This is a genomic window from Melioribacter sulfuriphilus (assembly GCF_051488685.1).
Taxonomy (GTDB): domain Bacteria; phylum Bacteroidota; class Ignavibacteria; order Ignavibacteriales; family Melioribacteraceae; genus Melioribacter.
On record NZ_JBPSEH010000005.1, the window covers coordinates 1 to 230,686 of the forward strand.

The window sequence follows — 230,686 nt, forward strand, 5'->3', positions numbered from 1 at the left end:
CTCTTTTTTGTTTATTCTCTTACAACGCTTTTCATTAAAAAGTTTTTAAATTCTGGATAATTTTTCAGAGGTTTCTTATTATTAAAGTAAATTTTCCAACAACCAAATAGATACATGAATAAATCTACTAAAATAGTGTATAAATTCAAATTAAATTTATTTGAGATATTATACAATTATATCCTAAATAAATAATTGAGCAGGCTAAAAGGGTAGCAGTTTCATTACCGAGAACTAGACAGAATATCAACTGAGTTAAAGGCTATGGAATACATCACTAAATCAAAGATGCTCTTAAATCACTGTTGAAAATCGAAAAATGTTGCATAATTACTTATGAGTTACTTAAAAAATTTTTTATGAACTTGAATAATCTGAATACTAATGCTTAAATATATTCGTTACTTTTCCTCTTAATTTCATATTCCCTCTTCATCGCCTCTGACTTTGATGAGTAACTTTCAAAGTATACAAGCTCCCATGGTATGCCGTGTTTTGTCGATCGGCTATTACCAGAATTATGTCGTTCAAGTCTCAGGGTCAAATCTTGTGTGTGTCCAACATAATATCTGTCAGTCGATGAAGAATAAATTATATACGTATACCACTGCATTGTCTTATCCATTTAAAACAAAAAAACCCGCTTAATGCGAGTTTCTTGGCGGGGCCGACGAGACTCGAACTCGCGACCTCCTGCGTGACAGACAGTGGGATTTCTGCAATCCTGCTGTCAATTCCCAGCTTTTCGGCAGTCGGTACATAGTCGGTACATCCTTGAAGGAGTATTATTATGTTTCTTTCAAGAGATACAAAATCACCGTATTACCAAGTTATCTATTTTGTAAATGGTAAGAGAACCAAAATTTCTACAAAGACAACCGACAAAAGGGAAGCGGAAAAATTTCTAAAATCCTTTACTCCTAAACCAAAAGAAAAGAAGGTTGAACCGGAAGAACCAAAAGAGAAAAAAGTTTCTATAAAACTCAGTAGCTTCGTTAAAGAATATAAAACTTATGTAAGCAATACTTATTCAGAAAAGTATCTTAAAAAAGCTGTCAAACCTTCTTTTGCAGCTTTACAAAAACACATAAAAGATATACCGCTTATTCATATATCAACAAGAATCATTGATCAATTTATATCCTCAGCCTCAGCAAGTTCCAAACATTCAGCGTCACTTTACCACCGCACCCTAAAAGCAGCATTTAATAAAGCTGTAGTTTGGAATTATCTTGAAGCTAATCCTTTCGATAAAATTAAAGCTCCCAAAGTTCCGCAATCCTTTCCTGTGTTTATTTCAGAAAGTGAACTAATTCTTATTCTTAACAATACTCAAATGCAGCTAATGAAAGATATTTTTACAACCGCATTTTATACCGGTATGCGTCTCGGTGAATTAGTTAATATGAAATGGAATTGGATTGACTTCACAGAAAATATCATCACTGTTAAAAACTCAAGCGAATTCAATTCCAAAAACAAGCGTGAAAGAATAATCCCCATTCATCAAAAAGTACAAACCATTCTAAAAAACCGTTATCAGTTGGGTAAGTTTGAAGACGCCCTTGTTTTTTCTCGATACGAAGGAATAAAGTTAAATGAAGATTTTGTAAGCAAACAATTTAAGAAAGCAGTAAGAGCAGCAAAACTAAATGATAAAATTCATTTCCATACGATCCGCCATTCTTTCGCTTCTGCTCTTGTTCAACGTGGAATTTCTCTTTATGCTGTTAAAGAATTGCTAGGTCACGGAAATATTAAAACAACTCAAATTTATTCCCATTTGCAGAAGGATAACTTAAGAGAAGCAGTAAATCTGTTATAGTCACATATCGCAATAATATCTACAATGCATATATTCCTATTTCTTACACGACAATTACTTTGAACGGGTTATCTTGTGTTTACTTTAATATGTAATAACTTTATCAGCAGATAGAGCTAAATCGGTAAGTTCTTTGACATTACTATGTTCGGCGCTTTCGATTAACTTAGAATTCTTTTTATGAAAATTATTTGGCGAGTTTCAAAATCCTAAACGAACCCCGTATAACAACACTAAAAACAATTGCTCCGATAATTAAATCGGGTATTTTTGAATTAAGCAAACTCACCAGTATACCGGCAGCAATCACTCCGCCGTTTACAATTATATCGTTCGAAGTGAAAATCATACTTGCCTGAACGTGTGCTTCTTTACTTTTTGTTTTCTGCAGAATTATCAGCGAAGCGACATTACCGATCAATGCAAAGATTGAAACTATTATCATTGTTTGGAAATCGGGCAAGCCCTCAAATCCGATGAATCTCCTCACAACTTCGATAAACCCAATTACAGCTAAGGTAAATTGAAAATAGCCGGCTAACTTTGCTACTAACTTTTTCCTTGAGATCGCTTTACCGACTGCAAGCAGACTCAACCCGTAAACAGCGGCATCGGCAAACATATCGAGTGAATCGGCAACAAGTCCCATCGATTTTGAAATCAATCCGGTTGTCATTTCTATAACAAAAAATGCAAAGTTGATGATCAGAACAGTCCACAAGAGTTTGGTCTGATTCGATTCTTCGGCGAGAATGCTTTTCGACTCGTCGATTGGTTTGCATTCAATTAAAGATGAATCCAAATTCAACTCATCTATACTTTCGGTTATTTTTTCATTATCACCCGAATGAATTACGGATAGAGTTCTGTTAGTAAGATCGAAATCTAATTTTTTGATATTACTCAAACTTTCCAATTTCATTCTTACCATCTGCTCTTCGGCGGAGCAATCCATTTTTGAAATTCGGTAAGTCGATTTCGTTAAATATGATTCTGATTGCAATCTTTATCTCCCGGTTCTTCTATTTGAATTGTTGTATGCACTATATTGAATTTATCTCTGAGAGCTTCGCTTATTTTGTTAATTAGCTCATTGCTGCGACAGTTTTCTTTAGCTACTGCGTGAACAGTAAGAGCGGTTTCAGTAGTACTCATTGCCCAAATATGCAGATCGTGAAAGTTCTCTACTTCCCGTAAAGAATTAAGATAATTTTCAACCTCTTCTTTGTCTATGTCTTTAGGAACGGCATCGAGCGCTAAGCTTGTGGAATCTTTCAGTAAATCCCAGGTGCCCCAAAATATAATCAATGCTATTACAATACTTACTACCGGATCGAGCCAGTACAAATTTGTAAAAGTTAACACAACTCCCACTATTACAACGCCGAGAGAAATTCCGGCGTCGGCGGCCATATGAAGAAACGCACCTTTTATATTTAAGTCCTGCTTTCTACCGGAGAAAAAGAGAAATGCGGTTGCTGCATTGATCACAACACCTATTCCGGCAACTATCATAATTGTGGTTCCTTCAATTTGCTGTGGTTCGGCAAATCTCCCGATTGCTTCCCAAATTATTATTCCGATAGCGACCAAAAGAATCATTGCGTTTAAGAACGCTGCAAGTACGGAAGATTTTTTTAATCCGTAAGTATATTTTTCAGTTGTGGATTTTTTAACCAGATAACTCGCTACCCAAGCAATTACTAATCCCAGAACATCGCTAAGGTTATGCCCGGCATCGGCAATCAAAGCTAATGAGTTTACTATTAAGCCGTATATTACTTCAACAACTATATAAACAATATTCAATGCAATACCGATTGCGAATGCTTTGCCGAAATCTTTTACTTCGTGCGTATGCGAATGATCTTGTGACATCTTACCTTCTTTTATTTTTTCAACAACCTTTATTCTCTTTCTGTTTTGGCGGACAAACAACCGAACCGTATGAACAGAAAACGCAGCAGTCGCCTTTCAAAGGTTTTAATAATTGCTTGCAGTTTTCGCACTCGTAAAAATGCATACAAGCATCTTCCGGCATTATCAGCAGTTCTTCAAATCCGCAATTGGGGCATTTTATAGTTGATTCATAAATTATATTTTTCATTTAAACACTCCTCGGTGCGTACATAATGACAGCTATTCCCACAATACAAATTGCAGCGCCGATCAAATCATAATTATCGGGGGCTTTGCCGTCAATTGTCCAGCCCCATAAAATCGACATTACCACAAACACACCGCCATAAGCCGCGTAAATTCTGCCGAAGTTAAGAGAGGATTGGAGTGTAGGAATAATTCCGTAAAAAACTAAAATTATTCCGCCGATTAACCCAAGCCAGATACTTCCTTCTACACGCAGCCAAAGCCAAACGAGATAACCGCCGCCAATTTCGGCAAGTCCGGCAAGGAAAAATAAAAAATATCGATTTTATTAACAACATAATCTTTCCCGTTATAAATCAAATAAAGGGCTAATTAAAAAACACCTCCCAATTCATGAGAGGTGCTAATAAAATTATTTAGCAAGCGTCATTTTCTTTACAACTTTAGTATTTCCTACTGTTAGGCTATAGAAATAAATACCTGAACTAATATCCTGCCCTTCAAAATTCACTTCATGAGTTCCTGCTTGTAAAATACCATCAGTGAGGGTTGTAAGTTTCTTTCCTAAAACATCGTATATACTTAAATTTACTTCAGATGCACTTTTAAGTGTAAATTCAATGGTTGTAGACGGATTGAATGGATTCGGATAATTTTGCTTTAAAACAAAATCAGATGGAATTTCAGCCCCATCACTTGTTTCAACACCGGTAACTTTGTCGGCTGTTACAATTACATACTGATATAAATCTTCGCTTGAATATGTAATGGTGTTTGACTCCTGATCTACTGAAACATTGCTAATCGATTTCCAATTATTGTCGGCTCCATCCCAATATTTTACTTCAATAGAATTTTCGTCAACTTCATTTCCTTGAATTTGAATATCGTTATAATGGAATTGGAAATTAGATTGACTGCTGAATCCCATATGATTGTTGAAACCATCTCCGCACATATTATTACCGTTTTCACCGAAAGCACCGAATTCATAAGCCATAAAAGCGCCCTGACCTTGTGCGTTAGGAATATTGTTAGGATATAATTCCAACATTTGAGTAAATAAATTATTAGGCATCATACCGCCGCCATGATGTCCGCCGCCTTGATTCCATCCCGGCATTACCGTAAAGTGATCTTCAGCATCATAAGGATTATGAAATCTTCTTTGATCGTTCATATCGTTGGTTATCCAGCCGCCGCCAATTCCATTTCTGAAATTGCTTGAATCAATCCAAACTTGTCCGTTAATTTTATAAACTACGATAATATCAAAATTAACTCCGTCGATTAATCCACCTTCAATAGTGACAGTTTCACCGTTCTCAGGTCTTACAGCGCCTGATTCCGGTTGGTACCACCAAGGACCAAAATTCAAGAAATAGTCAACAGTGGTATCATTATCTACATCCAGATAGTAATGATTCATAAAAAATGTAGTATCAACCAATGCTGTTCCTTCTTTTAAAACATATTCAAGGGTATCGTGCCGTGTTCCAAAAGTATGACCTCCACAGCCTCCATCATGACCACCGCTGCCGTGCCCGTCGAAATTATTCCAATATGAATAATACGGCTCTCTCCAAAACTCACCATTTATTTCGTAAACAACTAAGGTGCTGATTTCTAGGTTAGTAGATTCGTGTAAGCCGCCGGTAACGGTAACTTGTTCACCATCTGTAGGTCTAACTACATTAGAACTGTCCGGTTCGTACCAATATGGTCCGAAATTTAAGTAGTAGTCTTCGGTTCCGTCATTGTTTGTATCTAAGAAATATTGCGAATGCTGAAAATCATTCTGTATAATGACGGTTCCCGATAAAGTTGTTTCTGTTAATGAATCGGGATCGAAATTACCGTGCCCGCCTCCGTGCATCTGTGCTTTGACTGTAATTAGTAATGCTAGTGAAAAGAATAATGTTAATAGATGTTTCATTTTATTTCCTCCCTTTGAGATTTGAAAAATAATTAATGATGTTTTACAGACAACAAATCTGAAATTTCACAAAGTATAGAACAGTTCAATTTATAGACTGTCAATTACGTTTTTCAATTTGCTTTGAATTGTCTCTGCAACCTCACCAAGTTTATCATTATTTACTGCTTGCATTGATGCAATCGGATCTATGACTGCAACAATAGTTTCGTTTTGCTCATTTACATAAACGATTACATTGCAAGGAAGCATTAAGCCGATTTGTTCTTCCGATTGAAGCGCTTTATGAGCAAACGGCGGATTGCAAGCGCCAAGAATTTTATACGGCTTGAAATCTACATCAAGCTTTTTCTTTAGTGTTTCTTTAACATCAATTTCAGTTAGAATGCCGAAACCTTCCTTCTTTAATTCTTCGGTTACTTTTTCAATTGCTTCTTCGTAACCGAGGTTAACTACTTTTGAGAAGCCATAATTTGTTTGTGACATTTTTTGTTACTCCTTTTTGAATTATTTTACATTGTTTCTTAATTATTTACCCAGGGAGAAGCATTTGCTCACTCATATTTATATAAATTTCAGCCCTTACCTAATATTATGTTTATTGGGATAAACACACCAACTTTAAGACCCCAGTCAATTTTATCTGCGGGTGTGAAAAGGAATAAAAATCCGTTTCCACCATTAAATTTGAAATTTGGTCCACCCTGAAGTATAAGTTTTTCATCATCAAACATATACTCCGCAGAAATAACCGCCGAAATCGGTAACGGTTTATTAAAAGGTATAAACCAATATTCATTAAAAGAGTATATACTGTTTGTAAAAGGTGTGTAACCAAGAGAAAAATAGGTACGTTTATCAACTAATGCACCAACTTCCCCGTGGATTCGTACAAATTCTTTTCTTGTACCTTCAAAATCATAAATCACTAATGGATTAACTCTAATTCCGGCAATTACTCTATATTTTTCATTTTCCTGTGCATTAACAATAGACGCAATAAATAATATTATAAATATTGTAAATGCGGTTTTGTTTTTTATCTGTTTCATAATATTTCTTGTATTGGTTAAAGAATTCAAGTATTATTTTATAAACCCTCCCGCTGATTTATTCAGCGGGAGATTCCTCAATTAATTATTGATCATATTACCAGCAGCAACGGTCTCTCATTCCGTGATCCCGATGAGCGCAGCCCCATCCATAATCCATATATCCGTGGTCTCTCGTTCCATAATCCATATAACCGTTGTAATTCCAGCCCCAGATATCACACCAATTATCATAAACTGAGTTGTTATAATAGGGTAATTGAGTTTTGCCGAATATATTTCTTATTTTATTTGCGGCTTCCGTCTTTAAGCTGTAGATATTATCTTCAATATTTCTCAACTCGGTTTGATATTCTCTTATACGTTGTCTGCTGATTTCATCCTGCTGCCGGTAATTAAAGTATTCATCTCTAACCGAATTATATTTTTCAATTTCCGGTTGTATTAATGCATCATATTCAGCTTTTATTTTATCTACCCGGCTTATTTGGTCATCATTAAGCCGATACTGTTCCGGAACATTGGTATTCAGGTAAGAAGAATCATAAGTATGATTCGTAGAGTTATTTTCCTTTGGATGCTCTTGCGCAAATAATGTTAAAGATACAAGCAGAACTGCAAAAACAATTGCAATTCCGGCAAACCATTTTTTATTTAAAGGTAACATTGTATTACTCCTTGTAACTTTTTATAAATTATAAATATTATTATTATATGCTTTATTATATACTTTTAAGATATAAGGGATAATTTGAAAAGAGAGAATGCCTGTGCATCCCGAGAAGGAGTAATATCAAATCAGAAAAGTGCTGTTGAAAAGATATATTTTGTTGGTTTTTTGCGGAATGTAGAAATGTTTAATATCTAATTGATTATATGAATTACGTTGTATGTTTATCCCGTCAATAGAAGCGGGGAAAAATGATTTCCCGACTTTCAGTTTGGATAAATCACTTAGCGCAGTTTTACCGGTTTCAGTTTTTATTACTTTTACCAGTTCACAATAATCTTGTGAAGCCGGAATTTCATCTGCAATAGTGAACTGTCCCATTTCAGAATAGACGAACCAAAATAATAATGGCGCTAAAACTAAAACAGTTACCGATAACGCACGATATTTTAATAAATATTTAATCATTTCTATAGAGTAAGATGCAACAAATCAATAAAAGATTCATGATTATTCTATTCCATTTTTATTCCTATTTAAGCGTCCATATCAGATTGCTTCTTCTCCTCTTTCATTCGTACGAATCTTGATAGTGTTGCTCACCTCAACTACAAATATTTTCCCGTCGCCGGGGTTGCCTGTATGGGCAATTCGTTGAATAGTATCCACAACTTTATCGACAATATCATTATGAACAACTAATTCCAGTTTCACTTTTTCAACATAATCGTGTAATCCTTCTCTTATTGCATCCTCGGAATCCTTAGCTTTTGATTTTCCGAAACCTTTGATCTCAGAAATTGTAATTCCGGGCAGTCCTTCAATTTTATGCAAAGCTGTAATTACATCATCTAATTTGAACGGTCTTATTATTGCTTTTATTTCTTTCATTTTTATTCTCCCATTATTCTATCTTACTTCTTACTTAGAGCAACCTCGAAGGAATTACCTTCGAGGTTTATTATATATTTAGTATTCGTGCTAATTAGTGAAATTAGTGTCTACATTTCACCTGTCCTTACTTTAACCGGGAACCACTTATACAATGCCGGTAAAACAATCAACGTAAGTATAGTAGAAGTAAACAACCCGCCGATAACAACCGTAGCAAGCGGTCTTTGAACTTCACTTCCGGTGCCGGTTGCAATAAGCAAGGGCATTAAACCCAGCATTGTTGTAAGAGCCGTCATCAATACCGGGCGTAGTCTAAGTTTCGCACCTTCAATCGATGCTTCATCAATTGGTATTCCTTCGCGCAGCAATTGATTCAGATATGTAACGAGTACCATTCCGTTCTGCAGAGCAATACCAAATAACGCAATAAATCCGACTGAAGCTGGCACTGAAAGGTTTTGATCGGTTAACCAAAGCGCGATGATTCCGCCAACAAGAGCAAGCGGGATATTTATAAATATCAGCAAGGTATTCTTCATTGAATTGAAGCTGGAATAGAGCAAGAAGAATACAATCAATAAAGTAATCGGGATGACAATTGCAAAACGTTTGTTCGCTTCCTGCTGCAGTTTATACTGCCCGCCCCAGGTTGTGTAATAACCAACCGGTAAAGAAACTTCCTCCTCTATTTCTTTCTGAGCTTCTTCAACAAAACCCCCGATATCTCTACCGACAACATTACATTGAATTGTAATAAAACGTTGATTCTGCTCTCGTGTGATTTGTCGTGGTCCTTCTATTTCTTCAATATCAGCAACCTGGCTTAACGGAACTTCCATTCCCGTCGGCGTGCTTATCAGCAGTTCACTGATAACCGCTTTGTTATTCCTGTATTCCGGCGCTAAGCGGACAAAAATATCAAACCGTCTAATACCTTCGAAAATTTGTCCTGAAGTTTCTCCGCCGATTGCAGTTTTTATAACCTGTTGAACATCCGCAAGATTTAATCCGTAACGTGCGATTGCATGGCGGTCGACAGTAATTTTAAGCTGCGGTTTACCGGTTACCTGGTCTATCTGTAAATCTTCTGCGCCTCTGATTGTTCTTAAAACCCCTGCTATTTTTTCGGCATTACTTTTTAGCAAATTTAAATCTTCCCCGAAAAGTTTAACTGCAAGCTCGGCCTTAACACCTTCTAGAAGTTCATCAACCGACATTTGAATAGGTTGTGTGAAGTTAACAAGTATGCCTGGAAAACCTTCAATCTTTTCACGTATGTCTGATTCCAGTTTTTCAAGTGTTATACCGCTTCGCCACATACTCTCATCCTTAAACACAATGAATGACTCGGCGCTGTTAATCGGATCTGTATGTGCTCCTACCTCGCCTCGCCCAATTCTTGTAATCGTCTCGTCAACTTCTGGAATCTCTTTTATTCTTTTTTCAATAAGCATTGTTGTTTTTTTGCTTTCATTAAGGGATATGGACGGAGCCATAGTAATTTTTACTATCAGAGTACCTTCTTGAAGTTGAGGAGTAAATTCCGATCCCAGCCTTGGGTAAAGAAATATTCCTGCAATAATAATTATTACTCCCAGAACTACCGCCGCAATCCGGTTCTTTACAAAAAACTTAATAACGGGATTATAAATTTTTAGCAGCAGCCGGATTATTAAATTCTCCTTCTGTTTATCACCATTAGTTTTTTTCCTCTTCTTTTTTAATAGGAATGAAGAATACACCGGGGCTAAAAGCATTGCAAAGATCAACGAACCAAGCATAGCGAGAGCAATTGTATAAGCGAGCGGTCTGAACGTTTTACCTTCAACTCCCTGTAAAGTAAACAAAGGAATGAAAACAGTAATAATAATTATTATAGAAAAGATAATGGGACGCAGAACTTCTTTACTTGCTTTAGCAACAATATGAATAAAATTTTCATCCGGTGATGATTCCCGTTTCAGCCTGTCCACATTTTCAACAAGTACAATACTCCCGTCCACCATCATTCCGATGGCGATTGCGAGCCCGCCGAAGGACATTAAGTTGATAGAAATACCGAAATACTCCATTCCGATAAATGCGAATAAAACTGAAAATGGAATTGAAACTGCAACAACAATACTCGGTCTTATCGATCCCATAAACAAAATCAATACAATTGCAACAAGTGCGATTCCTTGTAATAGAGCATTGGTGACGGTATTTACGGCAGCTTCAACAAGTGATTTTTGCTCGTAATAAGGAACGATCTCTATTCCTTCGGGAAGAGTTTTGTTTATCTCTTCCATCTTTTTTTCAACATCGCTGATTACAGTTGATGAGTTTGTTCCAAAAAGTTTAATTACCTGACCGGATATCACTTCCTCAATTCCGTTTCTTGTTTGAAGTCCTCTCCTTACCGCCCCGCCGATTTCAATATTCGCAACTTGGTCCAAATAAATAGGCGTACCGTCTTCGGATTTTATTGCGATGTTTTCCAGATCTTCAATTTTTGTTGCGAGCCCAACCGAACGGACTAAAAATTCTTCGGCATCTTTTTCAATAAATGATGCGCCTACGTTCAGATTGTTTTTCTTAATTATATCCACCAGATCATTCACCGCAATATTGTATCGTAGCAATGCATTGGGATCTACAACTACGTGAAATTGTTTTTCCCATCCGCCGATACCGAGTACTTCGGTAACGCCGGGAACGGTTTGAAGCTGGTACTTAATAATCCAATCCTGGATGGTTCTAAGTTCGGTAAGGGAATATTTACCGGTTGTATCGTCGAGATAATAAAAAAGAACCAAACCCATTCCGGTTGAGATAGGTCCCATTTGCGGGTCGCCGAATCCTTCCGGTATTTGCTCGCGAGCTTCCTGCAGTCTTTCGTTTACAACTTGTCTTGCAAAATAAATATCCGTCCCATCCTCGAAGTAAATATTAACTACGGATAAACCGAAGTTTGAAACGGAACGAATGTTTTCCAAATTCGGCAGCCCGTTCATTGATGTTTCGATAGGAAAAGTTACATACTTTTCAACTTCCTCGGGCGCAAGTCCTTCGGTAACTGTAAAGACCTGAACAAGCGAAGGAGATACATCCGGGAATGCATCAATCGGTAAATTTTTATAGCTAAAATAACCGCCCGCAAAAACAACTATCGCTAGAACAGAGATCAGCAGCCGGTTTTTTAACGCAAAATCTATTATTCTATTCATTTAAGTCCTCCTAAAATTAATGATCGTCATCGCCGCCGAACGATTCTTTCAACAATTCCGATTTAATTACAAAAGCTCCTTCGGCAATGTAAGTTTGCCCGGCATTCAAACCGGTTAACACTTCGGCGTAATTTGTATTCGTTTTTCCAATAGTTACCGGCTGCGGTCTAAAACTTTCACCATCTTTTACGAACACGACTTTCTGTCCTTCGAAGTTTTGAATTGCGTTGAGAGTTACGGCTTGATCTACTTCAACAAAATCGGTAAGTACTTTCCCCGTTATAAACATACCGGGTTTCCAGTAACCGGACGAATTATTCAAACGTACTCTTGCCGTTGCCGTGCGGGTGTGTTCATCTACGGTAGGACTTATATAGAATATTTTTCCATTTACAGCATTTTCAATATCGTTAAAATAAATTTGAGCGCTCTGCCCTAATTTAATATCATCAATATCTTTTTGATATACGGTCAATTCAGCCCAAACAGAACTTAGATCAGCAACGGTAACAATATGTTTGTCGTCTCTGATCAATTCTCCGGGTGTCATATGAAGATCGAGAACAACTCCGTCGATTGAAGATTTAACTTCGTATGTAACAAGACTTTCGTTACTTTCTATAACTGCAATCACTTCATCTTTTTTAACTCTATCACCAATTTCTTTATAAACGCTTTTCACTACACCGGCAAACCTCGGAACAATGTGAGCAAGTTTATTCGGGTCGGGTACAATTTCGCCGGTTAAATCGGTATGCATCTGTAATTTTTTTGAACCGACTTTATCAAGTTTAATTCCGAGTTCGTTAATTTCGGTATCGGAAAGAGCTACAAGTTCTTCTTCGGTATGTTCTTCTCCTGCTTCTTCGGTATGCCCGGCTTCTTCCAAATGAACATCTTCACTACTTTTACCAAAAAATGTCACCGCCGCAAGGGTTAGAACTACTCCAACAGCTATACCAATAATTAAGAATATATATTTATTTTTCTTTTCCATTTCGTTAATCCCTTAATTTATTTCCTTTGCAATTAGTCCTTCAATTTCGATTTGAGTTGAATGAATTTGCCCGATAATATTCAGATACTGATTCTGAAGCTCAAACAATGTTCTTTCGGCATCCAGCACGTCAATAATGGCAAATCTTCCTACAAGATTTCCTTCTTTAATTATTTGGAAAGCGTCTTCCGCTTCCGGGATTGACTCGCTTTTTAACTGAGCAGCGGTCTCTATTAATGTGTTCAACCTTTTATAAAGAACATTTAACTGCAGAGTTAATCTGTTTTTAACAGAAAAGTATTCTCTTTGCTTTTGATCTACGCGAATTTTTGCTTCCTGAATTGCGCCTTGATTTCTATCAAAGATAAGAAGCGGTATCGATGCTCCGACCAAAAATGTGTTGGCTTTTGCGTCATTTAATCTTTTGAATCCAACGCTTATTGTTAAATCGGGGACTGCCTTCGATTCTTCGAGATTTACAATTGCGGTTTGTTTGTCATACTCACTTTCATATCTCTTGAGTTTCGGGTTATTCGTCAACTGGTTTAAGAGTGAGTCGTAACTCGGAACATCAACTGGGTATTCAAGTTCGCCAATGAGTTCGTCTATAGTTAAATCCGGCTGATAAATCAGCGAGAGCAGCTCCGATTTGTAATTTTCATATTCCGATTTCAAACGGTTCAAGTCAATCCGTAGAGAGTTTAGAATTATCTTAGCCCTGGATACCTCAGCCGGAGAAATTTTCCCGTCATCAACCCGTTTCTGCAGATTTACAACAAACTCTTTCGATACTTTTATAAGTTCTTCGTTTTTTTCAATCAGAAGCTGTACGGCTAAAGCTTGTTGAAAAGCTTTTCTTATATCCGTAATAATTTCTATTCTCTTTGTTTCATAATCCCATTCAGCCAGCGAGATGTTCGTTTCGGCAACTTTAACCCGTTTACTTATTTTACCGGCAAGTAAAATATCCTGGCTCAAGACCGCTGTTATTTCACTGTTGTCGAAACCGTTGAAGTCTTTACTTCCTAATATATTTTCGGCTTCAACTTCAAACTCGGGATTAGGCATTAAACCGCTCTGGATCTTTGCTGCTCCAAGCGCATCGATTTCATAATGTAAAGTTTTTAGTTCGGGATTATTCTGAACCGCTAATGAAACTGCTTTTTCAATAGTTAATTTACCGCTTGTTTGTCCGTTTGTAGATAAAGACAGAAGACTAAACAGTACGAATACTATACACATTACTCTGTGCATAAAAACTCCTTTAGTTTTTACTCTAATAATTTTTTAGAATGTTTTTAGGTTAAATAAAGCTTATGGTTGGTATCAAATGATGAGGGATACGGTAGTGTAATTCTCTAAGGGTTGATCTATTAATTGATAAAAATTATTTGAATAGAATCTGTCTTTTTATAAGTTTCTATTGGAATAAAAGTAAATGTAGCAATGCAAACCGTTAATACAAATTTACTTTTGGGGAGGAACTGCTCTTCTTCAAAACAATTTTCTTCTAAAGATACATCTTCGCAAGATTGTTGTTTTATTTCTACACCATCGGTCTGATCAAAATAATTTACGTTATTACATTCGGTACAGTCATCTACTTTTTCTATTGCTATATGACCATCACTGCCTGTGCATAAAACATACTCGGACATCAAGTCGTGAGCGAATGTTAGATGACTGATGAATATCAGTAGTAAAAGTATGTGGGTTGATTTATTTATAAAATTGTAATTCATTACTCTTCAGTATGTTCTTTAATTTTTTCAATCGCATCATTGATATGTTTATCGTCAATGGAATAAAAAACCATTTTACCATCTTTTCTATATTTAACTAATCTCGCATTTCTTAATAATCTTAATTGATGCGAAACAGTTGAAACATTTGAGTCCACCGCCGCTGCAAGATCGCAAACACAAAGTTCGCTGTTAATAAGTGATAGAACAATTTTCAAACGAGTTGGTTCCCCAAGTAATTTGAAAATTTCCGCCATCTCGAGAACTTGATCAGTATCGGCAATTTTCTTTTGGGCTTGCGCGACTTTCTTTTCATCAACAATTTCAACTTCGCAAACCGGCGCAATCTTTTCTTTTTTCATTCCCTAATGTAATTATATTTGCACATATGTGCAAATGTTATAGCTAAAGCAATAAGGTTTTCTTTTGAGAAGAATTTTTAATCCTCTGCGGTACATTTTTCGTCATTCCTTTTCTTACGCATTAGTTCAACGCGGTATTTCACGTTATGCAGTAAAAGAATTACTAGGTCACGGAAACATAAAAACAACTCAAACGTGTCCGCCTTTGGCGGATTTATTATCATCTTCAAAAAGAAAACCTATTGGAAGCGGTTAATTTATTATTAAAATATACGCCTTAAGCGTACTCTTTTTACTTTAAGAGTACGCTTCAACATTTACCCTTGAATGTTCCGTTTTCTTTTCCAAAACGTTACTTGAGCCGTTATTTTTTATCCCTTTCCTATTAGGATTCTTACCCATACGGTAGAGGTATAGCGGACAATCTGTAATAATACATTCTCGAACTTCTTTTTTAGAACCGCCCGAGCAATCAAAACAATGTTTCTTTATGGCTTTCACTGGTGTTAAGTGCATTTTTGTATTCCTTATATTTTTGATCATAAACTCTTGGCCGCATTATCCTGACAAAATTTTACCCGATAAATTCAATGCATAATTTCCGTCCAAACTGTCCAATCTATGCAGCTTCCTTTTCTTCTTTCTTATAAAACCTAATATTCCTTTTCCCACCCGATTTACTTTCCTGTACCTCATAGTTTTTAACTTTCCCCCAAACCTTTAACCACCGCGTAAACTTGCTATGAGTGAGTTTGTCGAAATCTTCATACTCTTTCTTGAAGCTTTCATATAATTCTTTCTTCTCATACTCTTTACCGATTCCAATTATTTCTTCCGCAAACTCAACGAATTCTTGACACGTTTCATCAATCATTTTTTTCTTATCAAGATTTATAAATTCATAAGTGACCAGTCCCTTCTTAAGGTACAGCTGCAGACAGCCGATCATAAAATTATCAAAGTCGCTCCATTCATCATCAGTCCAGCTTCCAAAGAAAGGCTTCCCGAAATCGTGCACGGGTCTATGTGTCTTATTGTAGTAATCTGAAAACTCAATAATAAACTGCCGGTCCATTGTTGAATCATCAACTCCGGAAATCGAAAAGTTTGTTGATATAACTACTTTCGGCGATTCACTATAACCAATATGAATTTCATCTTTGTTTTTTCTCTCAATCGTAATCCCATCCGTAATAATCGAGAACAATCTTTCAAACGGAAATTTCTCTCTAATATCTTCAAATCCAATAATGTTTGTATCTGCCTTTACTCTCTGGAAAGCAAAATTCTTTGAAGGATTAAAATTTCTTCCGTCTTCAACTACTACATTTCTCACTTTAGAAATTGACTTAATAACCAAACCTTTCCCGCTTCTGCCGAATGCGCCGTTGCTCAACTTTTCATCTATAAAAACAATGGATTTTGTTATTGAAGGATCTTTATAGGTGTGCAGTAAATAACCAATTGCGCTTTTTAATGCCTCGTATCTTTTAACTTCGCTACGGCAAACATTAAACAGAAAATCCTCAAATACACTTCGCCTACTGCTTTCAACAAAGTTTCGATCTATAATCTGCTTCTTCCAGATGTGTTTGTTAAGTTCCTTATAGCTGTGAAAATCAATCTTACTTACGCTTACTTCAACAAAACCATTCTTGAAATAAAAGTAACCTTTATCAAAAGTGTCCTTATTAAATTCAATATTCTTTGTGATCAAAAATTCAAGAAACTGTTGTGTGAAGAGCTGATTAGCAGATTTTATCAAAGCATCAATTATCTCGTTCCGGCTTGTTCCTTCAAATTCTTCCGTAGCCATCCGTTCCAGATAATTCATAACAAATTCTTTTACATCAATGCTGTCGATTTCTTCAACTATGTTGTTTTCAACTCTTACAAATAGATGATTAGACTCTATCTTATATTTACAGAAACCTTCACTTTCCAGAAATTTCTTAAATCGAATCCGTGAGATTTTTATCTTTTCATTTTCACGAACCCAAAATTTTATTACCGGCTTTTTCCAGCCGTATATTTCAGCAATATGATAAATGGTTCCTAATGTAACCCTGCCATCATAGTCTTTAACAAGCGACTCAAATTTCTTCTTCAACTCAAGTTCGGTGTCATTATAGCTTGGGTTTTTAAGACTCATTTCAATAAAATACTTTTCGCCCTGTGCACCCAATGGTACTAAAGCAAAGCCTATTTTATACCATTCCTCATAACTTCCATCCGGTAAATTTTGTGAAAGATAATCAAGTGCATTTTCCAATCTTGCCTTGTCATAGTAGACACTTTCAGCTTTTCTACCATCTTTAGTTTTTTTCACTTTGCTCTCTGCGCTTTGCGCCTCTATCACACAAAACTTTTCTAGGCACTCAATCACTTTATCTAATTCAACAAAGGAGGGAGGCTCTTCTGGGTTATCAAAGTAGAAATTATAAATACCACCACTTTCGTGCATAGAAGGAGGTAAAGCTGTTTGACAGTCTTTCCACCGTAATTCAAGATGTTTGCAGTAACTATCTTTCTTTAACTTAAATTTATAAACTGCTTTATCGCCACCTAACTTATCAAGACGTTCAGCATTTTCTTTAACCCTTATATAAATATGAAATCCTTCACCGCTCCCGCTCTGCACAACCCAACAATATTTTTCCGGTAATCCCAATTCTTGTAAAATCAATTCATTAATCTCAAAATCCTCAACAGCATCTAAGTCAAGGCACCGCCAATCATTAATGCCTTGTATTCCGCCAAGACCGGTAGAACCGCTCCAATTCATCTTTTCAATATCATCTTCGGTTTGTATCGTATTTTGCCATCTGTCCCATTCAATCATTGGTCTTTTACCTTTCAGAGGCAGTATATTTATTCCCATTCTACTTTTATAATTTTTAGCTAATTTTTTATATGTACTCATAATATTACTCCGTTAAATATTTTCTAAAAACTCCCTCTCCCTTTGGGAGAGGGTCGGGGTGAGGGCTTCCCCTCATCAATCGAACATCTTAAATTCTATTAACCGCATCCCTTAATTCATCCAAGTCAATTCCGGCATAATATCTAGTTGTTACATTTACAGTTGAATGACCAAGAAGCTTTGAAACAGTAAATATTGGTACCTTATTACTTGCCCATCGTGTTGCTGCTGTTGCGCGTAAACAATGCCAGTGAAGTTCATCCGGCAGCCCTGCTTCTTTTATAACTTTCTTTAATGATTTTGAAACGGTATCCTTTTTGTATTGCTTTCCGTTACTCTGCACAAAAACAAACTCTCTCAGAATTTTACTCTTCTCAAGTTGCCTATTTGAATTCCGTAATAAGATTCTCTCCATTCTTTCATTAAAGGGAATCCTTCTTACTTTTTTAGATTTTGTTTTGAACAGTTTATTCCCGATGGTTATTACTTTATTCCTAAAGTCAACATCGCTCCATCTCAAATTATTTTCTTCATCTAATCTCAATCCTGTTTCCACTGCAAAGAGAACCATATCGGCAATAACATCTTTGCCTTTTTTTGTAAGTCTTTCACAGACTATCTTTATCTGTTCCTCGGTGAATACAACCGGTTCATCTTTTTGTCTTTTGGGTAGTTTTACTTTTAGGAAGGGATTTGAAGCAATATAATTCCAATCTACAAACACATTGAATAGTGTTCTATATATTTTTAGGTAATTATAACAACCGAGAGGCGCGGACTTGGAAATCTTCATCATTAAATTTTCAGCATCTTTTCGCTCAATTGTATTTAATGCTCTGTTTCCCGGAATGAATTCTAAAAATCTTCTCTCAGCAGTCTTGGCAGTTGCAACAGATTTTTTTGAAAGATTAAACTCAATAAGATGATTGTACTCACTAAAACCCTGTTCAACAGTTATCGTTTCTTTAACAGTTTGCTGCTGATTTCCTATACCGAGCAATCCTGCAAGCAGCTTTATCTTTTCCATATCCTCAGCAGAAAAGTGTTTGAACAATTGCATAGGATCTGTATTACTTCCGGTATTATGCATCTCACTATTTATGTTATTTAATCCTTCCATTTGCTTTCCAAATGTCGCGGCGAAGTTCCTTCCTTGAACGTAGCCGGACTTTCCTTTTTCTTTATAACTTTTTAATCTCTATCCGCCGTCCTGTCCTCCGAAGCTGTGGCGTAGGGGGAAGCTTTAGCGTAGGCGGGCTTCCAAAGAATATTTATTTACAACAGTTTTCTTTCCAATCATCCAATCACTCAATCAACCAATCTTCGTATTTCCGGTTGCTGAGTAAATCACGATTTTTGTGATTGTATCGAAGCAGACTTACGGCGGCTCATCTTCTTCTTCATTGTTTTTATTCTGACTTCTGTCTCCTGACTCCTGACTTCTGTTTTCGAATATCCACTCATCCAATTCCGCCTTACTAAAAAACAACATCTTGCCCGTAGGTCGATGACACGGGATTTTTTTTCGTGAAGTGAGTTTGTATAAATATGAGTGTGAAAAGCCGAGATAATCGGCAGCTTGATTGAAGTTGAGCGGTTTGTCGTTTTTCTTTCGTAGGAGTGCTTTGATTTCTTCCAACTGATTTGCAATTGCATCTTTTTTCATCTTCTTTTCTTCTCCTTTTTTTAACTCCAATAAAAAGGGGAAGATGGGAGGGAACAAGCGGGGATTTCGTGGGGATTTTGGGGATGATCCTTTTTTATCTTTTTATACGGTTTTCTATTACCACTAATTTTCCGTTTCTTTCTTTTCTAAGCTGTAATTCAAATTTCCTAAAATAATCGCTGATAGTATTTTCGTTTCTTTTTGTGATTATGTAGCGTTCCTTTTTCAATTGCTCAACTACTAAGTTGCTGATATTTCTTTTTGTCTTGGTTTCAGTCAGCACTTCAGTAATTTTTCCCTGTTTAATTAATTTCTCGCAAGCTTCTTTCGCTAATTTCTTTAGCCCTTTCGAAGGAACCTCTTTTTCTAATCCCTTTTCCTTTCTCGAAGGAGATTTGTTTTGGTCTGCTTCCTGTTGATAAACTCTTGGTCCTATTATCAAACTGAAAAATGATTTAGGTCTAGGATGCTTATAAGGCGAGTCGTGTAAATCTCGCATTCTCTTTATCGATTTTTCTATATGTTTCGAATGTCTTCGACAAAGATTATATAACTTTTCAAGTCTTTCGAATTCAGAAGAGCCTTCAATAAAATCTATTATGTCTATAATTTCACTTCCACGTTCTTCATACCATTCATCAATATTTTGTTCTGTAAAACTTTGCGCTAAACGTATGTACTCGGTGAGCAATTTTTTGGTAACTTCTTTTTCCAAATCATCTTCCAAAAAATCAAAATGGTAAAGTCCCGTATTATCATATTTCTCAACTTCGGCAGCGTAAACCGCAAACCTTCTATCAATACATTGTGAACATACACCGCAGTGAGTTGTGCCCGGAGCTTTATTCCTTGTTGTACTGCACGAAACTGAACTGTTTAATAAAGCCGTTTGTTCATACGTCTTTAATACTTCAACAACATCGGTTTTGGTTTTATACAAATAGGGATGTTGTATTGAAAACTGCTTTTCGCCAATAACCGTAAATAACTCTTCTAATCTTCTTATAGTTTGGGGATGTGTCGTTCTGCTTGCCCGAGCGTTCATTAAATCCTGTGTCTCAGCAAAGTTTATTGATGTGATACCGTTTTCATAAACATAAATGGAATCTTGGTTATACTCTCTTGCAAGCGCAAAAGCTATTGATGTATATAAGAATGATCTTGTTCTTTGAGTCTCGTCTCTTGAAGGTGTATTGCTTAAACCGCAGCGGAATTTATAATGTTTACATCGTTCGGGATATAGTCTCTTAATCTCATTATACAATCCCTTCTGTGTAGTTTGAACACCCGGTAGCCCTGTTTGATGGCTTACCAAACATATTTCCGAATCGGTTGTTTCTAACAATTCAATAACTCCCGCAAGTGAATCAATCCCACCTGAAAAGAGCACAACCTTCAAATTATCCGGTCTGTCAACAGTAAATTTCTCATCATCAAAAATACTGGTAGGGAAATCCTTACCACCCTTATAAAAAGTAAACTTATAGCTATGGTCGCCACTCATAAATTGTAAAGCTTCTTCTAACAATTCCTTTACATCGGATTTGTTCCAGAAATTATAATCTCTTACGGTTATATGGAAATTAAATGATCTGCTCCAGCTGTGATATTCATTATCATCCGGTTTACCTCTATATGTCCTTCTATCTGCAGCAAATATATAAGCAGCAATTTCTAATAAATCTTTATACCTGTTGTCTAACTTATATATGTTGGTTACAAACTTATTGAGGTTAATATTTACGTTCTTCCTGCCCCTGCCGTTCTCATTCTTATGATTGAGTTCTAAATACCGCGGGTCATTACCGGATTCCTTAAGGTGAATGCCGTTGCAAGCTACAATATGTTCAACGAACTCTCTCATTTCTCCTCTTCCATTAAGAGTTCGCTTTTCATTTTACCAAAAGAACGTGATAGAAAATATTTTATTTCATTTTCTTCCGGGAATGCATTCTTAACATTTTTGCTGTACCACCCCGCAGCAAATGATTCTGTAATTTTAGCGGTTTCAAAAGCGTGCTGCGAAATTTGATTTACTTGTTTTTCTAGCTCTTTAGAAAATCTATTTCTATCATTTACATTAGTAATTTTTGCAGCGGCTTCTCTTTCTAAGTAATACTTCAAATACCGTTCAGTCAGTTTGGAGAAGTACAATCTTGATAGCTCACAAAAACCGCTCCCGTTAGCAGCTTTATAAAATATAGCTTTGGAATCAATTCCCTCGCTGAATAAACTTTGCCCTCTTTCAATGTTCTGTTTGTACCAGTTGTTAATTGCGTCTATAGCAGCCTGTCTTGCAAATGTTTGATATTCGTGGGAAATTACTTCGTTGTTTTTATACTTGGTTGCGCCCCTAGCCAATTTTATTAAAGAAAGTTCTTCTTTATCTAAAATCTTTTTTTCGGCAAGATATTTTAAAGGATTTTCTTGTTGGAAAGCCAAAGAAACGTGGACTAAAAACTCAAAGCCCGCATTTATGGAAGGATCGTTTTTTAGATTGCTGTATCTGTCTTGTACTTCTTGAAGTGTCTTTTGAGCTATTGCGGATATTTCGGAGGTCCCTGCTGCAAACCCGGCTAATTCATTTACAATTAGTCGCCAAGCTTTTGTCTTTCTAAGATAACCGTACCGTTTATGTCCCATCTAAATTTCTTATCTTATGTTTAAGAATTTTTGGGCAGATTCACAGCAGAGATATATTATTCATTCGTAAAGAATTATTTCATTCAAACTAATTGTATATAGTTAAAGAATCAAATGTTTTTCTTAATAATTTTTAGGTAATTTAATTAACTTTAATGAGTTGTTTTTTCACACAAATTTTGCAACAAGGTATTCTTAATGCGCTCTAAAATTTCCCTTTCACAACTCGAATCTTTTCTACTCAAAGCCTGCGATATTCTCCGCAGCAAAATGGATGCTTCCGAATACAAAGAATATATTTTCGGTATGTTGTTCCTTAAACGAATGTCGGACATTTTCTATGAAAAAAGAAAAGAATTAGCTGAATCTACGTTCAAACATATTAAGGATAAAAATAAATTAACGGAATTACTTAACAACAAAGACCTCTATTATCCGGCTTTTTATGTGCCTGATCGCGCTCGTTGGTATGATGGTTTCGTTGATGACAATGGTAATCAACAACCCGCTATAAAAGACCTTCACGAAAATATCGGTGAAATGCTCAACAAAGCTCTTGACGCGCTAGAAGAATCTAATGAATCATTAACCGGTGTTCTTAAAAAGAGAATTGATTTCAATAAAGAAATAGACAATAAAAAAATTCTCAAAGATCGTGATCTAAAAGACCTTATAGATCACTTTACAAACTTTCCCCCATTATTAAATGATAATTTTGAATTCCCCGATTTGCTCGGTGCTGCGTACGAATATTTAATAAAATTCTTTGCCGACAGCGCCGGTAAAAAAGGCGGACAATTTTATACTCCTTATCAAGTTGTTCGTTTAATGGTGCAGATTCTTAAACCGCAAGAAGGGATGAGCATTTACGATCCCACAGCCGGTTCCGGCGGTATGCTCATTCAATCTTATCAGTACATCCAAGAACAAGGCGGTAATTACGAAAATGTTGATCTGCACGGACAAGAACTCGATCCCACCGTGCTGGCAATTTGTAAGATGAATATAATTCTACACAACATCACAAAATACAATATTGAATACGGTGATACTTTAACCGATCCGCAGAATGTTGCAGACGGCAGAATAAAACAATTCGATCGTGTACTTGCCAATCCGCCCTTCTCACAGAATTACAATCGTGATAATATGCAGCATACGGAACGCTTTGCCGGTTATGAATATGCACCCGAAAAAGGTAAGAAAGCCGATCTTATGTTTGTTCTGCATATGATTGCAAGCTGCAAACCAAACGGTAAGGTTGCTGTTGTGATGCCGCACGGAGTTCTTTTCAGAGGGAGCAAAGAAAAAGCAATCAGAACTAAATTGATTACAAATGATTTAATCGAAGGTATAATTAGTTTACCTCCTTCTCTGTTTTACGGAACCGGTATTCCCGCTTGTATTCTTGTAATAAACAAAAGTAAGCCGGATGAACTTAGAAATAAAATATTTTTCATTAATGCCGATGCGGAATATGCCGAAGGTAAAAATCAAAACTCTCTCCGTCCCGAAGACATAGAAAAAATCGATTATGTTTTCACTAACAAACTCGAAGTAGATAAATATTCCCGGCTTGTTGATTTAACCGAAATTGAATCCAACGATTATAATCTTAATATTCGCCGTTATGTTGACAACACTCCTGAACCTGAACCGGAAGATGTTAGAGCACATTTAATTGGTGGTGTTCCTAAATCGGAAGTCCACTCAAATGAAATTATCTTTTCAAAATTTGGCATTAACCATTCAATCCTTTTTAAGAATAAAGACAAACATTATTATGATTTTCTTGCAAAGATCGATACAAAAGAAAAGATTAAATCTGTAATCGAAGATAATCCCAACCTGAAGAAAATCTTTTCGGATATGATTGATTATCTGAATACCTGGTAGCAGTCTGCTAAAGATGATTTTGCTTCATTAGAACCCTTAGATGAAAACAATAAAGTCCGCGAAAGTATTGCTGGTTACCTGGTTACAAATGGAAAAAAAATTCCCGAAGTGCGTCATAAACTTATTACTTCTCTAAAAGATCAGCTTGTGCTTTTCAATGTTCTTAATGAATTCCAAATTGCCGGTGTTTTTGTCAACTGGTGGGATAACATAAAATACGATCTTAAAACGATTCAGAGCAATGGCTGGTTTCCCGGTCTTATTCCCGATGAATATATGATTAACCGCTTCTTTACCGGTGAGAAAAAATATATTGATGAAATTGAATCTAAAATTTCAAATGCTGAAAGTCGTCTCGAAGAAATACTCGAAGAAACACAATCTCTTTTAGAATACGAATTGGATGAAGATGAAAAACTTACCGCCAAACTTATGCGGGACCAGCTTAAGTTTACTATAGATGAAATGGAACATCCCGACAAAATCGGGACGGAAAATGTTGAGCGAAGCGAAATCCCGCCGAAGGCGTGGAAAGAAGCTCTCAAAAAAATAAAAGATGTGGAAAAGGAAATTAAAGATTCTAAAAAAGAGTTAGCTCAAAAAGAAGAGGAGCTCTCTATTAAAATTGACTTGAAACGATTCGGCATTGATGAGAAAAAAGCAGAATACCAAAATCTTATTGAAATAGCAGATAAAGAGTTAGCCGAACTGCCGGAATCAGAAACCCGAAAAAGAAACGCACTTAATAGAGACAAAACAACCTTACAAAATAAAATTGACAGCCTTCAATCTTTGTTTAACAGCATCGGCGGATTAATTACAAGGGAAGAAGCAAAGGAACTTATACTTTTAAAACATAACGACCTTATCTCCGAACAGCTATTACGCTATATGAATGCAGAAAAAAGAATTGCTATTAATTTCTTTGAAAATCTTTTTGAGAAATACTCTACCGATTTATCTTTCATAGAAAAAGAAAGAACGGCTACTACAAAATGCATAACACAATATCTTAAGAAATTAGGCTACTTAATTAATGAGTGAATTTATTAACACCACCATAGGCGAATGCTGTGAAATTCTTGATTCTTCTAGAATACCACTTAATGAGGAGGAAAGGAATAAAATTCCGGGTAATATTCCTTATTATGGTGCAAATGGAGTGCAAGACTACATAGATAAATATATTTTTGATGAAGATTTGATATTAATTGCTGAAGATGGAGGAAATTTTGAATCCTATGAAACTAGACCAATTGCATATAGGATTAGTGGGAAAAGTTGGGTTAATAATCACGCTCACATTTTAAGAGCACTAAAACGTTATAACCAAGATTATATTTTTTACTCTCTTGTAAACAAAAACATCTTAAATTATATCGTTGGCGGCACGCGTTCTAAATTAAATCAGCGTGAACTAAAAACAATAACAATTTCAATTCCACAACAGAAATCCGAACAAACCGCCATAGCCCACATCCTTTCAACAGTAGATAAAGCAATTGAGCAGACAGAAAAACTAATCGCAAAATACAAACGCATAAAAACCGGTTTAATGCAAGACCTTCTTACAAAAGGCATTGACGAAAACGGAAACATCCGCTCAGAAAAAACCCACAAATTTAAAGACAGCCCCATCGGCAGAATCCCGGTTGAGTGGGAAGTAATTAACTTAGAAAATAAAAAGTATTTCGAATTAGCAACCGGTGGGACACCTTCAACTGCAAAAAAAGAATATTGGGAAAATGGAAATATTCCTTGGTTGTCTTCCGGCGAAGTGCATAATAAAAAAATTAAAAATACTGCTGTCAATATTACCCAATTAGGCTTCGAAAATTCCAACGCAAGATTTTATCCAATTGGTTCAGTTCTTATAGCTTTAGCTGGTCTAGGCAAAACAAGAGGTACAGTTGCAATTACTGAAATTGAGACAACTTCGAATCAATCAATTGCTGCTATTATTCCTAATCAAGAATTATATAATTCTTATTTTCTATATCATCAATTAGATTTTAGGTATGAAGAACTTAGATCAATTTCATCTGGTTCTGGCAGAGCTGGTCTTTCTTTAAGAATTTTAAAGACAATTAACGTGGTTTATACAGATATTAATGAGCAAAAAGCAATAATAAAAAAATTAAATCAAATAGACGATTTTCTGAATAGTAACTACAAAAGTTTATCGAAATTATCTCTTCTCAAATCCGGTCTAATGCAAGATTTACTAACCGGCAAAGTAAGAGTACCGGAAGAGTTGATAGAGGAAATAAACAGCAAAGCTAATGTGGCATAACACATTAACCCCGCTATTAGTGGCTGTTGCATAAGTATAATTTGCCCGTGGCTTTAGCCACGGGATGATGAAATATAAAAAATAGCGGGACTTTAGTCCCATTAGAAATTATGACGGCGCCAAGCATTTTACCCAAGGGGTAAATAATAAACTTGCATATGCTATGTATATATTTGTATATTTACTTTACCCTAAAGGTAAAGTATTCTTAATCATTCTTTTAGGGAAAATATTTGGAACTCCGGTTTAAAACAAAAATACTTCAAAAACAGTATGAATACTCCAAAGAAGCTTTTAAAGCTTACGGTGTGCAAGTCGGCAGAAAATATATTCAAAGAATTAATATTATAAAAAAATCAAAAGACATTGAAAAATTGAAGTCAATTCGTGCTCTTAAATGTCATCCGCTAAAAGGTGATAGAAAAGGAGAATGGTCAATTTATTTAACCGGTTTCAATAGATTGATCTTCACGCTTCACGGCGAAAATTTACAAATTGCACGGATTGAGGAGGTAAGTAAACATTATGATGATTAAGGAAATATATAGCGATCTTCCTATCCCGCCCGGTGAATTTCTTGAAGAAGTACTGGAAGATTTAGGAATGAGCAAAGATGAACTGGCAAAAAGAATGAACAGACCGGCAGCCAAGCTTAGTGCAATTTTTCGGGGAGATAAAGCAATCACCCCCGATACTGCATTGCAGCTTGAAAAGGTAATAAATGTACCCGCACATATCTGGACCGGGCTTGAATCCGAATACCGCCTCACATTAGCAAGATTGCAAGAACAAAACGAGTTGGAAAATAGAAAAAAAGAAACGCCGTTAATTACCAAATTTTGTTACAAGGAACTTGCGAAGTTGGGTTATGTGGAAAAGAAATCTTCACCCACAGACAAAGTAGAAGAGCTTCAAAAATTTTTAGCGGTTACATCATTGTTAAATTTGGATAACGTGAAAAGATATCGACCTTTCTTCAAACAAAACATAAATAAAAACCACAAGATATCTTCAGAAGCTATTATTGCCTGGCTTAGAATAGGTGAAATTGAGGCTTATAAAACCGTAACGAAACCTTTTGATTCCGACAAAGTATATAGGTTGTTACCGGTTTTAAGAAGTTTAACAATGAAATCTCCGGAGAAATTTCAAAAAGAATTAGTGAATAAATTTTCCGATGTCGGTATTGCTCTTATCATAGTTCCCCATCTTCCCAAAACTTGCGCTCACGGTGCCGCTTTCTGGCTGAATAAAAATAAAGCCGTATTGATGATTACCATCAGAGGCAGATGGGCTGATATGTTTTGGTTCAGCCTGTTCCACGAAATTGGTCACATTTTACTTCACAATAAGCAGCAAGTTTATATTGAAAGCGATGATGTAGATTTTGTAGTAAAAGCTCTTGAAGATGAAGCAAATAAATTTGCCGCCGATAATTTAATCCCTTCTTCTGACTATAAAGATTTCGTTAAACAAAATGAATTTTACAAAAGTGATATTTTGAAGTTTGCAAAACGAATTAATATACATCCGGGTATTATAGTGGGCAGATTGCAGCACGACAAGAAAATTCCACCAAACTGGCATAATGATTTAAGAGAAAGATATACGTGGAAGGATTAATAGAGGGAATAAATAAAATATATAATAACTAACGAGGTAATAATGGTTACTTATGAAGAATTCAAAAAAGAATGGTTAGAAGAAATCACCGAAGGAAATCCATCTAATGTTGAACTAGGAAACCGTTTTGCCCGCAAGCTATTATTGCAATGGCTTGATACTGAGGATGACACAGAAAACCTTATTTTTTGTGATGGAAGCGGTGATGGCGGTATTGATGCTGCTTTTTTGTTGAATGGTCAAACTAACGAGAACGATGAAATCGAGGGAGATACTTGGTATTTAATTCAAAGCAAATATGGAAAAGCATTTGCCGGAACAGATACAATTCTGCAAGAATCTCAGAAAGTAATTGATACACTTGACGGTCGTAGAGAAAGACTTAATTCTTTTTCTGAAAACTTATTAGAGCGATTGAAGGTTTTCCGTTCATCTTCTTCCGAAAAAGATAAAATTATTCTGGTATTCGCAACAATTGATCCCGTTGATGATGATATTAAACGAGCAATGAGTGATGTTAGAACAATCGGTAGGCAGAGATTAGGTCTTAATTTTGATACCGATTCGGTTTCTTTACAAACAATTTATCAACGTCTTTCCACTCCCGAAGCTGTTAAATATAAAATACCATTTACAGCTAATCTAGTTCCTTCTGGTACTGATTTGCTTGTCGGTTCAATAAAATTACTTAATCTTTATAATTTCCTAAAAGAGTACCGAAATTCTACATCTGACTTAGATTTATTGTATGAAAAGAACGTAAGAAAATTTTTAGGGAGCAGACGAAAAGTAAACAAAGGTATTGCGGAGACATTAAAAACCGATCCCGAAAAATTTGGTTTGTATAATAATGGCATAACTATAGTAGTTGAGGATTTCAAGTTCCTAGAATCAGACAAATACGAATTAGTCGAACCATTTGTTGTAAATGGGTGCCAAACAACTCGCACAATATGGGAAACATTGAGTACAAGGTTAGAAGCTGGTGGTACTGGTGTGAATCCTGAACTCGAAGAATGGAAAACCCAATTAAATAGAGGTATCGTAGTAGTTAAAATTGTAAAGGTTGGCGAAGCGGGTGAAGAGTTAATGGTTAATACTACTCGCTATACCAATAGTCAAAATGCAGTCAGTCAACGTGATTTTATTGCACTTGAATCTGATTTTAGAAGATGGCATAACGAAATGTCAGAGAAATTTGATATTTATTTAGAAATTCAAAGAGGTGGTTGGGATTCTTATAAAGCTTTACAAAGATCTGGAGCCCAAACCAAAGAATATAAAGATTGGGTTAATGCTTTCGATCTTCTTAAGGTTTATGGTGCGGGCTGGATGAACGAACCTGGTTTAGCATATGGAAAGAATCCTCCATTTGCCCCGGGTGGAAGTATGTTTAAAAAAATTGTAGAAAGAGATGATTTTACCGTTGATGATCTATATGCAGCTTATTTATTGTATAAGCTAACAACCCAAAAAATTAAATTCGGTCGTGCTGCGGAAAAATCTTCGCGTGGGCAAACTCGACATTTATTTTACTATGTAATAGTACAATTGTTAAAAGAATGTATGTTGCAAGCTTCTATTCCAATTAATAATCAGTCAATTACTTTTTCAATAATTCGTGTTTTTAAGGATTACAATTCCCCAGCCGCTCAAGAATTAAGCGAGGCTGCATTAAATGTTATTGATGATTATTTACTTAGAGAAAAGGAAGATTCATTATTTACTGAACCTAATTACACTGGTGATTTAAATGCATTTCTTAAATGGGAAAAAATTGGTAAAGGGAAAGATCATACACCCAAGTTAGAAAACCTTATTACTATGAACAATTTGTTAATGCGCAAAAGTCTTAAACCAGAACTACCATCCCCGCGTGAAACTGTTATTGCAGCGATAAAAAACTGATTTACAATCTATTATTATGAGAAATAAATGATTCTCTCAAACGACAACAAATACAAAGGCGATATAGCCAAATCTCTTAAACTGGACGAAAGACGCCACGTTGAGGAACCTTTCCTTGAGCAGCTTGAACAACAAGGGTGGGAAACTCTCGTTCTCGATAATCATCAAGAACCTCACCACAGCAAACGCAAAAGTTTCAGCGATGTTTTCATTGAGGAAGATTTAAGAATAGCTTTAAAAAAGCTAAATCCTTTTCTAACCGAATCCCAAATAACTGAAGTAATTCAAAAATTACCGGTTACTCTTGACGGTAGCCTTATTGAAAACAATCAAGAAGTCTTGGAGTTTATTCTAAAGGGCACAAGTGTTTCCCGCAATGAATTAACCGGTGAGAATAGTCCCACTGTAAAATTCATTGATCTTTACGATGAAACTAAAAACAGCTATCTCGCAATATCACAGTTCAAACTCCGCATTCCCGGTACAGAGAATCACATCATCCCGGACATTGTTTTATTTGTAAACGGTCTTCCACTCGTTGTCGTTGAATGTAAATCACCAAAAGTAAAGGATTCAATTGGCGAAGCGATTGATCAGTTGATGCGTTACTCCTAACAGCGCAGCGAGGGAATTGAAGGCAATCAAATTCTATTCTATTATAATCAATTTACCGTTGTTACAGATAGACAGATTGCAAAATTCGGCACAATCTCAACTCATTCAGAAAAATATTTCTTCCGCTGGACTGATCCATATCCTAAAACACTTGACGAAATTCAATCAAGAGAAGGCACTTCTCCAAATGATCAACAGCGTTTAATTGCCGGTATGCTCACAAAAAGAAATCTTATTGAACTAATCCGTTCTTTTACAATTTTTACAACCGACGACAAAGGCAATACAATAAAAATTGTTGCCCGTTACCAGCAATACCGTGCTGTTAAAAAATCAATCCGCAGCTTAATTGAAGGAAGGAATGCACGTGAAAGAGGCGGTATTATTTGGCATACACAAGGTTCCGGTAAATCGCTCACAATGATGTTTATGGTTCGTGAAATGCGTAAGCATAAAGAATTACTGCCGTGGAAAGTCGTATTTATAACAGACAGAACGCAACTTGAAGAACAACTCTCTGAAACAAGCGATAGTATTGGATATACCGTTAAAAGAGCAGATAGTATTAGGAAACTTAAAGAACTTTTATCGTCTCCTGCTCCTGACCTTGTTATGGGTATGATTCATAAATTCCAAGAGCGCGAATTAGAAAACATATTCCCTGAATTAAATCCCTCTCCAAATATTCTAGTTATGACCGATGAAGCGTATCGCACTCAATATAGTTTGCTCGGTGCTAATCTTCGCCGTGCTTTGCCGAACGCTACTCATATCGCTTATACCGGTACACCGATAGACTTAACCGAACAACACTTTGGTGATTACATAGATAAATACACAATGCGTCAATCAATTGATGACGGAACTACCCTGAAAATAGTTTATGAGGGCAGAACTCATAATGCCGAAGTACCGAATCCAAAAGGAATGGATATAAAATTTCAAGATGTTTTTAGTGAATATAACTTGGCTCAGCGTATGCAGATTTTAGGTTACGGCTCAAGAGATGCTTATCTGGAAGCTATGCCAACAATAAAATCTAAAGCTGAAGATATGCTTGAGCATTATATTAATTTTGTCTTTCCCAACAGACTCAAAGCTCAAATTGTTGCGGTTTCCCGTGAAGCGGCTATTCGTTATAAAGAAGCAATCGAAGAATTACTTCCAAAGTTTATTGAAAAATTAGAAGAACATAATCCACATAAGCTTAATATCGAGTTATTAAAAAAATTAGATACAGCGGTTATTATTTCACACAGCCATAATGATAAACCCCGCTTTAATCCATATACAAATTCCGATATTCATAAAACACAAATTAGAAGATTCAAATTACCTTTCGAAAAAGTTGAGAATGATCTAGATGGGAACATCGGAATCATTATTGTTAATGAAATGCTTATCACCGGTTTTGATGCTCCGGTTGAACAAGTTATGTATCTCGATAGGTACGTTAGAGATCATAATTTACTTCAAGCTATTGCACGCGTTAATCGGATCGGTCCTGACGGCAAAGACGTTGGATATGTTATTGATTACATCGGTATCGGTCATCATATAAAGCAAGCTCTTGATTCTTATGCTGAAAGAGAGCAAAAAGAAATTATTGATGCACTAAGTAATACTGAAGAGGAAATTAATGAATTAATTCAGCTTCATACTCAAATTTGGGAATTTCTAAAAAAATATAAATGTACTGATTTTAATGATCCCGATGCATTCTTTGATCTCTTTTATGACGAAGATATTCGTTTCGAATACTTAAATCTGTTTAAGAAACTTTCGGCAGCCTTTAATAAAGTGCTGCCACACCCCAAAGCACTGGATTACTTAATGGATTATCAACGGTTCGTTGAAGTTAATCTACTTTGCTCAAAACATTTTCAAGATTCAAGATTAAGTATGAGGGGTATACCGGAAAAATTAAGAAGTATTACAGATGAATACCTCAGTTCAAAAGGAATTAATCAGAAAGTTAAGCCTATTTCAATTCTTGACAGCGAATTTTATGAAAATGTTAGAGCACGTAAGCGCACAAAAACAAAAGCAGCCGAGATTGAACACGCATTACGTCACTATATTGATGTGAGTGCTGAGGATGACCCCGAATTATTTAAAACTTTTTCGGAAATGCTTGAGGAAATATTCGAAAAATTCAAAGGTGATTGGAATAAAATCTATGAAGAATTAGAGAAACTTCGTGAAAAGATTCGTAATAAAGAAAAAGAAGAAACCTATGGGCTAAATCGTGCAACGCAGATGCCTTTCTTCCGTATCTTCAAAAGGGAGTTATATAATGACAAAGAATTGAATGAGAACGAAATTTCGGCTGCTGTTGACCTTACACAAAATTTATATATCTTGCTGAACAATGAACTAAAAACAGTTGGCTTTTGGGATAGCATACCCTCACAAAATAAATTAAAAGCCGAAATCCAAAAATTATTGTTGAATGAAAGGTTTATTCAGCTTCCTAATATGTTTGAAAAATATAAAGAAATCACAACAAGAATTCTTGAAGTAGCACGCTATAAAAACGATTCGATAATAAATGACAATAGATTATAAAATAATTTTCACAGAACGTAAATCGGTCAATATTGTTATTGATCGTCACTCCAATATTATTGTCCGCGCGCCTAAACGTTTGACAAAAGACGATGTTGACAAAGTTGTAAATAGAAAAAAACAGTGGATTTATAATAAATTATCGAATTCTTCTAAACCGATTATATCGCCTAAGGAATTTGTTTCCGGCGAATCCTTATTATATCTAGGGGATCATTATAAATTAAGAATAGTGGATGAACAATTTTCTGGATTACGATTTGATACTGAATTTACAATTTCAAAGGATAGCAAATCCAAAACCAAAAAGATATTCAAAGCTTGGTATCTTGCTCAAGCAAAAAAAGTCTTCTTGCCCATAGTTGATTACTACTCAAACACTCTCGGTGTTAAATACAATCGTATTTATATAAAAAGTATGAAAGCAAGCTGGGGTTCGTGTTCCCCTAATAAATCAATAACTCTAAATTGGAAATTGGTTAAGGCTCCGCTATATGTAATCAATTACATTATCGTTCACGAACTTGCACATTTAATAGAATTAAACCACTCAGATGATTTCTGGAATATTGTTTCGGTGCAAGTCCCAAATTATAAAAAAGCAAAAAAGTGGTTAACTCAACACGGTGAATTGTTGGAATTAGAGTTGTGATATTTGTTATATTGTTTTTTGAATCAATGCTTTCCCGAACGATTTTTTATGAGAGAACCGTTCGGGATGGCTGAGTGGCTTAAAGCACCGGACTTCTAATCCGGCGAACCGCAAGGTTCCGTGGGTTCGAATCCCACTCCCTCCGCTAAACTCACGGGGTGCATATATAATATGCACCCCTTATCGGAACTTGAAAAAATATTTACAATATCGAACAATATTCAAATAACTCATTATGCCTAAACCACCTGTTAAAAAATATTATACCTTCACTGACGAAACCAAGCTTGAAGTAACAAATGAACTCTGCATTAAAGAAATATCTGATATATTAAAAACATACACTAGAGAAACTATTCTTCGTATGGCAAGTCAAACATCTCAAGATTTGGGCACAAGTAATGATCCTGCCAGAATCCTCGAACTTCAATCTGAACGCTTTAACATTCCTGTTTCAAGAGATGTCTATCTTATTCACCGCCAAGCCATTTTAGTTTTATTACAATTTACTTTCTCTTTTCCCGAGGATGAATTTGGCGAAAAGAATGAAATCAGCACTAAAGAAGTATTTTTGTTATTTGCTCTTATTAATAGTTACCTAGAATTAAATGAATATACAGTATCAAAAAAATCAATTCCCAAGAAGTTGTTCTTCTCTAGTATTAAAACTGTTCACTTGATGATGAACGAAAATGATTTACAAGCTGCTTTTTATTTTTTTGATAAATTTTCTTCAATAATAGAATCACAAAATCTTACTGACTTTAGTGATATCATCAAGGAATACTTAGGTGTTGATATAAAAGAGACAAGAGAGATATTTCAGAAAGTAAAAGATCAATCCTATCCTGAAATTTTCTCTTTTTTTGAATAATTTGCAGTTATTGAATATGATAAAATAGATACCTATTGGCAAAATCGTTCTCCCAAATTTGATATCCCATTTGAATACAACTTCTTTAACCAGTATCCACTAATAAAAAAAATGAAGATTATTTGGTAACTGATTTATACAATCTTTTTAATTCTCTTTTCAGTATTGTTTATGATATCCTTGTAGAAGTAGATCGAGAAAAATTTAAAGGTGTATTTGGTAAAGATATTGCTGAACCTGTAATTACAGAATTTTTTAAGGAGGTTTTTAAAGATGATGAAATAAAATTTATTAAAGTTGGTTCAAGCTCAAGAGAATTCGCAGATATTGGTATTCTATACAAAGGAAATATTTTCCTTTTTGAGGTTAAAACCTCTATTTTTTCGCGTATGATGCTTTTCTCTACTGATTATGATAGATTTATAAAAGCATTTAATAATAAATTTGTTTTGTCTGAAGGTATCTCTCAGCAAGTAAAACGGCTAACTGATATTGAAAATAATTTTGAATCATTTTGTAATTTAAGTGAAATCGATAATTCAAAAAATTATAAAATATATCCAATTCTTTTAGTTTTTGATGAAACTCTACAAGCCTTTTGTGCTAACCGGTATTTATCAACTAGATTTGAAAATATAATGCGTGCAAAGAATTTTGTTCCTTCAAAATTCTCATTAGCAAAAAATCACTCAACTATAACTTTTAATGAAATATATCGCCTAAACAAATTGGATATAAATCCAATTCAAAAATTAGAATTAATTCAGCAATATTCTGATGAATCTCAAAAACCTATAATGTCACTTACCCTATACAACCAACAAAAGTCTCAAAACAATTAACTACCACTTTTTTTAATTTGCATTATATATAATTCTGTCAAATCAAGTTTTTCTTCTTTTTTTGTGTACTGCGGTGAAATACTATTTGTAATACTAAAGATTATTTAACAGACTTGTATTCGTCCTATTTGTCTTTCTCGTCCTTTGATTATACATTCCTACTTTATAAATTTTATTATATTTCCATCACACAATAAATTTACTTATGCCCGAACAACACAACATAGAATACAAAACTAGCTGGCACGAAGACCACTTAAAAACAATCTGTGCCTTCGCAAACTCACAAGGCGGTAAGCTTTACATCGGTAAAGATGATAAAGGAATAACCATTGGTACTCTCGAATACAAGAAATTAATGGATGACTTGCCTAATAAAATCAAAAATCGTCTTGGAATCACTACAGAAGTTAATCTATTAACAGATGATGAAAAACATTTTATTGAAATCTTTGTTCCTTCATACTCCGTAGCTATTTCATTAAGAGGCAGATATTACATAAGAAGTGGAAGTACAACAACAGAATTAACCGGCAACTCACTAAATGATTTCCTTCTCAAAAAATCCGGTAAAACTTGGGATGATATTATTGAAGATAGAGCTTCACTAAATGATGTTGACGAAAACACTATTTCTAGATTTCTAAAAGATGCAAATAAATCCGGCAGACTTCCCAAATCAGAAAACCTTAATACAAATGAATTATTAGAAAAACTAAGACTTTCTGACAACAATAAATTAAAACGTGCAGCTATTATCCTATTCGGCAAAGACCCCGGTCGTTTCTATCCGAACATTTCAGTTAAAATAGGTCGCTTCGGTAAAGACGATACCGATTTGAAATTCCAAGAAGTTATTGAAGGAAATCTACTTCATAAATTGGATGAAACACTTTTACAACTCAATAGAAAATTCCTTACACAAAAAATTGACTTCGAAGGAATGCAAAGAATTGAAAAAGGAGAATATCCTATAGCCGCATTACGAGAAATGTTATTAAATGCGCTTGTGCATAAAACCTATTCCGGTGCTACAATTCAGCTTAGAATTTATGATGATAAAATCAGTATATGGAATGAAGGAACCTTACCGGAAGGGTTAACCTTTGAAGCATTAAAACAAGAACATCCATCCCGTCCGCGTAATCCGATTATAGCAGATGTATGTTTCTTAGGTGGTTACATAGATGCTTGGGGGCGAGGAACACTAAAAATAATCAACTCTTGCAAAGAAGCCGAACTCCCCGAACCTGAAATGAAAGAATCCGCCGGCGGTTTCCAAGTTACAATATTCAAAGATATACTTACAGAAGAACACCTAAAAAAACTTGGCTTGAATGACCGCCAAATAAAAGCTGTCCTTTTCGTAAAAGACAATGGTGCTATTACTAATTCCGATTACCGGGATATAAACAATATTGGTAAAACAACTGCAACAGAAGAATTACAAGAGCTAATAGAGAAAGATATTCTCATTTCATCCGGTTCAAAAGGTCGCGGTGCAAATTATGTTCTCAAAAATTAATTGGCCGTTAATTGACCGAATTGGCCGTTAATCGCCCGCTAATTGGCTGTTATGGCGGTTATTTGGCTTTTTATCCGTCCTATTAGTCCTTTCAGTCCTTTGCTTCACATCATTTTTATTCCCTGAAATAAATCCGGTAAAGCTTAAAAACCAAAAAACCTTTATGGGGTAGGCAACAAAACACGTGAAGGTCTCAGCTCATCGTAAAATGGGACAGCCAGTATTACATAATCCTACATTATGTGCAAGTCTTTGAGCAGTCCCAACGGAACATTTGTAGTTCTACCGAAGCACATAATGTTGGTTTATGCAAACTCGGCACGAAAAGAATATTGGTCAGTTCATCATCGCTACACTTCGGTCGTCCCTTCGGGAACACACCTTCGTTTCGCTTACATTGGGGAAAAGCCATCAGTAAAACCTTTCATTGTTCTTTCTGTCTAAATATTTTCAGCCAAACATCGCTCATTCCGGGTCGCCGATTCCGGCACACCCTCCATTCGCTTACATTGGTTTGGACACTTTGGACACAATTAATACCACTTTTCATTTGCGTTTCAAAACCACAGAAATTTGAGTCCAAAACGTCCAGTCTTTAATTCGCTCCTATTTTTATCTTCAAGTCAAACAAAGGCAAAACAAACATAAACATCGATTGTTGTTTAAAGTTCTCTCAATTCCTAATTTCTAAAAAGGAAATTGAGATGATAATGTTTAGCCGTCATACAAATACATATCACCAACCAAAAATACTTACATTCTTATTACATCATATCTGGGTACTTATTTTTTTACTTCTCTTTCTTTCCGGTACTATTCGTTGTCAATACAAAATGTATTATCCTTTTGGTTACTCAGTTAAAGCAAAAGTAGCTCGCATAATTGATGGTGATACATTCGTCCTTTCAGATTCACAACGCGTAAGAATGCTGGGAATAGATACTCCCGAACTAGAAAAAAATGGTAAACCGGCTGAACCATTCTCTGATTCCGCTAAAGTTCTTACCAAGCAGCTTATTGACGGTAAAATAATAAAACTCACATTTGATGGGAAGGCATTCGATTTTTTCGGAAGATTACTAGCCTATGTTTGGCTTACTAATAAAGCCGGGCTAGATTCAATCTTTGTCCAAGCAGAATTACTCAAAAAAGGTTATGCACGAATTCGTTATTACCCAAAAGGGAAGAGGTATTACGATATATTCTACAATCTTCGCCGTACAGCAATGAAAAACAATCTAGGTATCTGGTCCCGTTAGTTTATGAATCAACAACATTTAAATATCGAAACCATTCTTGAGGATAATAAATTCAGAGAGTATTATTCTTTGGGTTTAATTGACGATATTGCTGTACGTAATCTTAAAATCAAAAATGAATATGCTGAGCTTCGTAAACAACACTCAACGTTCGCATCCATTTCAATCCTATCTTCAAAGTACTTCCTTTCATTCGATTCCATCAATTCAATTCTATTTCGGGAAAGGAATAAAAAATCTTTACCCGTATTTCAAATTTCTAGGTAGTATCTAAATAGTATCTGCATAGTCTTAACCTCATAACCTACTGTAATCATAACTACAGTTATTATTTATTTCTCAAACTCTATCTTGCACTCAACATTAATCATAAAAAAAGGAGTACATAAAAATGGCACGTGTAACCGGTAATGTTTTAGGTAACTTAAGAGGTAAATTAGGAAACCTCTCGGCAAGAACTGTAGAAGGTAAAACCATACTTTCTGCAAGACCTTCGTCTTTCAACATTAGTCAAACCCCAGAATCTATCGAAGCTCGAAAGAAATTCGGTGTAACCGGGCATCTTTGCAAATTCATTATGGATTTACCGGATTTGGTAAGTATCTGGTCAAAAGAAAAACTTCCTGGAATGAGTGTCTTCAATACTCTATTCAAAAAGAATTATCCTTTTGTTGATGCAGATAAACCTACTGTTGATAATATCCTTACTCCCGGTGGATTCAGCTTGCCGGTTCAATCTGCCGCTGTAGCTGCAGATAATGTTGCATTGGAATTAAATGCACTTAATACTGCTGCAGTTATTTCTGCGGAGGAAGTTGATCTGTCGATCAATGCATTGATTGTTTACCACAATCCAACTAATCCGGAAGATGCTCCTTACAGCATCGTAAAACTTACTAAAGCCGAAGCCGGTTTCGATTTTACAACTGCCTACACCGGCTCAATAAGTTTAGATGTTGTACAGCAAGCTCTTGCTGCAAAGTATCAGAATAGCATTCTTTATTTAGCTGTTGCTTCCAAAAATGCTGACGGTAAAGTAGTTCAATACTCTGCTACTTACTCTAACCAGTCTTAACAGCTTAATCCTTCCAGCGGCTTCCCTCATTAGTAGGGAAGTCGTATTATTATCAAGTTAATCGAACCTTCGCCCTATTTCGCTCATTCCGTAAATATAAAAGTATTTACTCCATTCGCTCAGCAAGGCTATCGGTTAATCATAACATTTGGCGTCCTAATGCGTAGCTCTTGCCACCGTAAAAAACACGGCGTCAACACCTACTAAATACCAATTTGATGTTTTGCTATCCGCAAAACGTTAAAGCACTTTTCGCCCGCTTCTTTTTCAAGCTTAGTGTTAAACGAACATAATCAATAAATCGGGTCAAGGGTATATAAACAAATACCGCTCTTTATTATAGGATATTGAAAGCGGTATTTGCCCTTGACTTGAATAATCAAGCTAACGTACACCATCACCGTGTCCTTCCATAAAAAACGCAAATACGTAGTTAAGCGGGCAAAAAATGTTTTTTGTGGGGCAGTACGCCCTTTTATAATCCACTTAACAAAAGGAGCTACAATGAATACAAATCAAAAACCAGATGAATTTGGAAATCCATCCCTTCGGGAGAAACTATTCTTTGAAGAAAGCCAAAATTCCGGCTGGATTCCAAAACACGAGTGCAGTAAAAACCTCAAAATTATCGCTCAGACTCACTCAGTTAACCTGCCTGCCGGTAGGCAAGGTTCATTGCACAATATTGTAATTGCACAAACCAAGCAATGTAAAATCTGCGGTAAAAAGTTTGATGAATCTAACCCGGAGGGGATAAGATGTTGAGCGAAGTGAAATCCCGATTCAATCGGGGAAAGTTTATGAAAGCAGCCATCCAACAATGCGGGATTATAAGAAAGTCCCGCAGATTAAAATAAAAAATTTACAGTTAGCCAATGTTGGTTTTGAAATCGGGAAAGAATATCGTGTAATATATCAACCCGGTAAAATTACACTTGTTTTAGTTGCTAAAAAGGGGAGTAATCACTAATTTCATTTTAAGATGTCACTCAAATTAACTAACCATATTAACCAACCAACAATAAAAAGGATGTACCTTCAAAAAGTGGGTACAAAATGGGTACACAGTGGGTACAATGACAGTGGGATTTTAAGGAAGCGTAAAAACAAAAAAAGCCTCAAAACAAACCGTTTTGAAGCTTTTCTATGCGGGGCCGACGAGACTCGAACTCGCGACCTCCTGCGTGACAGGCAGGCGTTCTAACCAACTGAACTACGACCCCATTATTTCATTTTTACACTTATTTCTCATCACGCATCATAACTTCTAAACTTCAAAGGGCCAAAATTTTGCGTGAGAGCAAGGTGTATTGTCCTGCGTCAGATGACGGACTAATTACTGCCTTAAATTCTTCTTAAAAGAACATCATCATTTGAAAAATGCCTACAAAAATAGTGATTCTATCCAATCCAAAGCAAGAAAATTTTTTTCTGAGGAAGTCAATGAACTCTTTAATTCAAATATATGTTACAACACGCATGCTAACTATTATTTTTCAAACGAAAAAAAGGAGATGTATCATGCGCAAGTTATTTTTATCATATATAATACTCTTTTTATTTGGCGGGCTAATTAATGCTCAGACCAGATGGAATTTCGATAAATCTCATTCCACAATTGCTTTCAAAGTAAAGCATATGGTTATTTCTGAGGTTACAGGTTACTTTAACCAATATGAAGGTAACATCGTAACTAATGGCGACAATTTTGAAAATGCTAAAATTAATTTTACAATTGACGTCAATAGTATCAATACAGATAACGAAAAACGCGACGAGCACCTGAAATCGGACGACTTTTTCAATTCCGCAAAATATCCGAAAATTACCTTCGTCGGTAAATCGTTCAAAAAAATTGGGAACAACAAATTTAAACTTGTAGGCGACCTCACAATTCGTGACAATACCAAAGAAGTGACTCTCGACGTTACATTCAATGGCATGGTAAACGACCCCTGGGGAAATACACGCGCCGGCTTCAAAGTAACAGGAACTATTAACCGTTTTGATTTTGGCCTTAAATGGAATGCATTGCTCGAACTTGGCGGTGCTGTAGTTAGTGAAAATGTCGACATTGTAATTGATGTAGAATTAATTAAAGCAAAATGAGATTAGAAGAAGAAATAAAACAAAAAAAATTCAGGAATGAATTTCATAAACTGGCTGTCAATTTATACTACACCAACAACTGGCTATTGAATATTCATAAATCGATTTTCGAACGGTTCGGCATTACGCCGAACCAGTTCAATATTCTACGAATACTGAGAGGACAGTATCCTGAAAGCGCATCAGTAAATTTGCTTAAAGCCAGAATGCTTGACAAAACTTCTGACGCTTCTCGATTGGTAGAACGTCTCAGGATTAAAGGTCTAGTTGAAAGGAATCAATGCCCAAATGATAGGCGACGCACCAATGTGATCATAACCGACAAAGGTTTAAAACTTCTGAACGATATAGACAGACACGATGATGAATTCGACAGAGCTCTTTCAAATCTTTCCGAAAACGAAGCTAAATTATTAAATACTCTCCTCGATAAATTGAGAGGCTGAAAAATATTCTTTCCTCAATGCCTAAATTCTATTACATTTATTACCAAAATTTCTGCAGGGGGTATTGTGCGATATTCGTCGGCTATTTTTTTATTGTTATCCGCATGTACTGCTGTATACGATTCAGTTTATCCTACATTAAACGATGGCAAATACGACAGTGAATTTCCGTACAAAAGCTCTTCGGAACAATTGGAGGATATCAGCAATTCGATTAACCTGCTAAACAGTATTGCATTTTATACAGGTTATGTTTTCGACATTGATTCGAAACTAACGAAAAAAGAGATTTCTCTCATCGACCTCGAGTCCGCTGCTAAAGAAAAAGTCTATTTCAATAGAACGGCGTCGGGCACTGCAACGTTGATATATACTCACGATGGAAATATTCTTTATCTTACTGTCGCACATATTGTGGCTTTTCCTGATACAGTCTATTCATATTTTATCAATCCCGACGGCAGTATATCAGAGTATATCGAAAGTATTTCGATAAAATCTAGTCAGAGCAATTATATTCCCGACCTGCCAGATGGTGGGGCGCTCGATATCATTTTAATGGATAAAAACATCGATGTGGCTTTATTAGGCAAAAAAATCGATCCGAAGGTCGCTATCGCACTTAAACCCTTCAATTACTCGTGGGGATCGTCTTCCGAACTCGAATGGGGCACTTTCGTTTACGTATTCGGTTATCCAATGAATTATAAAATGATTACAAAAGCACTGGTTAGTAATCCTAAAAGAGAAAAAAACATTTTTTTAATCGACGCTGTCTTTAATAAAGGTTCCAGCGGCGGAATTGTACTTGCTATTCGAGACGGTGTACCAAATTTCGAACTCGTAGGAGTAGTACGTTCAGTGCCTGCCGACTTTCAATTGAATCTTCATCCATTTACAAAAGAGCACGAAATCGATTTCAATCCACAGATCCCATACAAAGGCGAAGTCTATGTTGAAAAAGAACAGGTTATCAGAAGCGGAATCGTCAAGGTTATTGGTATCGAAGTGATTAAAGAATTTATCACGAAACATCTACCTTATCTCAGAAGCAAAGGATATTATTTGAGTGGATTCTTAACAAATAAATAAATCTTATATGAAACAGAACATAATCAAAATTCCATTGCCCACTCGTAAGAGGATTGCACTTGTAGCTCACGACAATAAGAAGCACGACCTGTTAGAATGGGCTATTTACAACAGAGACAAATTAAAAGATTGTATAATTTATGCAACCGGAACAACAGGCAAGTTGCTCGAAAAGGAAGCGGGACTGAATGTAAAAAAACTCAAGAGTGGCCCATTAGGCGGCGACCAGCAATTAGGCGCTCTAATTGCAGAGAACGAAATCGATATACTCATTTTTTTCTGGGACCCGCTAGAACCTCAGCCTCACGATCCTGATGTAAAAGCCTTGCTTAGAATTGCCGTAGTATGGAATATTCCAATTGCAAACAACAGGTCGTCAGCAGATTTTATTTTTTCATCAGCTCTTATGGACAAAACCTACGAAAGAATTTTGCCCGACTACGAGTCTTATACCGAAAGAACTATTTCTAATAAAGACCAATGAAACATTCATTTATAAAGGCATTATTTAGTCATACACTCTTACATAGCTTATGTTACTGCAGATCATTTTATCTAAATTTTATAAGGAAATAAATAATATTACCATAAAACTATTGAGCCTCTCATACGACTAAACTGCTAAAAAGAGAAAGCGATTGCTTAGAATTATTTACATACTGAAGAACACCGAATGGGAAGCCATCTTCTGGTTAATTGGTTTGATTTATCTCGCTTTGATAGATCCATATTCCCCTCAGCATTATACCCTATGCCCATTCAATAACATTGGCATAGAAAACTGTCCAGGTTGCGGATTGGGGCGTTCAATAGGATTGCTTTACCATTTTGATTTTACAGCTTCGTTTGAAGCGCACTATCTGGGTGCAGTCGCATTGATGTTAATTACAGCTCGAATAATCAAATTAATTCTCAGGACAATCAATAATTTCAAAAAATCGGAGTTGATATGGCTAACGTATACGAACTAATGCCTGAAATAATGGGCGAAGAACAGATTTTTGTGGCAAGTATAATTAAAAATTTCGACGACCATAAGGCACAGCAATTTGCCAATGTTTACAGAACTCGTAGACGCGACCCCCAGACAATTCTCCTTCTTACACTTGTCGGCTTTCTGGGCATTGCAGGTATTCAGCGGTTTATAACCGACAGAATGGGACTCGGAATTCTATACCTTTTGACTGGCGGTATCTGTATGATTGGAACGATTATCGACCTGGTCAATTACAAAAGGATTGCCTTTGAATATAATCAAAAGCAAGCACTTGAAATTGCCTCAATGATACGCGCTGTTTGAATTATTTTTGAAATTATTGAATTTATTCTTAAGTTTCGTCGGTAGAGCAGATGCTCTAAAAATAAATAACTTTTTAGATGCGTTCTGCCTACATTTTTGAAGTAAGTAAAATTTTTAAGGAGTTCTTTTTTATGGCAGAACGTGAAAACGGAACCGTTAAATGGTTCAATGCCACAAAAGGCTATGGTTTTATTGAGCGATCACAAGGAGGAGATGTATTCGTTCACTTCTCTTCAATTCAGGTTGACGGATACAAAACTCTCGAAAAAGGTCAACAGGTTGAATTTACAGTCGGAGACGGACCGAAAGGACCTCAGGCTCAAGATGTAAAAGTTGTCAAATAATAAAGTTTATTATTTAGCAACACGAAAAGCGGCTCAATGCCGCTTTTTTTATCCCCAAACTTGAACTTTTTGTAATATTAACGCATTTTTAAATGCGAAATACAAAATCTTATGATAATTCTTACTTCCATATCGCACTCCCGACTTTCACTTCAGCTTGACGGCTGTTGCACCAACCATTGTACTTGTTGTTGCTGCTAATATAATATTTAATCCCAGAAATTAATTTTAATAAATTATTAAAGGGCATAAAAATGGAATCCTTGGAAAGGACTAACTTTACAGATTTTGCAAAAAAAATATTACTAAGAAGACAAACGCACGCGTGCACATCATCTCTAAAGAACGAATCAATATCGTTTCTTGAGGGAATAATCGATTTTTTGTTTCCCCATTTTTCTTCAAAAATTTATTATACAGAGGAAGATATCCTCTCGAAGCTCCAGTTGATCAAACGTGATTTCATACAACTGGTTAAGCTGTTAAATGGGATGGCACCCGTAAATGCATCAGAAAAAAGCGAGGAGTTTATTAGAAAACTGCCCGCCATAAACGATATGCTCTGGCAGGATGCGGAATTCATTTATGAAGGTGATCCTGCTGCAGAAAGCATCGATGAAGTCATTCTTGCATATCCGGGTTTTCGTGCAATTGTTATTTATCGCCTTGCTCATGCAATATATGAACTAAAAATTCCGATTATACCGCGTATCTTAACCGAGCATGCGCATCAGATTACAGGTATTGATATTCACCCCGGCGCTCAAATTGGTTGCCCGTTTTTTATCGACCACGGCACTGGCATTGTAATTGGCGAAACGACCGTAATCGGTAAAAATGTAAAACTTTATCAAGGTGTAACTCTGGGTGCATTGAGCGTCGATAAAAATCTCGCCCAGCAAAAACGTCACCCTACAATCGAAGACGATGTGGTAATTTATTCTCAGGCAGTAATATTAGGCGGCAATACTGTAATCGGGAAAAATTCAGTCATTGGTGGGAACTCGTGGATAATTAAAAGTATTCCACCAAATTCCGTAGTTTATAACAAAAGCGAAGTACGCATCCGGTCTTCAAAACCATTCGAAGAAACTCTCGATTTTATAATCTAAAAGAAAGGATTAAATACAATGAAAGCATACAACATACTCCAAACAATTGGCAATACGCCTCATCTAAAATTAAACCGTCTCTTTGGCAATAAATACGAAGTATGGGTAAAACTCGAAAAGTCGAATCCAGGTGGCAGTATTAAAGACAGAATTGCCCTGGCAATGATTGAAGACGCCGAAAAAAAAGGAATACTTAAACCAGATAGCATCATCGTCGAACCGACATCGGGAAACACGGGAATCGGTCTTGCTATGGTAGCTGCGGTTAAAGGTTATCGAATTATACTCGTAATGCCTGAATCGATGTCGATCGAACGACGCAAGATAATGGCTGCATACGGAGCGGAATTTGAATTAACTCCGCGCGAACTTGGAATGAAAGGAGCCATCGAAAAAGCCAGGGAAATTGCATCTTCAAATCCGAAAGTCTGGATTCCACAGCAATTTGAAAATCAATCCAACGTCGAAATTCACATTAAAACAACTGCACAGGAAATATTGAACGATTTTCCCGAAGGTTTCGACTTTTTGATTACAGGCGTGGGTACAGGCGGGCACATTACCGGCGTCTCGAAGGTCCTGAAAGAAAAATTTCCAAATTTAAAAGTTTACGCAGTCGAGCCTGAAAATTCTCCAGTTATATCCGGCGGTAAACCTGGCCCGCATCCGATCCAGGGCATTGGTGCTGGATTTATACCACAAATTTTCGATACTTCATTAATCGAAGGTGCTATTAAAATTTCCAAAGAAGAAGCTTTCGAATTTGCACGACGAGCTGCAAAAGAAGAGGGACTTTTTGTTGGTATATCGTCAGGTGCGTCACTTGCGGCTATTAACAAAAAACTACCCGAAATTCCCGAAGGCTCAAGAATTCTTACTTTCAACTACGACACTGGCGAACGTTATCTTTCAATTGAAGATTTGTTTTAAAATAAAAAAGGCTGTCACAAATTGGACAGCCTTTTTTAATTTTTATAAACCCAGAATCTTTTTGATGTGATTTTCGTATGCAAGTTTTGGAACGAGACCTTCATAACTGGCAACTATTTTCCCTGCCGTATCGATTACAAATGTTGTGGGGATAGCTCTAATACCACCGTATTGCATATAGACATTTTGATTTCCGTAGACCACCGGATAGTTGATTCCTTTTTCTTTAATAAATGGAATCACTTGATTTTTGGTATCTGTATCGACAGAGATGCCTATAATTTCGAGTCCTTTTTTACCATATTTATTTTTTAGATCTATTAAATCCGGAATTCCTTTACGACAGGGCGGGCACCAGGTTGCCCAGAAATCGATAATAACCATTTTCCCTCTAAAATCCGAAAGCTTCAACGTTTTTCCATCGGTTGTCGGTAAAGTAAAATCGGGAGCCATTACAGAATTCTTTTGAGCTTCGGGAACGTAATTTGGTGGATATGGTCCGCTTTCGGGTTCACTGCCCGTATTATTTACTACGAATAGTAACAGAATAAGTCCGATGAAAAATCCTGTATAGATGTAACTTCTTTGTTTCTTTGTTAATCCCTGTCTGGTTTCTTTTGTGTCGGGATTCGATTTTTTCATATTCTTCCTCATTTCTTTTAATGGATAAAATAAAGATAATAAATAAGACTCAATTTATTTGTCACTTTTTGATAACATTTCATTCAAATCTTTCACAAAAGTGTCTATCTGGTCCTCATTAAAACCTTTTTCTAAAGCTGCCTCTTCGAGTGTGCCCCAGATCGGCTCGCCGCATCTCAAGCAGCGTATCCCCTTCTCCATTAAATATGCGACAGATTCGGGCAGTAGATTTACAAGGTCTTCAATTAGAATGTTTTTGTCGATTGTCGTCATTTTTTCTACCGGGTATTAACCAGACCAGGCCAACAAGCGCTCCGTAAATAGTTGATGCATACGGATTGCCAGATATAGGACAACTTCCGTTACAACCGATAAAATAGTAGTATGCATATCCAATCAAAGCGCCGGCGGCTACAGGTAATATTTTTTTTATTATTCTTTTGTTAATCATATTATGCAACAATTGTATTGAGAGCTTCTTTTACCTTTTCAAGTACTGTATATTCCGGGGCTGCACCTTCTAAGAACGTATTTTCGTTTATAATAGTTCGCGGAACACCACGCACATTATATTTCTGAGATAAGTGAGGGAATTCTGTAGCTTCAATCATATCGCTTTTAATGTTGTCATTGATGAATGCAAATTTGTGAGCTGTAATTACAGCCTGGGGACAGTAAGGACACGTGGGGGTCACAAAAACTTGCATATGAACCGGCTTGTCGATCTTTTTAACTTCTTCTTCAATCTCCAGCGACAATCCCGACTCGCCCGTGCCGAGCATTTTTATGTCTTCAAGTAAAGATGCAAATTCATATCCGCTTGGAATTCCGTAATACCTTATGCCATAATCTTTTCCATTTTCATCTAATAAAACTGTAGCAGGAATTTTATCGACACCATACTTTTCGGCTTCTGCTTTGTCGTTAATGAAATTTTTAACTTCGAGATGAAGTTTGTCATTTATGGCAGCTAATTCGGTTAATATTCCTCGGGTTTCGCGACAGTACTGGCATTCAAGTTCCTGTGTGAAAAACACAATCTTTACGTCCTTTACCAAGACCGAGAGAATCTTCTTCAATTCTTCTTTTAATGTGTCGTCAATATACATTTTTTCTCCTATTATATTTTGCTTGCAAAGGGTAAGATGTTCGAAAGAGGAAAACGTTTCAAGAATGATTATTTTTTACCGTCTCCCCATTCGAGAACTTCTACTTTGACATTAGCAAGACCATTTTCCACAAAGTCGAGTTCTCTTGCAGCGCCAAGCGAAAGGTCGATAATCCTGTCGGGGCGATGGGGCATCCGATCATTTATTTTCATTACCATGCTTTTATTATTCGTTAAATTGGTTACTTTTACAACCGTACCCATTGGAAAGAATGGATGGGCAGCCGAAATTGAATTGGCATTATAGATTTCGTCGCTGTATGTAATTTTATTATTAAACTCTTCACCGTAAAAAGATGCAATGCCAGTCTGAACTTTGAGATTTTCATAATTAATCGTCGATTCCTCCTTCGAAGTAAATCGCACAGATGAAGAGCAAGCCGAAAAAATTAAGGCCAAGCAGAGAATAATCGGTATTTTATACATTTTTTCTTGCATCTAACAATATTAATTTTGAATGAAAATAATTTTTTCATAAATTTGCGCAATTTGTTCAAACATCCTATTGTAGACTTCCTCCCAAAAATAACTTGGAGATATATGACGATATGAAAGATAGAAAAATTATGCCCAAACGAAAAGCCAGACTTGTACTGAAAAACGGGAACGTATTTGAAGGTTTTCTATTCGGAAGCAGAAGAAATGCGGCGGGCGAAGTTGTATTTAATACAGGAATGATGGGCTACCCTGAAACAATGACCGACCCTTCGTACAAAGGTCAGATTCTCGTCTTTACTTATCCGCTCGTTGGTAATTATGGGGTTCCACAGTTGAACGATTCAGACGATTTGCCTCCTTTTTTCGAGTCGAAACAAATTCAGGTCGAAGCAATTGTTGTCTCTGAGTATTCCGAAAAACATTCACACTGGAATGGCTATCAAAGTCTCGATGAATGGTTAAAAGCTTACGATATTCCTGGACTATACGGCATCGATACACGAGGTTTAACAAAAATATTACGCGAACATGGTACACTTCTCGGTAAAATAATAACGGATAGCAAACCGATTGATTATTACGATCCGGATACAGACAATTTAATTTCAAAAGTAACTATCAATCAGAAATACGAATATGGCAGCGGCAAAAAAAGAATACTGTTGATTGATTGTGGTTGCAAAAAGAGTATAATTACGAACCTGATTGACCGTAAGGTACGAGTACTTAGAGTTCCATACGACTACGATGTTTCGAATGAAGATTTTGATGGTGTTGTTTTATCAAATGGACCGGGCAATCCGGTTGTTTATAAAAAACTCGTAGAAACCGTTCGCAAATTAATTCAAAAGCAAATTCCCACACTCGGAATTTGTATGGGACATCAGATACTTGCTCTGGCAGCAGGCGCCAAAACTTATAAATTAAAATATGGTCACCGCAGCCAGAACCAGCCTGTTAAAGTTGTCGATTCCAATAAATGCTACATAACTTCTCAAAACCACAGCTTTGCTGTCGATACAAAAACATTGCCTAAAGGCTGGTTGCCGTGGTTCGAAAATTTAAATGATTACTCAAATGAAGGAATGATTCACGAAAAGCTGCCGTTCAGAAGTGTTCAGTTTCATCCTGAAGCTACTCCTGGTCCCGTCGATACCGAATTCATTTTTGACGAATTTCTTAAGGATGTTTAATTAAAAGAAGAATATCGATGAAATACAAAAAAGTATTAATTATTGGTAGTTCGGCACTCAAAATTGGTGAAGCCGGTGAATTCGACTACTCTGGCTCGCAAGCCATTAAAGCTCTCAAGGAAGAGGGAATCTATACAATTCTAATCAATCCCAATATAGCTACAATTCAAACCTCGGATTACATTGCCGACAAAGTTTATCTTCTTCCGATTACGGCTCAGTATGTAGAAGGTGTAATTGCACGAGAAAAACCCGATGGAATTGTACTCGGTTTTGGTGGTCAGACCGCATTGAATTGTGGACTCGACCTTCACAGGCAGGGGATTCTTAACAAGTATAAAGTAAAAGTACTCGGCACGCAAATCGAAGCTATTGAGAATACAGAAGACCGTCAGTTATTTTGCGATAAACTTTCTGAAATCGATGTTAAATTTCCAAAGAGTAAAGCTGTAAATTCAACCGAAGAAGCCGTTGAGTATGCAAAGGAAATTGGTTTCCCTGTAATCATTCGAATTGCGTATGCATTGGGCGGACTTGGTTCTGGAATATGTCGCAACAAAAAAGAAGTCGAAAAATTAGCCTCGAAAGCACTTTCGTATACTTCTCAAATTCTGGTTGAAGAATATCTCGAAGGCTGGAAAGAAATCGAATATGAAGTTGTGCGCGATCGCTACGACAATTGCATAACTGTATGTAACATGGAAAACATCGACCCGATGGGAATTCATACCGGTGAAAGCATCGTTGTGGCTCCGAGTCAAACATTGACAAACGAAGAATATCATCAGTTGAGAAAAATTGCTATCAAAACAATAAGACATCTTGGAATAGTAGGTGAATGCAATATTCAATTTGCACTTGATCCAAATTCTCATGATTACCGCGTTATTGAAGTCAATGCTCGACTTTCGAGAAGCTCTGCTCTGGCATCGAAAGCCACCGGTTACCCACTTGCATTCGTAGCCGCCAAATTAGCGCTCGGGTACGGACTGCACGAGCTGCCGAATTCAATTACAAAAGTAACAAAAGCATTTTTTGAACCGGCACTCGATTATGTCGTCGTCAAAGTTCCGCGCTGGGATTTAAAAAAATTCAGACTGGTCAAACGCAAGTTGGGCTCTTCGATGAAGTCGGTAGGCGAGGTTATGGCAATTGGTCGAAAATTCGAAGAGGCAATTCAAAAAGCGATGCGTATGCTCGACATTGGAGTGGAGGGATTGACCGCCAGTCGAACAAAAATCGAATTTGACAATCTCGAAGAAGCTCTCAGCAATCCGACAGAAGAACGAATGTTTGCAGTCGTACAGGCCCTCAAAAACGGCTATTCGGTCGATTGGGTGCATAATTTGACGCACATTAATAAATGGTTCCTTTATAAAATTCAGAACATTGTCGAAATCGAGAAGAAAATTCAGAGCTCTAAACACTTAACCAAAGAATTGCTTTTAGAAGCCAAACAACACGGTTTTTCCGACAGACAAATTGCAAACCTTACCAATACAGACGCTCACGATATTTATAAACTCCGCATCAAACATGACATTCACCCTTTTATTCAGCATATCGATACGTTAGCAGCTGAGTATCCCGCGCAAACAAATTATCTTTATCTTACATACAATTGCTCCAGGCACGATTCGGCTCTAGAACTAAAAAATAGCATAATTATTCTTGGCTCAGGACCATATCGAATTGGTAGTTCAGTCGAATTCGACTGGTGCTGTGTAAATACAAGCAAGACATTGAGAGAAGAGGGTTACAAGTCAGTTATAATCAATTGCAATCCTGAAACAGTAAGTACGGACTACGACCAATCTGACGCACTCTTTTTCGAAGAACTTACAACAGAAACCATCTGGGAAATTTACAACCAGATTAAAGCTCGTGGTGTAATAGTATCGATGGGTGGTCAAACGCCGAATAATCTCGCCTTAAAACTTCATAAGATCGGGATACGGATTCTCGGTACTTCTCCCGAATCGATCGACAGTGCTGAAGATCGTAGAAAATTTTCAGCATTACTGGATAAACTTGGAATTGAACAACCCGAATGGAGCGCACTTAAAACGGTAGGCGATGCTCTTCAATTTGCCAATAAAGTAGGTTATCCCGTACTCGTGCGACCTTCATACGTATTGAGTGGTGCAGCAATGGCAATTGCCACAGACGATGTTGAACTTACAAATTTTTTGCAGAAGGCCGTTGACGTCTCGCCCGAACATCCTGTCGTTATTTCTAAGTTCCTGGTTAATGCAAAAGAACTCGAATTCGACGCTGTAGCTCAAAACGGAGAGATCGTTTGTTCGGCTATCTCCGAACATGTTGAAAATGCGGGTGTTCACTCGGGAGACGCTACTCTCGTACTCCCCGCACAAAGAACATACCTCGAAACTATGCGGCAAATCAAAAAATTCTCTTCGGACATAGCACGCTCACTTAATATCAACGGACCTTTTAACATCCAGTTTCTCGCAAAAGACAATAAAGTAAAAGTCATAGAATGCAATCTTAGAGCTTCCAGGTCATTCCCCTTTGTTTCCAAAACTCTCAAGAGAAATTTTATCGATATAGCTACAAAAGTTATAATCGGTAAAAAAGTTGAAAAGTGGGACGACTTCTTGTTCAATTACGACTATGTTGGAGTCAAAGCGCCCGAATTTTCTTTTACGCGTCTTGAAGGTGCCGACCCAACAACGGGAGTCGAAATGGCTTCTACAGGCGAGGTTGCCTGCCTTGGTAAAGATTTCGACGAGGCATTCTTAAAGGCATTAACTGCAGTTGGTTTCCGTTTCCCGATTAAATCGATACTGGTCTCTTCGGGTACAATCGAATCGAAGTCAGAGCTTCTCGAACCGCTGAGGCAACTCCAGAAAACCGGAGTAAAATATTATGCCACGCCTGGTACCGCCAAGTTTATGCACTCAAACGGTATTGCGGTCGACACAGTCGATTGGCCTTTGAATGGGAAGAAGTCAAATGCTCTCGATCTAATAAAATCAAAAGCGATCGATCTTGTTATTAATATCCCGAAAAATTTCCAGGAAGAAGAACTTACAAACGACTACTTGATACGACGAACAGCCGTTGACTATAAAATTCCACTGATAACAAACCGTCAACTTGCAATGAGATTGGCCGAGGCTCTGGTAAATAAAAATCCCGAGAATCTCGAAATAAAAAGCTGGAATGAATATTAATCTTATATAAAAGCAAAAGCCTTCTTTAATAAGAAGGCTTTTTTATTTTAAAAAGTAAATGAAACTCCAAATTTTAAAACCGCGTAACTAAGTGGAGATTCACTCTCAAATGGCCAGTTCATTCTTTCTTTTCTCAACTCATAAAATGCGTAGGAGAGTCCACCTTTCAAGAGGGCATGAACTAAAGGAGTGGCAACGGGTGAGGAATATGCTACTTCATCTATAAATTCATCGAGCAGCTGACTGGCTGCGTTTTCGATTGCCAGGCTACCCAGATGTTTCCAGAAAAGGTGTCGCGGGAAAATTTGATTGTATTCATAAGCGGCATTAATTGCCAGATAATTTCCAAATCGGAACTTTAATCCTGCTTCGCCATTCGAACCAAATCGAATTCTGCTTTCGAAACGTTTGAGTAGTTGAATATCTTCAAGCAACGATTCCGTGTCGGTGCTGTTTCCCTCCTCCAATTTAAAATCTGACCAGAGGAAACCCTGCTGAGTATAAAGCTCGACACCAATTTTATTGAATCTGTATCCGTATCCATCTCGTTCGCCGAATCCGAATTTCCATATATCGGCTTTGTAGCCTCCGTTCTCATCTTCGAGGAATTTCGAAGAGACTTTACCGCCAGTCAAAAACTTTTCGTTCAGTTGAATTACATTCATTTCAAAGGTGTCAATTTGTGCATAACCAAGTTTAATATCGATAGCAGCAAAGTCAGCAAAATTTCCCTGAAGTTTCTTATACTCGGGATAAGCCAATCCATAATTTAGCTCGAGCATGGGCGAGCCTTTATACCAATTGCACCATTTGTGAAAATGCATCTCTGCATCAGAATTGTAATTTTGTCCGAAACTATATACTAATGGGACAATCAATAAAATGATCACTTTTTTCATTAAATACCTCGATTAATTTTGCCCCGTTAGACGCAGTAGAAAATCGAAAAGTTCGATAAAAATTATTCGACTTTAATTCCTGTCTTTTTTTCGAGTGTTTTAATAAGCGTTTCCATCAAAACGCTGTTTGAAATTGGTTTTGTTAGGAAGATATCGACACCCGCATTGTAAGCGTTGTCTTTGTCTCTTTGAAAAACATGTGCCGAGAGACCAACGATTGGCATATTTTTATATTCTTCAGATTCCCTCAATTCTCTTGTCAGTTGGAGCCCGTCTTTTTTTCCTCTGAGCGAGATATCCATAAGAATAATATCGATCTTTTTTTCTTTCATTTTTTCGTAGAAAGTTTCGGCTGAATCGCACACTTCGACATCAAATTTTCTTTTAAGAAAGAGCTGAAGGAATTTTTGATTTTCAAAATCGTCTTCGACAATCAAAAGAGTGGGTTTTCTGGCTTCGCTCATTTCTTGCTTTCCCTTAATTTTTCATTTAAACTTATGAATTAATCTCATTAAAATAAATAATAAATTTTAACTAAATATAAGTGTGAATTTTGTTCCGTGGCTTTTCTTGCTTTCTACATTTATGTCGATATTGTTGAGTTCACAATAATATTTAACTAATGCCAACCCGAGTCCGCTGCCTTCGTATTTCCTTGTATAACCGGACTCTTCCTGAGTAAAAGGTTTAAAAAGTTGTGATAAAAAATCGTCGCTCATTCCAACGCCTGTATCTTTTATTTCAACGACAAGCTTATTGTATTCGTTACGTCTTACATTAAGTTCTACTTTGCCTTCTGGCGTATACTTAATTGCATTATCGACGAGGTTGGCAATAATTTGAGATACACTGTACTCGTCACAGCAGACATTTAATTGATCCGTCTGATAATTTTCACTCAATGAAAGGTTCTTAATCCTTGCATAAATTGAATATTCCATTATCACATTGGTAATTATATCATCTTTGATATTAACATTTCTGAATATCGGATCGTAAGCATTGGTTTGAATTTCGGCAACATTCAATATTAAGTCGATTGTACGAATTATTCTTCTGCTTGCCTGTTCGACAGCAGAAAAACCATCCATAATTTCGTCACTAATGTAATTTTTTATTTCTTCTTTAATTAGATTATTGAAATTAACAATCACATTTATTGGTGTTCTGATTTCATGGGAAATTTGAGCCAGGAAATTTGTTTTAATACGGTCGGCTTTTTCAGCTTTTTCTTTGGCGAGGATTAATTCGCGCTCAGCATTTTTAAGGATAGTAATGTCTTCCACAACGCATTCATAAAAAGAGATATTGCCTTTATCGTCTTTGTATGCACGAGCGCTTTCTTTGACATTAATTAATTTTCCGTCTCTCTTTTTCCATACCTCTTCGAATCGATAAACAATTCCTTCTTCGAGAAGAATATTATAAAATTTATTCCTTAATTCTAAATCCTGACAAAAATCTTTAATAGTATTATTCTTGAGCATTTCCTCTTCGTTTTCGTAGCCAAGCATTGTTACGAATGATGGATTAACCATAATTAATCTGCCGTTGAAATCTGCGCGGTAAACACCTACAGTAAGGTTTTCGAATATAGTTCTGAATCGCTCTTCACTTTCTCTAAGGGCTTCTTCCGCAAATTTTTTTTCTGTGATATCGAATGCCGTGCCGATAGCCGCCGTCTCTCCCTGATAATCAATCAGAGTTGCAGTGAAACTGACCCATCTCGTCATGCCGTCTCTTCTGGATACTTTGAATTCATAAGCTGATGGTACCGCTTCGCCTCTCAGGCGAGCCATCCCTCTCCTAATAATCAATTCCCTGTCGTCCGGATGAACAACATCCCAGAAATTCATTTCGTATAATTCTTCTGCACTATAACCCGTCAGAATTTCCGTTGCTCTGTTGACATATACAAACTTTGTGTTTTTATAAATAAAGATTGCTGTGTTGGTCGATTCGGCGAGTTTTCTAAACTTTTCTTCGCTCTCCTTCAATTGTAATTCGGTTAGCCGACGCTCGGTAATGTCTTTCGATATAATCGTAACGGCATTAACGGCATTACTGACTTTGTCGATTACAGGACTTAGCGTGCGTATAAAGTAGTGCCCGTCGCGATTGCTTCTGTATTCGTAAGTGACCGACTTTTTGTTCGAAATCACATAATTAATTCTCGCTAAGAAATCCTCGGTGCCATCGGGAGTGTGAAATTCGGAATAATGCTTACCGATTATTTCTTCGGCAGGCATTCCCAATCTCGACAAATATTTATTGTTTACATAAAGATATCTTCCGTCGGTACCGACAAGATAAATTGAATCTTCGCTTGACTCGAGGAGCGTTCGGTAGAGAGCCTCGCTTTCATGGACTGCTTTTTCAGCAATTAATCTTTCCTTTTCTTTTCTATAATATTCGAGTGCAAATGAAATGTCGAGGATGAGTTCGTCGAGAAGATTAATTTCGTCGGCATCAAATAATTTCGGTGTTTCACTAATTAAAATCAGCAAACCCCAGCTTTCGCCATTTAGAGTAATTGGCAGAAGAGCACACGATTTGGCCCCTATGTCGACGGCTCTTTTCAGGTATTTGCTTTTATTGAAGTTTTGCAGGTTATTTATAATTTGTTTTTCTTTTTTGAGCAATGCATCTATCAATAAATTCGATTTAGTTTTATAGACAGGAATATTTTCAAATGGGAATAGCTCTTCGTTGCCTGATTTCGATACAATTTCGATAGATTTGCCGCTAAGTTTTCCTATGCACGCAAAATTAAAGTCTCCTTTTGTTACGGCAATTTGTGCAATTGTTGCTAATAATTCTTTCTCGTCGTTGATGCGCACTATTGCCTGATTTACGTTACTCAATACTTGATAAAGCTGGTTGTATTTTTTTATTTTTTCTTCGTCTTCTTTTCTTTTTGTAATATCTTCAATTGCCAGTAATATCATCTCTGTTTTATTGCCGTCTCTATAAATCCTTCTGGCGTTGAGAAGCATTGTTTTTTTGCCAATTCTCGGGAAGCGATGCTCGACTTCGAAATCGTTAAAAGAAGTATTTTGAGGAAGAATTTTTTTGATTAATTTTTTCAGGTCGGGAATATCCCATGCGCCATTGTCGATATCGAAAAAAAACCTTCCCTCAACTTTACCCTGATTCGTAAGAAACTTTGAATAGAAGGATTTATTAGCTCTGATTATTTTAAAATTTTTATCGAGAACCACAAGAGGTTCTCGAATAGTCTCTATTATGCTGTCAGCAAATTTGCGGGCTTCTTCGATTTTCCTTTGTGCTTCTCTTTCTTTTGTCTGATCTCTGAATACAAGAACGACACCAACCAATTTACCCCTTTTATCCTTAATTGGAGCGGCGCAATCGAGTATCGGAATTTCACTTCCATCTTTCGAAATAAGAAGTGTATGATTCGCCAGTCCAACTACAATTCCTTTTCTTAAAACTTTGTAAACCGGGTTTTCAACTTTCTTGTGGCTGAATTCATTTACAATCTTAAATATGGATACGAGTTTCTTTCCTTTTGCGTCTTTCTCACTCCATCCAGTTAATTTCTCGGCCATCGGATTCATAATTGTAATACACCCTCTGTCGTCAGTTACTATAACGCCGTCACCAATACTATAAAGAGTAGTTCTATATTTTTCTTCGGAAATAAGGAGTTTATCGAGAGCTGCCGCTTCTTCAGTTACATCGCATACCTGTAACAGAAGAAATTTTCTGCCATTAAGTTCAATTTCCTCATGGGCAAGTTTTACATTAACTGGTTTTCCTGTACCTGTCTTGTGTTTAAATGGAGTCTTATTATCAATTAATAATTCGTCAAATTGCATCTGCAGAAATTTTTTTTCGGAGTAACCATACAGCTGGCAGGCAGCTTTGTTTACTGCAATAATTTTACGGGGACGTTTTTTGCACAGAAATGCAGGAACTGGTAAATTCTTTAAAAGTAAGACAAGTGCTTCTAATTTGCCCTCTTCATAAAATGAAACCATCTTCGGTTTACTTCCCAACTTTCCCCCTTTTGAAAGTTTACAGGACAATAAATTTAAAGCACTTTGAAGCAAATAGTGATATAAAAGATAGCAATTTTTTTTATAATTAAAAATTATCAAGTATTTATTGATGTGATATTTATCAAAAGTTTCTATGAAGTAGGTGATTTTGTTTTATTACTTATTCCCAAATGAAAATATGTGAAGAATATGGTTTGAGTTCGATGTACAAACCCTGCATGATAATTTCTTCAGAATTCCTTCTATAAATTTTATCGTTCAGCAAGTCGTTAAGAACAATCACTTCGTCATAGTTTCGGAGGTCAAATTTAAGTCTGCACGTAGATGTTTTGTCCGAGAAGTTTATCACCACCAGACAATTTTTATTTTTGTATCTCCATTCCCACGATAGCATATTCAGGTGTGATGAATTTCCCTCCCATGCGGGCTCGGGTTCAAGGAGTTTCCACTTACCTTTTTTAAAAACGTCTGACGATGTTATTTTCAAAAGTTTTTCATAAAAATCTTTTATTTCTTTATTTACAGCTTCAACAGGTTCTCTGCCGAGCTGGATTGGAAGTTTTATTTTTTTACCTTCGAATTGCCCGTCGAAATAAAAACGCATCCCCTGTATGGTACTGATAATTACTGCCGCTGCTAAGGCTTTTTCCTTACCGAGTAACGCGAGAGATCTTTCTTCGTCGTGGTTTTCGATAAATCGAACTGATTTTTTTTGATAGGATTCCTCAGCTTTTAGATGGTCGTGAATATCCCTAACATATCCTGCTGTAATTCTGTCGGTTAATTTTTTGTCGTAAGTATAATCGAAACCTTGCTGCTGTAATTTCCATTCGAGGTCCCAGTAAGCTTCGGCAATAAAAATAAAATCGCTCCGATACAACCGTACTGCTCCAATAATCTCTTCCCAGAATTCGATATCCGAAGCTTCGGTTTTCGAATTTTCATAAACCCCGGCCCAAGTATTTTTGAATACATTATTCATTGCAAGCATAGCCATATCGCATCGAATGCCGTCGCAAAGGTTTGTAATATTCTTTAATGTTTCGATATAATAGCTGCGTGTTTTTCTACTCAGTAAGTTTACTTGGATCGTATCCTGCCATGCCGGAAAGAAGGGATCTCTACCGTGTGCATAATATCCTTCTTCGTCAAATGGTTTGAAAAATGTGTGTGAGTCTTTCAAATAATTCGATTTTTCAACTCTTAAAAAAATTTCCGGAATTTCGCTCAAAAGACTTGTATCTGCTCCAAAATGGTTCGGCACAAAATCGAGGATCAGCTTAATTCCGATTTTGTTGAGTTGTTTCTTCAATTTTAATAACGATTCCTCAGAACCGAGTCGGGGATTAACCTCGTACCTGTCGATTGCAAAGGGCGACCCGATAACGTCCTCTCGGCGCCAGTCGCTGAGCGCTTTGTCGTAGCTTTTAATCAGATAATCTTCAAAGCAATATTTGTCGATACTTTTTTCGCACGTTTTCCAGATGCCCATTAACCAGACATAATCGATTCCTTTTGAACGGAGTTCCAGCCAGAAGTCATGCGGAATATTTTCTAATGTGGCATTCTTTCCAAATCTTTTCAAAAATGTACGGATGTTAATTTCGTAAAGGGCAGGATTATAATTCATTTTTCGGCTCAGTTGTTCAACAACTCTTTCTTTTGTTCGTACAGTTCTTTATTCCGTTTCAGCAATTCCAGATGAAGTAACTCATCGTTGTTCTTTTGAATTAATTCGTTGTTATTTTTTATTTCTTCATCGATTCTAAAGATAAAGTAATTTCTTACAGTTTGTACTGCATGAGCAAGCGTATCTTTTTCGAGTTTTCCGCTTGTATAAAAGTTTTCCCATTTATCGCTGATTGATGATGTCTCTTCGTCCTTCATCAACCATAACCGTAAAAATTCCCTCAAGCTCTCATCTGTAATGTGGTCAAGTATATAAGCGGTTGAAACATTATTGTGTTTATGGCATTCAGCCACAATTTCTGCAATTTTTTTCAGATTCGGATGGCGAAACGATTCCGACCCAACTTTTTCGAGAATAAAGTCCACAATCTCTTCTTTGCCACTTAATAAAAGACGTACCAACTCGCGTTCATAAGGATTTGCTTTCTGAGTTCTACTGATCTGTGGTCTGACATAACCAGCAGACGAAACTTTTCCCGCTTCTTTTTTGCCGACGGAACTTTTACGTAACTCGTCAAGTTCTTTTTCGATCAATTTTTCGCGTAAGTTAAATTTTCTGGCAATCGATTTTATATAAAAGTTAAGTTTCAATTCGTCCTTCACAAGCGAAAGACTTTTAATAATCTCTCTTAAAGCCTCCGCCGAAGTCGACGGGTCGTTGAATTTTCCTTCGGAGTCAAATTTTGAAGCCGTAAATTCGAAGAAATTTTGTGCTTTCTGGAGCTGCTCCTGAAATTTCTCCCTGCCGTGTTTTTTGATGAATGAGTCGGGGTCTTCACCCTCAGGCAGCGAAACTACCTTAATGTCGAAATCATGCTTCAAAAGGATTTCAATACTTCGGAGAGCTGCATTTTGGCCTGCGGCGTCGGCGTCGAATAAGACATAAATATTCTTGGTGAATCTTGACAATAGTGTAACCTGTTCCTCTGTCAATGAAGTCCCTGAGGAAGCTACCACGTTTTGAATTCCTTCTTGAAAGAGCGAAATCAAATCCATATAACCTTCAACCAGTATAGCCCTGTCGAGCTTTCGTATTTCCTCTTTTGAATGGAACAAACCATAGAGCACTTCTCTTTTGGAATAAATTGGGGTTTCTGGCGAATTGATGTATTTAGCGGCTTTTTCGGAATCGTCGAGTATACGCGCTCCGTATGCGATTATTCTTCCATTTGTAGAATGAATGGGAAATATTATTCTGCCGCGCAATTTATCGTAGTAATCACCGTTCTGCTTTGTATCGATAAGTCCAAGCAATTTTGCTTTTTGAAGGTCAACCCCGTTTTGTTTTGCGAATGTTAAAAAGTTGTCCCATCCATAAGGCGCAAATCCGATATTAAACAGTTTCTGTGTCGAAGGCTTAATGTTTCGTCTGGTGAGATAAATTCTTGCTTCTTCGGCTTCTTTGCTTTTATGAAGAATTTCTGTAAAATATCTGATAGCTATCGACATGATATCGTATAGTTCTTCCTGTGTTTTATATTTTTCTGAATATCCACTTTCGGGTTGAATCGGAATGCCAACTAAAGAGGCAATTTCCTGAACAGCTTCGACAAACGAAATTTTTTTGAACTCCATCATAAATCGGAACAGGTCGCCGCCAGCTCCACAACCGAAACAATGATAAATCTGTTTTTCCCTGCTAACAGTAAAAGAAGGGGTATCTTCGGAATGGAAAGGACATAAGCCAACAAAATTTTTACCACGCTTCTTCAATGAAACTTCCCGACTAATAATATCGACTATGTCCGCTGCATTTCGTATCTCCTCTATCTTTTCCTCAGGTATTCTCATCTCTTCAAACCGTCTCCTATCAGTCGTGTAAACTTAAGTCATTAAGTGGTAACGAATCAACATTGCCCGTCAATTTTAATATTGTTATTTTAGCATAACCATCATGGAAAGAAATTTATTGATTCCGAAAAGTCTGTTACTATTTCTCCCTCAAATCGATTTTAGCGAAGAGGAATATCTTGCAATAACTTCTGTACTCAAAAAAGAGCGGATTAGTTATTTTATTGCATCCGATGCAACGGGCATATGCCTCGGTTCTACTGGATTAAAAGTAAAAAACGACATTCAATTATACAATATTCATCCGACAAATTTCGAAGGATTAATTATAGTGGGTGGAGCTGGAGCACGAAATTATAAAGGGAATCAAAAATTGATAAAAATTGTTCAGGCATTTAATAAAATTAAAAAGCCGATTGGCGCAATTTGCAGCGCACCATTGATTCTGGCAAAAGCCGGTGTACTTGGCGAAGAAGCAGTTTGTTACCCGTCGGATAAACCGGAATTAATATCATCAGGCATTAAATACAAAGACGTGCCCGTCGTTAAAGACGGGAGAATCATTACAGCGCGGGATCCGCAATCGGCAATTGAATTTATCGAGACGTTTATCAGTTTAATTAAAAAATGAAAAAAATGGATATAAAGAAATATAAATACTGCGTTAGCACAACACGATACAAAAGGTTCAAAACGAGAGAAGTAAATATCGGTGGCATTCCACTCGGTGGCGATAATCCGATAAGAGTCCAATCGATGACGACAACAAACACAATGGACACAATTGCAACCGTCAATCAATCGATCCGATTAATTAATGCAGGTTGCGAATATGTTCGCATTACTGCTCCGAGCATAAACGAAGCTCGTAATCTTGAAAATATCAAGAAAGAACTTCACAAAAGGTGTTACAAAGTTCCGTTGATTGCAGATATCCACTTCACACCAAATGCCGCCGAAGTAGCCGCACGAATTGTCGAAAAAGTTCGAATAAATCCTGGAAATTACGCCGACAAAAAGAAATTCCAGACCATTGAATACACCGACAAACAATACGAAGAAGAAATAGAAAGGATACGCGAGCGTTTTGTGCCACTCCTCAAAATATGCAAGGAATACGGCACAGCAATTAGAATCGGAACAAATCACGGTTCACTTTCCGACAGAATAATGAGCCGCTATGGTGATACACCGTTAGGAATGGTAGAATCGGCTTTAGAATTTGTGCGAATCTGTCGGGACGAAAATTTTCATGATATTGTGCTTTCGATGAAAGCCAGCAATCCGCAAATTATGGTGCAAGCTTACCGACTGCTCGTCAACAAAATGGAAGAAGAGGGTTACAATTATCCTCTCCATCTGGGTGTGACAGAAGCTGGTGATGGCGAAGACGGAAGGGTCAAATCTGCAGTGGGAATTGGTACATTGCTCGAAGATGGGCTCGGCGACACAATTCGTGTTTCGCTGACTGAAGAACCCGAAAACGAAATTCCTGTGGCAATCACACTTGCCAAAAGATATGAAAACCGCAGTAGACACGTTTCCATTCCCTCAATTAAAAAAGCCGTTATCGATCCATTCAACTACAAGAGACGGGAAACTTTTGCCGTCTCCGATTTTGGTGAAAATAATGTGCCGAAAGTTATAGCCGACTTTTCATATATCGACTTAAAAGATGAAAGTCAACTCAGTGCTATCGGCTACACATACAACAAAATAACTGACAAATGGAATTACTCTGACCAATCGGCCGATTGTATTTACCTCGGAAAAAATATTCCATCATTTAATCTACCCACCAATCTTAAACCAATCTTAGATTACGACAAATGGATTATTTTGAATTGCAAAACCGAGTATTTCCCATATTTTAGTTCGACGAAAGAATTCGTCCAGTCTAAATCAAAATCGTTTATAATGAATTTTGTGGAAATAAACGTTAACGATTTAAAAAATAAATCGCTCGAAATTATTAAAAACGATCCACGCATTACTTTTGTTCTGACCACAAGTAATTTGCACGGCATGGCCGAACAGCGGAGAGTTTTTTTTCACATGATTGAAAACGATATAAAAAATCCCATCGTCATTCGGAGAAGTTACGACACAAGCGACACGGAAAAACTAATGCTTTATGCATCGACCGATTTTGGAGCTTTACTGATTGACGGACTGGGTGATGGGATCTGGATTTCGTCTGTTGATAAAAACTGCGACCAAAAAACAACTGAATTAATTAATAGAATATCGTTTGGAATATTACAAGCAACTCGCACTCGCATCTCCAAAACCGAATATATCGCATGTCCATCGTGCGGCAGAACATTGTTCGACCTGGTTGAAGTAACAAACAAAATCCGAAAAAGAACCGAGCATTTAAAAGGTGTAAAAATTGCTATCATGGGTTGTATTGTCAACGGACCGGGAGAAATGGCAGACGCCGACTATGGTTACGTCGGCTCTGGCCCTGACAGAATCACTCTTTACCGCGGAAAGGAAATTGTCAAAAAGAATATCAAGTCAGAGTATGCTCTCGACGAATTGATCGAATTGATCAAAGAAGACGGGAAATGGGTCGAAAAAGATTAATTTTTTGCCAGTGTTGAAATTGAAGACTGGAAATCATATTTTTGTACATAATTATGGACACATTTAGTTATAAAACGAAAATACCAGAGACTTACAGTAATAATTCTTAAAGGTAAAAATGCACTCCAATAAAATCGGGGTGCATTTTTTTTTGCATATATATGAAAATAGGCGAACTGACAAAGTATCTTGAAGAGTGGGCGCCAAAAGAAGCTGCATGGGAACGAGATAACGTCGGCATTCAAATTGGCTCCCGGAACAAAGAATTGAAAAACATTCTGTTATGTCTCGAACTAAATCACGATGTTGTTTCGGAAGCCATCAAAAAGAAATGTAATTTCATCTTCACCCACCATCCATTTATTTTCAATCCAATTAAAAAAATCGAATTCGACAGGGACAATTTAATAGAAAGAATTATCACGAACGGTTTAACCGTCTATTCAGCACATACGAATCTCGATTTTACCAAAGGCGGGGTATCATTTGCACTGGCAAAAAAATTAAATCTACAAAACATCAAATTTCTCCAAAATGCCGATTCCAACCGTCTTAAAATTGTGGTCTTTGTACCTGAAGAGTCGGTTGACTTACTTTCCGAAAAATTGTTTGAAGCAGGAGGCGGTATAATTGACGAATACTCACGCTGTAGTTTCCGTCTTAAAGGGGAAGGTACATTTCAAGGCAGCGAAAATTCAAATCCTGTAGTCGGCAAAAAAGGCATTTTCGAAAAAGCTACGGAAATACGACTTGAATTAATTGTCGACAGCTGGCACTTACCCCGTATACTCGAGGCTATTGAGAGATACCATCCTTACGAAACCCCTGCTTACGACATCTACCCGTTAAAAAATAAGAACGAAAATTACGGCGCTGGCTGTATCGGTGAATTGCCGTCTGATATGACACCTTCTGCTTTTTACGACCATTTAATGGAGTCTCTAAAACTCGAAGCTTTCAGATTCACTGAAGGGAAACAAAGAATAATCCGCAAAGTTGCCGTATGTGGGGGTTCCGGTTCCGAATTACTTGGCAGAGCTATCGCATTAGGCGCCGACGCATTTGTCACTGCTGATATCAAATATCACACATTTCACGATGCTGTTGATAAAATTCATCTGATCGATGCGGGACATTACGAAACAGAAGTGGTCGTTCTAGACGAAGTTAAAAAGAGAATTGAGAAGTTTATAAACGACAAAGAAATCAAAATCTATAAATACACACGCAGTACAAATCCGATAAAGTTTTATAAACATAAAGGAGATAAATAAATTGTTAGAACGATTAACAGTACTCTATGAATTACAGTTAATTGACGATCAACTCGATCAGCTTGAAGAGTTGAGGGGTGACCTGCCTGCCGCCGTCAACGAGCTTACTACACAAATCGAATTACTTCAAGAACAAATTCGTACGAAGGAAACCGAAAAAGAAGATTCTCTGAAAAAAAGAAGAGAAAACGACGATGAGATCGAGCGTCTTCGTGGAAATCTAAAAAAATTCAAAAGTCAGCTTTATCAAGTAAGAAACAATAAAGAATATGATGCTCTTACAAAAGAGATTGACCACGCCGAAGAATTAATTAAAAAGCTCGAAGAAGAAAACACTGCCCTCGAAAATTTGATCGAAAAATTGAAAAACGAAATAAATGAAGTGAAACCTCAGCTCGATACACTTAATGAAGAACTCAAAGTTAAAGAAGCGGAACTAAAACAAATTATTAAGGCTAACGAAAGAGAAGAAATTAAGTTAAAAGAAATTCGGGAAAAGACAGCAGCCAGAGTAAGAAAACCCGATTACAATACTTACATGCGAATCCGTAAGGCTCTTGGCGGCAAAGCAATTGCAACAATCGTCAGAGCAGCTTGCTCGGGTTGCCATAATATTGTTCCCCCTCAGAGACAACTGGAAATAAAACAAAACAAGCGACTCTACTCGTGCGAATCGTGTGGAAGAATTATTGTTTCGGCAGAAATTGCAGAAGAGGCGCAAAAGAGAATTAAATTATAAACTCTTTCACAAAAGATTTGACCCCGCGAATGGAGCGGGGTTTATTTTAATTATTTATTAAATACGATTCGATAGCTTTGTATATTTTATCTTTGGGCATCTCTTCGCCTGTCCATAACTCAAATGACTTTGCACCCTGTTCCACAAACATCATCAAGCCTGTAATAATACGCGCACCTCTGGATTCTGCCAGTTTCAGTAACTTTGTTTTAATCGGCGTATAGACCACATCAAAAACAATTTGTTCGTCGTTAAACGATTCTGGAATCGTGGTTGCGGCATCGTCGATATCAGGGAACATACCCATTGATGTGGTATTGACAATCAATTTTGAAGAATTGAACGTATCGACCAAATCCGGCGGTACAAGGGGATAAGCCTTGATATTGCTGAAAAGCATCTTGGTCGAAAAATATTCTTTCAACGATTCGGCTATTTGCTCCGTTCGGTTAACGATATTTATTCGTTCTACTTTGAAATGTCTTATCAAAGCATAGATGACACTACGGGCTGCCCCGCCAGCTCCAATGACAGTTACTATCGAATTCTGCAATTCCTCTTTATAGGGATTCAAAGATTCAATGACACCCAGAACATCTGTATTGTAACCTCTAAGAATTCCTTCGTCGTTTACAATAGTATTGACGGCACCAATTATATTTGCCTCTTCAGAAATATCTTTAAGCAACGGAATAACTTTTTCTTTGAGAGGTATGGTGACGTTAAAACCTTTGATGCCCAGAGCAATCATTCCTTTTAGCGAATCCTTCAGCATCGTTGGCGGGACATCAAAAGGTAGATATATATAGTTGAGCCCGGTCAATTCGAATGCAAGATTATGCATCAATGGAGAAAATGAATGCTTAATCGGATGTCCGATAATTCCGATGATCTTTGTATTATGATTGAACTTGTTTTGAGTTTGCATGTCGGAAGAAACTATTTGTTGTCATCTATCAGTTTATTGAACAACTTGGAAGATTTTATTTCGGGATAATCGTTAGTAAATTCCGTTTTAATATTCGGGTCGAGCTCAAATGCTTTTTTGAGATAATCGATCCCTTCCTGCGTATGACTGAGCAGAAAATTTATTTTGGCAATCGAATAATATGCACGTGCATAATTGCAGTCAATACGAATGCATTCTTTATAAGCTTTGAGCGATTCGAGCCAGTTGCCAACTTCAAAATAAGCTTCTGCAAGCTTCAGCCAGCCGTTAAAATTATTCGGATCGATTTCGACGGCACTTCTGTAACTCTGGATCGATTCATTCAATTTGCCGAGTGAATATTCGAGGTCTGCTTTTGCGTACCATGCATCTACAGGCTCGGAGGCAATAGTAATTGCTTTATTGAAATCTCTCAAAGCCAGTTGAAACTTACCCACAGCATCATAGCAATTTCCTCTAGCAAGATACGCTTCGTAATAATCTGGATCGAGATTGATTGCTTCGGTATAACATTTAATTGCATTGGCTAGAGACCCCATTTCTTCATAAGTTTGCCCGAGGTTGTAATAAATTGTTTCGTCGTCTGGATCGATTTTTAGAGCTTTTTTGTAAGCAGTCATAGCTTGCTTATATTTTCCGGTTTTATAGTAAGCATAGCCACAATTGAACCATGAACTCGAGAAATCATCTTTAAGAGCAATTGAAAGCTCGAAAGCATTTATTGCTTTTTCGAATTCTTCCAGACGGAGATGAACAATCCCTTTATTGTACCATCCGGCATAATTTTCTGGGTCGCCGTTAAGATAGATTTCGTATGCTGATAGTGCTTCTTTAAGCTCTCCCATCGATTCGTAGCAGTAACCAAGTTCGTACCAGGCTTCCAGATAGTCGGGCGCTTTTTCGACAGCCATTTTGAAATATAAGATGGCCTCATTATACTTTTCTTTCTTTTCGTAAATTGTACCGAGATTATAGAGTATTTCCTCGTTATGAGGTTCGATGGCAAGAGCTTTTTCCAGTGAACTTACTGCCTCTTCGAACATTCCGAGATTATCTTCTGCAATTGCGATATTAATATGCGTGTCTACGTCATTAGGATTTAGTGAAAGCGCTTTGAGAAAGCATTTGTAAGCTTCCTCAAATCTGAACATATTGTTCAAAAAAATGCCTTTAAAGTGCCAGATTTCATAATTATAAGGCGTCAGCTGCAAAAGCGCATCGGTTAAATACAACCCGTCTTCCACCAGGTCGTAATCGATGCACAATTGAATTGTATCTTCGATAAAATCGATATTCGTAAGGATACGACCTTCTTTAATGATGTCTTTGCAACTATCAATCTTTTCCTTCAATTCTTCGTCGCTATACTCGGAGTTGAACCCTTCAAAAAAGTTATAATCCATTTACTCTCCATAAAATTCACGGGAAAATGTATAACTAAGGTTTATTAAAATCAAGTTGAATTTGTTATTGAAATTTCGTTACTGGTGCATATCACATTCAGATATTATCTAAATCTTTTGAGGTATATTCCCTCATGCCTTCGGCAGGTTGAAAGCGGTATGCATATAACTCTTTTTTGAATTTTTCTTGATATAATTTTTTTATATGATCGATGTAATCTTCAGCGCATTCTTTTCTTACAAGTTGAAAAGTGCTTCTGTATTGAGAGCAACTGATCATTTTAGATCCGTAAACACAATCGATATTTTCGGAATTACGCACAATAAAATCACACGATTCGTCGCTGAGCCCGTAGTCTTCAGATAAACTCCAGTGAGACTGCGATATAATATTGCCTAAGGCTCTATAATCTCTCTTTTTCAATGCATCGATTGCTTCTTCTACTCTTATTCTTTCTTTGACATTGTAGAGAATCCTGTTAAATATTCTGCGGGGTAGCATGTGAATGTGTCTCAATAAAAATTCAAGACTGACGTCCCGTAAATTTTTTATACCCCAAATATAGAGTCGTAATCCTTTTACCCCAATTTCACATTCTTCAATTCTTTCGTTGCAAATTGACAACGAGTCGATAATCTTATTCCCTGTATCGAGTATAACAAGTTCATATTCAGAATTGTAGTTGTACTGTTTTTCCTGCAAAGTTCTCAAATCGACAAAAAAGAACTTATTTTTTTTCGAGTGATGAATCGTAAGGTGTTGTGCTACATTCGAAATTTTGCCCAGTAATTCGAGTTCGTTTTTGTGAACATAACTCAATAAGCCATCACAATTAAGGCGAAATGCCTTGCGCAGTGCACAAAGGAATCCAATTTGTATTGAAGAAATTTTACCGAGTCCGATGCAATCAGGAGCATCATTAAAAAATAATGCTTCGAAACCCCTGTTAATCAGGTTGTCGGCTTTCAACAATCGCGTTATACCCAAAACGTATTTAGTGTAAACGTCTGTTTCCTGGGGTATTTCAAAAAAATTAAATTCACTCAAAGTCCCATTAATTGCATTGTAAATTTTTATCTCGTAGTCTTTTCTTTTTCTTAAAATAACAGTAGTATAAGCATTTAACTGTACCGATAACAAAATGCCGTCGTTATAATGCGTGTGGTCGCCAAGGAGCATCAATGCAACTGGAGCGGTTATTGCCGATGCATTTCTGGTGTCGCCAAATACTTCCACAAACTTTTGTTTGGCCTTTTTCAGCGATTCCAGCGTCATCGACTCAATATCTTTTTTAACCTGTAAATCTTCAAGTATATTTTTCATGTTATGATAGAGAAAAGAATATTATTGTCTTATTAAAAATAAGAAATTATCCTCAATTAACAATTACGTGCATTAAAAAAAATTAATATCATTATAAAGATATATTATCCTTAAAACTTATTATATTTGTTTATACAAATAAGTAAGATAGATTATGAGCAAAAAAACAGTTTTAATTACAGGTTCGACCGATGGAATCGGAAAACAAACAGCAGTGGAACTGGCAAAAAGAGGTTTTGACATTATAATTCATGGCCGAAAACAGGAGCGAATTGACCGAACTATAGACGAATTGAGAAATAGATATAAAGGAATAGAGATCGAGGGCATTACTGCAGATTTATCTTCTCTTCAGCAGGTAGTAAAATTAAGCGAAAATGTTAAACGCAAGTTTGGAAGCATCGATATTCTTATTAATAATGCGGGCACCTATTCTCAACGAAAAATATTGACCGAGGACGGTTACGAACTAACATTTGCAGTTAATCATCTGTCGCACATGTTATTGACTTACCTGCTTTTGAACAACATAGTTGAACCTGGAAGGATTATAAATGTCAGTTCAATTGCACATCAAAACGGAAAGATCCAATGGGGTAATCTAAACGCAGAAATTTATTATGACCCATATGGCGCATACGCTCTGTCGAAACTTGCAAATATTCTTTTTACAATTGAGCTCGACAGGCGTTTAACGAACAAACAAATTACAGTAAACGCATTACATCCTGGTGTAATCGACACTAAATTACTTCGAGCCGGTTTTAGCATTAAAGGAGATTCACTCGAAAAAGGAGCTGAAACATCGGTATATCTCGCAGTCTCCGATAACGTCGCTAATATATCGGGCGCTTATTTCATCGACAAAAGACCTGTAAATCCCTCGTCAATCTGTCATGACGAAGGTTTACGAACAAAATTTTGGGAAGTCAGCTGCGATATGATTGAAAAAGCTACCGGTATTAAAATAATTCTTTAATCCCAGGCTGTTTTTTCGGCTTTAAATTTAACTTCGTATTTTTTTGTATAGGTATTGTCAAATATACTGAGTTCCATTCGTATCCCTTTGCCCAAAATTTTATAGTCCACAGCGCTCAATGTATCAATCTCCATACTTTTTGAAGCACATTCATTCAGGAACTCGCCAAGAGCTTTTTCGGCCTGAGATTTGTTGTTATACATAAAATCGACCTGTATTTGAAATATTCCCTCTCGATCGGAAATAAAAGCCATGCGAGCTTTATTGTCCTGGTAGAAAATACACTCCATGGCGGGATTGCTTTTGTCGTGAAATTTTGGTTTGCCAAATTTTTTAATCACTTCGCTGCTGCTCTTCCCTATAAATTGACAGAGGGAAAGGTCCTGAGAATAGAAATTTGTCCCCAGCGGAATAAGGAAAATCAACACGAATCCGATTGATTTCCTCATACCCACCTCTTTCTCTATTTATATATCGAAATTAATTTTCGGTCTTCAGAAAAAGAGGTATTTTATGCCAACAATATATCGTATAATAAATACCCGATAATATAGACTACACTGATGGTCAGTATTCCAATCAAGAAATAAAATGCAACGTTTTTAACTTTCTGATTATTTTCTTCCATGTGCCCGATGTCAATTTTATTTGCTATTACTAATTACAATATTTTTCCTAAATATTCAAACAAGTTATCGACTACGACCGAGCAATTTGAGGATGCCGTGTCGTGTCTTATATGTTATTAAATCCTCTTCTTACAACAATAATTTCGAATTTATTTTTTCTCGCCGTTTTTCAGAAATTCATTGATTGTTTTCAAATTGTCGAGCAAATCTTCCGTCTTAAAAAGTATATTAAGGAACAAAAGATTTGTCCTTACGCTCAATTTTCCCTGCTTGATATACTTTATTTGATTTTTGTCGAGCTCAGAAATTAAAGCTTTCGTCTTTTCGTATCTTTCATTAAAATTTTTTTTCTTATCCAATTCGAAAGATTTTGCCACTAAATCCAGAGAATCTTTCAATTCCTTTAAATCGTCGATCTGCTCTTTAATTAGTCTTGAGTGATTATTGTCGATATGCTCAAATGCTTCCCTTGCAATATCTCTTAAATTTTGAGCGATGTCGCCAATAGCAGTCACGGTTTTACCAAACTCTACATTTTCTTCGTAACCATCTACAAATTGTGCACCGTATAAAAGTTTATTAATCAAAACTGCACTTTCTTCTTCCAGTTCTTTCGTTAGTTTCAGGGATTTTTTGAGTTTTTTCCTTTTTTCTGCCGATAGACCAGTATAGATATTGTCATAAATCTTTTCAACATTTTTCAGATAGTTATCGAGACTTTCTTTGAAGGAATTCGACAACAAAGCTTTCTCTTCTTCCAGAAACGATTCTTCAACTCTACTAACTTTCTTTTCTTTATTGCGATGAAGCAGATTTGTGCGAACTATCAAAAAGGCGACCAATGCAAATAAAATGAGGAGGGCAACAACTCCGCCGAAATAAATCAAAGTTGCAAAAGTTGCACTTATCATCGTGGCTATAAAGGCGGTAAATATCCAGCCCGCAATAACAGTTAGTACACCATTAACACGATAAACTGCGCTATCTCTTCCCCAGGCTTTATCGGCAAAAGACGTAGCCATTGCGACCATAAATGTTACATAAGTGGTCGAAAGGGGAAGTTTATACGAAGTAGCAATAGAGATGAGACTGCTGGCAACCATCATATTTACAGTTGCGCGTATGTAATCGAAAGCTGGACGATCTTTCTTTTTAAGTTGCATATACTCTGCTTTGTTAACGTCAAATCGTTTGTTTAGTTTTTTGAGATATTTTTTTGGAATGATTCTTTTTAATACGTAACTAAGATTAAGTCCTGCTCGCACAATGTTTCTTGCCAGCGCAGAAGATTCAAATTTTTCGTAGCCTTCAAATTGTCTGCCGAGATTGATTTCAGTTCTCGTAACTGAACGAGCTTTTTTATTTATCCAGAGGGTCCCGATCATTACAAAACCCGCCAGGATAAGAATAATTGTATTGGCTTTGATTGGCTCTTTCAAAGCTTCCATTGTCATGTTTAAAGGATTTGTGTGCATTGAAGCTATTTGATACGAATTCAAGCCCGCCAGTGGAACGCCAATAAAATTCACCAGGTCGTTTGCAGCGAATGCCAATGCCAGCGAGAATGTGCCAATTAATACTATCGGCTTAAGAATATTAATCTTTGTAAACAACAGCAGGAATTCAAAAATCACCGTCCAGAATATTACGCTTGCCAGCAATACTGTTTTTGTATGGGATAAAATCCAATCGACATCTTCTTCTGAAAGAAATGCTGTACCTCTGGCTCCTTTAATAAAAATAAAATATGTAATTGCTGTCAAAGCCAGAGCTCCCCACATGGCTCCGTATTTTTTGAGCCTTTCTTTATAATCAAATGTGAAGATTAAACGCGATATAAATTGTATTAACGATCCGAAAACAAATGAAATAATCACCGACAAAAAAATTGCCGAAAAGATTCCCGAAACACGCGCCGTATTAATGTATTTTCCAATTTCATTTATATTTTGTCCGGCTTGCAAAATTTTAATGCTGGCGACAGCCATGCTCCCGCCCAATAAACCCGATATAAGAGATACAGTAGTTGAAGTAGGTATTCCGAAAGTATTGTATAAATCGAGCAAGAGAATGTCGGTAAACATAACTGCGACGAAGATAGCCATAACATCCCTGAAGTAAAACATTTCTGGATTGAAGATCGCATTCCGTGCTATTTCCATCATACCGCTTGAAAATAATGTGCCGACGAGAATACCCAGAGCCGATACGATTAAAATAATATGTCGAGGCGCAACTTTCGAACCAATTGCAGAATTAAGAAAGTTTACTGCGTCGTTTGCTACACCAACAACCAAATCGGAGATAGCCATTATAAAAAGGATGATTATAAATATCAGATATGTTTCCACTTTATGTCTCCATATTAGCTGCTTTACAAAATATTTCGAGTCTAACGTCTGATTTAGAAAATTACAGGAATAAATCTAATAAATTAATCGAAAATTTTTTCCTTTTGGATTTGAACTCCTATTTTATTTTTTTTAGTGTAATCAAAATTGAAGCTAAAGGATAAAATGAAACAACCCCGAACCGAGTTGGTACGAGGACTCTCCTTAACAGCAGCAGTGATGATTGTTGCTGGCTCGATGATCGGTTCGGGAATTTTCCGTAAACCTTCCACAATGGCTCAGCAACTCGGCTCACCTGAACTCCTGATCTTGGTCTGGATAGCTGCGGGATTAGTAACTCTGATAGGCGCTTATATAAACGCCGAACTGGCAGGCATGTTCGACGAGACGGGAGGCCAGTATATCTATTTCAAAAAGATGTACGGCGACTTTACTTCTTACATATACGGCTGGTCAATACTTTCTGTCATTCAAACCGGTAGCCAGGCTGCCATTGCTTATGTATTTGCCGAATACGTCGGTTATTTTGTCCACTATTTCGAACTGCCACTTGCATTGCAGCAGTTCAATTTCACAATACCGCTGGCAGGAAAAATCTATCCATTTTATGATTTCGGCACAAAGTCTGTCGCAATTATTGCTATTATTTTTTTGACAGCAATTAATTATATCGGAGTTATCACCGGCGGTTCATTACAGACAGTGATAACATACATCAAGATCGGAATAATCGTAATCTTTTCGCTCCTTTTAATTTTAGTTGGGAATGGAAGTATGTCGAATGTTTATACAGGTTTTCGGCTGCCGGAAACAGATGCACGAAATTTATTCGATTCGATCGGATTGTCGTTTGCCGGAGCTTTCTGGGCTTACGATGCCTGGAACAACATTACATTTGTTTCAGGCGAAGTAAAAAACGCTAACAGGAATGTTCCCCTTGGATTGTTATTCGGAGTGTTGATTGTGATATCTGTCTATGTATTCATTAATATAGCTTACCTCTACGTCTTGCCCGTATCGGAGATGGCAAATTCACCCCTCGTTGCTGCTACTGCCGCCGAAAAAGTATTCGGGAATTTTGGCGGTAATTTAATTTCATTAATTGTTATTATATCAACTTTCGGGGCGTTGAACGGTAGTATTCTTGCCACAGCACGTGTTCCTTTTGCCATGTCGAAGTCAAAACTGTTCTTCGATTCGCTCGGCAAGGTTCATCCACGATTCGGCACTCCTTACATATCGCTCGTGGTACAAGGAATCTGGTCGTGCATACTCGTCTTATCGGGCACTTTTGATACTATAACAGATTACGTTATGTTTGCCTCCTGGCTTTTTTATCTACTTGGAGCTTACGGTATATTTGTAATGCGGAAAAAAATTCCCGACGCCGTTAGACCCTATAAAGTATGGGGATATCCGTATACACCTGTAATCTTTATCTTCTTTGCATCATACTACCTTATTACAACTTTAATTTCAGATACCGAAAATGCTATGCTCGGTCTGATTCTCGTGCTGAGCGGACTCCCCTTTTACTTCTTTTCCAGATACAGAAGATTATGACCCGAACACTTCTTGATATTTTTTTATCGACTGCTTGATAATTTTATAAGCTTCCGACTTCCCGTAGAATTTCTCGACCACTACGTGTTTATGCTCCAATTTTTTGTAGTCTTCAAAAAATCTCTTCAGTTGTATTGTTGTATGAGGTGGGAGGTGTTTCATATCCGTAATATGATTGAATGCAATATCATTATTTGCAACCGCAATAATTTTGTCGTCAATCTCATCCTCGTCTACCATTCGCATCATGCCGATAACTTTCGATTCGATTATGCACATCGGATCGACGTCGATTGAAGAAAGGACTAAAATATCGAGCGGGTCACCATCGTCGCTTAGAGTCTGCGGCAAAAATCCATAATTCGCAGGATAGTAAACCGCCGAAAAAAGAACTCGATCGAGCTTCAAAAGTCCGCTTTTTTTATCGAGTTCGTATTTTGCCTTTGAACCCTGAGGAATTTCGATAATTGCATTTACAATAGCCGGGGCTTCATTTCCGTATTCAACATGATGCCAGGGATTAAAGTATTTAGAAACCTGTACAACGTTTTCCGCCCCCTTTTTTTTCTTGCCCATAAATTACCTTTTTTGACTGATAACTTACAAAATATCCTAATTAATGGTCAAACAAAGCTCTCTTAAATTTGTATATAAAAAATATTTTTTTATCTTTATAAAAATTTTGAGAGTGAATGCCTTATGAAAACACCTGCAATTACTGCTTTCGGAGAAATATTGTACGATCTTTATCCCGATAAAAAGAGGCTCGGCGGAGCACCGTTTAATTTCATATATCACGTTTGGAAGCTTTCAGGAAACGGAAATCTAATTTCGAGCGTGGGCAACGACGATAACGGCAGGGAAATCATTAGTTTTCTTCATTCCATCGGATTTAACACGGAATACATTTATATTGATGAAGAACATGTTACTGGCACAGTTAACGTCAAAATTGACGAGCATGGCATTCCTCGATTTACAATTTCGCCCGAATGCAGTTATGATTTCCTTAAGCTTACCGAGAAATCGAAAAAATTACTCGAAACTGAAACTGACCTATTGTATTTCGGCACACTTGCACAGCGGAGCTCTGTTACACGCAGTAGTCTCGAAGAAATATATAAAATTGACAATTTAAAATTCTTTTGCGACTTAAATCTGCGTCACGATTTTTTTTCTAAGCCGCTCGTCGAGCAAGTTTTGAAAGTAAGCAATGTAATCAAATTAAACGAAGAGGAATTATTCAAAGTAATAAATATGTTCGATTATCGAGGAGATGAAAAAGAAGTTATCGAACGTTTGAGCCATAAGTACAATATCGATTTGGTATCTATTACAAAAGGTGCCGAAGGTGCTCTGCTGTATGACGGAAAAGATTTCAATTACTATAAAAATTCTCCCCGAAAAGTAATTGATACTGTCGGTGCGGGCGACGCTTTTTCAGCTATCCTTTGCCTCGGATATTTGCAAGGAATCGACACAAGCGAAATCAACAAAATAGCAAACGAATTTGCCGCAGATATTTGCGAAATTGAAGGCGCAATTCCTGCCGAAGATACACTCTACGACAAATACAAAAATAAGATTATTAAAAAATGACGGTCAAAAAACTTTACGGGTTCGGGAAATATGCTATCGATCTCGATCATGAGGATATCGATGCTTACCTCGATTTGATCTATCATACCATTTTTAAATCGAGAACAAAAATTTTACTTGAGGAGCATTTAAAAAGATAAAATGTTATCTGCGTTTCCTGGCATTTTCGTCTTCTTTTGCTTTTTGTAATTCTACCGATATATTTTCTGGAAAAATTTTATACATCGAGCCAGTCAGCATATCGATCGTCATGCCAGGAATAAATCCATTCAATACATTGCCCCAGAACCAGAAAGAAATTTTCCTGGTAAGTTGTGTCTCGTAAGTATCATATCCGTCGAGTTCTATTTTCAAAACGTGATTCTTACCTCTTTCAATATTTACAATCTGGGGAGTTAATCCGAACTTTTTACCATCAATGGTTATGCTTGCATTCTCAGGTGTGGTTTTGATTTCAATTTCCTGTGTCGTTGAATTAATAAACGTAGCACATGAACTTAATCCAATAATTAACACAACCGCCGTTAAATAGACTAAAGATTTCATGATTCCTTTTTTTATTTTATTATCGAAATCATACGTCATAAAATTTAGTCGTTGAATACTACTTACTCAAATTGTATATTGTGTCGAATTACAAACAAAGTATAAAAATACAATGAAAAAAATTATTACAGCTGCGCTATTCATAGCTACCTTCATATCAATTAAGTCACAAACCGTCAACGAAGCATTAAACCAAATTGACGAGTTTTCATTAATCGACAGGGTTAAAATACTTTCTTCCGACAAGTTTTTGGGAAGAGCACCCGGTCATGAAGGCGAAGAAAAAACAATTGAGTATCTCAAAAAGGAATACAAAAAACTCGGCTTGAAAGCTCCCTCTGACAATTATGAACAGAAATTTGAACTGGTCGAACTTACTCCTGAAGTAAGTCCCGTGATCGAATTTGTAAAAGGCGACAAAAAAGTTAGTCTGAAATACGCCGATGAATTTGTAGCCATTACGCGACACATTCAGAAGAGTATTGAAATTCCTCTTACAGAAGTTGTCTTTGCGGGTTATGGTATTAATGCGCCCGAGTACGGCTGGAACGATTTTGAAGGTATCGACGTAAAGGATAAAATTATTATCGTTCTGGTCAACGACCCGGGATTTAAAACTGGAGACACATCCTTATTTACCGGGAAAGCGATGACTTATTATGGTAGGTGGACTTATAAATACGAAGAAGCCGCAAGGCAGGGAGCGGCAGGAATATTCATCATTCACGAAACCGAAGCTGCAAGTTATCCGTGGGAGGTTGTACGAAACGGCAGAGTTGGTCCGCAATTTTTTATTGAAGACGACAGTAAAAATTCTTCGAGGTCAAAATTCGAAGGCTGGATCACTTTTGATAAAGCAAAAGAAATTTTTGAATTAGCAGGTTTAGACTTGCAAAAAGAAATTGAAAATGCGGCAAAACCGGGATTTCGTTCCAGAAGTTTAGGACTAAAAACATCGCTCAAAATCAAGAATAAGATAAATCGCATAGAAACTCGAAATCTTATCGGAATCTTGCCTGGCAGTGAAAAAGCAGACGAATATTTAATTTATATGGCTCACTGGGATCACCTCGGATACGACCCTAACTTAAAAGGCGATAATATTTATAACGGTGCCAGAGACAATGCACTCGGCGTGGCTTCAATACTCGAGATTGCGGAAGCATTTTCAAAAGTAAATCATAAACGTTCAATTGCTTTTCTCTCCCTCGCAGGCGAAGAACAGGGCTTGCTGGGTTCCGAATATTATGTCAATAATCCAGTAATACCGCTAAGCAAAACAATTGCCGCATTCAATTTTGACGGCGGCAATATTTTCGGTAAAACGAAAGACATTGCAGTCCTCGGTTTGGGTAATTCGGAGCTCGATAGTTATATTAAAAGCGTTGGTAAAGAATTCGGAAAAACGATCGTGCCTGACCCTACTCCTGAAACGGGGGGATTTTATCGTTCCGACCATTACAACTTCGTTAAAGCGGGAATTCCATCTCTCTATCTGAAGCAGGGCGTCATAGCCGAAAATGGAGAAACCAACATCCCCGAGCTATCACGACAATGGACCAAAGAACATTATCACAAAGTTAGCGACGAATACAGCAGTAAATGGGATCTTTCGGGCGCTATCGAAGAAATTAAAATACTATTTGAAATCGGTTATCGACTATCGAACGATGGTAATTATCCAAAAATTTTACGCAAATAACTTTTCAATCATCTTTTTTAAAATAAAAAAACCCGGCAGTGAAATTTCACTTACCGGGTTTTTGAGTTCTCAGGAAATTATTTTACAAGCACCATCTTTCTGGTAATGTTTACATTTTTTCCAGTTAGTCTGTAGATATACATTCCCGAGGCAAACGAGCTACCATTGAATGTAATTGTCTGATAACCGGCATTTACGAAATCGTCGAATAAAGTAGCCACTTCCTGTCCCAGTATGTTATAGACTTTGAGTGTATAATTACCACTTTCTGGAACACCGAATTTTATTGTTGTAACAGGATTAAAAGGATTAGGATAATTCTGGCTCAGCTCGAAATCTGTTGGAATGTCGTTCGATTCAATGGAAGTAACATCACCTTCTCTTCTGCTCAAAAGAATCTTACCTTCTTTAGTACCCACGAATACATTCTCTGAATTTTGCGTAACGACGAGAGAACTTACGCCTAGCCCACCGAGACCTTGAGAAGTCCATGTAGAACCGTTATCTTCTGAACTGTAAACACCGCTCGTCCATGAGGCAACATAAACTTTACCGGTCAAATCTGTAACAATCGAGTAAATAAAGAGAGCGGGTAGATTGTTAATTTTTTCCCATGTAGCTCCGTCGTCAAGAGATCTATATAAACCGTTTCCGTAAGTACCAGCAAAGAGAGCATTTGAGTTCGACGAGAGCGACCAAACGAAATCGTAACCGACATTGAGTTTTGTCCATGTATTATTGTCGTACTTAAATACTCCGCCTCCGTAACTTGCCGCATAAAGTTTATTATTATGAACTACTATTGATTGAATTACAAGATTGTATCCGAGACCGGTGTTCATTTCTGCCCATGTCAAGCCATTGTCGTTTGATACATAAACGCCATAACCCCATGTGCCTGCAATTAACTGTCCATTATTTACAGCCAGGTCGTGAACGTCTATATTGTTGAGTCCTGCCTCGCTCCATGAAGAACCATCATATTTAAATACACCTAGTTCTGTAGCGGCGAACAAAGTACCGTCGTTTATAATTAACGACCAGATATATCCTGCCTGGAGATTGCCTTTAATATTAATCCAGTTACTGCCTCCATCGTCAGAGCGATAGACATTTCCACCCCATGTACCAGCAAAAATTGCTCCCGAGTTATCGTAAGCCATTGCATAGACAATCTCGCCGTTCGAAAATCCGTTTACATATTGCCAGTTCTGACTATTATTATCATCGTTATTATTTTGAGACGAATTCTCGTCGGATTGATTCGAAACTGTAATAAGCGCACTCGAACTGTTATTACTGCTGTCGGGATCGGTAGTTACTGTAGAAGTAATTGTGGCAATATTTACTATTTCTTTTTCAAAGGGGATATTTCCAATGAATGGGGCGTAGTTCATCTGGCCGGCACCTGAGAATGATTTACAAATCATCTGACCGTTAATTACACCAGAAACAAATTCAACATGAGCAAAGGGAGCAAGTACCGAACCACGTATGTCGATACCCTGAATTGTTAAGTTTTCAGCTTCGTAGAAATTATAGAGTACATTTGTTATGCTTGTGCCATTGACAGTAAGACCTCCCGTCCAGGATAAATTTACACCGTCGATATTTACGAGCACAACAGAACCGTTTGGAGCGTTAATCGTTACATTGTTGGCGGACGATAAATCAGAGCCATTGACTTTGAAGACGTTCAAGAATGGATCGTTGCCTGTAAGTGTCAAACCACCGTATTGAAAATCGACCGTACCCGTAACGGTATAAACAGAGAGTGTGGTCGATAAATTTTCGAGATACGTTTTGGCTGCCGCAAAATTAATCGGATTATCCTGACGAAGTGTACCGCTAATGCTTACTGAATTTTGTGGTAGATTTGTTGAGTTTCCGTACGCAACGCTGCCGTTGATTGCACCGCTAATAAAATTCAGGTCTCTTCCGACTATCAGAACATCGCCACTTCCTGCAGGCAATTGGTCGCCAATACTGTAATTGGCAAAGTAAGCATCTCGTCCTACTGCTACTTTGCCCTGTGTATCCGAAGAGGGTTGTTCGACATCATAAATAACGAACAAATTATAATCTTTTGCAATTCCGAGATCGAATATCGAATTATTAATTTGCTCACAACTTGCAGTTACATTTATTGTAAGCGTGGCAGTAGCAGCTGAATCGAGATCGCCCACGCTCCACAATCCGGTTGTTGTATCATATACACCCTGAGAAGCGGAACTGTAATTGTATATCAGGCCCTGAGGAAGTATATCAGTAACTTGAATTCCCGTAGCCTTGTTGGGTCCATCGTTGGTTACTTTAATTGTATAATTAATTGTTTCGTTGCATTCTGGCTCGGTATTGTCTACACTTTTTTCGATTCTAACGTCTGCAGGTTTTTCCTGAGGCGGCGGGCAAACCCACGGATACCAGTAAAGATCTCTACCTACGCCGTTTTTAATTGGATTTCCGTTGCAATCGAGTATATTAACTCCGTAATGGATTTCCACAACTTGATCGTCAGGACGAATGCCTGGCCATTGCGCAGTTATAGAAAATGTTGTGTCCTGAGTAATTAAAATTGTTTCGTAGTGAGTCGAATTATCAACACTTCCGTCTGTCGGTTCTACAATTCTCCAGGACAATTGCAGATAGGCTTTACTCGGATTAGGAGTAAGACTGACAGAGCCATTAATCGTAATCGGCTTAGGATCGTATTCGCATATAGCGGAATCTGGACCCAATTGAGCACTCCAGTCAGTTACGCACGAAAGTTCGCAGTCGATTTCTACAGTAGCATCGTCTTCATCTTCAACCGAAGCAGATCCGTCAATTGGATGTCCCACAGCTTTAACAATATTGACGAGCACTCCACAATCATCATCAGTAACAGTATACGTTTTGGTGAATGATTTAACTTCGCCAGGATGGACAGGCGATATGTTTTTAATTTTATGATCTCCGGCAGGATTGATTAATTCGTCATAAAAATCGACACCACCGCTGAGTGTAACATCACCGCAATTTTCAACTGTAAATGTGTATGTAATAACGTCGCCCGGTTTTGCGGTCTGTCGATCAGCTGTTTTTGTTACACTTACACACGTTTTATAAAAACCGAAATCGATCGATAAATTGTCGCCGCAATTGAGAGTTACATTAATAGGTTTATTGATTCCTCCATCGCTGTCTAATTCGTCGTTGCTACCTTCATTTAATTTTGTCGAATACCATTTAACCTGGGCGTTGCTTTCGAGTACCCCACCTGCAACAAAATTAGAAGAAGCAAGTCTTACTGTATAAGAACCATTAAGTAAATTATCGAATAGGTAGTAGCCGTTTGCGTCCGTCGTATCGATTGCCACGATTTGATTGAGTTGCAATAATTCAACAACTACTCCTTCAATCCCTTCTTCGTTTTGATTTTGAAGGCCGTCGATGTTTTTGTCGTGCCAAACGTAATTACCAATTTTGTTCATGCATACAGTTTCAACATAAATACCGGCGTCCCACGAAAGGTCATTTTCACCCGAAGTTAGAGTTGTGCACAAAGTTTTACCTGTATTAATATTTGCATCCGAATCGACTATGTCGTTGCCGTTGTCCTGAGCAGTAAATACGTAACCCTGCGGAAGAACAAATTTAACATAATAATCACCTGGGGTAAGATTGCTGAACAAATATTCGCCTTGAGAGTTTGTAGTCGTAGTAGCAATTAAGTTATCGTCGCAGGAATAAAGTTCGACAGTTACATTTGACACGCCGTTTTCACCGTTATCCTGCAAACCGTTTTTGTTTGTATCATCCCAAACTTTGTTACCCAAAGAAGCTGGCAATTGACAGGTTAAAAAGCCTTTATCGACAGTACCATTGTCGAAATTTTCGTTTATTGCCGTTGCGGCGTCGTTAATTTCAGAATATGTAAATCCATTTAAATCACCGCCTCCTAAAGCTGCTTCGGCAAATGCTAAAAATTGGTTTACTGAATAGCCAGCAAAAGGTCCGACTGTAATTACCAGGTCGCCAAGAGGCGTAGGATTCGTACCGAGATAACCTGCTGCGCTGTAGTATACATTCAATTTTAAAGCTGTTAATTGTCCTGCCAATACATTTATTCCGGAAGAAGGATTAGTGTAGTTTTGATTCAAGGCCTCTGCACTTTCTCCGTCGGGCAGGTAATTTTTAATAGCTGAGGAAGAGGTAAAAGTAATTTTATAATTACCGCCAACAGTCATTCCATCTGGAAAGACGGAATTAAAATAAGCGTCCCTTATTGTGCCCGGCAAGCTATTGGAAGGACTTCCCCATCCGCCCTGAGTAAAAGTTACATAACCTTTCAAATCGCATTCACTCGATTGATACCACTCCACTGTTGCATATTCTTCTTTGATATCGAAAGTAGGTGTTGCAAGCACGAGCTTTTGTTTATCAGCCGGATTTGTAGAATGAACATACCGAGTGCCCTGAGGAATATCTACTTCAGCTTTTACACTCAAAGTAGCGGTGCCGATACCGTTGTAGATAAGAGTAAATGGACCGGCATGACCATTATTGTCCGTCGTTCCACTAACAGCGCTCAAAGTTCCAAGCGATGTGCTTATCTGAAGTTCTACATTAGCTACCGGATTTCCGTTCAAGTCATAGGCATAAATGTCGAACTGAGCAGGTGTATTTTCTAGAAGAGACTGAGATGTGGGCAAAATTATGAGTGTCTGTAATGGAGCCGCATTATTATGATTTGCCATAGCATCAGCAATAATGGCCAGCGCACGCTGTTTAACCGTGTTGTTGTTCGATATTGTGCTGGCATCTACACCGTCGCTAAAATGCCAGATGGCAAATTGTACTGCCGCTGCTTCCAGATTGTCGTCCGACAATTTACCCGCATAACTTGTTTTATGGGGATAGTAATTGTTAAGAATATAAGTAATTTCGGAAGGAGTGTAATCTTCGTCCCAGTAATCCTGATTATAAGCTAATCCATGTTGCAAATCGACACAATAAAAATACTCGTCTTGAGAATTTAGCGTACCCTTAAAAGTTCCAGCAAAATGTTTCGCCTGTTGATTGGTGTAAGGATTCGTATATTTAATCGACTTACCTTTAGCCGTACCAGTAATTTTCGCAATACTTGTATAATTTGTAGTTTTTTTGATTCCTTTTGATTGTGCCTGAAAAACTGTATTTCCAACCAAAGTCAAACTTAGCAATAAGACCAGACTTAGTATAAAAGAGTTTTTCACTCCTACCTCCTGCATTATAAATTTATCGAGGAGGTAGAAGTCAACTATAATGCCATTAAAAAACCTTCGATTTTGAGCTTAAATCGAAGGTTTTAATAAATTTTGGAAGGGTAGGGTGTATCAAAATGAAACTGGGGCAAAAATTGAACCATTTGCTTAAATCCATAATCCAAGTATGAATCCGTTAATTATTAAGACGAGGAAATGATATCCGCTATCGATAAAAAATTGGGTGATCGATTTTCTCTGGAACTGTAAATTGATAATCATTGTAGTTGCAATAAATCCGAGCCAGATCATAAAGGCAATACGGATCCCCTCTTCGGGGGTAGCGGCTCCGGTATATCCAAGCAAGCGCGCCAGCATATAAGCCATTATCAGATGAGAAATAAACGCAATTCCAAAGACCTTTAATGGATTAAAACCTTTTTTCAATTCTTCTTCCGGAGTGTCGACTGCTGCTATCCAGATTTTTCCAAGTAAGAAAGGGCTATAATAAAGTGCACCCATTCCCATTGCTATAATTCCGCAAATGAATACGGCGAGATAGTTTATCGGATGCAATAACTCCATACCACCTCCTATTTATAAATTTTAACCTCGTTAATTCCATTACTAATTTTCACTCCTCGAAACATACCGGATGTATTGAACGGCATAGCATAATTTCCGTATTTATCGATAGCAATTACACCCCCGTCGGCTTTAAAAGCAGCCAATTTTTTGTAAATCACAGTATCGGCAGCTTCAATTAAGCTCATTTTTTTATATTCGACTAAATCGGAAATATCTTTGGCTACTCCGAGCCTAATAAAAAATTCACCGTGTCCGGTAGCTGAAACTGCGCAGGTATTATTATTTGCATAAGTTCCCGCCCCGATAATTGGTGAGTCGCCAACTCGACCAAATTTTTTAAGCATCATTCCTCCGGTGGACGTTCCTGCTGCCAGATTTCCGTATTTATCGAGTGCAACAGCGCCTACGGTTCCTTTTACAGCTTCGAGAGAATCTCGAAATTTTTTCATTCTAATGTATTGTTTATGACGATTTTCGGTAATAAAATAAGTTGAATCGACCATCTCGAATCCATTCTGTCTTGCAAATTCTTCGGCTCCCTGACCGATCAGCATCACATGCGGAGATTTTTCCATAACAAGCCGTGCGAGATTAATCGGATTTTTAATATGCCTCAATCCAGCCACAGCGCCGGCATTTAGATTACTGCCGTCCATTATTGAGGCGTCGAGTTCTGCAAATCCAAGGTCGTTTAATACTGCTCCTTTGCCTGCATTGAAAAGTGGCGAATCTTCCATGATATTAACAGCTTTCGTAACAGCATCGACTGCAGTTCCACCCGATTCCAGAATTTTATACCCCGCTTCTAATGCTTCCAATAGCTTAGATTTGTATTGGCTCTCCAGTTCAGGCGGCAAATCTTTTATTACTCCCGCTCCCCCATGAATTACGATTCCAAATTTGCCCTGTCCGTAATGAATAACATTTAAAATAAAGCAGCAGAAAATCATGCCCATAAGAATGGTTAATCTTTTCATCGATCAATCCTAATTGAGAAATAATGTAATTGAATTTAACCCGCTGCTCTATTAAATGCAATACATTGTTCGATGCTGGTTGCCTGTGACTTATGTCATCAATAATCTGCTACAAAAAGACAAAAAGATTTAAATTCGCATATGGAATAATCGATAATAAAACAATAATTGTATTTAGGGAATTTAGATGAAATGTAAACGGCTCCAGATTATTTCATTAATAACATTACTAATAACAGGTTGCAATATAAACAACCCCGTTGCTCCGAGATGGGATGTTTCGGCAACGATCCCGATTGTAAACAAAGAATATTTGATGAGCGAACTTATAGAAGATGAATCGGAAAATTTGTTTCATTATAACGAAGGCATCAATAAGGACGTAATTTATTTTTCGGAATCCCACAAGATCGATAGAATAAAATTTGAAGATAGACTTAAGATAGACCGATTTTCAAAAACTATAACCGAAGAAATCGGAATTCTCAAAATTGAATCGGACACAGTTCATGGTTATATAAGTTCGTCTGAACTGGGATTAAATCCTTCAAGCAGAGTTGTAGTGCCGCCTGCAACAAACAAGAAAGTTTATTCGGACTTAAGCGAACCCGGAAATTTCCTGCAGGCGCGTTTTAAGAACGGTTCGTTCGACCTTATAATCCGAAACAATTTCACAAGCGACGTAAATATTACCATCTCAAATATTTCACTGACTAACATAGAAGATGGAAATATCATCGCGTCTCATACTGGAGAAATTACAATACCTCCTTCACAATCGGCGTACTTAAGCAATCTTAAAATAAACACCGGAATTTATGTCAAAAATCGGTTGAAATTAGAAACCATTCTTTCTACTTCGGGCAGTAATGGCAAAGCAGTCCAGATTCCCGAAAACTTTCTAACGGTGACTGCAATAACGAAAAATCTCGAAGTAACCGAAGCAACGGCTAAATTCCCCGAACAGGACTTTATAACTGTAAACGGCAAGATTAAAATAGGTGAGAAAAACGAAAGAATTAGCAGAGCAGTAATTTCGAACGGAACGCTCGATTTAAAATTGACCAACAATACCGAATTGGATGCCGAGATTCACTATAGATTTGACAACTTAAAAACAGGTGAAGGCAAAATATTCGAAGGGTCGGCATTCATTGCAAGCAGTAAATCACAATATTTGTTCGATAATAAATCGCTCGCTGGTTATACGCTGGATGCAGGCAGCACTTTACTCGAAGAATTAAGTTATACGATTAATTACAGAATTATAAGCGATAATAAATACAAGACAATTAAAAGTAGCGATAATGCAAAAGCCGATTTAGCATTTTCAGAATTGACCTTCGAAGAATTCAAGGGCTATATTGCGCCTTTCGAGTTTGATCCGGAAAGAACCTCTTTTTCTTTCGACGTGGGAAAAGATAAAATCGATTTTAAAGAATTATTTCTGTCAAATCCGATAATTTCGTTGAAGTTAAACACAACAGCCGAAATTAAATTTTTATTGAACGGTAAATTAAAATTATACATGCCAGACGGAACGGTTAAGAACTTCAATCTCAACGACAAAACATTGAACACCAACTTAATAACTCCTTCGACAGATCGAATTTATCTAAATGGCGACAGCATTTCGGCATTCATCGAAAAATTCAATGCAATACCTGATTCAGCTGTTATCGAGATATCGGGTACTGTAAATCCCTACTTCGAGTATCTATCTGTTAAATCATCAGACTACATCGAAGGCGAACTGCAAGCTGAAATTCCCCTGGACTTCAGTCTTCAATACGGTGAATATTCCGATTCAATTGACCTCGACCTAACAGAAGATGAAAGAGATTTATTAAAAGATGTAAAATATCTCGAAGCAAATCTTATCGTGGAAAACGGACTACCTGTAAACATGTCGCTTACCGGAAAGTTGTACGATGCAGCAGGTAATTTTCTCACATACTTTCCGCCGGCAGAATTTCAGGACACTATCATTACGATAAAAGGAGCCACAACGGATAACAAGGGATTTGCTACTTCACCAGCAGAAGTAAATATTAAAGTTATGATCGACAGTACAGCTTCGGCAAAAATTGCCAGTGCTGAATACATGAGAATAAAAATTAATTTCGGTACAAACAGTGAGAGTAAGCCGGTAAAAGTTCGTTCGTCTGATACTATTAAAATTAGAGCTTTTGGTGTTTCAAAATATAATATCGAACCGGAGAATGATTAAGCATGATTCATTGCTCGAAATATATTATTCCGATAATTATTCTTTTCGGCACCGCTTCAATAAAAGCACAAATTAGTGGAAGCATTGGAATGCCCGACGCAAAATCTTCGTCGATGGCGGGTTCATATAGCGCTATCTCAGAAGGACTTTATTCTGTTGGTATCAATCCAGCAAACCTTTCGCTTTCTAAGGGAACGGAGTTAATAATCCCTTTACCTTTTCCTTCTTTCAGTAGTTTAGCCGGTTCCAACTTCTTTTCGCTTTCAGATTATAATTATTATTTCGGTTCATACACAATTGATCAGGACGGAAAGAAGCAGGGTCGTTATTTAAACGAAGCCGATAAAGAAAATTTCATTGAACTTTTCAGCAAAGGCGGTGGCATACAATTAAATTTATTTGTGCGTTATTTTGCGCTTTCATTTACTCCTTCGGAAAAATTTGGTACACTGGCTTTTTCTATGTCGGATCAGATTGCAGCTGGTGGAAAAATTCCTGCAGGATTAGTCGAACTGCTCTTCAAAGGAAACCCTTTAGATTCACGTTACAATTTTAACGATACAGAATTCAAAGCCTGGTGGTTAAGGAAGTATTCGCTTTCCTATTCGAAGAAATTCGAAATGTCGGCTCAAAAATCGATTAGCGCTGGTTTATCTTTGAATCTTATTAACGGCTTATTCTACGCTGGATTAGACGAAATCGATTCCGAATTCCATACTGACAGTTTAGGTAGAATTCATGGCAGTCTAATTTATAATGCTAAGTCGGCATTTTCGCCGAACTTCGGCATTGAATACGACTTCGAAAATCGGTCGTCGTCGGAAGAAAATATTTCTCTCTTCCCCGAACCAGCTGGCAGGGGATACGGAATTGACTTCGGGATTAGTTATGAACATAATCAAACTTTTACATTTGCTTTTGCAATAACCGACATTGGCAGAATTGAATGGAATAAACGAACGGCTCAGTTTAATGTAAACAGGAGAGTCGATCTCGAAGATATTTCAGAAGAAGCTCAAAGGGATTCTCTCGAAAGTTTTTTTTCGACCGATGGAAGCGGTAAACCTGCCGATAAATTTTTTACTAAACTTGCAACTGTAATCAGATTCGGAGCTTCAATCGATCTGTCGAATCTATTTGATCTTAAAAATAAATTATTGATTTCAGGCGATTATGTTCAGGGACTGAATACAATGCCCGCAAATTCTACTTCGCCAAGAATTTCAATTGGAATCGAATGGTTGCCGTTTAATTCTTTCCTTAGTTTGCGTAGTGGAATGGCATTCGGCGGCTGGACAAAATTTCTCTGGGGATTCGGACTCGGTTTCGATTTCGGTTTATTTGAAATAAATGCTGGTACGTCGAATTTTCAGAACGTAACCTCGCCTTCTTACGGTAAAATGATTTCTGTGGCTATCGATTCACGCTGGAAATTTTAGATTACTTCTTCTCTTTGATTATATACTCACTGTCATTTTGAAAATTATGGACCATTAACTCACCTATCAATCCGATAGCGAAAAACTGGACACCGACAATGATTAAAAGAATTCCGAGGAAAAATATGGGACGATTATTGATTCCCACACCGAGGAATAACTTTTCATAAGTAAGCCAGAGACTTATCAATATACCAAGAATGGTAGTTAATAGTCCGATAAATCCGAAGAGGTGCATTGGGCGTGTAACATATCGTGTCGTAAAAATGACCGTAATCAGATCTATAAAACCCTTAAAAAATCTTGAGATGCCAAATTTTGTCCTACCGTATCGGCGGGGATGATGTTTTACTGGAATTTCCGTAACAGAAAAACCTTTCCAGCCTGCAAGGACGGGAATGTAACGGTGGAGTTCGCCGTAAATATTAATGTTCGTTACAACTTCTCTGCGATAGGCTTTCAACCCGCAATTGAAATCGTGAATTTTAACTTTCGAAAATAGACGTGTAACAAAATTAAAAAAACGCGATGAGTATTTCTTTATAAATGGGTCAAATCGTTTTTTCTTCCAGCCCGAGACCAGATCGTATCCTTCTTCAAGTTTGGCAAGAAGATTCGGAATTTCTGCCGGGTCGTCCTGTAAATCGGCATCCATCGTAATAATTGCGTCGCCTGTAGTATTTTTAAATCCGATTTGAAGGGCAGCCGATTTTCCGTAATTTTTCTTAAAACTGTAATAGAAAATCTTGTTGTCTTTCAAAGAAAGTTCTTTGATAATGTCGAGGGATTTATCTGTACTTCCGTCGTCCACAAAAATAATTTCGTACTCGCACGAAATTGAATTGACAGCTTTTTTAATTTCGTTATAGAGTGGTCGTAGCGATTCTTCTTCATTATAAAGAGGCACCACTATTGACACTTTTTTAAATGAGAAACTTTTGACACCGTTTTTCAGTTTTTTGGGGTAATAACGGAATTTCCTACTGTAATAATGTCGTCTTATTTTCTTGTTTCCCGATTGTTCAGGTATAATTTGTTCGCTCAAGTTGAATCCCTTTTAAACAAAAATTGTTTGTATGTAAGTTAATTTATAGTGATACGAAAATCAATCCGAAAGAAGATTAATTGAAAATTGGGCTTTTTATAATTAAGTTTAGGTCAAAAAGAAAGCCGATTAAATGGGCGGAATTATATTTTGGGCTATCGTAAGGACGGCAGTATTAATTCCGGCTCTTTGGTTTTTGTACGGCGTGATGGAGTATCGATACTGGTGGTGGCTGGGAATAATTTCAATTTACGGTGTAATTATCTATCCGGCAACTATTCAGTACCGAATGTTCAAAGAAAAAAACAAAAAAATAATTGAAGAGACGCTTTGTTCGAGTTGCAGATATTTCGACGAATCGGCAGTTCTATGCACAAAACACGATGAACATCCGACGCTCGAATATCTACCCTGCGACGGCATCGACTGGGAATTGAATGAAATATCTTATGAAAAAGCCAATTAAAAATAGTAGCATCAGCCTTAAAGACGACATTTTATTTTGTACGGAATGCGGAGAGGATTTAAGCCAGTTTGGAATCGATTCGAAAATCGATATCAAAAAGGTACGGGAACGCCACAAAAAGTGTCGCGCTACAGGCAAATTTAAAGGCGACAAATGCGCCATGCTCTTTATTGCACAGGATATCGAAGACCTCCTTTCGGATGAAGACGATTAAATAAATCTGTAGCAGCTTCAACAAATCTCGGTCCTGGCCGCGAGTACAAATCCCTGTCCACAAAAATCACGTTGCCATTTTGTATTGCTTTGAGATCCTTCCATTCTGGGTACAATTCGAGCAAGTTATTCGTACTCAATTTACCGTCAGATAAAATTATTATAAAATCTGGATTGCGTATTAAAATTTCTTCCCGATTAAAAACGGGATAATTGATTGTGGGATTGTCAGCTACGTTTTTAAGTCCACATACCTCCAAATACTCATTCAAAAAAGTGTTTTTACCTGCGAGCATCAATGGTTTAAGTTCAACGGGGATCATTGCAGTTTTGGGTTGATTGTTGCTGGACTTAATACGAATTGAATCGAGTAATTTATCCCATCTTTCGATTTTCTTACGAGCATACTTTTCTCTATCAAGTATACGTGCTATATCGAGATACGACTTTTTAATACCTTCATAATTACGTGGATTCGATACGAAGAGTTTTAATCCCAGACTTTTGAATTTATCGAAAGTTTCCTTCCTGTTGCCTTCCACAGTGATAAAAATAATGTCGGGATTGAGCGACAATACCTTTTCGAAATCGACAGTCAGGAGGTCGCCCACTTTTTCTACATTCCTTGCGGCAGCTGGAAAATTGCAATAAAGAGTATTACCCACGATTTTATTACCTGCATTCAGGTCGAAAATAATTTCCGTCAGGTTTGGAGCCAGTGAAATGACACGTTGAGGAATTGAATCGATTAATACGCGATTGCCGATGTCGTCGACAACAGCAATGCCATTGACAGATTTTTGATTTTGAATTTCCGAACACGAAGAAATCAAAAGTATTAAGATGAATATGCCGGTTGTCTTAAATAAATTTTTCATGTCAGAATAATAATTTTTCGAAATATAAATTAAAAGAAGTTTTGAGTACGAACCAAAAATTAATTATTTTTGCGGTGCTTCCTTAGCTCAGTTGGTAGAGCAGTAGACTCTTAATCTATTGGTCGGGGGTTCGAGTCCCCCAGGAAGCACATCGAAAACTACAAAAAGCCGAAGTCGGGCACTCAGACTTCGGCTTTTTAATTGGCAACATACTTAAATCTATATACATTTCCTCCATCGTCAATATTTACTGGTATTTCTACCATAATTTCTGAATTTTCTTTTTTACTAAAAAGAATTCTTTATTTGCCCATTAAATATTCCAGGTAATTTCTCTCTATTTTCATCGTTAAATTTCTCAATCGCTATTTCTATCAACGCATCTATAGAATTGGTTTATAATATTTCTATAGAGTTTACTGCTCTTCCACTCGATAACATCTTTTGCGAGCTACATTAGACAAATTGTTGGGTTAGGTTAATAGATATAACGAAAATCTTTTTTATCAACATCTAACTTTTTGTGAATATTGATACGCGTAATAATTAATACTAAACCAAAATTTCAGCTGTTAATTTGAAACTTAGTTTAATAAAGAATAATTTTAAGGTAGTAGAGTAATATTTCATGATTCCCTGACGACTAGCATTAGCATAATTAAATCTTGTATAAATACTAACTGATGTAAATAGCAACAGTAATTTCTATAAATTAAACAGTGAAAAATAAACTATCAAAATGATAAACGTGACAGGACTAAATTACTTCGAGTGAATCTATCCAAATAATTAGAATCTGGTTTGTAATTGCAAATTTATTAAAAAAAGTTTTGGCAGATTATCATTGCATTAATGATAGAATTATGAAAATGACGTAAAGAATATTAATTCGGAGTTAAGCATTCATGAATCAACTTACATTGTTTGGAGAAGACAAAAAAAAGTTTATCAATTTAAAGGAAGCAGCTATTTGGGCGTCTCATTATTTGAAGCGCCATATAACGACTTCTAATATTTCATATCTACTCCAATATGGAAGAATTAATAAATATGGAAGCGACGGTAATCCTCTGATTAATATTGAAGAATTAAAAGAATACTACGACTCTTATGACAAAGCACCTCTATGGAAAAAGAAATTAGGCGATGATTTGAACTGGCATCTTTCTTTCGAAGAATACAAAGAATCGGAAAGAACCAAGCACGTTCACAGATTACATCCGTACAAAGGAAAATTTATTCCTCAGTTAGTAGAATATTTCCTCGACTCACACATCGACGAATTTAAGCATCAAATTTATTTTCACAAAGGCGATATCATTCTCGATCCTTTTTGTGGAAGTGGCACAACATTAGTACAAGCAAATGAACTTGGGATGCATGCTATTGGTATTGATATTTCTGCATTCAACGCAATGATTAGCAATGTTAAAGTTAAAAAACATGATATTTTCAAAATCAGAGAAGCTATTCAGGAGTTAACATTTAAGTTAGAAGATTTTCAAAATGCAAAAAATAATATCGTTTTTGAAGAACACCTTCTTACAGAACTTAGCAAATTTAACAACAAGTATTTTCCATCACCCGAATATAAAAGAAAAGTTAGAAATGGCGAGATTAATGAGAGAGAATATTCAATAGATAAAGAAAATGAGTTTTTAAGTATTTACAACGAGTTGGTAGAAAAATATAAAATCAAAATTAAGCAAGACAAAAATAGCTCTTTCTTGGATAGATGGTTTTTATCTCCAGTAAGAGAAGAAATCGACTTTCTTTTCAACGAAATAAAAAAGATCGATGATACGGATCTTAAACAAATTTTAGCTATAATTTTAAGCAGAACTGTTCGTTCATGTAGAGCAACTACGCATGCCGACTTAGCAACACTTAAGGAGCCCGTCACAACCACCTATTACTGCAAAAAACATGGTAAAATATGTAAACCAATCTTTTCAATCAAAGGATGGTGGGAAAGGTACACAGTAGATACATTGAATCGACTGAAGGAATTCGATAGATTACGGACAGAGACATATCAAATCTGCTTAACAGGAGATAGCAGAACCATTAATATTTATGACGAAATCAAAAAAAGAATGCCTAAGTTTGCAGAAATATTTGATAGGCAAAAGATTAAGGGAATATTTTCCAGTCCACCTTATGTTGGTCTGATTGATTATCACGAACAGCATGCCTATTCTTATGAAATATTCGGTTTTGAAAGAAAGGATGAATTAGAAATTGGTTCTCTTTCCAATGGACAGGGAAAGGAAGCAAGAGATTCATATGTCAAAGGAATAGCTGAATCTCTTGTGAATTGTAAAAAATATCTTCAAAAAGATTACGATATCTTCCTTGTAGCCAATGATAAGTTTAATCTCTATCCCGAGATTGCCCGGCTAGCTAAAATGAAAATCGTTAACCGATTTAACCGACCTGTACTCAATCGAGTTGAAAAAGATCGATCAAACGCCTATTCTGAGACCATATTTCATTTAAAGGAAGATTAAATGCCGCTTAAAAAAGAGCATATTTATATTATCGAAAATACCATAAAGGATAGTCTTCGAAAAAAATTTCAAAAATATAATCCGGAAACGAGCAATATGCCTTTCCATTTTCGACTTCTTGGACGCGATAGAATGGCTTTATTTTCGTTTATCCATTCGTTGAACACTACATTTGGTACATCTATTTTTCAACCTGTTGCCGAAACTCTGGCAAGCCTGAACTTTAAGTTTGCACAAAAACAATATGTTGTTGGCGATTCTATAAGCGAGCAAGCCCAGTTAGAAATCCAGCGTATTTTGAATGATCTAACGGTAGGAAAAAATCCAGATAAGATAGAAGAAGTCGAAAGAATAAGAAGAGTTTGTAATAAAGGTAGGATGAACAAGTTAAAGACAGTGAAAGTTGACTTGTTTATTCAAAGTTCAGATGGAACAGTTCACTTATTCGATATAAAAACAGCCAAACCGAACATCAGCAATTTTAAAGATTTTAAGAGAACCCTACTAGAATGGATAGCGATCATTTTAGCACAAAAACCCGATGCAACAGTAAATTCATATATTGCTATCCCTTATAATCCGTATGAGCCTCACCCATATGAAAGGTGGACATTAAAAGGGATGCTGGATTTAGACAACGAATTGAAAGTGGCGGAAGAATTTTGGGACTTTCTCGGCAACGACGGCACTTATATAGATTTATTGAATTGTTTCGAAAGAGCTGGTATTGAATTAAGGTCAGAGATTGATAAATATTTCGAAAAATTTAAATAAGACTTACAAAAAAATTACAGGCCGACAAAAGTAGAGCGCTTCTATTTCGGTGGGAAGTCATATTCTTTCCAACGATTCATTGACTATTCTAATTTCAAAATATTATAAGATTCTTATGTTACAACTTCACAGCTACTTAAGAAAACTTTAATTTATCTAAAAAATAAAGATTGAAAGCTATATTCGTGCTGTTTTGCAAGTTAATTCGACATATTTCGAAAATACATATAACATAGCCGAGTTTGAACGTATTGTAGGAGGCAAGGTACCGGACATAACAACAATAAATAAATTGAAAGAACAGCCTTGTGAATAGGCAGTCGTCATCAAAGAATTAGTCAATATTAACTATTACGATTAGTAAAAGAAATATTTTTAGGTTTATATGATTTGAAACTCGGGGCTATTATTATGACTGCTTAATAAACGTATGATATCAATGCGAAATAATTTCTCGAGCATTGATCAGCATAAAACAAAATTTAATACACCAATTACCCTTATCGACTAAATCTTATCATACTACGAAAAGAGAAACGGCCTTCTCTATTCCTAACACTTTTTTTACTCGATTGAATAATTTCTCCTTTAAAATCAAGTTGAAAAGAAATTATTATTATTCTTGTTTTACGGTTCGAATTTTTCGGAGGCACTGATGGATTATTTTCTTCTAATTGCACGCGAGATCGGGATTAACAAAGAACAGGTAATTTCCTCTGTTAATTTATTTAACGAAGGTTCTACCGTTCCATTTATAGCTCGATATCGTAAAGAAAGAACAGGAGGACTCGACGAAACTCAACTTCGACTTATCGAAGAAAAATATAACTACTATAACCTACTCGAAGAACGAAAACAAACTGTATTAAAAAGTATCGAAGAACAGGGAAAATTAACTCCCGAACTCGAAGAAAAAATCCGAAATGCAATTAAACTACAAACAGTAGAAGATCTATATCTTCCGTATCGACCCAAACGCAAAACGAGGGCAACGATTGCTATTGCAAAGGGGCTGGAGCCATTGGCTGATTTTATTCTCAACAATCCACTCTTTAAAGGTAAACTGGAAGATGAAGCTTCGAAGTATATCGATCCCGAAAAAGGAGTCGAAACAGTCGAAGAAGCTCTTCAAGGCGCAAAAGATATAATTGCAGAACGAATTTCCGATGCGGCAGAGGTGAGAGAAGCCGTAAGAGAATATCTTCTTGAAAATTCAATCATTAGTTCGGAAAAAGCACAAGTCAAACCCGAAGAGCGGGACAAGAATAAAAAAGACGTCTATGAAGTTTATCACAATTTTTCAATCCACATTAAGAATATTAAACCATATCAAACACTCGCAATCAATCGAGGCGAAAGGGAAAAATTCCTGAAAGTCTCTCTTTCATACGATAGACTGGAAGTCGAAAAAATCATTTACAAAAAATTCATACCATTCGACAAAACTGTATTTGAAGATCTGTTAAAAGAAACTGTTAGCGATTCTCTAATTCGACTAATTTCACCTTCGATAGAAAGAGAAATCAGAAATTATTTAACAGAACAAGCCGACAACCATGCGATTGAAGTGTTTGCAACAAATTTACGTCAGCTTCTTCTTCAACCGCCAATCTCTGGAAAAATAATCATGGGCATCGACCCTGGTTATATTTCGGGTTGCAAGGCTGCAGTTATCGATACAACCGGTAAATATCTCGAAGGCACAACCATCTATCCTCATGAACCCCAGAAAAAAATCGAAGCAGCCAGGAAAGTAATACTCGATTTGATTAAAAAATACGGGGTCGATTTAATTGCAATTGGTAACGGAACTGCCAGTCGTGAAACTGAAATGTTAATTGCAGAAATTATACAGGAAAATAAGCTCGATACAAAATACTTGATTGTAAGCGAAGCAGGTGCATCAGTTTATTCGGCATCAGAACTGGCTAAGTCCGAATTCCCCGACCTCGAAGCGGCTCAAAGAGGAAATATTTCAATTGCCCGCCGAGTTCTTGACCCGCTGGCAGAACTTGTTAAAATTGATCCAAAGTCGATCGGTGTGGGACTTTATCAACACGACGTTGACCAGAAAAACTTGAGCAAAAAACTCGACGACGTTGTTGTAAGTTGCGTTAACTATGTAGGCGTCGACCTGAACACTGCAAGTCTTTCCCTGCTGTCGTATGTGTCGGGACTTACAAAACCGATAGCCAAAAGAATTATCGATTATCGTGAAAAGCACGGAAGATTTAAGAGCCGCGAAGAATTGAAAAAGATCCGAGGCATCGGTGACAAGGTCTTCGAGCAATCGGCTGGATTCCTTAAAATTTTGGGTGGCGATAATCCGCTGGACAATACTTTCATTCATCCCGAATCTTACGGTGCAGTACAAAATTTGCTGGAACTCGCAGGTATTAGTGCAACTGAAATAAGCAAAAAAGGCAATCTGATTGACCTGTATGTTAAGTCGAAAGGCATCGAAAAAATTGCCGAAAAGGTGGGCGTCGGTATTCCCACTTTGAAGGATATAATCGATAACCTAAAAAAGCCGGGAAGGGACCCACGTGAAGATTTACCCAAACCGATTTTACGCAGCGACGTGCTGAAAATGGAAGACCTAAAAATTGGTATGCGTCTCAAAGGAACAATACGAAATATTGTCGACTTTGGAGCTTTCGTAGACATTGGTGTTAAGCACGACGGATTAATTCATATTTCCCAGATGTCAAACCGTTTTGTTAAAAATCCATTCGATATTATTAATGTTGGGGATATTGTTGAAGTAGAAATTTTAAATGTAGATATCGAAAAAGAAAGAATAAGTCTGAAATTAATTGGCAATTCAAATGATTTATAAATTGCAGAGACTCTGCTACGAGTCTCTGCTCAAATCGTTATAAATTGATTGTAATTTATCGAGAGCGCTTTCCCAATCTTTTTGTTTTGCCTTTTCTCTTTCCACAACTTCCGTTGGAGCTTTTGAAACGAAGCTTTCGTTCGACAATTTTTTCTTTACACCATCGAGCGATTTCGATATTCTTTCGATTTCTTTTTCGATGCGCACCCTTTCTTTATCCAGATCGATCAATCCTTCCAGAGGCACAAAAATTTCGCAGCCTTTGACTATTGACGAAGCGCTTGCTTTTGGTTTAACCAGGTTTTGATTGACTTCAATCTTACCAGCTTTTACGAGCGATTTGATGTATCTTATCTGTCCTTCAGTTACTTCAGAACTTTTAAGTAAGAGATTAATATTTTTCGAAGGTGGTATATTGAGTTCGCCACGAATGTTTCTAATTGCCGTCACAATCTCCTGCAGGAATCCGGTTTCTTCTTCTGCATCCGGATCGATTTTGCTTTCTTCGAATTGAGGGAACTTCTCGATCGAAATACTTTCCCCTGCTTTTCTTTCGTCGATTAATTGCCATATCTCTTCGGTAATGAACGGCATAAAAGGATGGACCATTTTTAGCATTTCTTCGTAGAGTTTGAGTGCGCGCGTAAGCACTGCCGATTTTTCTTCATCGGAGCCTTTGTAGAGTCGTTCTTTCGACAGCTCCACATACCAATCGCAGAAATCATTCCATACGTACGAATACAAAATTTTCGATGCGGCATTAACTTCAAAATTATCGATAGCGTCTGTAAATTCCTTGAGTGTACGATTAAATCTCGAAATAATCCATCTATCTGTAAAATCGATATGCTTATCTACCAATTCAGAATTAATCTCGATATTCTGGGCATTCATCAAAAGAAATCTGCCTGCATTCCAGATTTTATTTGCAAAATTTCTGCCGATTTCAACCATCTCGTTGCTGAAGTGAACATCCTGTCCCAGTGGAGAAATGTATGTCATTGTAAATCTAAGAGCGTCGGCACCGTATTCTTCAATTAAGTCGAGCGGGTCGGGCGAGTTGCCGAGTGATTTACTCATTTTTCTTCCCTGAGTGTCGCGCACTGTGCTTGTAAAATAGACGTCTTTAAAAGGAATATCATTCATAAAATGCATGCCGGCAATAATCATACGTGCCACCCAGAAAAAGATTATATCGGGTGCAGTTACCAGTAAATCTGTCGGGTAGTAATACTTCTGGTCGCGTTCGTTTGTAAAAACGTCCTGTGCCCACAGCCAGCTCGAAGCCCACGTATCCAGCACATCTTCGTCCTGAGTCCAATTTTCGATGTCAGTCGGAGGTTCTACTTCGCAATAAATTTCACCTGTCTTTTTGTGATACCATACGGGAATGCGATGACCCCACCATAATTGACGGGAAATACACCAGTCGCGAATATTTGTCATCCAGTGTTCGTAAGTTTTTACCCAATGTTCAGGATGAAATTTAATTTCGCCGTTTAGAACCGCTTTCAGAGCGGGCTTAGCCAGTTCGTCCATTTTCATGAACCACTGTTCTGATAGATAAGGCTCGATTGGAACATTACCACGCTGGGAATAACCGACTTTGTGCGTATAATCCTCCACTTTCAAGAGGAATCCGAGTTCTTCCAGTCTATTGACAACTTTTTTTCGCGCGTCGTATCTGTCGAGATTTCTAAATTCTTCGGGTACATTCTCGTTGGTCGATGCATCTTCATTGAAAATATTGATTATCTGTAGATTGTGGCGTAATCCCATCTCATAGTCGTTTATATCGTGTGCGGGAGTTACTTTAACGGCGCCTGTACCAAATTCAACGTCGACATATTCGTCGGCAATAACGGGAATTTCCCTTCCAACAATTGGAAGAATTACCGTTTTGCCAATTAAATGTTTATAGCGCTCGTCGTTCGGATTAACTGCCACAGCTGTATCGCCCAGCATTGTTTCGGGTCGAGTTGTGGCAACAATTAAATAATCATCCGCCTCTTTGACGGGATACTTAATATGCCATAGATTTCCATTTACTTCTTTGTAGAAAACCTCTTCATCTGAAATGGCAGATTTTGATGCCGGATCCCAATTGACCATTCTGTAACCGCGATAGATATACCCTTCTTTGTAAAGTTTGACAAACGCCTCTATGACCTTTCGGTAATAATGTTCGTCCATCGTAAAACGTTCTCGCTGCCAGTCACAACTTACGCCAAGTTTCCGCAGCTGCTGAAAAATTATTCCTCCGTATTTTTCTTTCCATTCGTAACAATATCTTAAGAATTCTTCTCTTGTAAGTTCTTTTTTGTCAATCCCTCTTTCCTTCAGCATAGCAACAACTTTAGCCTCCGTTGCTATCGAAGCGTGGTCGATGCCCGGCACCCAGCAGGCATTAAAACCCATCATTCTTTTGTATCTGATGTAAATGTCCTGCAAGGTATTATTTAAGATGTGGCCGATATGGAGAATACCGGTAATATTCGGCGGAGGAATTACAATCGTGTATGGAATTTTACTTTCATCAACTTCCGAATGATATAGATTGTGGTCATACCAGTACTTATACCACTTACCTTCGGCATCTGAAGGATTGTAGGCCTTTGGTATTTCGGATAAATTTTTGGGTTTCATTTTTCGCTCTTAATTTCAGTAAAAAAAATTGAAAACAAATATAAATAAATTGGAGTTAAGATAGGACTGCGACAGAAAGGAGAAAGGAAACAGTCACGAATGCACGAATTAATTACGAAGAGCCCTACAATCCGAAGTGAACTGTATATTTAGAAAAGAATTATATAACATTGATTATCAAGAAATAAGCGTCGATGATTTTTATTCGGCGTCATTTGAGCAATCTGCTTAATATGCCTTCAATATCAGAAATGGCTTTTGCCATGACAGAACCTTCGGAATTGTCAAAAGAAGCTGATAAAAATTCAGGGTTAATTCGAGAGATGTATGTCCTGCCGTCCGACTTTTCATATACCGAAATTCTACAAGGCATTAAAGCCGAAACTTGTTTTGATATGTCTTCCTTTAATACTACGTATGAATACTCAGGATTGCATAATTCAATGATATTGACCGCTAAAACTTCTTTACCATTTTTCTTAAGTGATAGTTGGAGATCGTGTTTCGCTACTAACTTCCACCCGTTTTGATTTCCCAGAATATTCAAGCTATCGATTGTCTCTGCGAAAGTATATTTACTTTCGTTTTCTATTAGAAAAGGTGGTGTACTTTTCTGTTGTGCAAAAAGATTAAGCGAAAACAAAAGAGCGATTATTAAAAGAAATTTATTCATGATTCTACCTTTCTTTTTTATTAAATAATTGGGATAGTTTTATCATTGTAGAAAGTTAGATGAAAGCCCGTCGAATTCGATTCAAAACAATCTGGAATGGTGGGGCGTGTTGATATAATGGACTGTTGTAATAATGCTCGATATTCAGCATTATTTTTATGAATATTAATAAAAGTTAGTTTACACAAATGCATTATTATACATAATCACGTATATTTATACATAAAAATCTCGAATATTTATGAAAAGCGTAAAATTAGGTAATTGGAAAAGAGCGGTAATAAAAGTGGGAAGTGGAATTATTGCGCCAGACGGTAAATGTTCAACGCGGTATTTACTGCCGATTGCAGAATTCATTTCCAGATCAATTAATTCCGGTAAAGAAATAATACTTGTATCATCGGGAGCTGTAGCGGCTGGTTTGAGTACTCAACCCGCATTGTCGAAAAAAAATCATCGTTCCATTCCCGAAAAACAGGCTCTGGCCGCTATTGGTCAGTCGATGTTGATCTCGCTATGGAGCCGTTTTTTTGACTTCCCCTGTTCGCAAATATTGTTGACTTACGACGACATACACAATCGACGTCGTTTTGTAAATGCGAAAAACACTTTAAATAAATTGATTGAGCTGGGCACGCTTCCGATCATTAACGAAAACGATACTGTTGCTACAGAAGAATTAAAAGTTGGCGACAACGACAATCTCGCGGCCTATGTGGCAATGCTGACCGAAGCAGATCTGTTAATCATCTGTTCGGACATTGATGGATTATACAACGCCGATCCAAAGAAAAAAAACGACGTTAAATTAATTCCAGTTGTAAATAAAATCACAGACGAAATTTTCAGTCTGGCTGGCAAGTCGAAAAACCCGATTGCCACCGGCGGCATGAAAACAAAAGTTGAAGCAGCTCAGAAAGCGACTAACATCGGCATTGACACCATTATTATTAATGCTACAAAGAAAGAAGTGTTCGACGATTTATCCAGGAATAAAGTTAGAGGCACGCTTTTCAAAAAAACGACTTCGCCTATAAATGCACGCAAGCACTGGCTATTGCACGCAGTTAATTCAAGAGGCAAAATTTTTATAGACAACGGCGCTGCATTGGCTATAATGAAAAAAGGAGCTTCGCTTCTTCCTTCCGGCATAACAAAAATTGAAGGAGAATTCAAGCAAGGCGATGCGGTCGATATTTATAGCGACAAATCCAATTCGAACAAACCGATTGCAAAAGGAATTACGCAGTACAATTCCTTCGATCTACTGAAAATTAAGGGACATAAGAGTAACGAAATCGAAAAGATACTTGGTTTTATTATTACGGATGAAGTAGTTCATCGCGACGAATTAATAATTATTGAAAACTAAAAAGAGGTACGTAAAATTGGAAAACGAATTGATAAAACTCGCACAAAAGTGTAAAAATGCATCCCGTAAACTCGCCACACTCGACACAAATTCAAAAAATAAATTGCTAATCTCGATGGCTGAGAGTCTGGATAAATCGAGAAAAAAAATAATTGAAGCCAATAAAACCGACCTTAAGACGGCAGAAGAAAAAGGATTGAGCAGCGCACTTCTTGACCGCCTTAAATTAAACGACGATCGGCTTGATTCAATGATTAAAGCAATAAAAGAAATAGTACAGCTCGACGATCCGGTAGGTACAATCGAAAATATAAAAACACGCCCAAACGGAATAAAGGTCGGTACTATGCGAATTCCTCTTGGAGTTATTGCAATAATTTACGAAGCCCGTCCAAATGTCACTTCCGATGCTGCTGTACTTTGTTTGAAAAGTGGCAATGGGGTTATTCTGCGAGGTGGTTCAGAAGCTTTTAACTCCAATATCGCAATTGTCGAAGCTCTCAAAGAGGGAATTGGAAAAGTCGGGGTTAATCCAGATATAATTACTTTCATCCCCACTACAGATAGAGAAGCAATGAAAGAACTTCTGAAGCTGGAAGAATATATTGACCTGGTTATTCCGCGTGGTGGCGAAGGTTTAATAAGATTTGTTACCGAGAATAGCAGAATACCAGTTATCAAGCACTACAAGGGTGTTTGTCATCTTTATGTTGACAAGGACGCAGACACGTTACTTGCTTTAAACCTTTTAATCGACGGAAAAACTTCCAGACCTGCGGTTTGTAATGCTCTTGAAACATTGCTCGTCCATAAAGATATAGCTGCTGAATTCTTACCCAAAGCTGCTTCTGTCTTAAAAAAGAAGAATGTCGAAGTTCGCGGATGTGATAAGACAATTGAATATGTTCCCGATGCAATTCCAGCTACGGAAGAAGACTACTACGCCGAGTATCTCGATTTAATTATAGCAGTAAAAGTTGTCGACAGTTATGAAGAAGCCGTAGAGCATATTACAAAATATGGTTCCAACCACACGGACGTGATTGCAACGGGAAATATTTTTACCGCTCATAAATTCATTAGAGACGTCGATTCTTCTAGTGTGATGGTCAATGCTTCTTCCCGCTTTGCCGACGGCGGAGAGCTGGGGCTGGGTGCTGAAATCGGAATTTCAACTTCTAAACTTCATGCTTATGGACCGATGGGACTCGAAGCATTAACAACCAGAAAATTTGTTGTTATCGGTGAAGGTCAGACCCGTCACAAAGTCGAACTATGACTTCTTCTCTATCATAGCAGAGAGCATCTGACCCGTGCCACCGCCAAGACTCAAAACCGTTCGCATTGCCTGCTCAACCGGATAGTCAAGTTTAACAACAAATTCATTTTTGATATGATAGATATATCCTCCCGTCGGAGCTGGCGCCGATGGTATGAATACAGTTGTGTAACCTTCTAAACTTTCGTCGGTAATAAAAGCCGTTACCATCGTATCGTTGCCAAATGGCTTGACCAATGCTACGCCCTTGAAAATCAATTTTTCGTCGCCAAATAGATTTATTACTGTATCTTTTATGATTTTATAGAGCGGAACACGTTTTAAAATTTTCTCCTCCAGAAATCCGATCAGATAACTACCAAGATTAGTCCTTACGAGCAAACCCACTAAAAAAAAGACGAGCAGGATTATCAAGATTGCTACCACCGACGCAATCAGTTCGTTAAGTCTCGCTGTTTCCACCAGGATGTTTGTAACCGGTCTTATTTCGTCGGTTAAAAAATTGAAGAACCAATCGAGTACAAAAATCAAAAGGATAACCGGCAATACAATTAGAAATCCACCGAAGAACGTGGTTTTGAAAAATGCTTTTAACTTTTCCATATTCACTCCATTACAAAACTTATTTCCATTTTGTTATTGTTACGAGTGAACCTGTTTCAACGATTCCGGTTCCTTCGTGCAATAAATTTTGTCCAAAAAATATTTTATTACCCTCTTTGCGATAAAGAGAAAGAGTTTTGAGCGGTTCTTCACTTTTTGCACCATTCGTCTGGTCGACGGTTGTAATCACGCAACGCGAGCACGGCTTTACTACATAAAATTTGATTCCATTCAAAAGAAAAGATTCCCACTTATCTTCATCGTACGGTGCGCCTCCTTTAAAAACAAAATTGGGACGAAAACGATTCATCGGAATTTTTACTTTCATGCGGGAATTTAAATCGCTCAGTGATTCTTCGCCAATGATCAAAAACGGAAATCCGTCGGCAAAACTTACAAGTTCATTTCGAGTGGCATATTTTTTATCCACGTACCTTTTTACACACTCATCCATGAAAACAAGCCGACAATCGACATTTAGAATTTCGCCGAACCATCTATCGGCTTCCTTCGAAACCAGAAAGGCTGCTACTTCGTCATCCCAGATTTTCACTTTTAGACTTTCGTGGGCTTCTGGACTAAATGGTATTTCGAATGTTCTGTTATCTTTCATATATCTGAGACGAAAACCAGATTCAATAATTTCTGGTTTTATTAAAGCCATAATCGGCAATTTTCTTTGAGTAAGGAAATTGCCTTTGCCGTCGACGAGCATGAATCGTCTGTCGTACTTAAGTCCTCTGTCGGTAACCTCAGCAGTTTTAACAGAAATTCCTCCCAGCGACTTGAAAGGATAAATAAATATTTCACTCAATCTATAATTCATAATTGATTACTCCTTTTAGTGAAATATATAATTTAAAGACAATTTAGAAAAAGACCGTCATTGTTTTTCTTTGTTCTGAACCAGACGAATAAGATTGGTCATACTTTTGTAATGCGTGCCTTTCCAATAAATTTTTTTGCAATTCGGGCAGCGGTAAAACTCAGTATGTATTTTTTTTACTTTAGGAGGCAGTAAGTTCTCAATATTTTCTTTCTCTATTTTATATAGTTTTATATTGCAATTGATGCAAAGAGAAAAAGGTTTTATCGCATTGGCGAGGTCGAATCTTTCAATTACTTCTTTAAGTTGTTTGACCGGTACTTGATTTCTAATCCAGTAACCTCTGAGAACTTTATTGTTTTTTAGTATACCGACATCGCGGGTAAGTATACATCTTTTTTCCCGTGTGGATATATCAATTATTTCCTGGTCAGTAAAATCATTTCTGTAGATTGAATCGAAACCACACATTCTGAGATAACGCGCAAGTGTACCCAGATGCACATCGAGAATGAAAGCTGGATTTCTCAGTGGCTCAGGCCTTAATTTTTGTACGGGATTAATATCAATCGATTCGAATACTGGATATACTGAAATATAATCGCCGTTATTTATTCGATAGTCGAAACCAACCGAATTGCCGTTTACAATTATCAGGTCGACTTCAGTATGTGGTACTCCGCAACTCTCGATTACATCTTTGATCGATGGGTTTCCGTAAAACTGATATTCAAATGGAACTTTTCTTTTAGAGGGCGACAGAAAATCATTTAGTTCTTCGTAGAAACGAAGAATAATTGATTTCATTTTATTTTTCCGTTAAGTCTCAATCTGAGTTCATCGAGCGAATTGACAATCAGTTCGGGATCGAGTCTTCTCAAGTCTTCTGCAGAACGATAACCGTACGTAACTGCACACGATTTAGCGCCTGCGTTTTTTGCACACATAATGTCGAGTTCGGTATCGCCTACCATTAAAGTATGGGACGGAATAATCTTTAAGCTTTCGCAAATAAAAAGAAGCGGCTGAGGCGAAGGTTTATGCTCAAAACCAGGTCGACGACCCATTATAAAATCAAATTCCGAATCGATATCAAAATGCTTCAAAATCAGTTCTGCCTGTTCCTGCGATTTGGTGGTCAAAAGAGCGAGCTTGATTTCACTTTTCTTTAATTCAACAAGCAGGCTTTTCACACCTTCATAAAGCTCGGAATAATTTATATAGTCGAAATATATCGATTTATAAACCCCAATAAATTCTTTGAAGTCAGCTACTTCAATTCCAAACTCTTCGAAAATATCTTCGAAATGAAGACCAATTCGCGGATAAAATTTTTCTTCCGTCAAATTATGTTCAATACCAAGGCGGTTAAAAGTATCAACAGTAGCCGCATAGATAGTTTTGTGTGAACTTACAAGCGTACCGTCGAGATCGAAAACTACTAATCTTATATCCATGCCAATAAAATAGTAAATAAATTTCAAAATATTTTCATTACACGAAATATTTTCAGTATTACGAAAATATTGCGCTTCCCATTTTCAAAAAGTCAGTAAAACTGCTTTAATATTTATTAACAACTGGAACAATTATTGGTAATATAAATTTTTTATGTAATAATTAAAGAGGGCATCATGTTAAAAAAATTTACATTTAATTTCGTTCTATTTGTACTAACGCTATCTATCAATGCTCAGACTTCTTATTTATCAATTAACGATCCGCACGAGTGGGGTCATTACAACCCGATAATCAACAAGGCCCAGATAGTTGTTACGCCGGCGGGCGTTTTCAGTAAGATCGATCTCATTCTTGAAGTCGCTACTACCGATACCTATTTAAGTAACAACAAGCAGCTCGAAATTGTACTTAGTTTTTCATTGCCAGAAGGAAGTGTAGTAACCGACCTGTGGCTGTGGGTAGGAGAAGAAATTAGTAAAGGACTTCTGCTCGATACATGGACGGCCTCCACAATTTATGAAAATATCGTCAATCGCCGACGCGATCCCGCAATATTGTACAAGCACTTAAACAACTATTACGAATTGCGCATCTATCCCCTTTTCCCAAAGTCTTTCAGAAAATTCAAAATTCAGTATCTGGTGCCCAATAGTTGGTACACGGAAAAAACCCGAATTCCACTGCCCTACTACATTTTGAATTCAGCAAACAAACCAGTTAAAGCGCTTGAAATAGCAACTATGAATTATAAAGAATGGATAAATCCGACATTGACAGGTAAGGAAGGAGAATTTGATGAATCGTCAGGTACCGAATATCCGGTAAACTACAGATATATTTCAATGAAGGATGTATCCAATCTTCCGTCGAGTTTTGCCATCGAATACCCCAATCCAATGATTAACGGAGTATACCTCAGAAAGTACGAAGAGGGTGAAACGGGATACTATCAAATGGCTCTTTTTCCCGGAAACACAATTATCGAGAAAAAGAAAAGCAAAGTATTATTCCTTATCGATTACGATGTACGGAAAACTACTTTATCGAAAGACGACATCGTAGATAATTTAAAAACATTGATAAAAATGAATTTTAACGAAAACGATCAATTCAATATCTTTTATTCGATGCTTGGAACTCAAAGATTGAATGATAATTGGATTAATGCGGATTCGAATTCAATTAATTCGGTTCTGAAAAATTTTAAAGACAATAATCTTTCTTCATACAGCAACTTAGCTACATTATTAAGTGACGGTTACGGCTTTCTCCAGAATAACAACGACAGCGCTGTGGTTTACCTGCTGGCTTCTTCAGATCAGTTTGGCAGTTTCGAGCAGGCTAACCAGCTTATGAAAGACCTGCAAACATATTATTCTTCCTTACCACCCACATACATTTTCGATTTCAACAACAATAATTACTACTACTATTATTTCGGCAACAGGTCGTATCTGGGCAATGAATACTTTTACACCAATCTATCTAGACTAACCGGTGGGGATTACAAAAGATTTAACGACAACCCACTTGCAACAATGAACGAACTCTTCCAGCAACTAAAAGGAATGATAACTTCATTCGACCTTTACACCACTCTCGCATCAGGCTTTTGTTTTAGCAGGCTCAACTTAAAAAACGCCGAGACTTCAGTAAACATAAGTGAACCAATTATACAAATAGGCAAATTTATCGGTACGTTCCCTTTTACAATAAAAGCCTCTGGAATTTATGATGCCCAACCATTTACGTCGACTTTGAATATTGACGAAAGCGAAATTTCCAATGCCGACAGCACTACAGCTCAGATGTGGACGGGATGGTATATCGACAATCTTGAAAATGGATATTTAACAAATAAAGAGATACTTGAACTGATCGATTTAAGTACAAAATATCATGTATTGTCTACCTATACGTCGTTTTTATGTCTGGAACCAGGTGATACAGTATGTATTGAATGTGTTCAGGGACAGCAAGGTGAAGGTAACGACGGAGGCATTATCTCTGTTGACGAAGAGGACGAACTGCCAGCAGAATTCAGAATAAAAGCCTACCCAAATCCATTCAATTCTCAGGTAAATATAACTGTTACTCTGCCTGCCGAGGCAGTCAAAGAAAATATTAAGATTAAGATTTACAATTTACTTGGACAGGAAGTTAAAACTTTTGAGTATACTCCGAACAATTCAAATATCATTAATCTTTACTGGGACGGAAAGAACGACGAAGGGGAGCAGCTTTCATCAGGCGTTTATATCTTTACTGTTTCAGGAGGTGCATTCAAGAAGTCGATTAAACTTGTTTATATGAAGTGATTCGAGAAAAAGTTGAGGGAGATTTTGAGCATCTCCCTCTCACTTTTTCTTATCAGATTAGTTGTATGTGGGTAAAAACGAATATTCTTTTGCGTAATAGAGCATCTGTTCTGTAAAGTCTTCTGGATATTCAACTTTCACATCAATAATTTCGTCCCCGTTCATTACTGGTATCAGTACGGGATTAATAAAGCCGGCATAGGGCGCAATATTAAGTTTTTTATAGCGTTCCAGAACTTCTTCATGGAGTTTTCTATCAACTTTAACGCCGTAGTTTTCCACGAGATTTTTGCCTGCTTCGTAATCGCCTTCTGATTTAATTCTTTGTATTTCTCTTAAAAGTTCGCCGAATAATTTACGTAACTTCTGATAATCGTTAATAACAAAATAAGTTTTTCCGTTTATTATTTTCTTTTCTATCACATTTTCACTTATTCCTTTTTCGTATACCCATCTAGAAACGAGCTGTCGGTTTCTCATATGAGCCTGTTCGATGTCGTCTCCGAGTTGGACTCGAGCAAGCTGGGTCATCAATCCATTTCTAATATAACTATCGTATTCGGCTTTACCGACCTCGAGAGAAGGCATCACACCGATTTCAACAAGTTTCGGATCCATGATGTAATAGAGAGCCACAAGGTCTGCTCGAGCTTCTTCAAGAACAGATGCATAATTTTTCAACGTTTCATTCGGCTGACCTACGCCGGGATTCAATTGTCCAGATGCATGTCCTATCACCTCATGCATGTCGGTATGAAGATCGCTTGCAAGTGCGCCATATTTTTTGGCACGTTCAATTTCCTCTTGCGTGGCGGCAAATTCTTCGATTAATCCGCTACTTTCAGAAGCTTTGTTGTATGAATGAACTATGTTTCCGAGGTTGACAGACTTCGAACCGTATTCTTTTCTAATCCAGTTAGCATTGGGAAGATTAATTCCTATTGGGGTCGAAGGGGAAGCATCTCCCGATTCCACAACCACCGTAATTACTTTTGCAGATATCCCTTTGACATTTTTCTTTTTATGCTCGGGCATTATGGGCGAATTGTCTTCAAACCATTGTGCATTGTTGCTAATTGCTTTAATTCTTTTTGTTGCTTCGAAATCTTTAAAGGAAACTACCGACTCGAAATTAGCTTTGTAACCGAGTGGGTCGTTATATGTTTCGATGAATCCATTAATAAAGTCGACAACCGAATTTGTATCTTTTATCCACTCAATATTATACTGATCCCATAACTTTAGATTGCCCGTCACATAGTATTTAATTAAAAGATCGATAGTTTTTTTCTGCTGTTCGTTTTCTGCTACTTCTTTCGCCTTTTCAAGCCAGAAAGTAATTTTGTCGATCGCCAGATGATACATTCCTTTATAGCGCCATGTACGTTCAAATATTTTACCGTTCTCTTTAAAAAGCTTGGAATTTAGTCCGTATGAAACAGGTCGTACATCTTCTGGATCAGCAAGACTCTTGTAAAAATCTTCTGCTTCTTTTTGAGTTACTCCTTCGTAAAAATTTACTGCGGAGGTTTGAATCAGATCGGCATTTGGGTCCTGGTTTACTTTAATTGGCGATACATTCGGGTCGAATAAAATAGGCGTTAGTTTGTCAATGAGGTCGTCTACACTTTCATTATTTTGTAGCGGAAGTTCCCACTCGTCCGAACCTCTTACAAGTTTTGCAAAGTATTCCTTTGAAAATTCAGGTTGAAATTTTTTATTGGAATAATGATGATGTATACCATTAGAAAACCAGACGCGTTTCGTGTATTCCATAAATTTTGCAAACTGAGGGTCGTTCCTGTCGCCATTGTAAGTTTTTACTATTCCCTCGAGAGTCCTTCTGATGTAAAGATTATGTTTGTAATTCTGGTCCCAAATAATATCTCTTCCTGCCAGAGCAGCCTGATAGAGATAGTAAACAAGTTTTTTCTGTTGAAGAGTCAGTTTGTCGAAATTATCAATTTTATATCTTTGAATTCTCAAATCGGCAAATTGCTCGGCAACATATTTAAAGTCATCTTTCTTTTCGGTAGTGCAATTCATAAGTGAAATTCCTATAATACTTATTAGAAAAAATTTTTTTAGATTCATTGTTACTCCGTCATTAATTAATTTTCAGTGCTTTTAAAATATCACTTTGCAAATTGGCAACCAAGATTAATCGTTTGAGGAAGGGAATAGCATGAACATACAAATCATTGGTACAAAAAAATGCAACGATACAAAAAAAGCCGAACGATTCTTTAAAGAAAGAGGTGTTAAATATCATTTCAGAGATCTAACCGAGAAAGGACTGACAAAAGGAGAGCTGGGAAATATTACCCGAAAAATTAATATTGATAATTTAATCGACAGGGAAGGCAAACAATATAAAAAAAGAAATCTCGAATATATGGTTTACGATATCGAAGAAGAATTGCTGAACGACCCGCTGCTTTTAAAAACACCAATAGTCAGGAACGGAAACGAAGTAACGCTTGGATATCGACCCGATATCTGGAAAAAATGGATTTCAGGATAAACCGTCGAGATTAATATTTCGTGTATTCAGTTCATTAACCAAAGAATTATAATCGGTATACCTAATGGCGTCCCATCCGCACCTTTTGGCTCCGTCAACATATTCCTGAATATCGTCTATAAAAAGGTGCTCTGGAGAAGGCACCCCGGTGTACGACTCTACCGCTCGGTAAATCTTTTCTTCGGGCTTTACCGCTCCAACTTTGTGCGAAAGAAAAAGTTTATCGAAATATTTCAGAAATTCGTAATGAGAATATCCATATTCCTCATGAATTTCGTTGGTGTTGGAAAGAAGAAAAAGCTTGTAATTTTTTTTCAACAGGGGTAGCAATTTTATGACGTTATCATTCGTTGTAAAAATGTCCGAAAAGATTCTGCAAAATTCTTCACGGTCGACTTTGCCCTCCAGCCATTCGTACATTTTATCCAGAAAATTATCGCGACTAATTTTTCCCCTTTCAAAATCTCTGTGAAACTCGTAATTATCTGCATAAAGCTGAGCAAATTTATTACCCAGACCATCTTTAATTTTATTAATTTTTTCAACTGCTTTATTATAATCAAATGGAATCAGTACATTACCGAGGTCAAAAACAATCGCTGAATACTTCATTTACTCCTCTAAATATTTGATTACAAAGATAGTCTATTCGGCGTTCAGTTAAAATTTTCCAATTGATTTTTTATATAATCAATTCTTCTTTCGATAAACAGCTTAAGATTTTCAGATTCTATGTCAATGTCAAAATTATTTGCTTTCAGCCACCTGTCGTTATTATAAGCCTGATAAATAACGGCTTTCATCGAATCGATTTTAGGGTTTAAAATTGAGGTATTGAATGCTTTGTCAAGTAGTCGGTTGAAATGATCTTTATACAGTTTTCTGTAGTGAGGATAGTTCATAAGTTCTTGAATTAGATAATTGTTTCCCGGGAAAGCAGTTCTGTCATTCTCCCACATGAAGGTTCTGTCGAGATCCCACGGTACAATTTCAAATTTATTTGTAACGGCGTCCCGTCTTAAACAAAAATTATGAATCACACCGTCCCAGTTACAAATAAGAACCGTTACAGCCCAGTATTGTAAAAATTTATCCACATCAAATATCTTCTCAAGTTCTTCCGGGAAATTGTCTCCGGTGGAGCTCGTAATTGAAATCAACTTTTCAAGCGTGTGATAATTTTTGTCATCTGGGAATTTTTTTTCATAGCCTTTCCGCACATCTGGTAAATCATCGTAGTTAAAGAATGCAAATCCGTTGTAAGCTTTGTATAATTCCGACGTTTTAATATTCCTCTTGATAAAAAAAGTTTCGTCAATTGGTTCTATTAAATAATAGAGCCCTTCGTAGGTATTATTGATGTAAAGAACAACCGGTTGAACTTTAAAAGTAAGCAGGTCAGTATGTTTGAAGATTTCAATTGCAAGGAACGATCTCATCGTTGAAGGATCAATGGCTTGTGAATTCAATATAACTTCCGAACATCCAAAATAAGGGTCGCATCCTTCTTCATAAAATATTCGATAGTTTTTTTTAAAATTGCCTCGTGAACTAAATCCCTGATGCCTTATCTTAACTCTTTGTTCTTTGCCATTAACATTTAATCGGGCTGTAACTTTGAGATCCGAATATGCATTTTTCTTTAGGAGCCCATAGTTCTCTTCTGACATTTCTAAAATGTAAACAGGAAGATCATAATTTTGAACAACTGGTGGCTCAGTAATAAAATCGCACGATACAATTATTATCGAGAGCAAAAAAAGAGGTAGATACTTACTTCTCATTTTTACCATCTCACTTGCAGCTGAATCATAACATTGCTATCCGTTAACGATCGTTTTGATTTATTATAAAGACAATTATTTGTTATTAGATCACCGTTTATCATTAATCGCGCACTATCGTTAAAATAAAAATTACATCCCAGCAGTAGCTGGATTTTGTTTACGTCCATAAAATCTGTATTATTCACAAGCAAGGCTCCTGAAAGAACTGGTTCAAAACCAGTGAGAATTTTTCCATTGAACCGAAATACTTTTGATGTGATAAATCTTGCAGCGCCGAGATAAACATCGTTATCGCAACCACTTAATGCGCTGTAGTGTGATTCAATTGGATCCAAACCGTAATAAAACTCAAGGACCGACGCAATTCCCGCTATCGTATCGAAAATTCCAGCATTAAATGCGGTTGCATTGGGAATTTCAGTATCGCGAGTTCGAATTATCTGTAGATTTGCAAATGCGCCGTCTAAAGACCAGAGTGATTTTTTAACGGCTTTAATTACATAACTGGCAGTATGCGACTCGTTGTAATGGACGCCACCCGACAATAAAAAATCTTCCTTTTCCCATTCAATATGGATTCCCGGTTCACGATTTACGTATCCCAGCGGTTCGAGATAACGATTAACGATACTGCGTCTTATTGTTGGAAGTTTTTCACGAGAAGTCCACTCCTCGTATCCAAATCTTTTCTTTAAATCACCGATTTCGAGTTCGAGGTTTTCCAGCAATTCAAATTCTGCCGAGGCTTTATAAAGTATAATTTCTCTATCTTCTGAATTTCCTCTAATATCGACTTCTACTTTCGTATTATTGTTAATTTTATATTCAAACTCCATCTTAGCTTTGTAATAGCTTTCGATATAAATTCCATTGTACTCTGCTTTTCCACCTATTTCAAAATAACCGTTGTACTCCACCTTCTTTTGAGGATAAAGAATAAATGGAACAAATAGAATTGGAAAAAAGACAAATGAAAGTTTACGCATCTTTAAATTCCAGAACTGTAAAAAGGTTTTCGGCATTATTAAAAATGAAATCGAGAAATACTTTAACGGGGGTGCTGCTCTTCAAATTGACCACATAGTCGACCACGAGTTTATCGTACTTATCGGTTTTGAGCTGATAAATATCCCACCATTCCACTTCTCTATCCAGCAATTTTTCAATCGTTGTTTTGCCTTCATTTAAATCATTTACAAGAATTCTGAGTATGTGGGATTTAGGGGCAACTTCTTTTTCAACCAGGTTAAGTTTAGAAAAGATAATAAGGAGTGTACCTATAAAGAGAGTAGATGCCAGAGCAACATAATAGTATTTAAAACCGCAAGCAACTCCGATAGCCACTACGAAAAAGATATAAGCGGTATCCTGTGGATTTTTGACTTTTGTACGGAAGCGAATAATCGACACAGCACCGATCAGTCCAAAAGCTCCAGCCAGATTATTACCGATTACAAGCATAATCGAGGAGACAACTGTACTGATAAATACGAGCGTTTGAATGAATTCCTTGCTGTAACCTTTCTTTCTATGGGTAACATAATAAACCCACGCTACGAAGAGAGAGAGGGCTGCTGTAGCTGAAAGACTCAGTAACGCCTCTCTGACTCCGAACCGAAACGATTCCCAGAGTTTGATTGTTTCTATGCTATGCATAAATAATCTCCTCTTTTACCTTAGAATTTCATCGTTAGTCAAACCATTTTTTCGATGTTCCACACAAATGCATGAATACCCTGTTCTTCCGCTTCTTTATTTATTTTTTTTACTTCCTCGAGCAATGGCTCAACTTTGCTGTCTTCAATAACTGTTAAGACAACGGCATTTTGACTGGGCCAGATATGTGTGCCAAGGTGGGGCTCGCCTTTATCCGAGCCCTGACCATGCACGTTAATAAAGCGTGTAAATCCACGTATTGAAAGCTTTTCCAGACTTTCGTCTACTTCTTCCGTAATTCCGTGATTATATACTATCATTACTGCTTTCATTTTTCACCTCTCAGTCAACAATTTTTTTCTGTTTAACTTTAGTTTCAAAATACGAATAGAGAACAGGAACAAGGATCAACGTTATCAATGTAGAGAAGAATAGTCCGCCGATAGTTGATATACCAAGTGGTTGCCATATTTCCGAACCCTCGCCGGTACTGACGGCAAGAGGCAAGAGTCCAAGCAAGGTTGTAAGTGTAGTCATCAATACAGGACGCAGCCTGTTTCTACCCGAATAAATTATAGCCTCCCGCAATTGATAACCGCGTGCTCTTGTAATATTCGTAAAGTCGACAAGCACAATAGCATTTTTAACAACAATACCAACGAGCATAATACTTCCGAGGAATGCAATAACGCTAAATGGAATGCCTGTTATAAAGAGAGCAATGAATACGCCCGTGAATGCAAAGGGGACAGAAAACATGATAATAAAAGGATCGAGCAGCGATTCAAATTGTGCCGCCATTACCATATAAACCAGTACAACACTTAATGCAAGTAGTAATAGAAGGTCTTTAAATGTATCGCTCTGTTGCTCGATTTGTCCTCCGTATTCAATAGTAGTATTCGGAGGAAGTTCGATGCCGTCAACAAAGTTCTGAATATCCGAAGTTACTTCACCGAGTGATCTACCTTCAACGTCTGACAGCACTGCAATAACTCGTTCCTGTTCTCTTCTTTTGATTGTCGGAGGCGAATATGCCTGAACTACTTTACCTACGTCTTTAAGTCTAACCGTTGTACCAAGCAGTGTTTTAATGGGCAAGTTTTCGATATCGTCGATACTTGTTTTCTTTTCGGGAGGGAGACTGATGAAGATATCATACTCATCTCCCAGCTCTCTATATGTAGTTGAAGTAATGCCGTAATAATGACTTCTAAGAGCGTTACCCACCATGGCTGTGTTCAATCCGCTTGTAGCCATTTTATCGCGTTGTAAAATAATCTGCAATTCTGGACGCGGGTCACCAATATCAATTCGAACGTCACGAGTGCCTTCGATTGAATTCATAAAATCTTTAAGTCGATTGGCAACTTTGTAGGATTCATCGAGGTTGGGACCAATAATATCGACTTCTACGGGGGCACCGGTTGCACCAGTTAAAAAGGCGCCTGCTCCCGCAGTATTTACGCTTATACTTTTGATTCCGACAAAAGAATTAAGTCGTTCTCTCAAGGCGTCTGCCATTTCAAATATAGAACGGTTCCTTTCGTTTATTTTGGATGTTTTAAATTGGAAAGTGGCAATATTAGTACCCTCGCTCTGTCCGAACAAGACAGATGAAAAGCCCTGGTCGTTAACACCTGAGCGAGCTGTCATGTATTGAACTTCTGGAAAGTCTTCTTTTACAATGCGCTCTATTTCTTTAACGTATTTTATTGTTTCTTCGAGCTTTCTGCCTGGTTCAATTTCTAACGTCAGCTGGAATTGGGAAGAATCCGATTTAGGAATAAATTCTGTTCCCAACGTACCCAAAAGCATCAGTGAACCGGCAAAAATTAAAATAGCCGTTAAGACAACTGTCTTGCGATGATCCAATGCCCACGCAAGAACTTTTGTATAAAAGTCATCGATGCTTTCTAATGTAGACGACAAACTGGAGTCTATCTTTTTAAGAAGCGGATTCTTTATTGGTTTTTCTTCCTTTCTCGATTTCAACAGTTTTGAAGAAAGCATCGGGATGAGCGTCAGTGCAGCCAACAAGGAAACGAGAATCATTACCGTAACAAGAAATCCGAGCTGGTTAAAAAGAATTCCGGCGATACCTGAAATAAACACCAGGGGGAAGAATACCGCTACGATCGTAAAAGTAGCAGCAGCCACAGCAAGACCTACTTCTGAAGAGCCAAACACCGCAGCTTCTCTCGGTCGAGCTCCACGTTCGACGTGACGCGTTATATTCTCAAGTATAACAATTGCATCGTCCACAACCAATCCCACAGCAATCGACAGTGAAGAGAGCGATATAATATTTATTGTATTGCCCGAAAAATAGAGGTAAATGAAAGCGCCGATTAAAGATACTGGTAATGTCAATGCAATTATAAATGTAGCTCTCCATTTTCTGAGGAAAAGGAGAACCACAATCGTAACAAAAACAGCTCCCAGTAAAACAGCTTCGGCAAGATTATTCACAGATTGTATTATGAATTCCGAAGAATCCTGAGTAATATCAATTTTAACGTCTGATGGAAGATTCTTTTTTAGTTCCTCGATTTTTTCTTTAACATCTTCGGCCACCTGGACAGTATTTGCGCCGGATTGTTTTTGAATAATAATAAAGAGCCCGCGACCGCCATTGAGTCGAACATCTATTGACCTGTCTTTTAAACTGTCTTTTACAACAGCTACATCTTTAAGATAAACTAACTTACCACCCGCTTGAGATACTACAATGTTTTTGATATCATTAACATTTGCAAATTCCCCGGGTACTCTGAGATTGTACTCCATATCACCTACTTTGATTGAGCCGGAGGGGATGTTTAGATTTTCAGATTGTAATATCTGGGATATTTCGGCAGGTGAGATATTATAAGCTTCGAGCTTTTTAGCGTCGACGTTAATTAATATTTGTCTTACAGGACCACCGAATGCCTGAACGGTACCTACACCATTAACCCGTTTAAGCGGATCGATAATCTCTCTTTCGACAAGTTTGTTTAGCCCGATATAACTTTCTTCTGCCTGAACAGCAATAAAGAGAATAGGAAAAATATTTGTACTGAATTTAAATATAATTGGGTCTTCGGCGTCGTCGGGAAGATTTCGCTTTGCAAATTCAAGGGCAGAACGAATATCGTTCGAAGCTTCGTCGAGATTTGTGCCATATTCGAACTCGAGCTGCACAACGGAAATATTATCAATAGAAACAGAAGAAATCTTTTTAAGGTTTGTAACAGAACTCAAACCACTTTCGATTTTCTTACTGACGTTAATTTCGACGTCCTGTGCGCTTGCGCCTGGATATTGTGTCAGGACGCTTATGTAAGGTGGATCAATTTCAGGAAATAAATCAATAGGAAGCCTCTGAAAGGAAACTAAACCAATAATAATTATCGCAATAAAAAGCATTATAGTCGTTATCGGTCGTCTTACTGAAATTTCTGGTAAGTTCATCTCTGTCTCCTTTTTACTCTACTTTAGCTTTGATTTCAACGGCTGAACCGTCTTTGAGAAGACCCTGTCCTTTCGTCACAATATAATCGCCTTCGGACAAACCGTTAATAACTTCCACTTCGGAATTAAATTCCTTGCCTAATTTTAATTCAACCCGTTTTGCTTTATTGTTTTGGACAACGAAGCCATAGTAGGCATCGGAACCGAGTTGTTTCAATGCGGCAGAGCGATTTATAATTATTCCTTCTTTACTTCCTATCTGGACAAAAGCTCTAACAAACATACCAGGCCTTAGAAGATTTTTATCATTCGATATTTTAACTTCTACCTGAAAAGTCCGTGTGGTTGGATTAATTGCCGGATTGATTCTATTAATTACTCCTTTAAATTCTTCTTCTGGATAAATATCGGTTTTAATGATAACCGTCTGTCCAATTTTCACAGAATTAAAGTCAGACTCGCTTATGCCAAGCATCAGTTTAAGAGGATTTAATTGCATAATCGTTACTATTGCGGGAGCTCCCCCAGTAGGAGCAAGTAAAAAGATTTCTCCGTCGTTCAATCTTTTGGCTGTAACCACACCAGAAAATGGAGCTCTGAACTGTGTATTGGTAAGCAGAAGATTATACGACTTTTCGGCGGATTCATAATTAGCTTTTACCTGGTCAAACTGTGACTGTGAAACTGAACCGTTTTCGTAGAGAGGCTTAATTCTTTCGTAATTATCTTTTGCTAATTGATACTGAAGTTTAGCCTGAATTAACTGAGTATCATCCATCTGAAAAAGCAGATCACCTTCTTTCACAAAGCTCCCTTCTTCAACAAAAATCTTTTCTACTCTACCTGTCGTTTGAGCCCCTAAATTTGCTTCCTTCCAGGGCTGCAAAGTTCCCACCAGTTCTATTTCTCTTTCAATACTGGACTTAACCACTTTTGTTACTTCCACAGGAATCGGTCGATCGGTTTTAACTTCTTCTTTTTTTGAAGAACAACCTGCAAGTCCTACAAATAAAAGAAGTAATAAAGCCGGCACAATTTTATTCGATTTCATTTTATTTCTCCTTGATTTCATAATTAAAACTTTTACCCGTTAATTCGTGCAGATCGGCAAGAGCAGAGTGAAAATCGTAGATAGCCTGAAGTCGATTTAACTTAGCCTGCCTTAAAGCAAGTTCGGCGTCATTTACTTCGAGCTGTGTACTCAGTCCGTTTTCGAGTCTTGTTTTAGCAATTTCGTATCCTTTTTGTGCTTGCTCGACTGTCTTTGACTGAGCCTGGATTCTTTTCACTGCTTGCGATATATTATAAATAACGCTACTGATCTGAGTTTTTATTGCTTTTAAATATCCTTCCTTTTGCTCAGTAGCCTGGTTGAGAGAAATTTCAGCCTGCTCAACAAGCGCATCTGTTTTAAAGCCATTGAATATCGGCAGTTGAACCTGTACCCCAACCAGGAAAGTTTTTACCCATTTATAATCCTGAAATTTGAAATCATTGGACTGCGTTTGGTATTGATAGTTACTGAAAGCTGCCAGAGACGGGAAATAAGCAGCTTTTTGAAGCGATACACTTTTTTGACTTATTTCAACCTGTTTGTTGAGAAGTTCGAGCTGCGGATTATTTTTCATTACATCCTCAAGCACTGAATTGTAATCTGGAAGAATATAATTTTCATCGTACAATAGTTCACCTGTAACATCGATATTTTTCGAAGCGTCCAGACCAATTGTTACTTTAAGACCATCGAGCGCCAGTTTATAACTGTTTTCAGCCTGTAATACGGTTGGTTTTAAATTTTCAACCTGAACTTCAGCTCGCAGTAGATCATAGTCCGACATGAGTCCCTGAGCATTTAGTTTTCTTATATTTTCAAGATTATCCTGTGCATTTTTTAAGCTTTGCTGCATAACAACTTTATATTCACGTGCGAGCAAAACACCGAGAAACGATTTTTTTACGTTAGCAACTGTTTTAATTTCGATATTGCGTAAATTAACTTTTGCGATATCAACGCCCAGCGATGCGGTTTTCGTACCCTCGATTAACGAGAGCGAAAAAATCGGTAAGCTAAGGCTGACTGCCGCATTGTAAGAATTGTCCGACCCAATTTCTAGCGTTGGACCGAAAGGGGAGCCGGGCGGTAAAAAGATAACCGGTTTATTGATATATCTCTGATACTGCGCGCTTGCGTCAATTTTGGGATAATATCCACTTACTGTTTCCCTGAACTTTTCTTCCGATTTGTTAACTTCCATGCGCGCAATTTTAACATTCGGATTGTTCTCGAGGGCTAATTTAATAGCCGCATCAATATCGAGCAAAAGTCTTTCATTAGCTTGACCAAATGCAAGACTCGTCGATAGAAATATTATCATCCAGATTTTTTTCACTTCTGTCCTCTTTTTTTGTTAATAAACTTATTTATTTGGTAAATCGAGTTCTTTCAACTTTTTCCTTCCTTCATCAGTAAGAATACCTTCAAAAATTATCCTGGAAAAATAGATGTGAGCATTCTTTTCTGTAATCGGAAGCTCCTTAATCACTTCGGGAGTTATAATGTTGTGAACTGATGAAATCATAATAGCAACGAGATCGTGAAGTATATCATTCCTGAAGAATCCGCTTTTGGTTCCTTCTTCTAATATTTTGATAATGCGACTGTGAGCTTGTTCTTTTCGATATTCTTTCATCTCGGCCCAAATTTTGGGATGGTTATGAACCAGATCTTTAATCATATTGCCTTCGAAACGGGCTGAATTTTTGGTTACATATTCCATTAGCCGTTTCAGTTTTTCGAAAAAGTCGATGGTTGTATCTTTGAAGAGTTCGTCGAAAAATGTTTCAAAATCGATTTTTATTTTTTTTATTACTTCGCGGAGAACATGCTCTTTATTTGAAAAATATTTGTAGAGAGTTTTTTTACTTATGCCCAAATCGGCAGCAATCTCTTCCATTGTAACTTTGCTAAAGCCGTATTTCTGAAATTTTTCTTCAGCTACGGTCAAAATCCGCTCATGTAATTCTAAATTATCACTCAAAATAACACCTTCAGTCTTATTCTTTGGAAACGAAATTTGTATAAATCGTTTCCCAAATATATCTTCTCTTTCTGTTCCTGTCAAGCTTATTTTTCAAATTCACATATGAAAATTGAAAAATAGTTGAGTTATCAAGAATTGAAAATCGGTAAACAGACCGTATTTATCGGCAACAGTTCAGAAAATCACCATTTTTAACGATTTGAAATTAATTTTTAGTTCCATTAGGATATTAATAATAAATTACCTATGTTTGTTTTTGAAAGACAGTTGATATCGAAGTTTACTCAAGAAGTAATAGCAAATCGCTTAATCTCTCAGAAGTAGTTCCATAGCACCTGTCATAAACACAATACACAACAAATTAAAAAGGAGCACTGTTATGGCAGAGCGCAAAATCGGAACTGTTAAATGGTTTAACAGCTCAAAAGGTTACGGATTTATTACACAAGAAAAGGGCGAAGATGTATTCGTTCATTACCAAGCAATTGTAAGTCAGGGTTATAAAACATTAGACGAAAATGACAGAGTTGAATATAGCATAACTCAGGGTCCAAAAGGTCTACAAGCTGCCAATGTTAAGGTAATATAAAATAAATTCTAAGCCTCGCTCATGCGAGGCTTTTTTAATTACACCTTCCCAAAATTTTAAACATGGACACAAATTTTTATTTTTTTCAAATTTAATTATTCGTTTGGATATAAAAGAATAATTCATTATGTTAGCAACCGTAAGACAGTTGTTTTAGAAGTATACGAAGTAGTAGAAGCATCCCGCTCGAACCCTCAGTAGTTCTTAACCTCTGTCGAAAAAATAAACGTATTTACAAATTTATTTTAAGGAGCATCTGTTATGGCAGAGCGCAAAACAGGATCTGTTAAATGGTTTAACAGTTCAAAAGGTTATGGATTTATTTCACAAGAAAACGGCGAAGACGTTTTTGTTCATTATCAGTCGATTGTAGGCGAAGGCTACAAGACATTGAATGAAAACGACAAAGTTGAATTCAGTGTTACTCAGGGTCCGAAAGGTCTACAAGCCTCTGAAGTGAAAGTAATTCGATAAGCAAATAAAAACCAAAAGCCCCCGTTTTTACGGGGGCTTTTTTTATCCCTTCTATTTAACCTCGAATAGCGAATCAGGTAAACCAGTATTAATTTCAATTGTACTTACGTTTAATTCGATCGACTGCGGACCGAAACTTTGTATGTACTTAAACGGATATTTAACCCCATTGACTTCTTTATAATCGCTCATATCGGTAGTTTGAGTAAAACTTCCCTGAGGCGTCGAAATTGACGTTATGCTCCTTATAAGCAGCCACGTTTCCGGATCGAAATACTGTGTTGTTTTCTTTCCTCCAGCGGAAGTTAATACTACTCGATAAGCGTCTTTGCCGTTGATGTTTTCCATACCGGTTAGCTCGGGAGTAATTCCATACTTAGAATAATCGAGAACGGCATCGAGAGCTTCGTTTTTAAGGGATTCGAGCTGATCGCCCTGAAGATCTTGTTTCTGTCCCATTACCTCCACATAACCTTTATTCCCGTCGAAAACGGTCTTTTGTTTAAATACTCCTGCGTCAACTTCCTGATATAATTTGTTCGGGTATTTTTGATAAAGTGTCACACTTACATTCATTCCCTGCATAGAACCGTTCATCTTAATCATTCTATCTTTAACTGCGGCAAGCTTATCGGCTCCCCCAATTGCATTGACGTAATTTTTAATTATCTGCTCGGCAGTTAAGCCTTCTGGTATTTTACTGAGTGAAGGGTCGTATGGATTGCCGTTGATGTCGTAATATTCAATTTTGTTTGTAACAGTAAACTTTTTCAGTTTTTCGGCCACTTCGTCGGCGCTTCCAACAACCAGTATATAAGCATTATTCGGTTTGATGTATTTTTTTGCAGTATTAAGAACGTCATCAACAGTAACAGCCGCGAGATTTTTCAAATAATTTTTGTAATAATCTTTGGGAAGATTGTAGCGCACCGTGTTGATAGCAAAACGAGCAATTGTTGCTGGGTTTTCCAGGTCTCGTATAAAATTTCCACTTAAATAATTTTTGGCTTTTTTCAGTTCGTCTTCGGATACTTTCTCGTTCCGTATTCTTTTCATTTCTTTAAGGATCTCGGCAACTGCGCTGTCGGTTACGCTATTGCGCACTTGAGCAAATGCAAAGAAGGTTCCAACTATCGGATCGGAACGGAGTATGGAATAGGCGCCATAAGTATAAGCTTTATCTTCACGTAGATTCATAAATAATCTTCCTGTAGCGCTACCTCCTAAAATTAAATTAGTTACAGATGCTTTTATTGCATCTTCGGCTCCGACCTGTAGTTCTATTGGGTAACAAACCGATATAACGGATTGTACAGAATTTGCTCTGTCGACCATTGCAACTTTTGTAATAAGCGGGGATTTGGGTGTATTGTACTTATAATTTGGAACATCTCCTTTTTGCCAGCCGCCAAGATTTTTTTCTACCAGTTTTTTTGCTTCTTTAAGTGTAATATCTCCAACAATAGCCAGATAAGAAATATTCGGTTTGAAAAAAGTTTGATAGTAATTTTTGCACTCCTCCAGACTGATGGCCTTAAGAGTTTCTTCGGTTTCAAGTTCCCCGTAGGGATGTTCTTTTCCAAACATAAGAACGGAACGAAGTCGTTCTGCAATTGCATCTGGCTCGTCTTTAGATGCAGCTAAAGCAGAAATCATTTGTTTTTTAATCTTATCGAGTTCCTCCTGCTTGAATTCCGAATTCAAAATAACATCTGCCATAATTTCGAATATTTTATCTTTATATTTTGAAAGAGCCGATGCTGTTATATTATCTGCCGATGTCGAAAACGAAGCGCCCAGATAATCGATTTCTTCGTCAAGTTTGTCTTTTGTCCTATTTTTTGTTCCGGTACGCAGCAATTCACCGACGGCTTCAACATATCCTTTTTGATCTTTTTGGAGAACTGGATCGGAATCCACTTGTAAGTAAAAAGTTACTCGGGGTAGTTTATGATTTTCCACAACAAACACTTTAAGACCGTTCGACAGCTCGAACGACTCGTACTGCCCGATTTGAATTTCGGGTGCAGGTCCCGCTTCAGGTAGTCGGCTTCTGTCGACCTGCGCAAAAGTGGAAACCAATCCCGCAACTAATAAAAGCGCAATTATCTTCTTAAACATTTTATACTCCATTAATTTTTATTTCTTTTCCATTGATTTGGGCAAATAGTAAAGCACTACTCTGTTGTCTTTTGTAAAGTATTTATTCGCCACACGTTTAATATCCTCGCGAGTAACTTTCATGTAACGTTCGATCTCTGTGTTTATTAGATTCGGGTCGCCAAAATATACCAGATAATCCGCTAAGTTTTCTGCAATACCTGCGACTCTTGAATTCTGATTGACAAAATCCGATTCAATCTGGTTGCGCACTTTCTGAAATTCGTAGTCGCTTATCAATTCTTTTTTTACCTTATCGATTTCTGATTCGATTGCTTTTTCCAGTTCTTCAGCGTTAATCCCAACATTGGAAAGACCATAAACGATAAAAAGCCCTGGGTCTTCAAGCGACAGAGGTATGGAACCAACTGCAAGAGCCATCTGCTTTTTGTCTTTAATTTCTTTTTGAAGCCGAGCACTTTCTCCGCCAGACAATAATGTTGTAAGTAGACGCAATGCATAGTAATCTGGAGTCCCCTGTTCAGGTATATGATAAGCATAAACTACCATTGGAAGTTGAACATTGTCATAAACTACTTCTCGTATCTCTTTTTGTTGAGGCGGTTCAACTACGTCGGGTCGCGGAATTGTTTTATTACCCTTCGGAATCTCACTGAAATATTTATCTACTAACTTTTTTGTTTTCTCAATATCGATATCTCCAGCAATTGAAAGGGTGGCATTCTCAGGCACATAAAATGTTTTATAGAATTCGATAAATTCCTCCAGCTTTGCCTGATCGATATACTGTACGCTTCCGATAGGTATCCATCTATACGGATGAACTTTATAAGCATTGCTGAATATTTTTTCGAGCAATGAACCGTAAGGACGATTTTCATAGCTTTGTTTTCGTTCTTCTTTTACTACTTTTCTTTGTGTTTCCACGCCTATGCTATCGATTTTCAAATGGAGCATTCTTTCGGACTCGAGATAGAGTCCCAGTTCAAGCTGGTTCGAAGGGAGGATTTCATAATAAAATGTCCTGTCGAACGAAGTATTTGCATTCAGCTGGCCTCCTGCAGATTCCACAATTTTAAAATATTCTCCCCTGCCGATATTAGGTGAACCCTCGAACATCAAGTGCTCGAAAAAGTGCGCAAAGCCCGTTCGTTCAGGGTCTTCGTTTTTGCTTCCGACGTGATACAATACTGTAACCGCTACAATCGGAGTCGAATTATCCTGATGTAGAATAACGTTCAAACCATTATCGAGTTTATAATGAACAAACTCGATCTTTTTAGTTTGAGCTGTTATAAATCCAGCAATCAGAAAAAGAATTAAAAATGAGATGTGTCTTTTCATCGATTCTCCATTAATAAATTGGGATGATGTTCTATAATTAAGTCCTCTTAGAAAATAATACAAAATTTTATTTATATTAAATAAAAAAAACTCTAACTTGCCCACGGTGACTAAATGGAGAAAAAAATTAATAATAACTTAACAATTTTTTTGAAGAAAAGGCCGTTTAAAATTGCAACTCGCTATTTTCTTGTCTCATCAACTTTTACGGTCATCTCAATCCTTCTGACTTTCACTATTGAAACTGACGCCTATACATTAAAAATAGCTGCAATAACACAAGCAGTAGCTTATATACTCCTTACAGCATTGATACTTTATTATCTTCTCCAATACGACACAAAACAAATACTGCAGCAAAACGAAGAATTGATTGAACAAGAGAAGAGATGGAATTATGCTTTTGAAGGGGCAGGCGATGGTGTCTGGGATTGGAACTTAAAAACAAACGAAGTCTATTTCTCAAAAAACTGGAAGACCATGCTTGGTTATAAAGAAGACGAAATAAAAAACTACTACACGGAATGGGAAAGTCGACTTCACCCTGACGATAAAGAATTTGTTTTAAAAAAGCTAAACGATTATCTGGCAGGCAAATCGGAGATGTATTCGGTAGAAAGTAGATTGCGCACAAAAGATGGTTCCTACAAATGGATACTGGATCGTGGTAAAATTTTTGAGTGGGATTCAGATGGTAAACCTCTCCGCATGATCGGCACTCACACCGATATTTCTGAATTAAAAAAGTTGAAAGAAGAAAAAGAATATTTACTCAATCAGCTACAATTGGAATTCGAAAGAATGCCAATTGGCATGATACTACTTAATAGCGACTTTACCGTTAAAGACTGGAATCCTTCAGCTGAAAATATTTTCGGCTACAAAAAAGAAGACATAATAAATAAAAAAATTCACGACTTCATTACGCTGCCGGAAAATCGCAGTGCAATTGAGAATCAAATCAATAGTTTGATTAAGCAAAACGATACTCTCCAATCAACTGAAATTAATGTTACTAAAAATGGAAAACAGATTATATGTGAATGGTACAACACTCCACTCTATGATCATAGTAGAAAGTTTAAAGGGTTGATGTCGATGGTGATCGATGTTACTGAAGTAAAAAAACAAGAAGAAGAAGTTTCTCGCAACAAAGAATTGCTAAACCGTATACTCGATACAAGTCCCGTCGGAATAATATCAGTTAATCAGGATGGAATAATTACTTTTGCAAACGAAGCTGCTCACGACATCCTATCATTCGATAAAGAAAATCTGATAAACAAATGTTGTCATTCTATTGAATTCAATTTTTATACTGCCGAAGGAGAACTGCTTGCAGAGATTGAATATCCATTTAATATAGTGAAGAGACGTGGCGAAATAATAAGAGATAAACTTTATGGTTATAAAAGCGCCGAAGGGTTTAAAATTCTGTCGGTCAATTCGACTCCGTTAAGAAGCCACCATGACAAATTCGAAGGGGTTGTTTGTACAATTGAAGATATAACCGATCACTATAAAATTGAAAATGCGCTCAAAGAGAGTGAAAAAAAATTCAGAATTTTATTTATGAATAATCCGCACCCGATGTGGATCTACGACGTCGATACGATGAAATTTATTGAAGTAAACGATGCGGCAATTTTTCACTATGGTTATTCAAAAGAAGAATTTCTAAGTATGAAATTAACAGATATCCGCCCAGAAGAAGATATCCCTTATTTAATTCGAAGCGTACGCGAGGATACCGAGATTACACAGCGACATCGTGGGTGGCGTCACCGCAAGAAAGACGGTACTATTATATACGTTGAAATCAGTTCACACGCACTGCCACATACTTTAGGAGGAAATTATCGACTAGTAACTGCCATTGACATAACCGAGCAATATCTGGCAGAAAAAGCACTGCAGGAAAACGAAGAGAAATTCCGCATCTTGACCGAAACAACTTCGAGTGCAATATTTATTTATCAGGACAATAAATTTGTTTATCTCAATCCTTACACAGAAATAATTACTGGTTATTCAAAAGACGAATTGATGGAAATGGAGGTCTGGAATCTAATTCATCCTGATTTCCGGGATGAAGTAATGAAAATAGGAATAGCGCGGCTTGAAGGCAAAGCAGTACCTAACAGGTACTCTTTTAAAATAATTACAAAAGACGGAACGGAACGTTGGATAGAACTTTCAGCAGGTACAATTCTATACAAAAACAAACCTGCGGCAATCGGAACTGCATTCGACATTACTGTAATGAAAAATGCAGAAACAATATTGAACGAATCGAGAGAGCGATACCGACAGCTCGTATTGCACATGCAAACATTAAGAGAATCCGAACGGGCAGCAATTGCGCGCGAGATGCACGACGAATTAGGACAATTATTAACTTCTCTTAAAATGAACCTCTCAATTATAAAAAGAGATATCGTTGAAAAAAAAATTCAGGATATAAACACAATTATTACCGAACTCGATTCAATGTCGGGCGTAATCGACAGAGCGGTAGCAGGTGTAAGAAAAATGATAACAGAGCTAAGACCCGAAGTTCTGGACAAACTTGGATTGATACCCGCTATCGAATGGCTGGTTGAGAATTTTAAGAAGACAACAAAAATCGACTGCTCATATAAATTTTCTGATGAATCGATACAACTTGACTCAGATAAAGAACTGGTAATTTTCAGAATCATACAGGAAGCTTTAACAAATATCAGCAGGCACTCAAAAGCCACAAAAGTAAGCGTATCGTTAACTAAGAAAGAAGGTTCGATACATCTAATTATTAAAGATAACGGGGTCGGCTTCGATAATAAAATGCTGGCTGACAAAAAAACATTTGGTTTAATGGGCATGCAAGAAAGAGCATCTTCGATAGGTGCCACTTTTGAAATCGAAAGCAAAAAAGGACAGGGCACTGTCATTAAGTTAGTCCTATGATGGATGTCATCAATGACTTTACTTTTTACATAAAATAACCTTAAATTAAAATCACAATTAAGGTTAGCTATGTTAACTATATATATAGCCGACGACCATTCATTGATCAGAGAGGGAATTAAGAATCTTATCAAACACGAATCCGGTATGAAAGTAATCGGGGAAACCGGAAATCCATTCGATATCATTGATGATATATTAAAATTAAAGCCAGACATTGTTATACTCGATCTGGCAATGCCAGGCAAAAGCGGTCTTGATGTACTCAAAGACATTAAGAATATTTCACCGAAAACAAAAGTGCTGGTTATGACCATGATGCCTGAGGATCAGTTTGCCAAAAGAACATTAAAGGCAGGTGCTTCCGGATATATTACAAAAGATTCTGCAGTCGACGAAATAATTAATGCAATCCACAAAATATCTGCAGGTAGAAAATATATCTCACAATCACTCGCTGAAAAGTTAGCTGAAGATCTGGAAGACAAAAAAACAAATAAAGAACCATTAGAACTTTTATCTGACCGTGAAATACAAATTCTTAAATTAATTTCTTCAGGCAAACCGCAAACTGAAATTGCCCGCGAACTTAATCTCAGTGTTTCGACTGTAAACACTTACCGCAGTCGCATGCTCGATAAATTAGGTCTCAAGTCTACAGCTGAACTCATTCGATTTGCACTTCAACATCAATTAAATGAATAATCTTGTAGGAATATTACGACACCATTTTGATTGATTTTACTACTTTTTTCCTTCTCTCAGAGCTTTATATTTAATTTTAACTAAAAGAATCGTGCACATAATTTCTAAGCCTATTATGAAAAGAGTTCTTATAGTAGACGATTCCTCCATTGTTCGACAAAATCTTAAAAAGATTATCGATTCGATTGATGGCATTGAACTTTACGGTGAAGCCGAAGATTATCAATCTGCCATCGAAAAAATTAAAAATGAGATGCCCGACATTTTGATTCTCGATATTAATCTGGGTGAAAAAAGTGGAATTGATATCCTGTATAAAATTAAAAACAGATCTAACTCTGAGCCGATTGTAATTATGTTTACAAATTACACAGACCCAATTTTCAGAAAAGCTGCAAAAGATGCAGAATATTTTTTTGACAAGTCAACTGAAATTGATAAGTTAATAACTACTCTACAAGAATTAGGCAAGAACTGTATAGATTAGTAGTAATTTTACTACTTTCTTAATTGACGTTTTTTGACATAAAAATAACTTTTTTACTATTTGAGGATTTTTATTTGTTCTTTAAGTTGCTGGAAAAATTTTCGTTGCGTATATGAGATTGCTTGTTTTCGAATACTCAAATGATATCAGGAAAATAATTGCTAAACAAATTGAGTTGATAAATTCAAATGCAGATATTATTTTGACCAAGAATCTTTACGGAACCGTTAAAGAATTATCCAAAAGTTCTTTTGATATTATAATAATAGATGGCGATAGCACCGAAGGAGAATTAAAGAAAGTAATCGAACTGGCAAGAGCTAAAAAAAACGACACTGTTATTATGCTTCTGACATCTTATGATATACCAATATTAAGGAAGCGATTTTTCGATTTAGGTATCGATTATAATTTCGACAAGCTGAAAGAATTTGATAGTTTTTTGAAAATACTTAGAACTGTTATTACCGATATTGAAGAAAAAGAAAGAAACAAAGCAGTGTAAAAATTTTTCTCAACTTAGCATTATATTTTTTTATTCTGTTCTTTTTATATTTGTCTCGGTAAATAAATTATAACTCAACTAGAAAGATTTTAACACCCTCAACTACTATATAGAGGGGAGCATGCTCAGAGAGATGTTTTGCCCTCGACATCTCTTTCCTCCGCTTCCCTCTATCCCCTTCCTAATTTGTAAATTATTTTTGCAATTAAGCACAGACAGTACATATTGAATTTTAGGCAAAATTAAGTATAAAATTCTATTTGAAGCTTATTGCGGTTAAATGCTGCAGCATTCGGATAAATGCTAGCAGAAAATTTAACATAGGAATCTCTAAAAAAATCCTACTTAATTATAGTTTCTTTCCTTTTCTCAATACTGGATTCTTTTTGCCCACATGTTATTGCATTGATAACTAAGCAATTCAAATGAAAAAGTATTTTTCCTCTATTAATCATTAAAAAGAAGATAAGATATAATTATTTCGCCAGATCTCAGTCAATAAAATAGAAACTATCGAGAAGGAATAATTATCAAGAAGTGATTATCAGCTAATCAAAAAAGTATTATCGTAAATGAATGTGGAATATAAATTTTATACCTATCTGAATTTGCAAACTCTTTCCGTTGAGCGAAATCGCAAAACTATTGAAGATGAATTGTTTTAACTAACCAACCAATACTTTTATTTAACTCTGTAATCTACTCTGCACCGCCTGATAAGGATCCCGATAAATACCAGCATATGTAGAATATCTTAAATTATGGCATGTGCATTTATTGAAAGACACCCAGCTGCTTATTTGTTTATACACAAAACTTCTGCCAATAATAATGAAAAAATATTAATCGATAAGTAGTCTTATATACTTTAAAAAAGTGCTTTTTTTTCGATAATAGCAACAGTCATATAATTACTTAATGGAGTTTATATGAAATTGAGTTTAAAAATTCAATTTTTACTAGCTTCGATTATTGTAGCAATTTTTATTTTGCTTCTTTACACAGGTGTATATTCATTCCTTACAGAGATTAATCAATACACATCAAAAAATGATATAAATGGAGTAAGAGTTGTAATCGAAAATTTTCAAAGCAATTTTTTGTCGATGATTATATTGTCAATACTTGTTGCGTTATTGCTTGGACTCTTCTTTATTAAGACCGTTTTGAAAAAATTGTCCTCAATACAAACACGACTTCATAAAATTTCAAATTATGATTTTTCATCAGAAGCTGAGGAATACCGATTAAAAGACGAACTTCATTTCATCAACAAAGATCTATATAAAGTTCAAAGAGTATTTAGCCGTTTTGTTAGGAATACAAATTTAATAGTCGATGTTTTTTTCAAACTTCGTTCGGAAAAAAGTACTGATGGAATATTAGAAAAGCTTGCTGACCTAACTTTGGAAATCTTCGACGTTAAATATGTGGCAATTTCTGTTTTTGATGAAAAAAATAAAGTTAAAAAATTTATCACACGTGGAGTAAGCGAGGAAATAAAACAAAAGATTGGGAAATATCCCGAAGGGAAAGGACTGCTCGGATATATCCATCAAACTCGTGAAACGTTAATGTTGGATGACCTATCTAAACATCCCAAATCATATGGTTTTCCCGCAAATCATCCACAAATGAAGACACTTTTGGCCATACCTTTGATACACGAAAATAAAAGTTATGGTAATTTATATATTTCCGAAAAGAAAGACGGAACACCTTTCAATAATGACGATAAAAAGTTTCTCGAAATGGTTGGTATTATCGCAGTTAATAGTATAATAACATTTGAGTTTGTAGAATATATATCAAAGCGAAATAAAATATTAAAGAAGGAAACCGAAATAATAAAAGAAATCATGAATCAGTTAGCAGATAGAGATTTTACTGTCGATTTAGAGTACACATTAGAAGATGAGAACAATCAAATTATTGTGGAAAACTTGCAGTTTATGGTCAATTCACTACGTGATGTTTTGCAGCATGTAAGAGAGGTTACAGATAATTTGGCTTCAGCTACAAGTCAAATTTCAGCAACAACAGAAGAACTTTCTGTAACATCAAAAGAACAGTCATTACAAATTAACGATGTTGCAGCAGCTGTGTCTCAAATGGATTCTGCAATACAATTGAATGCTGAAAACGCAATCCAAACAGCTGATAAAGCAAAAGATAATGAGGATATCGTTAAAGGAAGTATTTTAGAAATTGGTAAAACAATTGACAAAGTAAAACAAATTGCAGATTTCGTTCAATCCACAGCACAAAAACTTGAATCTCTGGGGAAATCTACAGAATCAATCACAGGCATTCTCCAAGTAATTGATGACATAGCTGAACAGACCAATTTGCTAGCATTAAATGCGGCAATTGAAGCCGCACGTGCTGGCGAACACGGACGTGGCTTTGCCGTTGTGGCTGACGAAGTTAGAAAATTAGCCGAACGATCCTCGAAGTCAACAAAAGAAATCGGTAAAATTATTTCTGATATACAGAATGAGACACGAAAAGTTGTTGAAACAATGAATCGAGGGAATAAAGAGGTCGCAGAAATTATTCAATTAACAGAAAATTCCGAGAAATCATTATCAAAGATTCCAGAAAACATTAATAAGGTTGTTGAATTGATCTCCCAGATTGCTGCAGCAAACGAAGAACAGTCTGCTACATCAAAACAGGTTTCTGCCAATGTTGAAAATATCTCTGGAATAATTGGTGAATCTGCTCATGCAGTTGAACAGATTGCCGAAGCATCTAACGATTTGACCAGACAGGCTGTTAACCTTCAAGAACTGCTAAACATGTTTAAATTATCAAAAACTGACAAACATTATACGAACAAGCAAATAACAGGCAGTAATATTAAGATTGATACTTTCGATTTCTCGGCCGCAAAGCTTGCTCATCGTCAATGGAAGATTAGATTGCAAAATATTATTCGTGGCAAAGAAACAGTTGATCCAAAAGTTGCAGGAAACTATAAAGGCTGCTCGCTTGGCAAATGGTATTATGGCCCCGGCTCAATTAATCTTCGCCATGACCCCGATTTTAAGGAACTTGAAAACTGGCATATTCAATTACATAAACTTGCAGAAGAAATTGTACACGATGTAATCAACGACAAAAAGAATGAAGCGAAAAATAAATTAGTGGATATTGAAAGATTAAGTGAGAAAATCGTAAGTCTTCTGGATTCACTTGAGATAAAATCAATGAAAAAGAATGTGTCGGTGTTAAACTAATTCGACTTTATTAACAGATTTTGTTCCTTCTAAACCCAGCTTGATGAACAAAGATGTTTTTATGCGAGTAGGTTTCTCTCAAAATCGTTCATTCTAAGTAAGAACCGACTCTAAAATAACAGTGAATACTTCTATTGCAATTGTTGATTAGGAGAGCAAGTTTTAAATGCCAGGTGGCTTTGTTTTCAATTTTTCGACTAACTATTTTTAAGTCCATCTTACGCAAAAATTATGCGTCAATTTAGTTTGGAGCTTACACTTAATTTACGTTCTTCAATCTTTTCAAGTTTTTGAAATAGCATTCTTGAGTAAAACACCTATAATTTCTAACGTTATTGCAAGGTTCTTTAACATAACTTAATTTTTGTAAGTTCTTCGTGTGCAAATGACTAAGTTCAATTACAAATCAAAATAGATTTTAAGATAGAAATGCTGGTTATTATTTCTCCGATTATCTGTCATATTTTTTGAGGAATTATAGAGATAGGACATTTCGAAGAAGAAATCCCTGATTGGCTCATATTTTATACTAAGTAATACTAAGTCGTTTCCATATCTGATGCCATCGAGAAAATCAATGTATTTTGGGTCGATATCCTGACGATGTGACACCAGTGGATCGCCACCTGCATTAAAAACCAGATTGCCGAGTGCGTCATAAATATTTTCACCGCTTCTAATGTACCTATATTCAGCCTCGAATCTCAATTTCCTGTTTACATTATAAGTCGTCCTTAGAAGTAATTCGTCCGAATTTGGTCCGATACGATGCCCGAGCAATTGACTGTGAGCCGTATAAGAATTCTTTAATGTTATATGAGAATAAACATAGGGTCTGATCTTCGTGTATTCAACAATAAGCGATAAGTCATCGAGCCCCAAGGGCGAATACCAGAAAGCACCAAGTTGATAAGCCGTTTTATTAGAATAGAGATTCAACTCCTGCAGATGAGAAAGGATGTTTTCATCGAGAAAAAATGTCCCTTGCAATTCGAGATTTCGAATGAATTTTGTCTGTAAATCGAGAAAAAGAATCCCATTATCCCTGTCCTGCAACGACATTTCTTCGAATTTATAGAATGCAAAAGGATTTAAATATGCCAGGTCGAGACTTCTGCCAGTATAAACTACAGTCTCGCCAATGCCAGCATCAAACAAACCAGGAAACGAAAATGTACATTTATTATAAGCAATATATTTTGTGTAATTGAGCGACCGATCCTCGTGAAATTCACCTATAGTAGAACCGTGTAATGAATAAAAATTGAGAATTCCGTAGTGGAAATTCATTCTTATAAAATCAACATAAGGATGGTTACCTGTAAGAACAAGTGGTTCACCATAACCATATCCCAGTCGAATTTTTTCCCTGCCAATTTGAAAGCTTAAATCCATCCCCTCGGCTGGTTCAGTATCATAACGCAAATACCCTTCCGTAAAATCGTAATTCGAAACATTTTCAATATTTTCATAAAATTTGAAATTGTAATTCAGTCGTGGATCGAATATCGGCGCTTTCCCAGATGAACCCCAGACCCCGCCTTTCTGTACCGTCATGCTGTATCCCAATTTCCCAAAGAGAGTTCCCCGTACACGGAATCCAATATCGAATAATTCGGAGTTATTGATTTTAGGTTCGATGAGTTGTCCGTGCATAGCGCGTCCAAGAATCTCGATATAAAGATTCGCATTATTATCTTTATACAAAAAAGTATTCTTGACTTTATCTTCGAACAAACCTTTTAATCCAGCTCCGTCAATCAGGCTAATAGAATTTGATTGCATTGCATCAAATTCATCAGTGAACTTTTCAAGCAACCCCAATTCTGTTACTGAAAGTTGATCCTTTTTTTCACGTATTTTCTCCAGAAAATTCCAGACTTCTTTTCTCGATAAATTTGGATTATCTTCATAAATATTGTCGAGCAGATTTTTGACCTTCATTTCTTTCAAGAAAATATAGACGGGATGGTCTAACGGAACATTCTCCTGTTGAGAAAAAAGTGGCAAAGCAATAAGAAATAATAATACAATTTTACGCTTCATAGTTTATTAGACATCTTCTATTTTGGGACGTAAAAATTTGTTATATAAAAGTAAGCCTGCAATTGTGGCCAGTCCAATTGAACTGAAGATGAGCCACAATATTTGAGGATTTTTCAGATTGTCGACAAAATGGACATAAAGACTTGCGCCAAGAACTCCTCCAATCCCGCTCCCAATAACTCCGTATAAAAATGCGTAACCTAAATAAAGCGCTTTCTTATCTTCAGGGGCAATTAGTCCCACATAACTGATGAATTTTGGATGCGCAGTCATCTCGCCTATGGAGAAAATAAATATTCCAAGGATAAAAACATACGGGTGAGTTGAGATTGCAAGTATTGCCATTCCGATAGTACCAAGTGCAATGCCGGCAATCATCGTAGGCAATGCCTTCTTGTTTTTAACCAGATTCGAAATAAAAATTTGCAGCAAAATAATTGTACCTGCATTAATGACTGTAACGTGCTCGACGTCAAACTTCCAATCTGGATTGGCGACGAAGATACCAAGTACAGAATTTACAAGATTGTTCACCGGCGTTGTATCGACATATTCTCTCACATACCAGAGCACAGTATCAAACTGCTGGAAATAGAGGATCCAGAAACCCGAATAAATAACAATCATAATAACGAATCTAAAATCTCCCAGAACTTTTACCATATCGAGAAGAACCTGTGCAAGAGATTTAGTGTTACTCGGCTTTTCGGGTTCTTTGTATACAAAAATATTTAGCAGTATAAGCCAGCCGGTGCCTATTGCAGCCATTATAAAAATATACGACCACGAAATTTGTTTTAAAGTTGGAACCAGTATAAGAGGAAACAAAAATGCGCCGAGATTAATCGTCCAGTAAAAGATTCCAAAAGCAAGTGTGGAGTTTGATTTATCCGTAGTGCGAGCAATCGTACCCGATATAATGGGCTTAAAAAAACCGGCGCCTATTGCCATTAAAATCAAACTTGCAAAGACCAGTCCATACGATGTAAAAAGAGATGTAAGGAAATAACCACTGCTCATAAGTACGAATGCAAACATTAATGTTTTTTTATAACCGAACCGATCGGCAATTGCACCCGAGAGAATCGGTAGAAAATAGAGGAGGGGTGTAATCGTACTTTTAATAATCCCGACACTTTCTTTTGAAAATCCCAGTCCACCTTCGTTGTGGCTGATAACCAGATAGACAGAAAGCACCGACATAACACCATAATAAGATCCACGTTCAAAAAATTCCATAGTAATTACAGTCCAGAAATTACGCGGGAATTGAGCGAGAGTTTTTTTGAAAGACATAAATTTCCTTACTATATGATAAAATTTGTACCCCCGGCGGGAATCGAACCCACATCTCGAGCTCCGGAGGCTCGCGTTCTATCCTTTGAACTACAGGGGCATTTTTTTCTGATTCCAAAATAATAAATTTGTCCTTAACTGAAATTATATTTTCATTATTTGTTTTCTATGTATATATTATCTCTTGTCGCTAAAACTATTTTTTTGATATCATTTTAAATAAGAGGAATTTATGTCCAAGACGATGAAAAAATTAGTCGATGATGTAATTACGTCGTTAAAGAAGCTTCCTGAACCCGGCAAAAAGAGCGGCTCGTTCTGGGACTTCATGAAAAGCCAGCTAACCGAAGAAGGCGAGTGGGAACAAAAACATATACAAACCATCGAAAAAGAAATCGACAAGCTCCTTTCAAAGCTCGATAAGAAAAATATCGAAGAGTTATGGAGTGCCACTCCCGCAGCGGAAGATTCGATTGACGATAAACCTTCGGTCAAACAGATGAAGAGTGACATTAAAGATGAACTGGTAGGACAGGTTATGGATAGAATGGACGAGAATTATTCCAGGCGCGACTCTTTTTTCGCCGAAGAAGAAAATTACATCTCCGACGAGGACGAAGAAAAAGAAGAATCGGAAGACGAACCCCCGCTGGGTGACATCGGAAACATTGACATTGACGACGAAGATATTGATATCGATGATTTGCTCGACGATAATATTGAAGACGACGAAGATCTCTATTAAATTGGAATAAAAATGGAACTCGACATTTTTCAGGTAGATGCTTTTGCATCCGAATTATTCAGAGGTAATCCCGCTGCCGTTGTGCCTCTGGAAAAATGGCTGGACGACGATTTAATGCAAAACATTGCAGCTGAGAATAATCTCTCGGAAACTGCATTTTTCATAAAAGATGGGAATAACTATCGAATTCGCTGGATGACCCCCACTTCGGAAGTGCCACTCTGCGGACACGCCACGCTCGCCACTTCTTTTGTTATCTTTAATTTTTTTGAAAAAGAAGCAAATGTGTTAAACTTTATCTCGAAGAGTGGACCTCTTTCGGTCTTGAAAGAAAAAGACCTTCTGGTGCTCGACTTCCCTTCAAACAAGCCCCAACCAGTTAAAATGCCAGAAGGAATTATAAAGTGTTTCGGCAAAGAACCCGTTGAATCGTTAGAAAGCAGTTCTTTTCTCTTATTGATTTTTGACGACGAAGAATTTATCCGTAATTATATTCCCGACATCGAAGCCATCAAAAAATTTCATAAACATGGAGTAATTATTTCTTCAAGAGGGAAAGAAGTTGATTTCGTTTCAAGAGTTTTCGTTCCAAACGAAGGCATCAATGAAGATCCTGTTACTGGCTCTGCTCATACCGTTCTAACTCCTTACTGGTCCGAAAAATTGAATAAAAAATTGTTGACTGCATACCAGGTTTCAAAACGAGGGGGTAAATTAATCTGCGAAAACTCAGGAGAAAGGACAAAGATTAAAGGTAATGCAGTTCTTTATCTTAAAGGCAAAATTTATCTTTAAAATTATCACCTAAAAAAATTTTCGCATTGCGAAAATTTTGCACAAATATCATATCTTAATAGAGTCAATTTTAACCAATTAGATGAAGAAGCAGATATTATTTATTTTGTTACTTGTTGCATTAGTTTCGTGCGATGCTCCGCATTTAAATCCATTTGACCCCGATAACCCGGATAACAATTTCGGCTCGGTCGAGGGGAGAGTCTATTTATCCGGCGAATCCAAACTTCCAATTGCAAATGCCGTAGTTACTTTTTCGAATCAAAAAGTTTATGCACTTTCGGATTCTACGGGAAAATTCAAACTCGAAAATCTGGAGCTCTCTGAAGGATGGCTTTTTGTAGAAAAAGATGGCATGACAAAAGATTCGATTTTCATCAACTGGAATGCTGGTAAAAGCATCAAGAATCTGGAATTTCATCTTTCTTATAAAATTGGCTCTTTTGATGGTTATGTATACACAATAAATAATCAGCGACTTGCCAATGCCAAAGTTTACTGGAAGAACCAGAATAAATTTTCGTTAACCAATGAAGAAGGTTACTATTTAATTGATAACGTGCAAATGAAAGATGGATGGATCTATTTCGAAAAGAAGGGGTATGCTACCGACTCGGTTTACTTAAACTGGAATAATCAAAACAAAGTAAGAATTGAGAATTTAATACTGTTTCCTACCATCGGTCAACTGGATGGATATGTTTATTCAAGCTCGGGCAGCGAACTTTCCAGTGTAAAAGTATACTGGAAAAATCAGAATTTACTTGTACACACAAATTCTAATGGTTACTATAAATTCAACGAAATTTCTTTAGAGGATGGCTGGCTAATTTTTGAAAAGGAAGGTTACTTTTCGGATTCGATCTACGTAAGATGGAGTGGTGAAAAAATTAAGCATCTCGAGAACATAATTTTAGCTCCATCACTCGGTACAATAGACGGCTTTGTTTTTTCTGCGCCTCGTATTCCCGCTTCGAATGTGCGGGTGATCTGGACAAATCAAAATATTATTACTTATTCAAACTCGCTCGGATATTACAAATTATCTGGAATAACCATTAAAGATGGCTGGATTAAATTTGAGAAAAATGGCCTTGCCACAGATTCACTTTATATCGAATGGAATGGAAGCAACAATATAAGAGCACAGGAAAAAATCCTCAGTTATACTAAAGTACGACTTTATGGCTATGTTAGAACTCTCTCTTTACCACGCAAAGCTTTATCTGGAGTTAAAGTATTATGGAAAAATCAATCGATTGTAACTCAAACTAATTCTTCGGGTTACTATGAGTTCAAAGAAGTAGAACCTGAAAATGGATGGCTCTACTTTGAAAAAGAGGGCTACAGCAGCGATTCGCTTTATGTCGAATTCTCAAGTTCATCTTCTAAATTAGCCGACGACAAATATCTCAACTCGATTCCCGTTCTACAAAATCTGCAAATATATTCGAGCGTGCAGAATAAATATCCAGACGTGAAAAACTATAGAATGACCGTTCAGGCAAAAATTACAGACAACGAGAACGACATCGATACAGTCTTTGTGGTAAATTATTCACTCGGGTTTAAAAAACGGTTGATATACAATCCCGACAATGGATATTATGAAAATACTTTCCGAACGACAGATTTAAAGGTTTCTTCAATGGAAGACGTTATCGGATTCGATTTTTCAATTCTTGTAAAAGACAAATTTAACCACGAGTTTAACGTCGGGAAATCGAACATAAAAAGAATAATTAATCAGGAAATTTCGATAGAAAGCCCCATCAACAAAGCTGAAACAGGAGCTAATCCCACATTTAAATGGAAACGCTTCGAACCTGGATTTAAATTTACATTCAGAATACAAGTTTATACCGATGAACTTTCTCCAATACTTGTTTGGGAAAAGTATAATATTTCGAAAGATGCAGTCGAACAGGTTTGCGAAATTACATTACCAGCGGGAGATTATTATTGGGTAATCTGGTGCATTGATGAATATGGCGACAATTCAATTTCTAAACCCGGAACATTCACGGTAAAGTAAGATGAAATTTATTCCTCAAAATATTAATTACATAAAAAACCTCGACAAAGAAGAATTTGAAGCTCTCTTTCAGTTCAGTCAGATATTAAATTCATCAGCAGGACAGGATTCTCTAATTGAAGATGCAATGGACATTGTCATTAACATTATAAATGCAGAGAGAGGACTTTTCGTAAAGTACAACGAAGCAGAGAATAATTTTTCGATTATTAGTGCGCGCAAAATATCGAATGAATCAATAACGGATTTAAATCAATTTTCCTCTGGCATACTGCAAAAAGTAATTTCTGAAAAGAAGCCGCTTTTATATCACGACGTTATGGGCGATCCGAATCTCTCACAATTTGCCAGCGTTCAGATTCATAGTATCAAATCGGTAATTGGCGTACCGATCATAAGGGACGATAAAGTCTGGGGAGTAATAATTGCAGACAGCACCAAAAATCGCCAGGAATTCACGGAAGAAAATTTGATATTTCTAAACTTCTTTTCGAATCTTCTCTCGCTGGCGCTCGATAGAATATTAAAACTCGAAGAGCTCGAGCGTGAGAATAGAATACTAATTAATAAACTCGAGTCAATTGAAGAAATTCCGGAGATGGTTGGTCAAAGCGTCGTTATGAAAAACCTCTCCCAGGTTATCCATAAAGTAGCTCAGACAGACGCAACGGTTCTAATTACAGGCGAAAGCGGCACCGGCAAAGAAGTGGCTGCAAAAGCCATACATCATCTCAGCAAAAGAAAAGACTTTCCGTTTCTTGCACAATTCTGCGGTTCAATACCCGACAGTCTACTGGAAAGCGAACTTTTTGGTTATAAAAAAGGCGCATTTACAGGCGCCACTACAGACAAGCAGGGCTTGCTCGAAGCTGCAGATAACGGCACTTTTTTTCTCGACGAAATTGCCGACATATCGACTGCTCTTCAAGCAAAGTTGCTAAGAGTTCTTGAGAACAAAGAAATTATTAGATTGGGCGACACAAAAGTTAAAAAAGTGAACGTCAGAATAATTGCTGCAACAAATAAAGATCTCTCTGCACTTGTAAAAGAAGGTAGATTTCGTGAAGACCTTTATTACCGTCTCAATGTATTTCCAATCGTTATGCCTCCTCTAAGAGAAAGGCGGGAAGATATCCCACTTCTGGCAACTCACTTTATCAAAAAAATTGCAGGGAAAAATATTCCGATTGAACCTGCTGCCGTAAAAAAACTCGAAAATTATTATTGGCCAGGAAATATTCGACAGCTAATTAATGTAATTCAACGTGCGGTTATTTTATGCGATTCACAAAAAATTACCGCTGACCATATAATTCTTGAAGGCACTCAGGAATTAATGGACTTCAAAGGCACCCTGCGTGATTTTGAAATGATGCTGCTAAAAAAACGACTCGAAGAATTTAACGGCAATAGAACTCTCACTGCAAAATCTCTCGGAGTTTCAGTACGCTGGATTCAATTGAAACTGAAAGAGATGGAACAAAAAGTTGATGAGCGGTAAATCGGAAATAATGTTCGAGAAGTTCGAAATTTTAGAAGTTCTCAAAAAAGATGAACATGCCGGGGTCTATCTCGCAAATCATATCTATTTGAGCAAAAAAATTATACTCAAAGTCTTAAACACAGCTAAGATTTCAGACCCTTCTTTGCTCGAGCGTTTCAAAAGAGAAGCCAAATTGCTTGCCAGGCTCGACCATCCCAATATTATCAAAGTTCTCGACTTTGGCACCTCCAAAGAATTTTTTTATATCTCTTTTGAGTATATAGAAGGCACAAGTCTTCGAAATATTTTACAGGAATCGACATTAAGCAAAGACGACAAAAAAAAGCTAACTATCCAGCTCTTCAAAGCCTTAAATTTTGCACACAAAAATCGTATTATTCATCGCGATATTAAACCAGAAAACATATTCGTCGATAAAAATCTAAACCTGAAACTTGGAGACTTCGGCCTTGCGCTTTCAGCTGATGACAATTTTGTTACGAGTCCCTACTCAATTGTAGGTACACCCAGTTACATGTCGCCCGAACAGGTATCGGGTTCTCAATTGACACACAAAAGCGACCTATTTTCTGCTGGTGTTGTTATATATGAGTTATTTACCGGCAAAAATCCTTTCCTCAGAGAAAACGTTACGCTTACATTAAACGAAATAATGTCTTTCAATGAGAATAGCATCAAAGAAAATCTCGAAGGATTAGATGATGATATAAAGGATATTTTGACGGGACTTTTGAAAAAAAAACCTGCAGCACGAATCGATTCGGCCGAAGACGTCTTAGAAAAGCTCAATGCAAAAGAAGAAGGCGGCGACCTCGATAAACTCGAAAATAAAGTCAAAAAGAAATACGGCATAATCATTCCATTATTCGTACTGCTAATTTTAGTTATTGCCATTACAATTATTGTAAAAGATGATAAACACTCAGAAATTAATCTCCCCAGTAACGAAGTGGATACGGAATTTACCGCACCGAGCAAAACAAATAACAAAACGGGAAATATCGTTTCCGAAGAGAAACCCACATTAATTGATGATCAAAATCTGACAAATAAAACAGATGAACTAAACATTCCTGCCGAAGTTCAAAAACAAGCATCGATTGAAGACGTGGGCGAAGGCGGACTTTTTGTTGAATGTTTCCCCTGGGCTGATGTTTATATTGATGGCGAAAAAATAGAAACCACTCCCTTAAAGAAACCTTTGACTTTATCAGCTGGCGAACACACTTTGAAGTTAGTTCATCCCGATTACCCGATCTATTCAGAAATATTGAAAATCGAGAAAAATAAGCTTACGAACTTGAAAATATCGCTGGAATCGTTACTTGGTTTCCTTGATATTAAAGTAAACCCGTGGGGCAATATCTACATCAATGGAAATTATAAAGGTCAAACGCCACTAAAAGAATATATCAGGGTAAATCCCGGATTTATGAGATTGAAAATTACAAATCCTAATTTTAAGGATGTTGACACCACTGTTTATGTAGGACAGGGAGACTCTCTCAAGTTGAAATTTAATCTAGCTACAAAATAGCTGGTATAATAATTGATTGAAATATTTTTTTAAACAAGGTCACATATGAAAAAATTAGTACTTTTAATAATCATATTAACAGAGCCAATTTTTAGTCAGTACTATCAGTGGCAAATAATAACGGGACATGACATGCCTAACCCCGTATCGGGAGGACAGGTGGTATTCGACACAACCACTAATAACAATCAATATTTTTACCTTCTTGGTGGACGGGACAGTGATGGTAAGCCTGTAGATTGGATTCAGGAATACGATGTACTTAACGGCAAGTGGAAAATGGCAGGTCGTATGGATCAACCCCGCTCCGAATTTGTAGCTGATATTTGGGGAAATTCGATTTATTATTTCGGAGGAGCTGCCGAAACTTCTCGGGTTGTTAATAATATTAATTCCTGGAACTTCAAGTCTTATCCCACAGAACCAATTGACTACGACACGTCAATAATTTTTGCACGTCGCTATTCTACCGGACACATAAAAGACGACGAACTTTATATAATTGGAGGCAATCCAATTACGAGCATCGATGTACAGCTACCTTATATCGTAGGCTACGACTTGAAAAATAAGAAAATCAACTTTACTTACGATACTATTAGCACAAGCTTACCCGAACAACACATGACGGTTCTTTACAATAAATACATTTACATTTTTGGTGGAATACTTCACGGTGCACTAAAGCAAATAAGCCGGCTTGACCTGGAGACAAAAGAATTTGTAATACTTAAAGAAGTATTGCAAAGTCCAAGAGCCGGTGGTATTGCAATCTATAATCGTTTTTTGAAAAAGGCTCTAATTATAGGTGGATACAACGAGTCCGAAAAAGCTCTTAGCAAAGTTGAAGCTGTCGAATTTCTTTCTGGCGGTTCGATTCTAATTTCCCAATTTCCTTCGTTAAAAATACCACGTCGTTACCCGATGGCTGTTAATTACTATGGCACCGTATTGGTATTTGGAGGAATAGATCCGCAAGGCAATATCGTTCCTCAAATCGAAAAACTCGTTAACAGTCCAACTACCGTTAATCAAGACGAAAATCCTCTCCCTTACAAAAATACTTTGCTACAAAACTACCCAAATCCATTTAATCCCGAGACAAATATCACGTTTGAACTTGCGAAAAGTTCGTATATTTCACTCGATATTTATTCTTCCACAGGCGAACATGTTATTAATTTGAAAAAAGGAGAATTAAATGCTGGCCAATACAATTTAATATGGAGTGGCGTCGATAAGTACGGCAATAAAATGGGCTCAGGCATTTACTTACTTCGTTTAACCGGCGACGACTTTCATCTATCAAGAAAAATTGTCCTTATGAAATGAAATCAAAATTCTTCTTAACCATATTATTTATTTTCACGTCCTCGTCTCTTTTTGCACAAGTAATCTCATATGATAACGTTAAAAAAGAATTCAATTCTTTTGAGTATGAAAAAGTAATAGAGCTTTCCGATTCCTTATTGAAAAACAAAAATAATTTGCAGGACTCGTTATTGATCGACATTTATCTGATGAGAGCTGTTTCATTCTACTCCATTGCACGCGAAGATTCCGCAGCCAGAAACTTTGAGGCAATCTTAAAAATCAATCCTGCTTATTCACCCGATCCTTTAATTATATCTCCAAAGCTAATATCTCTTTTCGATCAGGTTAAGTTGAATTTTACTCCGCCTAAAATTGAGCAGTCCGATACAACCGTTACAAATTATCAAAATGAAATTAAGGATGTAAAGCCTACACAAAATTTAATGCAATTAAAAAACATGATATTGCCTGGCTGGGGTTATCTCTCAAATGGCTTTTCTACAAAGGGAATTATTTTGAGTTCAGCTTCCTTATTAAATCTCGCAGGTATGATTTATTTTATTTACGAGACCAATCAAAAAGAAAAAAGTTATCTTAACGAAACAAATAAGAACTTAATACCCGCACGCTACGACGAGTATAACAACGCTTATAAGGTACGTAATGCATTAATAATTTCTTATGCGGCGTTGTGGATTTACAGCCAGATCGACTTGTTATTTTTCAATACTCATAACGAAACCATCGAAAAAAAAATATCCTACGATTTTAAGACTAACACAATTCTTTGGGGAATCAGCTACGGATTTTGAGCAATCCCACGCATATTTTTCTTCGACTGCGAATTTTATTCGTACAGTATTTACTCTTAACCACCAATAAAACACGATGCTGAGCTACGGCATAAATTTTGTTTTTCATAAAAAGCACACAAACAAACTTACCCAATTAATATTGGGCTCCGTCCTTAATGGGTGAAGGTTTTTACCTTCACCTTTTTTTATTGCAATATCAATAATTCTATTCAGTTTACGTAAATTTCACTATATTTATCGTAAAAAATATCTGTTGTTATGGAATTTAAATCTGAAAAGTACGAAGATGTAACAGTCATATATGTATATCTAAAAAGAGCGACGCTGGCAAAGGCAGTTAAATTTAAAGAGTTTGTGACAGAGTTAATTGATCAGGATAGCAAAAAGGTAATCATCGATTTGACATTATGTGAGTATATTGATTCGACTTTCCTTGGAGCAATGGTTTCGTTATTGAAAAAAATCAACTCGATTCAGGGGGATTTAAGGTTGGTCTATAACAAAGAAGCTCCTTCGCTTGTTTTCGTCGTAACACGTATGGACAAGGTATTCAAGATTTTCGACACTCTCGACGAAGCACTCAATAGTTTCGGAATCAAAAGGACGAAACCGGGTCTCGACTGGATCAATTAGTCCTGACTATTTTATAGACCTTATCGTTTTCTCTAACCTTTTCCTCGCAATAAATTGTAATATCGTCACCTTTGGCAGCTCGATTGATTGGTTTATCGTCCTTTAGCATCGAATTAATCTCAAGTTCTACCACTCCCGTTGTATTTCCGATTATGTATAATTTGTCTCCAGGTTCCAATTGCTCAGCGTCTATAAAAATGTGTGCAACTTTATTTTTATTGTAATAATTAATTACTCTGCCTACAAATTTTTTTCGGGTAGTAGCCAGGTTGCCATAAGCTTCGGCATAATCCTTTGAGGTTGGTGTTCCGAGATAAAATCCGCTGGAGAATCCTCTATTATATACTTCGGATAATTTGCTTTTTAAATCGGTTTTAATCTCCTCGTCCAGCTTATTTTCGTAGTAGAGGTCGATGGCTTTTCTATATGCAGAGACAACGTTATAAATATATTCCGGACTTCTTTTTCTGCCTTCAATTTTGAAGGCATCGATACCTGCTTCTATTAAAAGTTCTATAAAATCGATTGTACAGAGGTCTTTAGGAGAAAGGACATAATTTTCGCCGAGAATCATAGAAAATTTTTCGTCGCTGTCTTTAATTTCATATTCCCGTCTGCAGGGTTGGAGACATTCGCCTCGATTGGCGCTTTTATTAAAGACTTCATGACTCATAAAGCAGCGTCCACTTATTGCGATACACATGGCGCCGTGAATAAAAGCTTCGATTTCAATGTCGACTTTGTTTTTAATTTCCTTGACTTGTTCCAGCGAACATTCTCTTGCAAGTACAATTCGTTTTGCGCCTAATTGTCGAAAGAACTCTGCACTTACAGAATTTGAAACCGAAGCCTGAGTGCTTATACAAAATGGGACATTATATTTTTTGCATAATTGAATTACAGCAAAATCCCACCCGATAATGAGATCTACTCCAGCTTCTTTAGCTCTTTTAACTATCATTTCGAGTTCGTTGAGTTCATTCTCATAAACGATAGTGTTAAGAGTCAGGTGAACATCAACGTTGTTATTTTTACAATGTTTAACAATTTCCGGTAATTCCTCCAGTTCAAAATTTTTTGCCAGTGCGCGCATATTTAAGCTTTCCACTCCAAGATAAATGGCATTTGCGCCTGCCTTAATTGCGGCATTGAGCATACTCCAGTCTCCGGCAGGGGCAAGTAACTCGGGCTTTTTATTCGCCATTTTTGTTCCTTTCAATCTTTGTGTGCAAAATTATACAATTATTATCCATTAATCTATTCTTCGTATTTTTGCCGTATAATACGGATTTTTTTATGCACAAAAATCTTTATCTGGCACTGGCAGGAATTGCAATTGGCGGAATTGGATTCGGATTAATTAATCCGGTCACAGTTATACTTCTGGAAAAATCCAAAACTCCTGCTCTTTTAACCGGCATTGTTACGACAGCTGGTTATATCAGCATTGTACTCTTTTCTCCTCTTGCGGGAAAACTTCTTAAAAAGTATCAAATCAGGAATGTCGTTCTAATTGGATTTTTTATCTGGGCATTGGGTGCACTTGCACACATTTTCTGGCGCTACTATCCTTTGTTGCTAACGGTTAAATTTATTATGGGACTTGGAGGTACCATAATTTTTGTTTCGACAGAATTCATAATTAATTTTTACAGCGACGATTCCAACCGCGGGAAAAACACTGGCATTTACGTTGTTCTCTTATCTATCGGAATTGCTATAGGAACTCTTTTAATATGGACCCTAAAAATTTCCGATTGGGTGCCATTTGTTATCGGTTCTACAGTAATGTTCATCGTCTGGTTTTTATATTTTTTGTTTTTTGACAGTTTTCATTTCACAAACTCCAATTCCAAGAATGATAAAATGCGCCTTAGTGATATGCCTGTAATTAGTTTAATTTCTTCTGCCGTTTATGGAATTATGGAATCATCACTGGTATTGGTTATACCAATTTATGGATTGAGAAGTATGTACGACACAACAGATGTATCGTCTTTTCTTACTTCTTTCGTTATTGGTGGTATTATCCTCCTTTATCTTATCGGTTATATGGCCGACAAGATTAACAAAAGAAAACTTCTCTCTGCCATTTCAGTCATATTAGCCATCCTTTTCTTGCTTCCACTTTTCCAAGCGAATTTTATTTACTTAATACTTCTGTTTTTTTTAATAGGGGGGATTGTGCCTGCATATTACACTATTGGACTTAATTACACTATGGAAAAAGTTGACAGGGATTTCATTGCTGAAGCTAACGGATACTATGTGATGTTTTATGGTATCGGTACAATTGCAGGTCCGATTATCGGTTCAATCATGATTGATCTCGAAACAAGAATTGCTTACTGGGTTTTCGCATCGCTTCTAAGTTTGTCCTACTGGCTTATTTTATATCGTGAAAAGAATACTAAACGTAATACCTTTTCTTCTAATTAGCAAAAAATGTGTTTTTAAATAAAAATAAATTTATTTTATAACGTTCATAATAATTTTTTAAAAAGTTAATGGCAAAAACACGGTTCGAAAAATATACTGAAAATATGGATCTGCCGGCTCTCGAGATTATTGAAGACGTCGAAAATTTGTTCGTATCAAAAAAGCTGAAGAGCCTTCTGGGAATTCGCAAGGAACCGACAAAAGAATTCTTTGATTCAGACAAATTTTATGACGAAAAAGGCAAAAAGCTCACCTTTGAAAAACTGCCGTTTATCAAAGCCTTTAAGAATAGAAAAAGTAGACTAAACGAATCTTTAATCTATAAAAACGGAAATATTGAAAAATCTTTTTATATCGACTCGATTTTTCTTGACGGTAAAATGCCATCTAGACTTCTAACTATTTTCCGGGAAACAGCCAGCTCTGACGCCAACGACACTTTGCGGGAAGCGGTTGATAATCTAAACGCCGTTGTCTATTCGACAAATTATGACGGTAGCGAATACTATTATATCAGCAGTGCAGTTAGAATGATTTTCGGTTTTACACCTCAGGAAATTTATGAAAATAAATTTTTGATTCTGCGAACTATCAAAAAAGAACATTTTGCCAGATTCAAAGAATTTATCGATACACTTCGCAGTGGCGATAATGCTTGTGTTGAATATCAAATGAAAGACCGTTACGGAAAAGAGCACTGGGTACGTCATAACGGTATACCGATTATACGCAAAGGCAAAGTGGAAAAAATTATCGGCATGATAATCGACATAACAGAAGAAAAGATTAATCAGCTCAAACTCGAAAATTCGGAAGAAAAGTTAAGAGTACTCGTCGATACGGCCGACGATTTAATTTTTATTCTAAATGGCTTTGGTTATATCAGTACAATCAACAAAAATGGCTCCAAAACTCTCGGTTTTTCTCCGCAGGAAATGACAGGCAAACATATACTTGAGTTTATACACAAAGACAACGAGTTTATTGTAGCCGACGCATTTTCAAAACTGATCGATTCGCGCGACAAAGTATTATTCGAAGTTGAGTTCGTGGATAGGTACGGCAATCCAATAATATTCGAAGTTCATGCAAAACCTTTGATAATCGACAACGAAGTGGCGGGAATAGTCTGCGTCGGAAGAAACATTTCGGCACGTAAAGCCGATGAAAAGAAAATTAAAGAGCTCAATTCAAAATTGATAGAAGCCAATAGAATAATTTCCATCGAACGCGAAAGAGCCAAGCAAAAAATTAATGTACTGGAAGAAGTTAGTAAACTTAAGAGTGAATTCATTTCGAATATATCGCACGAATTAAGAACTCCTCTGGCTTCAATAGTTGGCTTTGCTGAAACAATATCTACCGACAGCGAACTTCCTCCCGAAACCATTCGTGAATTCAGCAATATTATCCTTACCGAAGGGAAAAGATTGGCAAAATTGATTAATGACGTACTCGATTTTTCAAAGCTCGAATCTGGAGAAGAAAAATTAAATAAAGAAGAATTTGAATTATTGGAAGCCCTTAATGATTTGCTTGCTACGTATAACGAACAAATCAGCGCAAAGGAATTAAGTTTGTCAACCCGCTTCCCGGCAGATAAAGTCATTATTTATGCCGACAAGAATCGACTTATGCAGGCAATTGGAAATTTGATATCAAATTCGATCAAATTTACTCCTCAAAATGGTAGAATATCTGTTTTCGTAGAAAATTTCGACAGGGAAATTGAAATTGCCGTTACAGACACAGGCGTTGGTATTCCGGAGAAAGAAATCCCTAAATTATTCCAGAAATTCTCGAAAATTTACCGACAGGGAATGCTTCAGCCGGGTGCCGGATTTGGTCTTGCTCTGGTAAAGCAAATTGTGGACCTTCACAAAGGGGTTATCCGTGTAATTAGTCAGGAAAACAAAGGCTCCACTTTTATTATAAGACTACCCAAGAAGAAAGACTGAGTTATGGAGAAAACCATATATATAGTTGACGACGAAGAGTCGATACTAAAAATGTTGACGCACTGGTGTAAAAATCAGTGGGGATACAATGTAAAGACATTTACGAATGGAAAGGATTTTCTAAATTCATTAAAGGAAAATCCTGACCTTGTTCTGCTCGATATTATGCTACCCGATATAAACGGTAACGAGATATTATCCCAAATAAAGGCTTACGAATCGAGTTTGCCGGTAATTATGTTGTCTGCGCAAGGGAGCGTGCAGGTGGCCATCGAATCGATCCGTCTGGGTGCGTTCGATTATTTCCCGAAACCAATTGATAAAAACCGTCTTGAATCAGCAATTCGCAATGCCATAAAAAATTATGACCTCGAACGAGAGCTAAAGAATCTTAAAGAGGATATAAGAAAAGAATTCAGCTTCGACAACATTATTTCGGCCGATAAAAAAATGCAGGAAGCATTTAGAATGGTTTCCAAAGTCCTGCATAACGATATTACCGTACTAATTCAAGGCGAAAGTGGAACGGGCAAAGAATTGATTGCGCGTGCAATTCATTACAATGGCAACAGAAAGGATGCCCCATTTGTTGTAGTCAATTGCGCTTCGATACCGAGAGAATTACTCGAAAGCGAACTCTTTGGCCACGAAAAAGGTGCATTTACAGGCGCACACCAAAGAAAAATCGGAAAATTCGAACTTGCTAACGGCGGAACTATATTCCTGGATGAAATTGGGGAAATGGATATTGCTCTACAGGCAAAAATTCTGCGCGTTATTCAAGAAAAAGAATTCGAACGAGTTGGTGGCAACGAGATTATTAAAACCGATGTAAGAATTATTTCTGCCACGAATCGAGACTTGCGCGAATGTGTCGAAAAGAAATTATTCAGGGAAGATCTTTATTATCGCCTCAGTTCTTTTCCTATCAACATTCCACCACTCCGTGAAAGACGTGGCGATATTGTAGTACTAATCGATCACTTTATCAAAAAGAACAATGAAAAGTTAGGAAAAAATATTAAGGGTGTTACCAAAAAAGCACTTAAGCTTCTTTACGATTATGACTGGCCGGGCAATGTACGCGAACTCGAAAATACAATTGAACGATGCATAATACTTACCGAAGGAGATTATATCGACATTGATGTATTGCCAACTTCAATTACATCGGGTGAAGTCAAAGCCACACTGCCTTCAAACGGAATTTTATTCGACGACAATTCGCCCATAATTCCTCTCGAAAAATTAAAAGAAGAGGCTATAATACACGCTTTGAAGGTTACTGATGGCAATATAGTTGAAGCCTCGAAAAAATTAAAAATAGGTAGAGCCACTCTCTACCGTTTAATGGAAAAATATAATATCGATTATAAAAAATAATTGGGGTCGATTATGAACATTCAAGAAAGAACATTCGATGATGTTGTGGCAATTAAACTCGACACTGACAGAGCAACAATTAAAGAAGCAGAACAGATAAAAAAAACAATCTACTCAAAAATAGAACAGGGTTTACAAAAAGTGATTATTGACCTCAGCAGAGTAGACTTCATCGATTCTACTTTTCTGGGGGCACTGGTGAGCGGATTAAAAAGAGCAATCAATCAGAGCGGTGACCTGAAACTTGTTGGTTTAAGACCGAACGTGCGTGCTATGTTTGAACTTACACGTTTGCATAGAGTTTTCGAAGTCTATCCAGATATAAACTCTGCAATCAACAGTTTTAAATAAACGGAATTGGAGAATATGGCTGTTTCATCATCAAACAAAATATTGCTAGTAGAAGACGAACCAAACATTGCCAGATTGTTTATTCATAATTTAACTAAAGCAGGTTTTGAATGTGTGCACGCCGAAAATGGAAAAGTAGCTCTCGAAAAGATCGACGAAGTTCAACCCGTATTAATTATTAGCGACATAATGATGCCCGTCATGGACGGTTTTGAATTTCGAAAAGAACTATTAAACAATCCCGAATACAAATCGATTCCTTTTATATTTCTTACCGCCAAAAGCGGCGAGGAAGATATGCTTTTAGGGTACGACCTGGAAATAGAAGACTACATTGTAAAGACATCCAGCCCTAAGATTGTTATTGCCAAAGTATCTGCCATACTAAAGAGTCTCGAAAAAGAGAGAGAAAAAGTTGTATACGAAGTGCAGAAAGCTGCCGATTCGATGGCGGCAAAAGTTGTTCCTGAAACACCTCCTCAATTTAGCGGACTCAAAATACTTCAATGGCATGCACCTTTTAAGAACGTCCCCGGCGGTGATTTTATTGATTATATTAAAATTAATGACGACAGCATTGCTGTTATAATGGGAGACGTTATGGGAAAGCGGTGGGGTGCATGGTACTTTGCCGTCGCATATGCCGGCTATGTTAGAACTGCCGCAAGAATGGTTCTTGAATCTGCAGCTGAGTTAAATCCCGACATCATTCTCCAGCGCATCAACGAGTCGGTTTACAAAGACGAACGTATTTCGGAAGTATTCATTACGCTCTCAGTTGTAATTATCGACACGAAGAATAAAATTGCAAAATATTCTGGCGCAGGCGACCTCCCGATTATCTACCGCTCGGGTAGCAGTGCGGAATTTATCGAGTCAGCAGGGCTTTTACTTGGTTTCAATCCCGATGGACAATACTCGAACAAAATCATTAATATCAAAAGCGGCGACGAAATAATTCTTTTTACTGACGGTATTACGGAATCCAGAAATAAAGAAGGCGAAATATTTGGCAATGATCGTCTTCTTGACTTCATTAGCAATTTAAAACCGGATGACGATACTGCCGATTTATTACGCGAAGAACTATTAAAATTTACGGACAATGAACTTGAAGACGACGTCAGTCTTATTGCAATAAAGATTCTCTAAAAGCGTATAAAATTATCGTATAACTTCTTTTTAAGAAATTCGTAATATTCTTTCGTGAACGAAACCTGCTTATAAATATCGATCAATTTATCGCGGTCGATTTTATCGAAATCCTCCTTTCGGGGAACAATAATTAATCCGGAGATATCCAGTGCTGCGGGGCTTACAAGCAATTCGCCGGTATAAAATTCCTTAGGACGATGCGCTCTACGCGGAAAAATAAACAAACTCCACTTATTTCCTTCGTATGTAGATACAATATTTATCAAAGGCTCTTCTTTAGGTTCATAAATTTTCTTAAGTGAATTAAGAATAACTCTGAAAGATTTCAATATTTCATCTTTATATTCAGTTACTAATATGATTGGTTTTGTGGGATACGTCTCGGCAGCAAAAATTGAGAGCCGCGGTTTCTCAATCTTAAAATTTCTCGAATCGGCAATTATCTTTTTAAAATCTTCCTCAAGCGGCATTTTCTTTTTTTCGATCGCCTGAAAATGCATATGGTCGGGCGCCGATGCTCCACATTTTGGCCCATTATAAAAAAGCGTAAAATATTTACTCATCTGACGCGTTAAATCGAGTAAGTCCTCTATGTTACCCACAATCTGTTGAGGCATGTGTTTTAGTTTTACAATCGTAAAATGTTTACTGGCGACAGGGTAAGGATTGCAGAGCAAGTTGAATTTCTTGTTATAAATAATTCCACTCTGCTGCTCGGGAAGATTTTCTTTACAAAGAAAACATTTTCTGTTTTTTATTCCGGAATCGGATATATCCGCCATCGTCGATTTGATTCGTCCGGGATTATATTGTACTATAAACTTATAATCCTCAAAACGAATTTCCTTGTTAATTACGCCGGCAAGCTTATCATAATTCGTTTTTAATAATTCCCATTCTACCAGTTGTCTTCCCAGTAGCTTAACAGCATCTTCAGCAAGCTGGAAATCGTTTTTATCTGCAAGAATTTTATTCACCAGCATATTTATTTAATTTTTGTCTTTCGATTATTTCTTTAGTTCTGAGTGAATCTTTATAGTAATTATTATTATTAATTTTTTCCTGAGAAAGGTCAGCATCCGAATTACCTGCCCACCTGCGACAGATGTAAATGGGTTCATAAATTCTTGAAATTTTATAAGTGCGTGAAATTGTAATGCCGAGGTAATAATCTTCGCCGTAACTGACGTTGGGAATTTCAATCTTTCGCAACACCGATGTATAAAAAGCACGTGGTGCACCCAGTCCATTTATTCGCAATGCATTGTTGACTCCGTTCTGATCAGTCCACTCACGATGATCTACAATGCCCGGTGGAATTTCGTTGAGATTAAAATCGGTCAATTTGTAAGAACCGATTACCATCGCTGATCCGTCCTCGTAAAATTTTTTCATAATTTTAGCCAGTGCGTATTTATCATAGTAAAGGTCGTCACTATCGAGCTGGACTGCAAACCTGCCACAATAGCTACTCCTTACAGCATAATTCCAGCAGCCGCCAATCTGTAAGTTTTTTTCTTCTGGAATAAGGTGTATAAGTTTTTGATTTGTTGCGGCAATCTGTTTGAGTATATCGGTAGTCCCGTCGTCGGAATAATTATCGACTACTATAACATTAAACTCAAAATCTGTTTTTTGATTCAGCGCTGAATTAACGGCCGCTTCGATTGTCTTTGCTCTGTTTTTAACTGGAATAATTACAGAAGCTTCGACTGGAAAACTTTCTTCTACTTTTTTGAAATCAAATAATTTTTTAGTCGGTGTAATATACGCTCCGATTCTTTTGAGATGTTCCGTAGCAACTTTTTCGTATTCTAATTGAAGTGTCCTTCTATTCGAAGCTACATATTTGAAATGCTCTTCCATATCGTCTTTTCTATATTCCACATCTGCAGAATAGAGATATTCATCAATATGAATTAAATTCGATACCTCGGATATTCTCAGGCGCATATCATAAAATCCAGAATATAAATAATTTTCTTCCATCTCCGAAGCAATACTTTTGATCAATTCTCCGTTAAGAATCATTACAAAACCAAAGTCGAAATCGTCCCGAATGCTGCCCAATTGATAAGGTATCAACGGATGTTTAGATTTTTTACGTGTCGCACAGTCATATTCCACAAAGTTCGAATAAACAATACCAGCATTATGATTATCTAAATTACTAATTAACTTTTTCAGAGCTTCGTCGTAAAAATTTATTCTTTTGATTTTTTTGTTTTCATATTCGCTGATCCACAATACTATTTTATTCGATATTGCTTCTGCAGTTTTTTTTATCGCTCTAGACGAATAAGGATTTTCGTCAACAATATTTACCACATTTTTTCCTTGCACTTCGGTACCGAGGGAAATGAATTCTACCATTCCATCAGGAAAATTATTTTTCAGGTTGTCTATTACCAGTTCCGATAGACTTTGTAAAACAATTGATACCATTTGCTTCAATATTTTTATCAGATAATTTAATTCAAGAATACAAAATAAATTAAAATATCGAGATACTTTACATAGAAGTTAACGAGTGCTAAAGAATTTCCATTCAAAGTAATATACTTTAACTGTAAATTGAATCTTTACTTTCATTATCCTATATTTGCGTGCTACAATGAAAACAAAATTAAGAAAATACAGCTTTATTGCCATTGCAATTTTATTGATTGCTAATCATTCGGAAACAAAAGCCAAACGATATGCAGAGCCGATTGATCCCATGAGTACGATAATTGAAAATATAATTTCAGATAATACAGTAATTACATTTTCGCCCGGGATTAATTTCATCACGAACTGCAAAGCGGAATTTTCTTCCGTCACAATTCAGTATCACAATTACGTCTTCATCAAATCCACTCAAAAAGACGAGACTCAAAGAGCACTCAGAAAAAATCTGAAAATTTAATAACTCCAATATTCTATTCTGACTTTTTCTCACACAATAGTTTGTAAAACAAAACAGAGGTAATATTTGCGTATAGTTAAAACGACAATAATAATTACAGTAGCAGCATTAGTAATTGGGCTGGTAGATATAGATAGCTCGTCGGCAAGTGTAAACGACGAGGATGCAAAAGTAATTCTAAGTATCGATTCAAGTCCTTCAACTGCCAATGTAGAATACGAGCCGGTTGGCAACTGGATAGCCTCCTGGTACGGCCCAGGATTTCACGGTCGGCAGACAGCCAATGGCGAAATTTACAATCAGATGGCATTGACTGCAGCGCATAAAGAATTGCCATTCGGTACATATTTACGCGTAACAAATTTAAGAAATGGAAAAAGCGTCGTTGTTAAAATTAACGACCGCGGTCCGTATATCGAGGGACGCGATATTGATCTATCGAAAGGAGCAGCAAAGGCTCTCGGGATGATTTATCCTGGAGTAATTAAAGTTCGCATCGAAAAGTTAAAACCAAGCGAAGAAATTCTTCCCGCATACGCCCTCAACTAATCAAGTAGATAATTAGATATAGAACCCGCATTTTTTAATGCGGGTTTTTTTATATTTATTCGTCACTTTTTGTGAGGAATTAATGTTTTTTAAGAAAGAATTTTTGGGAAATACTATTGAAGATTATCTGATTGCACTCGGTGTTTTTCTCGTAATCTTTATAATAATAAGAATTATTAAGAAATTCGTACTGCAGAGATTAAAAAAACAACTTGAATCCAGTTATATTTCTAAATACAACTTCTTAAACAAAAGCATTAACAAATTTTTTGTTCCTGCGATTTATCTTGGCATCCTTTATTTAATAATTGAACGCCTGAAATTAAGCAACGACACAGAAAAAATTATCGTTTCTATCTATTTAGTATTGATTACGTATTTTGTCGTACGTTTCAGTGTTGTTGTCGTTAAGTATTTAATAGAACGATATTTTATTAAGAGCAATCGCGAATCGGATTTCAATCGCATACAACCTCTACTGGGTCTGGTCGATCTGGTCATTTGGGCTGTCGGTATAATATTTTTACTTGATAATTTCGGATTTGAAGTCTCAGCGGTAATAACCGGACTCGGCATTTCGGGCGTGGCTGTGGCCCTCGCCGCGCAAGCAATACTTGGCGACCTCTTCAGCTATTTTGTTCTCTTTTTTGATAAGCCTTTTGAAGTTGGGGACTTTATCAATTTCGAAGGTCAACTGGGAAATATTGAAAAAATTGGACTCAAAACGACAAAGATAAGAGCTCTTAGCGGCGAACAATTAATCGTTAACAATTCACGACTTACTACATCTACTGTCCACAATTTCAAAAGAATGGAAAAACGGAGAGTCGTTTTAAGAATTGGAGTGGTTTATCAAACTCCTCACGACAAATTAATAGCCATTCCGACTATGATAAAAGAAATAATCAGCCGTCACGAGCTGGTTCAGTACGATAGGGGTCATTTTGTAAGCTACGGCGATTTTAGTCTCAATTTTGAATTTGTCTATTTCATTCTCTCGCCAGAAATGGAGCTCTATCTCGACATTCAACAAAGTATCAATCTCGAAATCTTCAGACTTTTCGAGCAAGAAGGAATTGAGTTTGCTTATCCAACTCAAACTATCTTTGTCAATCAAGAAAACAGTACAAACTCGGGAAACAATCAATGACCGTCTTTTTTTCGAAGGCATGTGAACTGGGCATTCAAGCTGTACTTTATCTTTCGATAAAAAAAGAAAAAGTTGTTTTCAGTGCAGAGGAAATTTCAAAAGAACTGAAAGTACCAAAAGAATTCGTTTCGAAGGTATTACAAACTCTTACTTATAAAGGAATTGTCGGTTCGAAAAAAGGAAAAAACGGTGGTTTTTATCTTGCAAAAAGTCCGAGCAACATTTATCTCATCGATATTATAGAAGCTATCGACGGCGACAAAATTTTCAAAAGCTGCGTGCTCGGATTTCCCGGCTGCTCCGACGAAAATCCCTGCCCAGTTCACGATAAATGGGGCAAACTCAGAGACGAAGCTTACAAAATGTTTACAAAAGAAAGCCTGGCACAGCTGAAAGAAAAAACCATTAGAAAAATTCTAAGTCTTTAATTTACTTCCGACACAAAATAAACATCTCTTTATTGTTTTCAAATGGCGTCAAATTCATATCGGCATAAAATTCTATCTTCTTAAATCCAGTTTCGACAAGCAGTTTATTTATTTCATTGTTCTTATGAATATAATGAATTACAGAATGGAGCTGGTATTCATCAGGTCTTTCCATAGAAAATTCGAGTATGTTGAAGCGAGCTCTTTTTTTGCTAAAGTCGTAAAAACGTACAATTATTCTCTTTCCAGTTTTAATGCTATTAATTCTGATTGAGTTTTTAATAAAGTAATCGTAATTGAGCAGATGCACTAAAAATTTACCGCCGGGTTTCAATATGTCATAAACTCTTTTAATTCCTTCGGCAAGGTTTTTCTTGCTCAGATGAGAAATTGTATTTCCCATAGATACAACAAAATCGAATCGATTATTATAAGCCGTCGGAATCTTTTCCATTCTAAAATTTTCGCATTCAATACGAACATTGTAAAAGCTGGTTTTCTTCTTCAGTAACTCAATCATTTTATCCGATGGATCGAATGCGGTTACATTGAAACCTGATTTTGCCAGGGCAATCGAATCCAGGCCGCTGCCACAACCGATGTCGGCAACGGCGCCGTTTTTGTTGAATATCTTTTTATAAAAGTCTTCCCTCTTTTTCAAATTTGAGTCGAAAGAAATCATTTCATCATAAAAAGAAGAGATCTCATTGTAGAACTTTTCGTTATTTATAAAGGTTTCTTTCATTTCTCAAATATAACGAATTCGTTTAAGTTTCGTATCTTTGCATACTTATTTCCAAGCATTGGAGGAACAATGATTTCTAAGGAATTATTAGAAATTATCTGCTGCCCGGAATCAAAAGCCGACCTTATTCTCGACGGTGATTTTTTGGTTTCTACAGACAAAGAAACACGCAGGCGTTATCGAATTGAAAACGACATCCCAATTTTACTCGTTGAAGAGTCCGAGCAGCTCGACCTCGAAACATGGAAAGAAATAATGAAAAAACACGGAAAATCTGTCGATTAAATAAGGAAGTTTTCAATATGATTATCAAATCGAATCATGACGAAATACAAAACTATCTAACAGACGCTTCCAATTATTCGGGTAAATGTGAGGCTGTTTATATACCGGAATCAGAAGAAGAAATAATGGAAATAGTATCCAGATGCAATGTCGAGAAAAAAAGAATTACAGTTGCCGGAAACGGCACGGGATTAACTGGAGGACGAGTTCCCGAAGGGGGCATTGTATTATCGACAGAGAAGTTGAATAAAATACTCGAAATAAATTCGAACGATAAATACGCTGTCGTCCAGCCGTCGGTTATTTTGAGCGAATTCCAGCAGGAAGTTGAAAGCAGGAATTTATTTTATCCGCCCGACCCAACTGAAAGGAACTGTTATATTGGAGGGACGGTTGCAACAAACGCTTCGGGTGCAAGGACTTTCAAATATGGTCCAACCCGATCTTATGTGCTCGGTCTTAAAATTGTTTTGCCCGACGGTAGAAAATTGAGAATTGAAAGGGGTCAATTTATTGCGGATGGATCACACGCCATCATTCCCACAGAAGACGGTTCGATTATTTCATTTGAATTGCCTCGCTACGAGATGCCTGCTACAAAAAACGCCGCCGGCTACTACTGCAAAGAAAAGATGGACTTGATTGATCTCTTTATTGGTTCTGAGGGAACACTAGGAATTATTACAGAAATTAAATTAAAACTAATTGATCTCCCACAAAATATTTTGTCGTGCATAATTTTTTTCAACTCGCAGGAGGATGCACTCGACTTTGTAGAAGAAGCTGTAAGACTTTCAAGATATACAGACGATTCGATTATTTCAGCACGAGGACTCGAATTATTCGACAAATTTACACTAAAATTCCTGCGCAATGACTATACTAATATTCCTGAAAATGCAGAAGCCGCTGTCTGGTTCGAACAGGAAATCGACGGCAATGAAGACGAATTAATTTCTGAATGGATGGAATTGATTTCCAGACATAATGGAATGGAAGAAGATTCATGGATTGCTAACGACAGAAAAGAGATGGATAAATTCAAAGACTTCCGCCACGCTATTGCTCTAAAAGTAAATGATTACATGTCGCAGAGAGGACTCAAAAAAGTTGGCACTGACGTAGCCGTCCCGTTCGAATCGTTCAAGAGATTTTATTTCGATACAATTAAATTGGTATCAGGGGCTGGTCTTAATTACGTTGTTTATGGACACGCTGGCGACTCTCACATTCATTTAAATATGCTTCCGGACAATGCTGAACAGTATAAAACAGCAATTGAAACTTACAGGCAAATTTGTAGCAATGCAGTTAAACTAAAAGGCACAGTCTCGGCCGAGCACGGTATCGGAAAACTGAAACGGGAATATTTTAAACTTATGTACAACGACGATATAATTAAAAAAATGGCATTGATTAAATTGGCTTTCGACACGAATCGCATATTAAACATAGGTAATATTTTTGATGAGAAATATCTTACATAGAGTTCTTTTTATATCTCTAATTATTTTGACTTCAGTTATACAGGGACAGAATGCTGACACTAAATTCAGACTCGCAGAGAATTACGAACAAGCTGGTAACTATGAAAAAGCGGAATCCTTACTGAACGAGTTGATTGAACTGCAGCCATGGAATTATTCATATTTTAATTCTCTCTACAATATCTACATAAAACAAAAGAAATACGACGAAGCCATAAGAATAATAACTAAAAGAATTAAATATTCTCCAAACGACCCGTCTTTATATGGTTTAATGGGCTCCGTCTATTTTATGAAAGAGATGTCCGATTCGGCGTATTTTTACTGGGATAAAGGCATCGAGACAAATCCGACTTCGATTTCCACTTACAGAATAATTGCAAATTATGCTATCGAGAGCAGAGCACTCGACCGTGCCCTTGAATACCTGAAAAAGGGGCGCTACCTATCGAGCGACAAATCGACCTTCACACTCGACCTGGCTAACATTTATTCCCTTACTCTACGTTATAGAGAAGCTACTCTTGAATATTGTTATCTCCTTTCAATAAATCCCGATCAGATTGGACTTGTTAAAACCAAATTCAATTCTTATTCTGGTAACAAGAAAGCTCTCGACGAAATTATTTCAACACTGGAATCTTACTATAAAGAAAACACACAACCAATTTATCTCGATTTGATCTCCTTCTGCAATATGTTAAATGGCAATTATGATCTGGCATTGAAATACACAATCGAATACGAAAAGAAGGTAAACAGCAACGGCGCTTCGATCTATTCCATGTCCCAAAGCGCATTAAGAAGCAAAGCTTACGATGCGGCACTGAGAGGTTACAAATATATTATCGATAACTACCCGGCTTCGAATCTCGTTCCACTTGCCAAAATATCTTATGTCGAAACTCTCAGAGCACGCCTTAACGACAGTTTAGAAAGTGACGACTGGCAGTACGCGGAAAAATTCGATACGACAGAATACAAACGACTGTCGGAAGAATATAAAAAGATTGCAGAGGCATATCCCAACAGCAATATTTATATACAGGCTCTCTATTCGAGAGCAGAAATTGAATTTGAGAACCTTAATAATTACCAGCTTGCAGATTCGATATTTGCCATAATAAATTTACGCGCGCCAGGAACTGAATATTCGGCTAAATCTTTCATAAAGCGGGGTTTAATTGCAATTAATTCTGATAATCTTGAACAAACCAAAACTTTTTTCGATAATATATTGTTGAATTACAAACTGACTGCGGACTTAAAAGCCGAAGCTTTTTTCCGGAAAGCTAAAATCGATTTCTGGCAGAATAACTTTGAATCTGCCCTGTCGAATCTGAAATCTGCTTCCGGCGATCTCTCGTCTGCTTTTGCAAACGACGCTATTGAACTGTCGGCTTTGATTTCCGCATTAAAACGCGATTCTTTAAACCTTGCTATTTATGCTAAAAGTGATTTATTTGCATTTCAAAAAAAGTATGAAGAGGCAGCAACTTTATTAAAGAGTTTAATTGATCGCGATAATTTATTTATACTAAAGGACTTTGCATTATACAAACTTGCTGAAATTAATATTTATACTAAAAGCTATCATAAGGCCTTAGAAAATTTGAAGGAATTATTCGATAAATCGGAAAGCGGGATACTAAAGGATAAAGCTCTTTTACTTATGGCACAAATTTATCAATACGGTTTGAAAGACGAGACGAGAGCCGCCGAATTATATAAAAATTTTCTTGAGAAATATCCCGATTCATTATATCTTGAAACAGCAATACAAAATTTAAATCATATACAAACAAAAAAAGGCAAAAATGGCTAACAAAAGAGAACCCAAAACAATTAGATGTTCGTTCTGCGGTAGAGACGGAAGCGAAGTATCAAGTATGGTTGCCGGTCCCGATGTCTATATTTGCGATATCTGCATTAAAACCAGCGTCGAAATACTGAAAAACAATCTTTCTAATTTCAACAAGAAAGAGACAGTAAATCTTTCAATTACTCCAGAGGTGATTAAAAAGAATCTCGACGAATATGTAATTGACCAGGAAAAAGCTAAAAAGATCTTAGCCGTTGCAGTTTATAATCACTATAAAAGAATAAATGCGCCAACATCTTTTTTCGATGTTGACGATGTTGAAATCGAAAAGAGCAATATATTGTTAATTGGGCCGACTGGTGTTGGAAAAACGCTTCTGGCACAGACATTAGCCAGAATACTCGACGTCCCATTTGCAATTGCCGACGCTACCACGCTTACTGAAGCCGGTTACGTGGGAGACGATGTCGAAACCGTACTGGTCCGACTGCTCCAGGCAGCCGACTATAATCTTGAAAAAGCTCAAAAGGGAATCGTTTATATCGACGAAATCGACAAGATTGCGCGTAAAAGCGAGAACGTCTCGATCACACGCGATGTTTCAGGCGAAGGCGTTCAGCAAGCTCTCCTCAAAATCCTCGAAGGGACAATTGCAGGAGTTCCGCCAAGAGGCGGAAGAAAACACCCCGAACAGAGTCTTATTAACGTAAATACAAAAAATATTCTTTTTATCTGCGGCGGTGCTTTCGAAGGCATCGAAAATATCATTGCCTCGAGAATTAACAGAAACGCAATCGGATTTGATACAAATATCGAGAGCAATGAAGAGCTCGACAGAGATAATCTTGTAGAAAAAGTTCAACCCGAAGACCTGATTAAATATGGAATGATACCCGAACTTGTGGGAAGAATTCCAATTATTGCCCCGCTCCACGCCTTGAACGCCCAGGCTCTGAAGAACATTTTAACCGAGCCGAAGAACGCTATCATTAAACAATACCAGAAGCTTTTCGCACTCGAAGGTGTGGAATTAGAATTCGACCCGCTTGCCCTCGAAGCAATTGTGAACAAAGCTCTCGAACGAAAAACTGGTGCAAGAGGTTTGCGTTCTATTGTTGAAGCTATTTTACTCGACGTCATGTACGAATTGCCCAGTCTGGACAACGTCGACAAATGTCTTATTACCGAAGACACAGTTCTCAAGGGTGAAAAACCAATTTACATTGAATCCGATAGAAAAACTGCTTAGATTTCACGGGGCTGTTCATTGAACAGCCTCTCTTTTATAAAATGAAAAAGCTGCTATTAACTTTTATCATCTCGCTTCAAATTTCAGCACAGCCGAAAATCTTAATTTACATGGACAATACACAGACCGATCATCTGAAAGCATATGGCGTTGCATTTAATGCTCTCGAACAGGGTTACAAGGGTGACTGGCTCTTAAATTACAGGGGCGGTTCGTTCATGTTCGATTACAGCGAGGAACTGGCATTGCGATGTAGATTGAAAGGAGTAGCATTTGAAAAAATTTCATCACAAGACGCCGTTTCAATTTATGCGTTTGTTCAAAGCCCCGAACAAAATATGGATGTGGTACGACTCGAAAAAGCACCGAAAATTGCAGTCTATGTTCCTCCCAACTTCAAGCCATGGGACGATGCTGTTACACTGGCACTCGACTATGCTGAAGTGCCTTACGATAAAATCTGGGTTGCAGAAATACTTGGAGGTGCACTCGACAAATATGACTGGTTGCATCTGCACCACGAAGATTTCACAGGTCAGTACGGCAAATTCTACGCCTCGTTTAGTAATGCGCCATGGTATATCGAACAACAGAGGCTTTACGAATCGGAAGCCCAAAAACTCGGCTTTAAAAAAGTATCAGACATGGAAAAAGCCGTCGTTCTCGAGATCCGTAATTATATAGCGCGCGGAGGTTTTTTGTTTGCCATGTGCTCAGCCACCGATTCATACGACATAGCACTTTCGGCACTCCATGTCGATATTGTTGACAGGATTTACGACGGTGACCCAGCCGATCCGGACGCTCAAAACAAAATCGATTTCTCAGAAACTCTGGCTTTCGAAAATTTCAAACTCGAAATGAATCCATTAATTTATGAGTATAGCGATATCGACATTCAACCTGCTGAAGTGGGACCAGAGCAAAACGATTATTTTACACTCTTCGAATTCTCTGCCAAACACGACCCCGTTCCGACCATGCTAACTCAAAATCACGCAAATGTAATTCACGGCTTTATGGGACAAACCACAATGTTTCGAAAAAATTTGATTAAAAAATCGGTCTACATTTTAGCCGAACGCGAAGGTACCGACCAGGTCAAATATATTCATGGAAATTACGGCAGAGGAACTTTTACTTTTTACGGAGGCCACGATCCCGAGGACTACCAGCACGCCGTAGGCGACCCACCGACAGATTTGAATTTTCACAAAAATTCGCCAGGTTACCGCCTGATTCTCAACAACATTCTCTTCCCGGCAGCTAAAAAGAAAAAACAGAAAACGTAAATACCACCGATCACGATTCTTTTAACTAATGAAATTTTTTCCCTGTCAATTTAAGAATTATCATTTTTCAGATAATTAAAAATTCTTTTTAACATTTTTATCAAAATCAAAATTTCAATTTACTTTTATTTAATCCTTGAAATTACTATCAAGTTGCATTACATTTAATGTAAATATTTCAAAGCCATTTGAAATTAGTAATATTTAACGAGGGCCCACCTAAAATTAATTTTTACTGAATCTCCCAAAAGACATTTTTATTCGAGTGCACGCAATACATTAAACACAAAAAGAGAGATAAGTAGGCTGATTATTAATTTATCGATAAGTTAGATAGCTACTATTTTTTTTGTAAAAATCGTCAACTAAACAAAAGGAGAAAAAGATGAAAACCTTTTGGGGAATAATTCTTTCATTATTATTAACTTCATTCGTATCGGCTCAAAGCGACACAGTAAATTCTCGCTATGCATTGACATTCGGCATTGCGGATAATTTTACTCTAACTAAATTTAATATGGATATTGCTTTTTAAAAAATATTGAGAAACTCAGACCAACTAAGATTTTTTATTTCTCCACACCTCAATAAAAGCAATTCAGATTCCGATCAAGAAAATTCCAGCCAAACCGAATCGGATAACTCAGAATACATAATTGGCATCGGAACAGATTATTTATGGAATCTGCTCCAGGAGGCCGATTTTATGATGTATGGAGGAAGCGGAGTTAGTTTTATATTTATCAGCGGCAACAATGAATATAATAGTTCTAACATAGCTTCTACTGCTCAAGTAAAAAAAGAAGAGAGCCTGACAAGTTTTAAAACAGGTTAAAGAGGTATCTTAGGAGTAGAATGGTCAGTTAGCAAAAATATTGGTATACACTCCGAATATGTATTGAGCTTAAATTATACATGGGACAAGAATGAAACAAAATCTTCAACTAATGGTAATCAAGAGCCAACCGTAATCAATAAGCAGAATAGGCTATTAATTAATACTGTTGTTTTATTCGGCATCAGCATTTATTTGTAAAAAAATAATTAAAAAACCAATAAACAAAATATTTATTTGAATTACACCTTAGTCAAAATTTGCTGGTCTATCATGCTCAGAAGAGTTAAGGAGTAGTATTTTATACTTTCTAAATTTTTCCTCAGTCGATTTTTTACGTGCGCTTAAAAAGCCGGGTTTCGAGGGCATCTCTTTTTTCGATATACAAACAGCAGGGCTTTTATATTCTCTTCTGTTTCAAACTCTGATGAAAAATTCTAACTTTCTTTGATATAAAAGAGGAAAATCAACTTCAAAGACAGTTGCCTTAGACAAGTTTCACAGCCAGCTAAAAATTTTGTCTTGCATTGTTATTTTATATTTTTTTCATCGGTGTAAAACTGAATAGGATTAATCAAATAATTAAAATGAAAGAAATCGGTCACTAATTATTCTCTGAGCAAGACTGATTAGTCTTCTAATTCTTCTCTTTCAGTCGATTCCAGTTTTTAATTATTATAATTTTTCTAATTTTATATCATAAATAAAATAATCCTTACACAAAAAAAGGGATGTTATGGCAAATGCAAAATTCAGCATACCGGTACCACCCAATGAACCGGTAAAAAGTTATGCTCCGGGCACCCCGGAACGTGAAGCATTAAAAAAGCAACTCAGTTTAATGGCTCGGCAGACAATCGAAATTCCGTTAATAATCGGCGGTAAGGAAATTAAAACCGGTGATACCGCCAGCTCCGTTTGTCCACACGACCACAAAACAGTACTGGCTAAATACCATAAAGCCGGAGAAAAAGAGATTCAAATGGCAATCGAATCCTCGATGATGGCTCATAAAGTCTGGTCGAGAATGGAATGGCACGATAGGATTGCTGTTTTTTTGAAAGCTGCCGACCTTCTCTCGTTAACAGAGTGGCGTTATATTCTTAATGCCGCCACAATGCTCGGCCAGAGCAAGAACGTATTTCAGGCTGAAATTGACTCAGCAGCTGAACTGGCGGATTTCTTCCGATTCAACGCTTACTATGCAATGAAAATTTACGAAGACCAGCCGCTCCATTCGCCTCCCGGCATGTGGAATCGAATGGAATATCGTCCTCTGGAAGGTTTTATATTTGCAGTTGCACCTTTCAATTTTACATCGATCTGCGGTAATCTTCCGACTTCGTCTGCATTGATGGGAAACGTTGCTCTTCTTAAGCCAGCATCAAGCTCGGTCTATTCTGCATACTGGATTATGAAACTTCTGGAAGCAGCAGGATTGCCAGAAGGTGTTATCAATTTTATACCAGGCTCTGGCTCAAAGGTCGGTAAAATTGTTATGGATTCGCCTGACTTCGGTGGCATTCACTTTACAGGTAGCACACCTACGTTTCAATCAATGTGGAGAACTGCAGCGAATAATCTATCAAAATATAAATCATACCCTCGTATCGTGGGAGAAACTGGCGGAAAGGATTTCGTATTTGCTCATGCCAGTGCGGATCAAAAAGCTCTGGGCACAGCTCTAATTAGAGGCGCTTTTGAATATCAGGGTCAAAAATGTTCTGCAGCTTCGAGAGCTTACATACCAAAATCGATCTGGAATTCATTGAAAGAATTTATGATCGACGAGCTTAAAACTGTACGAATGGGAGACGTACAGGACTTTACAAACTTTATGAATGCAGTTATAGATAAAAATGCTTTCGATTCGATTACAGGTTATATCGAATATGCCAAACATTCAAACGAGGCCGAAATCATCTTTGGTGGAAATTATGACGATTCAGTTGGATATTTCATCGAGCCGACAGTTATATTGACCACAAATCCGAAATTCAAAACGATGGAAGAAGAAATATTCGGTCCTGTTCTGACAATCTACGTTTACGACGACAATAAATACGAAGAGACTCTCCATCTTTGTGACGAGACTTCGCCTTACTCGTTAACGGGCTCAATTTTCGCTCAGGACAGGAAAGCAATCGAACTTGCAGACAAAATTCTCACAAACGCAGCTGGCAATTTCTACATCAACGACAAACCGACGGGTGCAGTTGTAGGTCAACAACCCTTCGGCGGGGCAAGAGCCAGCGGCACAAACGATAAAGCCGGCAGTTACCTCAATCTTCTCAGATGGGTTTCGGCAAGAACAATTAAAGAAAATTTCATTCCACCAAAAGATTACAGATATCCTTTCATGCAAGATAAATAATATTTTTACTGGGCTGCCATTCGGCAGCCTCTTTTTATTTCTGCAGTTCAATTCTTCATTAACTTCTTCTTAAAAAGAAATTTTATCAACCAGCGAAGGTATGTTTACGTGAGAACTTAATTGTTTCGCTGTTTGTTTTATTTTACGAAACTTTATTATTATTGAAACCATTTTTAGGAAAGGTTATACGATGAAAAAGTTATTATCAATAATAATTTTAGTCACAAGCGTTATAAATGGACAATTAGAACTGCCACGTTTGAGTCCGAAAGCCGAAGTTTATCAACGCCTTGGCTATACTGACATTTCAATCGAATATTCGCGTCCTGGAGTTAAAGGGAGAAAAATCTGGGATGGTCTGGTACCCTACGGCAAAGTATGGCGCACGGGCGCAAATGAATCGACGAGAATTAAATTCACAACCGACGTTATTATAAATGGTCAAACGGTCCCGGCCGGCATTTATTCACTATTTACAATTCCAGAAAAAGACGAATGGACAATCATTTTGAATAAGAAACTGGGTTGGGGACTCGATTACAAACCGGAAGAAGATTTAATGAGATTCAAAGTTAAGCCAGAAAGGACCGAGTTTACCGAACGTCTTCTTTTTCTTTTTCCTGTAATTTCCGATTCAATCTGTACGGTCGAAATGCGGTGGGAAAATCTCAAAATTTCATTCGACATTTCGGTTAAACTAAACGAAGAAGTTTATAAACGCATCAAAGAAGCTCTGGCAAAAGCAGATTCAGACGACTGGCAGGTTTACCTCGAAGCCGCACGTTACGCTGCCGAAAACGGTGTATTCCTCAACGAAGCTGAAATATGGACTGAAAAAGCCCTTTCAATTACAAAAAATTTCTACACTTATCTGATTAAAGCCAAACTCCTTTATCGACAGGGAAAATATTCCGAAGCTCTCTTCACCCTTGAACAGTGCAGAGAAGCCGGAAGAAACAACGACGACTATCCAGGCTACATTTATGAAGTTGACCTCCTTGAAAAAAGAATTCGTGAAAAGCTGAATTAAGATGAAAAAATTCGATATACCCGATTTTTATAGAAGTCCAATTATTTCAGCAATAAAAGAGAGCCGTAAAAAATCTGACCCTCTAAAAAAAGATTTTTCTCCTACGCGTCTGGATTTCGGAAAATTAACATTGTTGATCGCGCGGCATTTTGGTTTCTGTTACGGTGTTGAAAACGCCATCGAAATTGCATATAAAACTGTAAGGTCGAACCCCGGCAAAAGAATTTTTCTGCTCAGCGAGATGATACACAATCCACATGTCAATGAAGATTTAAGAAGCAATGGCGTAAATTTTATAATGGACAGTCACGGCAATCAATTTGTGCCATGGGAAGAAATAACAAGCAATGATATTGTAATTATTCCTGCATTCGGAACCACAATTGAAACCGAGAACCTGCTCAAAAGCAAGAACATCGATACAGTTGCATACAATACAACCTGTCCTTTTGTACAAAAAGTCTGGAACCGTTCTGCTTCACTCGGAAGTAAAGGTTACACAATTGTCATTCACGGTAAATATTATCATGAAGAAACAAGGGCCACTTTTTCGCACACCTCTATCAATTCACCATCGATCATAGTACGCGACATTAAAGAAGCAGGTGTTCTTTCAGAATTCATTCTGGGAATCAGAAGCCAAAAAGAATTTTATGAATATTTCAAAGGGAAACTTACACCAGGTTTTCGATTTCCAGAGGACCTGGAAAAAATTGGAGTGGTCAATCAAACTACAATGTTAGCCGAAGAAACTGAGGAAATTGCAAATCTCCTTAAGAATACCATGCTAAAAAAATATGGAGAAGAAAATCTAAAAGAACATTTTGCCGATACACGCGACACTCTTTGTTATGCCACAAACGACAATCAATCGGCAACATACGAACTCACAAAGCAAAGTGCAGATGCGGCTATTGTAGTAGGAGGATACAATAGTTCAAATACATCTCATCTGGTCGAAATTCTCTCTTCTAAATTCCCTACTTATTTTATTTCCGACCCAGGTAAAATAATTTCAAAAGAAGAAATTGTTTACTACGACCTCAATCAAAAAAAAGAAGTGAAGAAAAAAAACTATTTGCCTTCTGACAAACCTCCTATAATAGCTATCACGAGCGGAGCGTCGTGTCCCGACTCGCTGGTTGAGGAAGTGATTAGCAAACTGATTTCTTTTTATGATGTGGAGTTCACACCCGAAATATTGAACAATCAAACAAGATCTGTAAGCGAACTGTAGTCAGGGTCAAAAAGTCTTCTGTATATTCTCATTGCATACGAATCGGTGGCTCCGGCTAAGTAGTCGCACACCATTCGTGCCCTCCGTTTTTTTACGGACTCCGACCGTATAATTCTGTCGTTAAAATCCGGAAGCAATTTACTGGCTGAAGATTCTAAGATATAATTTTCTTCGAGTAAATTGAACACTTTTTCGATCATCGAATTCCCCTTGAATTCGATTTGATGAAGCGTGGGCGAACGAAACACAAGTTCGACGGAAATTTTTTTATAAATCTCCACCCGCTTTTTAATCTCTTCCGGAACAATCAATTCAAACATATATCTGTTGGTATGTTTATCCATGAAAGTATTTCTTCTTCTAACCGAGCATGCTACGATGAATTCGCCAATTTGTGCCCCGAATTTTTGCTTGTAACTGTCCTCTTTTATCCAGTCGATAATATCATCAACTATTTTTTCTTCATCGCATCTACTGCAGTTGTTTTGTTTCCATTTAGAAAGTTTAGCTATGTTAATAAAACCGCCTGAAATACTATCGACCAAGTCGTTGACGGCGTAGGCTGTGTCGTCCGCCCAATCCATAATCTGGCATTCGATACTGCGGAAATTATTTAAAAAATTGACGTCGTTTTTATGCGAATCATATTCGCCTTCCCAGATAAAATTTATATAGTTTTCCTGCTCGTCGTAGAGAAAACGGTTTTCTGGTTTATTGAAATTACTGAAAAGGGCTTTATATTTTAAAATGCCGTCGAGGAATGCGCGCGTTGGATTCATGCCGCGATAACCAGTTCCGTCGCGGTAAAAAATTTCCGTTACCAATCGTAAAGTTTGAGCATTCCCTTCAAAACCGCCGTAGCTGTGCATCAATTTATTTAATATCCTTTCGCCTGCGTGACCGAAAGGAGGATGACCGAGGTCGTGAGCCAGACAAATTGCTTCGACCAGATCGGAGTCGATGTGAAATTCTTCGTTGAAAAATTCTTTTTGAGAAGTAGATAAATAATTACAAATTGACCTGCCGATCTGTGCTACCTCAATTGAATGCGTTAAGCGAGTTCTGTAAAAATCGTATTCACCAGGCAAAAACACCTGCGTCTTGCCCTGCAATCTTCTGAATTCAGAAGAATGAATTATTCGGTCCCTATCAATTTGAAACGGTGTCCGGTAGTCATTTGAACGTTCACTTTCTTTCAGACGTTGCATATCGAAAGGTGTGTAAAATTTGTTTTTCATTTTCTCTATTCTGATTTTTGTACTTAAAAATAATAAATAATTGTAATTGGGACACAATCACTCACATAACGACATACTGACCGCTACAAAAGGAAGATTAATTTTTGTTATCCTTCTTAATCTCATAATTACTGTTACTGAAGTAATTGGAGGGTTGATATCGGGAAGTTTGGCTTTGATTTCAGATGCGCTTCACAATTTTTCCGACAGCGTTTCGATTGTAATCAGTTACATTGCTCTGAAATTAAAGTACCGTTTAAATTCACCGCGTCACACTTTCGGCTTAAAGCGCGCAGAAATTTTAGCGGCTGTAATTAATTCTGCAGTGCTTATCGTAATTTCGCTCTATCTTTTTTACGAAGCAGCTAAAAGATTTGTTGTCCCGACCGTAATTGAAACGGAAATAATGGGTATTGTTGCACTTGTGGGACTCGTAGCTAATTTGCTGGCCGTTCTACTCCTTAGAAAAGATTCTAAATCGAGTATTAACATCAGGTCTTCGTATCTCCATTTACTTAGCGATACAATTTCGTCTGTGGCTGTGCTTGGCGGTAGCATAGCCATTAAACTCTGGCAAGCTCACTGGATTGACCCGCTTCTGACAATCCTCATTGGCATTTATATTATAAAAGAAAGTATTTCAATACTACTCGAAGCAATTCATGTATTGATGGAAGGTGCGCCTGGGAATATTTCAATAGAAGAAATTCAGAGCGAAGTAGAAAAATTTGCGGAAGTTGAAAACATCCACCATATCCATATGTGGATGGTAGGTGAAAATGACATTCATCTGGAAGCGCATGTAAATGTTCACGACATGAAGATAAGCGAAAGCGACCTCTTGAGAAAAAAAATAATCGAACAGCTACACAACAAATTCGACATACACCACATTACACTACAGTTTGAGTGTAATCAGTGCCCTGAATCTGGCCTCATTGAACAACATCGATAATTACTTCTTAGCAATCAGTGTTTTAAAAGCGACGGCATACATTTGAATCTGTTTCATCATCGCTGCCAATCCGTTTTTTCGTGTAGGCGATAGATGTTTGTCGATTCCAATTTGTTTTAAGAATTCCGGTGGGTTCGACAATATTTCATCCGGCGTATGGCCTGAATAAACTGCCAAGAGTAAAGCAATCAGTCCTTTTACAATTGCTGCGTCGCTGTCAGCTTCAAAATAAATTTTGCCGTCCTTTAACTCGGCTTTTATCCAGACCTGCGACTGGCATCCGTCGAGTTTATATTTATCTATTTTTAATTCTTCATGCATTTGTGGCAATTGCCGACCCAGTTCAATCAAATGTTTATAGCGCTCCTCCCAGTCAGTATATTGTTCAAACTCTTCAACCAATTTTTTCTGCTTTTCTTCTATTGTCATGGTAATTGTTTTTTTTAGTGCTAATATATAAAAATCTGTTCAGCTATATCATAAAAATTCGGGCTCTTTGACATTAAGCATAAATCTACAATCATTAAATAACAGCGTATTTATCTATTCTCTGTCATACAACTATGTATTGAAAACGTTTTATTCAGAAAAAACAACTTTTTTCGTTAAATTAAAGAGTGATTTTTTGAAATAATATTATAAGGCTATGTCGCCTCTCTTTATTTTTTTGATAGTTCTTGTTGTGGGATTCTTAGGTGCAAATCTGTTCAGAGATAAACTGTTAACAAAAGTTTCTCTGCCGGCGGGACTGGAATATATATTACTTGGAATACTTTTAGGTCCTTCGTTTTCTAACTGGTTGAATGGAAACTTTGCTTTTAATATCCCCCAACTGGTTGACGATAATATGCTGCGACAGATGGCGCCCGGAATTGCGGCGGCAACTGGAATTATAGGACTTGTATACGGACTTCGCTTCAAAGTGAGTGATTTTCAGAATGCCGATTCAGAACACATTCGCGTAACTATTTTCGATGTATTAACTACGGTATTGGTTATAGGTGGAATTTCTTTTGCAGTTTTCCATTTTTATCTTTTTCCTGATTCAAAGTTCGAAGATACACTGGCAGCAGCTGCAGCACTTGGACTGATGGGTTCTGTTTCCTCTAACTCCCTGATCAAATCAATTAAAAATCGTTATCAATTAACCGGTAAAATTTCTTCGGCGCTCGACGTTTCTACAAAAATTAATCTGGACATTAATATATTCCTTTTCGGTCTTCTTTTTGGAATAGTTCATATCGGTTCTACAAACACATTTATTAAATCGCCAATTGAATGGATTGTAACGAGTATAGTGCTGGCTTTATTAATCGGTATTCTACTGAATATTTTTCTTGGAAGAGAGGAAGATGAAAACAAATTTTTTGTCGCCATAATTGGTACGATAGTATTTACAAGTGGAATCGGCTATTTCATCAATATATCACCTCTCTTTATGAATTTCATTCTTGGTTTTATACTAGCAAATTTTTCTAAAATAGCCGGTAAGATAGAAAAACCAGTCACAAAATTAAGTGAGCCAGTCGGTATTCTTGTGGTTATTATGGCTGGCTTTAATTGGATTCCTGTGCCGTTGATACTCTTTGTTGTAGCAACTGCGGCATTTATATTTATTCGCTTCTTTTCCAAGGGATTTGCAGGATATCTGGCTTACGTTTCGTCATTCGAAAAGGATAAACTGGTGCCAAATATCGGACTCGGCTTGTTACCTCAGGATATAATTGTCTGTGCAATGGTCGTCGATTTTATAAATGTATATCAGAATGAATTCACAAATCTGGTCGTAAGCTGTATATTAACGTCCATGATTTTCTTTGGTTTGATTAGTTACAGGTTGTCCAAGCGGTTATTAGTCGATGCCGGCGAAATTAGAGGAGCGGCAAAATGATCCCTGTCCTGAGAAGAATTATAGTTATTTCGATTCTCTTTTCGATTTTTTTATTTGTCGAAACAATCCAGGTTGAATCGACCGGCATTATAAATCCAAAGACACTCGCTGTACTTGGCTTTTTAATTATTGCCTCGTTTGCTCTCGGTGAAATTTTTGCCCTTATAAAATTGCCTCGTGTTATCGGTTATCTTTTAATTGGAATTATTTTTGGTCCTTATTCGCATTTTATTTTCGATACAAAAATCCTTCAGATTTTTAACAATCAGGTGATTCATGATATAAGTCTGGTTAATAATGTAACCCTTGCGTTAATTGCTCTTACCGCTGGACTCGAATTAAAAATAAATGCTATTAAATCGTTTTTAAAATCTTCATTGCTCATACTTCTATTCAAAACAATTACAATTTTCGTGTTGATTACCGGCACGGTTTATTTCCTATCGCCATTCGTACCATTTTTAGCAGGTGAAAACTGGACATTAAAATTAGCTTCGGGATTGATACTATCGGTAATTGCGCTTGGCACGTCAATAGAGCTAACACTTGTGGTTGCAAACGAATTAAAAGCCAGAGGTAGATTCGTCGATTTAATTTTGAGTACGGCTATCTTAAAAGATATTCTCGTAATATTACTACTTGCAATCGTACTAACTATTTCGGCGTCATTACTCTCGATATCAGGCGGTGCAGAATCGCCATTTATTACTTTAGGAAAGGAACTTCTTTTCTCGCTTCTATTTGGCGGAGTTCTTGGTGCTGCTGGCTTTCTCTACATGAAGTATATTAACCGCGAATTACTTTTGTTTATAGTTGCATTCGTCGTATTCGGCAGTGAAATTGCATCGATGCTCCATCTGGAAATGCTCGTCACGTTTGTAACGGCAGGTTTTATTATTCAAAATTTCAGTCAGTACGGCGAACAAATTCACAAACCGCTCGGAAAAATTTCATTGCCAATATTTATTACCTTCTTTACTATCGCAGGAGCTTCTCTAAATCTTTTTTCTGTTTCTGAAGCCATTGTAATTGGAATTATTATCGTACTGGTCAGAGCACTCGCCTTCTATCTTTCGATCACATTTGCAACCAAAGCTACGCGTGAACCGCTTGAAATAACAAAATTCAGCTGGATGGGATTTCTTTCGATTGGTGGATTGATGCTCGGACTGGCCATAATTATTAGTCAAAAATTACCAGGCCTGGGAAACGAACTAAAAAATTTGATTACATCAGTTGTGGCGCTCAATATTTTTATTGGACCTGTCCTATTTAAAATCGGAATAACAAAAGCAAAATCATTTTCTCAGGCAGAGGAGATCCAGCCTGCAGAATTACAGGTAGAAAAAATTGAAAAGGATATAAAACCAATAAAAGTTAAAGCCAGATTCAGAGAACCTGACTTAAAACACGAGGAACTCAATAAATCACTCTATAATATTTTAATTAAGGTAAATAATATCCTTTCGGAATTCGATAAAAAGTTTATTCAGTCACGGGGCGAGGAATCACTCGAACTCCTTGTTAGTTTAACTGAGAAATATTCGGATGAATACCAGTCACTCAAAAAACTGTTAAGCGACACAGCAATCACGCATTCTAAGATACGAATGGAGATTTTGAAGGTTAAAAAGAATCTTTCTGAATGGCTAATTGCACTCTGCGAGGAAAGAAAGAAAACTGAAAAAAGAATTCTCAATCTCGAACCTTTAATCAGGGATCTGTTTTATGCTTTCATCGATCTGACAGACGGTTTAAAATACGAATACCTTGCGGACCTCGAAGAGGAAAAATACATATCGTCGCCTGAAGATGGCACTCTACTCAAACTGAGAAAATTTCTACTTCGCTCGAAGCTACACGTCAATCGATTATTCAACAAAGATTATAAACTCAAAAGAAGGATAAAATACCGCAACCTGACCAAGTATTATCTCGTTGGCGAATCCTCGCAGGAAATTCTCGAGTCGGTCAATCTTGTAGGAATAGAGAGACTTACGACCCTGAAAATTTTGAGAACATTTTATAAACAAACCAACGAAGAACTCGATCAATTGCTCGAGACGGCATTAAATGAAAAAGACAACGTTGCTCTGCCGATGATTCTAATCGAAAAGCTCGACGAAATTCACCAGCAGATGACTTCTTCAATAACGGTCTACACAAACGAAATAAACGCTACGGTTGAAGAAATTGGAAGACGACTTTTTTATGCAGTTGCCAACCCTTTTAATAAACTGATTGATACACTTCATATAGCTGGAACGTATGAATTTAACGAAAGACAATACCGATTTTCGAAAGTATTCGAAAAGAGCGAAAACGCAAAAGAACTGGCTCTTCTGTCGATTCGCTACTGGACTATCTATTATGCTGGAATTATCGGACTTTTCCAGAAAGAAGCTTATATCGACAAATTGAAAGTCGACATTGACGTTACACTCGCTGAATCGCTTATTAGTGTATCGGAGGAAATCAACAAAGACATACGCGAAACAAATGCCCAGCTTCAGAAGGAATTAAAAATCTTTCGCAAGAAATTAGCCGAAATCGATTCACTCAGTAACGAAGAACTCGAACAACTATTTCACGAAGAAAAATTATCCCATTTTATCAATGTAATTCAAAAGCAACTAAAAATATTAAAAGAAGTAAGCGAAGGGAAAAAAATCGATTTTCTCTTCGACCATTTTATAAGCCGTTTCAAAAATATAGCAGCTTCACTGCCTGAAACCGTCGAACTTCTCGAAGAAGCTGACCTGGTACTCGAAGAGAGAATACCAAAACTTCAATCGCTAAAATCCGTTCCGATACGATCTATTGCAAATACAATTCTCCACAACAAACTTTCTGTAGACATCGGCGAAATCAACGAATTGATGGTCAATCAATTTTCTCTTATAACAGAAGAAGTTAAAAATTATCTACTTATTATTAACTTCCACTTCGATACTGCAATACACGAATTAGAGAAACCAGAATCGGACAGACAACTGGCAGTCAATCTGGCTAATTCTTTTTATGAAAAGATGTCCTTCCGTATAGATGAAGTTAATAAGATTATCGACCGCATTGAAACGGATATCAACAAACGCCTTACCGAGAGAGTCTCCGCAAGTCTTGAATCAATTAACGATTTGATAATGAAAAAATCTTACGGGGACATTAAGTCATACCTGACCAAAGCTGAACAAAAAGGAAAGTTGCTCAAAACATATAATCAAATAAGAGACGAACTGAAACATTTAATTAGAAAATACAGAGTAATCATAAAACGGAATTACAATCTTTATTTCAGATATGTAATTAACGATCTGCTTGTAAAATACAACATTGTTAAAATTGAGAGAGGCGATAGCGATTCTGAAACGTTGTTTAACAAATCTAAAATTGAGAAACTTCCTTTTATCTACAAAAAGCTTTTCGATGGAACTCCGATTGATACATACAATCTTTTTGTTGGACTCGACCAGGTTGAAAAGACGATTAAATACATTATTGAAAGACACAAGAAAAATGAAAAGTCTTCACTTTTGATTGCCGGCGAAACTGGCAGCGGCAAATCGAGTTTGTTAAATTTTATTATTAATAACTACTTAAAAACACACAACATCGTACGCTACGAATTCACTTACACAGTAACCGAAGAACGCGAACTATTGCGTATTTTGTGCAGAGAATTGGGCTACAATCACACTTATTCTTTGAATGAACTCGTATTCCTTTTAAATGATAAAAGCAACAAAAGAGTAATTGTGCTCGAGAGTTTAAACGAATTATACCTGCGTAAAATTTCAGGTTACGATGCATTGAACGCATTGCGCTACCTCATAAATTCTACTTCGGAAAACACTCTGTGGATCTGTACTTCCGATAAATACAGCTGGGAATTTATAAGAGATAATTTTGAATACACGCGTGTATTTGAAAAAGAGATAATGGTTAATGAACTTCACAAAAGAGAATTACGTACAATTATAACGACAAGGCACAATGCAACTGGTTATAACCTTGTATTTAAGCCAACGGAATTATACAAATTCAAGTCAAAATTCGTAAGACCAAAATCGATAGAAGCCGAGCAAAAAAAATTAGCTTCGCTTTATTTTAATAGACTCGAAGATTTTTCCGAAGGCAACATTATTGCAGCTATGTTTTTCTGGCTGGTTTCCATCGAAGAAATCAAAGACAATAGAGTGTTCATTAAAGTACCCAGAAAAATTGAATCCAGACTTCTCGAAAAACTTGAAGATATTTATTTGCTTACCCTATTCAATATTGTCCTTCACGGCACTTTAACTTATGAAGAACACTCGGCTCTTTTTAACTTATCTTTAAGCAACTCGAAAGAAATACTCGACTATCTTTACACGAAAAATTTAATAGATAAGCACGAATGGAGTATTGGCTCTGCACACTTTTTTATAAACCGTTTCTTCTTCAAATTAATCGAAAGAGAATTAAAAAAGAGAAATATCATTTAGTGAAAACGAAATATTATATAACCATTTTAACTTTGCTGTTGGCGGGCAAGGTCCTATCGCAGGACAGCCTGCAGATGCGGGACACAATGAGCGTATTAAAACCAGCCCCATCCATTCACGATACGCTATTGAGCCCGGCACCCATTTCAAATATCGAGGAGGCTAAAGATTCTGCTGTCATCATAAAAAATTCGGTCCGTGCAACACCTGATACAAAGAAACATATTTCAACTCCAATTCGTCAGTCCCGGCGGGCACTCGATATCTTCAAATCGGTGGATTTTATAACATTACTTGAAGCCCTGTTTCTGATATTTATTGCCTTTGTAATTTTCCGCCTGCTGAACAGAAGCAGCAAATCTACTTTGGCTCGACGATTACCACTCTTTTCGACACATTTAGTTCCTGCATTGAAAGCAATAACTATAATATTGATAGCATATTTAGTTATTAATCTAATTTTTGACATGTCGAAAGAAATCCTTCTGGGATTATTAATAATTGTTATAATTACAATGGCTCTTGCTTCGGTGCCTGTAATTAAGAACCTTATAGGAGGTTTTATTTTGACATACAATCCTCCGTTCGGGAAAGGAGATATAATACACGTTCAGGAATATACAGGAAAAGTAGTCGAAGTAAATTTGAGACATACTACAATTGTTACTGACAACGGTTCGAATGTATCGCTGCCAAATTCCATTTTTTTGAGCAAGCCGGTAGAAAATATAAACATCGGGAATCGGGAACAGAAAATCACAATAAATATTGATTTACCTTCATCGATGGAACATGACCGAATTATAAAAATTCTGAAAGAAGCAGCTCTTTCTAACCCTTATTTATATACTCGAAAAAAAGTGGAAGTATTCCTGAAAAAATCAGACGCTCTCGATAACACTAACACCTATGAAGTAAATTTTTATATTTTTGATAGGCAATTTTACGATGAGTCGTTAAATCATTTTAATCAAACTGTGGCAAACAAAATTAAATCTGTTAATTGAAAAAAGAATTACGCGAAAATATTGCCCGTTTTTCCAAAATAATTGTAATCATTTCGAGTCTGCTCGGGATAGCTTCGATAATTGTAGAATATGGCTTTCAGATAAAAAGCAGCGAAGCTGGCACTCTCCATTTTATCACAATTGGAGTTATCATTGTATTCATTATCTATCACATTCTGCAATTGTATATTTCTGAAAACAAAGCCCTCCATTTAAAAACACACAAATTTGAAATAATAATAATCTCCCTCATTTTACTGGAAGGATTATTATCGTTTTTCAATTTAAGTCTTGTCGAAAGAATTGGGACAGCATTAAAGCTTAAGAACATAACTTATTTATATATTGTATTTGCACAGATATTTATAGTCGTAGGGATTATATCGGGAACTTTGAGGTACAATATCAAATTACTTCAGTCTAAAATTCATCCTTCGCGACTTTTCATATTCAGCTTTTTGTTTACGATAATAGTGGGAACATTTGCATTAATGCTACCTGCGTCAACCGTCGAAGGCAAAATCACTTTTGTCGATGCACTTTTTACATCGACAAGCGCCGTTTGCGTTACAGGTTTAGTTACACTGGACACCGCTACTTATTTTACCACCTTCGGTAAATTAACAATTATGGCTCTCTTCCAGATCGGTGGACTTGGATTGATGACTTTTACCACATTTTTTGCCATATTTTTATCAGGTGGTCTCGGTATTAAAGAAAGGATATTGCTCCACGATTTGCTTGAAGAAGAAAATATAGGAGCAATAACAAGAGTATTAACTTATTTGCTTTCAATTACTTTTATCATCGAAGCTATTGGCACCTCTGTATTGTTCTACAGTTGTAGAAACTCTTTTAGCAGCATTAACGACGCGCTTTTTATATCTATTTTCCATTCAATATCGGCTTTTTGTAATGCTGGATTTTCCCTCTTTTCAATGAATTTAATGGACCCTGCAGTACGTTACAATCACTTATTTACAACAACAATCACAATTTTGATTATACTCGGCGGTTTGGGGTTTCCCACCATCATTTCACTTTTGAGACTCAAAAACATTACAAGTAAGATGGGGAAATTATCGATAAAGCTGCCGCTACAAACACGAATCGTAATCTTCAGCACAGTCTTACTAATTATTTTTGGAGCCGTTTCGTTTTATTTTTTGGAGCAACATAATACTTTGAGAAACTTAAATTTATTCGAAAAAATTAACGCATCTTATTTTCAATCGGTAACAGCTCGAACAGCGGGATTTAATACAATTGACTTCGGATTAATCACAACTCCAACAGCTGTTTTGTTTCTTCTATTGATGTTTATCGGAGCTTCGCCAGGTGGTACGGGTGGCGGCGTTAAAACCACAACGTTTGCGCTTTTATTTTATGGTTCGATTGCAATTCTCAAAAATAAAAAAGAAGTTTCCATTTACAACCGCGCAATCCCGAATGAAGTTATTATAAAGGCGTTAATAAAAGCAGGCCTATCGATTTTTTTCATTACATTCGGTATTTTTCTTTTGACCATAACAGAACGCGCCGACTTAACAAAGGTTGCTTTCGAAGCATTTAGCGCTTTTGGTACAGTGGGATTATCGATGGGATTGACACCAGAATTAACGTGGGGAGGAAAGATAATAATCGTTCTACTTATGTTTATCGGCAGAGTTGGTCCACTGGCTTTCCTCTATACATTTATGACCGGCACCAAAGAAGATTATTACGAATTGCCTCATGAGAACATTTCAATACTTTAATTAAAGGTATGGATATGAACAAGAAATTTGCAGTTATCGGTCTGGGCGATTTTGGATTAAGTGTAGCCCTTTCACTGGCAGAAAAGGGCGCGGAGGTAATTGCTATCGACCGCGACATGGAAATTATTGAAGATATTAAGGACAAAGTTACATATGCCGTTAGAATGGATTCAACCGACGAAAAGGCTTTAAGGTCGCTCGGTGTCGATAAAGTGGATGCAGTAATTATTTCGATGGGCACAAACTTCGAGGACACAATTCTTACCTCCGTTTTATTACTTCAAATGAAAGTTAAAAAAGTTATTGCAAGAGCTACTTCCAAGATACACGAAAAGATTTTGACTAAACTTGGAGTCGATCAGGTAATTTCACCCGATTTCGAGATTGCAAATAAAGTTGCAAACACTTTAATAAGTGACGATATACTGGACTTTATTTCTTTGGGAGAAGAATATAGCATCTTCCAGATACGCGCCCCAAAAGCATTTATTGGCAAGTCGCTTCAAGAAATCGACCTGCGAATTCGTTACAATCTGAATTTAATTACAATCAAAAGAGAGTATAAAGTAAAAGATGAAACGACCGGCGAAGAACTGACGAAACAACGAATTTACGGCGTTCCAACTTCTACAACAATCGTTGAAGAAAACGACATTCTTGTTCTCTTCGGTAAAGAAAAAGATGTCAAAAAAGTTATCGACTAAAAATCGGGCACGGGAAAAACTGGCAAACTCTCGTGTCCTTCCTCGTCTACCGATTGAACTGCAAATAAATAATTATCTTTTGAGTAAGGTAATTCAATACTATTAGACTCGACGTAAATCTTCTTTTCCCATAATGGCATGTAAGTTTCCCGCATCAGAACGTAGTAACCAGAAGGTTTTTTGCCTGTAGGATTATCCCATGTAAGTATTGTTGTGTTAGATAACTTTTTAACGTCGACTCTTACATTTTCGGGCTGAGGCGGAGCTAGTGCCAGGTTGGCTATAACGGCGCAATTAACTGCCGTTATTTTTCGTGCATATTCAAAGTCGATGAATTCAGGTAAATCGCCATATTGAATTCCATTTTCTTCCCTTACATACTCGTGCTGATGAAAATAATTTTCGTTCATTTCACAAAAACGAACAGCGGCAAAGCCATGTCGATTAAACGGAGTATGATCTCCACCCCTTAAAAATCGGTCGCGCCTGAAAATTAATTTCACGTTTATTTGGTCCACGTATCTTTCACCTACTTCCTTTATATACCTTGCAAGCTGGCGAGAAATTCCGTCGTAATCAGAGCCGGACAATATACGAATTCTTTTTTCTTCATCCGATTCAACTGCCGGTATACTTTCACTAAAAACTCTTACGTTAATATTATCTTTCAATTTTGTTTGACTCGAAAGTGTATTACCGATCATATCGTTATTGAGCATTGCAATCAAACGATATTTACCTTCTGCCTGGAGTGATTTAATTTTTTCGGCAAGGTGATTTGAACCATATAAACCCTGTTCTTCGCCCGTAAAAGCGACAAACATTATAGTAGCCGGAAATTTTGTCGACGACATTACTCGCGCAAGTTCCAGAACGGCGGCTACACCGGACAAATCATCGTTTGCGCCTGGCGCATATGAGGTACTATCCATAATATCGGCTACTCGCGAATCCAGATGCGCGCCAACTATTATCAAGCGCCTGTCGTTAACATCATATCCTTTCAAAGTACCAATAACATTCATCAAATTAACCTTGCGGTCTATTCTTATGCCGTCTGGTTTGACCTCGAAAAAATCGAGCTCTGAAATTAGTCTTCCATCTGAATTAATTGAGAATTGCTCGAACTTACTTTTAACCCACCTTGCCGCTGCGCCAATTCCTTCCTTCTCGTCAGTACGACTGCTGAGCGAATGACGCGTCTTAAATTCAGTCAATTTCACTACGTACGACTTCAAACTGTCTGCAGATATTTTATTTATCATCTTAATTATCGAACTATCCCGTTTTATAGCCAATTGTCCTTCAGCTGTTGAAAACGTAAACAGCGCAAGTAGTACCTGCAAAATTATCAAACTATAGACTTTTCTCATCTTTGCCTCCCGGCTTTACTTTTTATATACAATTTTTCCGCCGACAATCGTGTAAAGAACTTTCGTATTAAGAATCTCTTCTTCCGGACACTTGATCAAATTATTTGATAAAACTACAATATCGGCAAGTTTTCCTTCCTGGAGTGAGCCTTTTAAATTTTCTTCGAATGCAGCATAGGCCCCATTTATGGTATATGATTTAATTGCTTCTTCGCGTGTCATTTTTTGATTGGTATAAAATCCAATGCCGTCTTTATTTTTCCTTGTGACTGCTGCGTAAAAAGAAGCTATAGGATCAATCCTTTCAACCGGGGCATCCGTGCCATTACAAATAAGGGTACCATTATCGAGCAGACTTCGCCATACATAAGCACCTGAAGTTGCTCGTTCGTTTCCGAGTCGTTCAGTAACAAACGGTGCATCCGAAGTGCAATGAATTGTTTGCATTGCCGCTATTACATTCAAGATAGCAAAACGTTTAATGTCGTGCGGATTGAGGTGTTGTGCATGTTCAATTCGCCATCTCATATTCATGAATTCTTCATATTGGCTGGCATACTTCTCATATAAATTAAGCACTTCCCTGTTGCCTCTGTCTCCTATTGCATGGATGCAAATTTGAAAACCATTTTCCGCAGCAAGTCTGCAATAGTCATCGAGAGTTTTAATGGGTGTAACGTTCGAACCAAAGTTATCCGGAAGATCTGAATACGGTTCGAGTAGCCATGCTCCGCGTGACCCGAGCGCACCGTCAATATACTGTTTTATGGCTCGTACTGTTAACCGATTTTCTCCGTAGCCTATAAGTTTATAATCTCTCAATTTACCTTTCAATTTTTCGAGTGTATCGTATATCATTACATAAAGGCGAAGTTTTATAGAATTCGAATCGACCATATTTTTAATAATTTCTATCGTCTCCAGAGTTTCTCCGGCATCGTGCAAAGTGGTCACGCCATTTTTAAGACAGTGCTCAGAAGCAAGTTTAATTTTTTTGATTGTAATCTCATCGAGTTCATTTTGAGTTCTGTTGTTAAGATATTTTTCATATTCATTTCTTATAATACTTTCAGCATTTTCTTCGAAGACGCCTATTGGATTGCCTTTAGAATCGCGCACAATTCTGCCGCCGGATGGATTGGAAATAATTGTATCGACGTGCGCTAATTCCATAGCTTTTGCGTTTGCAAAGACTGCATGCCCGCTGGCGTGTATCAGCATTACAGGATTATAAGGAACCGCCTTGCTAAGATCCGTATGAACTGGATAACCTTCAACTTCTGGTTCGGGCTTCGGATCGAATTTTTCCTGATGCCAGCCGCGCCCTATTATCCACTCGCCCGGTCGCATTTCATCTGCTTTTTTTGCAACCGCTGCTATAATTTCGTCCCAATTCTTTGCATCCCTTAAGTCGATATCTAATAAACTTTCTCCTATTCCTACCAGATGAGCATGACTGTCGATAAATCCAGGCATTACAAATTTACCGTTCAAATCAATTACGACGGTCGAATCTCCAATATATTTCTTAATCTCATCATTCGAACCGACTTTATAAATTCTGTCCCCTTTAATTGCTATAGCTTCAGCCCATGGCAATGAATCGTTAACCGTATAAATTTCGCCGTTTAACATTACTAAGTCACATCTTTCGTTCATTCTATTCTCCCCGCAACCGAAGTTAATTAACAGTTTAATTAATGCGGATAATACAAAAAATTTTCTCATTATTCTCTCATCTATTTTCTGTTAACTATAATTACACCTATAATTATTATCACTCCGCTTATTAATGTTAATAAAGATATTCTTTCCGAAAGAAGAATCCAAGCTGTAAAGACGGTTACAAAAGGTTCCAGATACAAAAATGCACCTACGTGAGAAGAAGGCATTTCGTTCATTGCTTCTGCCCATAGGACATATGCGATACCAGAACAAAAGAAACCGAGGAACAGGAGCGCTGCAATACTTTCAGCTGACAAAACAATAAGGCTATTAACATTTTCGCCATTAAGTGTAAAGGGGGCAAGTATCAACGACATGAACAGAAACAAATAAAGTATCGTCATCAATGGAGGATAGTTCAGGGTAATTTTTTTCCCAACCAGAGAATAGACGCTCCATGTAAATGCACTGGCAAGTATTAAAAAATCCCCTCTATTTTCAATTAAACTTATCGACGTTATTTTCCCTTTGCTGATCAAAAGGATCAACCCGGAAAATGCAATCAAAATTCCACTCCATTGCCCGGCAGTGAGTCTTTCCTTAAAGAAAATCATTCCAAGCAGAGCCATAAAAACAGGAGTAATGCCAATAATCCAGCCGGTATTAGATGCCGTTGTATATTGCATGCCGGTCACCTGAATCCATAGATGGAAAGAAGCAATCAACGCAAGAATGAAAATCCATGAATGGTCGTGAAAATTAATTTTGAAAGTTCTTCCTCTTTTCATTGCAATGATCGACAACAAAATAACAGCCAGGAGCTGACGTACAAAAATAATCGTCAAAGGTCTCAGACTATCGAGCAGGAATTTTGTTGCAATAAAAGAAGCACCCCAAATAACAACGGACGCCAGGGGCTTCCAATACTTTTTTGTCATTAAGCTACTCACCTGGTTGACTATTGGGTTTTGTGCCCGCTTTACCTTCAAGTAAGTTATTATAAAATCTTTGTGTGGGATAAGCAAAATCGATGTCGTCATGTAAAGCGAATTGTTCGAGCACGGCTTGCCAAATATCATTTTCACTGGCTCTTCGCTGACGTGTTCGAGTAAGATACCTCATTGAGAGCATAATGCCGCTGTCTTTAACAGACACATAAACTATTGGTGTTAGTTTAGTGTAATAAATCAAATACTTTTTTGCAGCTTCTTTTATCTGTCTTTCAGCAGATTCGCTGAAGTGTTCCGTATTCTTTTTGTTGCTTTCAAAAGTGACCAGTACAGGTATCTTATTCCAGATATATTCAAATCCTGTTGCATAATTAGCCTGTGGAGTAGTAAAAACAACACTGTTAGGAATGTGTATTATTCTGCCGGTGCTTTGTTCTGCGTCCACCCAATTACCTACTTCCATGACTGAGAAATGAACTCGCTCATTTTTTTCTCAAACTAAATAGTGTTGATGGCAAAAGATTAACAACCGGTTCTATACCTCCCCACTTGTAATTTTTCTGATAAACAACAGTTTCAAGGAACAGTCCCGATGGTGGAGCTGTGTACTTTGTCGGTTCACGTGTAAACGTATTCAAATACGCTGCCACATCTTTCTCGTTTAGTTTATGTCTTCCTGCTTCTACAAGAACACCCACAATTCTACGCACCATTTTCCACAAAAAATGTGAGCCAATTATACGGATCAAAATAAGATCTCCTTCTTCCTTAAATTGAATTGCTTCGACGAGCACTTTTGTGGATTTGTCGTCAGCATCTTTATCGGCAAAGGATGCAAAATCATGCATTCCCTCGAATAAACCACCAATTTGTTTCATATACTCAACGTCAAGTTTGTCCTTAATCCACCATACGAATTGCTTTCCGAACGCCGTTCTTCTTTTTGAAATTTGATAAATATAACTGCGTGCGATGGCATCGTGTCGAGCATGGAAATTTTTATTAGCTTTCGACACTTCGAGGATGTTTATGTCGGCAGGTAATAAATCGTTGAATTTCATTTTTATTATTTCGGGAGCCAGCATCGTTTTGACTTCCAGATGGGCTACCTGATTAATTGCGTGGACACCTGCATCCGTTCTGCCTGAACCCTGCAACTCGACTTTTTCACCCTTAAATATTTTTTCGGCAGCTTCTATTAATTTACCCTGAATTGTTCTGCCGTTTTTTTGCATTTGCCAGCCACTGTAACGCGTTCCAACGTATTCAATGTCGAGTCTGAACCTGCTCATAAGCCTATTTTTTTTGAAAGCAATATAATTAGAAAGATTGTTATTGTTAATGGAATTTAATGAAATAATTTATTTTTCGATGAGTTTTATTCCAGCTCCGTAGATTGTTGAAATTGTTAGAGATTTATCCTCTTTGAGATAATTCCTGAGTTTAGAAACATAAACGTCCATACTTCTGGCTGCGAAATAGGAATCTTCGTTCCATATTTTTTTCAGAATAAATTGTTTTTCGACGACTTTGTTTTTGTTGTCGCACAGCACTTTCAGTAATTCAGCTTCCCTTGCCGTCAGTTTTTTTGAATTGTCTTCCACAATTAGAAGGCGCTCTTCATAATTGAAGATGTACTTCCCGATTTTAATATTGCCATTGATATTTGCATTATTGTATCTATTCAAAATAGCGTTTATTCTCAACATCAATTCTTCCATACTGAACGGCTTTGTAATATAATCGTCGGCGCCTAATTTGAAACCTTCTATTTTATCTTCGATCAATGATTTAGCAGTCAAGAAAAGGAACGGCACATTACTTTGATTTCTGATTTTCTTTGCCAGTGTAAATCCGTCCATCTTTGGCATCATAATATCAATAATACAGATATCGAATTTAGCCAAGCCAAATACTTTCCAGGCTTCCTCACCGTTTATCTGCTGATTAACTTCGTAACCCTTGAAGGTTAGATATTCCGAAAGAATGGAACCGAGATTACTATCGTCTTCAACCAAAAGAATTTTTGTCATGACATATTTTCTAATATTGGCAATGTAATTATAAACTTGCTCCCTTCATTCGGTTTGCTTTCCACTTTTATTTTTCCACCGTGCAGCTCTACAATAATTTTGCAGTAACTTAGACCCAATCCATTTCCTCTTACATTGTGAATGTTGCCTGTGGATATTCTGTAAAAAGTATCGAAGATTTTATCGATTTCGCTGCGAGGGATCCCGATGCCGTTGTCCATTACTTCTACAATGCAAAAAAATCCATTGCGGGAAACCGATATTTTTATGTCGGGCGTCCTCAAATTATATTTGATTGCATTATCAATTAAATTACCAAACACATTAACAAGGTGGTATTTATCGCCTTTAATAACCATACCCGAAGGTATGCCAGCCGTCTCGATGGAAAATTTTTCAGAACGCAATCTTTCATTAAAACTTTTTATACAATCGTTTATCACGTCGTCAATGGAGACTTCTTTTTTAACGAGATTGAATGACGAACCTCCATTTTTTTCGAGGGCTGCGGTTGTAAGCAAACTTTCGACCAGTCTCTTCAATCGTTCGTTTTCCTCGCTTACTATTTTAGAATATCTTTTCACCATTTTTTCATTTGCAGCAAGTTCTGGCTCGTTCAGTGCCTCGCAGGCAATCGATATCGTTGAAATCGGGGTTTTGAATTCGTGCGTAATATTATTAATCAAGTCATTCTTTACCTCTGTTAATTTCTTTTGACGGACGAACATACGCACTGTGTGATAAAACACTAAGGCAATTACAGAGATGAAAAGAAACGACATTACAAGCATTAAAGAGAGCGACTTTAAAAGATAGAAATCTTTATCAGGGAAATAGACCATCAATTCGTAAGGCGATGCAAAAATTCTATTTGGAAACAGTGGTGCGCGGTATCTGCTCTTTCTCAGTTCCACCTCATCGGCTCCTGACTTCGTAAAGACAAACCTGTCATCCTTATGATTAAGAACACCAAAATAAAAATCAGTTTCTATCGAACCATCGGAAAATTCATCTTTAAGAAAATTCTCAAGTTCTTCTTTATCCAATTTCTTTTCGACACTGTCACTGACTGCAAAAAGATCATCCAGTACATTCGAGACAAGTTTCTTTTGAATTATAGTATCGACTTTTCGAACCCAGATGGCATGAGGCGGCACAGGAAGTTTACGGATGTTTCTTGCTTTTATCTTAAACTCGTTCGAATCGTCTTTTACGATTACGTTGATATCGAAATCGAAGTCGTTTTCGTGTTTGAAAATGAATCCGGAATCTTTCCCGAAATGAGGAGGAATAAAATTATCGTCGAAAAATTTATTAATTACAACATCAGCTGTATTACGTTTTTCCAGTCTGTCAGTCACTCTTAACAAGGCGTAGCTGACATTCCGATCGAATTTTTCCTCTTCTATTTTGAGTGAATGTTTGAGTAAGTAAAATTGAATAGCAGCTATGCCGAAAAGGGCTGCCGTCATAAATGCAGTCAATATTTTCACTTTTTTCTCTTTCATACGTCTATAATAGTCGAAGAAAACGAAAAACTAAATGCTTTTAACATTTTTTAACATTCTTTAAGAATCATTTAACAGAAAGACACTGTATCATACCGTGCATTAGACATTCAACAAGGAGGTTTAGTTCTATGGAAAAACAAAACAACAAAAAATTATTTTTCATCATTTTACTATTATTATTTGGTCTGCTGGGAATAACGCTCAATGCCCAGGAATCTTCAGATGAATTTCGTTCCAAAATAAAAAAGCTCAAAGGTGATGTGGATCGAATTACGTTTGAAGTCGACGGAGAGAAGGTTGTATTCGAGGGCGACGAGGCGCAAATGCTTGCAGATAGAATACGATTAATGAGCATGATTCCTCCCAAAATAAAAATCAACATCGATCCTGATGAATTCGAATGGGAAGGAATAGACGAATTTGACTTCGAATTTCCGCCAGAAATTGATATCGACCTACCCTCACCTATGATGTTCTGGTTTTCTGACGATTCATCGAACATGGAGTTGGATAAAGATATCAAGATTGAAATTAAAGACGGCGTAAAAAAAGTAACCGTAATAACTAAAGAAGACGGGAAGGAAACAACAAAAGTCTACGAAGGCGAAGAAGCAGATGAATTTCTAAAAGAATACATGCAAAAAAGATTTCGAATTAAACTGGGAAATTTTCACATGGGAAAAGCACCGTTTATGCACGATTCCGAATGCTGTTGCTGCCATTGCCATGACCATATAGTTCCAGTACCCAAGAAGAAGAAAATAATTATTGAAAAAGATTAAAGTCTGCTTTACTCCTTATAACGGGACTGTCAGGAATTAACTCCCGCCGATTTCGGACAGTCCCATTTTTTTTCTTTCAAAAAAGAATTCATTTCTTTATGTTTATTTTTATAACAGGATAAAAAGAGCGGGTTTATGAAATTAAAACTTCCACATTCTACTCAGAACTGGATTTCACTCGTCGGTGCAACGATAGCACTTATCAGTTTCTTTATGATTGTCTTTCTATTCATCATCAGTTCGATTATTGGAAAAGATAATTCTTATCTTGGACTAATAATTTACATTGCTCTGCCGGCTGTTTTAGTATTCGGCTTAATTTTAATTCCTGTCGGAATGTGGTTAAAAATTCGGAAAGAAAAGCGTGGTGGAATAAAAGTAGCTAAAGACTGGCCTACAATTGATTTCAATGATTTGAGAACCCGCAATGCATTTATGATTTTCTCGGTTGGCACTGCAATTTTTTTACTGGCTACTGCGGTTGGCAGTTACGAAGCATTTCATTACACGGAATCTGTTGAGTTTTGCGGAAAGATTTGTCATTCGGTAATGAAGCCGGAATTTGTTGCATATCAGAATTCGCCGCATGCGCGAGTTTCATGCGTCGAATGTCACGTCGGCACAGGTGCCAGCTGGTACGTGCGCTCTAAATTGTCCGGACTCTATCAGGTTTATGCTGTTACACTTGGAACCGTTCCACGACCGATTGAAACGCCGATTAAAAATTTGCGCCCCGCAAGAGAAACATGCGAGGAATGCCACTGGCCACAAAAATTCTATGCACGCAAACTTCGCAATGAAAGACATTATCTTTCCGATTACAATAATTCAGAATGGGATATAACTCTTACGATGAAAATCGGCGCAAACTTGAGCGCTCTGGGTTTACAGGAAGGCATTCACTGGCATATCAATCCCGATATAAAAATCGAATATAAATCCTCCGACGAAAAACGTCAGTCGATTCCGTGGGTTAAATACACGAACAAAAAAACTGGTAAAGTTTTTATTTACAAAGATGAAGACAGTCCACTTTCACAATCGGCTCTCGATTCACTTGAAACAAGAACAATGGATTGCATGGATTGTCATAATCGTCCTTCTCATAACTACAGGCCGCCAGCATTTTTTATTAACGATGCAATTACATCTGGCGACATACCGCAGGATTTACCATTGATTAAATTTGCATCGATGGATATACTTGGCAACGATTTCCCGACAACCGATTCGGCTCATAAAGCCATTACAGAGTACATCTATACTTTTTATAGAGATAATTATCCTGATGTTTATTCCAGACAGAAAGATAAAATTGACAGAGCATTAAAGGGAATTTTAAACGCTTTCGACAAAAACATTTTCCCGGAAATGAAAGTAAAATGGTCGGTCTATCCAAACAACATCGGACACCTCGAATTTATGGGATGCTTCCGCTGTCACAACGACAGGCATAAAACTGAAACGGGCAGGTTTATTAGCAAAGACTGCAACCTTTGTCATTCAATAAATGCACAAGGTAGTCCCGACAGGCTCGAAGTGGCCGGCGTAAATTCCGCGCTTGAATTCAAGCATCCCGGAGAAGATGTGGGCGATCAATGGAAAAAAATGCTTTGTGTCGATTGCCATACTGGATTAAATCCTTAGCTCATTAACTTTTATTCGAAAATTTTTACTATCCTGCTGACTGCATTTATAATCGCATTCGATTAACTCGCCTTACTTTTATATATTTCCATCGGTTAATATTTCTTATTGGTATGATTGAAATAAAAAATCTTCATAAGTCCTTTGGCGAAAATAAAGTATTAAATGGAATCAATCTTACGATCAATTCCGGAGAATCGATTGCCATAATAGGCAAAAGCGGATGTGGCAAGTCGGTATTATTAAAACATATCGTCGGTTTGATTATGCCCGACGAGGGTGAAATTATAGTTGATGGAATTTCGGTTACAAATCTCTCCAAAGAAAAATTATATGAAGTACGTAAACGCTTTGGCTTTCTTTTTCAGGGTGCGGCATTATTCGATTCGATGACCGTCTTCGAAAATGTCAGTCTGCCTCTCATCGAAAATAACTATAATTATTCATCAGAAAAAGTTAAGCAACTCGTTGAAGAAAAGCTGTCTCTGGTTGGATTGAGCGGTACGGAGAATATGAAACCAGCAGAACTTTCCGGCGGAATGAAAAAAAGAGTGGGTCTTGCAAGAGCACTAATTACAAGCCCTGAATATATTCTTTATGATGAACCAACTACAGGTCTCGACCCTGTTACATCCGATTCGATTGACGAGTTGATCAAAGAACTCAACACAAAATTGAACGTTACTTCAATTGTCGTGACACACGATATATTCAGCGTTCAGAAAACAGCAGAAAGAATTGCTATGATTCACGAAGGGAAAATTCATTTTGTCGGCAACCTCGAAGAGATGCTAAAGATTAACGATCCGATAATTAAAAAATTTATTAAAAGGTCGGGACTGTAAATGAGCAAGATAAAAACAAAATATGTCTGCTCTAATTGCGGTTACGAGTCAATCCGATGGCTGGGTAAGTGCCCCGAATGTGAAAGCTGGAATTCGTTTTCTGAAGAAGTTGTTGAAACAGGCAAATTAAGAAAAGAAAAACACAGCGGGAGTTATAAGACTTTTAAATTGAACAAGACAGATATTGAAATCGAAAGAAGGATTAAAACAAACATCAATGAATTTGATCGAGTTCTGGGAGGGGGAATGATGCCCGGCTCTGTAATTTTGATAGGAGGCGACCCGGGAATAGGAAAGTCGACTCTCGTTCTCCAGGCAGCATCACATATCAAAGGAAATGTTCTTTATGTTACAGGCGAAGAATCGATTAATCAAATCAGCCAGCGTGCCAAAAGACTCAACATCCATTCCGATTCGTTATCTATTCTAACCGAAACAAATCTCGAAAATATCCTTACCGCTATCGAAAATGAAAAACCAGATGTTGTCATTGTCGATTCGATTCAGACAGTTTACAAACCAGAGCTCGACAATACTGCCGGCACTGTCACACAAATACGCGAATCAACTTCAGAATTAATGAGCATTGCAAAGAAAAAGAATTGCTCAGTAATATTAATCGGCCACGTTACAAAAGAAGGTATAATCGCAGGACCTAAAATTCTTGAACACATAGTGGACACGGTTTTACAATTTGAAGGCGAAAAAAGCCATTCATATCGGATACTTCGTTCTCAAAAAAATCGATTTGGCAACACAAATGAAATCGGAATATTCGAGATGCTCGAAACTGGATTGCACGAAGTTAACAACCCGAGTGAAATTTTTTTGAACGAGCGAAGCAGCAATATTAGCGGTACAGTTGTAACCGCAAGCCTCGAAGGCACTCGCCCACTATTAATCGAAGTTCAAGCTCTGGTTACACCTTCTTATTATGGAAATCCACAAAGAGTTGCAACCGGATTCGACTATCGACGTCTTGCAATTTTACTGGCTGTACTCGAAAAAAGAGCGGGACTGAAATTATCTTCACAGAATGTTTTCCTGAATATTGCAGGCGGGTTGAGAATCGACGAGCCGGCAATCGACCTGGCTGTTTGTGCTGCAATTGTATCGAGCTTTCAAAATAGAATTGTAAAAAATGGACTTGTAATTATCGGAGAAGTTGGACTTGGAGGTGAAATAAGAAGTGTTCCGCATATCGACAGAAGAATCAATGAAGCAGCTAAGCTGGGTTTCACTAAGATTATCCTCCCAGCAAGCAACAAAAAAAATATTACAGCACTCAACACCGAATTAAAAAACAAACTTGAAATTAATCTTTCGGACGAATTAAATAAAAGTTTACAACTAACTTTCGAAAGATAGATGAACAACAAGCTTACTGTCACATTAAAATTTATACTTGGTGCGCTATTTATTTTTTCAGCTTATTCAAAAGCAATTAGTCCAGGATTGATTGAAATAATATTAATCGACCATGGAATTACAGGTAGTCGAGAAGTAGCCGCTCTATTAACGCGCCTTTTAATCGGTTTCGAATTGGGACTCGGAATTTTATTCTTCCTTCCTTATGAAACAAGAAGATTTACATTGCCCTTATCAACTTTTGTCTTAATTATATTTACACTTTATTTGCTCTACACAGAATTCATTCTGGGCGATTCGCAGAATTGTGGCTGTTTTGGTAGTATACTTGACATGTCTCCCATCGAATCTTCATTGAAAAATATTGTACTGTTACTATTAATAACCATTGTTTACAAATCCGAAAAAATATCAAAAAAGAATTTATTCATTCCTGCTGCAACGATTTTTTTATCAATCGTTATCACATTTACAACGTTTCCAATTAAAGCAGCGGAGAATTTTCCCTTTTCAAAATTTACACATTTTGAAGGTGCAGGTAGAGTTGACCTATCGAGCGGAGAAAAATTTATTGCTGTATTTAATACTGAATGTGAGCATTGTCAATCTGTAGCAGAGATGTTAGCTAAATATGATAAAAACCATAAACTATTTTCGAAAATATTTACACTCTATTATACCGAAGGTGAAGTTAGCGTCGATTCTTTTAAGACGTTGACCGGTTTTGATTATCCTTACACAAAAATTGAAGTCGACGATTTTTTTGACCTTATTGGAACATCTCCGCCAAGGGTTTATTTTCTCAACAATGGCGAGGTTAAAAATATATGGGACGATAACTTTGAAGAAATTATCGAATTTCTAAAAAAAAGATGAATAAAAAAGAAGCAATCAAACTGATGAATGAATATGGTGCGGAATCAAAAGCTTTTCTATTTCTAATCGACTTCGACATGAATAAACCGATTATTTGCTCTTTAGATAGAGCCGAAGAATCTGGACTTAAATACAGCATTGATGAAGAACAAAAGAAAAAAGCATTATCAAAAAAAATAAAGCTCGAAAAATTTCCTTTGACCTTTGAAGAATACAGAAAAGCATTCGATACAGTATTCAAAGAAATTTATGATGGCAACACTTATTTACTCAATCTTACATTTCCCACCCGAATAGAAACGGATTTGAGTCTGGAGCAAATCTATGAACTGAGCAGCGCACGATATAAAATATTATTGAAAGACAGGTTCGTTTGTTTTTCGCCAGAAACCTTCGTTAAAATTATTGATGGAAAAATTTATTCGTATCCGATGAAAGGCACAATCGACGCTTCAATTCCAGGCGCTGCAGAACTAATATTAAGCGATGAAAAGGAAACTGCGGAACACAACACGATAGTCGACCTGATTCGTAATGATCTATCGATTGTAGCCAGGAATGTACGGGTCAACAAATTCCGTTATATCGATAGACTCGAAACTCACGACAAATCGCTTTTGCAAGTCAGTTCTGAAATTGTTGGTGATTTACCTCCCGATTATAAACATCGACTGGGCGATATTATCTTCTCGCTTCTGCCCGCTGGTTCGATTACAGGTGCTCCTAAGAAGAAAACCGTTGAGATTATTAAACGAGCCGAAAATTACGAACGCGGTTATTATACTGGAATTTTTGGTGTATTTAACGGTGAGTCGCTCAATAGTTGCGTGCTTATCCGCTTTATTGAATCGATCGACGGCACACTTTATTATAAAAGCGGCGGCGGCATTACTCACATGAGCAACCCTGAATTTGAATACGAAGAGTTATTAAAAAAAATATATGTCCCAATTAATTGAAACTATAAAAGTATTTCAGAAAAAATTACACAACATCGATTACCACAATAATCGCTTTAACACATCGAGAAAATTACTCTTTGGTATAAAAGACGAAATCAAGCTTGAAGAAATTTTGACCATTCCCCAGGATATTACCGACGAAATAACTAAATGCCGCATTGTTTATTCAGATCTAATCCATTCGATAGAATTTATTCCGTATAAAAGAAAAACTATTAAAACAATCCGGATTATTAATAACGACAGAATTGAATATAAGTTTAAATATGAAAATAGAAGAGAAATCAACAAACTATTAAACAATGCCGGTAGTGATGAAATTATTATTGTCAGAAAAAATAAAATTACAGATGCTTCGATATACAATTTAGTCTTCGACGACGGTAAAAATTTATATACACCCGCCGAACCGCTTTTGAAAGGGACTAAACGAGAAAAATTAATAAACGAGGGATTATTAATCGAAGACGAAATAAAACCTGCCGACATCATGTATTTTAAAAAAATTCACTTCATCAATGCATTGACCGATTTGAATGAACTTAGCATTCCAGTAGAGTTGATTAAACAATAGGAGTTAGAAACGTTTTTTGTAATTTCATTATTAATTCATATTAACGTGTGCTTACAAAGTACGTTACGAAGCAGTTCATAATAAGGATGATTCCATGCTAAATTATTCATATTAAGTTTAACGATTCTACTTACTGGTGCTTTTTTTCATGCCTGCCTGAGAACATCACTTCGTTTCGCATAATAATCTCTGGCGAAAAACTCTCTCGAATTTAATTTACAAACTGCTAATTCAATAAAGTGAAGTGATAAAGTTTAATCATTATCGTAGTTACGGAAGGAATCCGAGTTGTTCGGCTTTATGATTTTTTTTGCTAACCCTGCAGCAATTATTAACGCTATCAAAAATAGTACTGTTTCCATTTTAATTCACATGTGAATTTGTAAACAATCCAATTTCATTTAATTATAATAAACTTTTTCTGAAACATTCAACATTATGCCACCAATCTTCAACTCTTTTTTTCTGGCAGGCATAACATTAGTCTGGTTCTATATTCCGATTTTTTATTTCGAGCAAATAATATATTTTTACTTAAACAAAAAACGAAATAAAATGACTACACCGTTACGAATCGAGTTACACAAACAGGACTATCTTGAAATCGAGTGGAGCGACGGAAAAATTTATAAATACCCATTGAAGTTTTTAAGAGACGAATCGCCAGATGCGGGCAACAAAGGTGAAACAATTCTGTGGAAACATTATGCTCCGCCACCTAAAGGTCCGACTAAACCGGGCATGTACGAAATTGAAAGCATTTCTCCCGTAGGCAATTACGCAATTCAAATCAAATGGAAAGACGGTTATGACTACGGCATCTATTCGTGGGAAGTGCTGCGTAAATTTGGTGAATACCTTGAATTGAAAGATAATCTTCATCAGGATTTCGAAAATCACTGATTACTTAAGCAGCTTTTCATATTCCTTTTTGACTAATTCAATTGCTTCTACGACGTGCTTTTCTTCCTGCCGAATACCTGAAACTACAAGGCGAATAGTAAATTTACCATTCAAAACAGTGTGCGTAAGAAACAATTCTCCCGTTGAATTAATCTTTCCAAGTAAGAGTTTGTTGAATTCATTCAAAACTTTTTCTTCCATTCCGGGAGGAACCGCTCTGAAACAAACAGTGCTAAATGGTACAGGAGCGAGCAATTCGAAATCGCTCGATTCTTTTATCCAGTCAGCAAAAGAATGAGCCAGACGAATATGCTTTCTTAATATTTCCCTTAAACCTTCAACGCCAAAATATCTGATTACAAACCAGAGTTTAAGAGCGCGAAAACGCCTACCGAGTTGAATTCCGTAGTCCATTAGATTTTCTACTTCTGAGTCGGCATCGGTTTTAAGATATTCAGGAACGAGCGAAAATGCTCTTTTGAGAATATCAGGACGCCTGGTATAAAAGACACTCAGATCAATCGGAACAAAGAGCCATTTATGTGGATTGGTAACTATCGAATCGGCATTTTCAATGCCTTTAAAATATTTTTTCATTTCGGGCAGCATCGAAGTAACGCCTGCATATGCTGCATCCACATGGAGCCATAAATTGTAATCTTTACAAATCTCACTTATTTCATCAACCGGATCGACGCTCGTTGTTGAAGTTGTCCCAATTGTAGCAACGACGCAAAATGGTGAATATCCATTTTTTATGTCTTCTTCTATTGCTTTTTTAAGCTCTCCGGGAATCATTTTAAATTCTGAGTCAACTTTAATTTTACGCACTCCTTCCAGACCAATTCCCAGGGCAATTGCAGCTTTGTCGATCGAGGAATGAGCCTGTTCAGAACAATAAAGACGCAGCGCTGGCAATGAACTCATTCCTTTATTTCTCGATTCTGGCAATTTATATTCACGTGCAGCTGCTATTCCATGAAACGAACTTATCGAAGCAGTATCGTATATTATTCCTTTATAACCATCAGGAAATCCGAGCATTGATCGATACCAGTCAAGAACTTTATGCTCCACTTCCGTCAATGCAGGCGACGATTTCCACACCATTCCGTTTGAATTCAAGGTAGAACTAATAATATCTGCCAGTATTCCGGGTCCACTTGATGTTGATGCAAAATATGCCATGAATTTTGGATGCTGCCAGTGAGTAATACCTGGAAGGACTATACGATCGATATCCGACAAAATTGTTTCGAAATCCTCTCCCAATTCAGGTGGCTTATTCGGAATTAGTTTCTCGATTTCTCCCGGTTTTATGTCGGGCAGAACGCGGTAGTTTTCAATATTTTCGAAATACCGGGCAGCCCATTGAATTACTTCTTTGCCGGCTTTTGAAAATTCATCAGGTGTCATATCAGAAATTTTTTCAGGCATAACTAAAACCTTATTTTTTTCAACCAGTTAGAAATTATTCTTGCCAGTTCAATTCTGCTGTCCGCAAACGAATGCCCGCATTCGAGTACATTCTCCTCCAGCTTTTCTGCACCGGCAAGCCTCAAGGAAGTTACTAAAGGTAAATGATGAATTTCAAGGGGAGCTGTTGTATCGTACTTTGCTCCAATAATCAGTAATCTTTTTAGAGAAAGTTTGCTCGAATATTTTAATAAATTCCATTCATTCATGTTGGATATTAGTTCACCCAGTAATTTTTCGGCGCTTGTATTTTTAACAATCGTAGCAAAAAATTTTATTTTTTCCAAACTTAAATCAAATATCTCTTTATTTATTTTGAGTAGCTCTCCAAAAGCACCTGCATTGAAACCTGCGATTGAAACTACATTTTTGATTTCATCGTGGAATATTGAGTAATAGAGAGCAGCAAATCCTCCCATGCTATGTCCCACAAGAATTATCCTTGTAGAATCCAATCTGAATTTATCATTCTTATGATTTTGTTTTATAAAATTGACTGCCGATTCCAAATCTCTTGTAAGATTTTCCCATGAATAATCTCCTTGGCTTCCCCAACAGCCCCTGTAATGAAAAATAAGTACATTAAATCCTTGTCGATGGAATACATGTGCGAGATCGAAATTAACTTCATTGCCGGGAAAGCCGTGAAGAAGTATAATTATAGGATGCGGCCCTTTACCTGCGGCAAGAAAATATGTTCCTATCAATTTATAACCATAACTTTCGATAACAACGGGAAGCATCGACGAGGGAAACTCTGTATCGTAATATTTAGGATCTTCTACTACTGGATCGTAGTTCATAACAATCTTTCTGAAATTATTTTTCTCTAATATAACAATAGAGAGGGAAAGAATGTGAATATCTTCAATAATTAGATAACTTTGCCGTTTTTACAACTATGGAATTTGTTGTGATACAATAGCTCCGTGGCTGATTTATCTTTTTTTACATTTCTACCATAATGTCACGCTTCCGACGTTTAAGCGATAATCTGTTTTTATAATTTCACGTTTCGGTATTTTATTTTCTCGACTTTCAGGATTGTAATTTAGAAAAAAATAATAAAATTCAATTTCGATTTATTTTTTATCTTTGCACTTAAGTTTTTCACAAAGAACGGTACAATATGAAATTCAGTAAATCGTTTTTGCCCACTTTAAAAGAGATACCGGCCGAAGCGGTTATTCCGAGCCATATTTTAATGATACGTGCTGGCCTCGTACGCCAGCTTTCAGCTGGTATTTATACCTGGTTACCGTTGGGCTATAAAGTATTACGAAAAGTAATGGATATTATACGGGAAGAGATGAATGCAATTGGCGGGCAGGAATTCCATTATCCAGCCTTGAATCCAAAAGATATCTGGGAACAGACGGGACGTGTTGAAGCTTTCGGCGATATAATGTTTCATATCAAAAACAGAGACTACGTCCTTGCACCCACGCACGAGGAAATTGTTGCATGGCATGCAAAAGGTGCGCTTACTTCTTATAAAGATTTGCCACAAATCTGGTATCAAATACAAACCAAATTCCGAAATGAACCCCGTCCCCGCAGTGGAGTTATACGAGGCAGACAATTTATTATGAAAGATTCTTACTCGCTTGACCGATCCTTCGAAGACCTCGATAGGTCGTACGAGTTACACGACCGAGCATACAGAAAAATCTTCGACCGTTGTGGACTTAAATACTTCGTTGTGGGAGCTTCGAGCGGAGCAATGGGAGGAAGTAAATCTGAAGAATTCATGGTTAAAAGCGATGCCGGCGAGGATACGGTTGCTTATTGCGAAAATTGTGGTTATGCCGCTAATGTTGAAGTGGCACAATCGATTGCCTCGTCTGCAAAACGACACGAAGTACCGAAAGAAATTTATGAAATTCATACGCCCAATGTGAAATCGATCGACGAATTGTGCGAATTCTTGAACATCGACGAACATGAAACTGCAAAATCGAGAGTTTATATAAGCGATGGCAAACCCGTTCTGGTATTAATGCTCGGCAATGACGAAGTTAACGAAACAAAACTTCAGGCAGTGCTGGGTGGAAACGTACGACCGGGACATCCCGACGAGCTGAAAGAAATCACAGGCGCAGACGCAGGCTCTATCGGCCCCATCGGGTTCAAACACAGAATTATTGCCGATAATCTCTTGAAAGACGCCAATAATTTATATAGCGGTGCAAATAAAAACGATTATCACATCGGGGGTATCGACCTGAGACGCGACGTACCTCAAATTGAATATTTCGACCTGCGTACAGTCGAAAGCGGTGAAAAATGCATTCGATGCAATTCTACACTCAGTGTTTTTAAAGCAATTGAACTTGGTCATATATTCAAACTCGGTACAAAGTATTCCGAAGCACTTGGAGTTAATTACCTCGATGAAACCGGCAAAGAACATCCCGTTGTGATGGGAAGTTATGGCATTGGAGTCGAAAGAGTACTGGCCTGTTATCTCGAACAGAACTACGACGAAAGAGGCATAATCTGGAAAAAACCCCTTGCACCTTTCGATATTCATCTTATCGGGCTAAATATGAAAAATCAAAATGTGTCGGAAACATCCGAGCAATTATATAATGAACTACTGAATGCAGGCTATGAAGTTCTATTTGACGACAGACTTGATGCCAGCGCGGGATTCAAATTCAATGATGCTGACTTGCTCGGCATGCCCGTACAATTAATTGTAGGTGAAAAAAATCTGAAAGATGGAAACGTGGAATTAAAAATTCGTCAGTCCGGCGAAAAATTTATCGTTCAACTAACAGAACTGAAGAACAAATTAAAAGAATTGCTCGACTAATAACGTTTTATAGCAATCCAGATACGTCTCGTTTTCTCTTTCGGAATCAAAAAGTAGAATGAATCCGAAGTTATATATTGTTTCAACTCCAATTGGTAATTACGAAGACATTACGCTGCGCGCGTTGAAAGTACTTCGTACATGTGATTTTATAATATGCGAGGAATTTAAGGAAGCCAATCGACTTCTGTCAAAATACGACATTAAAAAAGAACTTTACTCGCTCAACGAACATAATGAAGAAGAAAACTCGTATTCACTCCTAAAAAAAATTCGGCAGTGCCAGTCAGCTGCATTAATATCCGATTGCGGAACACCGTTGTTTTCTGACCCGGGAACTTTATTAGTTCAACTTGCAATTAAAAACGGAATCGAGGTTGTTCCCGTACCAGGAAGCAGTTCGATTATGGCTGCATTGGTTGGTTCCGGATTTGATTTTAGTAAATTTTATTACGCCGGATGGATTTCGCCCAAAAAAGATTTACGCCGTCGCGATTTGATGAAATTAAAGGAAATTAAAGAAGTAATAGTTCTGATGGAAACACCTTACCGTTTGATTAAAATACTGGAAGACGTTAAAAGAAACTTTGGAAATTCAATACCATCTGTACTGGCATATAATCTAACACAGAAAGACGAAGAATTTATCAGAGGCTCAATTGATGAGGTTTTGAATGCAGCAAAATTGAGAAATCTCAAAGGTGAATTTGTTTTGATAATCGATAACAGAAAATGAGTTCTTGAATAGGTGCCTAATTTTTCATAAGATTGCATGTAATGAATTGAGAACTTTCGCACTTATGCATACGTTTATTTAGTATTAAAAGGAGAGTAAAAAATGTTAATGGTACAGGATGTTGATTTAACGCCGAATCCACAAGCGTTAAAATTCATATTAAATGAAAAATTGCTTCAGAAAGAAACACGTAGTTTTCAGAATAAAGAAGAAGCCCAAAAAGATCCGCTAGCAAAAGGAATCTTCGAAATTCCCGGTGTAGTATCTGTTTTTTATATGGATAAATTTATAACGATCGAGAAAGAGCCCGCAGCATCTTGGGGACAAATTCAAAAGCCGCTGGTGGAATTCATTAAAAATTTTGACAAATCTTTAATACCGCCTGAAACTGATATTGCTGATATCAGTGCGGAAGAAGAAACAGAACTCTTGAAAAAGATAAACGAAGTAATCAACACGCGGGTTCGTCCAGCACTTGCAGGCGACGGCGGTGGTTTGGAAATAAGAGGCTTAGAAGGATATACCCTTAAAATACGTTATCAGGGCGCATGCGGTAGTTGCCCGAGCGCAATACGCGGAACATTGATTGCAATCGAGAATTTACTTAAGCGTGAAGTTAATCCCGCAATAGAAGTAATATCTGACTGATAATTTTAAATCCCGCACATGCGGGATTTTTTATTATGTGCAAACAGCTTTTAAGTTGAATGATTTTTTGTTTATACCAGATTTATCTTTTTTGTGCCGAAGTGCTGGGGTTTGGGGGTGCGGGAGTTTTTTGTTTTAATTTGTTAGCTTAACAATCAAACAAAGAGTCGGCTTGCTCCGCTTCGCTCACAAAGACAAGTGGGAGGCAGTCTTCACTTCAACATTCGCCTTCAGTTCATTCCTCACGAAAACGATCGACATTCAATTTCACAAAACTTTGAACAAAGAACCACGTACATTGAACAAAAAATTAAAATCATGAACCCATCAACAAAGAACATTGAACAACAATCATAGAACAAAAAACAGAACGACGAAAATAATTCACACACCCCCTCTTCCCCATCCCCTGGCCCCTACTCCCTGATCCCTGATCCCTAACCACCAATCCCTAATCCCTCCCCCCTCATCTCACTTCTTCATTATTTTGTTGTAATTCTTTAATTTGTTGACGAAAAAAATAGAGCGGGGCAGTTATGAAAATATTAGTCATACTTTTAATTTCATTTACGACATTTTTTGCTCAGGATATTAAAGAAGAATTACAAGCTCTTAAAAACAAAAGCGAATCACTGGATCATCGTCTTGATGAACTTGAAAAAAAGATCGACGACATTATATGGTTTCAACGAGTGGGAGATGTTGCATTTATCGACAAAGTATTCCTGACAGGGCCTCCTTTATGGAAAGAAAAAAATCCTACCGGACAGGGTGCTGGTAATCCGGTTAAATTCTGGTCTTATATCTTCATTCCCAAAGGAATTGATTATTCTCAAAAATATCCCCTTATCGTTTTTCCGCACGGCGGTGTTCATGCAAATTTCAACACTTATTACACGCACATTATAAGAGAACTGCTCTACCAAAAATATATTGTTGTAGCGGCTGACTACCGCGGAAGCACAGGATATGGAAAATCGTTTTATGAAAAAATCGATTACGGCGGTCTGGAAATTGAAGACATTAATTCGAGCAGGGAATTTGTTCTCGAGAATTATGATTTTGTGGATAAAGAACGCGTTGGAATTATAGGCTGGAGTCACGGTGGACTGATTGCACTGATGAACATATTCGAATATCCTGAAAATTATAAAGTTTGTTTTGCTGGTGTTCCCGTCAGCGATTTGATTGCCCGAATGGGTTATAAAGACGATAGCTATCGAGCACTCTACTCGGCTGATTATCATATCGGTCAAACTGCTGATGAAAATGTAAATGAATACAGACGCCGTTCGCCAGCATGGAATGCTGAGAAATTAAAAACGCCTCTTTTGATCCATACAAACACAAACGACGAGGATGTGAACGTTCTGGAAGTGGAACATCTTATTAAGTCTTTAAAAGCCGCCGGCAAAAAATTCGAGTACGAAATTTTCAATAACATGCCAGGCGGGCATTCATTCGACCGTCTGGATACAAAAACTGCGCGCCAGATAAGAATTAAGATTTACACCTTTCTCGATAAATATTTAGATCCACCGGTTAAGATTAAAAACTTAGAGGATATAAACAAAGCAGCGTATTTACCTTAAATAATTTTCTAAGTCTCCCTGCACAAAAAAAATTTAGTCTTAACTAAAAATGGATATGATGTTGAATTATCCACTTTTATTTCTGTTCACTTTGATATAAGTTTTTATTAGATTTTACATGAACTCGCCGTATGCTGATTTCCCAACAAAAGGAAGGGGGACGGACAATGAAGATTTTAAGTGCATACGAAAAAGCTCGCATCTATATTGAAAAACATTATAAGGACTCCGAAGAAGCGCGCATTCATCACAGAAAATTAAATCCCGGTCCAGTCATCACAATTTCGAGGGAAACCGGAGTTGGGGCAGCCGTAATCTGCGAAAAACTTGTGGAATACTTTAATAAAAGAGCAATTGAAGGTTACGACGACTGGACTTATTTCGACAGGTCGTTAATCGAAAAAATAATGGAGGACCATCAATTGCCGGATCATTTCAGAAAATATTTACACGAGGAAAAGCCTCCTAAAATTGAAACATGGTTCGGCGAATTGCTCGGTGTTACTCCTTCGAAAATTCTGTTACTCAGAAAAATATCTCAAACGATCTTAAAATTAGCCGACTTTGGAAATGTAATAATAGTAGGTAGAGGTGCAAACATCATAACAGCAAAAAGAAAAAACGCATTCCATATACGACTGGTTGCCCCTCTCTCATACAGAATTGAAAACGCATGCCGACTTTATAATCTTGATTACAAAAAAGCAGCTGATTTCATTCGCGAGGAAGATGAAGCACGCAAACAGTATATCTGGAAATTCTTCCATAAGAATATTGAAGATCCACTTCTTTATCATGTTATAATCAATACAAATTTACTTGAAGTTGAAGAGATAGCAGAAATGATTGGTCAATGCATCGTGAGAAAATTCCCTAAATTCTTTTCGAAAGACAAAGTATTGTCACTCACTGCATGAATATAAATGCGAAACTCAATTTTCATATTGCTTGCAATTATATTATTCATAAAATGTAATTCGGAGGTGAATATGAAATTCACAATTAATTCACCTGCTTTTGAGCACGAAGGGATGATACCCGTTCGTTATACATGTGACGGAGAAAACATTTCGCCACCATTGAAATGGAACAATATTCCGGAAGGCACAAAATCATTTGCATTAATCAACGACGACCCCGATGCTCCTGCTGGAGATTGGGTCCATTGGGTTTTGTACAACATTCCACCTGAAATCGATCACCTTTCCGAAGGTGCTTCCAATAAGAAACAAATTCCACAAAATTCAATTGAAGGGCTGAACGACTGGGGCATTAATTCCTACGGAGGTCCGTGTCCTCCTTCTGGTATACATCGTTACTATTTTAAATTATACGCTCTCAATACTTCCTTACCCGCAGATAATAAAATGACGAAGAAAAAGCTTCTCGGTTTAATGAAAGGACATATACTCGGCGAAGCTGTGCTTATGGGAAAATATCAGCGTGTTCGTTGAGAGTAATCATTAAATAAACTTCCTCTTTCATAAAAAGGAACGCTATTCTTATATTTCATCTATAAATGAACCATCAATCGGAATTAAAATGAAGAGAAAATTTTTTCTGCTGATTCTGCTTTTTCTGTCGGTGCAATTTTTAAATGCACAAACAGAAAGGCTAAAACAACTCGACGAATACATTCAAAATGCTATGGATGATTGGGATATGCCCGGCTTTGCCGTTTCAATTGTAAAAGACGATTCTGTAATTTTTGCAAAGGGATACGGAGTTAGAGAATACGGTAAAGATGAAAAAGTCGACGCCAATACTCTCTTTGTAATTGCCTCCTGTTCCAAAGCATTCACAACGGCTGCTCTGGCTGTTTTGGTCGACCAGGGAAAAATCAAATGGGACGACAGGGTAATCGACTATCTGCCGGATTTTCAAATGTACGACCCGTGGGTTACTAATGAAATTACAATACGCGATCTCGTAACACATCGAAGTGGACTTGCTACATTTAGTGGAGATTTTCTTTGGCTGGGTTCAAACTACGATCGCAAAGAAGTAATAAGACGCGCACGGTATCTCAAACCTGTTTCGAGTTTTCGCTCTAAGTACGGATATCAAAATATTATGTTCATAGCCGCTGCGGAAATTATAAAAGCTGTAACCGACACTTCCTGGGGTGATTTCATTAAAAAGCATTTTCTCGTTCCACTGAAAATGACAAGTACAAACACATCTTATAAAGAACTTGCAACCGCAGAAAATAAAGCAAAGGCTCATTACAAAAAGAACGGTGAAATAAAAGTTTACACCGACACTCAAAAAGACAATGCGAGTGGAGCGCTCGGAATTAATTCTTCGGTAAACGATCTGGCGCAATGGATTCGTCTTCAACTTAACAGGGGCAAAATCGACAGCATAACAATTTTTAGCAAAGAACAATCGAAAGAAATGTGGTCGAACCAAACTGCTTTTGGTGAAATGAATTATGGATTGGGCTGGTTTATACGATACAGAAACGGTAAAAAAATGCTTTATCACGGTGGCGGTATGCCCGGAATGATTTCTACGGTTGTTCTTTTACCCGAAGAAAATTTCGGCTTTGCAATTTTGAGCAATATGGAAACCGGCATGGTTTCGGCAATCCAGGATTATATTATCGACTTATTTACTGGAATCGAACCGAAAGATTATAATAAAATAATGCTCGAGAAATGGAATGAGCGTTTACAAAAGTATGAGGATGAACTAAAAAGACGGGAAGAAGTACGCGCAAAAAATACTTCGCCCTCACTCCCACTCGAAAAATATTGCGGAAAATATGAAGATAAGATGTATGGCGAAGCGGAAATAAATCTTAAAGACGGTAAGCTCTTTCTGCAGTTTGTTCCCACTCCAACTTTCAGGGGCGTTCTCAATCACTATCATTACGACACTTTTTATATTGACTGGGAAGATGAATTCCTGACGCGTGGCTGGATAAAATTCGATATGGATTTCGAAGGAAACGTAAAACAGTTCAGCCTGGAGGTACCGAATTCGCCCGACTTTATTTTTACTGAATTATTATTTGAAAAGAAAAAATAATATTCTGAAACCAATTTCATTAATAAATATCAAACAGGTGCTATGAAATATTTAAAAGTTAAAAACAGCAATGAAGAAATACCGATCGGTAAGATTGTCTGCGTTGGCAGAAATTATGCGGCGCATGCCCTCGAGCTTGGCAACGAGGTTCCCGAATTTCCAGTCATATTTTTGAAAGCGGCATCGAATGTAATTTATTCCGGTGAAAATGTAATCCATCCCGAATATTCCAATAATCTTCACCATGAAGTGGAACTTGTTTTGTTAATCGGAAATACGATTAAAGATGCCAACGATTCCGCTGCGGAAGAAGCTATTGCAGGTTACGCTGTTGGACTCGACATGACATTGAGAGACCTTCAAAAAGAATTTATGGCAAAAGGTGACCCATGGACACTTTCAAAATGTTTCGACACTGCTGCAGTGCTTTCTGAATTTGTATTAAAAAAAGATTACAAATTAAGAGGAAACGAAACAATTAAACTTTCTGTTAACGGCGAGCTCAGGCAAAACTCGTCCATAAAAAAAATGATTTTTGAGCCAATAAAAATCGTAAAATACATCTCGTCAAAAATGACACTTGAAAAGGGCGACCTGATTTTTACCGGCACTCCAGAAGGAGTGGGCAGAGTAGTACCTGGAGATAAAATTCACGCTGAAATAGAAAATATCGGATTCATAGATACTGAAATAATCAAATAAGGAGGATTGTTTATGCCCGTTTACGAATACAAATGCAACGACTGCGGCAAAAAGTATGAAATTTATCATAAGTCAATAAACAAACTCAGTGATATCGAATGCCCATCCTGCAAATCCAGAAATTATAAAAAGCTGCTCTCATCATTTAGCACTTCAAATGAAAGTGATTCATACGAGACCTCGACCGGGTGCGCTGACGGCTCCTGCAACTTGCCTGCATATGGCGGATGTTCAACGGGTAGCTGTGGACTCAATTAATTTTGAAGCTTCGTCGTTCAGCCGACGAAGCTTTTCTTATTACTCTCCCAGACTTTTTTGTTTTACCTTCTGATTTATTTTAATCAACTCTGGCTTTTCCTCGAATAATTTTAGGATGTCTTCGAAATAAAATAACTTATTCGGTTTATACAGGTTCTTGTAGATCTGTTTTATCAATTCGTAATCTTCCGCCGTATCGACCGTCCATCTGTGGAATGAATAATCCTGGTTGTTTTCATAATTCACAATTTTAAAAATGTCGGGATGTTGATAGATATAGGGAGTAACGTGTTCGCGTTCGTATTTTTCGTTTGCGCATCTAAATGCTTCCGCCAGCGCTGTGAAAGAAAATATCTCGGCATCAAGTCCACGAGGGAAAGTTCTTTTAATTGTATTGCTCAAATAGTCGACCATACCGTTTTTGTTCAGAAGAAAATACTTAGAGATCATTTTGTCGATAACAGCTGGATCGATTACAGGACAATCGGATGTAACCCTAACGATTGTATCGACTTCATAATCGATAGCAGCCTGGTAATACCTTGAAAGAACATCTTCGGAACTACCTCGAAAACAATCGATTTTATTATTCTCACAAAATTCCTCAGTAGCATCGTCTTCAGGCAGGTCTGTAGTTGCAACAATAATATTCTTGATTTTTTTGGAATGCGACAGTCGATTAATAACGTGCCACAAAATCGGCTTGCCTTCGAGTTCTTTAAATATTTTTCCGGGCAGCCGTGTAGAACCGATTCGCGCCTGTACTATGGCGCATACAAAATTCGAGTAGCTTCTTCTTCCCATAAATCCTTTAGTTTATTTTTTGCGTGATGTGAATTTTTTATGAAGTCTTTATGAATAAATCTCCATTTCTTTTTGAACTATTCGCACGCCGTTCGAAAGAGAATTTTCTCAGAAATAATTTTGATATTCTTTTTTTCTCAAGCGCATAAAGATTCGTTAAATTTCATTGCCTGTATAAATAACTGCTCAGTCGATCAAATCCCATTTCAAAGGAGTTCCTTTTTTTATATAGGTTTTCGCTTTTCTGCCGACTACTTGTTTCAAAAATTTCGGATGCAGTCCATAAGAAGGACGAATCGAGCGGACGTTTTCTTCAGTTAGTAGCTCTCCTTCCTTTATATCCTTAACTGCAAAGAGAGAGCGCGCAAATGTTCTGCTCTTCTTAACTTTCTCATTAATTTCGAATGTGGCTTTGCCAAGTGCTTTTTCAGCATTTCTGATATCTTCAACCATTTTTTTGAATTCCGAAGGTTCAAGTGAGAATGAAGAATCCGGTCCCCCAATCTTTCGATCGAGTATGAAATGCTTTTCGATAATTCTTGCTCCAAGCGCTACTGCAGCTACTGGTACAACCGTTCCCATTGTATGATCTGATAAACCGACGATAGTTTTGAACTTTTCTTTCATGTAGGGAATAGTATTAAGATTTACATCCTCAATTGGAGCAGGATAAGAAGAGGTACATTTCAAAAGCGCAATCTGATCGTTATTCATTCTTTTGCATGCGTCGATAGCTTCCTGTATGTCCTCTTCGTTTGCAATTCCAGTGGAGATTATCATCGGTTTTCCTTTCGAGGCAGCGTATTCAATCAACGGTATATCTGTAATTTCGAAAGAGGCAATTTTATACGCGGGTACATTCATCTTTTCCAGGAAGTCGACCGCCGTTTTATCAAATGGAGAAGAAAAACAAATTAGACCGAGTTCTTCAGCAAATTTTTTAAGTTCGGGCTGCCATTCCCACGGTGTATAAGCTTTTTGATAAAGCTGGTAGAGGGTAACACCATCCCATATAGTACCTTGTTTAATTTGAAAATATTCGTTGTCGCAGTCAATTGTAATTGTATCGGGAGTATAAGTCTGGAGTTTAACAGCGTCAGCTCCGCATTCTTTGATTGCTTTTATTGAATCGATTGCCGTCTGAAAATTCTGATTGTGATTTGCTGAAAGTTCGGCAATGATAAACACTTTTTTATCGAGGTCAAAATTTTCGATAATCACGCTATCACCTCACAAGCACATACTTTTTATAGATTTCATTATTAATTAATTCCTCGCCTTCCAATTTATATCCCGAAGCTTCGAATGCACTTAAGGAAGCGCTGTTTTGCGGCAATATGTATGCTGTTATCGATCTAACATTCTGATTTTCGACAAACAATCTGCGCGAGCCTTCTTTAATAATTCTTTTTGACAATCCTTTACCGCGAAAATTTTCAGTTAAACTGACACTTACGAATGCATGATTATCTTCTATTTGAAAGCGTATTTGACCGATAAATCGATCCTCGCGGTCGAAAGCCAGAAGGAATAAATAATTTTCATCGTTAATTTTTTTATTGAACCATACGAGATGTTCTTCCCACGGGATTGGGTTTTTGTTAATCGATTGCATTCTTACAGTGGGATCGTTCGACAATTCATATACAATTTTGGAATCGCCGGCCACTGCCTTCCTTAAATAAAATTTATCGACGGAGCATATACGGTCAATAAGATAGGCCACAACACGTCGACTGCCCTGACCGTCAACTTTTTTTCTGCCGGCGCTACCGCATTTTTTACGCAAACTGATCGACTTATATTTTTGAAGCTGGTCGACAATTTTTTTCATACTATTAATTTCATTGTAAAAAATTGGTTCGATCAGAAAGCCACTTTTATGCCATTCGAGTATGTTGTTTTTTTGATTATCGATTACTGCCACTGCGATCGAAGGAGTTCCTGTTGCCGCAAGTTCATATAATGTTTGTCCTGCAGCAGTAACAACAATATCGGCTTTCAACATCAAATCTTTAATTTGCTCGGCGTTTAAGATGCTGTAAAAATTTACATTTTCGTATTGCTTCTCAAATTTTTCAATTTCGTCTTTTCCTTTATTGCCAAAGACAACGTGCATTACTGCTTGTGGATAAATTTCTAATGCTATTTTCAGTACGGGCAAAGTAAGATTTCTTATATCCTGTCCGCCGAATGTAATTAAAATGCTTTTTACTTCTTTATTGTATTTACGCTGATTTGAATCCCAAAACGGTTTTCTCACTGGTATATATTCCGAACCAAGGAGAAAATCGTATCCTGCTTTTTTCTGGTAAGGATAATTTTCCGCGTTGAGTGTTCCATTTAGTATAATCGATTCTGGATAATCGATTCTCAGGTTATCATCGACTATAACAAGTTTTTCGCAGAAGTTTGATATTTTATCGTAAAATTCCCTACTTGCAAGGTACGAGTCAATAATGGCATAGTCGCTATTTATGATTTTTTTTATCAACTGTGCAGGATGACTAAGCCAGTCGATTATTTCATATCGAACACCATTTAAATAATGTGAGCATTTGTCGTCGCCATTTATGAAGAAATGCGGGTAAATGTTCCTTTCTTCAAAGGCTTGATAGAGCGAAAGGCATCTGGTTATATGACCGTATCCAGTATTTTGAAATCCTTCTGTAATAATTGATATTTTCATTTCATTAAATCGAGTGTGCTCGCAATTGATTTTGTAATGTAATTTAGGTCTTCTTCATTTAATCCAGGATAAATTGGAATCGAGATTTCTCTTTTATAAAATAGTTCAGCTTCGGGATAATCACCTTCCTTAAATCCAAATCTTTTTTTGTAAAACGGCTGAAGGTGGACTGGGATATAATGCACCTGAAGAAAAATTTTCTTTTCCCTCATCTTTTCGAAAAAAGATTTCTTCGATATTTTTAACTCGTCGAATTTAATCTGTAATGGATAGAGATGATAAGCATGGTTGGAATCCTTGTTGACGTGAGGAATAATAAATCGATCATCGTTCTTAAAAAAAGCATCGTAATATTTTGCAATTTTTCTTCTTTCGACAACAAAGGAATCGAGTTTTTTTAATTGCGAAATTCCAAGTGCGCACTGGAAATCGGTAATTCTGTAATTGAATCCGACTTCGTGCATTTCATAATACCAGGGGCCGTCATTTTTTTCGAGAACAGTAGGATCCTTTGTTGCGCCATGTGTTCTTAGTGTTTTTACTCTTTTGATAAAACTACTATCGTTTGAGAGAACTGCACCTCCTTCTCCTGTAGTAATATGTTTCACTGGATGAAAACTCAAATTGACAGCGTCTGCATATTTAACTGCATAGGTATAATCTTTTTTATATTCTGCTCCAGGAGCATGGCAGAAGTCATTAACAAGTTGAAATTCATATTTATCTTTAAGACTTTTTAATGCTTCCCAATTGGATGGCTGACCGGCATAATCGACGGCGACAACTGCTTTAACATTAATATTTTTCTTTCGGTAAGATTTGATCTTATCTTCAAGTTTATTTGGGTCTATTGTGTAGTAAAGTGGATCGATGTCGGCAAAGTCAACATCCGCACCGGCATAAATTGCGCAGTTGGCGCTTGCAAGAAAAGTTATTGGAGTTGTAATAACAACATCGCCTTTCGACCAGCCGAGTCCCAATGCAATTAAATGCAAGCCTGCAGTACCGTTTGAACAAGCTGCAGCATATATTGCACCAAATTTATCTGTAAGCGCTTTTTCAAATTCATCTATAGTTGGGCCTTGCGTTAGCCAATCGGACTGTAATACTTTAACCACACATTCGATATCGTCTTTACTTATATTTTGTTTTCCATATGAATAAGTTTTTGAATTCATAAAATTTCCTTTAAGATACGACAACATTTTTTTCAATTAACTCACGTAGTTCTTCAACCGTAAGGAAGTGTGGATTAGATCCGCTATTGTAAGAAAAGCCGTATTCACAAAATCTTCCTGGTTTGCCATTGCTTTTCAATCGAAATTCTTCTGTATCCCACAACTTGAAGTTAGAATCGTTACCCAATTGAACTGACGGCAGAATAACGAAATAGTCGTCGAATTCAATTGTATTGAGAGCATCTGCTTGTGTTATCATCTCTTCGTGAATTTTCTCGCCGGGACGAATTCCCACAATTTCAATTTTGCACTCAGGAGCGATGGCTTTGGCAAGGTCTAATATTCTATAAGAAGGAATCTTTGGTACAAAGAGCTCGCCACCCCACATTCGTTTGAAACTTTCGAGAACGAAGTCGACTCCCTGTTGAAGAGTGATATTAAAACGCGTCATTCTTTCATCGGTTATCGGTAGAACCCCTTCTTTCCTTTTTTGAAGGAAGTATGGAATTACTGAACCGCGGCTGCCCATAACATTGCCGTAACGGACTACAGAGAATTTGATATCGTGAGCGCCTTTGAAATTATTTGCCGCTATAAAAAGCTTATCGGAAGTTAGTTTTGTTGCGCCGTAAAGATTAACCGGGGCTGCGGCTTTGTCGGTACTGAGAGCAATAACTTTTCTAACCCCTTTTTCAATGCAAGCATTAATCACATTTTGCCCGCCAATTACATTGGTTTTAACCGCCTCGAAAGGATTGTATTCGCATGCTGGCACTTGTTTTAATGCAGCTGCGTGAACAACATAATCAACACCTTCCATTGCCCTCTTGAGCCTTTCCTCGTCCCGTACATCACCAATAAAATAGCGCATCAATACGCCTTCTTTATTGTATTTAGGATTGTGCTGCATTTCAAATTGCTTCAGTTCATCCCTGCTATAAATAATGACTTTTCTTGGTGTAAATCTTTTCAATACAGTTTCAACAAATTTCTTTCCGAAGGAACCTGTTCCACCTGTAATAAGTATTGTTTTGCCGTCCATGATTCTCCTTTATTTTATCAAGGCAAATTTATTAAAATTATGTCGATTTATCTTACCATTTACAAATCATAATTCTTACTCAAACGAGAAACCTTCAAAGGAAATAACATTGTTGTTATAATCAAATGGATAATGCTCAATTCGAAAAAATATTGCTCGTATGATACGAATGTGTAATTAAATCGAGCAGCAAACAATAATTCGGAACCTAAGATATAATTGCCTTCCATAATATTATAGTTTGAACAAACATGACAACTAAGAATTTTTCCACCTACAGAAAAATGATTTCAAACCGAATAAATTCTATAATTCACTAACATCGGAAAGCATTCGCATTCGATAAAAACATTATGAAACCCGGTAGTTTCTCATTTTATTAAAATCATCCTTTGGGTGGTTGAATAACCGTTAAAATTTAGCGTGTAGAAATAAATTCCTGACGATAGTTTATAGCTGCTTGAATCAAAACTGAATTCGTAAGAACCAGGTGGGTAATATCCGTTGACAAGTTGTGTTATCTCCCTGCCAAGAATATCAAACACAACAAGTTTTACATATCCACTCGTTTCGAGTTTGAATTTAATATTCGTTGACGGGTTAAATGGATTCGGATAATTTTGATATAACTCGAATCCGTAATACATTTCGCCATCATTTGAAACACTCTGCAATTTATCGAATTTGAAAAGTGCATAAACAGGCAAATGGTCGCTTGCCGATACGAGTGAATCTGCTAGTTCGATACCAAAAGTATTTGTACCGAAATTAACAGGCATTTTGAAGTGATTACCGTCGTTTCCCACTATTGTATAGGAATTAGAGATATATTCAATACCGCCGGGGTCTTTGACTGCTTGAGAAATGAGTATCATGTCAAATCGATTTGTAAGTTCCGCCGAGGAATAGCTATGAACATGTTTAAAGAGAGGATTGTAGTTCCACTCACCAATTGCATCCAGGGGGTCGATAAAATATCCCGGAGCGCTTGTGTCGATTAATTCAGCAACGGCAGCTTCGGAGCCGTTAAGTGTGTTGAAATCGCCCAGAACTATATAATCTTTATCTTCAGCAAATTTAGAAGTAACACTTCTCAATACTTTAGCCTGTTCAAATCTTTTATTTAGATTTTCACTATTATCACCATCTCTCGTGTTAGCTTTAAGATGTACCGAAAATATAATCAATGTGTCGCCAGTAATTTTATTCACCACCGGAAATTCGTGAATTGGTCTCGTTACTGCATCATGAATTATGTTACCCAGCGATTCAATTTTATCTTCTTTATAAAATAGTGCGCTGTTCATACCTGTCGAGGCAATAAAATCAGCGGCCTTATATTTATATTCTAATACATATTTCAAAAATTGTTCGACAGAAGCTTTGTCGACTACTTCCTGACAGACCAGAATGTCGGGATTAACAGCGTTAACAACAAATTTCAATGCAGGGTTATCCCAATCTAGTCTCGACGGATCATTCTCCGTGGGATTATACGGAGTATATTGATGAATGTTATAAGTCATTATTTTTAATGTATCCTGTGCATTCAATCTAAATGCAACCAGAATAAGAGCAATCATAAAGAAACGTTTCATTTAAAAACCTAATTAATTATTATTGCTTTTGGATATTTCAAAATAAGTAAATATGAAATTAATTAAAATAATTCCCGTTTTGGCGATATTAGTCGCTTGTGGAAATAATTTCCCAAAATTAATAGATCTTTCGGAATATAAATTTCATCTTATCAATCAAGAAGGTAAAGAAGTAATATTTCCGGACAATATCAAAGGACGCTTAACCGTAGCAGGTTACATTTTTACAAATTGCCCGGATATCTGTCCGCTTACCACAAACAATATGCGCCTTTTAAAAGATAAGTTAAACAACGAAGGAATATCGGATGTAAAATTCATTTCGATCAGTTTTGATCCTTTGAATGACACGCCTGAAGTTTTGAAAAAGTATGCGGAAATCAGGAATCTTGACACGCATAATTGGGAATTCCTTACGGGAAGTCAAAATGAGATTAACTCATTAATGAAAACAGTTGAAGTGTTAGCCGTTCCGGGAGATTCAACAATCCTCGCCAACGGAAAAAAAATTTATTACTATATCCATACGGACAGAATCCAATTAATTGACCGGAACGGAATAGTAAGGAAAAATTATTCCGGCAGCAAGCTGAATCTCGAAGAAATTTATGCCGACATCAAAAAATTATTGTAAAGGGGGTAGGACGTTATGAAAAAATTAATATTACTAACATTTCTTTTTCCCATGTTAATAAATGCGCAAGAATTAAAAATCGAAGTAACTAATGCCTGGGCGCGTCCTGCAGCAACGGGACATAATTCGGCGCTTTACATGACAATTAGCAATAAAAGCACACTTGAAGATACGCTTTATGCGGCAAAATCATCTGTGGCTCAGATTGTGGAGATTCACGAAACTTATAAAGCCGGCGAGGATATGATGGGAATGAGGGAAGTTGAATTTGTCAAAATATTACCAAATTCAAGCCTTAGCTTTAAACCAGGTGGGCATCATATAATGCTTATTGGAGTAACTAAAGATTTAATTGCTGGTGATTCAATCAAAGTTGATTTATTCTTTAGAAAAAACGGAAAAATTAATGTTAAGGCAAAAGTTAAGTCGTTCTGATAAAATCAAGCTCCTTTTGTTTCTTAACTAAATTGCATTCCGAAGGTAAGTTTGATTTTTCATATTATCAAGCCGAATAATGTTTCGAATAGAAAGATAAAAGCCAAAAATTCTTATTTTTACGATTGAAGAAAAAAGGAACCTTATTATGAAATTTCATCTCGTAACTGGAGCCTGCGGATTTGTGGGCAGAAATACCGTAAAACAATTGCTTAAAAGAACAAACGACTACGTTATAATGGTTGACGACCTTTCTGTTGGAACTCATCCTACTACATGGCTCAGTGATTCTTATTCAAAAAAATTTAAAGATATCGAAATTTTTGGCAAAGACGAACGTCTCTTTTTCTTTCAAACTGACATTAGAAAATTCCTAAATAAATTGCAGGAAGATAAAGACAGGTTGAGAAGAGAATACGGACTGAAGATAGAACGTTTTGGAGATGTATTTCATTTTGCTGCAATTGTAGGAGGACGCGCAAAAATTGAAGGCGATCCGATGGCGGTTGCGCTCGATCTCTCGATCGACGCCGAATTTTTCAACTGGATTGCCAAGTCGAAACCAGAAAGAGTTCTTTATCCCAGCTCTTCGGCTGCTTATCCAATTAATCTGCAAGCGGAAGGAAATGCTGTAGCTTTAAAGGAATCTTATATCGATATAAACGGTTATACGCTGGGGAAACCGGATATGACTTACGGCTGGACAAAACTAACAGGCGAGTACCTTGCGAAAATTGCAGCAGAACATTACGGAATTTCAATTGTGTGTATACGTCCTTTTTCTGGATACGGCGAAGATCAAGATTTGAGTTATCCCGTACCAGCAATTGCAACACGAGCAGCACGCAAAGAAGACCCCTTCGAAGTTTGGGGCACCGGCCAACAAGGCAGGGACTTTGTGCATATTGACGATGTAATGGACTGTATGTTTCTGGCAATGGACAAAATTCACGACGGAACGGCAATCAATATAGGCTCGGGAAAACTGACTTCTTTTATTGAATTAATCCAGCTCTTTACAAAATTTGCCGGCTATTCTCCTACAATTAAACCACTCACCGACAAACCAATGGGAGTCCATTCACGTTATAGCGATATGAGTTTTGTTAAACAATTACTAAAATGGGAACCTAAAATATCACTTGAAGAAGGAATGAAACGAGTTTACGATGTGGCTGTAGAAAGAATTAAAAACAATAAATAATTATTCAAAATGAAAAAAATTGTAATCTTCGGTCCCGGTCCGCAATTCAAAGGAGGAATTGCAAATTATACCACTTCGCTTGCTAAATCTTTGACTAAATTAGGTGCTGAGGTTTATATTGTATCCTGGATTCAACAATACCCTTCAATAATTCCGCGTGATTTCATCGACCGCTCGAGCAAAAAAAATTTTCTCGAGGGTACTCCAGTTAAAATTGAATATGTAACTAATTATAACAATCCTCTATCCTGGAACAAAACTGCTAAACTAATTAAAAACATCAACCCCGACATTGTAGTTTTTCAATGGGCAATTGCGGTGCAAGGATTACCGATGGGCTACATTGCCCGGAAATTAAAAACGACTTGCAATTGCGAAATTATATTCGACCTCCATGTAGTGGCTCAGAAAGAAAGCAGTATACTCGATAAAATCTTCCTCAAATATGCCTTGAAAAAACCGCATACTTTTATTGTTCATTCACTCAAAACTTTTGAGGAGTTAAAGGGAGTTTTTCCAAAACAAAAATTTATTCTTGTTGAAAATAAAGAGAGGGATAATCACGTCGAATTGTCACGAAAGGGAATTCAACAGGTTATTCGCCTCTATCATCCGATATACGACATGTTTACTCCCGATTTTAACATTGATCGGGAAAAAATTAAAACCGAGTTGGGACTGAAAAAATATGTTTTCCTCTTTTTTGGATTTATAAGAAAATATAAAGGTTTGCACAACGTAATCCAGGCTTTTGCAAAGTTGGCTGCAGAACGAAACGATGTATCGCTGTTAATTGTTGGCGAATCGTTCTGGCAAACACTCGACGAAAAAAAATTATCGACCCGTCTGAAAAACAAGCTTTTTGGCTTCCTCAAGAATTTATTTACAGACGAGAAGGACGACGAAAGCAATTACAGACCTCTTGAACTGATTGATAAACTCGGAATTAGGGAGAGTGTGGTTGTTGTAAACAAATACGTTCCAAATGAAGAAGTGCACAAATATTTTCAAGTTGCAGATTGTAATGTTTTGTTTTATGAAGTTGCCACCCCATCGGGCGTAGAATCGATGGCATATAATTTTAATTTACCGACGATCGCCACTGCGGTGGGACATTTTCCTGAAACTATTAAACACGGCTACAACGGCTATTTAGCAGAACCAAATAATATCGATTCGATGTATCGCGTAATGAAAAATTTTATCGAAAATCCTATTCCAAGAGGAAGAATTGAAGAGCAGGCAAAGAAAATGACCTGGGTAAATTATGCAAAGGCAATTCTTAATGAATATCATAAAAATGCATAAAATCAATGGTGATTAAATGAGCAAACAAAAGAAAGGAACCACAACAAAAAAAGAGTCAAGTGAATTTGGCTTTTCAATTGTGAATTTAATTCCCGAAAAATATAGAACGCCGATTTTACTATTGATTATTCTTTTGCTCATGTTCGCTTTTTTTTCTCCTGTAATGTTCGGCGATAAAACCACAACGTCAGGCGACCTTATTCAAATTAAGAGTATGAGACAATATGCACTAAAAGAGCGAGATGGAGTTTCTTTGTGGAATCCTTACATCTTTTGTGGAATGCCGGCAGTTGTTACCTCGATGTCGGTTCGTTATTATGACTTAACCGCCATGCTCTATTCATTTTCTTCAAAAATTTACTCAGCAGCTTTTAAAAACTACAATGCAATTTATACCTTCAATTTATTAATACTTGCATTTACTGCGTTTTTTTTCATGCGGAAATTCGGAGCTTCCCGAGGTATTGCTTTCATAACTGCAACTTCGGCTGCCTTCAGTACTGGTATTATTGTACTCTTTTTTATCGGACACACAACAAAACTGATGAGCCTTTCAATCTTTCCCTTTATTATGATGATGCTCTTTAAATTCCAGAAAGAAATAAAAATACTAGACGTTTTATTGTTTATAGTCGGATTACATATTCTGGTATTTGGGGCACACGTTCAAATTGTTTTTTATTTTGGGTTAGCATCATTAATTTATTTCATTTATTACTTTGCTCATGCAATTTACACTAAAAACAATTTTTTGAGGAATCAGCTTTTTAAGTCGATTGCCGTTTCAATTGTCGCTGCCGTAATTGCAGTCCTAATGTCGTATGATACTTACGGGCAGCTATTCGAATACAAACCTTATTCAACGCGTGGTACAGAAAGTATAGTTGAAAAAGAAAATAAAAGTGCACAAAGCGAATCCGATTTTTATCAGTATGCAACCAACTGGTCTTTCTCGCCCGGCGAAGTATTAACTTTCATTGTGCCTTCTTATTACGGCTTTGGCAGGTCTACTTACAAAGGTCCTCTAACAAACTATCAACCCGTCGAAGTCAACACCTATTTCGGTCAAATGCCTTTCGTCGATACTGCGATGTACATGGGAGTAATAATTTTTGCTCTTGGTATTATGACAATTATTTTGAGATGGAAAGACCCGATGGTACGGTATTTTACAATTGTCATACTTTTCTTTCTATTAATTTCATTTGGAAGGACATTCCCCATCGTCTATAATCTGATGTATTACTATTTCCCCTATTTCGATAACTTCAGAGCACCGTCGATGATACTTCATGTAATTCAGATCATCTTTCCACTGTTAGCGGGATTGGGTTTGATGAAATTATCCGAATTGCGAAAAGAAAAAAACATTGCTTATCTGAAGAATTTTAAAAACACTGCACTTGTTTTTTCAGGTCTTTTTGTTATTTCAATAATTTTTGGTGGTCTTTTGTCCGACTGGTTTGTTTCGAGAGTAAATACCTATGCGACTTCCCTTAGCAATCAGCAGCAAGCACAAATGTTCAATGCACTTTCCGATTATATGGCCGATATGTTCCGCGGCGATCTACAAATTGCAATGGCACTTTTGACACTTACATTTGGATTGATCTACGCATATTTGAACAACAATATTAAAAAGGAAGTACTGCTCGGCGCTCTTGCATTCTTGATTATTTTTGACCTTTTCAGGATCGGTAGTCGCGGCGCACATTATGAAGATTCACAGAAAATTGAAGATATGTTTCGTCAACCGGAATATGTAACAGCTATAAAAAACAAAAACGATAAAGAGCCATTTAGAATATTAAATTTAAAACAGGACGGCTCTCTCGGTTCAATTTCCAACAATGGAAATTATAATGTTTATTTTCTTTTAGAAGATTTTTTTGGCTACTCAGCAGCTAAACCACGAGCATATCAAGATATTATCGACGTTGTAACACCAGCAAATATTACGCTCTGGCGAATGGCTAATGTAAAATATATCATTACCGACAGACCGTATAATCCAATGGGGCTAATTCCTATTTATCAATCGGGAAATACTTTTGTTTACGAAAATCAAAATGCACTTCCGAGACTCTATTTCGTCGATACGGTTGAGGTCAGAAAACCGATTGAAATTCTCAATGCTGTTGCTAACGACAAATTCGATCCGAAAGTAAAAGCATTCATCGAAAGTGGTAATTTGAATCTGGACAAAACTGACTCAACTACTACATTGAATATCGTTTCATATAGCGACGAAAAAATTACAGCAAGAGCCACAACATCAGGAAACAATTTTCTCGTTTTTAGCACCACTTACCTGCCAGGTTGGAAAGCTTTTATCGACGGCAAAAAGACAGAAGTATATAAGACTAACCACGCTTTTATGGGAATAGCTGTTCCTAAAGGTTCACACGAAATTCAATTTATCTATGAACCAAATTCGTTTTTGACTGGCAAGTATCTCTCGCTTGTTCTTAATTTAATTCTCTTTGCTTCGATTGCCGTTGCAATCGTAATAAACAAGAAAAACAAACAAAAGAAATGATTGAACGGCTCAAGGGTACACTGAGAGATACGTTTGTTTACAGCATTAGTAACATAGCGCCTAAATTAATAGGCGTTGTACTCCTTCCCATTTATACCGCTTATTTAACACAGCAGGATTTCGGTAAATGGGATTTACTCGATATAACTACAAATATACTTGCCGAAATTTTTCTTCTCGGGCAAGCTGCCTCTATAATTTTTCTGAATAATAGTTCCGAGTACAAAGCAAAGAAGAAAGAAGCACTCTTTACGATTACGATATTTTTGGTAGTTGTATGCACTCTTTTAATTTTATTCAGCGAAATTATTATTGGCATTTATAAAGGTTCAGATATTGCCAATTTAATTAAACCAATTTACATAAGATTGATTGTTTGGATTGTTTTCTTTCGAACCCTCAATAATCTTTTTCTATCAAAATTCCGTGCTGAAGAAAAAGCAATATTTTTCACATCGGTCAGTATTGTTAAATTAGTATTGATTGCTGCTGGGATAATATTTGCATTAACAATATTGAACAAAGGATTAGAAGGAATATTTACGGCGACATTAATTGGCGAAGCTATTATAACATTATTTCTCCTTCTTAAATTGTTGAACCAGATGTCGTATCGATTTGACGGTGAACTTTTGAAAGTGTCGTTTAAATTCGGATTTCCTTTAGTATTCGGTACAATTGGAATCATGATTCTGAATCTGAGCGATCGTTATATTATAACTTACTTACTTGGAGCAGAGTCGAATGCAATATATGGTTTAGGATATCGTATTGCTGGCGTGCTCAATATGTTTTTTATAATGCCTTTTAGTTTAAGTTTAATGCCGATAGCTTTTAAATATTTTGGTCAGGAGGGCGATAAACGTTTTTTCAGTAAATTAATGACCTATTCGGCTTTTATGTTTATATGGGGAAGCATTGCTATCTCGCTCTTTAGCAGAGAAGTGGTAAATTTATTTGCCGAAAAGCCCGAGTATTATTCGGCTTACATGGTTGTACCGATTATACTTATTTCGTATTCGCTAAGTGGAATGAGAGTGACGGCTTCGCTTGGAATGATGCTGACAAAGAATACAAAACACATTGCTACAATTACACTCAGTGCGGCGATATTAAATGTTATACTTAATTTTATTTTTATACCGAAATATGGAATAATAGCAGCGGCGCTCAACACATTGATTGCCTATGTAATATTTTATCTTGCTACGTTAATGGTGTCAAATAAGCATCTTAAAATTCCTTTTGAGAACAACAAAATCTCTTTTATGATTTTATTGGGGATTTTACTTTCGGCACCGGTTTATTTTTTGCCTCAGAATATCATGTACACATTTATAAAAATATTTTTAATAGGCGCATTCCCTTTTATACTTTATATATTCAGATTTTACGAAGAACGAGAGCTGGAGTATATTAAAAAATTTATAAAATTAATAATTAATTTGTAAAGTTATTTTAATAAACAAAAAGGTATAATATGAATGAATATCAAATATCTGTAATAATATGTACTTATAATCGTGCTAGGTACTTGCCTATAGCATTAAATTCATTAAAAGAACAGAAATTTGACAAGAATGAATATGAAATAATAATAGTAAATAATAATTCTACTGATAACACAGAAAAAGTTTGTAAAGATTTTATCGACCAAAATCCTAATCTTAATATTAAATACGTAATTGAAAAACAAAAAGGATTATCAGCCGCAAGAAATAGGGGTATTAATGAAGCCACTGGAGAGATAATTATTTTTATTGATGATGATGCTGAATTAACACCAAATTATTTAGAAGAAGCAAAAAAGTTCTTCAGTCAACATCCAAATGTTGATGCAATGGGGGGAAAGATAATCCCTAAATATGAAGAAAATAAAGAACCAGAATGGATGTCAGTTTTCTTATGGGGTTTGGTTACTAAATCTGATTGGGGAAATAAGATAAAAAAATATCCTTATAGTAAATATCCCCCAGGATGTAGTATGGCTTTTAGAAAAAGCGTCTTTAATGATATCGGATTATTTAATACAGATATACACTCAAGGTGTGACGACAAGTATATATTTTTACAGCTTAAAAAAAGGAAAAAAAGATTTCTTTATAATCCCAATTTTGTATTATATCATCATATTAATAAAGAAAGACTAGAATTAAAATCTCTAAAAAATATATCCCTTTTAGTAGGAGAAGGCGAGAGGATTAGGTTAAGAAATTCTAATATATTTAGTAAAATTCTAAAAGTAATTGAATATATACTTAAACTAATAATTAGTATTTTTATTGGCATTTTTTTCATTATAACAATGCAGTACAATAAAGGAACATACTTAATTAAAAATCGATGGTACACTTTAGTGGGGTATTTTCATAAGGATTTGAAATGAACTACGAAAAAATAAGTATCTTTTTTAATTTAATGCTTCAATCAATACTTTCAATTGTAAAAGTATTGATTTTATCGAAAATTAAAACAAGTATAATAAAAGTGAGAATTCCGAAAAAGGAATGCATAATATTAGCAAATGGCCCTTCATTAAGAAAGGATATTGAACTTTATAAAAATAAACTAAGTAATTATAGTATTATGTGCGTTAACTTATTTGCATTATCAGAAATATACACAAAAATTAAACCTGATTTCTATGTATTAGCTGCACCTGAATTCTGGTTAGAAAGAACTACAGAGTTCATGCATAAATCAAGAGAAAATCTATTGCATACTTTAATTGAAAAAACAAATTGGGAATTAGTGCTTTTTTTACCTTTCAGGGCCTCAAAATCTCAATTTTATAAAGAACTACAAAAAAATGATAATATCAGAATTATTTTTTTCAACGATACTCCCATAGAAGGTTTTAATAAAATTAATTTTTTACTATTTAAATACAATCTTGGTATGCCAAGACCGCACAATGTATTAATTCCATCGATTTTTTTGGGAATTAACATTGGATTTAAAAAAATATATATTATGGGCGCTGACCATTCTTGGCACGAAGAAATAAAAATTGACACAACTAATTCTGTTACTATAAACCACGAACATTTTTATGACAAATCAGAAGTTCGCATGCCTATGTATAAATTAGATGGAAAACCTTATCACATTCATGATATCTTTAGAAAATTACATTATGCATTCAAGGGTTATTTCATTCTTGAAGAATATTCCAAGTATAGAAACACATCCATAATTAATATTAGCACTAAAAGTTATATTGATGCATTTCAAAGAGGTAATTTAATATAAATTTATTTTTATAACTAAATTTCATACAAATTTATCAAGACTACTAAATAAAAAAGACCATAAAAGAGGGCGAGAGGAACTCATTGCATTTTTCAAAGGAGACGAATCGAAACTAGAATGGGTAGAAAATCAACGTCGTGCAGTTCGTGATATCCTTAAAAATGCTATCGAAAATAATCCGGATATACTTTTTATATTAAAACAACATCCACAAGAAAACGCACCGGAGCGTCCCGAACCTGTGGTCAACGAGATGAGCGAACTGGCACATTACCCAAATGTTCTTTATTTATGTAATGAAGAATCGATACACGATCTAATTTCTGTCTCTGATTTATGGACGTGTTTCGAATCGACGACGGCACTCGAAAGCTGGCTTATGGGCAAACAAACCATATTTATCAATCCCGAACCAAACTTCAACCGTGACCCACTCTACAAAGGCTCCGCATTGGCTAATAGTTATAATGAATTTTGTAATATGATTTATGAGTATTACTCCACAGGTAAACTCTCCTCATTCTTCTTACCGGAAAAAGTAGAAATACGCAAAGAGTTAATAAAAAATATCATTGGCTATGGTGACGGTCTAAATCATATACGTGTTTCTTACTATTTTAAGAAAACACTCGATAAAATTTCCGAGGGATATTTTAAACCGACTTACAAATTGCATCTTTGGCATTTTATAGTTTACCTGCTAATTCGTATTGCCGCTCCATTCTACAACCGGAAGATTTATTCGAAAATCTATAAACTAAAAAAACACCTTTGGGTATTCGAAAACTACAAAATGGAAAAACTTAACCATCTTTATAAAAGATATAAAACTTATCTTGATGAATTTTATGAAGTGAATAAAATTGAAGAAAAATACCATACCGACGTTTTGTTCAAGAGTTTATTCAAATAAAGAACACATCTATTCATAGTTAATTTTATTTATCTTTTTTCAGAAACACATCCCATTGTTTCTTATTTTTGGAGCATGGAAAAGGAAGAAATACTTTTACCCGGTTTAAATTATCAGGTCGAATTTTTGTTCAAATATCTGATTCCCAAACCGGAAAAGATCCTGATTGCAGGAAGCGGTGCTTTCTATGCCGCCTCCCTTATTGCAGCACATTTTAATACGTCAGTCGATTTGATTGTAGAAGATTATCAATCGTTACTCGAAACCAGACTTCTCGGCGAAAATAATCCTTCAGTAAATATCAAAATGATGAGTTTCGAAAATACCGATTACGCCGAGCACGAATTCGACCTCATTTATGCTCAGGCATCCGTTTCTACTCCCGACAGGAACAAAATTATCAAAGAATTTAAAAGAATACTGAAACCCGGAGGACACTTATGCGTCGGCGAAATGGTTCATCTCTCAGATAAGTATCCCGCTTTTATTAAGGACATCTACGCAAACTCTTATTTGAATCCCTTGAAAATTGATGAGTTAAAAAAATATTATGTAGAAAGAAAATTCAAAATTCTTCAGGAAAAAAACCTGTCGTATACGCTAAAGGATTATTACAGGGAAGTCAAACGAAAATTAGAGAAAAGCACAACAGAATTAGACCCTTCTGAAAAAAGTTATTATAAAAAAACCATTAATCGGATAAAACACGAAGCGTACGCTTATCTCAATCTGGGCGCTAGCAAACATATCGGTTTTTATCTTTTATTATTGCAGAAGGATTAAAAAATTGAAAAAAGGCGACATTTTAGAACTTGAAATTACCTCATATGCTTTTGAAGGCAAAGGAGTTGCTAAAATTATAACGGATATCAATCCGATTGCCCCTGATAGTTCAAAACGTTACGTAATTTTTGTTAAAAACGGATATCCCGGCGACGTAGTAAAAGCCCGTTTAAAAAAAATTAAGAAGTCGTATGCGGAAGCCGAAGCAGTTTCGATTCTGAAAAAATCGGCTCATCGCACCGAACCACGCTGTAAATACTTTGGAGTGTGCGGTGGTTGCAAACAACAGGACCTCGACTATAATATTCAATTGAAATACAAAAGCGAACAGGTTGACGAAATATTCCGCCATATTGCAGGTTTAAATGACTTCGAAACTCTTCCCATCATTCCTTCCGACAAAATCTTTTTTTATCGGAACAAGATGGAGTTTTCGTTTGCAAATAAACGCTGGCTCTCGGATTATGAAATTAATTCAATGCAGGAGATTGATGACAAAAATTTTGCTCTTGGACTTCACATTCCGGGTATGTACGACAAAGTTCTCGATATTGATGAATGCTTTTTGCAATCTGAAATCAGCAACGATATACTGAATTTTACGCGTAATTATTTCAAAGAAAGAGATGTTACAATTTATTCAACTGATACACATACGGGTTATCTGCGCAATCTCGTAATTAAACAATCTTTCCATAATAACGATTTAATGGTAAATCTGGTAACTTCGGAAGAGAATTCTGAATTAATGAGAGAATACAGCAAAGCGATTAAAGCAAATTTTCCAGCTGTTACATCATTGATAAATAACATCAGTAAAAAGAAATCGCAGGTGGCAACGGGCGACTACGAAATCGTTCTCTTCGGAAACGGATTTATATACGATGCAATCGGTGAAAAAATTTTTCGTATAAGCGCCAATTCTTTTTTCCAGACAAATACATTGCAGGCAGAAAAGCTCTATAACACTGCACTTGAATTTGCAAATCTAAAAAGCGACGAAATTGTTTATGACCTTTATTCTGGTGCAGGCACAATACCAATTTTTATAGCGGAAAGGGCGGGTTTTATTTACGGATTTGAAAACGTTGCCTCTGCAACTGAAGATGCTCGAATTAATATCGAGTTGAACAACATTACAAACTTCACACCATTCTTAGCCGACCTGAACAAATCCTTCTTACCAATTATAGACGAAAATAAAATTCCCTTGCCCCAGGTTTTAATTGCTGATCCGCCACGCAGCGGTATGAACCCAAAAACGGTCAACGATATTTTAAGCATTCATCCTCCCAGAATTGTATACATAAGTTGCAACCCCGCAACTCAGGCACGTGATATAAAACTCCTTTGTAACGGCGGATATAAATTACTCAAGATTAGACCCGTGGATATGTTCCCGCACACATATCACATTGAAAATGTAGCTTTGCTGGAATACACAAAATAAAAGGATTATTTTATGATAAACAAAACAATAGGAGCTATTGCCTGGCATGATTTAACTGTAGAGAATGCCGAAGGCATTAAAAATTTTTATGAAAAAGTTACGGGCTGGAAATCCCAGCCAGTGAATATGGGTAATTACGACGATTACAATATGATGATTCCTTCGGAAGATTATCCCGCAGCTGGAATTTGCCATAAAAGAGAAAAGAATTCAAATTTACCCTCTCAGTGGATGATTTATATCAATGTGGAGA

At 36.9% G+C, this 230,686-nt stretch carries 200 protein-coding genes, 3 tRNA genes and 2 pseudogenes (1 of these 205 cut by a window edge); 119 read left to right on the plus strand and 86 right to left on the minus strand.

What is annotated here, in order from left to right; genetic code table 11:
• Nucleotides 1–388: 388 nt before the first annotated feature.
• Nucleotides 389–625 carry a GIY-YIG nuclease family protein gene (locus tag ACSSV9_RS07750; protein WP_437346677.1) on the minus strand — a complete coding sequence of 79 codons (237 nt, stop codon included), beginning with the start codon at nt 623–625 and terminating at the stop codon, nt 389–391.
• A gap of 165 nt (nt 626–790) precedes the next feature.
• Here ACSSV9_RS07750 and ACSSV9_RS07755 point away from each other — a divergent pair, with 165 nt between their 5' ends.
• Nucleotides 791–1,825 carry a tyrosine-type recombinase/integrase gene (locus tag ACSSV9_RS07755; RefSeq protein ID WP_437346678.1) on the plus strand — a complete coding sequence of 345 codons (1,035 nt, stop codon included), beginning with the start codon at nt 791–793 and terminating at the stop codon, nt 1,823–1,825.
• A 187-nt stretch (nt 1,826–2,012) separates the two neighbouring features.
• On the opposite strand, the gene ACSSV9_RS07760 is transcribed toward ACSSV9_RS07755, so the two are convergent.
• The 15 genes and pseudogenes from ACSSV9_RS07760 to ACSSV9_RS07830 all read right to left on the minus strand — a co-directional run bounded on the left by ACSSV9_RS07760 (nt 2,013) and on the right by ACSSV9_RS07830 (nt 14,793).
• Nucleotides 2,013–2,780: a cation efflux transmembrane domain-containing protein gene (locus ACSSV9_RS07760; protein ID WP_437346679.1), complete on the minus strand. Its 768-nt coding sequence runs from the start codon at nt 2,778–2,780 to the stop codon at nt 2,013–2,015.
• A 26-nt stretch (nt 2,781–2,806) separates the two neighbouring features.
• Nucleotides 2,807–3,703 carry a cation diffusion facilitator family transporter gene (locus tag ACSSV9_RS07765; protein WP_437346680.1) on the minus strand — a complete coding sequence of 299 codons (897 nt, stop codon included), beginning with the start codon at nt 3,701–3,703 and terminating at the stop codon, nt 2,807–2,809.
• 19 nt (nt 3,704–3,722) lie between these two features.
• Nucleotides 3,723–3,932 (minus strand): GDCCVxC domain-containing (seleno)protein, encoded by a 210-nt coding sequence (locus ACSSV9_RS07770; RefSeq protein WP_437346681.1) that lies wholly within the window; start codon nt 3,930–3,932, stop codon nt 3,723–3,725.
• Nucleotides 3,933–4,244 (minus strand): annotated as a pseudogene (locus ACSSV9_RS07775) (YnfA family protein); the annotation flags it as partial.
• A 99-nt stretch (nt 4,245–4,343) separates the two neighbouring features.
• Complete coding sequence (locus tag ACSSV9_RS07780; RefSeq protein WP_437346682.1) at nt 4,344–5,867, minus strand: T9SS type A sorting domain-containing protein; 1,524 nt, start codon at nt 5,865–5,867, stop codon at nt 4,344–4,346.
• 90 nt (nt 5,868–5,957) lie between these two features.
• Complete coding sequence (locus ACSSV9_RS07785) at nt 5,958–6,353, minus strand: DUF302 domain-containing protein (protein WP_437346683.1); 396 nt, start codon at nt 6,351–6,353, stop codon at nt 5,958–5,960.
• Nucleotides 6,354–6,442: 89 nt separating this feature from the next.
• A complete protein-coding gene (locus ACSSV9_RS07790) occupies nt 6,443–6,919 on the minus strand; it encodes a hypothetical protein (RefSeq protein WP_437346684.1) in 477 nt (158 codons plus the stop codon).
• Between the two features lie 97 nt (nt 6,920–7,016).
• Nucleotides 7,017–7,586 carry a hypothetical protein gene (locus tag ACSSV9_RS07795; RefSeq protein WP_437346685.1) on the minus strand — a complete coding sequence of 190 codons (570 nt, stop codon included), beginning with the start codon at nt 7,584–7,586 and terminating at the stop codon, nt 7,017–7,019.
• 126 nt (nt 7,587–7,712) lie between these two features.
• Nucleotides 7,713–7,970 carry a hypothetical protein gene (locus ACSSV9_RS07800; RefSeq protein WP_437346686.1) on the minus strand — a complete coding sequence of 86 codons (258 nt, stop codon included), beginning with the start codon at nt 7,968–7,970 and terminating at the stop codon, nt 7,713–7,715.
• Between the two features lie 168 nt (nt 7,971–8,138).
• A complete protein-coding gene (locus tag ACSSV9_RS07805) occupies nt 8,139–8,480 on the minus strand; it encodes a P-II family nitrogen regulator (RefSeq protein ID WP_437346687.1) in 342 nt (113 codons plus the stop codon).
• Nucleotides 8,481–8,590: 110 nt separating this feature from the next.
• Nucleotides 8,591–11,692, minus strand: coding sequence for an efflux RND transporter permease subunit (locus ACSSV9_RS07810; RefSeq protein WP_437346688.1), 3,102 nt, complete (start codon nt 11,690–11,692; stop codon nt 8,591–8,593).
• A 16-nt stretch (nt 11,693–11,708) separates the two neighbouring features.
• Entirely contained in the window at nt 11,709–12,689 is a 981-nt protein-coding gene (locus tag ACSSV9_RS07815) for an efflux RND transporter periplasmic adaptor subunit (RefSeq protein ID WP_437346689.1), read from the minus strand.
• A gap of 12 nt (nt 12,690–12,701) precedes the next feature.
• Nucleotides 12,702–13,943 (minus strand): TolC family protein, encoded by a 1,242-nt coding sequence (locus tag ACSSV9_RS07820; protein WP_437346690.1) that lies wholly within the window; start codon nt 13,941–13,943, stop codon nt 12,702–12,704.
• Between the two features lie 119 nt (nt 13,944–14,062).
• The gene (locus tag ACSSV9_RS07825) at nt 14,063–14,347 is read right to left on the minus strand and encodes a hypothetical protein (protein WP_437346691.1); all 285 of its coding nucleotides are present in this window, start codon (nt 14,345–14,347) and stop codon (nt 14,063–14,065) included.
• 83 nt (nt 14,348–14,430) lie between these two features.
• Nucleotides 14,431–14,793: an ArsR/SmtB family transcription factor gene (locus ACSSV9_RS07830; RefSeq protein ID WP_437346692.1), complete on the minus strand. Its 363-nt coding sequence runs from the start codon at nt 14,791–14,793 to the stop codon at nt 14,431–14,433.
• Nucleotides 14,794–14,857: 64 nt separating this feature from the next.
• Between ACSSV9_RS07830 and ACSSV9_RS07835 the strand changes: the two genes are divergently transcribed.
• A complete protein-coding gene (locus tag ACSSV9_RS07835; protein WP_437346693.1) occupies nt 14,858–15,049 on the plus strand; it encodes a tyrosine-type recombinase/integrase in 192 nt (63 codons plus the stop codon).
• Between the two features lie 363 nt (nt 15,050–15,412).
• Here ACSSV9_RS07835 and ACSSV9_RS07840 read toward each other — a convergent pair whose 3' ends face one another.
• From ACSSV9_RS07840 to ACSSV9_RS07860, 5 genes are all read right to left on the minus strand, one after another.
• A complete protein-coding gene (locus ACSSV9_RS07840; RefSeq protein ID WP_437346694.1) occupies nt 15,413–17,716 on the minus strand; it encodes a bifunctional DNA primase/polymerase in 2,304 nt (767 codons plus the stop codon).
• Nucleotides 17,717–17,804: 88 nt separating this feature from the next.
• On the minus strand, nt 17,805–18,836 hold the full coding sequence (locus ACSSV9_RS07845; RefSeq protein WP_437346695.1) for a tyrosine-type recombinase/integrase: 1,032 nt from the start codon (nt 18,834–18,836) through the stop codon (nt 17,805–17,807).
• Nucleotides 18,837–19,094: 258 nt separating this feature from the next.
• Nucleotides 19,095–19,382 carry a helix-turn-helix domain-containing protein gene (locus ACSSV9_RS07850; RefSeq protein ID WP_437346696.1) on the minus strand — a complete coding sequence of 96 codons (288 nt, stop codon included), beginning with the start codon at nt 19,380–19,382 and terminating at the stop codon, nt 19,095–19,097.
• Nucleotides 19,383–19,476: 94 nt separating this feature from the next.
• Nucleotides 19,477–21,246: a 7-cyano-7-deazaguanine synthase gene (locus ACSSV9_RS07855; RefSeq protein ID WP_437346697.1), complete on the minus strand. Its 1,770-nt coding sequence runs from the start codon at nt 21,244–21,246 to the stop codon at nt 19,477–19,479.
• A complete protein-coding gene (locus ACSSV9_RS07860) occupies nt 21,243–22,025 on the minus strand; it encodes a hypothetical protein (protein WP_437346698.1) in 783 nt (260 codons plus the stop codon). The genes ACSSV9_RS07855 and ACSSV9_RS07860 overlap by 4 nt, the downstream gene beginning before the upstream one ends.
• Nucleotides 22,026–22,223: 198 nt before the next feature.
• Here ACSSV9_RS07860 and ACSSV9_RS07865 point away from each other — a divergent pair, with 198 nt between their 5' ends.
• The 16 genes from ACSSV9_RS07865 to ACSSV9_RS07940 all read left to right on the plus strand — a co-directional run bounded on the left by ACSSV9_RS07865 (nt 22,224) and on the right by ACSSV9_RS07940 (nt 39,920).
• The gene (locus ACSSV9_RS07865; RefSeq protein WP_437346699.1) at nt 22,224–23,921 is read left to right on the plus strand and encodes a type I restriction-modification system subunit M; all 1,698 of its coding nucleotides are present in this window, start codon (nt 22,224–22,226) and stop codon (nt 23,919–23,921) included.
• 108 nt (nt 23,922–24,029) lie between these two features.
• On the plus strand, nt 24,030–24,965 hold the full coding sequence (locus ACSSV9_RS07870; RefSeq protein ID WP_437346700.1) for a hypothetical protein: 936 nt from the start codon (nt 24,030–24,032) through the stop codon (nt 24,963–24,965).
• Nucleotides 24,958–26,214, plus strand: a complete 1,257-nt coding sequence (locus ACSSV9_RS07875; protein ID WP_437346701.1) for a restriction endonuclease subunit S — start codon at nt 24,958–24,960, stop codon at nt 26,212–26,214. Before ACSSV9_RS07870 ends, ACSSV9_RS07875 begins: the two co-directional genes overlap by 8 nt.
• A 233-nt stretch (nt 26,215–26,447) precedes the next feature.
• Entirely contained in the window at nt 26,448–26,750 is a 303-nt protein-coding gene (locus ACSSV9_RS07880) for a type II toxin-antitoxin system RelE/ParE family toxin (protein ID WP_437346702.1), read from the plus strand.
• Complete coding sequence (locus ACSSV9_RS07885) at nt 26,740–27,837, plus strand: HigA family addiction module antitoxin (RefSeq protein WP_437346703.1); 1,098 nt, start codon at nt 26,740–26,742, stop codon at nt 27,835–27,837. Before ACSSV9_RS07880 ends, ACSSV9_RS07885 begins: the two co-directional genes overlap by 11 nt.
• Nucleotides 27,838–27,879: 42 nt before the next feature.
• Complete coding sequence (locus tag ACSSV9_RS07890; protein WP_437346704.1) at nt 27,880–29,745, plus strand: AIPR family protein; 1,866 nt, start codon at nt 27,880–27,882, stop codon at nt 29,743–29,745.
• 27 nt (nt 29,746–29,772) lie between these two features.
• Nucleotides 29,773–30,360: a type I restriction endonuclease gene (locus tag ACSSV9_RS07895; protein WP_437346705.1), complete on the plus strand. Its 588-nt coding sequence runs from the start codon at nt 29,773–29,775 to the stop codon at nt 30,358–30,360.
• 30 nt (nt 30,361–30,390) lie between these two features.
• Nucleotides 30,391–32,928: a type I restriction endonuclease subunit R gene (locus ACSSV9_RS07900; RefSeq protein WP_437346923.1), complete on the plus strand. Its 2,538-nt coding sequence runs from the start codon at nt 30,391–30,393 to the stop codon at nt 32,926–32,928.
• Nucleotides 32,912–33,580 carry a M48 family metallopeptidase gene (locus ACSSV9_RS07905; RefSeq protein ID WP_437346706.1) on the plus strand — a complete coding sequence of 223 codons (669 nt, stop codon included), beginning with the start codon at nt 32,912–32,914 and terminating at the stop codon, nt 33,578–33,580. The genes ACSSV9_RS07900 and ACSSV9_RS07905 overlap by 17 nt, the downstream gene beginning before the upstream one ends.
• A gap of 235 nt (nt 33,581–33,815) precedes the next feature.
• Nucleotides 33,816–34,454 (plus strand): hypothetical protein, encoded by a 639-nt coding sequence (locus tag ACSSV9_RS07910; RefSeq protein ID WP_437346707.1) that lies wholly within the window; start codon nt 33,816–33,818, stop codon nt 34,452–34,454.
• A gap of 122 nt (nt 34,455–34,576) precedes the next feature.
• A complete protein-coding gene (locus tag ACSSV9_RS07915) occupies nt 34,577–35,296 on the plus strand; it encodes a hypothetical protein (RefSeq protein ID WP_437346708.1) in 720 nt (239 codons plus the stop codon).
• 205 nt (nt 35,297–35,501) lie between these two features.
• The gene (locus tag ACSSV9_RS07920) at nt 35,502–36,821 is read left to right on the plus strand and encodes an ATP-binding protein (protein WP_437346709.1); all 1,320 of its coding nucleotides are present in this window, start codon (nt 35,502–35,504) and stop codon (nt 36,819–36,821) included.
• 710 nt (nt 36,822–37,531) lie between these two features.
• The gene (locus ACSSV9_RS07925) at nt 37,532–38,080 is read left to right on the plus strand and encodes a thermonuclease family protein (protein WP_437346710.1); all 549 of its coding nucleotides are present in this window, start codon (nt 37,532–37,534) and stop codon (nt 38,078–38,080) included.
• A gap of 3 nt (nt 38,081–38,083) precedes the next feature.
• Nucleotides 38,084–38,347, plus strand: a complete 264-nt coding sequence (locus ACSSV9_RS07930) for a hypothetical protein (RefSeq protein ID WP_437346711.1) — start codon at nt 38,084–38,086, stop codon at nt 38,345–38,347.
• A 124-nt stretch (nt 38,348–38,471) separates the two neighbouring features.
• Nucleotides 38,472–39,155: a hypothetical protein gene (locus ACSSV9_RS07935; RefSeq protein WP_437346712.1), complete on the plus strand. Its 684-nt coding sequence runs from the start codon at nt 38,472–38,474 to the stop codon at nt 39,153–39,155.
• A gap of 504 nt (nt 39,156–39,659) precedes the next feature.
• Nucleotides 39,660–39,920: a hypothetical protein gene (locus tag ACSSV9_RS07940; RefSeq protein WP_437346713.1), complete on the plus strand. Its 261-nt coding sequence runs from the start codon at nt 39,660–39,662 to the stop codon at nt 39,918–39,920.
• 384 nt (nt 39,921–40,304) lie between these two features.
• On the opposite strand, the gene ACSSV9_RS07945 is transcribed toward ACSSV9_RS07940, so the two are convergent.
• Nucleotides 40,305–40,378: transfer RNA gene (locus ACSSV9_RS07945), tRNA-Asp, on the minus strand.
• A 298-nt stretch (nt 40,379–40,676) separates the two neighbouring features.
• On the opposite strand from ACSSV9_RS07945, the gene ACSSV9_RS07950 reads away from it, so the two are divergent.
• From ACSSV9_RS07950 to cysK, 9 genes are all read left to right on the plus strand, one after another.
• Nucleotides 40,677–41,264 (plus strand): YceI family protein, encoded by a 588-nt coding sequence (locus ACSSV9_RS07950; protein WP_437346714.1) that lies wholly within the window; start codon nt 40,677–40,679, stop codon nt 41,262–41,264.
• The gene (locus ACSSV9_RS07955; RefSeq protein WP_437346715.1) at nt 41,261–41,710 is read left to right on the plus strand and encodes a MarR family winged helix-turn-helix transcriptional regulator; all 450 of its coding nucleotides are present in this window, start codon (nt 41,261–41,263) and stop codon (nt 41,708–41,710) included. Before ACSSV9_RS07950 ends, ACSSV9_RS07955 begins: the two co-directional genes overlap by 4 nt.
• Before the next feature lie 66 nt (nt 41,711–41,776).
• Entirely contained in the window at nt 41,777–42,802 is a 1,026-nt protein-coding gene (locus ACSSV9_RS07960; RefSeq protein WP_437346716.1) for a S1 family peptidase, read from the plus strand.
• A 7-nt stretch (nt 42,803–42,809) separates the two neighbouring features.
• The gene (locus ACSSV9_RS07965) at nt 42,810–43,286 is read left to right on the plus strand and encodes a methylglyoxal synthase (RefSeq protein WP_437346717.1); all 477 of its coding nucleotides are present in this window, start codon (nt 42,810–42,812) and stop codon (nt 43,284–43,286) included.
• 154 nt (nt 43,287–43,440) lie between these two features.
• On the plus strand, nt 43,441–43,773 hold the full coding sequence (locus ACSSV9_RS07970; protein ID WP_437346718.1) for a DUF2752 domain-containing protein: 333 nt from the start codon (nt 43,441–43,443) through the stop codon (nt 43,771–43,773).
• Nucleotides 43,752–44,102, plus strand: a complete 351-nt coding sequence (locus ACSSV9_RS07975) for a TM2 domain-containing protein (RefSeq protein WP_437346719.1) — start codon at nt 43,752–43,754, stop codon at nt 44,100–44,102. Before ACSSV9_RS07970 ends, ACSSV9_RS07975 begins: the two co-directional genes overlap by 22 nt.
• A gap of 131 nt (nt 44,103–44,233) precedes the next feature.
• Nucleotides 44,234–44,446 carry a cold-shock protein gene (locus ACSSV9_RS07980; RefSeq protein ID WP_014856016.1) on the plus strand — a complete coding sequence of 71 codons (213 nt, stop codon included), beginning with the start codon at nt 44,234–44,236 and terminating at the stop codon, nt 44,444–44,446.
• Between the two features lie 254 nt (nt 44,447–44,700).
• Nucleotides 44,701–45,558 (plus strand): serine O-acetyltransferase EpsC, encoded by an 858-nt coding sequence (epsC, locus tag ACSSV9_RS07985; RefSeq protein ID WP_437346720.1) that lies wholly within the window; start codon nt 44,701–44,703, stop codon nt 45,556–45,558.
• An 18-nt stretch (nt 45,559–45,576) separates the two neighbouring features.
• Nucleotides 45,577–46,488: a cysteine synthase A gene (gene cysK / locus ACSSV9_RS07990; protein WP_437346721.1), complete on the plus strand. Its 912-nt coding sequence runs from the start codon at nt 45,577–45,579 to the stop codon at nt 46,486–46,488.
• Nucleotides 46,489–46,530: 42 nt separating this feature from the next.
• Here the strand turns inward: cysK and ACSSV9_RS07995 are convergent, their stop codons facing one another.
• From ACSSV9_RS07995 to ACSSV9_RS08015, 5 genes are all read right to left on the minus strand, one after another.
• Complete coding sequence (locus ACSSV9_RS07995; RefSeq protein ID WP_437346722.1) at nt 46,531–47,130, minus strand: peroxiredoxin family protein; 600 nt, start codon at nt 47,128–47,130, stop codon at nt 46,531–46,533.
• 54 nt (nt 47,131–47,184) lie between these two features.
• Nucleotides 47,185–47,403, minus strand: coding sequence for a DUF1858 domain-containing protein (locus tag ACSSV9_RS08000; protein WP_437346723.1), 219 nt, complete (start codon nt 47,401–47,403; stop codon nt 47,185–47,187).
• Complete coding sequence (locus tag ACSSV9_RS08005) at nt 47,372–47,581, minus strand: DUF6132 family protein (RefSeq protein WP_437346724.1); 210 nt, start codon at nt 47,579–47,581, stop codon at nt 47,372–47,374. Before ACSSV9_RS08005 ends, ACSSV9_RS08000 begins: the two co-directional genes overlap by 32 nt.
• A 1-nt stretch (nt 47,582) precedes the next feature.
• Nucleotides 47,583–48,239 carry a protein disulfide oxidoreductase gene (pdo, locus tag ACSSV9_RS08010; protein WP_437346725.1) on the minus strand — a complete coding sequence of 219 codons (657 nt, stop codon included), beginning with the start codon at nt 48,237–48,239 and terminating at the stop codon, nt 47,583–47,585.
• 68 nt (nt 48,240–48,307) lie between these two features.
• Nucleotides 48,308–48,724 (minus strand): septal ring lytic transglycosylase RlpA family protein, encoded by a 417-nt coding sequence (locus tag ACSSV9_RS08015; RefSeq protein WP_437346726.1) that lies wholly within the window; start codon nt 48,722–48,724, stop codon nt 48,308–48,310.
• Nucleotides 48,725–48,846: 122 nt separating this feature from the next.
• Here ACSSV9_RS08015 and carA point away from each other — a divergent pair, with 122 nt between their 5' ends.
• Nucleotides 48,847–49,929: a glutamine-hydrolyzing carbamoyl-phosphate synthase small subunit gene (gene carA / locus ACSSV9_RS08020; RefSeq protein WP_437346727.1), complete on the plus strand. Its 1,083-nt coding sequence runs from the start codon at nt 48,847–48,849 to the stop codon at nt 49,927–49,929.
• Nucleotides 49,930–49,946: 17 nt separating this feature from the next.
• Complete coding sequence (carB, locus tag ACSSV9_RS08025; RefSeq protein ID WP_437346728.1) at nt 49,947–53,126, plus strand: carbamoyl-phosphate synthase (glutamine-hydrolyzing) large subunit; 3,180 nt, start codon at nt 49,947–49,949, stop codon at nt 53,124–53,126.
• A 47-nt stretch (nt 53,127–53,173) separates the two neighbouring features.
• On the opposite strand, the gene ACSSV9_RS08030 is transcribed toward carB, so the two are convergent.
• The 5 genes from ACSSV9_RS08030 to dnaG all read right to left on the minus strand — a co-directional run bounded on the left by ACSSV9_RS08030 (nt 53,174) and on the right by dnaG (nt 61,530).
• A complete protein-coding gene (locus ACSSV9_RS08030) occupies nt 53,174–54,025 on the minus strand; it encodes a hypothetical protein (RefSeq protein ID WP_437346729.1) in 852 nt (283 codons plus the stop codon).
• Between the two features lie 62 nt (nt 54,026–54,087).
• Nucleotides 54,088–54,489, minus strand: coding sequence for a response regulator (locus ACSSV9_RS08035; protein WP_437346730.1), 402 nt, complete (start codon nt 54,487–54,489; stop codon nt 54,088–54,090).
• 66 nt (nt 54,490–54,555) lie between these two features.
• Nucleotides 54,556–58,047 carry a PAS domain S-box protein gene (locus tag ACSSV9_RS08040; RefSeq protein WP_437346731.1) on the minus strand — a complete coding sequence of 1,164 codons (3,492 nt, stop codon included), beginning with the start codon at nt 58,045–58,047 and terminating at the stop codon, nt 54,556–54,558.
• A 163-nt stretch (nt 58,048–58,210) separates the two neighbouring features.
• Nucleotides 58,211–59,680, minus strand: a complete 1,470-nt coding sequence (locus ACSSV9_RS08045) for an alpha-amylase family glycosyl hydrolase (protein ID WP_437346732.1) — start codon at nt 59,678–59,680, stop codon at nt 58,211–58,213.
• A gap of 8 nt (nt 59,681–59,688) precedes the next feature.
• Nucleotides 59,689–61,530, minus strand: coding sequence for a DNA primase (dnaG, locus tag ACSSV9_RS08050; protein WP_437346733.1), 1,842 nt, complete (start codon nt 61,528–61,530; stop codon nt 59,689–59,691).
• A gap of 103 nt (nt 61,531–61,633) precedes the next feature.
• On the opposite strand from dnaG, the gene ACSSV9_RS08055 reads away from it, so the two are divergent.
• The 4 genes from ACSSV9_RS08055 (at nt 61,634) to ACSSV9_RS08070 (ending at nt 66,132) form a co-directional block, all read left to right on the plus strand.
• The gene (locus ACSSV9_RS08055; RefSeq protein WP_437346734.1) at nt 61,634–62,161 is read left to right on the plus strand and encodes a DJ-1/PfpI family protein; all 528 of its coding nucleotides are present in this window, start codon (nt 61,634–61,636) and stop codon (nt 62,159–62,161) included.
• Nucleotides 62,162–62,166: 5 nt separating this feature from the next.
• Nucleotides 62,167–64,119, plus strand: coding sequence for a (E)-4-hydroxy-3-methylbut-2-enyl-diphosphate synthase (gene ispG, locus ACSSV9_RS08060; protein WP_437346924.1), 1,953 nt, complete (start codon nt 62,167–62,169; stop codon nt 64,117–64,119).
• 161 nt (nt 64,120–64,280) lie between these two features.
• Nucleotides 64,281–65,393, plus strand: coding sequence for a Nif3-like dinuclear metal center hexameric protein (locus ACSSV9_RS08065; RefSeq protein WP_437346735.1), 1,113 nt, complete (start codon nt 64,281–64,283; stop codon nt 65,391–65,393).
• Nucleotide 65,394: 1 nt separating this feature from the next.
• Nucleotides 65,395–66,132 (plus strand): zinc ribbon domain-containing protein, encoded by a 738-nt coding sequence (locus ACSSV9_RS08070; RefSeq protein WP_437346736.1) that lies wholly within the window; start codon nt 65,395–65,397, stop codon nt 66,130–66,132.
• A 46-nt stretch (nt 66,133–66,178) separates the two neighbouring features.
• Here the strand turns inward: ACSSV9_RS08070 and ACSSV9_RS08075 are convergent, their stop codons facing one another.
• The 3 genes from ACSSV9_RS08075 to ACSSV9_RS08085 form a co-directional block, all read right to left on the minus strand.
• Nucleotides 66,179–67,060, minus strand: a complete 882-nt coding sequence (locus ACSSV9_RS08075) for a shikimate dehydrogenase (protein ID WP_437346737.1) — start codon at nt 67,058–67,060, stop codon at nt 66,179–66,181.
• 11 nt (nt 67,061–67,071) lie between these two features.
• Nucleotides 67,072–68,484: a tetratricopeptide repeat protein gene (locus ACSSV9_RS08080; protein WP_437346738.1), complete on the minus strand. Its 1,413-nt coding sequence runs from the start codon at nt 68,482–68,484 to the stop codon at nt 67,072–67,074.
• Nucleotides 68,485–68,581: 97 nt separating this feature from the next.
• Nucleotides 68,582–69,808 carry a galactokinase gene (locus ACSSV9_RS08085; protein WP_437346739.1) on the minus strand — a complete coding sequence of 409 codons (1,227 nt, stop codon included), beginning with the start codon at nt 69,806–69,808 and terminating at the stop codon, nt 68,582–68,584.
• 154 nt (nt 69,809–69,962) lie between these two features.
• Between ACSSV9_RS08085 and ACSSV9_RS08090 the strand changes: the two genes are divergently transcribed.
• Nucleotides 69,963–70,787 (plus strand): SDR family oxidoreductase, encoded by an 825-nt coding sequence (locus ACSSV9_RS08090; RefSeq protein ID WP_437346740.1) that lies wholly within the window; start codon nt 69,963–69,965, stop codon nt 70,785–70,787.
• Here the strand turns inward: ACSSV9_RS08090 and ACSSV9_RS08095 are convergent.
• Entirely contained in the window at nt 70,784–71,236 is a 453-nt protein-coding gene (locus ACSSV9_RS08095; protein ID WP_437346741.1) for a hypothetical protein, read from the minus strand. The genes ACSSV9_RS08090 and ACSSV9_RS08095 overlap by 4 nt on opposite strands.
• Before the next feature lie 329 nt (nt 71,237–71,565).
• Entirely contained in the window at nt 71,566–73,767 is a 2,202-nt protein-coding gene (locus tag ACSSV9_RS08100) for an inorganic phosphate transporter (protein WP_437346742.1), read from the minus strand.
• 165 nt (nt 73,768–73,932) lie between these two features.
• Here ACSSV9_RS08100 and ACSSV9_RS08105 point away from each other — a divergent pair, with 165 nt between their 5' ends.
• Nucleotides 73,933–75,330, plus strand: a complete 1,398-nt coding sequence (locus tag ACSSV9_RS08105) for an APC family permease (protein WP_437346743.1) — start codon at nt 73,933–73,935, stop codon at nt 75,328–75,330.
• On the opposite strand, the gene ACSSV9_RS08110 is transcribed toward ACSSV9_RS08105, so the two are convergent.
• Entirely contained in the window at nt 75,325–75,906 is a 582-nt protein-coding gene (locus tag ACSSV9_RS08110) for an inorganic diphosphatase (RefSeq protein ID WP_437346744.1), read from the minus strand. The two genes, ACSSV9_RS08105 and ACSSV9_RS08110, sit on opposite strands and share 6 nt — an antisense overlap.
• 123 nt (nt 75,907–76,029) lie before the next feature.
• Between ACSSV9_RS08110 and ACSSV9_RS08115 the strand changes: the two genes are divergently transcribed.
• The gene (locus tag ACSSV9_RS08115; protein WP_437346745.1) at nt 76,030–76,929 is read left to right on the plus strand and encodes a carbohydrate kinase family protein; all 900 of its coding nucleotides are present in this window, start codon (nt 76,030–76,032) and stop codon (nt 76,927–76,929) included.
• Nucleotides 76,926–77,069: a hypothetical protein gene (locus ACSSV9_RS08120; protein ID WP_437346746.1), complete on the plus strand. Its 144-nt coding sequence runs from the start codon at nt 76,926–76,928 to the stop codon at nt 77,067–77,069. Before ACSSV9_RS08115 ends, ACSSV9_RS08120 begins: the two co-directional genes overlap by 4 nt.
• A gap of 4 nt (nt 77,070–77,073) precedes the next feature.
• On the opposite strand, the gene ACSSV9_RS08125 is transcribed toward ACSSV9_RS08120, so the two are convergent.
• Complete coding sequence (locus ACSSV9_RS08125) at nt 77,074–77,475, minus strand: PEGA domain-containing protein (protein WP_437346747.1); 402 nt, start codon at nt 77,473–77,475, stop codon at nt 77,074–77,076.
• Between the two features lie 112 nt (nt 77,476–77,587).
• Here ACSSV9_RS08125 and ACSSV9_RS08130 point away from each other — a divergent pair, with 112 nt between their 5' ends.
• Nucleotides 77,588–79,177, plus strand: coding sequence for a M28 family metallopeptidase (locus ACSSV9_RS08130; protein ID WP_437346748.1), 1,590 nt, complete (start codon nt 77,588–77,590; stop codon nt 79,175–79,177).
• Nucleotides 79,178–79,254: 77 nt separating this feature from the next.
• On the opposite strand, the gene ACSSV9_RS08135 is transcribed toward ACSSV9_RS08130, so the two are convergent.
• The 3 genes from ACSSV9_RS08135 to ACSSV9_RS08145 form a co-directional block, all read right to left on the minus strand.
• On the minus strand, nt 79,255–84,414 hold the full coding sequence (locus tag ACSSV9_RS08135) for an SdrD B-like domain-containing protein (RefSeq protein ID WP_437346749.1): 5,160 nt from the start codon (nt 84,412–84,414) through the stop codon (nt 79,255–79,257).
• A gap of 156 nt (nt 84,415–84,570) precedes the next feature.
• Nucleotides 84,571–84,987, minus strand: a complete 417-nt coding sequence (locus ACSSV9_RS08140) for a DUF1761 domain-containing protein (protein WP_437346750.1) — start codon at nt 84,985–84,987, stop codon at nt 84,571–84,573.
• A gap of 8 nt (nt 84,988–84,995) precedes the next feature.
• The gene (locus tag ACSSV9_RS08145) at nt 84,996–85,967 is read right to left on the minus strand and encodes an isoaspartyl peptidase/L-asparaginase family protein (RefSeq protein WP_437346751.1); all 972 of its coding nucleotides are present in this window, start codon (nt 85,965–85,967) and stop codon (nt 84,996–84,998) included.
• Between the two features lie 187 nt (nt 85,968–86,154).
• On the opposite strand from ACSSV9_RS08145, the gene ACSSV9_RS08150 reads away from it, so the two are divergent.
• Nucleotides 86,155–88,197, plus strand: a complete 2,043-nt coding sequence (locus tag ACSSV9_RS08150; RefSeq protein WP_437346752.1) for a hypothetical protein — start codon at nt 86,155–86,157, stop codon at nt 88,195–88,197.
• A 2-nt stretch (nt 88,198–88,199) separates the two neighbouring features.
• Nucleotides 88,200–89,636: a DUF5723 family protein gene (locus tag ACSSV9_RS08155; protein WP_437346753.1), complete on the plus strand. Its 1,437-nt coding sequence runs from the start codon at nt 88,200–88,202 to the stop codon at nt 89,634–89,636.
• A 1-nt stretch (nt 89,637) separates the two neighbouring features.
• Here the strand turns inward: ACSSV9_RS08155 and ACSSV9_RS08160 are convergent, their stop codons facing one another.
• Nucleotides 89,638–90,681: a glycosyltransferase family 2 protein gene (locus tag ACSSV9_RS08160; RefSeq protein WP_437346754.1), complete on the minus strand. Its 1,044-nt coding sequence runs from the start codon at nt 90,679–90,681 to the stop codon at nt 89,638–89,640.
• Between the two features lie 133 nt (nt 90,682–90,814).
• Between ACSSV9_RS08160 and ACSSV9_RS08165 the strand changes: the two genes are divergently transcribed.
• Both ACSSV9_RS08165 and ACSSV9_RS08170 read left to right on the plus strand, forming a co-directional pair.
• Entirely contained in the window at nt 90,815–91,147 is a 333-nt protein-coding gene (locus ACSSV9_RS08165; protein WP_437346755.1) for a hypothetical protein, read from the plus strand.
• Nucleotides 91,131–91,361: a hypothetical protein gene (locus ACSSV9_RS08170; RefSeq protein ID WP_437346756.1), complete on the plus strand. Its 231-nt coding sequence runs from the start codon at nt 91,131–91,133 to the stop codon at nt 91,359–91,361. The genes ACSSV9_RS08165 and ACSSV9_RS08170 overlap by 17 nt, the downstream gene beginning before the upstream one ends.
• Here the strand turns inward: ACSSV9_RS08170 and ACSSV9_RS08175 are convergent.
• Nucleotides 91,315–92,238 (minus strand): ABC transporter substrate-binding protein, encoded by a 924-nt coding sequence (locus ACSSV9_RS08175; protein ID WP_437346757.1) that lies wholly within the window; start codon nt 92,236–92,238, stop codon nt 91,315–91,317. The genes ACSSV9_RS08170 and ACSSV9_RS08175 overlap by 47 nt on opposite strands.
• 76 nt (nt 92,239–92,314) lie before the next feature.
• Here ACSSV9_RS08175 and ACSSV9_RS08180 point away from each other — a divergent pair.
• The 4 genes from ACSSV9_RS08180 (at nt 92,315) to ACSSV9_RS08195 (ending at nt 98,361) form a co-directional block, all read left to right on the plus strand.
• Nucleotides 92,315–92,387, plus strand: a tRNA-Lys gene (locus ACSSV9_RS08180).
• 756 nt (nt 92,388–93,143) lie between these two features.
• Nucleotides 93,144–94,748 carry a DNA methyltransferase gene (locus ACSSV9_RS08185; protein WP_437346758.1) on the plus strand — a complete coding sequence of 535 codons (1,605 nt, stop codon included), beginning with the start codon at nt 93,144–93,146 and terminating at the stop codon, nt 94,746–94,748.
• A complete protein-coding gene (locus ACSSV9_RS08190; protein WP_437346759.1) occupies nt 94,749–95,522 on the plus strand; it encodes a TdeIII family type II restriction endonuclease in 774 nt (257 codons plus the stop codon).
• Nucleotides 95,523–96,177: 655 nt separating this feature from the next.
• On the plus strand, nt 96,178–98,361 hold the full coding sequence (locus ACSSV9_RS08195; RefSeq protein ID WP_437346760.1) for a Tex family protein: 2,184 nt from the start codon (nt 96,178–96,180) through the stop codon (nt 98,359–98,361).
• Nucleotides 98,362–98,376: 15 nt separating this feature from the next.
• On the opposite strand, the gene ACSSV9_RS08200 is transcribed toward ACSSV9_RS08195, so the two are convergent.
• Both ACSSV9_RS08200 and ACSSV9_RS08205 read right to left on the minus strand, forming a co-directional pair.
• Nucleotides 98,377–101,007, minus strand: coding sequence for a valine--tRNA ligase (locus ACSSV9_RS08200; RefSeq protein WP_437346761.1), 2,631 nt, complete (start codon nt 101,005–101,007; stop codon nt 98,377–98,379).
• Between the two features lie 211 nt (nt 101,008–101,218).
• Nucleotides 101,219–101,680 (minus strand): DUF302 domain-containing protein, encoded by a 462-nt coding sequence (locus tag ACSSV9_RS08205; protein WP_437346762.1) that lies wholly within the window; start codon nt 101,678–101,680, stop codon nt 101,219–101,221.
• 241 nt (nt 101,681–101,921) lie between these two features.
• Here ACSSV9_RS08205 and proB point away from each other — a divergent pair, with 241 nt between their 5' ends.
• Nucleotides 101,922–103,052: a glutamate 5-kinase gene (gene proB, locus ACSSV9_RS08210; RefSeq protein WP_437346763.1), complete on the plus strand. Its 1,131-nt coding sequence runs from the start codon at nt 101,922–101,924 to the stop codon at nt 103,050–103,052.
• Nucleotides 103,053–103,068: 16 nt separating this feature from the next.
• The gene (locus tag ACSSV9_RS08215) at nt 103,069–104,331 is read left to right on the plus strand and encodes a glutamate-5-semialdehyde dehydrogenase (protein ID WP_437346764.1); all 1,263 of its coding nucleotides are present in this window, start codon (nt 103,069–103,071) and stop codon (nt 104,329–104,331) included.
• On the opposite strand, the gene ACSSV9_RS08220 is transcribed toward ACSSV9_RS08215, so the two are convergent.
• The 4 genes from ACSSV9_RS08220 to ACSSV9_RS08235 are packed head-to-tail and all read right to left on the minus strand — an operon-like array spanning nt 104,326 to nt 107,244.
• Complete coding sequence (locus ACSSV9_RS08220) at nt 104,326–104,934, minus strand: DUF502 domain-containing protein (protein ID WP_437346765.1); 609 nt, start codon at nt 104,932–104,934, stop codon at nt 104,326–104,328. The genes ACSSV9_RS08215 and ACSSV9_RS08220 overlap by 6 nt on opposite strands.
• Nucleotides 104,935–104,953: 19 nt before the next feature.
• Nucleotides 104,954–105,760 carry an MOSC domain-containing protein gene (locus tag ACSSV9_RS08225; RefSeq protein ID WP_437346766.1) on the minus strand — a complete coding sequence of 269 codons (807 nt, stop codon included), beginning with the start codon at nt 105,758–105,760 and terminating at the stop codon, nt 104,954–104,956.
• 57 nt (nt 105,761–105,817) lie between these two features.
• A complete protein-coding gene (locus ACSSV9_RS08230; RefSeq protein WP_437346767.1) occupies nt 105,818–106,567 on the minus strand; it encodes a Mut7-C RNAse domain-containing protein in 750 nt (249 codons plus the stop codon).
• Entirely contained in the window at nt 106,564–107,244 is a 681-nt protein-coding gene (locus tag ACSSV9_RS08235) for an HAD family hydrolase (protein WP_437346768.1), read from the minus strand. The genes ACSSV9_RS08230 and ACSSV9_RS08235 overlap by 4 nt, the downstream gene beginning before the upstream one ends.
• Before the next feature lie 150 nt (nt 107,245–107,394).
• On the opposite strand from ACSSV9_RS08235, the gene ACSSV9_RS08240 reads away from it, so the two are divergent.
• Complete coding sequence (locus tag ACSSV9_RS08240) at nt 107,395–109,539, plus strand: T9SS type A sorting domain-containing protein (protein WP_437346769.1); 2,145 nt, start codon at nt 107,395–107,397, stop codon at nt 109,537–109,539.
• Nucleotides 109,540–109,596: 57 nt separating this feature from the next.
• Here the strand turns inward: ACSSV9_RS08240 and ACSSV9_RS08245 are convergent, their stop codons facing one another.
• Nucleotides 109,597–111,633, minus strand: a complete 2,037-nt coding sequence (locus ACSSV9_RS08245; RefSeq protein ID WP_437346770.1) for a dipeptidyl-peptidase 3 family protein — start codon at nt 111,631–111,633, stop codon at nt 109,597–109,599.
• Between the two features lie 91 nt (nt 111,634–111,724).
• Here ACSSV9_RS08245 and ACSSV9_RS08250 point away from each other — a divergent pair, with 91 nt between their 5' ends.
• Nucleotides 111,725–112,063 (plus strand): arsenate reductase family protein, encoded by a 339-nt coding sequence (locus tag ACSSV9_RS08250; protein WP_437346771.1) that lies wholly within the window; start codon nt 111,725–111,727, stop codon nt 112,061–112,063.
• On the opposite strand, the gene ACSSV9_RS08255 is transcribed toward ACSSV9_RS08250, so the two are convergent.
• The 9 genes from ACSSV9_RS08255 to ACSSV9_RS08295 are packed head-to-tail and all read right to left on the minus strand — an operon-like array spanning nt 112,055 to nt 122,000.
• Nucleotides 112,055–112,675: an HAD family hydrolase gene (locus tag ACSSV9_RS08255; protein ID WP_437346772.1), complete on the minus strand. Its 621-nt coding sequence runs from the start codon at nt 112,673–112,675 to the stop codon at nt 112,055–112,057. The two genes, ACSSV9_RS08250 and ACSSV9_RS08255, sit on opposite strands and share 9 nt — an antisense overlap.
• Before the next feature lie 44 nt (nt 112,676–112,719).
• Nucleotides 112,720–113,847: a CotH kinase family protein gene (locus ACSSV9_RS08260; RefSeq protein ID WP_437346773.1), complete on the minus strand. Its 1,128-nt coding sequence runs from the start codon at nt 113,845–113,847 to the stop codon at nt 112,720–112,722.
• Nucleotides 113,848–113,849: 2 nt separating this feature from the next.
• Entirely contained in the window at nt 113,850–114,836 is a 987-nt protein-coding gene (locus ACSSV9_RS08265) for a porin (RefSeq protein ID WP_437346774.1), read from the minus strand.
• On the minus strand, nt 114,829–115,506 hold the full coding sequence (locus tag ACSSV9_RS08270) for a DUF4956 domain-containing protein (RefSeq protein WP_437346775.1): 678 nt from the start codon (nt 115,504–115,506) through the stop codon (nt 114,829–114,831). The genes ACSSV9_RS08265 and ACSSV9_RS08270 overlap by 8 nt, the downstream gene beginning before the upstream one ends.
• Nucleotides 115,507–115,544: 38 nt before the next feature.
• Nucleotides 115,545–115,838 carry a PG0541 family transporter-associated protein gene (locus ACSSV9_RS08275; protein ID WP_437346776.1) on the minus strand — a complete coding sequence of 98 codons (294 nt, stop codon included), beginning with the start codon at nt 115,836–115,838 and terminating at the stop codon, nt 115,545–115,547.
• Between the two features lie 10 nt (nt 115,839–115,848).
• The gene (locus tag ACSSV9_RS08280) at nt 115,849–118,962 is read right to left on the minus strand and encodes an efflux RND transporter permease subunit (RefSeq protein WP_437346777.1); all 3,114 of its coding nucleotides are present in this window, start codon (nt 118,960–118,962) and stop codon (nt 115,849–115,851) included.
• 13 nt (nt 118,963–118,975) lie between these two features.
• Nucleotides 118,976–120,013, minus strand: coding sequence for an efflux RND transporter periplasmic adaptor subunit (locus ACSSV9_RS08285; protein WP_437346778.1), 1,038 nt, complete (start codon nt 120,011–120,013; stop codon nt 118,976–118,978).
• A gap of 1 nt (nt 120,014) precedes the next feature.
• The gene (locus tag ACSSV9_RS08290; protein ID WP_437346779.1) at nt 120,015–121,352 is read right to left on the minus strand and encodes a TolC family protein; all 1,338 of its coding nucleotides are present in this window, start codon (nt 121,350–121,352) and stop codon (nt 120,015–120,017) included.
• A gap of 27 nt (nt 121,353–121,379) precedes the next feature.
• Nucleotides 121,380–122,000, minus strand: coding sequence for a TetR/AcrR family transcriptional regulator (locus ACSSV9_RS08295; RefSeq protein WP_437346780.1), 621 nt, complete (start codon nt 121,998–122,000; stop codon nt 121,380–121,382).
• Nucleotides 122,001–122,382: 382 nt separating this feature from the next.
• On the opposite strand from ACSSV9_RS08295, the gene ACSSV9_RS08300 reads away from it, so the two are divergent.
• Complete coding sequence (locus tag ACSSV9_RS08300) at nt 122,383–122,592, plus strand: cold-shock protein (RefSeq protein ID WP_437346781.1); 210 nt, start codon at nt 122,383–122,385, stop codon at nt 122,590–122,592.
• Nucleotides 122,593–122,853: 261 nt separating this feature from the next.
• On the plus strand, nt 122,854–123,066 hold the full coding sequence (locus tag ACSSV9_RS08305) for a cold-shock protein (protein WP_437346782.1): 213 nt from the start codon (nt 122,854–122,856) through the stop codon (nt 123,064–123,066).
• A 51-nt stretch (nt 123,067–123,117) separates the two neighbouring features.
• Here ACSSV9_RS08305 and ACSSV9_RS08310 read toward each other — a convergent pair whose 3' ends face one another.
• Nucleotides 123,118–125,187 carry an insulinase family protein gene (locus tag ACSSV9_RS08310; protein ID WP_437346783.1) on the minus strand — a complete coding sequence of 690 codons (2,070 nt, stop codon included), beginning with the start codon at nt 125,185–125,187 and terminating at the stop codon, nt 123,118–123,120.
• A gap of 18 nt (nt 125,188–125,205) precedes the next feature.
• Nucleotides 125,206–126,531, minus strand: coding sequence for a M16 family metallopeptidase (locus tag ACSSV9_RS08315; RefSeq protein ID WP_437346784.1), 1,326 nt, complete (start codon nt 126,529–126,531; stop codon nt 125,206–125,208).
• Nucleotides 126,532–126,645: 114 nt separating this feature from the next.
• Here ACSSV9_RS08315 and ACSSV9_RS08320 point away from each other — a divergent pair, with 114 nt between their 5' ends.
• The 5 genes from ACSSV9_RS08320 to ACSSV9_RS08340 all read left to right on the plus strand — a co-directional run bounded on the left by ACSSV9_RS08320 (nt 126,646) and on the right by ACSSV9_RS08340 (nt 134,419).
• On the plus strand, nt 126,646–129,480 hold the full coding sequence (locus ACSSV9_RS08320; RefSeq protein ID WP_437346785.1) for a PAS domain-containing sensor histidine kinase: 2,835 nt from the start codon (nt 126,646–126,648) through the stop codon (nt 129,478–129,480).
• 69 nt (nt 129,481–129,549) lie between these two features.
• Nucleotides 129,550–130,185 (plus strand): response regulator, encoded by a 636-nt coding sequence (locus ACSSV9_RS08325; RefSeq protein ID WP_437346786.1) that lies wholly within the window; start codon nt 129,550–129,552, stop codon nt 130,183–130,185.
• Between the two features lie 115 nt (nt 130,186–130,300).
• Nucleotides 130,301–130,672 carry a response regulator gene (locus ACSSV9_RS08330; protein ID WP_437346787.1) on the plus strand — a complete coding sequence of 124 codons (372 nt, stop codon included), beginning with the start codon at nt 130,301–130,303 and terminating at the stop codon, nt 130,670–130,672.
• 112 nt (nt 130,673–130,784) lie between these two features.
• The gene (locus ACSSV9_RS08335) at nt 130,785–131,177 is read left to right on the plus strand and encodes a hypothetical protein (RefSeq protein WP_437346788.1); all 393 of its coding nucleotides are present in this window, start codon (nt 130,785–130,787) and stop codon (nt 131,175–131,177) included.
• Nucleotides 131,178–132,106: 929 nt separating this feature from the next.
• On the plus strand, nt 132,107–134,419 hold the full coding sequence (locus ACSSV9_RS08340; RefSeq protein ID WP_437346789.1) for a methyl-accepting chemotaxis protein: 2,313 nt from the start codon (nt 132,107–132,109) through the stop codon (nt 134,417–134,419).
• A 399-nt stretch (nt 134,420–134,818) separates the two neighbouring features.
• On the opposite strand, the gene ACSSV9_RS08345 is transcribed toward ACSSV9_RS08340, so the two are convergent.
• The 3 genes from ACSSV9_RS08345 to ACSSV9_RS08355 all read right to left on the minus strand — a co-directional run bounded on the left by ACSSV9_RS08345 (nt 134,819) and on the right by ACSSV9_RS08355 (nt 137,861).
• The gene (locus ACSSV9_RS08345; protein WP_437346790.1) at nt 134,819–136,465 is read right to left on the minus strand and encodes a capsule assembly Wzi family protein; all 1,647 of its coding nucleotides are present in this window, start codon (nt 136,463–136,465) and stop codon (nt 134,819–134,821) included.
• A gap of 6 nt (nt 136,466–136,471) precedes the next feature.
• Nucleotides 136,472–137,761 (minus strand): MFS transporter, encoded by a 1,290-nt coding sequence (locus ACSSV9_RS08350; protein WP_437346791.1) that lies wholly within the window; start codon nt 137,759–137,761, stop codon nt 136,472–136,474.
• Nucleotides 137,762–137,789: 28 nt separating this feature from the next.
• Nucleotides 137,790–137,861 (minus strand) — tRNA-Arg (locus ACSSV9_RS08355).
• 132 nt (nt 137,862–137,993) lie between these two features.
• Between ACSSV9_RS08355 and ACSSV9_RS08360 the strand changes: the two genes are divergently transcribed.
• The 8 genes from ACSSV9_RS08360 (at nt 137,994) to ACSSV9_RS08395 (ending at nt 147,139) form a co-directional block, all read left to right on the plus strand.
• The gene (locus tag ACSSV9_RS08360; protein WP_437346792.1) at nt 137,994–138,506 is read left to right on the plus strand and encodes a hypothetical protein; all 513 of its coding nucleotides are present in this window, start codon (nt 137,994–137,996) and stop codon (nt 138,504–138,506) included.
• Between the two features lie 12 nt (nt 138,507–138,518).
• Nucleotides 138,519–139,301: a PhzF family phenazine biosynthesis protein gene (locus ACSSV9_RS08365; RefSeq protein WP_437346793.1), complete on the plus strand. Its 783-nt coding sequence runs from the start codon at nt 138,519–138,521 to the stop codon at nt 139,299–139,301.
• Between the two features lie 82 nt (nt 139,302–139,383).
• Entirely contained in the window at nt 139,384–141,336 is a 1,953-nt protein-coding gene (locus tag ACSSV9_RS08370; protein ID WP_437346794.1) for a carboxypeptidase-like regulatory domain-containing protein, read from the plus strand.
• Nucleotide 141,337: 1 nt separating this feature from the next.
• Nucleotides 141,338–142,837, plus strand: coding sequence for a sigma-54 interaction domain-containing protein (locus ACSSV9_RS08375; protein ID WP_437346795.1), 1,500 nt, complete (start codon nt 141,338–141,340; stop codon nt 142,835–142,837).
• A complete protein-coding gene (locus ACSSV9_RS08380) occupies nt 142,827–144,377 on the plus strand; it encodes a serine/threonine-protein kinase (RefSeq protein ID WP_437346796.1) in 1,551 nt (516 codons plus the stop codon). Before ACSSV9_RS08375 ends, ACSSV9_RS08380 begins: the two co-directional genes overlap by 11 nt.
• A gap of 45 nt (nt 144,378–144,422) precedes the next feature.
• The gene (locus ACSSV9_RS08385; RefSeq protein ID WP_437346797.1) at nt 144,423–145,709 is read left to right on the plus strand and encodes a T9SS type A sorting domain-containing protein; all 1,287 of its coding nucleotides are present in this window, start codon (nt 144,423–144,425) and stop codon (nt 145,707–145,709) included.
• The gene (locus ACSSV9_RS08390; RefSeq protein ID WP_437346798.1) at nt 145,706–146,503 is read left to right on the plus strand and encodes a hypothetical protein; all 798 of its coding nucleotides are present in this window, start codon (nt 145,706–145,708) and stop codon (nt 146,501–146,503) included. Before ACSSV9_RS08385 ends, ACSSV9_RS08390 begins: the two co-directional genes overlap by 4 nt.
• A 261-nt stretch (nt 146,504–146,764) precedes the next feature.
• Complete coding sequence (locus tag ACSSV9_RS08395; protein WP_437346799.1) at nt 146,765–147,139, plus strand: STAS domain-containing protein; 375 nt, start codon at nt 146,765–146,767, stop codon at nt 147,137–147,139.
• Here the strand turns inward: ACSSV9_RS08395 and ACSSV9_RS08400 are convergent.
• Nucleotides 147,132–148,343 carry a peptidase U32 family protein gene (locus ACSSV9_RS08400; protein ID WP_437346800.1) on the minus strand — a complete coding sequence of 404 codons (1,212 nt, stop codon included), beginning with the start codon at nt 148,341–148,343 and terminating at the stop codon, nt 147,132–147,134. The two genes, ACSSV9_RS08395 and ACSSV9_RS08400, sit on opposite strands and share 8 nt — an antisense overlap.
• A gap of 92 nt (nt 148,344–148,435) precedes the next feature.
• Here ACSSV9_RS08400 and ACSSV9_RS08405 point away from each other — a divergent pair, with 92 nt between their 5' ends.
• The 5 genes from ACSSV9_RS08405 (at nt 148,436) to ACSSV9_RS08425 (ending at nt 154,422) form a co-directional block, all read left to right on the plus strand.
• Nucleotides 148,436–149,578: an MFS transporter gene (locus ACSSV9_RS08405; RefSeq protein WP_437346801.1), complete on the plus strand. Its 1,143-nt coding sequence runs from the start codon at nt 148,436–148,438 to the stop codon at nt 149,576–149,578.
• Nucleotides 149,579–149,646: 68 nt separating this feature from the next.
• Nucleotides 149,647–151,536 (plus strand): sensor histidine kinase, encoded by a 1,890-nt coding sequence (locus ACSSV9_RS08410; RefSeq protein ID WP_437346802.1) that lies wholly within the window; start codon nt 149,647–149,649, stop codon nt 151,534–151,536.
• Nucleotides 151,537–151,539: 3 nt separating this feature from the next.
• A complete protein-coding gene (locus ACSSV9_RS08415; RefSeq protein WP_437346803.1) occupies nt 151,540–152,919 on the plus strand; it encodes a sigma-54-dependent transcriptional regulator in 1,380 nt (459 codons plus the stop codon).
• Between the two features lie 12 nt (nt 152,920–152,931).
• The gene (locus tag ACSSV9_RS08420) at nt 152,932–153,270 is read left to right on the plus strand and encodes an STAS domain-containing protein (RefSeq protein ID WP_437346804.1); all 339 of its coding nucleotides are present in this window, start codon (nt 152,932–152,934) and stop codon (nt 153,268–153,270) included.
• Between the two features lie 15 nt (nt 153,271–153,285).
• Nucleotides 153,286–154,422, plus strand: coding sequence for a SpoIIE family protein phosphatase (locus ACSSV9_RS08425; RefSeq protein WP_437346805.1), 1,137 nt, complete (start codon nt 153,286–153,288; stop codon nt 154,420–154,422).
• On the opposite strand, the gene ACSSV9_RS08430 is transcribed toward ACSSV9_RS08425, so the two are convergent.
• Together ACSSV9_RS08430 and ACSSV9_RS08435 are read right to left on the minus strand one after the other, a co-directional pair.
• Complete coding sequence (locus ACSSV9_RS08430; protein ID WP_437346806.1) at nt 154,419–155,408, minus strand: DUF4922 domain-containing protein; 990 nt, start codon at nt 155,406–155,408, stop codon at nt 154,419–154,421. The genes ACSSV9_RS08425 and ACSSV9_RS08430 overlap by 4 nt on opposite strands.
• Entirely contained in the window at nt 155,395–156,870 is a 1,476-nt protein-coding gene (locus tag ACSSV9_RS08435) for a glycosyltransferase family 2 protein (protein ID WP_437346807.1), read from the minus strand. Before ACSSV9_RS08435 ends, ACSSV9_RS08430 begins: the two co-directional genes overlap by 14 nt.
• Before the next feature lie 169 nt (nt 156,871–157,039).
• Between ACSSV9_RS08435 and ACSSV9_RS08440 the strand changes: the two genes are divergently transcribed.
• The 4 genes and pseudogenes from ACSSV9_RS08440 (at nt 157,040) to ACSSV9_RS08455 (ending at nt 159,460) form a co-directional block, all read left to right on the plus strand.
• Complete coding sequence (locus ACSSV9_RS08440) at nt 157,040–157,333, plus strand: hypothetical protein (RefSeq protein WP_437346808.1); 294 nt, start codon at nt 157,040–157,042, stop codon at nt 157,331–157,333.
• Nucleotides 157,334–157,570: 237 nt separating this feature from the next.
• Nucleotides 157,571–157,882: pseudogene (locus ACSSV9_RS08445) on the plus strand (septal ring lytic transglycosylase RlpA family protein); the annotation flags it as partial.
• An 82-nt stretch (nt 157,883–157,964) separates the two neighbouring features.
• Nucleotides 157,965–159,032, plus strand: a complete 1,068-nt coding sequence (locus ACSSV9_RS08450) for a mechanosensitive ion channel family protein (RefSeq protein WP_437346809.1) — start codon at nt 157,965–157,967, stop codon at nt 159,030–159,032.
• Nucleotides 159,029–159,460, plus strand: a complete 432-nt coding sequence (locus ACSSV9_RS08455; RefSeq protein WP_437346810.1) for an RrF2 family transcriptional regulator — start codon at nt 159,029–159,031, stop codon at nt 159,458–159,460. Before ACSSV9_RS08450 ends, ACSSV9_RS08455 begins: the two co-directional genes overlap by 4 nt.
• Before the next feature lies 1 nt (nt 159,461).
• On the opposite strand, the gene ACSSV9_RS08460 is transcribed toward ACSSV9_RS08455, so the two are convergent.
• Nucleotides 159,462–160,205: a class I SAM-dependent methyltransferase gene (locus ACSSV9_RS08460; RefSeq protein ID WP_437346811.1), complete on the minus strand. Its 744-nt coding sequence runs from the start codon at nt 160,203–160,205 to the stop codon at nt 159,462–159,464.
• 69 nt (nt 160,206–160,274) lie between these two features.
• Here ACSSV9_RS08460 and ACSSV9_RS08465 point away from each other — a divergent pair, with 69 nt between their 5' ends.
• From ACSSV9_RS08465 to ACSSV9_RS08510, 10 genes are all read left to right on the plus strand, one after another.
• Nucleotides 160,275–160,490: a Trm112 family protein gene (locus tag ACSSV9_RS08465; RefSeq protein WP_437346812.1), complete on the plus strand. Its 216-nt coding sequence runs from the start codon at nt 160,275–160,277 to the stop codon at nt 160,488–160,490.
• Nucleotides 160,491–160,507: 17 nt separating this feature from the next.
• Nucleotides 160,508–161,977 carry an FAD-binding oxidoreductase gene (locus ACSSV9_RS08470; RefSeq protein ID WP_437346813.1) on the plus strand — a complete coding sequence of 490 codons (1,470 nt, stop codon included), beginning with the start codon at nt 160,508–160,510 and terminating at the stop codon, nt 161,975–161,977.
• Entirely contained in the window at nt 161,958–163,802 is a 1,845-nt protein-coding gene (locus ACSSV9_RS08475) for a tetratricopeptide repeat protein (RefSeq protein WP_437346814.1), read from the plus strand. The genes ACSSV9_RS08470 and ACSSV9_RS08475 overlap by 20 nt, the downstream gene beginning before the upstream one ends.
• Complete coding sequence (clpX, locus tag ACSSV9_RS08480; RefSeq protein WP_437346815.1) at nt 163,795–165,048, plus strand: ATP-dependent Clp protease ATP-binding subunit ClpX; 1,254 nt, start codon at nt 163,795–163,797, stop codon at nt 165,046–165,048. The genes ACSSV9_RS08475 and clpX overlap by 8 nt, the downstream gene beginning before the upstream one ends.
• Nucleotides 165,049–165,089: 41 nt before the next feature.
• Nucleotides 165,090–166,340: an asparagine synthetase B gene (locus tag ACSSV9_RS08485; RefSeq protein ID WP_437346816.1), complete on the plus strand. Its 1,251-nt coding sequence runs from the start codon at nt 165,090–165,092 to the stop codon at nt 166,338–166,340.
• Nucleotides 166,341–166,725: 385 nt separating this feature from the next.
• The gene (locus ACSSV9_RS08490; RefSeq protein WP_437346817.1) at nt 166,726–166,875 is read left to right on the plus strand and encodes a hypothetical protein; all 150 of its coding nucleotides are present in this window, start codon (nt 166,726–166,728) and stop codon (nt 166,873–166,875) included.
• A gap of 6 nt (nt 166,876–166,881) precedes the next feature.
• On the plus strand, nt 166,882–167,175 hold the full coding sequence (locus tag ACSSV9_RS08495) for a hypothetical protein (protein ID WP_437346818.1): 294 nt from the start codon (nt 166,882–166,884) through the stop codon (nt 167,173–167,175).
• 736 nt (nt 167,176–167,911) lie between these two features.
• Entirely contained in the window at nt 167,912–169,549 is a 1,638-nt protein-coding gene (gene pruA, locus ACSSV9_RS08500) for an L-glutamate gamma-semialdehyde dehydrogenase (protein ID WP_437346819.1), read from the plus strand.
• A 190-nt stretch (nt 169,550–169,739) separates the two neighbouring features.
• Nucleotides 169,740–170,579 carry a DUF2911 domain-containing protein gene (locus tag ACSSV9_RS08505; protein WP_437346820.1) on the plus strand — a complete coding sequence of 280 codons (840 nt, stop codon included), beginning with the start codon at nt 169,740–169,742 and terminating at the stop codon, nt 170,577–170,579.
• Nucleotide 170,580: 1 nt separating this feature from the next.
• The gene (locus ACSSV9_RS08510) at nt 170,581–171,816 is read left to right on the plus strand and encodes a 4-hydroxy-3-methylbut-2-enyl diphosphate reductase (protein ID WP_437346821.1); all 1,236 of its coding nucleotides are present in this window, start codon (nt 170,581–170,583) and stop codon (nt 171,814–171,816) included.
• Here the strand turns inward: ACSSV9_RS08510 and dgt are convergent.
• Nucleotides 171,789–173,054 (minus strand): dGTP triphosphohydrolase, encoded by a 1,266-nt coding sequence (gene dgt / locus ACSSV9_RS08515; RefSeq protein WP_437346822.1) that lies wholly within the window; start codon nt 173,052–173,054, stop codon nt 171,789–171,791. The genes ACSSV9_RS08510 and dgt overlap by 28 nt on opposite strands.
• Before the next feature lie 46 nt (nt 173,055–173,100).
• Here dgt and ACSSV9_RS08520 point away from each other — a divergent pair, with 46 nt between their 5' ends.
• Nucleotides 173,101–174,009 carry a cation diffusion facilitator family transporter gene (locus ACSSV9_RS08520; RefSeq protein ID WP_437346823.1) on the plus strand — a complete coding sequence of 303 codons (909 nt, stop codon included), beginning with the start codon at nt 173,101–173,103 and terminating at the stop codon, nt 174,007–174,009.
• Here ACSSV9_RS08520 and ACSSV9_RS08525 read toward each other — a convergent pair whose 3' ends face one another.
• Nucleotides 174,010–174,438 carry a SufE family protein gene (locus tag ACSSV9_RS08525; RefSeq protein ID WP_437346824.1) on the minus strand — a complete coding sequence of 143 codons (429 nt, stop codon included), beginning with the start codon at nt 174,436–174,438 and terminating at the stop codon, nt 174,010–174,012. It abuts the gene before it with no gap.
• A gap of 217 nt (nt 174,439–174,655) precedes the next feature.
• On the opposite strand from ACSSV9_RS08525, the gene ACSSV9_RS08530 reads away from it, so the two are divergent.
• The 5 genes from ACSSV9_RS08530 to ACSSV9_RS08550 all read left to right on the plus strand — a co-directional run bounded on the left by ACSSV9_RS08530 (nt 174,656) and on the right by ACSSV9_RS08550 (nt 183,852).
• Complete coding sequence (locus tag ACSSV9_RS08530) at nt 174,656–175,900, plus strand: cation:proton antiporter (RefSeq protein ID WP_437346825.1); 1,245 nt, start codon at nt 174,656–174,658, stop codon at nt 175,898–175,900.
• The gene (locus tag ACSSV9_RS08535; RefSeq protein WP_437346826.1) at nt 175,897–180,384 is read left to right on the plus strand and encodes a cation:proton antiporter domain-containing protein; all 4,488 of its coding nucleotides are present in this window, start codon (nt 175,897–175,899) and stop codon (nt 180,382–180,384) included. Before ACSSV9_RS08530 ends, ACSSV9_RS08535 begins: the two co-directional genes overlap by 4 nt.
• A gap of 86 nt (nt 180,385–180,470) precedes the next feature.
• The gene (locus ACSSV9_RS08540; RefSeq protein ID WP_437346827.1) at nt 180,471–181,391 is read left to right on the plus strand and encodes a mechanosensitive ion channel domain-containing protein; all 921 of its coding nucleotides are present in this window, start codon (nt 180,471–180,473) and stop codon (nt 181,389–181,391) included.
• Entirely contained in the window at nt 181,388–183,148 is a 1,761-nt protein-coding gene (locus ACSSV9_RS08545) for a TrkH family potassium uptake protein (RefSeq protein ID WP_437346828.1), read from the plus strand. The genes ACSSV9_RS08540 and ACSSV9_RS08545 overlap by 4 nt, the downstream gene beginning before the upstream one ends.
• A gap of 14 nt (nt 183,149–183,162) precedes the next feature.
• Nucleotides 183,163–183,852, plus strand: coding sequence for a potassium channel family protein (locus ACSSV9_RS08550; protein ID WP_437346829.1), 690 nt, complete (start codon nt 183,163–183,165; stop codon nt 183,850–183,852).
• Here the strand turns inward: ACSSV9_RS08550 and ACSSV9_RS08555 are convergent.
• The 7 genes from ACSSV9_RS08555 to ACSSV9_RS08585 all read right to left on the minus strand — a co-directional run bounded on the left by ACSSV9_RS08555 (nt 183,849) and on the right by ACSSV9_RS08585 (nt 191,381).
• Entirely contained in the window at nt 183,849–185,225 is a 1,377-nt protein-coding gene (locus ACSSV9_RS08555; protein ID WP_437346830.1) for a M20/M25/M40 family metallo-hydrolase, read from the minus strand. The genes ACSSV9_RS08550 and ACSSV9_RS08555 overlap by 4 nt on opposite strands.
• A gap of 15 nt (nt 185,226–185,240) precedes the next feature.
• Nucleotides 185,241–186,884 (minus strand): amidohydrolase, encoded by a 1,644-nt coding sequence (locus ACSSV9_RS08560; RefSeq protein ID WP_437346831.1) that lies wholly within the window; start codon nt 186,882–186,884, stop codon nt 185,241–185,243.
• Nucleotides 186,885–186,964: 80 nt separating this feature from the next.
• The gene (locus ACSSV9_RS08565) at nt 186,965–187,828 is read right to left on the minus strand and encodes a DMT family transporter (protein ID WP_437346832.1); all 864 of its coding nucleotides are present in this window, start codon (nt 187,826–187,828) and stop codon (nt 186,965–186,967) included.
• A gap of 4 nt (nt 187,829–187,832) precedes the next feature.
• Nucleotides 187,833–188,303: a hypothetical protein gene (locus ACSSV9_RS08570; RefSeq protein WP_437346833.1), complete on the minus strand. Its 471-nt coding sequence runs from the start codon at nt 188,301–188,303 to the stop codon at nt 187,833–187,835.
• Nucleotides 188,304–188,322: 19 nt separating this feature from the next.
• Nucleotides 188,323–189,132: a tRNA pseudouridine(38-40) synthase TruA gene (gene truA, locus ACSSV9_RS08575; RefSeq protein ID WP_437346834.1), complete on the minus strand. Its 810-nt coding sequence runs from the start codon at nt 189,130–189,132 to the stop codon at nt 188,323–188,325.
• Nucleotides 189,133–189,201: 69 nt separating this feature from the next.
• The gene (locus ACSSV9_RS08580) at nt 189,202–189,873 is read right to left on the minus strand and encodes a response regulator transcription factor (RefSeq protein WP_437346835.1); all 672 of its coding nucleotides are present in this window, start codon (nt 189,871–189,873) and stop codon (nt 189,202–189,204) included.
• Entirely contained in the window at nt 189,870–191,381 is a 1,512-nt protein-coding gene (locus tag ACSSV9_RS08585) for a sensor histidine kinase (protein ID WP_437346836.1), read from the minus strand. Before ACSSV9_RS08585 ends, ACSSV9_RS08580 begins: the two co-directional genes overlap by 4 nt.
• 131 nt (nt 191,382–191,512) lie before the next feature.
• Between ACSSV9_RS08585 and ACSSV9_RS08590 the strand changes: the two genes are divergently transcribed.
• The 8 genes from ACSSV9_RS08590 (at nt 191,513) to ACSSV9_RS08625 (ending at nt 199,341) form a co-directional block, all read left to right on the plus strand.
• The gene (locus ACSSV9_RS08590) at nt 191,513–192,166 is read left to right on the plus strand and encodes a hypothetical protein (RefSeq protein ID WP_437346837.1); all 654 of its coding nucleotides are present in this window, start codon (nt 191,513–191,515) and stop codon (nt 192,164–192,166) included.
• A 135-nt stretch (nt 192,167–192,301) separates the two neighbouring features.
• Nucleotides 192,302–193,813 (plus strand): cytochrome c3 family protein, encoded by a 1,512-nt coding sequence (locus tag ACSSV9_RS08595; RefSeq protein WP_437346838.1) that lies wholly within the window; start codon nt 192,302–192,304, stop codon nt 193,811–193,813.
• 113 nt (nt 193,814–193,926) lie between these two features.
• The gene (locus tag ACSSV9_RS08600) at nt 193,927–194,658 is read left to right on the plus strand and encodes an ABC transporter ATP-binding protein (protein ID WP_437346839.1); all 732 of its coding nucleotides are present in this window, start codon (nt 193,927–193,929) and stop codon (nt 194,656–194,658) included.
• On the plus strand, nt 194,659–196,026 hold the full coding sequence (radA, locus tag ACSSV9_RS08605; RefSeq protein WP_437346840.1) for a DNA repair protein RadA: 1,368 nt from the start codon (nt 194,659–194,661) through the stop codon (nt 196,024–196,026).
• Nucleotides 196,027–196,902 carry a MauE/DoxX family redox-associated membrane protein gene (locus tag ACSSV9_RS08610; RefSeq protein WP_437346841.1) on the plus strand — a complete coding sequence of 292 codons (876 nt, stop codon included), beginning with the start codon at nt 196,027–196,029 and terminating at the stop codon, nt 196,900–196,902.
• Nucleotides 196,899–197,861 carry an aminodeoxychorismate synthase component I gene (locus tag ACSSV9_RS08615; RefSeq protein ID WP_437346842.1) on the plus strand — a complete coding sequence of 321 codons (963 nt, stop codon included), beginning with the start codon at nt 196,899–196,901 and terminating at the stop codon, nt 197,859–197,861. Before ACSSV9_RS08610 ends, ACSSV9_RS08615 begins: the two co-directional genes overlap by 4 nt.
• On the plus strand, nt 197,845–198,438 hold the full coding sequence (locus ACSSV9_RS08620) for an aminotransferase class IV (RefSeq protein ID WP_437346843.1): 594 nt from the start codon (nt 197,845–197,847) through the stop codon (nt 198,436–198,438). The genes ACSSV9_RS08615 and ACSSV9_RS08620 overlap by 17 nt, the downstream gene beginning before the upstream one ends.
• 555 nt (nt 198,439–198,993) lie before the next feature.
• Nucleotides 198,994–199,341, plus strand: a complete 348-nt coding sequence (locus tag ACSSV9_RS08625; RefSeq protein ID WP_437346844.1) for a gamma-butyrobetaine hydroxylase-like domain-containing protein — start codon at nt 198,994–198,996, stop codon at nt 199,339–199,341.
• On the opposite strand, the gene ACSSV9_RS08630 is transcribed toward ACSSV9_RS08625, so the two are convergent.
• Together ACSSV9_RS08630 and ACSSV9_RS08635 are read right to left on the minus strand one after the other, a co-directional pair.
• Nucleotides 199,342–200,778 (minus strand): pyridoxal phosphate-dependent decarboxylase family protein, encoded by a 1,437-nt coding sequence (locus tag ACSSV9_RS08630; protein WP_437346845.1) that lies wholly within the window; start codon nt 200,776–200,778, stop codon nt 199,342–199,344.
• A 2-nt stretch (nt 200,779–200,780) separates the two neighbouring features.
• Nucleotides 200,781–201,620, minus strand: coding sequence for an alpha/beta hydrolase family protein (locus tag ACSSV9_RS08635; protein WP_437346846.1), 840 nt, complete (start codon nt 201,618–201,620; stop codon nt 200,781–200,783).
• Nucleotides 201,621–201,946: 326 nt separating this feature from the next.
• Between ACSSV9_RS08635 and ACSSV9_RS08640 the strand changes: the two genes are divergently transcribed.
• The 9 genes from ACSSV9_RS08640 (at nt 201,947) to ACSSV9_RS08680 (ending at nt 210,604) form a co-directional block, all read left to right on the plus strand.
• Nucleotides 201,947–203,635 carry a proline--tRNA ligase gene (locus ACSSV9_RS08640; RefSeq protein WP_437346847.1) on the plus strand — a complete coding sequence of 563 codons (1,689 nt, stop codon included), beginning with the start codon at nt 201,947–201,949 and terminating at the stop codon, nt 203,633–203,635.
• A 58-nt stretch (nt 203,636–203,693) separates the two neighbouring features.
• Nucleotides 203,694–204,371 carry a 16S rRNA (cytidine(1402)-2'-O)-methyltransferase gene (gene rsmI, locus ACSSV9_RS08645; protein WP_437346848.1) on the plus strand — a complete coding sequence of 226 codons (678 nt, stop codon included), beginning with the start codon at nt 203,694–203,696 and terminating at the stop codon, nt 204,369–204,371.
• A gap of 102 nt (nt 204,372–204,473) precedes the next feature.
• Complete coding sequence (locus ACSSV9_RS08650; protein WP_437346849.1) at nt 204,474–205,019, plus strand: NifU family protein; 546 nt, start codon at nt 204,474–204,476, stop codon at nt 205,017–205,019.
• A gap of 536 nt (nt 205,020–205,555) precedes the next feature.
• Complete coding sequence (locus tag ACSSV9_RS08655; protein ID WP_437346850.1) at nt 205,556–206,611, plus strand: alpha/beta hydrolase family protein; 1,056 nt, start codon at nt 205,556–205,558, stop codon at nt 206,609–206,611.
• Between the two features lie 167 nt (nt 206,612–206,778).
• Nucleotides 206,779–207,528, plus strand: coding sequence for a cytidylate kinase-like family protein (locus tag ACSSV9_RS08660; RefSeq protein ID WP_437346851.1), 750 nt, complete (start codon nt 206,779–206,781; stop codon nt 207,526–207,528).
• Nucleotides 207,529–207,600: 72 nt separating this feature from the next.
• Complete coding sequence (locus ACSSV9_RS08665; RefSeq protein WP_437346852.1) at nt 207,601–208,065, plus strand: YbhB/YbcL family Raf kinase inhibitor-like protein; 465 nt, start codon at nt 207,601–207,603, stop codon at nt 208,063–208,065.
• Nucleotides 208,066–208,153: 88 nt separating this feature from the next.
• Nucleotides 208,154–209,644, plus strand: a complete 1,491-nt coding sequence (locus ACSSV9_RS08670) for a serine hydrolase (RefSeq protein ID WP_437346853.1) — start codon at nt 208,154–208,156, stop codon at nt 209,642–209,644.
• A gap of 42 nt (nt 209,645–209,686) precedes the next feature.
• Nucleotides 209,687–210,346: a fumarylacetoacetate hydrolase family protein gene (locus ACSSV9_RS08675; RefSeq protein WP_437346854.1), complete on the plus strand. Its 660-nt coding sequence runs from the start codon at nt 209,687–209,689 to the stop codon at nt 210,344–210,346.
• Between the two features lie 12 nt (nt 210,347–210,358).
• Nucleotides 210,359–210,604, plus strand: coding sequence for an FmdB family zinc ribbon protein (locus tag ACSSV9_RS08680; RefSeq protein ID WP_437346855.1), 246 nt, complete (start codon nt 210,359–210,361; stop codon nt 210,602–210,604).
• Between the two features lie 39 nt (nt 210,605–210,643).
• On the opposite strand, the gene ACSSV9_RS08685 is transcribed toward ACSSV9_RS08680, so the two are convergent.
• From ACSSV9_RS08685 to ACSSV9_RS08710, 6 genes are all read right to left on the minus strand, one after another.
• Nucleotides 210,644–211,408 (minus strand): cytidylyltransferase domain-containing protein, encoded by a 765-nt coding sequence (locus ACSSV9_RS08685; RefSeq protein ID WP_437346856.1) that lies wholly within the window; start codon nt 211,406–211,408, stop codon nt 210,644–210,646.
• Between the two features lie 186 nt (nt 211,409–211,594).
• The gene (pseI, locus tag ACSSV9_RS08690) at nt 211,595–212,629 is read right to left on the minus strand and encodes a pseudaminic acid synthase (RefSeq protein WP_437346857.1); all 1,035 of its coding nucleotides are present in this window, start codon (nt 212,627–212,629) and stop codon (nt 211,595–211,597) included.
• 4 nt (nt 212,630–212,633) lie between these two features.
• Nucleotides 212,634–214,097 carry a GNAT family N-acetyltransferase gene (locus ACSSV9_RS08695; RefSeq protein ID WP_437346858.1) on the minus strand — a complete coding sequence of 488 codons (1,464 nt, stop codon included), beginning with the start codon at nt 214,095–214,097 and terminating at the stop codon, nt 212,634–212,636.
• The gene (gene pseC, locus ACSSV9_RS08700; RefSeq protein WP_437346859.1) at nt 214,094–215,275 is read right to left on the minus strand and encodes a UDP-4-amino-4,6-dideoxy-N-acetyl-beta-L-altrosamine transaminase; all 1,182 of its coding nucleotides are present in this window, start codon (nt 215,273–215,275) and stop codon (nt 214,094–214,096) included. The genes ACSSV9_RS08695 and pseC overlap by 4 nt, the downstream gene beginning before the upstream one ends.
• Nucleotides 215,276–215,285: 10 nt before the next feature.
• On the minus strand, nt 215,286–216,317 hold the full coding sequence (pseB, locus tag ACSSV9_RS08705; RefSeq protein ID WP_437346860.1) for a UDP-N-acetylglucosamine 4,6-dehydratase (inverting): 1,032 nt from the start codon (nt 216,315–216,317) through the stop codon (nt 215,286–215,288).
• A 371-nt stretch (nt 216,318–216,688) separates the two neighbouring features.
• Complete coding sequence (locus ACSSV9_RS08710; protein WP_437346861.1) at nt 216,689–217,915, minus strand: T9SS type A sorting domain-containing protein; 1,227 nt, start codon at nt 217,913–217,915, stop codon at nt 216,689–216,691.
• Nucleotides 217,916–217,967: 52 nt separating this feature from the next.
• On the opposite strand from ACSSV9_RS08710, the gene ACSSV9_RS08715 reads away from it, so the two are divergent.
• The 12 genes from ACSSV9_RS08715 to ACSSV9_RS08770 all read left to right on the plus strand — a co-directional run.
• Entirely contained in the window at nt 217,968–218,549 is a 582-nt protein-coding gene (locus ACSSV9_RS08715) for an SCO family protein (protein ID WP_437346862.1), read from the plus strand.
• A gap of 15 nt (nt 218,550–218,564) precedes the next feature.
• On the plus strand, nt 218,565–218,984 hold the full coding sequence (locus ACSSV9_RS08720; RefSeq protein ID WP_437346863.1) for a copper chaperone PCu(A)C: 420 nt from the start codon (nt 218,565–218,567) through the stop codon (nt 218,982–218,984).
• A gap of 148 nt (nt 218,985–219,132) precedes the next feature.
• Nucleotides 219,133–220,188, plus strand: a complete 1,056-nt coding sequence (locus ACSSV9_RS08725) for an NAD-dependent epimerase/dehydratase family protein (protein WP_437346864.1) — start codon at nt 219,133–219,135, stop codon at nt 220,186–220,188.
• A gap of 9 nt (nt 220,189–220,197) precedes the next feature.
• Complete coding sequence (locus ACSSV9_RS08730) at nt 220,198–221,496, plus strand: glycosyltransferase (RefSeq protein ID WP_437346865.1); 1,299 nt, start codon at nt 220,198–220,200, stop codon at nt 221,494–221,496.
• A gap of 16 nt (nt 221,497–221,512) precedes the next feature.
• On the plus strand, nt 221,513–224,035 hold the full coding sequence (locus ACSSV9_RS08735; RefSeq protein ID WP_437346866.1) for a YfhO family protein: 2,523 nt from the start codon (nt 221,513–221,515) through the stop codon (nt 224,033–224,035).
• Nucleotides 224,032–225,486: an oligosaccharide flippase family protein gene (locus tag ACSSV9_RS08740; RefSeq protein WP_437346867.1), complete on the plus strand. Its 1,455-nt coding sequence runs from the start codon at nt 224,032–224,034 to the stop codon at nt 225,484–225,486. The genes ACSSV9_RS08735 and ACSSV9_RS08740 overlap by 4 nt, the downstream gene beginning before the upstream one ends.
• 29 nt (nt 225,487–225,515) lie before the next feature.
• Entirely contained in the window at nt 225,516–226,421 is a 906-nt protein-coding gene (locus tag ACSSV9_RS08745) for a glycosyltransferase family 2 protein (RefSeq protein WP_437346868.1), read from the plus strand.
• Entirely contained in the window at nt 226,418–227,287 is an 870-nt protein-coding gene (locus tag ACSSV9_RS08750; RefSeq protein ID WP_437346869.1) for a 6-hydroxymethylpterin diphosphokinase MptE-like protein, read from the plus strand. Before ACSSV9_RS08745 ends, ACSSV9_RS08750 begins: the two co-directional genes overlap by 4 nt.
• Before the next feature lie 10 nt (nt 227,288–227,297).
• Nucleotides 227,298–228,200: a BFO_1060 family glycosyltransferase gene (locus ACSSV9_RS08755; RefSeq protein WP_437346925.1), complete on the plus strand. Its 903-nt coding sequence runs from the start codon at nt 227,298–227,300 to the stop codon at nt 228,198–228,200.
• A gap of 75 nt (nt 228,201–228,275) precedes the next feature.
• Nucleotides 228,276–228,983: a class I SAM-dependent methyltransferase gene (locus ACSSV9_RS08760; RefSeq protein WP_437346870.1), complete on the plus strand. Its 708-nt coding sequence runs from the start codon at nt 228,276–228,278 to the stop codon at nt 228,981–228,983.
• Between the two features lie 4 nt (nt 228,984–228,987).
• Complete coding sequence (gene rlmD / locus ACSSV9_RS08765; protein WP_437346871.1) at nt 228,988–230,433, plus strand: 23S rRNA (uracil(1939)-C(5))-methyltransferase RlmD; 1,446 nt, start codon at nt 228,988–228,990, stop codon at nt 230,431–230,433.
• A 12-nt stretch (nt 230,434–230,445) separates the two neighbouring features.
• Nucleotides 230,446–230,686 carry the 5' portion of a VOC family protein gene (locus tag ACSSV9_RS08770; protein WP_437346872.1) on the plus strand. 140 nt of this gene lie beyond the right edge of the window, so only the first 241 of its 381 coding nucleotides appear in the window; it begins with the start codon at nt 230,446–230,448; the stop codon falls past the right edge of the window.

What these genes read in the sequence shown, in the direction of transcription:
- ACSSV9_RS08145 (WP_437346751.1), bottom strand. Translation starts at nt 85,967, where the DNA reads ATGAAAAGATTAACCATTCTTATGGGCATGATTTTCTGCTGCTTTATT.
- ACSSV9_RS08405 (WP_437346801.1), top strand. Translation starts at nt 148,436, where the DNA reads ATGCACAAAAATCTTTATCTGGCACTGGCAGGAATTGCAATTGGCGGA.
- ACSSV9_RS08140 (WP_437346750.1), bottom strand. Translation starts at nt 84,987, where the DNA reads ATGGAGTTATTGCATCCGATAAACTATCTCGCCGTATTCATTTGCGGA.
- dnaG (WP_437346733.1), bottom strand. Translation starts at nt 61,530, where the DNA reads ATGAGAATACCTGAGGAAAAGATAGAGGAGATACGAAATGCAGCGGAC.
- ACSSV9_RS07830 (WP_437346692.1), bottom strand. Translation starts at nt 14,793, where the DNA reads ATGAAAAAAGAAAAGATTGCGCCGGTTTGCGAAGTTGAAATTGTTGAT.
- ACSSV9_RS07840 (WP_437346694.1), bottom strand. Translation starts at nt 17,716, where the DNA reads ATGAGTACATATAAAAAATTAGCTAAAAATTATAAAAGTAGAATGGGA.
- ACSSV9_RS08510 (WP_437346821.1), top strand. Translation starts at nt 170,581, where the DNA reads ATGAAAAAATTCGATATACCCGATTTTTATAGAAGTCCAATTATTTCA.
- ACSSV9_RS07885 (WP_437346703.1), top strand. Translation starts at nt 26,740, where the DNA reads ATGATGATTAAGGAAATATATAGCGATCTTCCTATCCCGCCCGGTGAA.
- ACSSV9_RS08715 (WP_437346862.1), top strand. Translation starts at nt 217,968, where the DNA reads ATGAAATTAATTAAAATAATTCCCGTTTTGGCGATATTAGTCGCTTGT.
- pseB (WP_437346860.1), bottom strand. Translation starts at nt 216,317, where the DNA reads ATGGACGGCAAAACAATACTTATTACAGGTGGAACAGGTTCCTTCGGA.
- ACSSV9_RS08035 (WP_437346730.1), bottom strand. Translation starts at nt 54,489, where the DNA reads ATGAGCGAAGCCAGAAAACCCACTCTTTTGATTGTCGAAGACGATTTT.
- ACSSV9_RS08110 (WP_437346744.1), bottom strand. Translation starts at nt 75,906, where the DNA reads ATGGGCAAGAAAAAAAAGGGGGCGGAAAACGTTGTACAGGTTTCTAAA.
- ACSSV9_RS08080 (WP_437346738.1), bottom strand. Translation starts at nt 68,484, where the DNA reads ATGGATTATAACTTTTTTGAAGGGTTCAACTCCGAGTATAGCGACGAA.
- ACSSV9_RS08595 (WP_437346838.1), top strand. Translation starts at nt 192,302, where the DNA reads ATGAAATTAAAACTTCCACATTCTACTCAGAACTGGATTTCACTCGTC.
- cysK (WP_437346721.1), top strand. Translation starts at nt 45,577, where the DNA reads ATGAAAGCATACAACATACTCCAAACAATTGGCAATACGCCTCATCTA.
- ACSSV9_RS08150 (WP_437346752.1), top strand. Translation starts at nt 86,155, where the DNA reads ATGAAATGTAAACGGCTCCAGATTATTTCATTAATAACATTACTAATA.
- ACSSV9_RS08255 (WP_437346772.1), bottom strand. Translation starts at nt 112,675, where the DNA reads ATGAAGTATTCAGCGATTGTTTTTGACCTCGGTAATGTACTGATTCCA.
- ACSSV9_RS08470 (WP_437346813.1), top strand. Translation starts at nt 160,508, where the DNA reads ATGATTATCAAATCGAATCATGACGAAATACAAAACTATCTAACAGAC.
- ACSSV9_RS08430 (WP_437346806.1), bottom strand. Translation starts at nt 155,408, where the DNA reads ATGCTGGTGAATAAAATTCTTGCAGATAAAAACGATTTCCAGCTTGCT.
- ACSSV9_RS08000 (WP_437346723.1), bottom strand. Translation starts at nt 47,403, where the DNA reads ATGACGACAATCGACAAAAACATTCTAATTGAAGACCTTGTAAATCTA.
- ACSSV9_RS08630 (WP_437346845.1), bottom strand. Translation starts at nt 200,778, where the DNA reads ATGCCTGAAAAAATTTCTGATATGACACCTGATGAATTTTCAAAAGCC.
- ACSSV9_RS07995 (WP_437346722.1), bottom strand. Translation starts at nt 47,130, where the DNA reads ATGAAAAAATCGAATCCCGACACAAAAGAAACCAGACAGGGATTAACA.
- ACSSV9_RS08530 (WP_437346825.1), top strand. Translation starts at nt 174,656, where the DNA reads ATGTCGCCTCTCTTTATTTTTTTGATAGTTCTTGTTGTGGGATTCTTA.
- ACSSV9_RS08275 (WP_437346776.1), bottom strand. Translation starts at nt 115,838, where the DNA reads ATGAAAGCAGTAATGATAGTATATAATCACGGAATTACGGAAGAAGTA.
- ACSSV9_RS07860 (WP_437346698.1), bottom strand. Translation starts at nt 22,025, where the DNA reads ATGGGACATAAACGGTACGGTTATCTTAGAAAGACAAAAGCTTGGCGA.
- ACSSV9_RS08720 (WP_437346863.1), top strand. Translation starts at nt 218,565, where the DNA reads ATGAAAAAATTAATATTACTAACATTTCTTTTTCCCATGTTAATAAAT.
- ACSSV9_RS08490 (WP_437346817.1), top strand. Translation starts at nt 166,726, where the DNA reads ATGAAAACCTTTTGGGGAATAATTCTTTCATTATTATTAACTTCATTC.
- ACSSV9_RS07925 (WP_437346710.1), top strand. Translation starts at nt 37,532, where the DNA reads ATGTTTAGCCGTCATACAAATACATATCACCAACCAAAAATACTTACA.
- ACSSV9_RS08535 (WP_437346826.1), top strand. Translation starts at nt 175,897, where the DNA reads ATGATCCCTGTCCTGAGAAGAATTATAGTTATTTCGATTCTCTTTTCG.
- ACSSV9_RS08165 (WP_437346755.1), top strand. Translation starts at nt 90,815, where the DNA reads ATGGGCGGAATTATATTTTGGGCTATCGTAAGGACGGCAGTATTAATT.
- pseC (WP_437346859.1), bottom strand. Translation starts at nt 215,275, where the DNA reads ATGAATTCAAAAACTTATTCATATGGAAAACAAAATATAAGTAAAGAC.
- ACSSV9_RS08230 (WP_437346767.1), bottom strand. Translation starts at nt 106,567, where the DNA reads ATGAAATCAATTATTCTTCGTTTCTACGAAGAACTAAATGATTTTCTG.
- ACSSV9_RS08600 (WP_437346839.1), top strand. Translation starts at nt 193,927, where the DNA reads ATGATTGAAATAAAAAATCTTCATAAGTCCTTTGGCGAAAATAAAGTA.
- ACSSV9_RS07795 (WP_437346685.1), bottom strand. Translation starts at nt 7,586, where the DNA reads ATGTTACCTTTAAATAAAAAATGGTTTGCCGGAATTGCAATTGTTTTT.
- ACSSV9_RS07930 (WP_437346711.1), top strand. Translation starts at nt 38,084, where the DNA reads ATGAATCAACAACATTTAAATATCGAAACCATTCTTGAGGATAATAAA.
- pdo (WP_437346725.1), bottom strand. Translation starts at nt 48,239, where the DNA reads ATGTATATTGACGACACATTAAAAGAAGAATTGAAGAAGATTCTCTCG.
- ACSSV9_RS08245 (WP_437346770.1), bottom strand. Translation starts at nt 111,633, where the DNA reads ATGAATCTAAAAAAATTTTTTCTAATAAGTATTATAGGAATTTCACTT.
- dgt (WP_437346822.1), bottom strand. Translation starts at nt 173,054, where the DNA reads ATGAAAAACAAATTTTACACACCTTTCGATATGCAACGTCTGAAAGAA.
- ACSSV9_RS07765 (WP_437346680.1), bottom strand. Translation starts at nt 3,703, where the DNA reads ATGTCACAAGATCATTCGCATACGCACGAAGTAAAAGATTTCGGCAAA.
- ACSSV9_RS08300 (WP_437346781.1), top strand. Translation starts at nt 122,383, where the DNA reads ATGGCAGAGCGCAAAATCGGAACTGTTAAATGGTTTAACAGCTCAAAA.
- ACSSV9_RS07950 (WP_437346714.1), top strand. Translation starts at nt 40,677, where the DNA reads ATGCGCAAGTTATTTTTATCATATATAATACTCTTTTTATTTGGCGGG.
- ACSSV9_RS08340 (WP_437346789.1), top strand. Translation starts at nt 132,107, where the DNA reads ATGAAATTGAGTTTAAAAATTCAATTTTTACTAGCTTCGATTATTGTA.
- ACSSV9_RS07810 (WP_437346688.1), bottom strand. Translation starts at nt 11,692, where the DNA reads ATGAATAGAATAATAGATTTTGCGTTAAAAAACCGGCTGCTGATCTCT.
- ACSSV9_RS08525 (WP_437346824.1), bottom strand. Translation starts at nt 174,438, where the DNA reads ATGACAATAGAAGAAAAGCAGAAAAAATTGGTTGAAGAGTTTGAACAA.
- ACSSV9_RS08625 (WP_437346844.1), top strand. Translation starts at nt 198,994, where the DNA reads ATGACTACACCGTTACGAATCGAGTTACACAAACAGGACTATCTTGAA.
- ACSSV9_RS08220 (WP_437346765.1), bottom strand. Translation starts at nt 104,934, where the DNA reads ATGGAAAAGTTAAAAGCATTTTTCAAAACCACGTTCTTCGGTGGATTT.
- ACSSV9_RS08740 (WP_437346867.1), top strand. Translation starts at nt 224,032, where the DNA reads ATGATTGAACGGCTCAAGGGTACACTGAGAGATACGTTTGTTTACAGC.
- ACSSV9_RS07975 (WP_437346719.1), top strand. Translation starts at nt 43,752, where the DNA reads ATGGCTAACGTATACGAACTAATGCCTGAAATAATGGGCGAAGAACAG.
- ACSSV9_RS08555 (WP_437346830.1), bottom strand. Translation starts at nt 185,225, where the DNA reads ATGAGAAAAGTCTATAGTTTGATAATTTTGCAGGTACTACTTGCGCTG.
- ACSSV9_RS08455 (WP_437346810.1), top strand. Translation starts at nt 159,029, where the DNA reads ATGACCGTCTTTTTTTCGAAGGCATGTGAACTGGGCATTCAAGCTGTA.
- ACSSV9_RS08335 (WP_437346788.1), top strand. Translation starts at nt 130,785, where the DNA reads ATGAGATTGCTTGTTTTCGAATACTCAAATGATATCAGGAAAATAATT.
- ACSSV9_RS08465 (WP_437346812.1), top strand. Translation starts at nt 160,275, where the DNA reads ATGATTTCTAAGGAATTATTAGAAATTATCTGCTGCCCGGAATCAAAA.
- ACSSV9_RS08130 (WP_437346748.1), top strand. Translation starts at nt 77,588, where the DNA reads ATGAAAAAAATTATTACAGCTGCGCTATTCATAGCTACCTTCATATCA.
- ACSSV9_RS08635 (WP_437346846.1), bottom strand. Translation starts at nt 201,620, where the DNA reads ATGAACTACGATCCAGTAGTAGAAGATCCTAAATATTACGATACAGAG.
- ACSSV9_RS08730 (WP_437346865.1), top strand. Translation starts at nt 220,198, where the DNA reads ATGAAAAAAATTGTAATCTTCGGTCCCGGTCCGCAATTCAAAGGAGGA.
- ACSSV9_RS07940 (WP_437346713.1), top strand. Translation starts at nt 39,660, where the DNA reads ATGAATACAAATCAAAAACCAGATGAATTTGGAAATCCATCCCTTCGG.
- ACSSV9_RS08370 (WP_437346794.1), top strand. Translation starts at nt 139,384, where the DNA reads ATGAAGAAGCAGATATTATTTATTTTGTTACTTGTTGCATTAGTTTCG.
- ACSSV9_RS07750 (WP_437346677.1), bottom strand. Translation starts at nt 625, where the DNA reads ATGGATAAGACAATGCAGTGGTATACGTATATAATTTATTCTTCATCG.
- ACSSV9_RS08585 (WP_437346836.1), bottom strand. Translation starts at nt 191,381, where the DNA reads ATGAAAGAGAAAAAAGTGAAAATATTGACTGCATTTATGACGGCAGCC.
- ACSSV9_RS08640 (WP_437346847.1), top strand. Translation starts at nt 201,947, where the DNA reads ATGAAATTCAGTAAATCGTTTTTGCCCACTTTAAAAGAGATACCGGCC.
- ACSSV9_RS08655 (WP_437346850.1), top strand. Translation starts at nt 205,556, where the DNA reads ATGAAAATATTAGTCATACTTTTAATTTCATTTACGACATTTTTTGCT.
- ACSSV9_RS08125 (WP_437346747.1), bottom strand. Translation starts at nt 77,475, where the DNA reads ATGAAATCTTTAGTCTATTTAACGGCGGTTGTGTTAATTATTGGATTA.
- ACSSV9_RS08260 (WP_437346773.1), bottom strand. Translation starts at nt 113,847, where the DNA reads ATGAGAAGTAAGTATCTACCTCTTTTTTTGCTCTCGATAATAATTGTA.
- ACSSV9_RS07785 (WP_437346683.1), bottom strand. Translation starts at nt 6,353, where the DNA reads ATGTCACAAACAAATTATGGCTTCTCAAAAGTAGTTAACCTCGGTTAC.
- ACSSV9_RS08675 (WP_437346854.1), top strand. Translation starts at nt 209,687, where the DNA reads ATGAAATATTTAAAAGTTAAAAACAGCAATGAAGAAATACCGATCGGT.
- ACSSV9_RS08350 (WP_437346791.1), bottom strand. Translation starts at nt 137,761, where the DNA reads ATGTCTTTCAAAAAAACTCTCGCTCAATTCCCGCGTAATTTCTGGACT.
- ACSSV9_RS08560 (WP_437346831.1), bottom strand. Translation starts at nt 186,884, where the DNA reads ATGAACGAAAGATGTGACTTAGTAATGTTAAACGGCGAAATTTATACG.
- ACSSV9_RS07850 (WP_437346696.1), bottom strand. Translation starts at nt 19,382, where the DNA reads ATGAAAAAAGATGCAATTGCAAATCAGTTGGAAGAAATCAAAGCACTC.
- carB (WP_437346728.1), top strand. Translation starts at nt 49,947, where the DNA reads ATGAAATACAAAAAAGTATTAATTATTGGTAGTTCGGCACTCAAAATT.
- ACSSV9_RS08315 (WP_437346784.1), bottom strand. Translation starts at nt 126,531, where the DNA reads ATGAAAAGACACATCTCATTTTTAATTCTTTTTCTGATTGCTGGATTT.
- ACSSV9_RS08745 (WP_437346868.1), top strand. Translation starts at nt 225,516, where the DNA reads ATGAATGAATATCAAATATCTGTAATAATATGTACTTATAATCGTGCT.
- ACSSV9_RS08390 (WP_437346798.1), top strand. Translation starts at nt 145,706, where the DNA reads ATGAAATCAAAATTCTTCTTAACCATATTATTTATTTTCACGTCCTCG.
- ACSSV9_RS08175 (WP_437346757.1), bottom strand. Translation starts at nt 92,238, where the DNA reads ATGAAAAATTTATTTAAGACAACCGGCATATTCATCTTAATACTTTTG.
- proB (WP_437346763.1), top strand. Translation starts at nt 101,922, where the DNA reads ATGAAAAGCGTAAAATTAGGTAATTGGAAAAGAGCGGTAATAAAAGTG.
- ACSSV9_RS07905 (WP_437346706.1), top strand. Translation starts at nt 32,912, where the DNA reads ATGACAATAGATTATAAAATAATTTTCACAGAACGTAAATCGGTCAAT.
- ACSSV9_RS08615 (WP_437346842.1), top strand. Translation starts at nt 196,899, where the DNA reads ATGAATAAAAAAGAAGCAATCAAACTGATGAATGAATATGGTGCGGAA.
- ACSSV9_RS08345 (WP_437346790.1), bottom strand. Translation starts at nt 136,465, where the DNA reads ATGAAGCGTAAAATTGTATTATTATTTCTTATTGCTTTGCCACTTTTT.
- ACSSV9_RS08580 (WP_437346835.1), bottom strand. Translation starts at nt 189,873, where the DNA reads ATGACAAAAATTCTTTTGGTTGAAGACGATAGTAATCTCGGTTCCATT.
- ACSSV9_RS08120 (WP_437346746.1), top strand. Translation starts at nt 76,926, where the DNA reads ATGACGGTCAAAAAACTTTACGGGTTCGGGAAATATGCTATCGATCTC.
- ACSSV9_RS08385 (WP_437346797.1), top strand. Translation starts at nt 144,423, where the DNA reads ATGAAAAAATTAGTACTTTTAATAATCATATTAACAGAGCCAATTTTT.
- ACSSV9_RS08030 (WP_437346729.1), bottom strand. Translation starts at nt 54,025, where the DNA reads ATGAAAAAAGTGATCATTTTATTGATTGTCCCATTAGTATATAGTTTC.
- ACSSV9_RS08305 (WP_437346782.1), top strand. Translation starts at nt 122,854, where the DNA reads ATGGCAGAGCGCAAAACAGGATCTGTTAAATGGTTTAACAGTTCAAAA.
- ACSSV9_RS08650 (WP_437346849.1), top strand. Translation starts at nt 204,474, where the DNA reads ATGTTAATGGTACAGGATGTTGATTTAACGCCGAATCCACAAGCGTTA.
- ACSSV9_RS07955 (WP_437346715.1), top strand. Translation starts at nt 41,261, where the DNA reads ATGAGATTAGAAGAAGAAATAAAACAAAAAAAATTCAGGAATGAATTT.
- ACSSV9_RS08225 (WP_437346766.1), bottom strand. Translation starts at nt 105,760, where the DNA reads ATGAATTATAGATTGAGTGAAATATTTATTTATCCTTTCAAGTCGCTG.
- ACSSV9_RS08090 (WP_437346740.1), top strand. Translation starts at nt 69,963, where the DNA reads ATGAGCAAAAAAACAGTTTTAATTACAGGTTCGACCGATGGAATCGGA.
- ACSSV9_RS08620 (WP_437346843.1), top strand. Translation starts at nt 197,845, where the DNA reads ATGTCCCAATTAATTGAAACTATAAAAGTATTTCAGAAAAAATTACAC.
- ACSSV9_RS08115 (WP_437346745.1), top strand. Translation starts at nt 76,030, where the DNA reads ATGAAAACACCTGCAATTACTGCTTTCGGAGAAATATTGTACGATCTT.
- pruA (WP_437346819.1), top strand. Translation starts at nt 167,912, where the DNA reads ATGGCAAATGCAAAATTCAGCATACCGGTACCACCCAATGAACCGGTA.
- ACSSV9_RS07805 (WP_437346687.1), bottom strand. Translation starts at nt 8,480, where the DNA reads ATGAAAGAAATAAAAGCAATAATAAGACCGTTCAAATTAGATGATGTA.
- ACSSV9_RS08435 (WP_437346807.1), bottom strand. Translation starts at nt 156,870, where the DNA reads ATGGTATCAATTGTTTTACAAAGTCTATCGGAACTGGTAATAGACAAC.
- ACSSV9_RS08325 (WP_437346786.1), top strand. Translation starts at nt 129,550, where the DNA reads ATGTTAACTATATATATAGCCGACGACCATTCATTGATCAGAGAGGGA.
- ACSSV9_RS08280 (WP_437346777.1), bottom strand. Translation starts at nt 118,962, where the DNA reads ATGAACTTACCAGAAATTTCAGTAAGACGACCGATAACGACTATAATG.
- clpX (WP_437346815.1), top strand. Translation starts at nt 163,795, where the DNA reads ATGGCTAACAAAAGAGAACCCAAAACAATTAGATGTTCGTTCTGCGGT.
- ACSSV9_RS08660 (WP_437346851.1), top strand. Translation starts at nt 206,779, where the DNA reads ATGAAGATTTTAAGTGCATACGAAAAAGCTCGCATCTATATTGAAAAA.
- ACSSV9_RS07875 (WP_437346701.1), top strand. Translation starts at nt 24,958, where the DNA reads ATGAGTGAATTTATTAACACCACCATAGGCGAATGCTGTGAAATTCTT.
- ACSSV9_RS08265 (WP_437346774.1), bottom strand. Translation starts at nt 114,836, where the DNA reads ATGCGTAAACTTTCATTTGTCTTTTTTCCAATTCTATTTGTTCCATTT.
- ACSSV9_RS08005 (WP_437346724.1), bottom strand. Translation starts at nt 47,581, where the DNA reads ATGATTAACAAAAGAATAATAAAAAAAATATTACCTGTAGCCGCCGGC.
- ACSSV9_RS08460 (WP_437346811.1), bottom strand. Translation starts at nt 160,205, where the DNA reads ATGAAAGAAACCTTTATAAATAACGAAAAGTTCTACAATGAGATCTCT.
- rsmI (WP_437346848.1), top strand. Translation starts at nt 203,694, where the DNA reads ATGAATCCGAAGTTATATATTGTTTCAACTCCAATTGGTAATTACGAA.
- ACSSV9_RS08105 (WP_437346743.1), top strand. Translation starts at nt 73,933, where the DNA reads ATGAAACAACCCCGAACCGAGTTGGTACGAGGACTCTCCTTAACAGCA.
- ACSSV9_RS07790 (WP_437346684.1), bottom strand. Translation starts at nt 6,919, where the DNA reads ATGAAACAGATAAAAAACAAAACCGCATTTACAATATTTATAATATTA.
- ACSSV9_RS07865 (WP_437346699.1), top strand. Translation starts at nt 22,224, where the DNA reads ATGCGCTCTAAAATTTCCCTTTCACAACTCGAATCTTTTCTACTCAAA.
- ACSSV9_RS07910 (WP_437346707.1), top strand. Translation starts at nt 33,816, where the DNA reads ATGCCTAAACCACCTGTTAAAAAATATTATACCTTCACTGACGAAACC.
- ACSSV9_RS08380 (WP_437346796.1), top strand. Translation starts at nt 142,827, where the DNA reads ATGAGCGGTAAATCGGAAATAATGTTCGAGAAGTTCGAAATTTTAGAA.
- ACSSV9_RS08375 (WP_437346795.1), top strand. Translation starts at nt 141,338, where the DNA reads ATGAAATTTATTCCTCAAAATATTAATTACATAAAAAACCTCGACAAA.
- ACSSV9_RS07760 (WP_437346679.1), bottom strand. Translation starts at nt 2,780, where the DNA reads ATGGATTGCTCCGCCGAAGAGCAGATGGTAAGAATGAAATTGGAAAGT.
- ACSSV9_RS07770 (WP_437346681.1), bottom strand. Translation starts at nt 3,932, where the DNA reads ATGAAAAATATAATTTATGAATCAACTATAAAATGCCCCAATTGCGGA.
- ACSSV9_RS08155 (WP_437346753.1), top strand. Translation starts at nt 88,200, where the DNA reads ATGATTCATTGCTCGAAATATATTATTCCGATAATTATTCTTTTCGGC.
- ACSSV9_RS08570 (WP_437346833.1), bottom strand. Translation starts at nt 188,303, where the DNA reads ATGGAAGTAGGTAATTGGGTGGACGCAGAACAAAGCACCGGCAGAATA.
- ACSSV9_RS08095 (WP_437346741.1), bottom strand. Translation starts at nt 71,236, where the DNA reads ATGAGGAAATCAATCGGATTCGTGTTGATTTTCCTTATTCCGCTGGGG.
- ACSSV9_RS08285 (WP_437346778.1), bottom strand. Translation starts at nt 120,013, where the DNA reads ATGAAATCGAATAAAATTGTGCCGGCTTTATTACTTCTTTTATTTGTA.
- carA (WP_437346727.1), top strand. Translation starts at nt 48,847, where the DNA reads ATGAAAGATAGAAAAATTATGCCCAAACGAAAAGCCAGACTTGTACTG.
- ACSSV9_RS08550 (WP_437346829.1), top strand. Translation starts at nt 183,163, where the DNA reads ATGAACAAGAAATTTGCAGTTATCGGTCTGGGCGATTTTGGATTAAGT.
- ACSSV9_RS08735 (WP_437346866.1), top strand. Translation starts at nt 221,513, where the DNA reads ATGAGCAAACAAAAGAAAGGAACCACAACAAAAAAAGAGTCAAGTGAA.
- ACSSV9_RS07935 (WP_437346712.1), top strand. Translation starts at nt 38,472, where the DNA reads ATGGCACGTGTAACCGGTAATGTTTTAGGTAACTTAAGAGGTAAATTA.
- ACSSV9_RS08410 (WP_437346802.1), top strand. Translation starts at nt 149,647, where the DNA reads ATGGCAAAAACACGGTTCGAAAAATATACTGAAAATATGGATCTGCCG.
- ACSSV9_RS08485 (WP_437346816.1), top strand. Translation starts at nt 165,090, where the DNA reads ATGAAAAAGCTGCTATTAACTTTTATCATCTCGCTTCAAATTTCAGCA.
- ACSSV9_RS07815 (WP_437346689.1), bottom strand. Translation starts at nt 12,689, where the DNA reads ATGGAAAAGAAAAATAAATATATATTCTTAATTATTGGTATAGCTGTT.
- ACSSV9_RS07895 (WP_437346705.1), top strand. Translation starts at nt 29,773, where the DNA reads ATGATTCTCTCAAACGACAACAAATACAAAGGCGATATAGCCAAATCT.
- ACSSV9_RS08065 (WP_437346735.1), top strand. Translation starts at nt 64,281, where the DNA reads ATGAAAATAGGCGAACTGACAAAGTATCTTGAAGAGTGGGCGCCAAAA.
- ACSSV9_RS08055 (WP_437346734.1), top strand. Translation starts at nt 61,634, where the DNA reads ATGGAAAGAAATTTATTGATTCCGAAAAGTCTGTTACTATTTCTCCCT.
- ACSSV9_RS08330 (WP_437346787.1), top strand. Translation starts at nt 130,301, where the DNA reads ATGAAAAGAGTTCTTATAGTAGACGATTCCTCCATTGTTCGACAAAAT.
- ACSSV9_RS07855 (WP_437346697.1), bottom strand. Translation starts at nt 21,246, where the DNA reads ATGAGAGAGTTCGTTGAACATATTGTAGCTTGCAACGGCATTCACCTT.
- ACSSV9_RS08310 (WP_437346783.1), bottom strand. Translation starts at nt 125,187, where the DNA reads ATGTTTAAGAAGATAATTGCGCTTTTATTAGTTGCGGGATTGGTTTCC.
- ACSSV9_RS07825 (WP_437346691.1), bottom strand. Translation starts at nt 14,347, where the DNA reads ATGTCCGAGTATGTTTTATGCACAGGCAGTGATGGTCATATAGCAATA.
- ACSSV9_RS08365 (WP_437346793.1), top strand. Translation starts at nt 138,519, where the DNA reads ATGGAACTCGACATTTTTCAGGTAGATGCTTTTGCATCCGAATTATTC.
- ACSSV9_RS08760 (WP_437346870.1), top strand. Translation starts at nt 228,276, where the DNA reads ATGGAAAAGGAAGAAATACTTTTACCCGGTTTAAATTATCAGGTCGAA.
- ACSSV9_RS08205 (WP_437346762.1), bottom strand. Translation starts at nt 101,680, where the DNA reads ATGAATAAATTTCTTTTAATAATCGCTCTTTTGTTTTCGCTTAATCTT.
- ACSSV9_RS08695 (WP_437346858.1), bottom strand. Translation starts at nt 214,097, where the DNA reads ATGAAAATATCAATTATTACAGAAGGATTTCAAAATACTGGATACGGT.
- ACSSV9_RS08250 (WP_437346771.1), top strand. Translation starts at nt 111,725, where the DNA reads ATGAACATACAAATCATTGGTACAAAAAAATGCAACGATACAAAAAAA.
- ACSSV9_RS08610 (WP_437346841.1), top strand. Translation starts at nt 196,027, where the DNA reads ATGAACAACAAGCTTACTGTCACATTAAAATTTATACTTGGTGCGCTA.
- ACSSV9_RS07980 (WP_014856016.1), top strand. Translation starts at nt 44,234, where the DNA reads ATGGCAGAACGTGAAAACGGAACCGTTAAATGGTTCAATGCCACAAAA.
- ACSSV9_RS08450 (WP_437346809.1), top strand. Translation starts at nt 157,965, where the DNA reads ATGTTTTTTAAGAAAGAATTTTTGGGAAATACTATTGAAGATTATCTG.
- ACSSV9_RS08015 (WP_437346726.1), bottom strand. Translation starts at nt 48,724, where the DNA reads ATGTATAAAATACCGATTATTCTCTGCTTGGCCTTAATTTTTTCGGCT.
- ACSSV9_RS08075 (WP_437346737.1), bottom strand. Translation starts at nt 67,060, where the DNA reads ATGCAAACTCAAAACAAGTTCAATCATAATACAAAGATCATCGGAATT.
- radA (WP_437346840.1), top strand. Translation starts at nt 194,659, where the DNA reads ATGAGCAAGATAAAAACAAAATATGTCTGCTCTAATTGCGGTTACGAG.
- ACSSV9_RS08685 (WP_437346856.1), bottom strand. Translation starts at nt 211,408, where the DNA reads ATGGGAAGAAGAAGCTACTCGAATTTTGTATGCGCCATAGTACAGGCG.
- ACSSV9_RS08750 (WP_437346869.1), top strand. Translation starts at nt 226,418, where the DNA reads ATGAACTACGAAAAAATAAGTATCTTTTTTAATTTAATGCTTCAATCA.
- ACSSV9_RS08085 (WP_437346739.1), bottom strand. Translation starts at nt 69,808, where the DNA reads ATGAAAAATATACTTGAAGATTTACAGGTTAAAAAAGATATTGAGTCG.
- ACSSV9_RS08360 (WP_437346792.1), top strand. Translation starts at nt 137,994, where the DNA reads ATGTCCAAGACGATGAAAAAATTAGTCGATGATGTAATTACGTCGTTA.
- ACSSV9_RS08400 (WP_437346800.1), bottom strand. Translation starts at nt 148,343, where the DNA reads ATGGCGAATAAAAAGCCCGAGTTACTTGCCCCTGCCGGAGACTGGAGT.
- ACSSV9_RS07820 (WP_437346690.1), bottom strand. Translation starts at nt 13,943, where the DNA reads ATGCACAGAGTAATGTGTATAGTATTCGTACTGTTTAGTCTTCTGTCT.
- truA (WP_437346834.1), bottom strand. Translation starts at nt 189,132, where the DNA reads ATGAGCAGGTTCAGACTCGACATTGAATACGTTGGAACGCGTTACAGT.
- ACSSV9_RS08590 (WP_437346837.1), top strand. Translation starts at nt 191,513, where the DNA reads ATGGAAAAACAAAACAACAAAAAATTATTTTTCATCATTTTACTATTA.
- ACSSV9_RS08170 (WP_437346756.1), top strand. Translation starts at nt 91,131, where the DNA reads ATGAAAAAGCCAATTAAAAATAGTAGCATCAGCCTTAAAGACGACATT.
- ACSSV9_RS07920 (WP_437346709.1), top strand. Translation starts at nt 35,502, where the DNA reads ATGCCCGAACAACACAACATAGAATACAAAACTAGCTGGCACGAAGAC.
- ACSSV9_RS08240 (WP_437346769.1), top strand. Translation starts at nt 107,395, where the DNA reads ATGTTAAAAAAATTTACATTTAATTTCGTTCTATTTGTACTAACGCTA.
- ACSSV9_RS08540 (WP_437346827.1), top strand. Translation starts at nt 180,471, where the DNA reads ATGAGCGTATTAAAACCAGCCCCATCCATTCACGATACGCTATTGAGC.
- ACSSV9_RS08185 (WP_437346758.1), top strand. Translation starts at nt 93,144, where the DNA reads ATGAATCAACTTACATTGTTTGGAGAAGACAAAAAAAAGTTTATCAAT.
- epsC (WP_437346720.1), top strand. Translation starts at nt 44,701, where the DNA reads ATGGAATCCTTGGAAAGGACTAACTTTACAGATTTTGCAAAAAAAATA.
- ACSSV9_RS08505 (WP_437346820.1), top strand. Translation starts at nt 169,740, where the DNA reads ATGAAAAAGTTATTATCAATAATAATTTTAGTCACAAGCGTTATAAAT.
- ACSSV9_RS08475 (WP_437346814.1), top strand. Translation starts at nt 161,958, where the DNA reads ATGAGAAATATCTTACATAGAGTTCTTTTTATATCTCTAATTATTTTG.
- ACSSV9_RS08565 (WP_437346832.1), bottom strand. Translation starts at nt 187,828, where the DNA reads ATGACAAAAAAGTATTGGAAGCCCCTGGCGTCCGTTGTTATTTGGGGT.
- ACSSV9_RS07800 (WP_437346686.1), bottom strand. Translation starts at nt 7,970, where the DNA reads ATGGGACAGTTCACTATTGCAGATGAAATTCCGGCTTCACAAGATTAT.
- ACSSV9_RS08190 (WP_437346759.1), top strand. Translation starts at nt 94,749, where the DNA reads ATGCCGCTTAAAAAAGAGCATATTTATATTATCGAAAATACCATAAAG.
- ACSSV9_RS08425 (WP_437346805.1), top strand. Translation starts at nt 153,286, where the DNA reads ATGGCTGTTTCATCATCAAACAAAATATTGCTAGTAGAAGACGAACCA.
- ACSSV9_RS07845 (WP_437346695.1), bottom strand. Translation starts at nt 18,836, where the DNA reads ATGGAAGGATTAAATAACATAAATAGTGAGATGCATAATACCGGAAGT.
- ACSSV9_RS07780 (WP_437346682.1), bottom strand. Translation starts at nt 5,867, where the DNA reads ATGAAACATCTATTAACATTATTCTTTTCACTAGCATTACTAATTACA.
- ACSSV9_RS08665 (WP_437346852.1), top strand. Translation starts at nt 207,601, where the DNA reads ATGAAATTCACAATTAATTCACCTGCTTTTGAGCACGAAGGGATGATA.
- ACSSV9_RS08670 (WP_437346853.1), top strand. Translation starts at nt 208,154, where the DNA reads ATGAAGAGAAAATTTTTTCTGCTGATTCTGCTTTTTCTGTCGGTGCAA.
- ACSSV9_RS07965 (WP_437346717.1), top strand. Translation starts at nt 42,810, where the DNA reads ATGAAACAGAACATAATCAAAATTCCATTGCCCACTCGTAAGAGGATT.
- ACSSV9_RS08195 (WP_437346760.1), top strand. Translation starts at nt 96,178, where the DNA reads ATGGATTATTTTCTTCTAATTGCACGCGAGATCGGGATTAACAAAGAA.
- ACSSV9_RS08415 (WP_437346803.1), top strand. Translation starts at nt 151,540, where the DNA reads ATGGAGAAAACCATATATATAGTTGACGACGAAGAGTCGATACTAAAA.
- ACSSV9_RS08710 (WP_437346861.1), bottom strand. Translation starts at nt 217,915, where the DNA reads ATGAAACGTTTCTTTATGATTGCTCTTATTCTGGTTGCATTTAGATTG.
- ACSSV9_RS08420 (WP_437346804.1), top strand. Translation starts at nt 152,932, where the DNA reads ATGAACATTCAAGAAAGAACATTCGATGATGTTGTGGCAATTAAACTC.
- ACSSV9_RS08440 (WP_437346808.1), top strand. Translation starts at nt 157,040, where the DNA reads ATGAAAACAAAATTAAGAAAATACAGCTTTATTGCCATTGCAATTTTA.
- ACSSV9_RS08045 (WP_437346732.1), bottom strand. Translation starts at nt 59,680, where the DNA reads ATGAATTATAATCCTGCCCTTTACGAAATTAACATCCGTACATTTTTG.
- ACSSV9_RS08725 (WP_437346864.1), top strand. Translation starts at nt 219,133, where the DNA reads ATGAAATTTCATCTCGTAACTGGAGCCTGCGGATTTGTGGGCAGAAAT.
- ACSSV9_RS08680 (WP_437346855.1), top strand. Translation starts at nt 210,359, where the DNA reads ATGCCCGTTTACGAATACAAATGCAACGACTGCGGCAAAAAGTATGAA.
- ACSSV9_RS08395 (WP_437346799.1), top strand. Translation starts at nt 146,765, where the DNA reads ATGGAATTTAAATCTGAAAAGTACGAAGATGTAACAGTCATATATGTA.
- ACSSV9_RS07755 (WP_437346678.1), top strand. Translation starts at nt 791, where the DNA reads ATGTTTCTTTCAAGAGATACAAAATCACCGTATTACCAAGTTATCTAT.
- ACSSV9_RS08320 (WP_437346785.1), top strand. Translation starts at nt 126,646, where the DNA reads ATGGAGAAAAAAATTAATAATAACTTAACAATTTTTTTGAAGAAAAGG.
- ACSSV9_RS07890 (WP_437346704.1), top strand. Translation starts at nt 27,880, where the DNA reads ATGGTTACTTATGAAGAATTCAAAAAAGAATGGTTAGAAGAAATCACC.
- ispG (WP_437346924.1), top strand. Translation starts at nt 62,167, where the DNA reads ATGGATATAAAGAAATATAAATACTGCGTTAGCACAACACGATACAAA.
- ACSSV9_RS08270 (WP_437346775.1), bottom strand. Translation starts at nt 115,506, where the DNA reads ATGCATAGCATAGAAACAATCAAACTCTGGGAATCGTTTCGGTTCGGA.
- ACSSV9_RS08200 (WP_437346761.1), bottom strand. Translation starts at nt 101,007, where the DNA reads ATGAAACCCAAAAATTTATCCGAAATACCAAAGGCCTACAATCCTTCA.